This is a genomic window from Bacillus halotolerans (assembly GCF_004006435.1).
Classification (GTDB): Bacteria; Bacillota; Bacilli; order Bacillales; family Bacillaceae; genus Bacillus; species Bacillus halotolerans.
In genome coordinates this window covers 2,573,624-2,804,309 of the sequence record NZ_CP029364.1, presented here as the reverse complement: position 1 = coordinate 2,804,309, position 230,686 = coordinate 2,573,624, and the positions used below count along the sequence as shown (strand labels likewise).

The 230,686-nt window shown below is 43.4% G+C and carries 219 protein-coding genes, 1 tRNA gene, 1 other RNA gene, 2 pseudogenes and 1 other annotated feature (2 of these 224 cut by a window edge); of the genes and pseudogenes, 48 read left to right on the top strand and 175 right to left on the bottom strand.

Features of this window, described 5'->3' with window-relative positions; all coding sequences use genetic code 11:
* The 3 genes from DIC78_RS14310 to DIC78_RS14300 all read right to left on the bottom strand — a co-directional run.
* Positions 1 to 207: the 5' portion of a DMT family transporter gene (locus tag DIC78_RS14310; RefSeq protein WP_106019560.1), read on the bottom strand. 147 nt of this gene lie to the left of the window's left edge; 207 of the gene's 354 nt are visible here — the first part of the coding sequence; the start codon lies at positions 205 to 207; the stop codon falls past the left edge of the window.
* Between the two features lie 15 nt (positions 208 to 222).
* Entirely contained in the window at positions 223 to 777 is a 555-nt protein-coding gene (locus DIC78_RS14305; protein ID WP_044159119.1) for a TetR/AcrR family transcriptional regulator, read from the bottom strand.
* Between the two features lie 113 nt (positions 778 to 890).
* The gene (locus DIC78_RS14300) at positions 891 to 1,685 is read right to left on the bottom strand and encodes an SDR family NAD(P)-dependent oxidoreductase (RefSeq protein WP_106019561.1); all 795 of its coding nucleotides are present in this window, start codon (positions 1,683 to 1,685) and stop codon (positions 891 to 893) included.
* A 474-nt stretch (positions 1,686 to 2,159) separates the two neighbouring features.
* On the opposite strand from DIC78_RS14300, the gene DIC78_RS21885 reads away from it, so the two are divergent.
* A complete protein-coding gene (locus DIC78_RS21885; protein ID WP_024122855.1) occupies positions 2,160 to 2,360 on the top strand; it encodes a hypothetical protein in 201 nt (66 codons plus the stop codon).
* 834 nt (positions 2,361 to 3,194) lie between these two features.
* Here the strand turns inward: DIC78_RS21885 and ssrA are convergent.
* The 5 genes from ssrA to secG form a co-directional block, all read right to left on the bottom strand.
* Positions 3,195 to 3,557: a transfer-messenger RNA gene (ssrA, locus tag DIC78_RS14285) on the bottom strand.
* A gap of 175 nt (positions 3,558 to 3,732) precedes the next feature.
* The gene (gene smpB, locus DIC78_RS14280) at positions 3,733 to 4,203 is read right to left on the bottom strand and encodes an SsrA-binding protein (RefSeq protein WP_010331890.1); all 471 of its coding nucleotides are present in this window, start codon (positions 4,201 to 4,203) and stop codon (positions 3,733 to 3,735) included.
* Positions 4,204 to 4,346: 143 nt separating this feature from the next.
* Complete coding sequence (gene rnr, locus DIC78_RS14275; RefSeq protein ID WP_095713015.1) at positions 4,347 to 6,683, bottom strand: ribonuclease R; 2,337 nt, start codon at positions 6,681 to 6,683, stop codon at positions 4,347 to 4,349.
* Positions 6,684 to 6,701: 18 nt separating this feature from the next.
* Positions 6,702 to 7,442, bottom strand: a complete 741-nt coding sequence (locus DIC78_RS14270; protein ID WP_127696470.1) for an alpha/beta hydrolase — start codon at positions 7,440 to 7,442, stop codon at positions 6,702 to 6,704.
* A 131-nt stretch (positions 7,443 to 7,573) separates the two neighbouring features.
* Positions 7,574 to 7,804 (bottom strand): preprotein translocase subunit SecG, encoded by a 231-nt coding sequence (gene secG, locus DIC78_RS14265; protein WP_003220028.1) that lies wholly within the window; start codon positions 7,802 to 7,804, stop codon positions 7,574 to 7,576.
* Positions 7,805 to 7,957: 153 nt separating this feature from the next.
* Between secG and DIC78_RS14260 the strand changes: the two genes are divergently transcribed.
* Positions 7,958 to 8,725, top strand: coding sequence for an alpha/beta fold hydrolase (locus DIC78_RS14260; protein WP_106019563.1), 768 nt, complete (start codon positions 7,958 to 7,960; stop codon positions 8,723 to 8,725).
* Positions 8,726 to 8,765: 40 nt separating this feature from the next.
* Here the strand turns inward: DIC78_RS14260 and DIC78_RS14255 are convergent, their stop codons facing one another.
* The gene (locus DIC78_RS14255; protein WP_024122859.1) at positions 8,766 to 8,999 is read right to left on the bottom strand and encodes a helix-turn-helix domain-containing protein; all 234 of its coding nucleotides are present in this window, start codon (positions 8,997 to 8,999) and stop codon (positions 8,766 to 8,768) included.
* Positions 9,000 to 9,150: 151 nt separating this feature from the next.
* Here DIC78_RS14255 and rghR point away from each other — a divergent pair, with 151 nt between their 5' ends.
* The 4 genes from rghR to DIC78_RS14235 all read left to right on the top strand — a co-directional run bounded on the left by rghR (position 9,151) and on the right by DIC78_RS14235 (position 12,252).
* Positions 9,151 to 9,558: a transcriptional repressor RghR gene (gene rghR, locus DIC78_RS14250; RefSeq protein WP_106019564.1), complete on the top strand. Its 408-nt coding sequence runs from the start codon at positions 9,151 to 9,153 to the stop codon at positions 9,556 to 9,558.
* Between the two features lie 28 nt (positions 9,559 to 9,586).
* Positions 9,587 to 10,006, top strand: a complete 420-nt coding sequence (locus DIC78_RS14245; RefSeq protein WP_024122861.1) for a helix-turn-helix domain-containing protein — start codon at positions 9,587 to 9,589, stop codon at positions 10,004 to 10,006.
* Positions 10,007 to 10,097: 91 nt separating this feature from the next.
* Complete coding sequence (catR, locus tag DIC78_RS14240; protein ID WP_010331897.1) at positions 10,098 to 10,424, top strand: catDE operon transcriptional regulator CatR; 327 nt, start codon at positions 10,098 to 10,100, stop codon at positions 10,422 to 10,424.
* 127 nt (positions 10,425 to 10,551) lie between these two features.
* Positions 10,552 to 12,252: a HAMP domain-containing methyl-accepting chemotaxis protein gene (locus tag DIC78_RS14235; RefSeq protein WP_024122862.1), complete on the top strand. Its 1,701-nt coding sequence runs from the start codon at positions 10,552 to 10,554 to the stop codon at positions 12,250 to 12,252.
* Between the two features lie 45 nt (positions 12,253 to 12,297).
* On the opposite strand, the gene opuBD is transcribed toward DIC78_RS14235, so the two are convergent.
* The 4 genes from opuBD to opuBA are packed head-to-tail and all read right to left on the bottom strand — an operon-like array spanning position 12,298 to position 15,739.
* Complete coding sequence (gene opuBD / locus DIC78_RS14230; protein WP_024122863.1) at positions 12,298 to 12,978, bottom strand: choline ABC transporter permease OpuBD; 681 nt, start codon at positions 12,976 to 12,978, stop codon at positions 12,298 to 12,300.
* Positions 12,979 to 12,993: 15 nt separating this feature from the next.
* Positions 12,994 to 13,914 carry a choline ABC transporter substrate-binding lipoprotein OpuBC gene (gene opuBC / locus DIC78_RS14225; protein ID WP_106019565.1) on the bottom strand — a complete coding sequence of 307 codons (921 nt, stop codon included), beginning with the start codon at positions 13,912 to 13,914 and terminating at the stop codon, positions 12,994 to 12,996.
* 11 nt (positions 13,915 to 13,925) lie between these two features.
* On the bottom strand, positions 13,926 to 14,579 hold the full coding sequence (locus DIC78_RS14220; protein WP_095713009.1) for an ABC transporter permease: 654 nt from the start codon (positions 14,577 to 14,579) through the stop codon (positions 13,926 to 13,928).
* A 14-nt stretch (positions 14,580 to 14,593) separates the two neighbouring features.
* Positions 14,594 to 15,739: a choline ABC transporter ATP-binding protein OpuBA gene (gene opuBA / locus DIC78_RS14215; protein ID WP_101864778.1), complete on the bottom strand. Its 1,146-nt coding sequence runs from the start codon at positions 15,737 to 15,739 to the stop codon at positions 14,594 to 14,596.
* Between the two features lie 284 nt (positions 15,740 to 16,023).
* Between opuBA and DIC78_RS14210 the strand changes: the two genes are divergently transcribed.
* From DIC78_RS14210 to sdpC, 4 genes are all read left to right on the top strand, one after another.
* Complete coding sequence (locus tag DIC78_RS14210; RefSeq protein ID WP_106019566.1) at positions 16,024 to 16,557, top strand: GbsR/MarR family transcriptional regulator; 534 nt, start codon at positions 16,024 to 16,026, stop codon at positions 16,555 to 16,557.
* 214 nt (positions 16,558 to 16,771) lie between these two features.
* On the top strand, positions 16,772 to 17,251 hold the full coding sequence (gene sdpA / locus DIC78_RS14205; protein ID WP_049809963.1) for a sporulation-delaying system protein SdpA: 480 nt from the start codon (positions 16,772 to 16,774) through the stop codon (positions 17,249 to 17,251).
* On the top strand, positions 17,248 to 18,219 hold the full coding sequence (sdpB, locus tag DIC78_RS14200) for a sporulation-delaying protein SdpB (protein WP_024122869.1): 972 nt from the start codon (positions 17,248 to 17,250) through the stop codon (positions 18,217 to 18,219). Before sdpA ends, sdpB begins: the two co-directional genes overlap by 4 nt.
* A 42-nt stretch (positions 18,220 to 18,261) precedes the next feature.
* A complete protein-coding gene (sdpC, locus tag DIC78_RS14195) occupies positions 18,262 to 18,876 on the top strand; it encodes a sporulation delaying protein SdpC (protein ID WP_024122870.1) in 615 nt (204 codons plus the stop codon).
* A 52-nt stretch (positions 18,877 to 18,928) separates the two neighbouring features.
* On the opposite strand, the gene DIC78_RS14190 is transcribed toward sdpC, so the two are convergent.
* The 6 genes from DIC78_RS14190 to opuCA form a co-directional block, all read right to left on the bottom strand.
* A complete protein-coding gene (locus DIC78_RS14190) occupies positions 18,929 to 19,546 on the bottom strand; it encodes an SdpI family protein (protein ID WP_024122871.1) in 618 nt (205 codons plus the stop codon).
* Positions 19,543 to 19,815 carry a sporulation delaying system autorepressor SdpR gene (gene sdpR / locus DIC78_RS14185; RefSeq protein WP_024122872.1) on the bottom strand — a complete coding sequence of 91 codons (273 nt, stop codon included), beginning with the start codon at positions 19,813 to 19,815 and terminating at the stop codon, positions 19,543 to 19,545. The genes DIC78_RS14190 and sdpR overlap by 4 nt, the downstream gene beginning before the upstream one ends.
* Before the next feature lie 219 nt (positions 19,816 to 20,034).
* Positions 20,035 to 20,724, bottom strand: a complete 690-nt coding sequence (gene opuCD, locus DIC78_RS14180; protein ID WP_024122873.1) for a glycine betaine/carnitine/choline/choline sulfate ABC transporter permease OpuCD — start codon at positions 20,722 to 20,724, stop codon at positions 20,035 to 20,037.
* A 17-nt stretch (positions 20,725 to 20,741) separates the two neighbouring features.
* Positions 20,742 to 21,608: an osmoprotectant ABC transporter substrate-binding lipoprotein OpuCC gene (opuCC, locus tag DIC78_RS14175; RefSeq protein ID WP_106022027.1), complete on the bottom strand. Its 867-nt coding sequence runs from the start codon at positions 21,606 to 21,608 to the stop codon at positions 20,742 to 20,744.
* A 64-nt stretch (positions 21,609 to 21,672) separates the two neighbouring features.
* Positions 21,673 to 22,326: a glycine betaine/carnitine/choline/choline sulfate ABC transporter permease OpuCB gene (gene opuCB, locus DIC78_RS14170; RefSeq protein ID WP_024122875.1), complete on the bottom strand. Its 654-nt coding sequence runs from the start codon at positions 22,324 to 22,326 to the stop codon at positions 21,673 to 21,675.
* Positions 22,327 to 22,347: 21 nt separating this feature from the next.
* The gene (opuCA, locus tag DIC78_RS14165) at positions 22,348 to 23,487 is read right to left on the bottom strand and encodes an osmoprotectant ABC transporter ATP-binding protein OpuCA (protein WP_101859940.1); all 1,140 of its coding nucleotides are present in this window, start codon (positions 23,485 to 23,487) and stop codon (positions 22,348 to 22,350) included.
* A gap of 263 nt (positions 23,488 to 23,750) precedes the next feature.
* On the opposite strand from opuCA, the gene opcR reads away from it, so the two are divergent.
* The 3 genes from opcR to DIC78_RS14150 all read left to right on the top strand — a co-directional run bounded on the left by opcR (position 23,751) and on the right by DIC78_RS14150 (position 25,967).
* Positions 23,751 to 24,308 carry an opuC operon transcriptional regulator OpcR gene (opcR, locus tag DIC78_RS14160; protein WP_044159138.1) on the top strand — a complete coding sequence of 186 codons (558 nt, stop codon included), beginning with the start codon at positions 23,751 to 23,753 and terminating at the stop codon, positions 24,306 to 24,308.
* A gap of 181 nt (positions 24,309 to 24,489) precedes the next feature.
* Positions 24,490 to 25,104 carry a PH domain-containing protein gene (locus DIC78_RS14155; protein WP_024122878.1) on the top strand — a complete coding sequence of 205 codons (615 nt, stop codon included), beginning with the start codon at positions 24,490 to 24,492 and terminating at the stop codon, positions 25,102 to 25,104.
* 161 nt (positions 25,105 to 25,265) lie between these two features.
* Positions 25,266 to 25,967 carry a zinc ribbon domain-containing protein gene (locus DIC78_RS14150; protein WP_106021992.1) on the top strand — a complete coding sequence of 234 codons (702 nt, stop codon included), beginning with the start codon at positions 25,266 to 25,268 and terminating at the stop codon, positions 25,965 to 25,967.
* Between the two features lie 39 nt (positions 25,968 to 26,006).
* On the opposite strand, the gene DIC78_RS14145 is transcribed toward DIC78_RS14150, so the two are convergent.
* On the bottom strand, positions 26,007 to 27,824 hold the full coding sequence (locus DIC78_RS14145) for a zinc ribbon domain-containing protein (RefSeq protein WP_127696469.1): 1,818 nt from the start codon (positions 27,822 to 27,824) through the stop codon (positions 26,007 to 26,009).
* A 126-nt stretch (positions 27,825 to 27,950) separates the two neighbouring features.
* Here DIC78_RS14145 and DIC78_RS14140 point away from each other — a divergent pair, with 126 nt between their 5' ends.
* Complete coding sequence (locus tag DIC78_RS14140) at positions 27,951 to 28,418, top strand: GNAT family N-acetyltransferase (RefSeq protein WP_081638366.1); 468 nt, start codon at positions 27,951 to 27,953, stop codon at positions 28,416 to 28,418.
* A gap of 45 nt (positions 28,419 to 28,463) precedes the next feature.
* Here the strand turns inward: DIC78_RS14140 and DIC78_RS14135 are convergent, their stop codons facing one another.
* From DIC78_RS14135 to araE, 17 genes are all read right to left on the bottom strand, one after another.
* Positions 28,464 to 29,696, bottom strand: a complete 1,233-nt coding sequence (locus tag DIC78_RS14135; protein WP_106021990.1) for an MFS transporter — start codon at positions 29,694 to 29,696, stop codon at positions 28,464 to 28,466.
* Complete coding sequence (locus DIC78_RS14130) at positions 29,674 to 30,591, bottom strand: TIM barrel protein (RefSeq protein ID WP_095713004.1); 918 nt, start codon at positions 30,589 to 30,591, stop codon at positions 29,674 to 29,676. Before DIC78_RS14130 ends, DIC78_RS14135 begins: the two co-directional genes overlap by 23 nt.
* Before the next feature lie 3 nt (positions 30,592 to 30,594).
* Positions 30,595 to 31,272 (bottom strand): PIG-L deacetylase family protein, encoded by a 678-nt coding sequence (locus DIC78_RS14125; protein WP_024122884.1) that lies wholly within the window; start codon positions 31,270 to 31,272, stop codon positions 30,595 to 30,597.
* Entirely contained in the window at positions 31,235 to 31,993 is a 759-nt protein-coding gene (locus DIC78_RS14120; RefSeq protein ID WP_101859935.1) for a WbqC family protein, read from the bottom strand. Before DIC78_RS14120 ends, DIC78_RS14125 begins: the two co-directional genes overlap by 38 nt.
* Entirely contained in the window at positions 31,966 to 32,847 is an 882-nt protein-coding gene (locus tag DIC78_RS14115; RefSeq protein ID WP_106019568.1) for a GNAT family N-acetyltransferase, read from the bottom strand. The genes DIC78_RS14120 and DIC78_RS14115 overlap by 28 nt, the downstream gene beginning before the upstream one ends.
* Before the next feature lie 16 nt (positions 32,848 to 32,863).
* A complete protein-coding gene (locus DIC78_RS14110; RefSeq protein ID WP_127696468.1) occupies positions 32,864 to 34,108 on the bottom strand; it encodes an aminotransferase class V-fold PLP-dependent enzyme in 1,245 nt (414 codons plus the stop codon).
* On the bottom strand, positions 34,074 to 35,003 hold the full coding sequence (locus DIC78_RS14105; RefSeq protein ID WP_095713000.1) for an NAD-dependent epimerase/dehydratase family protein: 930 nt from the start codon (positions 35,001 to 35,003) through the stop codon (positions 34,074 to 34,076). The genes DIC78_RS14110 and DIC78_RS14105 overlap by 35 nt, the downstream gene beginning before the upstream one ends.
* Positions 35,000 to 36,115, bottom strand: a complete 1,116-nt coding sequence (locus DIC78_RS14100) for a DegT/DnrJ/EryC1/StrS family aminotransferase (RefSeq protein WP_240671146.1) — start codon at positions 36,113 to 36,115, stop codon at positions 35,000 to 35,002. The genes DIC78_RS14105 and DIC78_RS14100 overlap by 4 nt, the downstream gene beginning before the upstream one ends.
* Before the next feature lie 63 nt (positions 36,116 to 36,178).
* The gene (locus DIC78_RS14095) at positions 36,179 to 37,513 is read right to left on the bottom strand and encodes a nucleotide sugar dehydrogenase (protein ID WP_106019571.1); all 1,335 of its coding nucleotides are present in this window, start codon (positions 37,511 to 37,513) and stop codon (positions 36,179 to 36,181) included.
* 261 nt (positions 37,514 to 37,774) lie between these two features.
* Positions 37,775 to 39,052: a M20/M25/M40 family metallo-hydrolase gene (locus DIC78_RS14090; RefSeq protein WP_095712998.1), complete on the bottom strand. Its 1,278-nt coding sequence runs from the start codon at positions 39,050 to 39,052 to the stop codon at positions 37,775 to 37,777.
* 182 nt (positions 39,053 to 39,234) lie between these two features.
* Positions 39,235 to 40,527 (bottom strand): phosphopyruvate hydratase, encoded by a 1,293-nt coding sequence (eno, locus tag DIC78_RS14085; protein WP_007409956.1) that lies wholly within the window; start codon positions 40,525 to 40,527, stop codon positions 39,235 to 39,237.
* Positions 40,528 to 40,554: 27 nt separating this feature from the next.
* Positions 40,555 to 42,090: a 2,3-bisphosphoglycerate-independent phosphoglycerate mutase gene (gpmI, locus tag DIC78_RS14080; protein ID WP_024122892.1), complete on the bottom strand. Its 1,536-nt coding sequence runs from the start codon at positions 42,088 to 42,090 to the stop codon at positions 40,555 to 40,557.
* Positions 42,083 to 42,844 carry a triose-phosphate isomerase gene (gene tpiA, locus DIC78_RS14075; protein ID WP_010331914.1) on the bottom strand — a complete coding sequence of 254 codons (762 nt, stop codon included), beginning with the start codon at positions 42,842 to 42,844 and terminating at the stop codon, positions 42,083 to 42,085. The genes gpmI and tpiA overlap by 8 nt, the downstream gene beginning before the upstream one ends.
* 30 nt (positions 42,845 to 42,874) lie before the next feature.
* Positions 42,875 to 44,059 carry a phosphoglycerate kinase gene (locus DIC78_RS14070; protein ID WP_095712992.1) on the bottom strand — a complete coding sequence of 395 codons (1,185 nt, stop codon included), beginning with the start codon at positions 44,057 to 44,059 and terminating at the stop codon, positions 42,875 to 42,877.
* Positions 44,060 to 44,372: 313 nt separating this feature from the next.
* A complete protein-coding gene (gap, locus tag DIC78_RS14065) occupies positions 44,373 to 45,380 on the bottom strand; it encodes a type I glyceraldehyde-3-phosphate dehydrogenase (RefSeq protein ID WP_010331916.1) in 1,008 nt (335 codons plus the stop codon).
* Positions 45,381 to 45,426: 46 nt separating this feature from the next.
* Positions 45,427 to 46,449, bottom strand: coding sequence for a gapA transcriptional regulator CggR (gene cggR, locus DIC78_RS14060; RefSeq protein ID WP_106019573.1), 1,023 nt, complete (start codon positions 46,447 to 46,449; stop codon positions 45,427 to 45,429).
* A 297-nt stretch (positions 46,450 to 46,746) separates the two neighbouring features.
* A complete protein-coding gene (araE, locus tag DIC78_RS14055; protein ID WP_024122896.1) occupies positions 46,747 to 48,141 on the bottom strand; it encodes an arabinose-proton symporter AraE in 1,395 nt (464 codons plus the stop codon).
* Positions 48,142 to 48,344: 203 nt separating this feature from the next.
* On the opposite strand from araE, the gene araR reads away from it, so the two are divergent.
* The gene (gene araR, locus DIC78_RS14050) at positions 48,345 to 49,433 is read left to right on the top strand and encodes an arabinose utilization transcriptional regulator AraR (protein WP_024122897.1); all 1,089 of its coding nucleotides are present in this window, start codon (positions 48,345 to 48,347) and stop codon (positions 49,431 to 49,433) included.
* A 48-nt stretch (positions 49,434 to 49,481) separates the two neighbouring features.
* On the opposite strand, the gene DIC78_RS14045 is transcribed toward araR, so the two are convergent.
* Together DIC78_RS14045 and DIC78_RS14040 are read right to left on the bottom strand one after the other, a co-directional pair.
* Positions 49,482 to 50,492: an LLM class flavin-dependent oxidoreductase gene (locus tag DIC78_RS14045; protein ID WP_106019574.1), complete on the bottom strand. Its 1,011-nt coding sequence runs from the start codon at positions 50,490 to 50,492 to the stop codon at positions 49,482 to 49,484.
* A gap of 161 nt (positions 50,493 to 50,653) precedes the next feature.
* Positions 50,654 to 51,526 carry a LysR family transcriptional regulator gene (locus DIC78_RS14040; RefSeq protein ID WP_127696466.1) on the bottom strand — a complete coding sequence of 291 codons (873 nt, stop codon included), beginning with the start codon at positions 51,524 to 51,526 and terminating at the stop codon, positions 50,654 to 50,656.
* A 98-nt stretch (positions 51,527 to 51,624) separates the two neighbouring features.
* Between DIC78_RS14040 and DIC78_RS14035 the strand changes: the two genes are divergently transcribed.
* Positions 51,625 to 52,542: a DMT family transporter gene (locus DIC78_RS14035; RefSeq protein ID WP_127696465.1), complete on the top strand. Its 918-nt coding sequence runs from the start codon at positions 51,625 to 51,627 to the stop codon at positions 52,540 to 52,542.
* A gap of 42 nt (positions 52,543 to 52,584) precedes the next feature.
* On the opposite strand, the gene DIC78_RS14030 is transcribed toward DIC78_RS14035, so the two are convergent.
* From DIC78_RS14030 to DIC78_RS13985, 9 genes and pseudogenes are all read right to left on the bottom strand, one after another.
* Positions 52,585 to 53,928, bottom strand: a complete 1,344-nt coding sequence (locus tag DIC78_RS14030; RefSeq protein ID WP_127696464.1) for an amino acid permease — start codon at positions 53,926 to 53,928, stop codon at positions 52,585 to 52,587.
* A 69-nt stretch (positions 53,929 to 53,997) separates the two neighbouring features.
* Positions 53,998 to 54,236 (bottom strand) — a binding site (T-box leader).
* Positions 54,237 to 54,333: 97 nt separating this feature from the next.
* Positions 54,334 to 55,367, bottom strand: a pseudogene (locus DIC78_RS14025) (glycosyl hydrolase family 18 protein).
* Positions 55,368 to 55,473: 106 nt separating this feature from the next.
* Positions 55,474 to 56,196, bottom strand: coding sequence for a lactate utilization protein LutC (gene lutC, locus DIC78_RS14020; RefSeq protein WP_106019579.1), 723 nt, complete (start codon positions 56,194 to 56,196; stop codon positions 55,474 to 55,476).
* Positions 56,196 to 57,635: a lactate utilization iron-sulfur protein LutB gene (gene lutB / locus DIC78_RS14015; RefSeq protein WP_044159168.1), complete on the bottom strand. Its 1,440-nt coding sequence runs from the start codon at positions 57,633 to 57,635 to the stop codon at positions 56,196 to 56,198. The genes lutC and lutB overlap by 1 nt, the downstream gene beginning before the upstream one ends.
* 27 nt (positions 57,636 to 57,662) lie before the next feature.
* A complete protein-coding gene (locus tag DIC78_RS14010) occupies positions 57,663 to 58,379 on the bottom strand; it encodes a (Fe-S)-binding protein (RefSeq protein ID WP_127696463.1) in 717 nt (238 codons plus the stop codon).
* A gap of 433 nt (positions 58,380 to 58,812) precedes the next feature.
* Entirely contained in the window at positions 58,813 to 59,415 is a 603-nt protein-coding gene (gene yvfU / locus DIC78_RS14000) for a two-component system response regulator YvfU (RefSeq protein ID WP_024122907.1), read from the bottom strand.
* Positions 59,416 to 60,546 carry a sensor histidine kinase gene (locus tag DIC78_RS13995; protein ID WP_127696462.1) on the bottom strand — a complete coding sequence of 377 codons (1,131 nt, stop codon included), beginning with the start codon at positions 60,544 to 60,546 and terminating at the stop codon, positions 59,416 to 59,418. It lies immediately after the preceding gene.
* Between the two features lie 3 nt (positions 60,547 to 60,549).
* Positions 60,550 to 61,287, bottom strand: coding sequence for an ABC transporter permease (locus tag DIC78_RS13990; RefSeq protein WP_024122909.1), 738 nt, complete (start codon positions 61,285 to 61,287; stop codon positions 60,550 to 60,552).
* Between the two features lies 1 nt (position 61,288).
* Positions 61,289 to 62,191 (bottom strand): ABC transporter ATP-binding protein, encoded by a 903-nt coding sequence (locus tag DIC78_RS13985; protein WP_095712985.1) that lies wholly within the window; start codon positions 62,189 to 62,191, stop codon positions 61,289 to 61,291.
* A 307-nt stretch (positions 62,192 to 62,498) separates the two neighbouring features.
* Between DIC78_RS13985 and DIC78_RS13980 the strand changes: the two genes are divergently transcribed.
* Both DIC78_RS13980 and DIC78_RS13975 read left to right on the top strand, forming a co-directional pair.
* Entirely contained in the window at positions 62,499 to 63,311 is an 813-nt protein-coding gene (locus tag DIC78_RS13980; protein ID WP_095712984.1) for an alpha/beta fold hydrolase, read from the top strand.
* Between the two features lie 29 nt (positions 63,312 to 63,340).
* The gene (locus DIC78_RS13975) at positions 63,341 to 64,540 is read left to right on the top strand and encodes a phosphoserine phosphatase RsbP (RefSeq protein ID WP_127696461.1); all 1,200 of its coding nucleotides are present in this window, start codon (positions 63,341 to 63,343) and stop codon (positions 64,538 to 64,540) included.
* 49 nt (positions 64,541 to 64,589) lie between these two features.
* On the opposite strand, the gene DIC78_RS13970 is transcribed toward DIC78_RS13975, so the two are convergent.
* The 7 genes from DIC78_RS13970 to lutR form a co-directional block, all read right to left on the bottom strand.
* The gene (locus DIC78_RS13970) at positions 64,590 to 65,876 is read right to left on the bottom strand and encodes an arabinogalactan endo-beta-1,4-galactanase (RefSeq protein ID WP_127696460.1); all 1,287 of its coding nucleotides are present in this window, start codon (positions 65,874 to 65,876) and stop codon (positions 64,590 to 64,592) included.
* A gap of 64 nt (positions 65,877 to 65,940) precedes the next feature.
* Positions 65,941 to 68,004, bottom strand: coding sequence for a beta-galactosidase GanA (locus DIC78_RS13965; protein ID WP_127696459.1), 2,064 nt, complete (start codon positions 68,002 to 68,004; stop codon positions 65,941 to 65,943).
* Between the two features lie 18 nt (positions 68,005 to 68,022).
* Positions 68,023 to 68,874 carry a galactooligosaccharide ABC transporter permease GanQ gene (gene ganQ / locus DIC78_RS13960; protein ID WP_024122915.1) on the bottom strand — a complete coding sequence of 284 codons (852 nt, stop codon included), beginning with the start codon at positions 68,872 to 68,874 and terminating at the stop codon, positions 68,023 to 68,025.
* 3 nt (positions 68,875 to 68,877) lie between these two features.
* Positions 68,878 to 70,134 carry a galactooligosaccharide ABC transporter permease GanP gene (gene ganP / locus DIC78_RS13955; RefSeq protein WP_024122916.1) on the bottom strand — a complete coding sequence of 419 codons (1,257 nt, stop codon included), beginning with the start codon at positions 70,132 to 70,134 and terminating at the stop codon, positions 68,878 to 68,880.
* 39 nt (positions 70,135 to 70,173) lie between these two features.
* Positions 70,174 to 71,439 (bottom strand): arabinogalactan oligomer ABC transporter substrate-binding protein GanS, encoded by a 1,266-nt coding sequence (locus tag DIC78_RS13950; protein ID WP_106019584.1) that lies wholly within the window; start codon positions 71,437 to 71,439, stop codon positions 70,174 to 70,176.
* Between the two features lie 150 nt (positions 71,440 to 71,589).
* On the bottom strand, positions 71,590 to 72,582 hold the full coding sequence (locus DIC78_RS13945; protein ID WP_106019585.1) for a galactan degradation operon transcriptional regulator GanR: 993 nt from the start codon (positions 72,580 to 72,582) through the stop codon (positions 71,590 to 71,592).
* A 172-nt stretch (positions 72,583 to 72,754) separates the two neighbouring features.
* A complete protein-coding gene (lutR, locus tag DIC78_RS13940) occupies positions 72,755 to 73,477 on the bottom strand; it encodes an L-lactate utilization/bacilysin biosynthesis transcriptional regulator LutR (RefSeq protein WP_024122919.1) in 723 nt (240 codons plus the stop codon).
* A gap of 224 nt (positions 73,478 to 73,701) precedes the next feature.
* On the opposite strand from lutR, the gene lutP reads away from it, so the two are divergent.
* A complete protein-coding gene (gene lutP / locus DIC78_RS13935; protein WP_106019586.1) occupies positions 73,702 to 75,393 on the top strand; it encodes an L-lactate permease LutP in 1,692 nt (563 codons plus the stop codon).
* Positions 75,394 to 75,419: 26 nt separating this feature from the next.
* Here the strand turns inward: lutP and rpoN are convergent, their stop codons facing one another.
* On the bottom strand, positions 75,420 to 76,730 hold the full coding sequence (gene rpoN, locus DIC78_RS13930; RefSeq protein WP_127696458.1) for an RNA polymerase factor sigma-54: 1,311 nt from the start codon (positions 76,728 to 76,730) through the stop codon (positions 75,420 to 75,422).
* Between the two features lie 78 nt (positions 76,731 to 76,808).
* On the opposite strand from rpoN, the gene yvfG reads away from it, so the two are divergent.
* Positions 76,809 to 77,027 carry a protein YvfG gene (gene yvfG, locus DIC78_RS13925; RefSeq protein ID WP_024122922.1) on the top strand — a complete coding sequence of 73 codons (219 nt, stop codon included), beginning with the start codon at positions 76,809 to 76,811 and terminating at the stop codon, positions 77,025 to 77,027.
* 9 nt (positions 77,028 to 77,036) lie between these two features.
* Here yvfG and DIC78_RS13920 read toward each other — a convergent pair whose 3' ends face one another.
* The 15 genes from DIC78_RS13920 to DIC78_RS13850 form a co-directional block, all read right to left on the bottom strand.
* Complete coding sequence (locus DIC78_RS13920) at positions 77,037 to 78,005, bottom strand: polysaccharide pyruvyl transferase family protein (protein ID WP_127696457.1); 969 nt, start codon at positions 78,003 to 78,005, stop codon at positions 77,037 to 77,039.
* On the bottom strand, positions 77,984 to 79,150 hold the full coding sequence (locus DIC78_RS13915) for a DegT/DnrJ/EryC1/StrS family aminotransferase (RefSeq protein WP_127696456.1): 1,167 nt from the start codon (positions 79,148 to 79,150) through the stop codon (positions 77,984 to 77,986). Before DIC78_RS13915 ends, DIC78_RS13920 begins: the two co-directional genes overlap by 22 nt.
* Before the next feature lie 16 nt (positions 79,151 to 79,166).
* Positions 79,167 to 79,805: an acetyltransferase gene (locus tag DIC78_RS13910; RefSeq protein WP_127696455.1), complete on the bottom strand. Its 639-nt coding sequence runs from the start codon at positions 79,803 to 79,805 to the stop codon at positions 79,167 to 79,169.
* Positions 79,802 to 80,410 carry a sugar transferase gene (locus DIC78_RS13905; RefSeq protein ID WP_101864748.1) on the bottom strand — a complete coding sequence of 203 codons (609 nt, stop codon included), beginning with the start codon at positions 80,408 to 80,410 and terminating at the stop codon, positions 79,802 to 79,804. Before DIC78_RS13905 ends, DIC78_RS13910 begins: the two co-directional genes overlap by 4 nt.
* Positions 80,407 to 81,924, bottom strand: a complete 1,518-nt coding sequence (locus DIC78_RS13900; protein ID WP_127696454.1) for an MATE family efflux transporter — start codon at positions 81,922 to 81,924, stop codon at positions 80,407 to 80,409. The genes DIC78_RS13905 and DIC78_RS13900 overlap by 4 nt, the downstream gene beginning before the upstream one ends.
* A complete protein-coding gene (locus DIC78_RS13895; protein WP_106019592.1) occupies positions 81,921 to 82,955 on the bottom strand; it encodes a glycosyltransferase in 1,035 nt (344 codons plus the stop codon). Before DIC78_RS13895 ends, DIC78_RS13900 begins: the two co-directional genes overlap by 4 nt.
* Positions 82,952 to 84,028 (bottom strand): polysaccharide pyruvyl transferase family protein, encoded by a 1,077-nt coding sequence (locus DIC78_RS13890; RefSeq protein WP_106019593.1) that lies wholly within the window; start codon positions 84,026 to 84,028, stop codon positions 82,952 to 82,954. The genes DIC78_RS13895 and DIC78_RS13890 overlap by 4 nt, the downstream gene beginning before the upstream one ends.
* Before the next feature lie 4 nt (positions 84,029 to 84,032).
* On the bottom strand, positions 84,033 to 85,067 hold the full coding sequence (locus DIC78_RS13885) for a glycosyltransferase family 2 protein (RefSeq protein WP_106021968.1): 1,035 nt from the start codon (positions 85,065 to 85,067) through the stop codon (positions 84,033 to 84,035).
* Between the two features lie 24 nt (positions 85,068 to 85,091).
* Positions 85,092 to 86,195, bottom strand: a complete 1,104-nt coding sequence (epsG, locus tag DIC78_RS13880) for a biofilm exopolysaccharide biosynthesis protein EpsG (protein ID WP_106019595.1) — start codon at positions 86,193 to 86,195, stop codon at positions 85,092 to 85,094.
* 2 nt (positions 86,196 to 86,197) lie between these two features.
* Positions 86,198 to 87,346 (bottom strand): glycosyltransferase family 1 protein, encoded by a 1,149-nt coding sequence (locus DIC78_RS13875; protein ID WP_106019596.1) that lies wholly within the window; start codon positions 87,344 to 87,346, stop codon positions 86,198 to 86,200.
* Complete coding sequence (epsE, locus tag DIC78_RS13870) at positions 87,339 to 88,175, bottom strand: glycosyltransferase EpsE (RefSeq protein WP_024122933.1); 837 nt, start codon at positions 88,173 to 88,175, stop codon at positions 87,339 to 87,341. The genes DIC78_RS13875 and epsE overlap by 8 nt, the downstream gene beginning before the upstream one ends.
* Positions 88,172 to 89,317 (bottom strand): glycosyltransferase family 4 protein, encoded by a 1,146-nt coding sequence (locus DIC78_RS13865; protein WP_106019597.1) that lies wholly within the window; start codon positions 89,315 to 89,317, stop codon positions 88,172 to 88,174. Before DIC78_RS13865 ends, epsE begins: the two co-directional genes overlap by 4 nt.
* An 11-nt stretch (positions 89,318 to 89,328) precedes the next feature.
* A complete protein-coding gene (locus DIC78_RS13860) occupies positions 89,329 to 91,149 on the bottom strand; it encodes a polysaccharide biosynthesis protein (protein WP_174754434.1) in 1,821 nt (606 codons plus the stop codon).
* Between the two features lie 234 nt (positions 91,150 to 91,383).
* A complete protein-coding gene (gene epsB / locus DIC78_RS13855) occupies positions 91,384 to 92,067 on the bottom strand; it encodes a protein tyrosine kinase EpsB (protein ID WP_127696453.1) in 684 nt (227 codons plus the stop codon).
* 22 nt (positions 92,068 to 92,089) lie between these two features.
* Complete coding sequence (locus tag DIC78_RS13850) at positions 92,090 to 92,782, bottom strand: YveK family protein (RefSeq protein ID WP_127696452.1); 693 nt, start codon at positions 92,780 to 92,782, stop codon at positions 92,090 to 92,092.
* A 245-nt stretch (positions 92,783 to 93,027) separates the two neighbouring features.
* Between DIC78_RS13850 and slrR the strand changes: the two genes are divergently transcribed.
* The 3 genes and pseudogenes from slrR to DIC78_RS13835 all read left to right on the top strand — a co-directional run.
* On the top strand, positions 93,028 to 93,486 hold the full coding sequence (slrR, locus tag DIC78_RS13845) for an HTH-type transcriptional regulator SlrR (protein WP_101859908.1): 459 nt from the start codon (positions 93,028 to 93,030) through the stop codon (positions 93,484 to 93,486).
* A gap of 74 nt (positions 93,487 to 93,560) precedes the next feature.
* Positions 93,561 to 95,021, top strand: coding sequence for a para-nitrobenzyl esterase (gene pnbA, locus DIC78_RS13840; RefSeq protein WP_127696451.1), 1,461 nt, complete (start codon positions 93,561 to 93,563; stop codon positions 95,019 to 95,021).
* Positions 95,022 to 95,031: 10 nt separating this feature from the next.
* Positions 95,032 to 95,218, top strand: a pseudogene (locus DIC78_RS13835) (hypothetical protein); the annotation flags it as partial.
* Positions 95,219 to 95,246: 28 nt separating this feature from the next.
* On the opposite strand, the gene padC reads toward DIC78_RS13835, so the two are convergent.
* The 8 genes from padC to DIC78_RS13795 all read right to left on the bottom strand — a co-directional run bounded on the left by padC (position 95,247) and on the right by DIC78_RS13795 (position 101,520).
* On the bottom strand, positions 95,247 to 95,732 hold the full coding sequence (gene padC / locus DIC78_RS13830) for a phenolic acid decarboxylase (RefSeq protein WP_003235304.1): 486 nt from the start codon (positions 95,730 to 95,732) through the stop codon (positions 95,247 to 95,249).
* Positions 95,733 to 95,754: 22 nt separating this feature from the next.
* The gene (locus DIC78_RS13825) at positions 95,755 to 96,210 is read right to left on the bottom strand and encodes a DUF3237 domain-containing protein (RefSeq protein WP_105953964.1); all 456 of its coding nucleotides are present in this window, start codon (positions 96,208 to 96,210) and stop codon (positions 95,755 to 95,757) included.
* 107 nt (positions 96,211 to 96,317) lie between these two features.
* Entirely contained in the window at positions 96,318 to 97,004 is a 687-nt protein-coding gene (locus tag DIC78_RS13820; protein ID WP_127696450.1) for an aspartate/glutamate racemase family protein, read from the bottom strand.
* A 25-nt stretch (positions 97,005 to 97,029) separates the two neighbouring features.
* Positions 97,030 to 98,394: a serine hydrolase gene (locus DIC78_RS13815; protein ID WP_127696449.1), complete on the bottom strand. Its 1,365-nt coding sequence runs from the start codon at positions 98,392 to 98,394 to the stop codon at positions 97,030 to 97,032.
* 132 nt (positions 98,395 to 98,526) lie between these two features.
* Entirely contained in the window at positions 98,527 to 99,093 is a 567-nt protein-coding gene (locus tag DIC78_RS13810; RefSeq protein ID WP_106019602.1) for a C1q-like domain-containing protein, read from the bottom strand.
* Between the two features lie 333 nt (positions 99,094 to 99,426).
* Positions 99,427 to 99,846, bottom strand: coding sequence for an arsenate reductase (thioredoxin) (gene arsC, locus DIC78_RS13805; protein WP_106019603.1), 420 nt, complete (start codon positions 99,844 to 99,846; stop codon positions 99,427 to 99,429).
* Between the two features lie 22 nt (positions 99,847 to 99,868).
* Positions 99,869 to 101,167, bottom strand: coding sequence for an arsenic transporter (locus DIC78_RS13800; RefSeq protein WP_095712957.1), 1,299 nt, complete (start codon positions 101,165 to 101,167; stop codon positions 99,869 to 99,871).
* 11 nt (positions 101,168 to 101,178) lie between these two features.
* Positions 101,179 to 101,520 carry an ArsR/SmtB family transcription factor gene (locus DIC78_RS13795; protein WP_105990931.1) on the bottom strand — a complete coding sequence of 114 codons (342 nt, stop codon included), beginning with the start codon at positions 101,518 to 101,520 and terminating at the stop codon, positions 101,179 to 101,181.
* Positions 101,521 to 102,116: 596 nt separating this feature from the next.
* On the opposite strand from DIC78_RS13795, the gene sacB reads away from it, so the two are divergent.
* The 6 genes from sacB to DIC78_RS13765 all read left to right on the top strand — a co-directional run bounded on the left by sacB (position 102,117) and on the right by DIC78_RS13765 (position 108,241).
* Positions 102,117 to 103,538 carry a levansucrase gene (sacB, locus tag DIC78_RS13790; RefSeq protein ID WP_095712955.1) on the top strand — a complete coding sequence of 474 codons (1,422 nt, stop codon included), beginning with the start codon at positions 102,117 to 102,119 and terminating at the stop codon, positions 103,536 to 103,538.
* A gap of 76 nt (positions 103,539 to 103,614) precedes the next feature.
* Positions 103,615 to 105,165, top strand: a complete 1,551-nt coding sequence (levB, locus tag DIC78_RS13785; RefSeq protein ID WP_095712954.1) for a 2,6-beta-fructan 6-levanbiohydrolase — start codon at positions 103,615 to 103,617, stop codon at positions 105,163 to 105,165.
* Positions 105,166 to 105,271: 106 nt separating this feature from the next.
* Entirely contained in the window at positions 105,272 to 106,834 is a 1,563-nt protein-coding gene (aspP, locus tag DIC78_RS13780) for an aspartate/proton symporter AspP (RefSeq protein WP_024122949.1), read from the top strand.
* A gap of 95 nt (positions 106,835 to 106,929) precedes the next feature.
* On the top strand, positions 106,930 to 107,514 hold the full coding sequence (locus DIC78_RS13775) for a TetR/AcrR family transcriptional regulator (RefSeq protein WP_106019606.1): 585 nt from the start codon (positions 106,930 to 106,932) through the stop codon (positions 107,512 to 107,514).
* 77 nt (positions 107,515 to 107,591) lie between these two features.
* Positions 107,592 to 107,927, top strand: coding sequence for a DMT family transporter (locus DIC78_RS13770; protein ID WP_044160350.1), 336 nt, complete (start codon positions 107,592 to 107,594; stop codon positions 107,925 to 107,927).
* Positions 107,927 to 108,241, top strand: a complete 315-nt coding sequence (locus DIC78_RS13765; protein ID WP_024122952.1) for a DMT family transporter — start codon at positions 107,927 to 107,929, stop codon at positions 108,239 to 108,241. Before DIC78_RS13770 ends, DIC78_RS13765 begins: the two co-directional genes overlap by 1 nt.
* A gap of 44 nt (positions 108,242 to 108,285) precedes the next feature.
* Here DIC78_RS13765 and DIC78_RS13760 read toward each other — a convergent pair whose 3' ends face one another.
* Complete coding sequence (locus DIC78_RS13760) at positions 108,286 to 108,801, bottom strand: DUF3231 family protein (RefSeq protein ID WP_024122953.1); 516 nt, start codon at positions 108,799 to 108,801, stop codon at positions 108,286 to 108,288.
* Positions 108,802 to 108,950: 149 nt separating this feature from the next.
* Positions 108,951 to 109,026 (bottom strand) — tRNA-Arg (locus DIC78_RS13755).
* Between the two features lie 280 nt (positions 109,027 to 109,306).
* Between DIC78_RS13755 and clpP the strand changes: the two genes are divergently transcribed.
* Entirely contained in the window at positions 109,307 to 109,903 is a 597-nt protein-coding gene (gene clpP, locus DIC78_RS13750) for an ATP-dependent Clp endopeptidase proteolytic subunit ClpP (protein ID WP_003219849.1), read from the top strand.
* A gap of 34 nt (positions 109,904 to 109,937) precedes the next feature.
* On the opposite strand, the gene DIC78_RS13745 is transcribed toward clpP, so the two are convergent.
* On the bottom strand, positions 109,938 to 110,513 hold the full coding sequence (locus DIC78_RS13745) for an LOG family protein (RefSeq protein WP_106019609.1): 576 nt from the start codon (positions 110,511 to 110,513) through the stop codon (positions 109,938 to 109,940).
* A gap of 116 nt (positions 110,514 to 110,629) precedes the next feature.
* On the opposite strand from DIC78_RS13745, the gene DIC78_RS13740 reads away from it, so the two are divergent.
* On the top strand, positions 110,630 to 110,950 hold the full coding sequence (locus tag DIC78_RS13740; protein ID WP_106019610.1) for a MazG nucleotide pyrophosphohydrolase domain-containing protein: 321 nt from the start codon (positions 110,630 to 110,632) through the stop codon (positions 110,948 to 110,950).
* 29 nt (positions 110,951 to 110,979) lie between these two features.
* Here the strand turns inward: DIC78_RS13740 and DIC78_RS13735 are convergent, their stop codons facing one another.
* Together DIC78_RS13735 and DIC78_RS13730 are read right to left on the bottom strand one after the other, a co-directional pair.
* Positions 110,980 to 112,590 (bottom strand): SulP family inorganic anion transporter, encoded by a 1,611-nt coding sequence (locus DIC78_RS13735; protein ID WP_106019611.1) that lies wholly within the window; start codon positions 112,588 to 112,590, stop codon positions 110,980 to 110,982.
* An 18-nt stretch (positions 112,591 to 112,608) separates the two neighbouring features.
* Complete coding sequence (locus tag DIC78_RS13730; protein WP_127696448.1) at positions 112,609 to 113,193, bottom strand: beta-class carbonic anhydrase; 585 nt, start codon at positions 113,191 to 113,193, stop codon at positions 112,609 to 112,611.
* Between the two features lie 403 nt (positions 113,194 to 113,596).
* Here DIC78_RS13730 and DIC78_RS13725 point away from each other — a divergent pair, with 403 nt between their 5' ends.
* Complete coding sequence (locus DIC78_RS13725; protein WP_095712950.1) at positions 113,597 to 114,574, top strand: 2-hydroxyacid dehydrogenase; 978 nt, start codon at positions 113,597 to 113,599, stop codon at positions 114,572 to 114,574.
* Positions 114,575 to 114,611: 37 nt separating this feature from the next.
* Here DIC78_RS13725 and DIC78_RS13720 read toward each other — a convergent pair whose 3' ends face one another.
* From DIC78_RS13720 to DIC78_RS13705, 4 genes are all read right to left on the bottom strand, one after another.
* The gene (locus DIC78_RS13720; RefSeq protein WP_106019612.1) at positions 114,612 to 116,552 is read right to left on the bottom strand and encodes an ABC transporter permease; all 1,941 of its coding nucleotides are present in this window, start codon (positions 116,550 to 116,552) and stop codon (positions 114,612 to 114,614) included.
* Positions 116,527 to 117,306, bottom strand: a complete 780-nt coding sequence (psdA, locus tag DIC78_RS13715; protein ID WP_024122961.1) for a lantibiotic ABC transporter ATP-binding protein PsdA — start codon at positions 117,304 to 117,306, stop codon at positions 116,527 to 116,529. The genes DIC78_RS13720 and psdA overlap by 26 nt, the downstream gene beginning before the upstream one ends.
* A gap of 84 nt (positions 117,307 to 117,390) precedes the next feature.
* The gene (locus DIC78_RS13710) at positions 117,391 to 118,461 is read right to left on the bottom strand and encodes a HAMP domain-containing histidine kinase (protein ID WP_106019613.1); all 1,071 of its coding nucleotides are present in this window, start codon (positions 118,459 to 118,461) and stop codon (positions 117,391 to 117,393) included.
* A complete protein-coding gene (locus DIC78_RS13705; RefSeq protein ID WP_106019614.1) occupies positions 118,455 to 119,168 on the bottom strand; it encodes a response regulator transcription factor in 714 nt (237 codons plus the stop codon). Before DIC78_RS13705 ends, DIC78_RS13710 begins: the two co-directional genes overlap by 7 nt.
* 148 nt (positions 119,169 to 119,316) lie before the next feature.
* Here DIC78_RS13705 and DIC78_RS13700 point away from each other — a divergent pair, with 148 nt between their 5' ends.
* A complete protein-coding gene (locus tag DIC78_RS13700) occupies positions 119,317 to 119,526 on the top strand; it encodes a hypothetical protein (RefSeq protein WP_010331995.1) in 210 nt (69 codons plus the stop codon).
* 35 nt (positions 119,527 to 119,561) lie between these two features.
* Here DIC78_RS13700 and DIC78_RS13695 read toward each other — a convergent pair whose 3' ends face one another.
* The 21 genes from DIC78_RS13695 to DIC78_RS13595 all read right to left on the bottom strand — a co-directional run bounded on the left by DIC78_RS13695 (position 119,562) and on the right by DIC78_RS13595 (position 140,410).
* The gene (locus tag DIC78_RS13695; RefSeq protein ID WP_127696447.1) at positions 119,562 to 120,317 is read right to left on the bottom strand and encodes an arylamine N-acetyltransferase family protein; all 756 of its coding nucleotides are present in this window, start codon (positions 120,315 to 120,317) and stop codon (positions 119,562 to 119,564) included.
* Between the two features lie 10 nt (positions 120,318 to 120,327).
* Positions 120,328 to 120,585, bottom strand: coding sequence for an HPr family phosphocarrier protein (locus DIC78_RS13690; RefSeq protein WP_010331997.1), 258 nt, complete (start codon positions 120,583 to 120,585; stop codon positions 120,328 to 120,330).
* 23 nt (positions 120,586 to 120,608) lie between these two features.
* Positions 120,609 to 121,559, bottom strand: coding sequence for a DNA-binding protein WhiA (whiA, locus tag DIC78_RS13685; protein WP_024122966.1), 951 nt, complete (start codon positions 121,557 to 121,559; stop codon positions 120,609 to 120,611).
* 22 nt (positions 121,560 to 121,581) lie between these two features.
* A complete protein-coding gene (gene mgfK, locus DIC78_RS13680) occupies positions 121,582 to 122,535 on the bottom strand; it encodes a gluconeogenesis morphogenetic factor (protein ID WP_105954130.1) in 954 nt (317 codons plus the stop codon).
* A gap of 1 nt (position 122,536) precedes the next feature.
* Positions 122,537 to 123,424, bottom strand: a complete 888-nt coding sequence (gene rapZ / locus DIC78_RS13675; protein WP_059334990.1) for an RNase adapter RapZ — start codon at positions 123,422 to 123,424, stop codon at positions 122,537 to 122,539.
* Between the two features lie 24 nt (positions 123,425 to 123,448).
* Positions 123,449 to 123,925, bottom strand: a complete 477-nt coding sequence (locus DIC78_RS13670; protein ID WP_081638370.1) for an 8-oxo-dGTP diphosphatase — start codon at positions 123,923 to 123,925, stop codon at positions 123,449 to 123,451.
* A 318-nt stretch (positions 123,926 to 124,243) separates the two neighbouring features.
* Positions 124,244 to 125,194: a thioredoxin-disulfide reductase gene (gene trxB / locus DIC78_RS13665; protein ID WP_024122970.1), complete on the bottom strand. Its 951-nt coding sequence runs from the start codon at positions 125,192 to 125,194 to the stop codon at positions 124,244 to 124,246.
* A gap of 217 nt (positions 125,195 to 125,411) precedes the next feature.
* Complete coding sequence (cwlO, locus tag DIC78_RS13660; RefSeq protein WP_101859896.1) at positions 125,412 to 126,824, bottom strand: peptidoglycan DL-endopeptidase CwlO; 1,413 nt, start codon at positions 126,822 to 126,824, stop codon at positions 125,412 to 125,414.
* 381 nt (positions 126,825 to 127,205) lie between these two features.
* The gene (locus DIC78_RS13655) at positions 127,206 to 128,660 is read right to left on the bottom strand and encodes a tetratricopeptide repeat protein (RefSeq protein ID WP_059334993.1); all 1,455 of its coding nucleotides are present in this window, start codon (positions 128,658 to 128,660) and stop codon (positions 127,206 to 127,208) included.
* 127 nt (positions 128,661 to 128,787) lie between these two features.
* Positions 128,788 to 130,551, bottom strand: a complete 1,764-nt coding sequence (locus tag DIC78_RS13650; protein ID WP_106019617.1) for an ABC transporter ATP-binding protein — start codon at positions 130,549 to 130,551, stop codon at positions 128,788 to 128,790.
* 178 nt (positions 130,552 to 130,729) lie between these two features.
* Positions 130,730 to 131,089, bottom strand: coding sequence for a hypothetical protein (locus DIC78_RS13645; protein ID WP_106019618.1), 360 nt, complete (start codon positions 131,087 to 131,089; stop codon positions 130,730 to 130,732).
* A 14-nt stretch (positions 131,090 to 131,103) separates the two neighbouring features.
* Positions 131,104 to 133,014 (bottom strand): DUF6792 domain-containing protein, encoded by a 1,911-nt coding sequence (locus DIC78_RS13640; protein WP_127696446.1) that lies wholly within the window; start codon positions 133,012 to 133,014, stop codon positions 131,104 to 131,106.
* 1 nt (position 133,015) lies between these two features.
* Positions 133,016 to 133,744, bottom strand: coding sequence for a lipoprotein YvcA (locus tag DIC78_RS13635; RefSeq protein WP_106019620.1), 729 nt, complete (start codon positions 133,742 to 133,744; stop codon positions 133,016 to 133,018).
* 250 nt (positions 133,745 to 133,994) lie between these two features.
* Positions 133,995 to 134,615 (bottom strand): bifunctional phosphoribosyl-AMP cyclohydrolase/phosphoribosyl-ATP diphosphatase HisIE, encoded by a 621-nt coding sequence (gene hisIE / locus DIC78_RS13630; RefSeq protein WP_105953987.1) that lies wholly within the window; start codon positions 134,613 to 134,615, stop codon positions 133,995 to 133,997.
* Positions 134,612 to 135,370 carry an imidazole glycerol phosphate synthase subunit HisF gene (gene hisF, locus DIC78_RS13625; RefSeq protein ID WP_024122978.1) on the bottom strand — a complete coding sequence of 253 codons (759 nt, stop codon included), beginning with the start codon at positions 135,368 to 135,370 and terminating at the stop codon, positions 134,612 to 134,614. Before hisF ends, hisIE begins: the two co-directional genes overlap by 4 nt.
* Positions 135,367 to 136,104, bottom strand: a complete 738-nt coding sequence (gene hisA, locus DIC78_RS13620; RefSeq protein ID WP_024122979.1) for a 1-(5-phosphoribosyl)-5-[(5-phosphoribosylamino)methylideneamino]imidazole-4-carboxamide isomerase — start codon at positions 136,102 to 136,104, stop codon at positions 135,367 to 135,369. Before hisA ends, hisF begins: the two co-directional genes overlap by 4 nt.
* Entirely contained in the window at positions 136,101 to 136,739 is a 639-nt protein-coding gene (gene hisH, locus DIC78_RS13615) for an imidazole glycerol phosphate synthase subunit HisH (protein WP_127696445.1), read from the bottom strand. Before hisH ends, hisA begins: the two co-directional genes overlap by 4 nt.
* A complete protein-coding gene (hisB, locus tag DIC78_RS13610) occupies positions 136,740 to 137,324 on the bottom strand; it encodes an imidazoleglycerol-phosphate dehydratase HisB (protein ID WP_059292462.1) in 585 nt (194 codons plus the stop codon).
* On the bottom strand, positions 137,321 to 138,604 hold the full coding sequence (gene hisD, locus DIC78_RS13605; RefSeq protein WP_127696444.1) for a histidinol dehydrogenase: 1,284 nt from the start codon (positions 138,602 to 138,604) through the stop codon (positions 137,321 to 137,323). Before hisD ends, hisB begins: the two co-directional genes overlap by 4 nt.
* Positions 138,601 to 139,242: an ATP phosphoribosyltransferase gene (gene hisG / locus DIC78_RS13600; protein ID WP_024122983.1), complete on the bottom strand. Its 642-nt coding sequence runs from the start codon at positions 139,240 to 139,242 to the stop codon at positions 138,601 to 138,603. Before hisG ends, hisD begins: the two co-directional genes overlap by 4 nt.
* On the bottom strand, positions 139,235 to 140,410 hold the full coding sequence (locus DIC78_RS13595; RefSeq protein ID WP_024122984.1) for an ATP phosphoribosyltransferase regulatory subunit: 1,176 nt from the start codon (positions 140,408 to 140,410) through the stop codon (positions 139,235 to 139,237). The genes hisG and DIC78_RS13595 overlap by 8 nt, the downstream gene beginning before the upstream one ends.
* A 247-nt stretch (positions 140,411 to 140,657) precedes the next feature.
* Here DIC78_RS13595 and DIC78_RS13590 point away from each other — a divergent pair, with 247 nt between their 5' ends.
* A complete protein-coding gene (locus DIC78_RS13590; RefSeq protein WP_010332017.1) occupies positions 140,658 to 141,404 on the top strand; it encodes a C39 family peptidase in 747 nt (248 codons plus the stop codon).
* Between the two features lie 249 nt (positions 141,405 to 141,653).
* Positions 141,654 to 142,319 (top strand): pectate/pectin lyase PelC, encoded by a 666-nt coding sequence (pelC, locus tag DIC78_RS13585; protein WP_010332018.1) that lies wholly within the window; start codon positions 141,654 to 141,656, stop codon positions 142,317 to 142,319.
* A 19-nt stretch (positions 142,320 to 142,338) separates the two neighbouring features.
* On the opposite strand, the gene hprF is transcribed toward pelC, so the two are convergent.
* Genes hprF through hprK form a run of 5 tightly spaced genes read right to left on the bottom strand, consistent with a single transcriptional unit; the run spans position 142,339 to position 146,228 of the window.
* Positions 142,339 to 142,860, bottom strand: a complete 522-nt coding sequence (gene hprF / locus DIC78_RS13580; protein WP_095712936.1) for an acyltransferase — start codon at positions 142,858 to 142,860, stop codon at positions 142,339 to 142,341.
* Between the two features lie 3 nt (positions 142,861 to 142,863).
* Positions 142,864 to 143,514 (bottom strand): pyrophosphatase PpaX, encoded by a 651-nt coding sequence (gene ppaX, locus DIC78_RS13575; RefSeq protein WP_024122986.1) that lies wholly within the window; start codon positions 143,512 to 143,514, stop codon positions 142,864 to 142,866.
* Positions 143,511 to 144,449 carry a nucleoside recognition domain-containing protein gene (locus tag DIC78_RS13570; protein WP_024122987.1) on the bottom strand — a complete coding sequence of 313 codons (939 nt, stop codon included), beginning with the start codon at positions 144,447 to 144,449 and terminating at the stop codon, positions 143,511 to 143,513. The genes ppaX and DIC78_RS13570 overlap by 4 nt, the downstream gene beginning before the upstream one ends.
* Positions 144,450 to 144,472: 23 nt before the next feature.
* The gene (gene lgt / locus DIC78_RS13565) at positions 144,473 to 145,282 is read right to left on the bottom strand and encodes a prolipoprotein diacylglyceryl transferase (protein WP_095712933.1); all 810 of its coding nucleotides are present in this window, start codon (positions 145,280 to 145,282) and stop codon (positions 144,473 to 144,475) included.
* 13 nt (positions 145,283 to 145,295) lie between these two features.
* Positions 145,296 to 146,228: an HPr(Ser) kinase/phosphatase gene (gene hprK, locus DIC78_RS13560; RefSeq protein ID WP_044159384.1), complete on the bottom strand. Its 933-nt coding sequence runs from the start codon at positions 146,226 to 146,228 to the stop codon at positions 145,296 to 145,298.
* A 182-nt stretch (positions 146,229 to 146,410) separates the two neighbouring features.
* On the opposite strand from hprK, the gene nagA reads away from it, so the two are divergent.
* Genes nagA through DIC78_RS13545 form a run of 3 tightly spaced genes read left to right on the top strand, consistent with a single transcriptional unit; the run spans position 146,411 to position 149,071 of the window.
* Complete coding sequence (nagA, locus tag DIC78_RS13555; RefSeq protein ID WP_106019625.1) at positions 146,411 to 147,601, top strand: N-acetylglucosamine-6-phosphate deacetylase; 1,191 nt, start codon at positions 146,411 to 146,413, stop codon at positions 147,599 to 147,601.
* Positions 147,598 to 148,326 carry a glucosamine-6-phosphate deaminase gene (nagB, locus tag DIC78_RS13550; protein WP_127696443.1) on the top strand — a complete coding sequence of 243 codons (729 nt, stop codon included), beginning with the start codon at positions 147,598 to 147,600 and terminating at the stop codon, positions 148,324 to 148,326. Before nagA ends, nagB begins: the two co-directional genes overlap by 4 nt.
* Before the next feature lie 13 nt (positions 148,327 to 148,339).
* On the top strand, positions 148,340 to 149,071 hold the full coding sequence (locus DIC78_RS13545; RefSeq protein ID WP_127696442.1) for a GntR family transcriptional regulator: 732 nt from the start codon (positions 148,340 to 148,342) through the stop codon (positions 149,069 to 149,071).
* A 19-nt stretch (positions 149,072 to 149,090) separates the two neighbouring features.
* On the opposite strand, the gene DIC78_RS13540 is transcribed toward DIC78_RS13545, so the two are convergent.
* The gene (locus DIC78_RS13540; RefSeq protein WP_106019626.1) at positions 149,091 to 152,966 is read right to left on the bottom strand and encodes a lamin tail domain-containing metallophosphoesterase family protein; all 3,876 of its coding nucleotides are present in this window, start codon (positions 152,964 to 152,966) and stop codon (positions 149,091 to 149,093) included.
* 574 nt (positions 152,967 to 153,540) lie between these two features.
* On the opposite strand from DIC78_RS13540, the gene DIC78_RS13530 reads away from it, so the two are divergent.
* Together DIC78_RS13530 and DIC78_RS13525 are read left to right on the top strand one after the other, a co-directional pair.
* Complete coding sequence (locus DIC78_RS13530; RefSeq protein WP_127696441.1) at positions 153,541 to 154,050, top strand: MarR family transcriptional regulator; 510 nt, start codon at positions 153,541 to 153,543, stop codon at positions 154,048 to 154,050.
* A gap of 16 nt (positions 154,051 to 154,066) precedes the next feature.
* Positions 154,067 to 155,281, top strand: a complete 1,215-nt coding sequence (locus tag DIC78_RS13525) for an MFS transporter (RefSeq protein ID WP_127696440.1) — start codon at positions 154,067 to 154,069, stop codon at positions 155,279 to 155,281.
* A gap of 26 nt (positions 155,282 to 155,307) precedes the next feature.
* Here DIC78_RS13525 and DIC78_RS13520 read toward each other — a convergent pair whose 3' ends face one another.
* Genes DIC78_RS13520 through DIC78_RS13505 form a run of 4 tightly spaced genes read right to left on the bottom strand, consistent with a single transcriptional unit; the run spans position 155,308 to position 157,318 of the window.
* Entirely contained in the window at positions 155,308 to 155,667 is a 360-nt protein-coding gene (locus DIC78_RS13520) for a phage holin family protein (RefSeq protein ID WP_010332033.1), read from the bottom strand.
* Position 155,668: 1 nt separating this feature from the next.
* A complete protein-coding gene (locus DIC78_RS13515; RefSeq protein WP_024122997.1) occupies positions 155,669 to 155,866 on the bottom strand; it encodes a PspC domain-containing protein in 198 nt (65 codons plus the stop codon).
* Between the two features lie 4 nt (positions 155,867 to 155,870).
* Complete coding sequence (locus DIC78_RS13510; protein WP_024122998.1) at positions 155,871 to 156,968, bottom strand: DUF4097 family beta strand repeat-containing protein; 1,098 nt, start codon at positions 156,966 to 156,968, stop codon at positions 155,871 to 155,873.
* Positions 156,969 to 156,991: 23 nt separating this feature from the next.
* Complete coding sequence (locus DIC78_RS13505; RefSeq protein ID WP_101859879.1) at positions 156,992 to 157,318, bottom strand: hypothetical protein; 327 nt, start codon at positions 157,316 to 157,318, stop codon at positions 156,992 to 156,994.
* A gap of 218 nt (positions 157,319 to 157,536) precedes the next feature.
* Here DIC78_RS13505 and DIC78_RS13500 point away from each other — a divergent pair, with 218 nt between their 5' ends.
* Complete coding sequence (locus tag DIC78_RS13500; RefSeq protein WP_024123000.1) at positions 157,537 to 157,767, top strand: hypothetical protein; 231 nt, start codon at positions 157,537 to 157,539, stop codon at positions 157,765 to 157,767.
* 43 nt (positions 157,768 to 157,810) lie between these two features.
* On the opposite strand, the gene uvrA is transcribed toward DIC78_RS13500, so the two are convergent.
* The 3 genes from uvrA to DIC78_RS13485 form a co-directional block, all read right to left on the bottom strand.
* A complete protein-coding gene (uvrA, locus tag DIC78_RS13495; protein WP_106019629.1) occupies positions 157,811 to 160,684 on the bottom strand; it encodes an excinuclease ABC subunit UvrA in 2,874 nt (957 codons plus the stop codon).
* A 7-nt stretch (positions 160,685 to 160,691) separates the two neighbouring features.
* Complete coding sequence (gene uvrB / locus DIC78_RS13490; RefSeq protein ID WP_010332039.1) at positions 160,692 to 162,677, bottom strand: excinuclease ABC subunit UvrB; 1,986 nt, start codon at positions 162,675 to 162,677, stop codon at positions 160,692 to 160,694.
* A gap of 182 nt (positions 162,678 to 162,859) precedes the next feature.
* On the bottom strand, positions 162,860 to 163,090 hold the full coding sequence (locus tag DIC78_RS13485; protein WP_003228053.1) for a CsbA family protein: 231 nt from the start codon (positions 163,088 to 163,090) through the stop codon (positions 162,860 to 162,862).
* A 630-nt stretch (positions 163,091 to 163,720) separates the two neighbouring features.
* Here DIC78_RS13485 and DIC78_RS13480 point away from each other — a divergent pair.
* The 3 genes from DIC78_RS13480 (at position 163,721) to DIC78_RS13470 (ending at position 168,226) form a co-directional block, all read left to right on the top strand.
* Positions 163,721 to 166,216 carry a PEP/pyruvate-binding domain-containing protein gene (locus DIC78_RS13480; RefSeq protein ID WP_127696439.1) on the top strand — a complete coding sequence of 832 codons (2,496 nt, stop codon included), beginning with the start codon at positions 163,721 to 163,723 and terminating at the stop codon, positions 166,214 to 166,216.
* Positions 166,217 to 166,292: 76 nt separating this feature from the next.
* Positions 166,293 to 166,862 carry a TetR/AcrR family transcriptional regulator gene (locus tag DIC78_RS13475; protein ID WP_127696438.1) on the top strand — a complete coding sequence of 190 codons (570 nt, stop codon included), beginning with the start codon at positions 166,293 to 166,295 and terminating at the stop codon, positions 166,860 to 166,862.
* 29 nt (positions 166,863 to 166,891) lie between these two features.
* Positions 166,892 to 168,226, top strand: a complete 1,335-nt coding sequence (locus DIC78_RS13470) for an MFS transporter (protein ID WP_127696437.1) — start codon at positions 166,892 to 166,894, stop codon at positions 168,224 to 168,226.
* A gap of 48 nt (positions 168,227 to 168,274) precedes the next feature.
* On the opposite strand, the gene minJ is transcribed toward DIC78_RS13470, so the two are convergent.
* The 30 genes from minJ to degS form a co-directional block, all read right to left on the bottom strand.
* On the bottom strand, positions 168,275 to 169,471 hold the full coding sequence (gene minJ, locus DIC78_RS13465; RefSeq protein ID WP_101859875.1) for a cell division topological determinant MinJ: 1,197 nt from the start codon (positions 169,469 to 169,471) through the stop codon (positions 168,275 to 168,277).
* 78 nt (positions 169,472 to 169,549) lie between these two features.
* A complete protein-coding gene (gene swrA / locus DIC78_RS13460; RefSeq protein ID WP_015251121.1) occupies positions 169,550 to 169,903 on the bottom strand; it encodes a swarming motility protein SwrAA in 354 nt (117 codons plus the stop codon).
* A 384-nt stretch (positions 169,904 to 170,287) separates the two neighbouring features.
* Complete coding sequence (ctpB, locus tag DIC78_RS13455) at positions 170,288 to 171,730, bottom strand: carboxy-terminal processing protease CtpB (protein ID WP_127696436.1); 1,443 nt, start codon at positions 171,728 to 171,730, stop codon at positions 170,288 to 170,290.
* A 142-nt stretch (positions 171,731 to 171,872) separates the two neighbouring features.
* Positions 171,873 to 172,763: a permease-like cell division protein FtsX gene (gene ftsX, locus DIC78_RS13450; RefSeq protein ID WP_024123007.1), complete on the bottom strand. Its 891-nt coding sequence runs from the start codon at positions 172,761 to 172,763 to the stop codon at positions 171,873 to 171,875.
* Positions 172,756 to 173,442 carry a cell division ATP-binding protein FtsE gene (gene ftsE / locus DIC78_RS13445; protein ID WP_010332047.1) on the bottom strand — a complete coding sequence of 229 codons (687 nt, stop codon included), beginning with the start codon at positions 173,440 to 173,442 and terminating at the stop codon, positions 172,756 to 172,758. The genes ftsX and ftsE overlap by 8 nt, the downstream gene beginning before the upstream one ends.
* Positions 173,443 to 173,674: 232 nt before the next feature.
* The gene (gene cccB / locus DIC78_RS13440; protein ID WP_024123008.1) at positions 173,675 to 174,013 is read right to left on the bottom strand and encodes a cytochrome c551; all 339 of its coding nucleotides are present in this window, start codon (positions 174,011 to 174,013) and stop codon (positions 173,675 to 173,677) included.
* Positions 174,014 to 174,061: 48 nt separating this feature from the next.
* On the bottom strand, positions 174,062 to 174,907 hold the full coding sequence (locus DIC78_RS13435; protein WP_069487008.1) for a YitT family protein: 846 nt from the start codon (positions 174,905 to 174,907) through the stop codon (positions 174,062 to 174,064).
* Between the two features lie 171 nt (positions 174,908 to 175,078).
* Positions 175,079 to 176,180, bottom strand: a protein-coding gene (gene prfB / locus DIC78_RS13430; RefSeq protein WP_099043490.1) for a peptide chain release factor 2 whose coding sequence is annotated in 2 segments (ribosomal slippage) — positions 175,079 to 176,107 and positions 176,109 to 176,180 — 1,101 coding nt in all. Because the reading frame shifts where the segments join, the coding sequence is not laid out codon by codon here.
* A gap of 68 nt (positions 176,181 to 176,248) precedes the next feature.
* On the bottom strand, positions 176,249 to 178,774 hold the full coding sequence (secA, locus tag DIC78_RS13425) for a preprotein translocase subunit SecA (protein WP_103671263.1): 2,526 nt from the start codon (positions 178,772 to 178,774) through the stop codon (positions 176,249 to 176,251).
* 168 nt (positions 178,775 to 178,942) lie between these two features.
* On the bottom strand, positions 178,943 to 179,512 hold the full coding sequence (gene hpf / locus DIC78_RS13420; protein ID WP_044159437.1) for a ribosome hibernation promotion factor: 570 nt from the start codon (positions 179,510 to 179,512) through the stop codon (positions 178,943 to 178,945).
* Between the two features lie 191 nt (positions 179,513 to 179,703).
* Complete coding sequence (locus DIC78_RS13415) at positions 179,704 to 180,081, bottom strand: DUF8042 domain-containing protein (RefSeq protein WP_024123013.1); 378 nt, start codon at positions 180,079 to 180,081, stop codon at positions 179,704 to 179,706.
* A gap of 9 nt (positions 180,082 to 180,090) precedes the next feature.
* Positions 180,091 to 180,432: a flagellar protein FliT gene (fliT, locus tag DIC78_RS13410; RefSeq protein ID WP_024123014.1), complete on the bottom strand. Its 342-nt coding sequence runs from the start codon at positions 180,430 to 180,432 to the stop codon at positions 180,091 to 180,093.
* Positions 180,429 to 180,830 carry a flagellar export chaperone FliS gene (gene fliS, locus DIC78_RS13405; protein WP_024123015.1) on the bottom strand — a complete coding sequence of 134 codons (402 nt, stop codon included), beginning with the start codon at positions 180,828 to 180,830 and terminating at the stop codon, positions 180,429 to 180,431. The genes fliT and fliS overlap by 4 nt, the downstream gene beginning before the upstream one ends.
* 21 nt (positions 180,831 to 180,851) lie before the next feature.
* On the bottom strand, positions 180,852 to 182,348 hold the full coding sequence (locus DIC78_RS13400; RefSeq protein WP_127696435.1) for a flagellar hook-associated protein 2: 1,497 nt from the start codon (positions 182,346 to 182,348) through the stop codon (positions 180,852 to 180,854).
* Positions 182,349 to 182,365: 17 nt separating this feature from the next.
* A complete protein-coding gene (flaG, locus tag DIC78_RS13395) occupies positions 182,366 to 182,698 on the bottom strand; it encodes a flagellar protein FlaG (RefSeq protein WP_105954013.1) in 333 nt (110 codons plus the stop codon).
* A 229-nt stretch (positions 182,699 to 182,927) separates the two neighbouring features.
* Complete coding sequence (hag, locus tag DIC78_RS13390) at positions 182,928 to 183,842, bottom strand: flagellin Hag (RefSeq protein WP_106019634.1); 915 nt, start codon at positions 183,840 to 183,842, stop codon at positions 182,928 to 182,930.
* Between the two features lie 146 nt (positions 183,843 to 183,988).
* Positions 183,989 to 184,213 (bottom strand): carbon storage regulator CsrA, encoded by a 225-nt coding sequence (gene csrA / locus DIC78_RS13385; RefSeq protein ID WP_010332059.1) that lies wholly within the window; start codon positions 184,211 to 184,213, stop codon positions 183,989 to 183,991.
* A complete protein-coding gene (gene fliW / locus DIC78_RS13380) occupies positions 184,207 to 184,638 on the bottom strand; it encodes a flagellar assembly protein FliW (RefSeq protein ID WP_024123020.1) in 432 nt (143 codons plus the stop codon). The genes csrA and fliW overlap by 7 nt, the downstream gene beginning before the upstream one ends.
* 20 nt (positions 184,639 to 184,658) lie before the next feature.
* Positions 184,659 to 185,234 carry a DUF6470 family protein gene (locus DIC78_RS13375; protein ID WP_024123021.1) on the bottom strand — a complete coding sequence of 192 codons (576 nt, stop codon included), beginning with the start codon at positions 185,232 to 185,234 and terminating at the stop codon, positions 184,659 to 184,661.
* A gap of 46 nt (positions 185,235 to 185,280) precedes the next feature.
* Entirely contained in the window at positions 185,281 to 186,177 is an 897-nt protein-coding gene (flgL, locus tag DIC78_RS13370) for a flagellar hook-associated protein FlgL (RefSeq protein WP_106019635.1), read from the bottom strand.
* A 9-nt stretch (positions 186,178 to 186,186) separates the two neighbouring features.
* Positions 186,187 to 187,710, bottom strand: a complete 1,524-nt coding sequence (gene flgK, locus DIC78_RS13365; protein ID WP_095712911.1) for a flagellar hook-associated protein FlgK — start codon at positions 187,708 to 187,710, stop codon at positions 186,187 to 186,189.
* A gap of 18 nt (positions 187,711 to 187,728) precedes the next feature.
* A complete protein-coding gene (gene flgN, locus DIC78_RS13360) occupies positions 187,729 to 188,211 on the bottom strand; it encodes a flagellar protein FlgN (protein WP_106019636.1) in 483 nt (160 codons plus the stop codon).
* A 15-nt stretch (positions 188,212 to 188,226) separates the two neighbouring features.
* Positions 188,227 to 188,493, bottom strand: coding sequence for a flagellar biosynthesis anti-sigma factor FlgM (gene flgM / locus DIC78_RS13355; RefSeq protein ID WP_106019637.1), 267 nt, complete (start codon positions 188,491 to 188,493; stop codon positions 188,227 to 188,229).
* Between the two features lie 79 nt (positions 188,494 to 188,572).
* Positions 188,573 to 188,992, bottom strand: coding sequence for a TIGR03826 family flagellar region protein (locus tag DIC78_RS13350; protein WP_024123026.1), 420 nt, complete (start codon positions 188,990 to 188,992; stop codon positions 188,573 to 188,575).
* Positions 188,993 to 189,065: 73 nt separating this feature from the next.
* Complete coding sequence (locus DIC78_RS13345; protein ID WP_127696434.1) at positions 189,066 to 189,788, bottom strand: phosphoribosyltransferase family protein; 723 nt, start codon at positions 189,786 to 189,788, stop codon at positions 189,066 to 189,068.
* Positions 189,752 to 190,048, bottom strand: coding sequence for a late competence protein ComFB (gene comFB, locus DIC78_RS13340; RefSeq protein WP_024123028.1), 297 nt, complete (start codon positions 190,046 to 190,048; stop codon positions 189,752 to 189,754). Before comFB ends, DIC78_RS13345 begins: the two co-directional genes overlap by 37 nt.
* Positions 190,049 to 190,104: 56 nt before the next feature.
* The gene (gene comFA, locus DIC78_RS13335) at positions 190,105 to 191,499 is read right to left on the bottom strand and encodes an ATP-dependent helicase ComFA (protein ID WP_106019638.1); all 1,395 of its coding nucleotides are present in this window, start codon (positions 191,497 to 191,499) and stop codon (positions 190,105 to 190,107) included.
* Positions 191,500 to 191,605: 106 nt separating this feature from the next.
* Positions 191,606 to 192,451 (bottom strand): DegV family protein, encoded by an 846-nt coding sequence (locus DIC78_RS13330; RefSeq protein WP_106019639.1) that lies wholly within the window; start codon positions 192,449 to 192,451, stop codon positions 191,606 to 191,608.
* A gap of 96 nt (positions 192,452 to 192,547) precedes the next feature.
* On the bottom strand, positions 192,548 to 193,237 hold the full coding sequence (degU, locus tag DIC78_RS13325) for a two-component system response regulator DegU (protein WP_003219701.1): 690 nt from the start codon (positions 193,235 to 193,237) through the stop codon (positions 192,548 to 192,550).
* Between the two features lie 82 nt (positions 193,238 to 193,319).
* The gene (gene degS, locus DIC78_RS13320; RefSeq protein ID WP_024123030.1) at positions 193,320 to 194,477 is read right to left on the bottom strand and encodes a two-component sensor histidine kinase DegS; all 1,158 of its coding nucleotides are present in this window, start codon (positions 194,475 to 194,477) and stop codon (positions 193,320 to 193,322) included.
* 216 nt (positions 194,478 to 194,693) lie between these two features.
* On the opposite strand from degS, the gene DIC78_RS13315 reads away from it, so the two are divergent.
* Positions 194,694 to 195,347, top strand: a complete 654-nt coding sequence (locus DIC78_RS13315; RefSeq protein WP_044159478.1) for a YigZ family protein — start codon at positions 194,694 to 194,696, stop codon at positions 195,345 to 195,347.
* Positions 195,347 to 196,525, top strand: a complete 1,179-nt coding sequence (locus tag DIC78_RS13310; RefSeq protein WP_024123032.1) for an LCP family protein — start codon at positions 195,347 to 195,349, stop codon at positions 196,523 to 196,525. The genes DIC78_RS13315 and DIC78_RS13310 overlap by 1 nt, the downstream gene beginning before the upstream one ends.
* Positions 196,526 to 196,596: 71 nt before the next feature.
* On the opposite strand, the gene DIC78_RS13305 is transcribed toward DIC78_RS13310, so the two are convergent.
* The 13 genes from DIC78_RS13305 to DIC78_RS13245 form a co-directional block, all read right to left on the bottom strand.
* The gene (locus DIC78_RS13305) at positions 196,597 to 197,673 is read right to left on the bottom strand and encodes a glycosyltransferase family 4 protein (RefSeq protein ID WP_010332075.1); all 1,077 of its coding nucleotides are present in this window, start codon (positions 197,671 to 197,673) and stop codon (positions 196,597 to 196,599) included.
* Between the two features lie 143 nt (positions 197,674 to 197,816).
* Positions 197,817 to 199,007 (bottom strand): teichuronic acid biosynthesis protein TuaH, encoded by a 1,191-nt coding sequence (gene tuaH / locus DIC78_RS13300; RefSeq protein WP_106019940.1) that lies wholly within the window; start codon positions 199,005 to 199,007, stop codon positions 197,817 to 197,819.
* A 28-nt stretch (positions 199,008 to 199,035) separates the two neighbouring features.
* Positions 199,036 to 199,794: a teichuronic acid biosynthesis protein TuaG gene (tuaG, locus tag DIC78_RS13295; protein ID WP_106019640.1), complete on the bottom strand. Its 759-nt coding sequence runs from the start codon at positions 199,792 to 199,794 to the stop codon at positions 199,036 to 199,038.
* Between the two features lie 23 nt (positions 199,795 to 199,817).
* Positions 199,818 to 200,498 carry a teichuronic acid biosynthesis protein TuaF gene (gene tuaF, locus DIC78_RS13290; RefSeq protein ID WP_127696433.1) on the bottom strand — a complete coding sequence of 227 codons (681 nt, stop codon included), beginning with the start codon at positions 200,496 to 200,498 and terminating at the stop codon, positions 199,818 to 199,820.
* 29 nt (positions 200,499 to 200,527) lie between these two features.
* Positions 200,528 to 201,994, bottom strand: coding sequence for a teichuronic acid biosynthesis protein TuaE (gene tuaE / locus DIC78_RS13285; RefSeq protein ID WP_106019641.1), 1,467 nt, complete (start codon positions 201,992 to 201,994; stop codon positions 200,528 to 200,530).
* 84 nt (positions 201,995 to 202,078) lie between these two features.
* A complete protein-coding gene (gene tuaD / locus DIC78_RS13280) occupies positions 202,079 to 203,464 on the bottom strand; it encodes a UDP-glucose 6-dehydrogenase TuaD (RefSeq protein ID WP_024123037.1) in 1,386 nt (461 codons plus the stop codon).
* Positions 203,465 to 203,525: 61 nt separating this feature from the next.
* Entirely contained in the window at positions 203,526 to 204,695 is a 1,170-nt protein-coding gene (gene tuaC / locus DIC78_RS13275) for a teichuronic acid biosynthesis protein TuaC (RefSeq protein WP_106019642.1), read from the bottom strand.
* The gene (gene tuaB / locus DIC78_RS13270) at positions 204,692 to 206,143 is read right to left on the bottom strand and encodes a teichuronic acid biosynthesis protein TuaB (protein ID WP_127696931.1); all 1,452 of its coding nucleotides are present in this window, start codon (positions 206,141 to 206,143) and stop codon (positions 204,692 to 204,694) included. The genes tuaC and tuaB overlap by 4 nt, the downstream gene beginning before the upstream one ends.
* A 49-nt stretch (positions 206,144 to 206,192) precedes the next feature.
* Complete coding sequence (locus DIC78_RS13265) at positions 206,193 to 206,849, bottom strand: sugar transferase (RefSeq protein WP_024123040.1); 657 nt, start codon at positions 206,847 to 206,849, stop codon at positions 206,193 to 206,195.
* Between the two features lie 234 nt (positions 206,850 to 207,083).
* The gene (locus DIC78_RS13260) at positions 207,084 to 208,991 is read right to left on the bottom strand and encodes a glycosyltransferase family 2 protein (protein ID WP_127696432.1); all 1,908 of its coding nucleotides are present in this window, start codon (positions 208,989 to 208,991) and stop codon (positions 207,084 to 207,086) included.
* Positions 208,992 to 209,204: 213 nt separating this feature from the next.
* Positions 209,205 to 210,692 carry an N-acetylmuramoyl-L-alanine amidase gene (locus tag DIC78_RS13255; protein ID WP_127696431.1) on the bottom strand — a complete coding sequence of 496 codons (1,488 nt, stop codon included), beginning with the start codon at positions 210,690 to 210,692 and terminating at the stop codon, positions 209,205 to 209,207.
* An 89-nt stretch (positions 210,693 to 210,781) separates the two neighbouring features.
* On the bottom strand, positions 210,782 to 212,935 hold the full coding sequence (locus DIC78_RS13250; protein WP_127696430.1) for a SpoIID/LytB domain-containing protein: 2,154 nt from the start codon (positions 212,933 to 212,935) through the stop codon (positions 210,782 to 210,784).
* Positions 212,936 to 212,962: 27 nt separating this feature from the next.
* Positions 212,963 to 213,286: a hypothetical protein gene (locus DIC78_RS13245; RefSeq protein WP_105954028.1), complete on the bottom strand. Its 324-nt coding sequence runs from the start codon at positions 213,284 to 213,286 to the stop codon at positions 212,963 to 212,965.
* A 213-nt stretch (positions 213,287 to 213,499) separates the two neighbouring features.
* Between DIC78_RS13245 and tagU the strand changes: the two genes are divergently transcribed.
* Positions 213,500 to 214,420: a polyisoprenyl-teichoic acid--peptidoglycan teichoic acid transferase TagU gene (tagU, locus tag DIC78_RS13240; RefSeq protein ID WP_127696429.1), complete on the top strand. Its 921-nt coding sequence runs from the start codon at positions 213,500 to 213,502 to the stop codon at positions 214,418 to 214,420.
* Positions 214,421 to 214,460: 40 nt separating this feature from the next.
* Here the strand turns inward: tagU and wecB are convergent, their stop codons facing one another.
* The 4 genes from wecB to DIC78_RS13220 form a co-directional block, all read right to left on the bottom strand.
* Positions 214,461 to 215,603, bottom strand: a complete 1,143-nt coding sequence (gene wecB / locus DIC78_RS13235; protein WP_103671250.1) for a non-hydrolyzing UDP-N-acetylglucosamine 2-epimerase — start codon at positions 215,601 to 215,603, stop codon at positions 214,461 to 214,463.
* Between the two features lie 22 nt (positions 215,604 to 215,625).
* Positions 215,626 to 217,536 carry a glycosyltransferase gene (locus DIC78_RS13230; protein WP_127696428.1) on the bottom strand — a complete coding sequence of 637 codons (1,911 nt, stop codon included), beginning with the start codon at positions 217,534 to 217,536 and terminating at the stop codon, positions 215,626 to 215,628.
* Between the two features lie 72 nt (positions 217,537 to 217,608).
* Positions 217,609 to 219,129 carry a glycosyltransferase gene (locus DIC78_RS13225; protein WP_127696427.1) on the bottom strand — a complete coding sequence of 507 codons (1,521 nt, stop codon included), beginning with the start codon at positions 219,127 to 219,129 and terminating at the stop codon, positions 217,609 to 217,611.
* A 35-nt stretch (positions 219,130 to 219,164) separates the two neighbouring features.
* Positions 219,165 to 220,538: an alpha-glucosyltransferase N-terminal domain-containing protein gene (locus DIC78_RS13220; RefSeq protein WP_127696426.1), complete on the bottom strand. Its 1,374-nt coding sequence runs from the start codon at positions 220,536 to 220,538 to the stop codon at positions 219,165 to 219,167.
* Positions 220,539 to 220,898: 360 nt separating this feature from the next.
* On the opposite strand from DIC78_RS13220, the gene galU reads away from it, so the two are divergent.
* Positions 220,899 to 221,777, top strand: a complete 879-nt coding sequence (gene galU, locus DIC78_RS13215) for a UTP--glucose-1-phosphate uridylyltransferase GalU (protein ID WP_044159515.1) — start codon at positions 220,899 to 220,901, stop codon at positions 221,775 to 221,777.
* Between the two features lie 39 nt (positions 221,778 to 221,816).
* On the opposite strand, the gene tagH is transcribed toward galU, so the two are convergent.
* The 6 genes from tagH to DIC78_RS13185 all read right to left on the bottom strand — a co-directional run.
* Positions 221,817 to 223,400 (bottom strand): teichoic acids export ABC transporter ATP-binding subunit TagH, encoded by a 1,584-nt coding sequence (tagH, locus tag DIC78_RS13210; protein ID WP_127696425.1) that lies wholly within the window; start codon positions 223,398 to 223,400, stop codon positions 221,817 to 221,819.
* 19 nt (positions 223,401 to 223,419) lie between these two features.
* Positions 223,420 to 224,247 (bottom strand): teichoic acids export ABC transporter permease subunit TagG, encoded by an 828-nt coding sequence (gene tagG / locus DIC78_RS13205; RefSeq protein ID WP_059353643.1) that lies wholly within the window; start codon positions 224,245 to 224,247, stop codon positions 223,420 to 223,422.
* 174 nt (positions 224,248 to 224,421) lie between these two features.
* Positions 224,422 to 226,512, bottom strand: coding sequence for a CDP-glycerol glycerophosphotransferase family protein (locus tag DIC78_RS13200; protein ID WP_106021951.1), 2,091 nt, complete (start codon positions 226,510 to 226,512; stop codon positions 224,422 to 224,424).
* Complete coding sequence (locus tag DIC78_RS13195) at positions 226,505 to 227,668, bottom strand: glycosyltransferase family 2 protein (RefSeq protein ID WP_106019651.1); 1,164 nt, start codon at positions 227,666 to 227,668, stop codon at positions 226,505 to 226,507. The genes DIC78_RS13200 and DIC78_RS13195 overlap by 8 nt, the downstream gene beginning before the upstream one ends.
* A gap of 25 nt (positions 227,669 to 227,693) precedes the next feature.
* Complete coding sequence (locus DIC78_RS13190) at positions 227,694 to 229,778, bottom strand: DUF6270 domain-containing protein (protein ID WP_127696424.1); 2,085 nt, start codon at positions 229,776 to 229,778, stop codon at positions 227,694 to 227,696.
* Position 229,779: 1 nt separating this feature from the next.
* Positions 229,780 to 230,686, bottom strand: the 3' portion of a protein-coding gene (locus DIC78_RS13185; protein ID WP_223255264.1) for a glycosyltransferase family 2 protein. 443 nt of this gene lie beyond the right edge of the window; 907 of the gene's 1,350 nt are visible here — the last part of the coding sequence; its start codon lies beyond the right edge, outside the window; the stop codon is at positions 229,780 to 229,782.

Here is a 230,686-nt window from a genome sequence, read left to right as displayed (position 1 = left end):
CAGGACAATGCCCATCCCCGACCAGACAGCGTAAGCAACAGATACATCGATAGATTTGAGCGTAAGCGTCAGAAAGAAAAGACTCCCGCCATAAAAAAACAGCAATAGCACACTCGGCAGAAGCCTCGTAAAACCCGATGAAAGCTTCATACTGACTGTTCCGGCAACTTCAAATAAAATGGCCAAACATAAAAACATCCACTGCACGCGCCACCAGCCTCCTCATTTTTCTGTTATCCCGTTACATAATACATCTACGATTGATTCAAGAACTTCTCCTGTCGTGTACTGATGTTTGAGCGGATAATCAGGATCATATACTTGGTTGATGCTTCCTATATACATTTGAACCAATAAATCAATGTTGATGTTTCTGATCTTCTTTTGCTCCCTGCACTCGTTTAACAATCCAATAACAACTGACCATTCTTCCTTCATAAACGTGTCTAATTTGAGCCACGCATCGTAATGGGATTTCTTCAGCTCTTGTAATAACCCCATGTTCAGCAGCTCCATTTCCTTTGGAAGACCGATCAGCATTTGCTTCACCTTTTCAAGCGCATCTAGGGTCTCATCTTCATAGATGCTTTTTTCCATTTGCTTCATCTCTGCGATAAACTGCGCCACGACGGCCTCCGCAAGCTGATCTTTCGACGGGTAATGCGCATAAAGCGTCCGCTTGCTTGTTCCAAGCGCTCCCGCCAGATCGTTCATTGTAAATGAAAAACCTTTCTGTCTGATCAGGCGAATGGTTTCCGCCAATATTCTTTTTTCCAAATCAATCACCTCGCTTTCGGTACTAGAAAAACTTTTTCGGTACCAAAATTATACGACAGCAGGTTCTGGAAATCAATACAATAAAAAAACCTCTTCCCAAAGGGAGAGGTTTTCTAAAAAACGCTGCGGACCAAGCCGCCGTCCGCCCGAAGTGCCGCGCCATTAATCGCGGAAGACAGCGGGCTGCTTAGGAATGTAACAAAGTGGGCGATTTCTTCCGGCCGGATCAGCCTTTGGATAATTGAAGTCGGACGGTTTTCCTTCATAAAACGGGTCTCGGCTTCTTGAACAGTCAGGTTTTCACCAGGATAAAGAGAGTTCAGCATTGTTTCCACTCCCTCTGTTAAGGTTGAACCCGGCATGACTGTATTTACCGTTACATTTGTGCCTGTTGCCAGCTCCGCCAAGCTGCGGGAAATGGAAAGCTGCATCGTTTTCGTCGCGCTGTAATGGGCCATTTCCTGAGAAGGCATGATTGCCGCTTCACTGGCAATAAAAATCACCCGGCCTTCTTTCTTCTCTATCATTTTGTGTAAATACTTGCGTGTGAGCCTCACACCGCTCATAATATTCACTTCAAAAAATCGGAACCACTCATCATCGGGAATATCAAAATACTCCGCCGGTTCAAAAATCCCTAAATTATTGACCAAAATATCAACCTGCGGATATGCCTGAAACAGGTCATTGCAGCCTTCTTCGGTTCCAAGATCAAATGCGGCCGGATAAAACACAGCCTCTGCATGCTGTGTTTTCAAATCGTCTATCGTCTGATTCACTTTTTCTTCCCGGCGTCCGTTAATGATAACCGCCGCGCCTTCTTCCGCCAACGAAGCGGCAATCGCTTTGCCGATCCCCGACGTTGAGCCGGTCACCAGTGCGGTTTTTCCATGTAAATTCAGCTTCATTCGTTCATCCCTCCGTTTTTGTTTCCTCTTATTTATTAACAGAAATGCGATTGGTAAAACATCTGCTGTAAAACCAGTATGAAACAGCTGGGATTCAAGTGGAAGTACGCACTTTTTGGTGCCTGTTATACGAAAAAAATGAAGCAGAACCTGTAAAAGGTACTGCTGGATAAGGGAAACGACATTCCTTTATACCATTAGACATATTACAAATTACTAATTTTCACATAAATATTGGAAATTCCCTTTCCGTTTGCGATAATAAAACTAATATGTAATGGATAAATTGGGCGAATAAGGATATGGCATTTTAAAACAATAGCATTAAGCATTTACTTTATTAACCGACGTGCAAGCCATTTCACCCTCTAGCAATTTTTAAACCGAAGAAAATGGGTACTTTGGATAAGCGGTAAGTAGACTCTCTGCAAGTCTACTTTATTTTTTTCTCATAAATAAACGAGGTGAAAATCAATGAATGGTATAGAATTTTTAGAATCTGTGTCGCAATTTGGACAAATCATTTTATTGTTCTCCGGCTACGCCCTGTATTGGAGATTAGGTAAAACAAAAAGAGAACGAAGACTAACAAAATATGAGACTTTTCTTAGGTTCTTTGTAATGTTCGGCATATTGGCATGGGCGTTTTCGTTTCTTGCTTTGCATTTGTGGTAACAATCTTCTGTCGATATTTGACTTATTATGATTAAAACCCTTTTTTTGAAAAATGTATGTTGCTTTTACCATTTCAAAAAAGGGGGAGTTCACACATGTTGAAAAGATTGTTTTTTCTAGCGTCGGTTTTCTTTCTTGCTATTGCGACAATAGCACCAGCAGTTCAGCAACCCAATTGAATTCGGAGGACGGTTTAGATGGCTTAACTGAATAACAAATTGAAAAATCTCTAGCAGAAGTTGAGTACATCTTTACTAAGATTTTAGTTTTTGACAAAGAGACGGGGTATACAGTCAAAGAGATGGTATGATCGCTTTCGCTTATTATATGAATAAAGAATATAATTATACGAATGTCAAAATCAATAGTGTTCAAGGATGTTTAGAAGATGCACTTAACTTAAGTAAAGGTGCTTTGAATCAAGTTCAGGCAACACTGTATATTTACTAAAATCCAGTGAGTACGCAGTGCCCCTACAAGCTTGTTTAACCTCCTTTGTTCTTTTTCATGTGTACAGCTCCCCTAACACTAAGCCACAAACCTCCCATAGCATCTCAATTGCATCTCCCGAATAATTGAGATTAAGGATAAAATTCACATGCAGATTCAGATAGAGTCGATAGAGTAACTGTCTCTTTTAAAAGACATAAAAAATAGCGCTGAAAACACAGCGCCAGTAAAATCAGATTATAGGATTTTTGGTTCTTTTTACGATAGCATAGCGACTAGCGCAATTGATAGACGGTACGAAAAATTTTAAAAGTGTTACCAAAAAGTAACCGCAGTGCCCTCGAAAGCTTTAGAAGCTTTGATAGCACTGCGGTTTCAAAGTATGTATGGAGACGGTGGGAGTCGAACCCACGTCCAGAAACATCGATTACTTAAGCGTCTACGAGCGTAGCCTGCATATTTGTGTTTTCACTCATCTTCTTGCCTGCGGGCGGGCCTTCCGAGAGCTAGTCTGTTTGTCTCTTCTTACGTTCTCAGACGGGAACGCAAGCGTAGCCTACTTGGATGTGCTCTTCACAGACACATAGGCAATGTCAGGAAGAGCTCGCTGCGCTTATTAGGCAGCTAATGCTACGTTTTGGTTAAAACTGTTAGTTTTGCCAGTTATATTTATGTGCGTGTTTACGAGATCGCCTCTCGGCTCGCAGCTCAAGCTCGATCCATCCCTGTCGAATCCGTAACGTCCCCTTGTTATAAGGGAAATACGGGAGAAATATCAAGCTCTCACTCAAACTGGCTACATTCTTATTATAACATGATCACGGCTCATTTCAATTGACAAATCCTTCAAGAAAAGACCGTGTCATCTCATCGTGAAATCAGTATAGCACAGGCTGGATTTCAGTATCAAGCGTTATGCTTTTTAGAACCCTTTTTGACTGTCTCTGAACGCTCTTTCAATTTCACGCTTCGCATCCTTGCGCTTCAGATCTTCACGTTTGTCATAGTTTTTCTTCCCTTTACCCAGACCGAGAAGAACTTTGGCAAAGCCGTTTTTCAAATACAGCTTGAGCGGAACGAGAGAATAACCTTTTTCCTTCGTTAAGCCGATCAGCTTGTTAATTTCCTTGCGGTGCATTAACAGCTTTCTCGTCCGGAGCGGATCGTGGTTATAGCGGTTTCCCTGCTCATACGGGCTGACGTGCATATTGTGGAGAAATACTTCTCCCCGTTCGATTTTGGCAAAGGAATCTTTTAGATTCACGCGGCCGGCGCGAATCGCTTTGATTTCTGTTCCTTGCAATACAATGCCTGTTTCATATGTTTCTTCTATAAAATAATCGTGATTGGCTTTTTTATTTTGTGATAATACTTTTCCTGACCCTTTCGGCATGCCAGAACCTCCTCTCACTAAGGAAAAACTGTCCACCTTTGCGATACGCTCTATTTTACCAAATGTCACGCATGGCTACAATGAAAAGCTGTTTCCGAAAGAAAGCAAATAGAGCGCTGCGGCCCTATTTGCTGGTTGAGCTGCTATTTCTTCTTTTTCCGTTTCTGCTTCGGTGCGTTTTGAAAGCCGCGTTTTTTCTTTTTCTTCTTCGGCTTTGTGAACCACTCTCCTTTTTCCTCGGAAGGAGCAGGAGATACAGGCGTATTTGTGCTTAACACGCGTTTTCTGGCAGGTTTTCCGCGTTTTCGGCTGCGGCTGTCCATTTCTCTCGGACGGCGCGGGGTGCCTTTCATACCGACGATTTCGAAGTCAATATTGCGCTCGTCTTTATTGACGTCAACGACTTTGACTGTAATTTCATCCCCGATGCGGAACACATTTCCCGTTCGCTCCCCGATCATCGCAAAGTGCTGCTCGTCAAAGCGATAGTAGTCATCCGTCATAAAGCTGACGTGGACGAGTCCTTCAATTGTATTCGGCAGCTCGACAAACATCCCGAAGTTTGTCACAGAGCTGATCATGCCGTCAAATTCTTCACCGATTTTATCAAGCATATATTCCGCTTTTTTCAGATCATCTGTTTCACGCTCTGCGTCAACTGCACGGCGTTCCATTGATGAAGTATGTTCAGCGATATCCGGAAGCCGTTCAGCCCACTTCTCCTGTGTCGCTTCATCGACCTTGCCGTTGATTAAGTACGTTCTGATCAATCTGTGGACGATTAAATCCGGATAACGGCGGATCGGCGATGTGAAATGGGTATAGAATTCCGTTGACAGGCCGAAGTGCCCTAAGCTTTGCGGGTCGTATTTCGCCTGCTTCATGGAACGTAGCATGACAGTAGAAATCACTGTTTCCTCTGGTCTGTCACGAACAGCGTCAAGAATGCTTTGCAGCGCGCGCGGATGAATATTTCCCGCCGTTCCTTTTACAACATAGCCAAATGTTGTCACAAACTCTAAAAACTTTTGCAGTTTTTCAGCATTAGGCTCTTCGTGTATCCGGTAAATAAACGGAACGTTCATCCAATGGAAATGCTCTGCAACGGTTTCGTTCGCAACAAGCATAAATTCTTCAATCAGTTTTTCGGCGACTGAGCGTTCTCTGATCACAACGTCTTTGACCGCCCCTTCTTCATCAACAAGCACCTTTGCTTCTTTAAAGTCAAAATCCACGGCGCCGCGGTTCATCCGCTTTTCGCGAAGAATTTCTGCCAGCCGCTCCATGTCTTTGAACATCGGTACGAGCGGTTCGTACTTTTGCTTTAATTCTTCATCATCATCAACAAGAATCTGATTCACATCGGAATATGTCATTCTTTCCGTTGTTTTGATGACGCTTTGGAAGATTTCGTGCTCTGTGACTTCTCCCCGACTGTTGATGGTCATTTCACAAGAAAGTGTCAGGCGGTCAACCTTCGGATTTAATGAACAAATACCGTTTGACAGTCTGTGCGGAATCATCGGAATCACACGGTCAACCAAATACACACTCGTTCCTCTTTCCATCGCTTCTTTGTCAATCGGCGAGTTTTCAGTCACGTAATGGCTGACGTCGGCAATGTGAACGCCAAGCTTATAGCTGCCGTCATCCAGCTTTGTCACTGTAACCGCGTCATCCAAGTCCTTCGCGTCCGCTCCGTCAATGGTGACAATGACCTGGTCACGGAGATCACGGCGGTCTTTCAGGTCTTTTTCATCAATCGTATCAGGCGTGCTTGTCGCCTGTTCCATTGCATCGGCAGGGAATTCACCCGGCAGTCCGTGCTTATGGATGACTGATAAAATATCAATGCCCGGATCATTTTTATGGCCGAGAATGGATTCAATCTCACCCTCTGCATTCATTCGGCCTTCAGGATAGCTGGTCAGTTTAACAACCACCTTATGCCCTTCAGCCGCGCCATTTTTCCCGCTATTAGGAATGAAGATATCGCTTGTGATTTTTTTGTCATCCGGAATGACAAAACCAAAGTTTTTTGTTTCTGTATAGGTTCCGACTACCCGCTGAATCGCTCTTTCTAAAATACGAATGACGGTGCCCTCTTGTCTGGAGCCGCTTGACTGCGAATTCAGGCGTACCATTACGATATCGCCGTTCATAGCTGTATTCAGCTCATTAGGGGGAATAAACACATCGCTTAACGACGTATCCTCAGGCAGCAAAAAGGCAAATCCCTTCGGATGCGCAGAAAGCTTTCCTTTAATTAAATTCATTTTTTCCGGAATGCCGTAGCGGTCGCTTCTCGTCCGCACGATAAGCCCTTTTTCCTCCAGCGCAACCAGCGCTTTGACGAGCTCTTTAAATTCCTCGGCATCCGTAATCTGTAACATCTCCTCAAGTTCCTGAACAGTCAGAGGCTTGTACGCCTCTTCCTTCATAAACGAGAGAAGCTTATCCATAAATGCTTCTTTTTCCATTATCCGACCTCCTGTTGATTACCAATCGAGCTTCTCTAAAAATTCATACACATCCTGATGGACGAGGTCACGTTCTTTGTCGAGCGTAATGGCATGGCCTGATTCCTCGTACCATTTCAGCTGTTTCTCATCAGTTTCCACTTCGTTGTAAATAATATTTGCGCTTTCGGTATTAATCATGTGATCATGACGGGCCTGCACCACAAATGTCGGTGAATAAATCATATCGACATTGTTTCGCACATCGGCAATTAAGTCTTGCAGCGCCTTAAGGGTATTCATCGGCGTTTTTTCGAATTCCTTCATTTCTTCTTCAATTTGCTCCGGGCTTTTCCCCTCGAACTTTTTGTAATTGCGAGCGTATGAAAGGACGCCCTGATACATGACCTCTTCACTCTTAATATGCATTGGCGCGCACATTGGGACAATTCCCTTTATGGGTACAGTGTAACCCAATTTCAGCGAAAAAACCCCGCCAAGCGACAGTCCGCAGGCAGCAATGTCCTCATAGCCTTCAGATTTTAAATATTCATAGCCATCCATGACGTTTTTCCACCAGTCTTCAGGCCCCGTATGTACCAATTCTTCAGGAGGAACGCCGTGTCCTTCATATTGAGGCGCGTGGCACGTATAGCCCCGTTCATTCAAATAACGTCCCAGCATTCTCACATCCGCTGTATTCCCTGTAAAGCCGTGCAGCAAAAGCACCGCTTTGTCTCCGCCCTTAAATGTAAATGGTTTTGGTGTCACAACTTTCATGCTCATTTCTCCCTTTCTTTCTGCACGATCATTTTAGTTTTCCACAGTTTGATCAGAAAAAAACGCTCTGAATATCAGCCAGAAACGTGAAAAAGGCCTGACTTTACATCAGACCTTATACAAACATTGCCCTATAGGATATAAGCAAGCGCAATCGTCAACACGAAAAACAAGACCGCCAGCACAACCGTAATGCGGTGCAGAATCAAATCAAGACCTCTTGCTTTTTGTTTCCCGAAGAGCTGCTCCGCTCCGCCTGAAATCGCACCAGATAATCCGGCGCTTTTACTGGATTGAAGCAAAACGACAATAATAAGTGCAATACTGACGATAACCAATAAGGTAATCAAAACCGCGTGCATCCCTTACACCTCCAGACTCACTGGCCTACATTACTTCTATTTTACATGAAAAGGTTTGGCATGTCACGCCGTATCAGACGCCAAAAGGGCCGGATAAGACATTTTGTTTTGGTTAGCCTATTCGTATGAATTGAACGAAAAGGGAGAAAAACAATGCCGATCATCAGCACAGCCAATAAGAAACATCTATATTATGAGGAATATGGACAGGGAATCCCTATCATTTTTATTCACCCGCCGGGCATGGGACGCAAGGTTTTTTATTATCAGCGCCTTCTGGCGGATCATTTCAGGGTGATATTTCCCGATTTAAGCGGACATGGCGACAGCGATCATGCAGACCAGCAAATCTCTATTTCCTATTACGCAAACGAGATCGTGCAATTTATGGATCGTTTGCACATTGATCAGGCTGCAGTATTCGGGTATTCCGCCGGCAGCTTAATTGCACAGCACATCGGCTTCACCCGGCCGGACAAAGTATCTCATTTGGTGTTGGCCGGCGCTTACCCCGCTGTTCATACCATGGCCGGTCAGCAGCTTCACAAAATGGGAATGTATCTTCTTGAAAAAAGTCCCGGCATGCTGATGAAAATTATCGCCAGCAGCCATACGAAAAACAGACAGCTCCGAAATCTATTAACGAATCATATGAAAAAAGCTGACCTCGGCCATTGGTATCAATATTATCGGGATTCTCTCCGCTACAGCTGCCTTGAACAATTGCCCCGTTTTAACATGCCGATGCTGTTTATGTATGGCGGCCTGCGCGACTGGACCTTTACACATGCAGGCTATTACCGGAAAGCATGCAGCCACGCTGAATTTTTCAGGCTGGAATACCAGGGCCATCAGCTGCCGACAAAACAATGGAAAACATGCAATGAACTTGTGACGGGTTTTGTTTTGACACATAGATGATAAGGCTTAGAAAACGCTTGGTTCCCCAGGCGTTCTTAAGTTATTGACTTTTGTCAACGAAATCGTAGTAAAAAAGATCCTCAAACTTCAAGTCAAAATAGTGAAGCATTTTTCCGATCACAAGCTGCCCCGGCCGTCTTTCTCCATTCAGCACACGGCTCAGTGTGGCGGGTGAGACTCCGATTTCCAGCGCAAGCTGATTGAGGGAATAATCGTTATTGACCATATACTGCAATACATAATCACGTCTAATCTGTATCTTTTCTACTGGCACTTTCCTCACCTTCCGTTCATGAAAAAACTTTTTCTATACATTTACATTACGGCGTATGTTAACTTTTGTCAATACATTTCCAGCCTACCTATTCCCTTTAGTCAATAAACATACTAAAATATGAGTAACAGTGAGGGACGGGGTGAGACATATGGAAAGCTTCGGCGAACAATTACGGGCATTGCGTGAGGAGAGAAAGCTGACAGTCAACCAGCTGGCGACTTATTCCGGTGTAAGCGCGGCCGGCATCTCCAGAATTGAAAACGGCAAACGCGGCGTTCCTAAACCTGCCACCATCAAAAAACTGGCGGAGGCCTTAAAAATTCCTTATGAAGGGCTTATGTATAAAGCGGGATATATCGAAGAGATTCATGAAGCCAGAGCGCCTTATAAAACGAAGTGTCAGCTGCTTGAAAAGGCGGAGGCTTATGACCTGAAAAATCTTGCCCTTCTTGAGAGTGAAAAATGGCAGTATCTCAACAAAGAGGATTTGCTCATGCTGGATCATTATTTCTCTTTTATTTCAGACGAAGCCAAAAAACGATCTGCTGATCAATAACTCTTTCCAGAAATGCGAGGCGATCATCATGTCAACATTCGGACAGGAATTAAGGGCGCTGCGCCGCGCCCGCAAACTGACAGTAAACCAGCTTGCGGTGTACTCGGGCATCAGCTCAGCGACCATTTCAAAAATAGAAAACGGCAAGCGCGGCACACCAAAGCCCGCGACCATAAAAAAGCTCGCAGCGGTGCTGAAAATACCGCACGAAAACCTGATGGCAGCCGCAGGGCACATTACCGCTTTTCCTGAAGAAATTCGAGAGGCTTCGGAAAGCTATCAGTCTATTTATGCGATTTATCAGACGGCTGTCACTCGAGGAACGGAGAACCTGTCTCTTTTTAACAGCGAAAAATGGCGGCATCTCTCCAAGCAGGATATTGAAAATCTCAGCAAATACTTCGATTTTTTAGCTTCCGAAGCGAAAAAACGCTCCTCTTCCACGTAATCTTCTGCATCTCTTTCCGCATTTTATCAATCACGCATGCATACGTTCCCTCGTTATTTGCGTTATAATAATGACAGACGAGGTGAAAAGTATGAACCAATCAGAAATGTGTCCTAGATTTGAAAAAGCAGTCGACATCTTGAGCAAACGCTGGGTTGCTTTAATCGTTTTTCAACTGTTGAACGGTCAGCAGCGATTTAGCGAAATAGAAGCAGCACTTCCAAATCTAAGCGGCAGAGTTCTGTCAGAAAGGCTGAAAGAACTTGAGCTTGAAGGAGTTGTTAAGCGGGACGTCATCCCCGAAACTCCGGTTCGCATCGAATATTCATTAACCGACAAAGGAATGGCGTTAGCGCCCATTCTGGGTGAAATCTCCAAATGGGCGACTGAATGGATTGACCCTTCCTTTCATATGTAATTGCTAAAACGGTTCTATCTCCACGGAGAGAAGAGCCGTTTTTTATTTTTTATTTCCAGGTGAAAAAACAATTTCTCAGCCGATATATAGTACATCACATCACTTTTTTTAAAAGGAGAACACGTAAATGCGACTGACGATTTCCCGCAAATTCAGCCTGGTATTTTTGACACTGATCCTCATCAATCTGCTTATAGGCGGAATAGGCGCTTTCAATATGCAGCACATCATCAAAAAGACAGATGAAATCAACACGAAATGGATAGACGGCATTAAAGAAATTACATCTATTAATTATTTGACAGAGCACCTTTCCTCTAAGGAAAAGGATTTCCTGATTTATACAGACAAAGATAAAATGGATACGCTGGACCAAGATATGAACCAGATCCTTAAGGATATCAATGAAAAGCTTGATAACTATGAAAAGACAATCTCTAATGACAAAGAACGCAGCATTTTCGAACAGCTCAAGACTGAAGTCAACTCATATACGAATATTCATAACCAGATTTTAGAGAGCGGACGCACGAATGATATAGATAAAGCAAGGGGATTATTGGTACAGACTGAAGCAAGCTTTGAGGATATGAAAAAATCAATCACTGAACTTGTTGACTTTAATAAAGAAGGCAGCAACACGGCGGTGAAAGAAACCAAGGATGTTTATCATAAAGGTCTCAGTTACACGGCTTTGCTTCTGGCAGCTTCCATCGCCATCAGCATATGTATTTGGCTTTATATCAATCGCAGCATTGTAAAACCGATTATTCGAATGAAGTCATCTGCGAATGAGATCGCCGAAGGCAATCTGTCAAATGACATAGAGCCGCTGGCCTCAAAAGACGAGCTCGGCGATCTGAACGAAGCGCTTCAGAAAATGGTAGGGAATTTAAGAGATATCGTCGGATATTCAAAAGAAATCTCCACCCGCGTGCTTTCTTCATCACAGGTGCTGACCACTGCAACGAATGAAACAAGAACCGGCAGCAGGCATATTACCGAAACGATGAACGAAATGGCTGAAGGCTCCGAGCAGCAGGCGCAAGACGCTGTGACAATCGCCGAATCAATGAATGAATTTACAGAAAGCATTGATAAAGCCTACAATCACGGCATGACGATCAGCGATACGTCTCAAAACGTTCTCGAACTCGCCGTAAACGGAAACGAAAATATGGATACGTCAGTGCAGCAAATGAAAACAATCCATCATATCGTTCAGGAGGCCGTTCATAAAGTGAGATCGCTGGAACAGCATTCTCAGGACATCAACAAGCTTGTTCAGGTCATCAACGGCATTGCCGAGCAAACGAACTTATTGTCACTTAATGCCGCAATTGAGGCAGCCCGCGCAGGAGAAAGCGGCAAAGGCTTCGCCGTTGTGGCTGAGGAGGTCCGAAAGCTCGCAGATGGCGTATCTGACTCCGTTCAGGATATCACTAAAATAGTTGGCGGCACACAGCAGGAAATCAACACTGTCATTCAATACCTGGAAAGCAGCTTTACCGAAGTAGAAAAAGGTACTGAAAACCTGACTGACACCGGACAGGCCATGCAGAACATTAAGCAATCGGTCACCTATGTAGCGGACAGTATTAAGGAAGTAACGGACGGATTAAAGCAGTTAACAAACCAATCGATCACAATTAACCAATCGATTGAAAATATCGCCTCCGTTTCTGAAGAATCCGCCGCCGGCATTGAAGAAACATTTTCCATTACCGAGCAATCCGCCCATTCAATGGATCAAGTGCTTCAAAATGCTGAGGAGCTTGAGCGTTTGGCGAAAGAACTTAATGAGAAAATGGATCAGTTTACAATTTAAATAAGAAAAAAGAGGCTGGAATCATCCAAGCCTCTTTTTTTGTTCTTATGCAGCTGTTTGAATACGTCTCACCCTGGTTCTTTTTTTCTTGACCGGATGTAACGCCCGCTCCACCCAAGCCATGAGCAAATCAGCCGCAACCGCCATCACCGCAGTCGGAATCGCGCCGGCTAGAATAATCGCCGTTCCGTTTGTGGCGTTTGACCCGCGGACGATCATATCCCCAAGGCCGCCGGCGCCGACAAATGTGCCGATTGCTGTAATGCCGATAGCGATGACGAGAGCCGTTCTAAGGCCTGCCATAATGACAGAAAGCGCGAGCGGGAGCTCAACCATCCGAAGAACTTGGAATTTCGTCATTCCCATCGCTTTTCCTGATTCTAAGTATGCGTGTTCAATGCTGACAATGCCTGTGTACGTGTTTCGGATAATCGGTAGCAGGGAATACAGAAATAATGATAAAATCACTGTGTTTGCGCCGAGCCCCATGACAAGCATCAGGACTGCCAGCATGGCGAGCGCCGGAATCGTCTGAATGACATTTGTTACGGCGAATACCCATCCTGACAAGCGGCGGAAATGCGCAATGAGGATTCCGACCGGAACCCCGACGACAGCAGCAAACAAGACGCCGTAAGCCGACATGAGAAAATGGCGGCCGAATTCTTCCATTACATAGCTGCCGTTCTGTGCATAATACGTCATTAACTGTTCAAGCACATTCATTGGTCAATCCCCCTTTCACGATTCGAAGTAGTGATGCTTTTGCAAATATTCCTTGGCAACGACAGACGGTTCTTTTAGGTTACCGTCGACTTCATAGTTAAGCTCCTGCATCGTGGCTGTATCGATTTTTCCGATCATTTTCTGAATGATGCCTTCCAGTTCAGGATGTTCTTTAAGCACCTGTTCGGGAACAACAGGAGAGCAGTCGTACGGAGGGAAAAATTGTTTATCATCCTTTAGCATTTTGAGATCATAGGACTTGATCCTCCCGTCCGTGGAGTAAGCGAGGACAATGTCCATTTTTCCGCTTTTCACCGCGTCATACACAAGCCCGATCTGCATCGGATACGTGCCGCCGAATGTCATGCCGTAGGTTTTCGTAAAATCCTGATAGCCGTTCCCTTTCAGCTTCATCCAATAATTGTCGACGCCCAGCTTTAATTGCGGCGCCCATTTTTTGATGTCTGATACGTTTTCTAAATGATATTGGTCCGCAAGCTTCTTGCTGACGGTAAAGGCATACGTATTATCAAACCCGTAGGAGTCATACCATTTTAAATCGTATCTTTTTTTAAACTCCTGCTGTGTCAGCGCCAGCGCTTTGTCCGGATCTTTTTCAGGTTTCATCCTCAGCGTGCCTGTCAGCGCGTCACCTGTATATCTTGTGGCCGCAATATCGATTTCTCCGTTCATCAAGGCCTGCTGCTGCACCGCGTTGGAGCCAAGATTTTTAATGGTTGTTGTTTTTAGATCCGTATGGTGTTCGATCAGCTGGCCAAGCATGCTTGCGATGATTTCTGATTCACTCATGCTTTGCGCGCCGATTTTGATGGTCTGGTCTGAAGCGGTGCTGAGCCCGGGAAGCGAACAGCCGCTTAACATCAGCATTACTGCGAGCGTAAAACCGCTCAGCCATTTAAGATGTTTTCTTTTCATGAGCAGCCTCCTTATGAAACTTCCTTCATTCCCTGCAGTCCGGCAGGCGTGATTTTTCGTTCCGTCAACGCAAGCACATAATCAATGACAATCGCCAATATCGTGACGGGAACCGCTCCTCCGATGATATATTCCGGCTGATATAAATTCAGGCCGATGAAAATATAATCACCCAATCCGCCGCCTCCGATAAAGGATGCAAGCGTCGCCCAGCCGATTAAATAAATCGTGGATGTTCTGATCCCCGCCATGATGACGGGCGCGGCAAGCGGCAGTTCCACGAGGCGGATTTGTTCAGCTGCCGTCATCCCGATGCCTTTTCCTGATTCAAGCAGATTTTTGTTAACGCCGCGAATCCCGGTATACGTGTTGCGCAGGATCGGCAAAACGGAATAGAAAAACAAGGCCACAATAGCCGGAACTTTTCCGACTCCCAAGAGCGGGATAAAGAAAGCGAGGATTGCCAGACTGGGCAGCGTCTGAATGATATTCACAATGCCGATAATGGTGCCGGCTCCTTTTTTCATTCTGGTAAGCACAATCCCAAGAGGCACAGCGGCAGCCACGCCTAAAATGACGGCGATGAGAGAAATGGTGATATGCTCATATGTTTTGTAAAGCAGTTCGCCTCCGTTGGTTTGCAAAAATTCAATGATATGATTCATGTCTGACAACCTCCCTATGACAATACTGCGAGCTGTTTTTCTTCTCCCCAGATGGACTCATACACAATGTCAACCAGGCTCGCTCTCGTCACAATTCCTATTAAACGGCTGTCTTCATCTACAACCGGCACGTACTTTACACCCCGTTTTAAAATTTTGTGTACTGTATCCCGCAGCAGTGTTGCGCCCAAGACGGTGTAGATGTCTTGATGCAGGACCTCGCCTACGAGCTCGGCTTTCTTCCGGCATTGATCAATGATTTCCACATCTACATAGCCTAGAAGAACATGGCTGTCATCTACAACCAGGAGCGAGTCGACACGCTCCTGCCTCATCAGCTGGATCGCTTCAGAGAGCGTTTTATCCGCCGTAATGGTCACCGGGTGTGTACTCATAATTTGATCAACCCGCTCAACATCAGGACTTGATGACTGAATCAGGCGCTCCTTGCCGATAAACTCCTCAACAAATTCGTTTGCCGGATTTCTCAGAATATCATCAGGCGTTCCGATCTGCACAATCTCTCCGCCTTTTAAAATGACGATCCGGTCTGCTAGCTTAATCGCTTCATCCATATCATGGGTAACAAATACGATGGTTTTATGTAAGGTTTTTTGCAGTTTTTTAAATTCTTCCTGAAGGGAATCCCTCGTAATCGGGTCAAGCGCCCCAAACGGTTCATCCATTAAGATAAGCGGCGGTTCCGCGGCAAGTGCCCGTAATACACCTATTCGCTGCTGCTGTCCCCCGCTTAATTCATGAGGATAACGGTCTAAATATTCAGGTCCCATATCAACCAATTTTAAAAGCTCACGCGCACGTTCTTTCCGCTGCTGCTCCGGCCATTTCAGTAGCTTAGGCACAAGTGAAATGTTCTGCTGAATGGTCATATGGGGGAACAGTCCGATCTGCTGAATGACATAGCCGATCTTACGCCTGAGTTCTACCGGGTCCTGTTCCATCATGTTCTCGCCGTCAATAAAAATCTGACCGGCTGACGGCTCAATTAATCGGTTAATCATTTTCATCGTTGTCGTTTTTCCGCAGCCGCTTGGACCGATAAAACAAATAAATTCACCTTTTTCAATTTCCAGATTCACGCTGTTCACAGCTTTTTTGCCGCCCTTATATGTTTTCGAGACATTTTTTAATGTCAGCAAACATCGCACCTCCAAAATTAAATTCATTCAATTCGTTCAGTTTGTATTTAATTTTTCAGACAATTGAATGCTTCCCATTATAGAATAAAGTTTATAAAATAAAAAGTTTACAATTTGTTCATATTATTTATAAAGTATGTGTAAACCCTGATTTACCCGTATTGACCGGTAATGATCTCCTTATTGCTCCAATTTCCTGCCAAATTCTATGATTACAGCATTTCCGCCGCATCAAAAATGTGGTATATTGACATCGGAATTGTTAGCTGAAAGGATTGAAACTGTTGGAGAAAAATCCGTTAACGATAATTGAACAGACTGAAGACCACCTCATAGAAAGAATCGCGGAAAACATGCATGCATTTGGAATGCCCTCTACCGTTGGACGTGTGCTGGGCATTATTTATATGAATCGCAAGCCGATGACGCTGACGGAATTATCAGAAGCGACCGGCATGAGCAAAACGCGAATGAGCCAGGTCGTGCGGGACATGCTCGATGCCAACATCGCCGAGAAGGTGTTCGAAAAGGGCGTGCGAAAAGACTTATACGATGTTGAAGAGGATTACTACCAAACCTTTATCACTCTGTTTACAGCCACTTGGAGCAAAGTCGTCAGCAAAAATAAAATGATGCATAAAAAACTCAACCGGGAGCTGCTCAGTATCTTGGATGAAGAGCTTTCTCCTGAAGCGGAAGAAAAGGTGAATGAGCTGTTGAAGGAATTAAAGGAATGGCTCGACTATTACAATTGGCTCGGCCGTCTGATTGAGTTTTTTGAGAGTGAAGAGATTTTTAAATATGTGCCGAAACCGTAAAGAAGTTCCCAAAATTGATATTGGGAACTTTACGTACAATACAAATTTTAAATATCAAATTTTTCCCACAAAACAAAACCAAATATAATTTACAATATTTTGTTTATTATCCATTTTATGTTGATTATTCTTACTAGTTATTATATAATCTTTTTGAAATGATTAGATTGGCTTAAAGGAGGTAACCCAAATCAAAAAAAGAGCAATTATAACTATAACGACTATATGTTTCCTTTCATTTTCTTCCTATTACTTTAGTAATATCTCACCTCAGAATCCACTGTTTAAAAAAAATTTTTTGCAACAATTGTCTCCCCAAGGCTTTGGCTTTTATAGTAAAAGCCCTACTGAAGAAAACATTTCGTTTCACACAAAAGAAAATTTAAAGTTACCTAATGCACTTCCTAATAATTTTTTCGGGATAAAAAGAGAAGGAAGAGTTCAGGCAATAGAATTAGGCAAAATTGTTGAGAATATCGAACCAAAGAATTGGAAAACATGTGAAAACAACACTTCCTGCACAAATTTAGAGAGACAAATGAAGCCTATTGAAGTAAAAAAAAGCAAGGACTATACACATCTTAGCAAAGGAGAGTACCTTATATACCGACAAAAGCCACTCTCATGGTATTGGATAGATTTTAAACAAACTACCTCTTTTGAAAGAAAGGTGCTAAAAGTAAAAATAATATGAAAATATTAAATAGTTTCGAAGGTTATATTGACACCTATAATCCATGGAAAAATACATATGCACTTTCTAGAAGTTTACTTGGTTTCTCAACATTACTAGTTTTAGTATTTAATAGTGCTGATATTTTATTTAGTTATAGTGCAAATAATGTCACGTGTGAAAATGTCTATATTCCCACTGCCTTTTGTTTTGCTAACAAATATAGCATCAGTTTTGAGGTTATAAGATACTTAATGATTTTTATATTAGCTTTAGTGGTTATAGGATGGAGGCCTAGATTTACCGGTTTTTTCCACTGGTATATTTGCTATAGCATTCAAACTTCAGCTTTAACTATTGATGGCGGTGAACAAATTGCAACTGTTCTTTCATTTCTTTTATTTCCTGTTACATTATTAGATTCAAGGCAAAATCATTGGAAAATAATAGATATCAATTATGAATCTTTCACAAAGAAGATAGTATTATTTTATTTAGTGACAATAATTAAAATTCAAGTTTTTGTAATCTATTTAAATGCAGCTTTAGAGCGCTTGAAAAATAAAGAGTGGGCTGAAGGGACAGCAATTTATTATTTCTTTTCTGATCCTGTTTTTGGATTGCCTGATTATCAACTTAATTTATTGAATCCACTGCTTGAAAGCAACTATATTGTTGTCATCACTTGGTTAGTAACTATTTTTGAGCTGTTCTTAGCAGCAAGTATAGTTTCTAATATCAGAATAAAAAAAATTGCATTAATATTAGGAATAATATTTCACATAGGGATAATAATCAGCATCGGTATTGTAAGTTTCGGCTTAATCATGATATCTGCATTAATTATATATCTACATCCTATACAACAAAATATCAATTTGAATTGGTGTTCTCCTTTATTTAAATATATATCCGTAAAAGGAAAAAGGAATTTCAAAAGATTAGGAGGTGAATCAGTCAAGTTCCTTACAAAATTGTTTCATAACTAATATTTAGATAATGGAGAAATAACTTAATGGAGGTATAATAATTTGAAAAGTAAATTACTTAGGCTATTGATTGTTTCCATGGTGACGATATTGGTTTTTTCATTAGTAGGATTCTCTAAGGAGTCAAGTACATCTGCTAAAGAAAACAATACATTTTCTGGAGAAGATTACTTTAGAGGACTTTTATTTGGCCAAGGAGAGGTTGGTAAATTAATTTCTAGCGATTTGGACCCTAAACTCGTAAAAGAGGCGAATAGTACAGAAGGTAAAAAATTAGTGAATGATGTAGTCAAATTTATAAAAAAAGATCAACCACAATATCTGGATGAATTGAAACAATCGATTGACAGTAAAGACCCTAAAAAACTCATTGATAATATGAATAAAGCAGATCAACTTATCCAAAAATATGCCAAGAAAAATCAAAACGTAAAATACTCTACCAATAAAGCAACTCCATCTTGCGGGCTTTATGCCGTCTGTGTAGCAGCTGGATATTTATATGTTGTAGGCGTTAACGCGGTAGCATTGCAAACCGCTGCCGCCGTAACAACTGCAGTTTGGAAATACGTTGCCAAATATTCCTCTTCAGCTTCTAATAATAATTCTGATCTAGAAGCTGCTGCTGCAAAAACCCTAAAATTGATTCATCAATAATCATTATAAAAAAAGTGTCTTGCGGGTTACTCCGCAAGACACTTTTTTAACGTTAACCGTTTAACTTTTTGTAATAAAGATAGGAAGCAGTCGTTGAAATAACTAATGCTAGCAACACTAACACAATCATAATCATAATAATATATTCCCCTGTAAAAAATGAAAGAATGGCTATGATAAAACCACACGCTACAAGTACTTTAGAGGCAAAGCGATTACCCAATTTCCAAACAGTCTCATCTTTTAATGTCCAAGGTGTCCTCAATCCGATAAGATGGTTTTGCTCTGCTAACTGCATGGAATTTCCACCAATAATTAAAAAGATACCAACAGCAAGACCAATTATTAAATCAATATCCAGTTCGTATCCTAAACTTACTAAAAGGGTTGAGAGCTGTAAAATATATAAAAGGATTAACATATTATTAGAAGCTAGAAAAAGCAATGCTTTATTTTTTTGCGTTGACTTAATGGTTAACATATAAAAAGTAAGATAATAAATAAGCATAACAATAGGTATAATAAAAAGTGTTAGAGGTTTAGATATAAAGGCAGCCGGCTTATTTCCTGACCATTGTATCGGTATTTCTTCCGGAAGGTACTGATAAAATATAATTGAAGTCAAGAAACTCAAACAAACAATAATTATGGAAATTATATTTTTCTTCATAAATCGTTATCCCCTTTATTTATAAAGTTAAGCATCCAATTTATTGAGTCTTGAAGTACTGTGGTATTTAAAGAATAATAAATAAATTGCCCTTTACGGTGGTCAGCTATGACTTCCGCCTGTTTTAAAATATTCAAATGGTGAGAAATACTCGGTTTACTGATATTAAAATGTTCTGCAATATCTCCCGCAGTCATATCCCCTCCTTTTAACAAATCCAAAATTCTCCTCCTAGTTGGATCTGATATAGCTTTGAAAACATTATTCATAGCGTTTTCTCCTTTTCGAAAAACATTTAGACATTTAGATGTTTGCATAAATGTATTATTATTATAACTTGAAACTTTTCTCAAAACAACCTTAAAATTGGCAATAACCATCTGATATTTGAAGATTTTTTTAAAATACTTGTCTAACTTCAACGCTGGAAAGTATCGGTTAAAGGGACTAACACAGGTTGTTTACTAAAAAAACCACCCCTGTTTTATTTAAATAGAGGTGGTTTTTCTTTCAGCTTTAATATAGTTTCTTTTTTTATTTTTAATCGGGCTTAACGCGCGTTCAAGCCAGCCCATGACCAAATCAGCTATCACCGCCATTAGGGCTGTCGGGATCGCGCCAGCTAATATAATCGCGGTCCCGTTTGTTGCGTTTGACCCCCTGACGATGATGTCTCCGAGACCGCCGGCACCGACAAATGTCCCGATGGCAGTAATGCCGATAGCAATGACGAGCGCGGTGCGGAGGCCGGCCATAATAACAGAAAGCGCCAACGGAAGCTCGACCATCCGCAGCACTTGAAACTTTGTCATACCCATCGCTTTTCCGGATTCAAGATAGGCATGTTCAATGCTGACAATGCCTGTGTACGTATTTCTGATGATCGGCAGCAGTGAATAAAGAAATAACGATAAAATGACCGTATTCGCGCCAAGCCCCATCACTAGCATCAGCACGGCCAGCATGGCGAGCGCCGGCACCGTCTGGATCACGTTCGTGACGGCGAAAACCCAGCCGCTTAATGTTCTGTACCTGGCAATCAGGATGCCAAGCGGAATGCCGACGATGGCCGCAAACAAAACGCCGTACACCGACATCAGAAAATGGCGGTAAAACTCTTGCAGCACATAACTGCCGTTTTGCGAATAGTAAGTGCCAAGCTGCTGTAATACTTCCATTTGGTCTGCCTCTTTTCTTAGTTAAAATAATGATGTTTCTCTAAAAATTCCTTTGCCACAACAGATGGCTCCTTCAGTTTGCCGTCCACTTCGTAGTTGAGCTCCTGCATGGTTTCCGTGTCAATCTTCCCGATCAGTTTATCAATAATGCCTTCAAGCTCAGGATGGTCTTTGAGCACCTTTTCCGGAATCACCGGCGAACAGTCATACGGCGGGAAAAACTGTTTATCGTCTTTTAGGATTTTGAGATCATACGCCTTAATCCGGCCGTCTGTGGAATAAGCAAGAACGGCGTCCATTTTCTCGTTTTTGACTGCGTCATAAACAAGTCCGATCTGCATCGGATAGGTTGTTCCGAACTCAAATCCATACGTGCTGACAAAACCTTTATATCCGTCGCCCTTCCGTTTCAGCCAGGCATTGTCGACCCCTAGTTTATATTCAGAAGCGTTTTTCTTTAGATCAGACACGGTGTTTACATGCTCCTTTTCCGCAAATTTTTTTGTTACGGTAAAGGCATATGTGTTATCAAATCCGTAAGAATCAAACCATTTATATTTAAAACGTTTGTCAAACTCTTTCTGCACGATATTCAGCGCTTTTTCCGGATTCTTCTCCGCCTCCATTCCGAGGGTGCTCGTTAAATCCGTGCCAGAATAGCGTGTGGCGGATATGTCAATGTCACCGCCGAGCATCGCCTGGTGCTGAACATAGTTTGATCCGAGATTTTTGACTAAAGCCGTATTTAAATCCGTATCGTGTTCAATAAGCTGCGCAATCATATTCGCTAAAATTTCTGATTCTGTTATACTTTGCGCCCCGACCTTGATCGTATCTTGTGAGGCGCCGCCAAGTCCCGGCAGAGAACAGCCGCTCAGCAGCATGACAAAGGCGAAAGCGAGCGCGCCGATCCATCTGATTTTTTTCGTTTTCAATACAGCCAACTCCTTAAGAAACTTCCTTCATCCCTTGCAATCCCTTCGGTGTCACTTTTCGTTCCGTCACGGCTAGCAAATAATCAATGATAATGGCTAAGATTGTAACCGGCACAGCACCGCCAATGATGTATTCAGGCTGATACAGGTTCAGTCCGATAAAAATGTAATCACCAAGACCGCCGCCGCCAATAAATGAGGCAAGGGTCGCCCAGCCGATTAAATAGATCGTGGATGTGCGGATGCCTGCCATAATAATCGGAATCGCCAGCGGAATCTCGACGAGCCGGATCTGCTCCCAGCCGGTCATTCCAATCCCTTTTCCTGACTCAAGCAGATTTTTGTTTACACCTTTAATGCCTGTATACGTATTGCGCAGAATCGGAAGCACCGAATAGAAAAATAAAGCGACGATCGCCGGCACTTTTCCAACACCGAGAAGCGGGATAAAAAATGCCAGAATCGCCAGACTCGGCAAGGTTTGCACAATGTTGACGGCACCTATAACCGCGCCTGCGCCTTTTTTCATTCTGGTCAGCAGAACGCCGAGCGGCACCGCAACGATAATACCCAATACAACAGCAATAAGAGAAATATATAAATGTTCACCTGTTTTATACAGCAGCTCTCCGCCGTTCGTCTGTAAAAAAGTCATCATTTGATTCATGTGTAAGAGCTCCTCCCCTGATCAGATCGTCATTAGCTGGTTTTCCTCGCCCCATATGGAATCATATACGATGTCCACAAGGCTTGCTCTTGTCACAATCCCTGCTAAATGGTGCTCTTCATCAACAACGGGAACATACTTAATTCCTTGCTTCAAGATTTTCCGGACGGTATCGCGGAGAAGGGCTCCTTTTTGCACGGTATACATATCCGAGCGGTACACATCACCAACAACGCTCGCTTTTTTGCGGTTTTGATCAATGATTTCAACATCTACGTATCCCTTCAGCACATTTTGCTCATCTACAACAAGCAGCGAGTCGACGCGTTTTTCTCTCATCAGCTGAATGGCCTGAGAAAGCGTTTTGTCCGCTGTAACCGTGACAGGCATTCTGTTCATCATCTGCTCAACCCGCTCAATTTCAGGCCTTGTCTGGATCAGGCGCTCTTTCCCGATAAATTCTTCTACAAATTCATTTGCCGGATTTCTGAGAATCTCATCAGGTGTGCCGACCTGAACGATTTCACCCGCTTTTAAAATCACAATCCGGTCAGCTAGCTTAATGGCTTCGTCCATGTCGTGGGTCACAAACACGATGGTTTTGTTTAACGTTCTCTGCAGTTTTTTAAATTCTTCCTGAAGGGAATCCCGCGTGATCGGGTCAAGCGCTCCGAACGGTTCATCCATTAAAATGAGAGGGGGTTCCGCAGCCAGTGCGCGCAGCACGCCGATTCTTTGCTGCTGTCCGCCGCTGAGCTCGTGGGGATAACGGTCTAAATATTCAGGGCCCATATCAACAAGCTTTAACAGCTCTCTCGCCCGTTCTTTCCGTTTTTCTTCAGGCCATTTCAGCAGCTTCGGGACGAGTGAAATGTTCTGCTGAATGGTCATGTGGGGAAACAAACCGATCTGCTGAATCACATAGCCGATTTTTCTCCGCAGTTCAACCGGGTCCTGTTCCATTATGTTTTCTCCGTCGATAAAGATCTTTCCTGACGACGGTTCAATCAGTCGATTAATCATCTTCATCGTCGTCGTTTTTCCGCAGCCGCTCGGGCCGATAAAACAGATAAATTCGCCCTTGGCAATATCTAAATCAATGCTGTTCACAGCTTTTTTGCCGCCTTTATATACTTTTGACACTTGTTCTAATTTCAGCAATCCGTGCACCTCCGCAGGTTTCCGTTAATTTTTCTGAAAAGTATAATCTTTATTATAATTTGAACTTTGTAAAATAAAAAGTTTACAATGTGTTGAAATTATATGTTATTTACAGATTATTTATTGTTATGACTCAGGTAGAGAGGGTGTTCTTACAATTACGCCGGATACCTCTCGCTTCCTCCGCATACAGCTGTTTTCAACAACTGGCAGAAATATGATATATTGACACCATCAATTGCCATTTGAAGGGATGATCAGCTGTGGAAAAAACTGCTCTCGACATCATTGAACATGCTGAAGAGCATCTCATCGAGAAGATTGCCGAAAACATGCATACGTTTGGAATGCCTTCTACTGTCGGGCGTGTGCTCGGGATTATTTATATGAATCGAAAACCGATGACGTTAAGCGAGCTGTCAGAAGCAACAGGCATGAGCAAAACACGGATGAGCCAGGTCGTCCGTGAAATGATTGATGCCAACATTGCCGAAAAGGTGTTTGAAAAAGGCGTAAGAAAAGATCTTTACGACGTAGAGCAGGATTATTATCAAACCTTCATATCTTTATTTGCGGCGAACTGGACAAAGGTCGTGAGCAAAAACAAAGTGCTGTACAAAAAATTAAACCGGGAGCTGACGGATCTTTTACAAAGGGACGAGCTTCCCCGAGAAGCCGAAGAGAAAGTCAATCAGCTGCTGAATGAATTAAGAGAATGGCTTCATTACTATGATTGGCTGAGCCGCTTAATTGAGTTTTTTGAGAGTGAAGAAGTATTTGAATACGTGCCGAAAACAGCTGAAAGCAGCTCCCTGAAGTAAGGGAACTGCTTTTCTACATGATGAGATTAATATTGGAAACATCATATATGAGAACATCGTATACTTCCTCCATGTGACATTGGCCTTACCAAGAGGCTGATTCTTCGCAAACGTTTATAGCCGTTCGGAAACGCCGCGTGCTACAATGAAGTGACTATGTAAATAGGAAGGATGTATCTATATGTTCAAGAAAATTGCAGCAGATGCACTCGGATTATCAGATATCGGAAAAATTATCGAACCTCAGGATTATGACAAAACAGATGCTGATGACTATGTCATGCATGAAGACAACGAAAAAATTTATTTCCTGATTAAAACAAAAGCCGATGAATATTGCTTCACGAATCTGGCGCTGATCCATGTTGACGGCGAACGTGCCACTTCCTCCAAACGAACGCTGAAACGCTACCCTTATTCCCAATATAAAATCTCTGATGTTTTTCTGGAAACCGCCGGGAAGGTCGATTTGGATGTTGAAATCAAGTTCAAGCTGGGCTCTGAACAATTTGACATCGATGTGCATAAAGAGCAAATTGAAAAGCTGAAAGATTTGTATAAAGCCCTTCTCCGTATCTCTGAAACGATCTATGAAAATGACATTTTGATCAATCAGGCTGAGCAAAGTCTGGAACGAGCAGTCACCATCCTTCAGCATACCCGCCCTGAGCACGTCAATATTGAAACACAATACAAAGAGCTGACCGAATTCGGGTTTACATGGGTCACTTCCGTCCGCTCGCAGTACCATATTAAAGATTTCGGTGACGTATTTGAAAAATATATGAATAACTAGAAACAAGACACGGGTTCGCATCTGGCAGCTCGTGTCTTGTTTCTGATACATAATCTTGGAGAAAATTTTTTACCTGGATATTGGTTACTTTTCTACTTTTTTCTTTTATAATGACATTATTAGTCTATTTTCCCTATATTACATGTAAAAGGAGTCATCATATGTTTTGTCCTCAATGCGGCCATCAAGCAGATGGCGGAAAGTTTTGTGAGAAATGCGGATCGCCTCTTCCGCACCAAGCCGGCGAAAATCAAGGAGCACAGGCGGGAGCTGAAGCTGCAAAACAAGCAGCAAAGCAGTTCGGTTCATTTGTTCTGGCTGTTCTGAAACGCCCTTATCAGGAGTGCAAAACAACAGGCGGCGAACAGCTGATCAGCGGAATCATTACAATGGTGCTTTTCAGTTTACTAACTCCGCTGATGTTTTATATTCTTTTTTCAGAAGGTCCCGGCAGTGCGAGCTTTACAGAAATCTTTTTAAAGCCAACCATTTACTTTGCCCTTTTTATTTTCGGGTTGCATGCATTGATCTTTTTTTCCTTAAAAATCGCGGGAAACCAAGTCTCATTTAAAGATTCATTCTCCAGATTTGGTGCGTTTCTTATTCCGTTTACAGCTATTTTGATTCTTGCACTTTTATTGTTTTTATTACATACAGATCTTTGTTTCACCGTGTTAGCGATTGGTTTAATCGGCGCATTCTTCGCTATTCCCCCTGCGATGCTGAGCAGTTACCAGCATTCGTATAAAGGAAAAGCTGATATCATTTACTCAACCATTGTGATTTATCTGATCACGTGCGTTGCGTTTCGGTTCATCATCGAACATTATATCAAAGAGATTTTCCGTTATATCTTTTTTTAAAAAACACCCCCATCGCCTGCTGGTGATGGGGGTTTGTTTTTATTGAATAGATGTTAAATAAATTCTTCCGTCTTTCACTACGCCGGTGTAGGTCCAGTTGTATGTTCTGCGCTTTGTACTGCCGCCTGATTTTGTAATATCAAATTCTTCATATGTTTTAATTGTGATATTCGAGCCGCTTTGATTAAAGCTTTTTACCTCTACATCAATAAATACTTCAGTCGTCCCCTCGCTGTACAGCTTCTTAACCAATTTCTGCTGATCATTATATAATGAACTTCCTTTTTCCAGATTGCCTTCCATGACCGCAAATTCATTTAAATTCACTGCGGTTGATTGATTTGTCAGATAACTAACCATAAATGATGTCACTTGTTCATCCGTGACATCGCCGGCCGATGGGCTTACGCTTGCTTTCTTGCCTTTTGCGTCTGCCCAGGCTGACGTGTACGTCTCTGCATGATCATTTTTTATTTTCTTTATATTTGTGCCGGCAGAATCAAAAGTTGATTCTGCATCTTCGAACATCCACTTTTTCTGTTTTTTATCATATGAAAGCAGATATTCATAGCTCGGGCTCTCATCCGACATTTCAGGTTTAGTATAGTCATTATAATTAGCCGACTGGTGAAGTTCTTTTCCTTTTACTGACGCCTGCCATGTACCATCATTTTTCTGGGATAGAGCAAATGTATCCAAATCAAAGTCTGTTTCCAGATATTTTTCTTTTAAGTAAGAATCTGTGTTTTTCATCGAATCCACGTTATCTTTTACTTCGGCTTTCCAACTGGCACTTGCCTCTGTCATCTGAGCTGTATTTCCATCAGAAAGCGCTTTGGAATATTGCTTTGTCGTTTTGACAATCGTATTCATGATTGTTTCTTGTGTGTCTTGGTCAGGAATTAATGTTAACTCCATTTCTTTGCTATCAATCGGCACACCCGCTGTTTTTGTTTTTCCCCACGGAAACTCCGCTTCGACCGCAGCTGTCATTGATCCGTCTGTGAGAAGCGGGCCGTATGTGACAGATTTGAACGGATCCTTATGGATGGATTTACCGTTAATCAGCAATTCTCCCTTTCCATCCTTCATGTCGTCCGCTAAGCTGAATGTTACATTATCTGCTTCCAATGAGAGATCAACACGAAATCTGTTGTCACCAACCGCCTGAATGTCTTCCTTTTTCACAAGATCGACTACATCGTTTTTCAGTTTGGCTGAGACTGTATATTCGCCGGGAATGTACGGTCCGAGGGTTTGTGCTTGATCTGCTTTCTTTACAGATCCGGCTTCCTCTTTATTCACATAGAGATCCGTATGTTTATAATTGCTGGTTACTTCAAAATAAACAGGTGCTATCTTTAAATCATAATGGTCAAATACTAGCAAAGTTTTCCCGTCTTTCTCCGCGTATACAATATCCTTTTGGACTGTTTCAGCACGCAGCGATGAAAAAAGCTCATCTTTTTTGTCAGGATGATCCTTTAAATATGTAAGAAACGGCTTTACGTTTTGTTTAGTAAGCTTGAGCCTGTCATTTGCCGGTGTTAGCAGCGAAGCGATTTGGTCTTTATCCTCATCATTTACAGCCTGCTCAAATTTGTCGACTAACCTGTCCTTAGAAGTAAGGTACGCTCCGGTTTTATATGCAGCGAATAATATGACGCACGCTGCGGCAATGCTGCTCCATAACATGATGGTTTTCTTAGGGATTGGTTTTCGCGGAGCCTGCCTCGTTTCAGCAGTGCTTGCTGTTTCTTTATTTGCCTGTCTGCTGCTCCCTCCGATCGGGGTGCCGCATTCTTTACAAAACTTGGCCCCTTCATTATTTTTTTGACCGCATTCCTTACAAAACATGTGACTTTCCTCCTATTTTTTATCCACTATTTTGTACAGATTTCCTATGTTACATATTTTATAATAGAATGGTATGAAATTGGAGGAAATCATGAAAATATCTCTATAAACATATGAAAAGGTGGAATGTACGTGCAAAAGCTCAGGATTCAAATAAGAGAAAAAGCAAATGACGAATTATACGATCTATTGCTGCTCGCCGATCCGTCGAAAGACATTGTAGATGAATATCTTGAAAGAGGAGAATGTTACACAGCTTGGGCCGGTGATGAACTTGCCGGTGTTTATGTATTGCTAAAAACAAGGCCGCAAACAGTTGAAATTGTAAATATTGCCGTAAAAGAGTCTCTTCAAAAGAAGGGTTTTGGCAAACAGCTTGTCCATGACGCCATCGAAAAGGCAAAGGAGCTGGGTGCGGACACGATTGAAATCGGCACGGGAAATTCCAGCATTCATCAGCTTTCTCTCTATCAAAAATGCGGTTTCCGCCTGCAGGCCATCGATCATGATTTCTTTACCCGACATTATGATGAGGACATTTTCGAAAACGGCATACAATGCCGTGATATGGTGAGACTTTATTTGGATCTTTAATGAAAGAGCTGCCGTATGATAATCGGCAGCTCTTTCATATAGAAATTAAAAAAACTGATTCGCTTTTTTCCCGGCATCCCGTTGCATTCCCTGCCTCACTGACAGTATGAAAAAAGTCAGCACGAGGGTCAGACCGACAGCCAGAAAAATATAATCAGCGTCCATAAACACAAGAAGCACTGTATAAACAGCTGCTGAAAGAGGTTCTCCCATCTTTACAATAGAAAAAATAAGCGCGAAAATTCTTCCGAAGTATTCAGTCGGAACAGTCTTTTGAAAAAACAGAACTGTTTGCACATCAATATACGAGATAATAACACCTAGTATCAAAAAAATGACACATTCAAGCCCGCTAAGCTGAAAAAACAAAAACATTATGAGCAATCCGACAGCTGTTAAAGTTCTGGGATAGAGCCGTTCAAGCCGCTTAGTATTCCACTTAAAAAATACAGCAAGATTACCTAAGAGCATTCCGCCCTGAAACATTGCATACATGACGGCGAACCACACAGAATAGTTTTCATGAAAACGTTCCACTGCAAGAATCGGCCCCATAACCGAAATAAACCCGGCAATGACAAGATTCACGATAAAAAAATAACCGACAGAAGTCATCCAAGATGAGTTGCCTTTCAGCATTCTGTATCCTGTCTTAAGGGCTTCTGCCCCTTTGCTTTTTAGGCCGGCAGGTTCTGAAATGTGGATAACTGCAATCAATGCAGCGGATACAAAAAAGGCGGTTCCATTAATGAAAAACAGCAGCCCGAACGGAATGGCCGCAAGTAAAACGCCGCTGATCAGCTTTCCGACGATCAGACCAATAAGTTCGCTTGTATTCATTAAAGATGTCGCTTGATCTAGATGTTTCTGAGGGACAAGTATCGGGATAAGCGCGACTTTCGCCGGGGAAAAGAGCATCGATTGCAGCGATAAACAAAATGCGCATACACCGATGATCCATACAGTTAAAAAACCATTTGCGCTAAGGACTGCCAAGAGAATCATAATGACTGCCCTTCCTGTATTACACATATACAATATGGTTTTTTTTCGTAAAGAATCAATTAAGGGGCCTGTAAACATTCCGAAGGTCAGGGGAACGAGCTCGATAAAAGAAATCACCCCGACCAATATTTTACTTCCGGTCAAATCGAGTACAAGAAGCGGAAGCGCGATGAGCCAGACGCCATCCGCCGCGGAAGAAAATACTTGTGCAGCCCAAAGTTTGGCATAATTTGGTGTTCGATATGCCGAATCACGGCCGTTTTTGATCTTCATCAGAAGCACCGCCGAACCATTCTAATGTTCTCCATGATTCTTTTCTTTGTGTATAATCCTCTTCCATCACTTCAAATACGATACCTGTGCCATCACCGCGGTGTATCTCTTTTAACATCTCTGCTGCTTGTCTGAGCAATGTTTCATCTATCGTTCCTTCTGCGGGATGACGCCCTTCAAAACAGCGGACACCTCCATGCGGGAAGGCTAGCTGGCAAAACGAACTGAAATGATAATGTTTAATGCTGTCCTTTAAGGAAAGAAATTGAAAAAAGTCAGGGTATCTCAGCTTTTCATTCCTGAACATAAGTGATGATGATAAATGTGTCTGATAGGTAATGGCCCAATGACACAGATCCCATGTAATCCCGATATGTTTTAAACCGAGCTGAATCAGTTCCTCAAAATCCTCAGGATAAATGAATATCGGGTCAAAGTCTTCGCCCAGATTCCCGATAATCGGCAGATTTTCGACTCCAATCCATATATCTGTTCCTTTTAGCTCTTCATCAAACTCTGCAAAAAATTCAATGACTTTTCTGCGGTTTCCTTCTAAATCATAGCCTTGAAATTCTTCAACGGACATAAATTGATTGGCATGAACAATTATCCCCTTGGCGCCATATACATCCGCAAGCTCTGCAAAATGAAGCAGACGGTCCTTTATATGCGCTTCATGAACATAATCCGCATTGTCGGTGGGAAAATGAAGTGTCAATAATGACGGCTCAAGCTGTTTTGTGTAATCAAGTGTCCGCTTGAAGGTTTTAACATAATCTGTTGCTTCAAACGATTTTCCGTCAAAAATATTGGCTTCAAGGCCATATCCTGCTTCGACCCACTTTTTATCAATTTGCTTCGGGTCTAACCCGAAAAACGGTATTTGCGCAATCATCCGTCACCACGTCCCTCTCACAAGCATAAAAGCTTCTGCTGCAGAAAAACCGGATTTAGCTCCCCAAACATATGCATTATTTTCAATCGCTTGCAAGGACCGCGGATGCGGGAAATCCCTCAGCTCCGAATCGTAGCACGCCATAGCCTTCAGCTTCAGTTCAAGCTCTTCTTCTATATTAATGAAGAAATTCGCGTGGAATTGATCCTTATTCAAATAGTTCCACTCTGTCGAGGATAATGTTTCGTATGCCAGGACCTGTTTTACGGAATGACCTGGAAGCGGGCGGGTTGCCGTCATCACCGCTCTGAATACTACGGTATGGTCAATATTAATATCACCGCCGTATTGTGTATATACAATATCCGGCTGAAAGCGTTCAATTTGTTTTTCTGCTTCTTTTACGACATCCAGCAAATCCAGTGAATCAAGCCTGTTATCAGGAAGATTTAATCTGACAAAATCGCTTATGCCGAGCGTGCTAAGCGCTTGTTCCGTTTCACTATAGGAATGCTGCATGAGCGAATCACAAGGTTTTTCATAATCTTCTTTTCTGGACGATTTTCCCTCAGCCATAATGACAGCCGACACACTGTCTCCTTGACGGACATGTTTCGCCAGAGCTCCGCCGACGCCGATAATTTCATCGTCCGGGTGCGCCGCAAATACCATTACTTTCATTATATTGTCCCCCTTTGATTAACGTTTCGGAAATATCCGCCCCGCAATTCATAAGCATATCAAGCATAGAGAGATGAGGAATGTGCTCTCCGAATAACTGCGGATAATGTATTGTCCTGATTTGCTGGTATTCGATTGTAATTCCGCTTCTATCAAAATCACTTTCTATTAAATAGTCTGATCCTTGGCTGCCTGAATAATAATGATCAGCCCCTAGTTCCTTACAAAGTGCGAGCACAAAATCACTCTTTTTTTCATTCCGGCATTCGAGCTCCGAAACATAGCAAATTGGCGTTGAAATACGAAGTTCACGCAGAAAAAAATCAATGATGTACATATTCAAATCGTGAAGGTACTCCCATTCCTGCTGATAGACATCTTTAAAAAACATTTGATATTCCTCGAAATAGGGAGCCTTTGCATAATTCATTTTTATCGCCATCCAGTGTTTCTTTCGCCAGTCTTGTTCTTGATCAATTTTCATATCACGTAGCTCAATATCCTTATAATTTTTCATCTGCAGAGGAACAGTCAGCCACGTAGGGCCTTGAGACGTTTTTATCCTGTTCCGATTGAGAAATCCTTTTTTCTCAAACTGGGCTGTATCGTGAATCGCAAATACATCTGATTTATGAATTTTTTCAAAAAAACCATACCAAGGGAGATAACTGGACTGATGGCCGCTTACCACTTTTACTCCGTTTCTGTGAAATGTCGACATCGTTTCTCTTCAGCTCCCCAATATCGTTTCGGTCTGGCAATTTCTTTACTGTGAGAATATCCAAAATCAACCCATTGAAGCTTCTTGTCGATGGCGAATGATAAAGCGTTCCGCATTAACAGATAAGAAGCCTGCGTTTCTTTACCGGCAGGGCTGTTTACATTCTGCCAATAATAGAAATGAGAATGGTCATATAGAAAAATACTGCTGCTGATCATTTCATTCTCAAGAAATGCCCCTACCCAAAAGACTTGTCTGCCAAGGCTTTCATGCAGCCTCTGAAAAAAATCCTGGCTTAGCATATATGCTGCGCCGATAGCTGCTATATGCGCCTTATACAAATCGTAAAACTCATGAATCGACTCCTGTCCGATTAAGCGGACGGATACATTTTTCTTTTCCGCATATCTGACTGCAGTCCGTGCTTTTCCCGAACAGTTTGTCCATAGCTCTTCAAATGTATCGGGAAGCGACAAAATGTGTGTTGTTTTCTCCACCCATTGTTCTCCCGTTTCTTCGATAAAAGGGGTTTGGTCATGCGGAAGCAGGAGCCGCGATAGTTTCTGTCCAAATAATGCTTTGATTTCGCTTTGCAGCCATTCGAATGAAATTGGACGGTCTGAAATGACGCCGCCGTATCCTATCATATTACCGCTGAGCGAGCCATTCTGCTCAAACACCGGAACATATATCACTTGTCCGCCGTCCGATGTCAGCCTGACGGGGTGAAACGAGGTATTGGGGAGCTCTTCCATGAGCTTCCCCCAATCATAGCTTTGAAACAACCCAACCTGAAATATGTCAGCAGCCCGATCCCATGCTTGAGGAGTTACGGAAAATGCTGTTTTTTCCACGATATATCACCAACATTCATTTCTTATTCTTTTGCTTTGCATACGTTAAAACAGTTTCAGCAATATACTTCACCTGCTCTGTACCAAGAGGCGGTTTGAACGGCAGTGAAAGAACTCTTTTCCAAAGAGAATTTTCATCCTCAAGTTGTGAATAAGGCTGATATAGCGGAATCAGGTGAAGAGGAAGGTAGTTCCAGCATGTTTGAATGCCTTTTGCCGCTAAATAAACGGAGCAATCGTACCTTTCGCCTTCATGAGGAAATACGATTGTCAAATAGTTCAGGCTCTCTCCCGCCTGAGGCTGAATCATCTTGATCCCGTATAACTCTTCTGCCTCCGCAAAAATGTATCTTGCCGTCTCCAAATTTCTTGATGAGTCTTTCACCAACCGCTCCATCTTGGACAGCTGGTATTCGATAATGGCTTGTCTCACCGGATGCATTCGCAATAAAGGGACAGTAGCAGGTTTTTTCGGAAGGACTTCAAGTTTGCTCGTTTTTAAAGAAGTACGAACACCTGCTTTTCTGAATAAGAAAGATAGAGCCTTAGAACTCATCAAGGCCTGCATTCGCTGCTGTCTCATATAAGCATCATAATCAGCATCTACTTGCTTTCGCTGTTCCATCGGCAGCCTGCTGATTTTGTCCAGCACATCTTTCCGAGCGATTAATGCTCCGCCCCCTATACTGCCGAGAGGCTTCGACATTCCAAAGCTCAAGATACCAAAATCCCCCAAACCGCCTGCAAATGTTCCGGCTTGTTTTGTAAACATAGCCTGAGCAGCATCGTCGATGACACGAATACGCTTCGCTTTCGCCCACTCAATAAGATTCATGTTTTCCTTCCGACCGTAGACGTGCGTCAAAATGACAGCGCATGTCCTCTCGGTCACTTTGTTTTTCACATCTTCAAAAGACAAGGATAAATCATCATCCAGATTAGCGAAAACTGGAGAAGCCCCGGATTGAAGCACAGCATCAATTACATTCGGACAGCTGAAAGAAGAAAAAATAACTTCTTTTCCAGGCTCCGCTCCGGAAAGTTTCAGTGCAAGCACCAACGCCGCACTTCCGCTCGAAGTCAATTCGATACCCTTTCCATAGCGTTTTTCCAGTTTTTCTGCCAACCTGGTTTTTTTAGCTGAGATGAAATGAGTGAATGCCGGGAAAAGACTTCTGCCTGAAAGCTGCCTCGCATAAATGGGAAACTTGATCTGTTTGGGATTCTCAGGATAATGGAAGTTTTTGTTTTTGTCTTTCAACTTTAATCATCCTCAGGCCTTCATCAAGGTGAACTTTAGGAGCATATCCAAGCATTCGCTTTGCCTTCTCGATGGAAGGAGCACGTTTGAAAATTTCAATGTCTTTACCTCGGACACCATCCTCACCCAGCTTTTTAAAGGTGTAATTCTCTTTCTTCCTGCCTGTCATTACGTTGATTTTCTCTGCCAGCCCTTTTATGCTGATGGGCATATTGTTTCCTATGTTGAAATCTTCAAAAACACTGCCTTTATGCAGAAGTGCCAGATATGTTCCGTTAACGATATCACTAATGTAGCTGAAGCATCTGATTTGGCCGCCGTCTCCATAAAGCGGAAGCTCTGCACCAGATTCAGCCAAACTGAAGAACTTGTTAATGACAAAGTCCTCCCGCTGCTTCGGGCCGTATACATTAAAGTACCGGACAACTCTGACATTCAACGAGTTTGATGCCTGCTCCCTCAAATATTCCTCTGACTTCAATTTTGCTTTTCCATAAGCAGATTTAGGGAGCTTCTTACTCGATTCCGTATACGGATAATCGGGTGAGTCCCCGAATACCTCTGAGCTGGAGGAAAAAAGAAGGGTTTTGATGCCTAGCTCCTTGCATACCTCCGTTACGTTTTTCGTTCCCTCAAAATTTACCTTGATGACGTCCTCTTCATTGCTGCGGCAGCTGTCTACTCCGACCATTGCCGCTAAATGAACAATAGCATCTGCTCCTTTTAATGATTCCTTAAGCGATTGCCGATCTAAAATATTCGTTTGTCGGAACTCCGCCTGAAAATCCGGTTTTTTTTGATCAGCGATGATCGCATGATAGCCTTTATTCTGTAATAACCCGGCTAATTCACTTCCTATAAAGCCTGCTCCACCTAAGATAGCAATGTGTTTCATTGTCCGACCTCCTGGCTTAAAGATAAAACATCTTTAATTGATTGAACGATATATTGACAATCTTCCTTCGATAGCTGGCTATAAAGAGGCAGTGATACAATTTCAGGAAAGATGCGTTCAGTTACCGGCAGCTTTGCGGGAAAATGCTCACTATAGTAGGGATGCATATGCACAGGGATAAAGTGGACACTCAAGCCAATATTTTTCGCTTTCATATTTTCAATAAACTGGTCTCGCTCCATTTCCCCGCGTTTTTTCACCCGCAGAATAAACAAATGCCAAGAGTGGGTGATATAGCTGGGGATGTCTGTCAAAGGAAGTTCTGCTCTTTCTGATTGATTTGTAAGCTCAGACGCATAATACTTTGCGATTCTTGTCCGTTTTTCTTGGATCTCAGCAGCACGTTTCAATTGAATGAGCCCGAGCGCAGCCTGGATATCTGTCATGTTGTACTTAAAACCGGGAAGTAAAACATCATATCGCCAGCTGCCCTTTTCACCGTATCGATTCCAAGCATTTTTTGTAATGCCATGCCACCCATACAGTCTCGCTCTCTCGGCTGCCTCTTCATCCTTAAGAATAAGAGCTCCTCCTTCTCCCGTCGTAATATTTTTGGTTGCATAAAAGCTGAAGCATACTGCATCTCCATGTGTGCCGATCATCTTCCCGTTATATCTTGTCCCAAGCGCGTGAGCGGCATCTTCAATCAAGTACAGTCCATTTTCCTTGCATATGCTGCTAAGCTCATCCAAATTTGCCGGATAACCTGCAAAATGGACCGCAATGACTGCTTTTGTGCGCGGTGAAAGCTTTTGTCTAACATCTTCCGGATCTATACATAAATCATCCTCGCAGATGTCCGCAAAAACCGGGGTTGCTCCGACATGCAAAATGACGTTTACACTTGAACAAAACGTGAAGCTTGGAACAATAACTTCATCGCCTTTTCCTACACCGAGTGCAAGCAATGCCATGTGTAAGGCAGCTGTTCCTGAATTACAGCTGATTACGTGTTCCGCGCCTAGATATTCGCCCAGCTTTTTTTCAAATTCAATCACTTTCGGACCTTTTGAAATCCATCCTGACTTGATTGTTTCGGCTACAGTTTCCAGTTCTTCGTTTGTGATATCAGGTCTGTGAAAAGAGATAAATCGTTTACTAATGGTAGTTCCCTCCTATAGTGTGACAAGCTTTGCATTGTCAGCCATTTTTTCTCTGCAAATATTTCTGGTATCGAAAATAATAGGGGCTGTATCCCGCAATATGCTGTAATTTATATCATCATGATCAGTATGAATAATGACGACATCATATTGGTTGATCTTCTCCTTAGTGAAAGGGACGGAGCGCTTGATGCTGCCGTCTTCCAGGCGAATTTCACTGATAAAAGGATCATAGTAATCTATCGTGCATCCCTTTTTCATCAGATCATCGATAATTGCAAATGCAGAAGACTCACGAGAATCATTGGTATTTTTTTTATAAGCAGCACCTATTAATAAAATGCTGCACGGTTCTTTATCAACCAGCTTCATGGCATAGTCGGACACTGAAAACGGCATTTCAGAATTAATTTCATCAGCTAAATCAATCAGCTTTGTCTGCAATCCCTTTTGATTGGCTATCCATTTAAAATAAAAAGGATCAATCGGTATACAATGGCCGCCTACGCCAGGGCCGGGGCTGAATTTTTGAAACCCGAACGGCTTTGTGTCTGCTGCATTGATCACTTCCCATATATCAATATCGAGTTCTCGGCAATTAAGTGCCATTTCATTGATGAGAGCTATATTTACATAACGGTAGGTATTCTCTAGGAGTTTAGCTGTTTCTGCTACTTCAGGTGAGGTTACTGGATGAATGCTTGTAACGATAGTGTTGTAAAACGCTGAGGCAAGTTTTGTACAATTCCGGGTCATTCCGCCGACCACTTTAGGGATATCGGCAACTTCATATTGGCTGTTCCCAGGATCAATTCGTTCAGGAGAATAAGCTATAAAAAAATCTGAGCCTATGTTTACCTGCCGCCCTGTTGCCATTCTATCGGCGATTTTTTGTTTGGTTGTACCCGGATAGGTTGTACTTTCTAAAATTAAGAGCTGATTTGTTCTTCCGTAAGCCAACATACTGTCAACTGCACTGTCTATGTAGCTTAGATCGGGAATTTTATCTTTTTTGTTCAAAGGTGTCGGAACACATATCACAATAATGTCGCAATGTTCAATGAGAGACATATTCTCACTCACTTGAAAACGCTCTGTTTGTAATACCGCTTTTAATTGGTTATCGTCTATATCCCGAATATGGCTGTGCCCGTCTTTCAGCAAAGAAACTTTTTCGCTGTTCCTATCGAAGCCGATGACGCTGTATCCTTTATTGACACATTCCAATGCAAGAGGAAACCCCACATATCCCATCCCTAATACACCTACAACAGCCTGTTTTGTTTCAATCAATTCTAAAAGCCGCTTATGACCTAGGTTTCGAGCTTCTTGTGTGACAGGATTCATTTTTGGACCCCCTATAAGATAGAAAAGGATATATTTTTACAAAATTAAACAATTATCGATCGATACTGCAATTATAACAAAAGTAAAAAAACGGTAAATGAGTTTTGTATCCTTTTATTTTGTAGGACATTATGTTGTGATTTACTAGTAATTGGTATTTTACGTACCTATGATAAGGTATTTATTAGGAGAATGGTGAGAGAATCTCCCTTAATTGAAAGAATTTAGTGAAAAATTAAAAAACAGGCCGAAGCCTGTTTTTTATTCTATATTCGCCTCTTTTACAGCAGATAGCAAGAGCTGCCCCGCTTCCTTCAATCTATCTTTGCTGATATGTGTTATATTATCATTTTCAGTGTGATACCATGAACCAGGCTCTTGTGTATCCGGGCTGAGCCAAATCCAATTAGCTGAAGGTATGCCCGCTTCATAAAAAGACACGTGATCCGAGTATCCCAGTTGTGTGAGGCGAGGTGCTTCAAGCTGTGCTTTCCGGGCAGCGTTTACTGCATAATTGACACTTGCATTTTTTTTGCCATCCGGAGTGGTTATATACATTTGGCTGGCTTCTTTCCAGTCAGTCGCAATCATATCAGCGTTAAAGTTTGCCCGGCTGTGTTTGATTTCATCTGATGTAAGCGTACTGACATAATATGAGGAACCCGCTGACCACAGCTCTTCAGCTCCGAATAAGATAAAACGGATTTCTTTGTTTTTAGGAAGATCCTTGCTTTGCTTACTCATCTCCAGCACAGCAGATGTGCCTGATGCATTATCATCAGCCCCAGGTGCACCTTTAACTGTGTCATAATGGGCAGTTACATAAAGAATATCCGGGTGTTTTGTGTGCTGCGCTTTGCGTGTCGCTATTATATTCTGTGAAGTGCGGTTTTGATAGTTCTTAAATTGAATGACAGCCTGCTTTTCTTTCAGCAAAGCTTCTCCGTCTTCTTTTTTCATTCCCGCTGTCGGTATTGTGGTGTGTTTTGGTTTTACCGGACGGATCGCGAGAGGTTTTGTCTTGCGGTTATAAATAATGACAGCTTTCGCACCAGCATCTTGGGCGTTTTTTATTTTTTGAGATACTGATATTTTCCCCTCTCTAATAACGGCTATTTTTCCTTTTGCTTCTTTTACTTCAAGGTTTAACCCATAGCCTCCGTCAAAGACGGCAGCCTCTATTTTTTCTTCATCTTCCACAAAGTTCTTATCTGCTGAGCGTATTGGATATTCATGATCGCCTGCCATTACTGAACCAGTAAAATATGTTTTCACATGAAATGGCTGAATCCGAACAGTTAACCCCTCATCTTGAAGCCGTTTCGATATGTATGATGCCGCTTCTTTTTCTTTCTCTGTCCCTGTTTCTCTCGGACCTATGACTTCACTAAGCTCATGAATGGTTTCATACGCATGCTCTTCATCAAACAACGGGGCCATTTCAGACACAGAAAGAGGCTGCTTCTCATTCAGCTGTTCAGCCGAAGCTCCCCATATGACGCTTCCGGCCAGTGCTGCGGACATTAATATCAGTTTCATCTTTACATTCCTCCTCTTATTCACTCCTTTCTTTTCGGTTCTGCTGTGTTGATTCCTTTAAAAAGCAATAAAATGAATACTAATTACCAAATCAAGGTAATCAGATAGAAGGAGAATAAGAATGACAGCTAGGAAAGTTTGCATAAAAAAAGCCGCCGAGACATATCTCGGCGGTCTTTTTATTACTTATTCAAGTTGTAAAAAGAGTTAATACCGTGGTATTGAGCAGTTTCAGCCAACTGATCTTCGATGCGAAGAAGCTGGTTGTATTTCGCAACACGGTCCGTACGTGACGGAGCACCTGTTTTGATTTGTCCTGCGTTTGTTGCCACAGCGATGTCAGCGATTGTGCTGTCTTCAGTTTCACCAGAACGGTGAGAGATAACAGCAGTGTAGCCTGCGCGTTTCGCCATTTCGATCGCATCGAATGTTTCAGTCAATGTACCGATTTGGTTTACTTTGATCAGGATAGAGTTGCCTACGCCGTTTTTGATACCTTCAGCAAGTTTTTTCGTGTTTGTAACGAAGAGGTCATCACCAACAAGCTGAACTTTTTTGCCAAGACGCTCAGTAAGAAGCTTGTGGCCTTCCCAGTCGTTTTCGTCAAGTCCGTCTTCGATAGAGATGATTGGGTATTTAGAAACCATTTCTTCGTACCAGTCAACCATTTCAGCAGATGTTTTCACAACGCCTTCGCCAGACAGATGGTATTTGCCGTCTTCTTTGTTGTAGAACTCAGAAGATGCAGCATCCATTGCAAGTTTTACTTCTTCGCCAGGTTTGAAGCCGGCTTTTTCGATTGCTTCAACGATTGTTTGAAGCGCTTCTTCGTTAGAACCAAGGTTTGGAGCGAATCCGCCTTCATCACCTACAGCTGTGTTCATTCCTTTAGCAGAAAGAACTGATTTCAGGCTGTGGAAGATTTGAGCGCCCATGCGAAGTGCTTCACGGAAGTTAGGAGCACCTACTGGCATGATCATGAATTCTTGAATATCTACGTTGTTGTCAGCATGCTCTCCGCCGTTGACGATGTTCATCATCGGTACAGGAAGCGTTTTTGAGTTGAATCCTCCAAGGTATTGGTAAAGAGGAATCTGTAAGAAATCAGCAGCAGCACGTGCACAAGCCATAGATACGCCAAGGATTGCGTTCGCACCAAGTTTGCCTTTGTTTTCAGTACCGTCAAGCTCGATTAAAAGCTGGTCGATTGCATTTTGTTCAGTTACATCAAAGCCAAGAAGCTCTGGAGAAATGATTTCGTTTACGTTGTTAACAGCTGTTAACACGCCTTTTCCAAGGTAACGGTCTTTGTCGCCGTCACGAAGCTCAACTGCTTCGTATTCACCTGTAGAAGCTCCGCTTGGCACTAATGCGCGGCCGAATGCTCCTGTTTCTGTATATACTTCAACTTCAACTGTTGGGTTGCCGCGGGAGTCTAATACTTCGCGTGCATAAACATCAACAATGTATGGCATGAGTTTGTCTCTCCTTTGATTTTCAGCTTATTTTTGAATTAAAGATGTTCCAGTCATTTCTTTCGGTTTTTCAACACCGAGAAGGTCTAATAACGTTGGTGCAAGGTCGCCTAGGATTCCGCCTTCACGCAGCGTGATGCCTTCTTTCGTAACAATTACAGGGACTGGATTTGTCGTATGTGCAGTGTGCGGTTCGCCTGATTCTGTGATCAGAATATCAGCATTACCGTGATCAGCGGTAATGATAGCGTGTCCGCCTTTAGCGAGAATCGCGTCAACGACTTCGCCTAAGCATTCGTCCACTGCTTCAATCGCTTTAATTGTAGGTTCAACCATTCCGGAGTGGCCGACCATGTCTGGGTTTGCGAAGTTAAGGATAATCGCGTCATGCTTGTCAGCTTCGATTTCTTTGACAAGCGCGTCCTTCACTTCATACGCACTCATTTCAGGCTTCAAGTCGTATGTTGCGACTTTCGGCGAGTTGATAAGAATACGCTCCTCACCCGGGAATTCAGCTTCACGGCCGCCGCTCATAAAGAACGTGACGTGCGGATACTTTTCAGTTTCTGCAATTCGAAGCTGTTTTAATCCTTGCTGAGATAATACTTCTCCGACTGTATTATCAAGATTTATCGGTTTAAACGCCACATAGCCGTCAACTGTTTCACTGAAGTGAGTCAGGCAGACGAAATGCAGGTTTTTCGGATAATTCTCGCCGCGGTCGAAATCGCGGAAGTCTTTGTTCGTGAACGTGTTGGAAATCTGGATGGCGCGGTCCGGTCTGAAATTATAGAAAATCACAGAATCGCCGTCTTCGATTTTCGCAACAGGCTCACCGTTTTCTTTTGTGATGACAGATGGAATAACGAATTCATCGTGGATTCCATTCGCATATGAATCATCAACAACATCCAGTGCGCTGCGGTATGTCGGGCCTTCGCCGTATGCCATTGCACGGTACGCTTTTTCTACACGGTCCCAGCGTTTGTCGCGGTCCATTGAATAGTAGCGTCCGGAAATGCTGGCGATTTCTCCGACACCGATTTCCTCGATTTGTTCGTTCAGCTGGTTGATGTACGTTTTCGCTGTTTGCGGACCTACATCACGGCCGTCAAGGAAGCCATGGATATATACCTTTGTCAGCCCTTCTTTTTTCGCAAGCTTTAACAGCGCGAATAAATGATTGATATGGCTGTGCACGCCGCCGTCTGATAATAGACCGAACAGATGCAGGGCTTTGTCGTTTTCTTTCGCATTGCTGATTGCGTCAAGGAATGTTTGATTGCGTTCGAACTCTCCCTCGCGAATGGCAACATTTACGCGTGTTAAGCTTTGGTACACAATACGGCCCGCACCGATATTTAAGTGGCCTACTTCGGAGTTCCCCATCTGTCCGTCAGGAAGACCTACAGCCTCGCCTGAAGCAGTCAGTGTCTGATGAGGATACTGATTCCAATAGCGGTCAAAATTCGGTTTTTTCGCCAAAGCGACTGCGTTCCCTACTGTTTCGTTTCGTAATCCGAACCCATCAAGAATGATGAGTGCAGCTGGTTTTTTACTCATATTGACCTTCCTCCAATAATTGAACGAATGACTGTGGCTCAAGGCTCGCGCCGCCGACCAAAGCACCGTCAATATCGGACTCTGCCATATATTCTTTAATGTTTGCAGGCTTTACGCTTCCGCCATATTGAATGCGAAGCTTGTCTGCCGCTTCTTGGCCGAAGCTTTCAGCGACGGTTTTACGGATATGCGCACACACGTCGTTCGCATCTTTAGATGTAGAAGATTTGCCTGTTCCGATTGCCCAGATTGGCTCATAAGCAATAACAGAAGCTGCAACTTGTTCTTCAGAAAGACCAGCAAGGCCTTTTTTCACTTGGTCAGCCACAAGATCATTTGTTTTGCCGGCTTCGCGCTCTTCAAGCGTTTCTCCAACACAGATGATCGGCACAATGCCGTGTTTGAAAGCAGCATGTGCTTTTTTGTTAACTGTTTCATCAGTTTCAGCGAACATTTCACGGCGCTCAGAGTGGCCGATGACGCAGTAGTCAACGCCAAGGTCTTTCAGAGCAACCGGGCTGATTTCGCCTGTGAACGCGCCGCTTTCTTCGAAGTGCATGTTTTGGGCGCCGACTTTAAGGTCAGTGCCTTTAACAGCAGAAGTCAGCTTTTCTAGGAAAAGCGCTGGCGCGCAAACAACAGCTTCCGCTTTGTCTGCTGCTGGAATGGAAGATTTCACTTCTTCAACGAAGCTGACAGCCTCGCCGAGTGTTTTGTTCATTTTCCAGTTACCGGCTATAATTGGTTTTCTCATCTGTTCCACTTCCTTATAGCAGTTTTAAAATTATTTATCGTTCAGTGCAGCTACCCCTGGAAGCTCTTTGCCTTCCATGAACTCAAGGGATGCGCCGCCTCCTGTTGAGATGTGGCTCATTTTGTCAGCTAGGCCGAATTTTTCAACCGCTGCTGCAGAGTCTCCTCCGCCGATGACAGAGTATGTATCTTTTGCCTCTGCCAATGCTTCCGCAACCGCTTTTGTTCCTTGAGCGAACAAGTCGATTTCGAATACGCCCATCGGTCCGTTCCACACGACAAGTTTGCTGTTTTTGATTACATCAGCATACGTTTCGCGTGTTTTTGTACCAATGTCAATCGCTTCTAAATCACTAGGGATTTCAGAGATCGGCACAATTTTTACGTTTGCATCGTTAGAGAAATCATCTGCAACGAGTACATCTTCAGGCATGTAGAAGTTAACGCCTTTTTCTTTCGCGCGATCCATAAATGTTTTCGCAAGCTCGATTTTATCTTCTTCAAGCAGAGATTTACCAACCTCATAACCAAGCGCTTTAACGAATGTGTAAGCAAGACCGCCGCCGATGATCAGGTTGTCTACTTTATCAAGAAGACTTTCGATGACGCCGATTTTATCTTTTACTTTCGCTCCGCCGATAATGGCAGTGAACGGACGATCAGGGTTGGAAATTGCTTTTCCGAGTACGTCAAGCTCTTTTTCCATTAAGAAACCTGCAACCGCTGGCAGATGCTCGGCAATTCCAGCTGTAGATGCATGAGCACGGTGGGCAGCACCGAATGCGTCATTCACATATACATCTGCAAGCTCAGCAAATGCTTTTGCAAGCTCAGGATCATTTTTCTCTTCACCAGGGTAGAAACGTACGTTTTCCAATACAAGAACGTCTCCGTCCTTCATGTCGGAAATTTGTGATTTTACAGCATCACCGTATGCTTCATCCGCTTTTTTCACTTCTTTGCCAAGCAGTTCGCCGAGGCGTGCAGCAACAGGAGTTAAACGAAGCTCCTCAACAACTTCGCCTTTCGGGCGGCCTAAGTGGCTCGCAAGAAGGACTTTCGCGCCTTGGTCTGCAAGGTGTTTGATTGTCGGAAGTGCAGCACGGATACGTGTATCGTCTGTTACTTCCCCGTCTTTCATTGGAACGTTAAAGTCAACGCGGCAGAATACAACTTTGCCTTTTACGTCGATGTCTTTGAGAGTTTTCTTATTCATGCTTTAGGAGATCCTCCTTCAAAATGGTTTGCATGCAGCACGAAAAACGTGAAACCGTCTGATCAAGCGATTACTCCGCGAGGGCAGATCGCATACTTTTCGGCACAGGGCAGATCGTCTGAAGCCAGGGCAGTGGCCGCAGGCAAAGGCGCCGGAAAGCTGCAAAACGCAGATGCTTCTCTTTCACAGAACGTTTTCTGAAAGCCGGTCTTCATGGAAAAAGGGAAAGGGAGTCCGTCCCCTTCCCTTGTCCGCTTTCATTATAGCGCTTCTATTCAAAAGAACCAAGTCAGGTCCTTTTTTCAGCTATGAATTAAAGACCTTTTTTAGCGATGTAAGCTGCAAGGTCAACAACGCGGTTAGAGTAGCCGCTTTCGTTATCGTACCAAGAGATTACTTTTACCATGCTGCCTTCCATAACCATTGTAGAAAGAGCATCGATTGTAGAAGAATTTTTGTTTCCGTTGTAGTCGCCAGAAACTAATGGCTCTTCGCTGTAGCCTAGGATTCCTTTAAGATCTCCTTCAGCTGCTTCTTTAAGAGCTGCATTTACATCTTCAGCTGTTACTTCTTGGTTCAGTTCAGCTACCAAGTCAACTAAAGAAACGTTTGGAGTTGGAACACGCATTGCTCCGCCGTTCAGTTTGCCTTTTAGTTCAGGAAGAACTAGAGAAACTGCTTTAGCAGCACCAGTTGAAGTTGGGATGATGTTTTCAGCTGCTGCACGCGCACGACGGTAGTCTTTGTGCGGAAGATCAAGAATTTGCTGATCGTTTGTGTAAGAGTGAACTGTTGTCATCATACCGCGTTTGATGCCGAATTTGTCGTTAAGTACTTTTGCAAACGGCGCAAGGCAGTTTGTTGTGCAAGATGCGTTAGAGATAACGTCGTGGTTAGCCGCATCGTATTTATCTTCGTTAACACCCATAACGATTGTGATATCTTCTTCGTTAGCAGGAGCAGAGATGATTACTTTTTTCGCGCCAGCTTCTAAGTGCTTCGCAGCGTCTGCGCGTTTTGTGAAGAAACCAGTAGATTCAACTACGATTTCAACGCCTTGTTTACCCCAGCTAAGTTTAGCAGGATCGCGTTCTGCAGAAACTTCAATTGTTTTACCGTTAACAACAAGGTTGTTACCGTCAACTGAAACCTCAGCGTCTAATTTTCCGTGTACAGAATCATATTGTAAAAGGTGAGCGAGCATGTTAGCATCTGTTAAATCGTTAACCGCTACTACCTCAACTTCAGGATTGTTTAATGCTGCGCGGAATACGTTACGTCCAATACGACCAAAACCGTTAATACCGACTTTTACTGCCATGATTGTTTCCTCCTTTAAATAAGTGAGAGATATTTATATTGAGGGATTATTCATCCCTTAATAACTTCTTTGCGGCTCCTTCGTCAGTGACGAGAACCGTGTTGCGCGGCTTTTTAAAGTAAGCCTCGATCGCCTCGGCTTTTGATGATCCGCCCGCTACCGCTATTATATCGGGAATGGCGTCTATGTCATCCAGCTGCATTCCGACAGAATGCACTTTATGGACCACTTCGCCGTCCGCGTTAAAATAGTAGCCGAATGCTTCTGTCACCGCGTTGTTATCATCTATTTTCTTTAAGTCTTCTAAAGGTGTGTTTCTCCGCTCAGCCATAGTTTTAGCTTCGCCGATTCCGTGAACCAGCATACTCGCTGATTTAATCGTGTTCAGCACCTCTTTGACAGAAGGTTCTTCAATAATAGATGAATAGGCGCCTTGTGACAGCTGTCCCGGAACAAACAAAAGCCGGTAAGTGCCTGAAGCCTTTTCCGCCATATGCGCGCATATGGTGTTCGCCTGGTTTTTTACGTCTTCGCCTAAACCGCCTCTTGCAGGCACAAACAAAAGCTCGCGGTTTTTAGAATCCGGCGTCATCATCTCGGCGACAGCTTCAATTGTCGTACCGCCGGTCACAGCGACGATATTTTTGCCTGAAAATCTTTTTTTCATACATGCGGCAGCCGCTCTTCCCATTTCTTTTTTGACCCATGGGGATTGATCGCTGTCTCCGGATACAATAATGACGTCCTTTAGATTTAAACGTTCTTTTAATGTCTTTTCCAAAAGCGTCAAACCTAAAACATCTTTCATCGTATCTTCTAAAACGGAAAGCAGTTCATAACCTTCTTCTGTCAGCGTCATGCCGTTTGTTTTAATATCGACCAGATTCTGTTCCTTCAAAAACTGAACCTCGCCTCTCAGCACACGCTCGCTGATTCCGAGACTGGCAGACAGGCTTCTGCGGCCGATGGGTTCTGTCAGCCTGATATACTGCAAGATTTCGAACCTCTTTTGCATAACGAGCAGAAGATCAGGCAATAATTTTTTTTGAGCTTGTATTAACTGGTTCATGACTCAAACGTTCCTTCCTTTTTTGCTGGACACCAAACGTCCCGCTATGACAAAAAACGTCCCATCATAGCCAAAAAAAATCATTTCTGCTTTCTTTAATTATTTTAACAGGGTGGAAATGTTTATTCAACTGTTAAGAGCCAATTCATCGACAATATTCGCGCAGTTTTCATGCAGCTGCGTTTCTTATTCAATATTTTTTCCTTTATATCTCTATCTTATACAGCAAACCGTTAATGGTGCGCACAAAATAAAAGAGCCCTCTCAATCGAAAGGGCTACATATTTTAAAGCGTTTTCATTTTATCCATAGCTTTTCAATCTCTTCGAGCGATTTATTCTTCGTTTCCGGACAGATTGTGACGACAAACAGGAAGCAGAGAATGTTAATGACGGCAAAGATCCAGAACGTGTAGGCCAGTCCGAACGAGCTGATCATCATCGGCACAAACTGCCCGATCGCCCAGTTTGCTCCCCATAAAAAGATGGTGGCGATCCCTGCAGCTCTCGCCCGCAGATGGTTCGGGAAAATTTCAGAAATCATAATCCATGTGATCGGCCCAACCGATACACAGAACGCGGCGACAAACCCTAATATAAAGAAGATCAGCATAAATCCGCTTGTTAACTGAAAATAAAACGACGTCCCGATTAAGATCATAAAAATAGCCATGAAAGCAGAACCGATGGACATCAGTTTTTTGCGCCCGACTTTATCAATCAATAAAACTGCGATGACGGTAAAAATGACTTCCACGACACCGACAATACAGGTTGTCACAAATCCGGCATTTTGTCCGAATCCCATCATTTTAAAGATTTCCGGTCCGTAGTAGGTGATGGCGTTCATGCCGATCACTTGATTAAAGAGCGCCAGCAGGATTCCAATGATAAGCGCTTTTCTGAGACCTGGTTTGAAGAGCTGTGATAGTGACCCCATTTGTTCTATTTTTAAAGAGTTTTCAATGTTCTTCAATTCTTCTTTTGCGACAGTTTCTCCATTAATGCGTGTCAGAATCGATAACGCTTCTTTTGTTCTGCCTGCTTTCGCCAGCCATCTTGGACTTTCCGGCACGACCAGCAGGACAAGGAAAAAGATAACGGATGGCACCATTCCGTAAGCGAGCATCCATCTCCATCCGGTTTGCACGCCCCATTCATATGTTCCGGAGCGCTGGACAGCGAGATTAATAAAGTACGTTGCGGAAATACCTAGTATCGTAAAGAGCTGATATAAGGAAGATAAACTTCCGCGTATGGCGGGCGGCGCCGCTTCCGTAATATAAGTGACGGATAATGACGAACCCATTCCGATCCCCAAACCTCCGATAATTCTCGCAATGATTAAGGTCGACACGTCTTGTGAAACAGCAGAAACAACTGCTGATACCGCAAATAACAGGGCCGCTGTCATTAAGATTTTTCTGCGCCCGAACCTGTCGCTTAAAAACCCGGATACCCCGACTCCCGCAACTCCTCCAATCATAATGCTTGAAATCACCAGTCCCTCCATGAACGGACTCAGGCTGTATAAATCCTTTAGAAAACCAATAGCACCGGAAATAACTGCAGTGTCATAGCCGTACAATAAACCGCCAAGCCCCGCCGCGCATGATATCAAAATCACAAATCCCATTGAATGGCTTCTTGTTACAGGAGCATTTGGTTCTAATTGAGTTGGAGTATTCTTCATTTCTCTGCCCTCCCGAAAGTTGAGTAAAGCGTTTACATTTTTCGTCCCAATTGTACGTACTTATTTAAAAATTTAACGAAAATTATTGTTTATTAGTACGTACAAATATAGAATAATCCCGTTTGCATTTTCTGTCAATGTTTTCTTGTATAGATCACTGTGATATACTGAAATTTGTCCGTATACATTTTGGAGGAATGGATATGTTACCAAAATATGCTCAAGTAAAAGAAGAAATCAGTTCATGGATTAATCAAGGCAAAATTCTGCCCGATCAAAAGATCCCTACCGAAAACGAGTTAATGCAGCAATTTGGCGTCAGCCGGCATACCATTCGTAAAGCCATTGGAGACCTCGTATCGCAAGGCCTGCTTTACAGCGTGCAAGGCGGGGGCACCTTTGTCGCTTCACGCTCTGCTAAATCAGCGCTGCATTCCAATAAAACGATCGGCGTTCTGACGACCTACATATCAGACTATATTTTTCCGAGCATCATTAGGGGAATCGAGTCTTATTTAAGCGAGCAGGGATATTCTATGCTTCTGACAAGCACAAACAACAATCCGGATAATGAACGCAGAGGATTAGAAAACCTGCTGTCACAGCATATTGACGGATTGATTGTAGAACCGACAAAAAGCGCTCTGCAAACGCCGAATATTGGCTACTATCTCAATTTAGAAAAAAACGGCATTCCTTTTGCGATGATTAATGCGTCATACGCCGAGCTTGCCGCACCGAGTTTTACTCTGGATGATGTGAAAGGCGGCATGATGGCGGCCGAGCACCTGCTCTCTCTCGGCCATACGCACATGATGGGTATTTTTAAAGCTGATGACACGCAGGGTGTCAAACGGATGAACGGATTTATACAGTCGCATCGCGAGCGTGAGTTATTTCCTTCTCCGGATATGATTGTGACGTTTACGACGGAAGAAAAGGAATCAAAGCTGCTAGAGAAAGTAAAAGAGACACTGGAGAAAAACAGCAAAAACATGCCGACTGCTATTCTTTGCTATAATGATGAAATTGCACTGAAGGTTATTGATATGCTTCGGGAGATGGATATCAAGGTGCCTGAGGATATGTCCATCGTTGGGTATGATGATTCCCATTTCGCACAAATCTCCGAGGTGAAATTAACCTCTGTGAAGCACCCGAAGTCTGTGCTGGGAAAAGCGGCTGCAAAATATGTTATTGACTGTTTGGAGCATAAAAAGCCTAAGCAGGAAGATGTCATTTTTGAGCCTGAGCTGATCATCCGCCAGTCCGCAAGAAAGCTGAATGAATAAAAAAGCAATGTATGGGTTTCCCCTTTACATTGCTTTTTTTTATGGCCTTTATCTGTTTTTCCAAATGTCAGCCACGATTTCAAATGAACGCATTCTGTCAGCGTGTTCAAAGGTTTCTGAGTTGACCATAATTTCATCGGCCTGAGTCGTTTTGACAAAGTCTTCAAGCTTTTCTTTCACTTCATCAGGACCGCCGACGATGGTTGAACTGAGCTGCTCATGAACCATTGCTTTTTCATATGGGCTCCAGATTTGATCCATGTCTTCTACTGGCGGCTTCAGCTGGTTCGGCGTGCCGCGGACAAGATCAAGGAATCGCTGGTAATGCGATGTAGCCAGATGCTGCGCTTTCTCGTTTGTATCTGCGGCGATAATCGTTACGCCGACCATCGCATACGGTTCATCGAGCACTTCTGACGGTGTAAAGGAATTGCGGTACAGCTCCAAAGCGGGAACCGTATTCGCCGGTGAGAAATGAGCAGCGAATGCAAACGGAAGACCCAGCTCACCTGCCAGACGGGCGCTGAAGCCGCTTGAGCCCAGCAGCCAAATCGGCACATCTATGCCCTCTCCGGGAATGGCGCGGACTTGATTGCGCACATTTCCTGACGGTTTAAAGTAATTGCGCAGTTCCTCTAATTGTTCTGGGAAATCTTCACCGCTGCTGATGTTTCTGCGGAGCGCCCTTGCAGTCAATTGGTCTGTTCCCGGTGCACGTCCGAGCCCCAGATCAATCCGTCCGGGATACAGTGTTTCCAGTGTGCCGAATTGTTCAGCGATGACAAGTGAAGAGTGGTTCGGAAGCATAATACCGCCGGAACCGACGCGGATTTTCTTTGTACCGCCGGCAATATGGCCAATCAGAACCGATGTGGCAGAGCTTGCGACACCTTCTATATTATGATGCTCTGCAAGCCAATAGCGGTGATAGCCCCACTCCTCTGCACGGCGCGCCAAGTCCATGCTGTTTCGGAATGACTCTGCTATCGTTCCCCCTTGAACAACAGGAGATAAATTCAAGACAGAAAGCAAGGTATCTTTGCGTTGGTTGTTAGACATATTGTTCTCCTTTGCAGTTGTGATATAAGTAAACAGCCTCATGCTGTTATGTCTTTATCGAAAGGACTTCTATCACACCATAACACAACTGCGTTTAGGATTAAAAGAATTTGATTCGATGAGATTCGAACAATAAAAATTACGTTTCTTTATTTTGATTTTTACGCAAACAGTTCCTGTGCCATCTCAATGAAAAGCTTAGCCGCCAAAGAAGCCTCATGTAATGAAGGAACGGCAAGCTGCACATCCCGATACACCTGCGGATCGAGATCCCGCGTCACCACATGCTCCGGCAGCGGCATTCCCGACATGGACATTTCTGATAAAATCGCCAGCCCCAAGCCTTCTCTGATCATATTGATCGAGGTGTTCATGTTATAGACTGTAAAAGCGGCGTTCAGCGTAGCGCCCGCCTGCCTGAACATATCGTGAAAAGGTGATTCATAGCCGCCGTCACAGACGATTATCGGTTCATGATCGAGATCTTTCAGCGTAATGGCTGAACGGCTGCAAAGCGGATGATCATCTCTGAGCACGACGGCCATTTTATCTTTTTTCAGATGAATGTACTCCATCTCCTCTGTTGGATACAGAAGAATGCCGACATCTATCATCCGCGTGTGAAGCCACTCCTTGACTTCATCTACGGTTCCTTCATGCAAAACAAGCTCTAATTTCGGATACCTTTGTTTAAACTCGCTGATCAGCTTCGGCATAAAATAAGCGGAAGCGGTTGGAAATGTGCCAATATGAATTGTTCCCAGCTCAAGCCCTTTTTCTGCCGCTGCGACCTGCTCAACTTTTTCTATTCCTTTTAACACTTCTCTGATATGGACTAAGATCTTTTTTCCCGTGTCCGTAAGCATCAGGCCGTTTCTGCGGTCACGGATGATCAATTTCACATCAAGCTCGGCTTCAATCGCGGAAATGGCATGGCTGACAGCCGGCTGTGTCATGTTCAGCGCCTGTCCCGCTTTTGTAAAACTCCCCGTTTCAGCTACTTTGACGAAAACCCTTAATTGTGTAATGGTCATAACAATTTACTTATGCTCCTCATAAAAAAGATTCATTTTATTTATCTTATGTTCTACCGTATCATATGATGGAAATGTTCTACAAGGAGTGATCAAAAGTGAAGCAGCTATCAAAAACGCGGACAGCGCTCCTTCTCGCCTTTCTCGTTATCATGTGGGGGGTCAATTGGCCGCTGTCGAAAGCCGCGCTCGCCTATTCGCCGCCTTTATTGTTTGCGGGCATCCGGACGCTGATCGGCGGGCTTTTATTAGTGATTGTCGCATTGCCGCGTATTCATAAACTGCGTTTTAAAGAGACGTGGCCGATTTATCTTGTTTCTGCTCTTTTAAATATTACGTTATTCTACGGCCTGCAAACGATCGGGCTGAATTATCTTCCAGCCGGCTTGTTTTCCGCTATCGTCTTCTTTCAGCCGGTGCTGATGGGTGTGTTTTCTTGGCTGTGGCTTGGCGAATCGATGTTTGCGATGAAAGTGATCGGGCTGATCCTCGGTTTTGCAGGTGTAGCGGTCATTAGTGCCGCGGGCTTTGGCGGGCATATTTCTGTCATTGGGGTTCTGCTCGCTCTCGGTTCCGCAATCAGCTGGGCGTTCGGGACGGTATATATGAAAAAAACAGGGAGCCGCGTCGATTCCATTTGGATGGTCGCCTTGCAGCTGACGATCGGAAGCGTGCTTCTGTTGATATCCGGCTTTGGGACAGAAAGCTTTTCCGCGATCCAATGGACAGCTCCTTTTATCACGAGCCTGCTGTTCATCTCTGTATTCGTCATCGCGCTCGGCTGGCTTGTCTTTTTTACCCTTGTCGGTTCAGGAGAAGCAAGCAAGGTCGCATCATATACTTTTTTGATCCCGCTCATATCAATCGTGGCCAGCTCCATTTTCCTGCATGAACCGCTCACCTTAAGCCTCTTGGCGGGTCTGCTGCTGATTGTCACGAGCATCTGCCTCGTGAATTCGAAATCCAAAGCACAGAAAACCGCGTCGATTGGTGTAAAGGAGAAGGCCGCACAATAAGAAAAACCCTCTTGCCGGATGTGGCAAGAGGGTTTTTCTTATTTACTGATACTTGCGTCCTTTGACCAAATATGCAACTGTAATCAAAAGGTAGATCGCCGCAGTGATGAGCGTAATGACAATTGACGTTGTCATGATGACCCCGATCAGAATGGCGAGTAATGCCAGAACCGCAAACCATGTCGTGTACGGGAACCATTTGACATAATAAGCAGGTGTTTCTGTTTGATGTTTTCTTGATTTCAAATGGGCCAATCCGATGATCAGCCAAATAAATAAGACTGTATATCCCAGTGACCCCATTAAGTAATTAAATGTCTGGCTTCCGGCGAACAGAGAAATCAATACGCCAATATATAAAGAAGAAGTGCACATCAGTATCGCAAACATCGGGACGTTTTTCGATGAAAGCTTAGAAAAGATCCGCGGCAGTCTTCCGTCAGTTGCCTGTGTATACAAAATGCGGGACGATCCGTATAAACCTGAGTTCATTGAAGAAATGATCGCCAAAAGGATGACTGCGTTCATGATATGATCCGCGCCCGGAATGCCAACCATTTTAAAGACCATCACGAAAGGACTTTCCGGAACGGAATTCACTTGATTCCACGGGATCAGGCTGACGATGATGAAAAACGGCAGCAGGTAGAACGCGACAATCCGTGTCAGTGTGCTGCGGACAGCTTTCGGAACAACCTTTTCCGGGTTCTTTGTTTCAGCAAGCGTCACACCGATAATTTCTGTACCGCCGTAAGAGTAGATGACGACAAGCATCGCCGTAATCAGCCCTGTGCCGCCGTGCGGGAAAAATCCGCCGTGCTCTGTCAGATTCGAAAACCCGGCCGCTGTATGATCACCGAATGATACAAATAAGAGCAGCAATCCTAATAAAATAAAGATAACAATAACGGTAATCTTGATCATAGCCAGCCAATACTCAGTTTCGGCGAAGATTTTTACAGAAAGCAAGTTCACAATCGTAACAACAAGAGAAATTGCTAATGCCAGCACCCAGATCGGGCAGCCCGGCAGCCAATATTGAATAAAGATCGCAGCTACAACAGCCTCAGCCGCAATGTTAAGCACCCACATTTTCCAGTAGATCCAGTCCAAGAAATATGCAGCGTAATTTCCTAACACCTGCTGCACAAGATCACGGAAGGTTCTCGCGTTTCGGTTGCGCACAGCCATTTCTGCGAGCCCCTGCATTATAAACAGCAAAATAATGCCGCCGAGCAGGTATGCGATAATGACCGATGGCCCTGCCACATCAATTGCCGAACTGCTTCCTTTAAATAAACCTGCTCCGATTGCACCGCCCAGCGCCATCATCATAATATGGCGGGACGTCATCGTGCGTTTTAACGTCTGATTGTCCTTTTTCATCCTCTTTTTCCTCTCCTTCTCGTCTTCAAAAACAAAAAAAGCCCGCCGTCTCTTATCTATACGAATAGATAAAGAGACGACGAGCCTTCGGCTGACCGCGGTACCACTCTTGTTGATCCTTCCTAGAAGAATCCAGCTTTTTGACCCTGTAACGAAGGTTAGCCGTTAAAACATGGGGAATATTCAATCTATTCCGTTTCGTCCTACCACTCCCGGGCGAGTTCAAAGAAGAATCAGGCTGCGTCGCACCATCCCGTAGCTCTCTGTACTGATACCTTTCTTTTACTGCTCCCAATCTATGTGTTTTAGTTTTCTGAAAAACTTAAATTTTATGATCTGAATATATTAACATAATATACGTGCTTCTCTTTTCTCTGTCAATAACTTGCGAGAAAAAAGAAATTGTTATTTTGTCCCTTTCTGAATGGCCTTCCAGAAGGATTCCGATTCGTGTCCTAAAGCATAGACAGAGACACCGGCTATTTTATATTGTTTCGCCAGACGGCTTTTTGTTTCGATTGTTTTTTCATTTTCATACCAAACGACATGTTTATGTTTCTTTTTGTCAGTGTAAGAAAACGTCATAGAACCTGTTTTTTTATTGAATGCCGGCTTTGCTTTCTGCTTCTTAATGAGGGACTTGATGTCATTCCATTCCTGCGCTGAGCTGCTGCTTCCGTCTTTCAGATCCCAATCATAGCCGTACGCAGGGACCCCCATGATCACTTTGTTTGCTTTGATTTTTTTGACAGAAAACTGCAGCGAGCGCTTAATCCAGCCTGTGCTTGCCACTGAGCCCGGTTCGCCCCAAATGCCGTGTTCGTCGTAAGTCATGACTTGCACATAGTCGGCATATTTCCCGATTTTCGCATAATCATACGGCCAGCTCCAGTCATCGTTTTTATCATCGGCACTTTTGGCCGGAACGGAAACCATTGTTTTGATATGTTTCTTTTTCAAAGCTTGTGAGACATATTGAATGAAGCTTGAGTATGCAGAACGGTCTTTCGGATTAACTGCCTCAAAATCAATATTGACTCCGTAATAGTGGTGCTTTTTTGCCAAAGAAATGAGCTGGTCTGTGAATCGTTTTCTCGCTGTTTTGTCAGTCATGACCCGATTCGCTAAGTTTCCGTCAAAATCATAAATAGCGTCATTATAATTGGAAATGACGGCCCACGTTTTGATTTTATTTTTCTTCGCGTATGTAAGCTGCTTGCTCGGGACATCGCCAATCACACGTCCGTTTTTATCAAACGCAAACGTATCAGTGGCAATGGAGCTGATATATTTATGGTACTTCGTAAGAGAATTGTATGATGCCGTATCCCGGTTGTATAGCCTAATGTCATACCGGCCGCCTTTGCTTCTGTTTTTGTATACATAAACAGAACGATCGCAATAGCTAGTGAAACAGCTATGATCAGCCACTTTTTCATTTCGTTCCCTCCTTTTTGACGTCATATTCTTCTCATCGGCCAAATTTTTGGAAAATGAAGTTTTTTCAAGCAGAAAGCCCGGCATAAGTTGCCGGGCTTTTTCAGATCAGCGGTCAGATACGAGAATATAAGCCGCTTTAACCGGACCGTGAACACCGACCACCAAATCCATTTCGATGTCGGCGGAGTTGCTCGGTCCTGTAATGTAGTTAATGCATGAGGGAACCGTGATACCGTCAGCCATATTTTGCCGGATGATATCACTGGCTTGTGTCATTCTCGGCACTATGCTTGATTTCGGCACAATGGCAATATAGGTTGTCGGCAGAAGACTGACAGAGCGGCCGATGTCTTTTGAAGAATAAAGGACAACCGTACCCGACTCGGCCAGTGTGATTTCACTGAATGTAATCCCCACATTGGCTTGCTCCGCTTTTTTGATATTTTCTTCACCTTGGTCAGCATCCCATTCCCAGACTTGCGTTCCTTCACCAGGCCAGTCTTTGGTGAGCAGGCTATTTAAACCGTAAGCCTCAAACCGGGGGTCCTTCGGAATGATGACAGGCCCTCCGGAAAACCGGCTGACTTGTTCGCGCAAGGCATCGTACAAACCGGTTGAATCCGTCTCAATCAGCTCAGTATGGATTTTGACACAATGGTTTTTGAGCACCGTGACTAAGTCATCGGCCGAATACCCTTCAAATGTTTTATATTGCGGCTGATGCGCCCACTCAGGGACGGCCACGCCACCCGTTCTTCTGTCTCGGCCAAGGCGTGACGCGATCCGGTTTAAAAAGCTCTCTTGATTCTGAATGGTTCCCTTCGTCATCACTGCTCCTCCTTCGTGCGTTCACTTGTTTCTCTGTCTGTAAACCAGTCTCTGAATCTTGATTTATGCGGTGCCGGGAAGTCGCGGATTTGCGTCCAGCCTTTAAGCGGGCCGGGCCCTTTTGAAATTTTGTCATCCTCTGTAAAAGGCGTCATGGCGGCCGGCGCCCATTTTGAGCCCATTTTATAAAGCGACAAAGAGGAAGACCCAAGACCGAACGCTTTCATCGCAAGCTTTTCACTGATCGGCGCTCTGCCTTCTTTTTCGACGATGTTCTGACGATGCTTGAGAAGCAGCTCATGAAGCGGGATTTTGACCGGGCACGCTTCTGAACAAGCCGCGCACAGTGTAGACGCGTACGGCAGCTCCTTATAATCGTCATAACCGCCGAGCAGCGGCGATAAAACGGCCCCGATCGGCCCCGAGTAAATCGAGCCGTATGAGTGTCCGCCGACATGGCGGTACACAGGGCAGACATTGATACAGGCAGCACAGCGGATACATTGCAGCACAGACTGAAATTCGGTGCCGAGAATGTTGGACCGGCCATTGTCAACAATGACAAGATGGAATTCCTCCGGGCCGTCGATTTCGTCTTCCAGTTTTGGGCCGGTTAAGGCCGTGATATAACTCGTCAGCCGCTGTCCGACAGCACTTCTTGTCAGCATGCCGACAAGCACTTCAAATTCGGAAAATGACGGGACAATGCGCTCCATTCCCATAACAGTAATTTGTGTTTTCGGCAATGTCGTGACAAGCCGCCCGTTTCCTTCATTGGTTACAAGGCTGACTGAACCCGTGTCGGCAATGGCAAAGTTGCAGCCGGTAATGCCGATATCGGCTTCCAGAAATTTTTTCCGAAGGATGCCGCGCGCATGCATGACGAGCTCTTCCGGTTTTTCTGTCTGTTTATAATCCAGTCTTTCCTTAAACACATCGCGAATCTGCTCTTTATTTTTATGAAGAGCCGGCGCCACAATATGTGACGGCGGGTCATGATCATCAATCTGCAAAATATATTCGCCGAGGTCAGTTTCGACGACTTCGCAGCCTTCCTTCTCCAGCACTTCATTCAGATTGATTTCTTCTGTCACCATAGATTTAGACTTTACGATTTTTTTGCCGTTTTTCTTTTGAATCACGCTGCGGATATAAGAGGATGCTTCTTCAGCTGTCTCAGCAAAATAAACGTGTCCTCCTCTGCTTGATACATTGGATGCAAGCTGCTCCAAATAAAAATCAAGATTTTCAAGGACATGCTGTCTGATCTCCTCAGATAACGAACGCCATTCTTCCCAGTTTCCCAGCTCTTCGGCTGCTTCCAGCCGTCTCGTCCGCAGACGCTCCTGCGCACCCGAGACAGCGCCTCTCATAAATTCATTATCGATCCCCTGTGATACCCGCTCTTTAAAAGCGTCAGTACCGATTTTCATCGCCATGATCCTTTTCCCCCTCTGTATCCAGTGTTATCTGCTGTTGAGCACTTCGGCGATGTGCATCACTTTGACATTCTTGTCCTTACGATCAAGCCGACCTCCGATATTCATCAAACAGCCGCAGTCAGCGCCGATGAGCACCTCTGCTCCCGTATCCTCCATACATGCGACTTTCTCATCAACCATCTGCTCAGAAATCTGCGCCATTTTGACAGAGAATGTTCCTCCGAATCCGCAGCAGTTGTGTTTCCCCGGAAGTGACGTGAATTCAAGCCCCTTTACATGGCTCAGCAGTTTCATCGGCTCCTCCGATACGCCGAGCAACCTTGTCATATGGCATGACGTATGTAAGGTCGCTTTTTTATGAAGGGTCGCGCCGACATCCTCTACCCCAAGGACGTTGACGATAAAATCTGTTAATTCATACGTTTTATCCGCCAGCTTCTGCGCTTTATCCGCCCATTTCGGATCATTTTTAAACAGGTGTGGATACTCCCTGAACATTGTGGTGCAGGAACCGGATGGACTGACGACATAATCTGACTCCTGAAACGTTTCAATCATTCGTTTCATTGCTTTTTTGGCGTCATTGACGTAACCGCTGTTGTAAGCCGGCTGGCCGCAGCAGATCTGCCCCTCCGGAAAATCAACCTCACATCCGAGCCGCTCAAGCAGCTCCACCGTTGCTTTTCCTACGTTTGTTTGAAACATATCAACAAGACAAGTGACAAAAAGTGAGACTTTCATGATGAACCCCTCTCTCATCCCCAATATATGATCTGGTCATCTGATGACCTGAAGTTAAAGCTTTTACCAATATCGTACACTATTTGGACACAAAATTGAAAGCATTTTCTAATGATTTCAACAATAAAAAAACGCCTGTACATAGGACAGAGCGTTCAAAAGGGCTGATATTGCTTTTTAATGTTCCTGCGTATTTCTTATATGTTTTCACAAAGAGATAAAGGAACGAAAGAGCACTGAGAAGGACGATCCAACCCGCGCCTCCCCTCATTAGCGCAAAAGGGTTTCAAACAAAAAAGCACCGATGAACGCTGAACCTGACATATCCCATAACCCTGGTGTATAGTACCAGCTTTGCGGACAAATAGACCAACCAAAAATAACCATGTAAATAAAAGGGAACCTGGTTATGTATGATTAACCAGGTTCCTCATTAAATCCATCCTTTCTCCTCAGCAATACTAGCCGCTTCTGTCCGGTTTTTCGCATTCAGTTTTTGGATGATTTCTGAAATATAGTTTCGGACTGTGCCTTGAGATAAATAGAGTTCAAGTGTGATGTCTTTTGTTGTCTTGCCTAAAGCAGCCAGCCGCAGTATTTCTTGTTCTCTTACAGTCAGCGGATTTTCATCACGAATCATGTTGAAGGTTAATTCCGGGCTGAACATCCGTTTTCCCTTTACACACTTTCGTATGGCATCTGCCAGATCGTCAATTTCCCCATCCTTCAAAAGATATCCGTGTACGCCGGCTTTGACGGCGCGTTCAAAATATCCTGGGCGGGCAAAGGTTGTCAGAATAATGACCTTGCTTTTACAGCCTTTTTTCATTAGCTCCTCTGCAACCTCCAGCCCGCTGTGAACCGGCATTTCAATGTCCATGATGCAGACATCCGGCTCCAGCCTGAGAATGGCTTTCAGCGCCTCTTCTCCATTTAACGCTTGTCCGATGACCTTCATATCCTCTTCCAGGTCAAGCAAGGATCCCAGAGCGCCTAAAAGCATTCGCTGATCCTCAGCAATAAACAGACGAATCATCTATTTCGTCCTCCTATCATCTGCTTTTCTAATGAGCGGAATCGTCAGTGTCAACACCGTTCCGTTATGGTCTGAAAGAGTCATCTCTCCGTCAATAAACATCAGCCGCTCTTCCATTCCCCGCAATCCATTCCCAAACATCTTCTCCTTCACCGCTCCTGTTCCGTCATCCCGTATGAGAACGGTCATTTTGTCGGCATATTGAGAAATGGTAACTGCACAATGGGTCGCTTTGCTGTGCTTGATGATATTTGTCACTGCCTCCCGCATACACATACTGACAATATTTTGAGTGACGGGGGATATGTCTGAAAAATCTTCGGCCCCTTCGTATTGAAAGGTAATATTACCCGCTCTTAAAATGTGCCGAATGTTGGCTAGCTCCTCCGTCATGGTGACCGTTCTCATATCCGCTACAAGCTCACGAACTTGTTTGAGTGCCGCACGCGAGCTTGTTTCTATTTCTTTCGCTTCAAGCTTGGTCCGTTCTGCATCTGCTGCCGCCAGCCGCTGAATCAGCTGGCTTTTTAACGTGAGGAGCGAGAGGGTATGGCCGAGTGTATCATGAAGATCGCGGGCTATCCGAACACGTTCCTCTCTTTTGGTGAGTTCCTTTATATGTTCGTTGGCTTGGTCAAGCTTTTTTTCAAGCTCTATTCTTCGAAACATGGAACGAATTCCGAAGGGAGAAATCAGCATAATGACCAGAAACGGAAGAACAGAAAACAGCTCCCTGATCGAGGCCAAATCCGCCAGAAAATGATACACGCAAGGAAATATCAGCATGAAGACAAGCCCAAAGAAAGCACGGTTGAACTTCGTTTTCTCACGGTAATAGCCTACAAAGTTTGCCGGGAAAAAGCCTAAATAAATATAGCTGATATGATAAAACAAACTATAAATAAAAATAATGGCCATTTGCGCGCATAACCAATACGTAAATGAAGGTCTGTCCGCACTGACGAACAATTGACGATATGTCACAACAAATAGGAGCAGCATGCCATATCCCAGCACTTGTTTGCTGCCTGATTCTCTCAATAAAGAAAGAAACGGCATAATGGTATACACCAAAAAGATATAAGGGAAAAAACCGAAATGCTTTGGAAATATGGAATTTATGAGTTTCATGTATTACACCGCTTCTTGTTTTCTTCTTATATACTTAAATAGTAGCATGAAGATCACTAAATAAGCGATTAACATCAGAATATTTTTCCAGGTTGGAAGCTCGCCTTGAACAAGAGCCCACGCTCCGCTCCCAAAATGATAAGACGGGAGCCACTGACCTATGTTTTTCAATATGTCCGGCATGACCTCGATCGGCATCCACATGCCACCGCTTATCGCTAGCAGCATGTAAAGCACATTACTGACCCCGGCTGCCGTTTCTACTTTTCTCATGAGACCGATTAATGTCCCTAACGCTAAAAACGGAAATGCCCCAATTAAAATCCAAAGCCCGCTCATGACCCATTCAAACGGTGACAAGTCAATGCCGTTTATGATGGCGCCGGCAAGAAAAATGACAGTAATAGATAAAAGATGAATGACACTTTGCCCGATCATCTGAGCCGCCAAATAAATATGATCCGGCAGAGGCGTGATGCGGATAAAAACTGACCAGCCTTGTGCCCGTTCTTGTACCAAACGGATTCCAAGCGTCATCATAGACGAACCCATTACGCTGAAGGTGGTCATTGACATTAAATAATGGGCATTCCAGGCATCCTTGTCAGGAACATTGGTATTCACTACGTTTGTAAAGAGATAGTAAAAGGCAATCGGCATAACAAGCGACCAAAACACAAAGTATTTATTCCTGAGCACCCTTTTCATTTCAGCTATGCACTGTTTCCGCAGCATGTTCATCTCACATCGCCTCCCTGTTCCCGTCAGCAAGCTGTCGAAATGCCTCATCGAGCGTTCCTTGTTCGATTCGAATATCATGTGCATTGATGTTTTCTTGAAAGATGAGCCCTAACACTTTATCAGTATTTGACGTTTGAATGCTGACTCGCTGATGCTTTTGAGTCACTCGTTCTACTTCCGGATGCCGATAGAGCTTTTCCAATGATTCATCCGATGAAACCTTAAAGGAAACAGACTGCTTCTGAATCCTTGCTCTGATTTGCTTCGGCGTTTCGTCTGCGGCAAGCCGTCCTTCAGCAAAAAACAAAATGCGCTGCGCGGCATCATCTGCTTCCTGTAAATAATGAGTTGAAAAAATAATGGTCTTTCCTTGATCCGCCAAGCTGTTCACTGTCTTCCAAAACTGGTGTCTTGATGTCGTGTCCATTCCGACAGTCGGTTCATCAAATACAAGTAACTCCGGATTGCCGGCAAGTGCCAAAGCAAAGCTCAGACGGCGTTTTTGTCCGCCGGATAATTTCTCTGCCGGTGTTTTCAAATCTTCTTTTGTGAGTGCTGTCAGCGAGACAAGCTCTTTCATGGATAATGGATGGGGATAATAACTGCGGATAAGCTCGAGGGTTTCGCAGACCTTTAATCCCGGCATGACACTTACTTCCTGCAGCATGGTACCGATTTTTTCACGCACCTGTTTTTCATCAGGCTGACGGTTAAATAATTTGATTTCACCCTCACTTGGCTTCAGCAATCCCAGCATCATAGAGATCGCTGTTGTCTTCCCTGCGCCATTCGGGCCAAGGATGGCCACGATCTCTCCTTTTCCTATGCTGAAATGAATGTTCTTCACTGCTGTTTTTTGCTGAAAATGTTTTGTGACATTTCTTACTGACACAACCTCATTCATTTTATGAGCACCTCCTGATTGCTTACATTGATTGTAAAATACCGGATCAGATGATTTTAGTAAGGGGTGTCATGATTTGAGATGACAAATGTCATTTGTGTCATTCAGATGATATTACCGCTTTATATTATATCCGGCACCTAGGCAATCCTTCCGCTACATCTTCCAATCAATCCAGCTCTCCATGCCGCATGTCCTCTTTCTGCAAGACGCCTATTTACTTTCATAGAAAGCCCGCAATTCACGCCTTGAAGTGGTATGATATACATATTAATCTTCATGTCGTTTTAGCTGAAAGGAGCCGACTATGGATCAAGCTATTTTGACTAGGAATCATGTGAAGGTGAGGGGGAACGGCACAACACCAATTGTATTTGCACCTGGATTCGGGTGTGATCAAAGCGTGTGGGATGCCGTAGTTCCTGCCTTTGAAGACGAATACCAGCTGATTCTATTTGATTATGTAGGTGCGGGAAATTCTGATTTGCACGCATATGATATGGTTCGTTACCGCACACTTGACGGCTATGCCCAGGATGTTCTGGATGTTTGTGAAGCGTTAGATCTGTCAAAAGCCGTTTTTGTGGGGCATTCTGTGGGGGCTGTGATTGGCATGCTTGCATCATTACGACGTCCCGAGCTTTTTTCACAACTGATTATGGTGGGGCCTTCTCCTTGCTATTTAAATGATCCGCCTGAGTATTACGGGGGTTTTGAGGAAGAGCAGCTCCTTGGGTTAATAGATATGATGGAGAAAAACTACATAGGCTGGGCAACCGTTTTTGCGGCGACCGTAGTGAATCAGCCGGATCGGCCAGAAATTAAGGAAGAGCTGGAAAGCCGTTTTTGTTCTACTGATCCTATCATCGCACGGCAATTCGCGAAGGCGGCGTTTTTTTCAGATCATCGAAAAGATCTTCCAAAGGTGACCGTGCCTTCGCTTATCCTGCAATGTTCGAATGATGTCATTGCACCGTCATTAGTAGGTGAGTATATGCAAAAGCATCTCCCTTACAGCACACTCATACAGATGAAAGCCAACGGGCACTGCCCGCATATGAGCCATCCCGAAGAGACAATACAGCTGATCAGCGATTATTTGAACGCATACGTGATTTAGGAACGAAAGGGATAGAGGTGACCCTCTGAATGGATCAACAATTGAATTATGCACCATGCGGTTTCCTTACTTTATCTGAAGAGGGTACAATTTTAGCTGTCAATCACACCTTGCTTAAGATTCTTGATTACGAATCGGAACAGGTGATCGGCCAGCATGTCAATGCTCTTTTAACCGTTCCTGCAAAGCTTTTTTATCAGCTTTATTTTGTTCCGCTTTTGCAGCTTGAACAACACATTGAAGAAATGTACATCTCCCTGGAAACAAACAATGGGGAAGAAGTCCCCGTCCTTGTAAACGCAGTTCGGAGAGCGGATCAGGCAGCCGCTGTAACAGAATGCGTTGTCATTCCGATGCGGAAGCGAAACGAATATGAAAATGAGCTGCTGATTGCCAGAAACGCGGCTGAGGAAGCACTGCTCGCCAAACAGAAAGCAAATGCGGAGCTGGAAATTGCTTTGCAGACGCTGAAGGTGAAACAAGAAGAGCTTCTTGCGATCAATAAGCAAAATCAGCAATTCAGATCGAATACAAAAAGAGAGCTTGAACTCGCCAGAAAGATTCAAGAAAATTCATTGACCGAGCCGATCTTGAATGATCAAATTCAGATTGATTCGTATTATAAAGCATCCAGTGACTTATCAGGCGACTTATATGGATTTTATCAAATCGATGAGCACCGCTACGGCTTGATCCTCCTTGATGTAATGGGACACGGCATTTCTTCTGCATTAGTTACGATGTCCCTCCATCCTTTATTCCAGCGATTAATGACACAAGGGATCAGTCCCGACAAAGTCATGAAGGAACTAGACTACCATCTTCACAGTTTGTTTCAAAACGACGAGGAAGCAAGGCATTACTGTACCGCTATTTGCCTCATCATTGATACAGACCGGCAAAGAATTGATTATGTCAACGCGGGCCATCCGCCCGCGTTATGGCAGGATGCCGAGGGAACCCAATCAACGCTGGACGCAACCGCACCGCCGATTGGGATGTTTGAAGAAGCGGTGTTTCAGTCAAGCAGCCTTCACTATACACGCGGCGGAAGGCTGCTTCTGTATACAGACGGTGTGATGGACCCGACGGCATCATGTTATTTACACCGTTTAATAAAGAATCATCCTGATTTGCCTATAGCTGAGCTGAAAAACAAAATCCTCTCATCTCTTCAAACTGAGCCCAAAAACGATGATGAGTGTTTTATTTTAGTAGATGTAAAATAAAAGAATCCATGAGAGATAACAATGCGTTGTTACACCTCATGGATTTTCATTATTTTTTCGGGATATGGCCTGTTTCCGCGTATTTGAATACCTGTAAGGACGGCAGCGGATGTCCGTTGAAATCAAACAAAGCTTGATTATCCACTGCACTTCCTCCATACCACTTACCTGCGTCTTCAGGATCGTATTCGGCTGCATAGCTGGAGGCCCATCCGGAACCATATGTTTCCCATATCGTTTTATTTTTCTCCAATTGCGTCTTCGGGCCGACCGGAACCCACGCAGGCTCCCAATAAAAAACGCCCAATCCGGCTGTTCCTGTCTTTGCCACTGCGTCCATCACATCTCTTACGGCATTTGCCTGGCCTTGCACTGAAATCGGGTATGGCAGCGTCTGACCGCTTTTAGGCGCTGTGTTTTCATGTCCGTCTCCGTCTTCAGCCGTATAGGTGTATGACGTTTCCGCCACCATGACTTTTTTGCCGTACGTATCCGCAACAGCTTTCAGCACGGAGGACAAATTGTGTAACGTACCGTGCCAGAATGGATAATATGAGCTGGCAAATACATCATAATCGACTTTGTTTTTGTTGAGGGTTTCAGCAATATATGAATATCGTCCTGACGTTTCTGGGTTGGTGAAATGCAGCGCGACCAATATGTCACGATTTGTTTCCCTGACTGCCCGGCTTCCTTCATTGAATAATTGACTCATCTTCTTCCAATCCGTTTCACCGGCAAATGCTCCTGTTGTTTCGTTTCCGACCTGTACCATACCGATATCAATGCCTTCCTTGACCATGGCTTGCAGACTTTGTTTTGTAAATCCATAGAGCTTCGCTTTCTTAGCTTCGAAGCTTAAGTTCGCCCAAGCCTTTGGCACCTTTTGTTTTGCAGGATCTGCCCAGAAATCGGAATAATGAAAGTCTGCCAGCAGCTTCATCCCGTTCGCGGTTGCTCTTTTTCCGATTTGGATGGCTTTTTGAACATCATTATTGCCTCCCCCATAACCATTGCCATAAGCGTTATACGGATCATTCCAAATGCGGACGCGGACATAGTTGACGCCTGCTTGCTTTAAGGTTGTAAAGATGTCCTGACGTTTTCCGCTTGCATTGTAAAAGGTTACACCGCTGTTTTCTAAAGCAATAATGCTCGACACGTCAACTCCTTTGATAAAGTCCTTGTTCATGCCCGCTACCTTTTTAACAAAAAGGTCATTTGCCTGAAGCTCTGACACATATTTCTCCCCCTCTGCGGCGGCATATCCCGTCGAACTTCCGATCCCGCTCCAGACGATGACAGCGGCTAACAGCACGATGATTCTGCTTTTCATATTTCCACCCTCTCACGTAAGCGATTTCAAAAAAGACCCTGCCCATATAGAGCTGAGGCACACCTCAATGTGAGTTCACGACAATTCTCACTTCATATTTTTCCAAGATCAGGTCTCCTGAAAGCATTTCACCAGTAACGATATCCTTCACACGCTTATCAAACGAAACCAGCTGCTGTTGTTCCGTAAAATTCATGATGAAGATATAGTCATTGTGCTGATCCTGTCTCGCCTGTACGGAGACGCCTTTACCATGCTTAACCGGAAAAACCGGAGACAAAGACAGTTCTTTTATCAAATCTTGATAAAAATCCCGGTGAAATTGATCCTCTAAACGCGCGCCGATAAAATACGCTTTTCCTTGTTCATATTGATGGCTTGTAACCGCAGGAGTATGCGCATAAAAGTCATCCTGATACACACCCTCTGCCGTTGCGGCTTTCAATTCGATCACCGTTGCATAATCTTTCATTTCATACGTTTGATTGCGGTAGCTGACGGCATTTCGGTCTTTCGGATACAGCGTATCTGTTTCGAGCGGCTCAATTCCAAATATCGTTTGCAAGTCTGGGTGCCAGCCGCCTGTGTACGTTAAGTCATGCTCGTTGACGATTCCGCTGATATAGGTCATCACCAAGGTTCCGCCGTTAGCCGTAAACTTCTTTAATCGCGAAATGGTTTCTTCACTGATTACATACAGCATGGGGACGATCAGCAGCTTATACGCTGAAAAATCTTGTTCTTTTGCAATGACGTCGACCGGGATATCCTGTTCCCAGAATGTGCGGTAATGCTGCTGCAGTGTTTGCGGATAACGCTTTGTCGCTTTTGCAAATCCCTGAGCGTCCTCAAGCGCCCAATTATTTTCCCAATCATACAAAATAGCAGCTTCAGACGGTCTCTTCGTTCCAACGACTTCAGACAGCTGTTCCAATGTCTCCCCGACTTTTGCCACTTCTTGAAAGACGCGGTTCTTTGTGCTGTTGTCATGATCCACAATCGCCCCATGCAGTTTTTCCGATGATCCTCGTGATTTTCGAAATTGGAAATAGAGGACGCTGTCTGATCCGTGGGCAATCATTTGCATAGATGAAAGCAGGTTCATGCCCGGGCGTTTTGCTTTGTTTACGTTATGCCAATTGACAGCGCTAGGCGTACACTCCATTAATAGAAAGGGCTGCTGCTTCAGGCTTCTGTACAGATCATTGATAAAGCCGACCTTCATCGCCAAATCTGCTGTGCTTTCCCAATCATTGTGCCACACAGGATAAGCGTCCCAGCTGATAACATCCACATGCTTTGCAAATTTGCTGTAGTCGAGACCCTGATAAGGAATTAAATCTGGTGTATCACCCATAAAATTCGTTGTTATCGGAATGTCCGGCGTCAGCTCTTTCAGCGGTACGATTTCATTTTCATAAAAGGAAATGGTTTGATCCGTGACAAACCGGCGCCAGTCTAAGTTCAGGCCGTGCAAGCCATTTTCTCCAATCGGGGAAGGGCTTTCAATTTGTGACCAGTCATTAAATGTATGACTCCAAAACGGCGTCCACCACGCGTTATTTAATACCTTGAGACTATTGTCATATTTCGTTTTCAGCCACTCTCTGAAAGCGTGCTGACATTGGTCACAGTGGCATTCTCCTCCATATTCGTTGGAAATATGCCACATGAAAAGCGATGGATGTCCGCGGTATCTTTCTGCTAATAAACGGTTGATGTGCCGCGTTTTTTCACGATAGACCTTGGACGTCAGGCAGTGGTTATGCCGGCCTCCGTGCAGCTGTTTCACTCTGGAGGCATTGACCCGCAGCACTTCAGGGTAGGTTTGCGACAGCCAGGCAGGACGCGCTCCGCTCGGCGTTGCTAAAATGACACGGCCGCCGATACTGTGGATACGGTCAAAAACATCATCAAGCCATTCAAATTGATATACACCTTCCTCCGGCTCAAGCGCACTCCATGCAAAAATGCCGACAGAAAACGTATTGGTATGGGAAAGCTTCATCAGCTTTATATCGTCGGCTAAAATATCCGGCCGATCCAGCCATTGATCAGGGTTGTAGTCTCCTCCGTGGAGCATAAACTTCGCTTTTGTAACGTGCTTTTTTTCAAGCTTTGACATGATTTTCTCCCCCTTATTCTCTTATCCTTTCGTTCCGCCTGCGGTTAATCCGGACACAAAATTCTTTTGCAGCATGATAAAGATGACGGCAACCGGAATGCTGATGAGCAAGGCACCCGCCGCAAATGTCGTATAGCTTGCTCCCATGACATCATTGACTAAATTGAATAAGCCTACGGGCAATGTATATGATTCAGGTGTTCTCAATATCGTTGATGACAAAACAAAATCTCCGAGCGGGCCGGTAAATCCATTCATCGCAACCACTGCCGCCATCGGTTTTGACAAAGGCAGGATGATCTGCAAAAAGATCCTCGTGCTGCTTGCCCCGTCAATCTTTGCGCTTTCGTCTAAATCAATCGGAATGGAATCCATATATCCTTTCATCAAGTACGTATTCATCGGGATCAGGCCGCCGATATAAAGCAGGATCAGCAGCCAATGGCTGTTGATCATTCCTAACATTTGAGCCAGCACAAACAAGGCGATCAATGCAGAAAACTGAGGAATCATTTGCAGCAATAAAAAGAGCGTTAATGCGTATTTCCTCCCTTTAAACCGAAAGCGGGAAAACGCATAAGCCGTAAACGTCACACAGATCAGTGAGCCAGCCATCGTAAACAGGCTGATTTTTATCGAATTGATATACCACTGCACATATTGAAGGCTTTCTTTGCCCGCAAATAATTCTTTGTAGTGGTCAAATGTCGGATTCTTCGGAATGAGGGATGTACTGATTAAACTGTTGCCGGGATTAAAGCTGGCGCCTGCCGTCCAAAGGAGAGGATACACAATGATGACCGCCATGCAGGCTAAAAACAAGTAAGAGAAAAGGAGCCGCATAAATTTTCTGACCTTCATATCTGCCAGCATGTCTCAGCCCTCCTCTTTAAAAGACTTCGTCTGTCTGAATTGCCACAATGCAATGGCGATCACAAACACAGACAATAAAATGGTTAAAGCAGCCGCAAGGGAATATTGGCTGGACTGCATCGTCAATTTATAAATCCACGATACGAGGATATCTGTTCCGCCGGCTGTTGATCCCGCAACAGCCGGACCGCCTCCATTGAAAAGATAAATAATATTGAAGTTATTAAAATTAAATGTGAATTGCGTAATGATAATCGGAGCCATCGCAATGAACACCATCGGGAGCGTGATGTATCTCAGCTTTGAGAAGATGGAAGCACCATCAATTGTCGCCGCTTCATAAAGATCTTCAGGAATCGATTGCAAAACACCCGTTGAAACAAGGAAGATATACGGAAAACCAAGCCAGCCTTGCATGAGGATCAGCGCCAGCCTCGACCAATTCGCATCTGTCATCCACGGAAGCGGATCAATGCCAAAGAAAGCCAAGATGTCATGATTCATTGCGCCGAAACTATCGTTAAACAAACCGGCAAAAATTAAAATCGTGACAAATCCGGGAACAGCCCATGGCAAAATCAAAATAGTCCGGAAAAACCGTTTAAACCGGATGTCTTTCTGATTCACAATGATCGCCAGCCATATCCCCAGACTGACTTGCAGAGTAGAAGCACAAAGCGTCCACACCACCGTCCAAGCCAGCACATCAAAAAAGGTCGAGCGCCAAATATCGACAGTAAAAATATCAGTGAAGGTTTGAAAACCAACCCAATCTACTAATTTAGCAGGAGGAGAATGATATAAATCATAGTTTGTAAAAGCTAAGGCAAAGCTGAATAAGATGGGAAAAATCACCGCGAAAACTAAAATAAACAGAGATGGTCCGCTGACGACATATGGATAGCCCTGAGCGACGATATTTTGATATTGTTCCTTGAGAGAGCTCAAGGGCCTCTTTTCATCACGGCGTTTTCCGCTTTGATAAGCGTCTCGCAAATTCACATAATATACCGCAAGTCCAAAGCATGTCACAATGACAGCGATAATGCCTTCCGCCAGCAGAAACACCGAGTTATCCCGCGGCACCTCTGTTCCCAGCGTAAAGATTCCCCAAAGCCCCATATTCAGCAAATCTCCAAATACCGCAAAAAACGATGCGCCCAAAAGGAGAAACAGGAGGCCTTTAATCCATTGTTTGTTGTAGAATTGACCAAGGCCCGGAATGATTGACAATAACAAAGCGACTTTACGATGCTGCACCGTTTTCACCTCTCTTACAATACAAATCTACTTTTCTCTTTATGTTCCGCTATGCTTTGCCTTCATCTGCCCTTTGGCTGTTTCGGCAGCCTGATCTAAGGCTTTTTTCGGGTCCGCTTTTCCTGTTGCAATCGTTTGTAATGCCGAATCAGCCGGGGTCCATATTTCATTCATTTCCGGTATATTCGGCGTCTGCTCTGAGAAGCGGGATTGTTCGGTGACCGCCCGTGCCGCTTCGCTTTTCATGATCGCCTTGTCACTCGCTAATGATTGAACGGCCGGAACTTCTTTCGTTTGTTCATATCGTTTTTTGGAATTCGTTTCATTTGTCAGAAAAACGGCTAACTCTTGCGCCAGCTCTGCATGTTTTGAAAATGCGCTGACATTGTAGCTTTTGACGCCGATAAAGGAGCTCATGTTTTTGCCGTTTTCCAGCTTCGGAAGCTTGGTGATGCCATAATCAATTCCCGCTTTCGAAAAGGCTTCTACATTCCACGGGCCTGAGATAATCGCAGCAGCCTTTCCTTCTGTAAACAGTGATTCGAGTACATTGATTCCCTGCTCTCCGACAATGCCAGCCGGGAATAAGCCGTCTTGATAAAACTTCTGAATCAGCTCAGCACCTTTGACAGCGCCTTCATTATTGATTCCAAGATCAGACGGATCATCGTTTCCATCCTTATCCTTTCCAAAGATATATCCGCCGTACCCGCCCATGACACTTTGCGCGTAATAAATTTGATCAAATAAGGCTAAAAATCCAAATTTGCTGCCATCAGCCGTTTTTTTAGAGTAGTCGTACCACTCTTCCAGCGTTTGCGGCAATTCGTCCTTTGAGATGAGATCTTTGTTATAAAAAAGCACTGTTGTTTCGACGGCTTTAGGTAGGCCATAAAGCTTCTGATCCACCATTTGAGACTGAATGGATGCGTCTGTGTAGAGCGATTGAACATCCTTTTCGACGTTTAATTCTTTGATTAATCCCTCTGTGACAGCCGTTCCGATCTGGTCACCGGGCATTGTTAACACGTCAGGCCCTGTGCCGGCCGGGCCGTCCATACGCAAATCTTCAATCTGCTGGGCATAAGGTTTTTCAACAACTTTGACCTTTACATCATGTTCTTTTTCAAATTCGGCAACAGCGTCTTTAATGCCGATGCTTTTTTCTTTATCCTCCCACACGACAAGCTCTGAGCCCTTTGAACTTGTTTTTTCGCTGCTGCTTTCCTGCGGTCCGCAGGCGGCTAAAGATAAACTGACAGCCGCGCAGAGCATGACACCGGCGTACTTTTTTATCATTTTCATCAATTGTCACCCTTCCGTATTAGATGAAAGCGCTTTAAAAATAATATAGCATGACTAAGAAAATGTGTAAACAAACTATTTACTCTTACAAGTAAATTTTTTTACCAAACAAAAAATGACTTAGAATACTAAGCCATTTTGAAATACGATTTAATTCATGCTCTTTCTGACGATTAATTCAGCTCCCATATATAACGTTTTAACCGTTTTCCGCTTTTCCAGCACTTGCTCAAGCAATAATTCCACAGCGTTTTTACATAGTTCCTTGATATCAATATGAAAGGTCGTCAGCGGCGGAGAGACGTACTTGGCAAAGCTGATGTTATTGATGCTCACGACGCTCACTCTGTTTGGTATCGCGATTCCTTTTTCATTCAGGGCCTGCAGACAGCCGACCGCAATCGGGTCTGCCGCGATAAAAAAGGCGGTCGGAAGCTGATCACCCAATGCTTCAATCGCTTTAGTCATCAGGCGGTAGCCATTTTCGACGGAGAAGCTGCGGTGGCATAAAATATAGCGCTCGTCCAGCATCCCTTTTTCCTGCATATAGGATCGGAACGTTTTTTCACGAATATCCATTTCATCTTGATTCGTGTTCGGATTTTTGTACGTGCCGCCAATAAATCCGATATTCTTATGCCCTTTTTCAACTAGGATGTTTACCGTTCTCTTCGTCATTTGCGCTAAGTCCGGCCTTACCGAATCAAAATGGTCGGGATCAGGGGAAGAGTCAATAAAAACGCCGTTCTCCGTCAGATTTCTGAGAAACGCTAATTCTTTATCAGAAAAGGTGCCCACGGCAATAAAACCTTCTGTATGAGCTGGAATGCATTCAATACCGTCCGTTATTTTATAGGTCGTCATGTCGACATTGAAGGTTTTCGCCAATTTCTCTACTTCTAATCTCATTGTTTTGAAATAGACATCTTCCAGCTCCTCTTGATCTGTCAGCCAATATAAAAAAGCGATGTGTTTCACCAGCGGCCTTACAGTTTTCTTGCGATAATTAAGTTTCTCCGCGGCTTCATATATCTTTTCACGCGTCTCGTCCGGTACAGAAAGGCTCTCATCGTTATTTAAAACACGGGAAACGGTTGAAATCGAAAATCCCGCGGCTTGTGCGATATCTTTAATTGTCGCCATTATATCCGCCTCCATTTTCAAACATGCCAGTGTTCGTTTTAGTAAAATATTTTACTTTCTTTTTCGTAAATGTCAAGCTGTGTCAGCCGCACAATGTAAATAAGACTGAACCATTACAGCTCAGTCTTGGTTGTGTGTATGCACCGGCAGAATTGCCCGGGAAATGAGTCGGTTATTGCACGTTTTCCTCAAAATATCCCGAAAGGACATCTTCCACATTCGTCAAGTGTGCCAGCATCGCTTCTTCCGCCTGTGCTCCGTCTTGGGCAGCCACGGCATTATAAATCCGTTCATGCTCCTCATAAAGCCGCTGTACCGAGGTCTTCTTGGAAAACAGCCAGATTTTCCGCGTTTCTCTCATCGTTTCCAGCAGCAATGATGATACGTGATTCATCAGATGTTTGAGCAGATCGTTTTGTGAAGCGTCAGCGAGTGCCAAATGAAAGGCGAAGTCTGCTTTTTCACCTAGCTCCCCGTCTGCTTCGATCTCCCCCATTTCCTTTAACGCCGCATGAATGCTTTGGAGATTCTCTTCTGTCCGTTTTTCGGCAGCTAATGAAGCCACGCCGATTTCAAGCAGCTTTCTGACCTCGAGCAGCTGTTTGACATCTTCTTTTTTCATTAAAAGGGCGGCTGACAGAGGCTGAGAAATTTGATCAGGTTCAAACTCCTTCAGATAGGTGCCTTCTCCCTGTTTCATTTCGACAAGCCCCATCGCTTTTAATGCGGAAAGCGCTTCGCGCACCGCTGAACGGCTGACTTGAAAGCTTTCGGAAAGCGCCTGAACGGAGTCAAGTTTATCCCCCGGCTTCAGTTGGCCGGTTTTGATCATATCTAATAATGCATCCGCTACTTCTTCATATATCTTTTTTGTTTTAATCTGTTTATATTTCAATGCAATTCACCCCGCAACTTGTAGGTCTGGCTGTTTACGATCTATTATACTCCCTTTTGGGCGCCGCCAAAAGATTTAGACAATTTCGTCAAAAAGTCTTGTACTTTGATTTTTTTCAAAATATAATGCTAGGTAACTGGTCTTATTATCTAGTCATCAGATGATCATATCATCTTTAGAAACCGCTTACACATAGCCAGTTATGTTTGAAGGAGGGGTTTGGGATGCAATGGACACAGGCATATACGCCTATAGGGGGAAATTTGCTTTTATCTGCGCTTGCCGCACTTGTACCGATTATTTTCTTTTTCTGGGCACTCGCAATTAAACGAATGAAGGGGTATACAGCGGGATTGTCCACCTTGGGAATCGCGCTGCTGATTGCTGTATTGATTTACGGGATGCCGGCGGAAAAAGCGCTGATGTCCGCTACACAAGGAGCCGTATACGGCATTCTGCCAATCGGCTGGATCATTGTGACGTCTGTTTTTTTGTATAAAATCACTGTCAAAACGGGACAGTTTGATATTATTCGCAGCTCTGTTCTCTCCATTACCGATGACCGCCGGCTTCAGGCGCTGCTGATCGCTTTCTCATTCGGGGCTTTTTTAGAAGGAGCGGCGGGCTTCGGGGCGCCGGTCGCGATTTCGGCCGCACTGCTTGTCGGCCTCGGTTTTAACCCTCTTTATGCGGCGGGGATCTGTTTGATTGCCAATACGGCACCAGTAGCCTTTGGGGCGATTGGGATTCCGATTACAGCTGTAGAAGGGCCGACAGGGATTCCGGCGATGGAGATTTCTCAAATGGTCGGGCGGCAGCTGCCGTTTTTATCTGTATTTATTCCTCTTTATTTAATTATCATTATGAGCGGATTCAGGAAAGCCTTTGAGGTATGGCCGGCGATTCTTGTTTCCGGTGTTTCCTTTGCCGCTGTTCAGTATCTCAGTTCCAACTTTCTGGGGCCGGAGCTGCCGGATGTTTTGTCGGCGCTAGTGTCGATGGCTGCGCTAGCTGTGTTTTTGAAATGGTGGAAGCCGAAGAAGACATTCCGGTTTGCGGGGGAGCGGGAATCGGCCGCCGCGATTGAAACGGCAAAACTGCACCCTGATGCACCGGCTTACACCGGCGGGCAGATTTTTAAGGCCTGGTCGCCGTTTCTGCTGCTGACGGTGATGATTTCTGTTTGGGGCATTCCTTCGGTCAAATCCGCGCTGACAGGGCATTATGAAGGCACAGCCATTGTCTTAAAATGGCTGAATGTGATTGGAGAACAGCTGACTTTTGCTCCTGGGGTGCCTTTTTTGAACAAACAGATCGTCAATGCTGACGGCACTCCGATTGAAGCGGTTTATAAGCTTGAGGTGCTCGGTTCGGCAGGCACCGCGATTTTAATTGCCGCAGTGCTGTCAAAATTCATCACGTCCATTTCGTGGAAAGACTGGGGAGCTGTTTTTAGCGAAACACTGAAGGAATTGAAGTTTCCGATTTTAACGATCGCCTCGGTCGTTGGTTTTGCATATGTCACCAACTCCTCGGGAATGAGCACGACGCTCGGCATGACGCTGGCGCTGACAGGCTCGATGTTTACCTTCTTTTCGCCGGTTCTCGGCTGGCTCGGCGTCTTTATTACCGGCTCGGATACGTCGGCTAACCTGCTGTTTGGAAACCTGCAGAAAGTAACGGCCTTATCGGTCGGAATGGACCCTGTCCTATCGGTCGCGGCCAATTCATCAGGCGGCGTCACCGGCAAAATGATTTCCCCGCAGTCAATCGCGGTCGCGTGTGCGGCAGTCGGACTCGCCGGGAAGGAGTCGGATCTTTTCCGCTTTACGATCAAGCACAGCTTGTTTTTGCTGCTGCTCGTCTGTATCATCACCTTTTTGCAGCACCAGTTTTTCAGCTGGATGATCCCGTAAAAAAATCCTCCCTTACAGGGAGGATTTTATTTGTACCGTTTTCTTGCTGCCGATGACGGAATGTTCAATTGATCGCGGTATTTCGCCACTGTGCGTCTGGAGATTTGGATGCGGTGCTGTTCATATAACAGGTCGGCAAGCTTTTGATCTGAGAGGGGTTTTGTTTTATCCTCTTGCTGAATCAATGCTTGAAGATGCGTTTTGACCGCATAGTTGGATGTATCGCCATCCCCAGAGGCCTCTGCTTTTCCTGAGAAGAACATCTTCATCTCAAACAATCCGTAAGGCGTTTGTATCGTTTTCCCTTTAATGGCCCGGCTGATGGTTGATTCATGCAGGCCCAGACAATCCGCCACCTCTCTCAGTGTCAGCGGCTTCATGGCGCTCCGCCCTTTCAGGAAAAAATCTTTTTGACGTGCGGTCAGCTCATTTACAATTCTGGTGATCGTCTGCTTCCGCTGCCTCAGCGCGCGGCTCAGCCAGCGCCACTCCTGATATTTCGCAGATAAATAGGAAACCGTATCCTGACAGGCGCCCGACGATAGAAGCGGCCTGTACTGCGGATGCAGCTCAATCTCCGGGAACGAGCGGCTGTTCAGTTCCGCTGTGATCTGGCCGTTTTTAACGATGATGAAAATGTCAGGTTCAATATACATATCCTGCTCCGGACTGGCAAACAGAAGGCCGGGTCTTGGGTGAAGCGCAGCAATTTTATCAGAAATGTCCTGAATCGCGTGAAGCGGGATTCCAGTTTCTTTTGAAAGCGCTTTCCAGTTTTTTTGCGCAAATACATCAAAGTGTTCTGAAACAAGCAGTTCCGCCTGTTTATTTCTGTTCGGAAGACGCTGTAATTGCAGCAGAATACACTCTTGAAGAGATCTTGCGCCGATTCCCGCTGGTTCAAGCGACTGAAGTTTTCTCAGAACCGCTTCCGCTTCCTCTGCCGAAACAGACAGGCGCCGGGCTGCCTCCTCCACATCTTCCTCCAGATATCCGTTAGAATCAAGCGAATGTATCAGATAATTAAAAATCTTTTTTTCAGTGTTAGACAGATTCATATCCAGCGACTGCTGTTTGAGGACATCCTGCAGTGTTTTTTGCGGATTGCTTAATTGAAGGCCCGTCTCCTGCCTGCTGATCCTGTTTTTGCTTGTTTTATGGTAAGATAGTGGCGGTGTGTCTGTTTCCTTTCGTTCAATAAGAGGGTTTTCCAGTGAGAGCTCATCAATGTATTCGGCCAGTTCCGCCGAATGATAGCCAAGCAGCGTGATGGCCTGCCTGAGCTCCTGTGTCAGTTGAGGCTTTAGTACTTGTACTTGCTGAAGTTTCATATCCATCTTGCTCACTCCCCTTTCTTCATTGTACATGATTGGGATGACACCGTATACATTTATGAAAAAGGAGCTGCCAAAGAAATGTCTGAACTTTTTTCTGTACCGTATTTTATTGAAAACTTAAAGCAGCATATTGAAATGAACCCGTCTGAGGATAAGATCCACGCAATGAACAGCTACTACCGTTCTGTGGTCTCAACACTTGTGCAGGATCAGCTGACAAAAAACTCAGTTGTCCTGAAGCGGATTCAGCATTTAGATGAAGCCTACAACAAAGTAAAACGCGGAGAATCAAAATAAACCTTCCGCTCACATGTGAGCAGGAAGGTTTTCCTTCTTTGAGGCGTCCCGAATGATTTGAGTATTTGGCACTCCCTCCATCCAAGTATGATAGTAATTGGCGTTTTTTCCGTAGGAATTATCAATGACCGTGTTTTCTTTTTGAAGAAGAGAAGACAAAATATGGCCGTGCAGCCTTGACGTTTCCACCGATTTGTAACGGCTGAAAAAGCGAATGGCTTTGGTGACGATGTAATCCGAGTATTTTCTCCATATAAATGCGATCGGCAGAGGATTGCCCGCTTTTTTGTTCAGGACGTTCAGCGTTTGGAGAAAAGCGATTGTCCGGCGGTCTGAAGCTGACAGCACTGTACGCCAGTCATAGCTTTCCGCTTGCGCATGTCTTTGAAGCTCATCATTTGCTTCATGATCTGTTCTGATAAATTTCAGCTTTTGGCCGGTCGGCTGCTGTGTCGGAATGATGGGAAACAGCTGGTGGGCCATATCAGGCAAGAGCTTGATATGATTGTTTTGAAAGTACGCCTGTGCCGTGGCATAGGAGGCTTTTTCCCTTGTGATGATATGCAGATTTGAATGGGCAGAGAAAATGTCAGCTGTCCGTTTTAAGTTATCTTCATTCTGATAATAGATCGATTGCGGCAGGATGACGATTTTGTGGTTCGGATAGGTTTGAACGATTTTCTCTCTAAATCCTTGATAGTACGGATATAAATCCCCGAAGTTGCCGCCTCCCTGGCAGACGATGATCAGATTCGGATCAAGCTTACGCCCGATTGGGAAATTGTCTGGATTCCAGCGGTTTCTGACTCGAATGTCATTTTCTTTAAAAAAGGCTTCCGTTCCTTTCATAATAAATAGATCCCCTACATTTCCGTATAGAGGATAGTCGGCGTAAATGATTTCGGATTGCTTCGGAATCATTTCGAGCAGCCCGGCCAGTTTTTTCTTCAGGCTGATCATTGAATGCTTGCTGTCCATCTCTTCACCTCTGTTGTTTGGAATAAGTGTAACAACACATCGATTACTTGGTCTTGATCTTCTTCGGTCATATTTGTTCCGGATGGGAGGCAGATCCCTCGCCTGAATAAGTTTTCGCACACACTTTCAGAATCTGAATGGGAATAAAATGCAGACGAAGTAAACAGAGGCTGGGTATGCAGCGGCTTCCAAAGCGGTCTCGCTTCAATCTGTTCTTCAGCAAGATGCTGAACTACCTCATATGGAATCAGCCCGTTATCGAGCGTGAGTGCAGTAAGCCAGCGGTTGGACACGCCTTCTGAGTATTCCGGCATAAAGCAAACGCCATCTAGGCTGCCAAGCGCATTTTCATACCTCGTAAAAATCTCCCGTCTTTTCTCCACCCGCTCATCCAGCACCTCAAGCTGGGCAATGCCGACTCCGGCAAGGATATTGCTCAATCTGTAGTTGTGCCCGATTTCACTGTGCTGATAATGAACAGCAGGATCGCGGGCCTGTGAAGCGAGAAATCTTGCTTTTTCAATGGCGGCTTCATCGTCTGATACAAGCATCCCGCCTCCTGAAGTGGTGATGATTTTGTTTCCATTAAATGAATAAACGCCGAAACGGCCGAATGTCCCGCTCTGCTTCCCTTTATAGACCGAACCGAGGGATTCAGCCGCATCCTCAATGACCGGCACGCCGTATAAGCCGCACAGGCTTACAATCTCATCCATTTTCGCGCTTTGTCCGTACAGGTTGACGGCAATGACCGCTTTTGGCGGATTTCCATTTCGTTTTGCTTCCTCCAGTGCTCTTTCAAGTGCTTTCGGAGACATATTCCACGTATCCGGCTCAGAATCTATAAAAACAGGCACCGCTTTTTCATATAAAATCGGGTTTGCCGTTGCCACAAATGTAAAGGACGGACAAAACACGATGTCTCCCGCTTTTACATCCAGCAAACGTAGCGCCAAATGAATCGCGGCGGTGCCTGAGCTGACCGCAGCCGCCCCTTTGGCGCCGACTCGTTCAGCCAGTTTTTCTTCAAATGTATTCACAAGCGGCCCAAGCGGCGCAATCCAGTTAGAGCGAAAGGCTTCTGAAATATAGTGCTGCTCCCTGCCGCTCATATGAGGGGCGGATAAGTAAATTTTTTTATGCATGTAACCATCCTTTGCTTTAGGTTTGAATAGAGGAAATCACGCGCGCCGGGGTTCCTGCTGCCGTTACCCCGGCAGGGATGGAGCGGATCACCGCGGAGCCTGCGCCGACAATGCTCCAAGAGCCAATAGTAACCTGCGGAATGACGGAGGCCCCGGTGCCCACATGAGCCCCTTCTTGAACCGCAATACCACCAGAAAGCGTGGCGCGCGGAGAAAGATGTACAAAATCGCCGATCTGATTGTCGTGCTCTGCAATCGCGCCCGTATTGATGATACAGTGGGCGCCGATCTGAACATCCGCCTGAATAATCGCACCGGCCATAATAACCGTTCCTTCCCCGATGACAGCCGATTTGCTGATGATGGCTGACGGGTGGATTAATGTGATGAAATCTTCTTTGTATAACCCCAGCCGCTCCGCCAGCTGTTTTCTGACGCTGTTGTTTCCAATTGCAATCACAAACATGACATCAGGGATCAGCCTGCGCACTTCTGAAATGGCTTCCGAGGGGCCTGTGTACAGCTCTTTCTCAGCATCAAATGTGCTGAATTTATCGTCCAGCACCGCAGCTAAGCGCGTGTCTGAACGGGCGCTTATGAGTTCTCTGATCACCTTTCCGTGACCGCCGTCTCCCACAATGGCCACGTTTCTCATGAGGACACATCTCCGCTTCCTGTGAAGCGTTCTGCGGTCACATGATTGGTTTGCTGTATACCTTCTGACACAAGAACTTTGCGTACCGTCAGACATAAAATTTTCAAATCGATCAAGAATGAACGGTTGTCAACGTACCAAACATCCAGTTCAAATTTCTTTTCCCAGGAAATCGCGTTTCTGCCGTTGACCTGCGCCCAGCCTGTAATCCCGGGTTTCACCTCATGGCGCCGTGCCTGCTGTTTCGTATAAAGCGGCAGATAGTCCATCAGCAGCGGCCGGGGACCGACGAGGCTGAGGTCTCCTTTCAAAACGTTCAGAAGCTGTGGCAGCTCATCAATGCTCAGCTTTCTGATCAGCCTGCCTGTTTTCGTAAGCCTGACTGCATCCGGCAGCAGATTTCCCTCACTGTCCCGTTCGTCCGTCATCGTTCTGAATTTATAAAGGGTGAACGGCTTCCCATGCAAGCCGGGCCGTACTTGTTTAAAAAAGACAGGCGATCCTATTTTCAGCCTGACAACGGCGATAGTGAATAGAATAATGACACCCGTGCAGCACAATAAAAGAATAGCGGCCGTCAGATCAAAAAGACGTTTCAGGATCAAATATTTACAGCTCCTTTCGTTTTTCTAAACCGTCTCAGCACCAGCTGTCGTTCCTCTTTCGTACAAACAAGCATAAAAGCGAAAACGGCGTAGCAGCAGCTGACGGCAGCACCTGCGGCAATCAGTGATGTCCAGCTTTCAATGGTGATACATAACTGAATGGCCTCACAAACCGCCCAGGCAAATAAAGCGGCAAAGACCGGACCGAACATGCCTGTAAAGAACACATGCTTTTTGTAGCCGGTAATGCGTGATACATAAAGCGGCGTAAAGATGACATTTTTCAGCACAAGCGAAATCGCCCCGGCCAGCGTAATGCCGTAAAGCCCCAGATGCGCCGGCCCGCTTAATGTGACCGCCAGCACAACATTCACTGCGCCTAACAGCAGGGTGACGAGCGCCGGTGTTTTTTGTTGATTAAAGGCGGTCCATATATAAAACAGCGGCATAAAGGCAAGACTGACCGCCAAATATCCGGCGTGAATATATAAAAGCGGCGCTACAGAGGAAAAGGACGGTCCAAGCCAGATCGTCAGAAAAGGCCCGGCCAAACCTCCCAATAATGCAGCCGGAAGCGCAAGCAAAAGCCCGTTCAGTCTCACTGCCTGATTGGCGTACTTGACCAAGCCGTCCATATCGCCTTTTGAATAATAAGAAGTAATGACAGGCGCAAATAGAGATGCGACTGTTCCTGCCAAACTGCGCAGCAGCAGCGGAAACTGGATAATCGCCGCGTATTTTCCCGCTTCAGATGCACCCAGCACCAAGTTGGCGGTCAATAGGTCGATCTGCAAAAAAAGCAGCACGCCGATCTGATTGACTGAGTTCCAGGTTCCTGCCTGAAACAGTTCCTTGCTTATGCGGAATGACAAGTCTTTCAGCCTAAATGAAAACCATGGAATCAGTTTTCTGAAAAAGCAGAAAGACAGAATAGACGCTATGACGGCACCGGCTAAAGCGGCAAGCTGAATCTGCCAGATTTTTGGCGTAAAGCAGGCAAACAGCGCCAGCACACACAATACACGGATGAGCATTTGCACCGCCTGAATAGAACTGGTGATATACAGCCGATTGGCATAAAACGGCGCCGCCCCAAACCCCGCCATCAAAAATGTTAAAAGAAACAGCAAACTTCCAATCAAAATCGACAGCCGAACATCAGCCAAAAGATCCTGAGGGACGTTCATAACGCGGTCAATAAAAAAAGCCGCACTCAAAAGAGGCAGCAGAAGCAGCAATGAAATCAAAACAGACGCAGCCAAATAATTGCTGATATACGCATTTGCTTTTTCCTGCTCTCCCCTGTGGGCTGCGACAGAAAAAAAACGCACAACCACGGAGCTGAGCGCCACCGTGATAATGGAGAAATAATTAATCACATTTTGTGTTAAATTCACAAAGCCGAAAGCCTCGACACCGAGCGTTTTGACAATAAAAGGCGTCATCCAGACAGACAGGAATACGGACAGAAGAAAAGCTGTAAGATTGGCGCTGAAGTTAATAGTGAATTTCATGCCTGCTTTGCACTGCCTTTCATGGTTCCGCGAGTCTCAAAAAACAGCTTGATGAGAAAGATCTGCCGCCATTTGCACAGCGCTAAGACCAATCGCTCGCCTCTGCCTAATTTCTCATGCTGGAACGATGTGTGTCTGACAGCCTGCCGCACCATGTCATAGGATAAAATCTGTCTGATCTGTTTTTTGATGTCTTTCGGCGGCTGCGGTGAGGCACAGGCGTTTGCCAGAAGCATCGGAAGCTGGTGCTTGCAAATGTACACATCCAAATCCTCTTTGCACACAGCCGATAAGCCGCGCTGATTGTAAAATGCGATTTTGGCTTGATATTGTTTTTGGATATTTTCATCCATCGCAGGCTTATAAGGAATTTCCGTCAGGCTGTTCGGATTTTCACGGTATATGTACAAGCCTTCATCCAGCACTTTTACCCGCTCGGCTTCATAAAAAGCAGATAAATTAAAGGGTGAATCTTCAGCAAAACGGATGTCTTCATCAAACCACAGGTTCGCCCTTTCCAAAAGCTCACGGCGATACACATATCGCCATACATACCAGATAAATCTCGTTTCGTGGGCACGTTGGAGCTGCTCAGCTATATCCGCTTTTGTCAGCATACGGCCTGTTTCGAGCTGCGGCGGTACGTATACCCGTTTGTCTTCAAACTGTTTATAAAATCCGCAGCCAGCGATATCGAGCCGGTGCTGCTCCGCTTCTTCTGCAAGCCTTTGAAACATGGCGGGAGAGACATAATCGTCTCCGTCTACAAACCCGATATACGTGCCGCGCGCCGCTTTGATTCCCGCGTTTCGAGCCGAACTCAAGCCGCCATTTTTTTTATGAATGACTTGAACTCTTGCATCCCGTTTCGCGTATGCCGCTGCCATCTCACCAGATCGATCGGGTGTTCCATCATTAACAAGGATGATTTCTATATCGGAAAGCGTTTGGGCAAGCAGTGAATTGATGCATTCTTCAATGAATGGTTCAACGTTATACATCGGGACAATAATGCTGACGAGCGGTGTCATTGTGCTTCACCGCTGATTTTATCCCGCAGCCCTTTAAAATACATCTCCCGCGGAAAGCCGGCACGGTTTGTTTCTTTTGTCAGCAGCTCTTTCACTGCGGCTGTCACAATTTCCGGCTCCGGCTGTTCAATCAGCTTCATGGTTGGAATATCTTTCAGCCATTGGTAGCCTTCCATTACTTTGTGATCAAAAGACCGGATCACTACACACGGCGTTCCTGTCAGCGCACAAAAAATCATGCCGTGCAGCCTGTCTGTGACAACGGCTTCAGCACTTTGCAACTTAGACCAAAGCGCTTCCAGCTCCTGTTCCCGTGTGCCGCGGCTGACCCGGCGCCCGATCGTTGTCGTAAAAGCTTTGATCTCGCCAAATTCATTAAAAAGAGCGGTCTTCACGCGGTTTCTCTGATCCTCCTGAAGCACACTTTCCTGATCCTCGCGTAAACACATATACACCCCTTCGCGTTCCGCAGGGGTGCTGCTTCTATCTAAATACAGCACCATATCAGGCTGCTTCAGGATCTTTTTTTCTTTAAAATGCCGCTTCATAAATTGATACGTAGTTTCATCCCGGGCCATCAGCAATAAACCGGGGTGCGCGTTATAAATTTTCTGCGCCCGTTTCAGCTCTTTTCGTCCCTTTTTCGTATCAGAAAAATGAACAGTTGCCGGTAGCTGGACGATTTGATAATCATGAAACGTTTTAATGATAAAGCGGCGCGTCCACTCTTCATACCGGTATAAATCCCCCATGTTTCCGCCGCCGATGATAAAGACCATATCCTCCGGGTGGCGGGAGCGGATCAGCGCTTTTGCTGATTTGTATATGTCCTTCATATCGACCTCAACGATTTCAAAATCGGAGTATTCCTGCTCAAGAAACGCTTTGCTCGCATAAGCAATGGCGTGATCCCCCAAATTGTCATGGGAAGGCAGCAGGGTCAGAATGATTTTCTTTTTATGTGCGGCAGCCTTTTCCGGCTGATCGGCCGCCCCCAGCCAAAATTGAGACGGGTACTTGACCTTTAGCAGCAGCCATTCTGCAAGATTGATTTTCAATGAATGTAACGACATGTCTTCACCCTCTGATTTTCATTTTGTACTCGATCACTCGCTGATACGCGGCGGACGCCATGGCAACGAGCGGAATCATTCTGTATTTCGCCATCAGCAGCAGGCATGACCGTTTTGCGTCAAAAGGCGCTGTCCCCGTTTTCGACAGACTGCCTTGAAACACCGGATCAGCGCAAATCACGCCGACCGTTTTGAGCCTTTCCAAAAGACGCCGGCTGGCGCTTGTTTTCCATTCGTTCAAAAGACAAATGGTCCCATGGAGAACGATAAAGAAATCAAGCTCCTTTCGGTACTCCTCCAGCTTGTTGTTCTCCTGTAAGAACCCTGCGTTCGCCTGATACAGCGCCAGTCCTGATTCAAACAGTTTTTTCTGATAACCCTGCACGATGGAGGAAAGGTGAATGCGATAATGGTAGAGAGGCGCTTTTACATAGGAAACCGAGCGGGCGAAAAAATGTGCCCTGAAGCTGAAAAACTGATCCTCGACATGCTCCAGCTCACCTCTGAGCGGGAACGAAAGCCGGTGTGCGTCAATCATGCTTCTTCGGTACAGTTTATTCCATGAAAATCCCCTGACCTTCCCTTCGAATAACGCCTTGATATAAGACTCCTTCGGCTGATCCTGATAGGTTTCCGCAATGTCTGAGACAACGGTTTTTTCAGTATCCTCAAACTCCGCGGCATAGTTGCAAATGACCAGATCGGTTTCCTCCGATGCTGCCTGAACCATTTGCAAGCAATAATCAGGCTCGATCCAATCGTCTGAGTCAATAAAAGCCACAAATTCGCCGCGGGCCGCCTCGATCCCTTTGTTCCGGACCGCACCGAGCCCTTGGTTATCCTGGTGAATGACTCTGAATCGTTTATCCTTTTCTGCATATTCCTCCGCGATGTCCGGGCTGGCGTCTGCCGAACCGTCATTGACGATGATGATTTCAATATTGTCCAATGTCTGGTTCCTCAAAGATTCAAGGCAGTTTCTGATATAGGTTTCTGTATTATAAACAGCGACTAACAGACTAACCGCAGGTGTTTCCATAATGACCGGCTCCTCTTGCATAAATTACCGGGAAAAAATCGTTCTGTACGGCAGAACGGAAGAATCAACCGGCATAAGCAAATAACTGTATAAAAAATAACAAACCACAATGGCGATATAGATCAACGCATTCGATTTCTCATCAAACATCCTGACAAAATAAGGGACTAGGATCATTTGATACAGTCCGAAGTAAATATTAAACCTGGCAAAGATCACGTCCTTTGTGGCCAAGAGCCCGAATAAAAAACCGAGAAGGCACAAATTGACGACAATATCGATTTGCGGCCACAGCTTTCGGAGGCGCTCCCTGTAACAAAAGGCCAAAAACAGCGGCAGGACCAAAACAGCGATTTTGACCACATTCATTCCGTTTGTATTTGTCATCAGCCACTTTTCATAATGGCTGTATGAGCTGTTTTCAAGGACAACGACAAATACCGAAATAAATTTCTGATATAAAAAGGTCATGCCGAGAAATAAAGCTGAGAGGCCGAATATTGCCGGTGACCAGGCTTTTCTTCTGACAATAAAATAGACCGGAATCATCACCAGCGCCGAGGAGTGAAAGAGCGAACTGACCAGCACAATCAGAAAATAACGCTTCCAGTTTCCATTGATGATATAGCGAATCGCCCAAAACAAAGCGGCTGCCACCATGTATTGTCTGATTCCGTTAAAGGATGCGTAATAATGAAAGGTTCCTAAAAATAAAAAGACGCTCAGCTCAAACGGTCTCCCGTAGTCTGCCAGCGTCTTGATAATAAAGATATAGGTCACGGCCGCAACGGTCACATACATGATTTGCGGGTCCTTCGTGATGAAATTCATCAGCCATAGCAGTGCGGTAAAGCCCGGATCTGTTGCCGTTTTCGCCGTGCCGAAACCGAATATCTGCCAAATATTTTGATAGTCTCCTGCCATTTGATACAGCAGCGTATACGTCTGAAAATCTGTACCGACCCTGTAACGCAGGCCCGAAACAAGCACAAGTGAGGCAAGCGGAATCCAAATAAGAAGCTTGTTCGGACGATAGCCGGTAGCAAGTGACTCATCCCGGCCGCCGCACATTTTAGCAAACCAAGACCAAATATATACAATTCCCATATTGACGACATACACAATCATTTTTATTGTCCTTTTTCAGTGCTAATCTGATATAAATTCATCAATGCACCCACATTTCGCCGCGCATCATAGCCAAGTTTCGCAAGGGTATCTTTCACGAGCTCCCGCTTCGGCCTGCCTGCGGCGGCCGCTCTTACAATCGTTTCAGCCCAAATGTCCATCGGCTTAGAGAGACTCACCCTTTTCACAAGTCCGAGACCCGTGTCGACTTTTTCTGTGATCTTGTCGGAAATAATGCACGGAAGACCCGAAGCCTGCGCTTCCACAAGCACAACAGGCAAGCCTTCGTACAGCGACGGCATGACAAATACATCAAAGGTACGCATGAGCTCATGAATGTGTTCTTCAGTTCCTAAAAAGAGGACATCTGAAAGCAGATTCAGCCGCCGCGCTTCCTCCTCCATCTGCTCCCGCAGCGGTCCGTCTCCTGCGAGAACCATCTGAAAGCGAACTCCCCGTTTTTTCAGGTGAACGGCAAGCTTCAGCAAAAACGCGTGATTTTTCACTTCATGAAATCGGGCCACATGACCAATGATCAGACGGTCAGACGCTATGCCGCGTGCTTTTTTTTCGTCATCGGCCGCCTGCCCGGCGGGAGAGAACAAATCAAGGTCGATTCCGTTCGGCAGCAGATGAACACGCTTCCGCTCCATATTTGATCGCCCGAACAAAAACCGGCCCGCATCCTCTCCGCAAGCGCACAATTCAGTCGCATAAGCCAAAATGAGGCGTCTGAACACCATCAGCTGCAGGCAGTCCTTCCAATTGAAGCCGGTCTTCCACGAGGTGTTATGGGAATGGCATACTCTGACCTGCACCCCGGCTAGCCTTGCCGCAAGCGCGATAAAGCCGGTTTGAAAATCTGTGTGCGCATGAACCGCGCTGAACGGCCCGTTTTCTTTTATTGTGTTTCTTACATTCTTCACAAATGTGAGGGGATTGCTTTGTCCGATACTCGGGACATAAAAAAGCCGCCCGCCTAGCGATAAAATTTCTTCATCATAAGCGCACGGATCATTTCGATAGGTTAAAAAATCAAATTGCACCTTGCTTCTATCCATTTTCCGATATAAATTCATGACCATGGTTTCCGCGCCGCCCCTGTTCATGCCGCTGAGAACATGGAGCACGCGCTGCTGGCTGTTATTCATGCTTCACAAGCCCTTCCTTCTGATTCATCACTCTTTTTTTATGATAACGATTCATCACAGCAGGAGGCATAAACGCGCGAATGAGCGGTTTTGCGATATAGATGTAAGCGGAAAAAGGAAGCTTCAGGCGTCTGCATGCCTGGTACACAAGAATAGCGTTGTCGATTGAATAGGTAAAAGACCGCCTCTTGAATGCGTCGCTGTCTTCCCTTACTTTATACAGCGCTTCTTGGAGGTTATAGCCTCGGAAGCCCTCTCCAAAAAAGCGGAGCCACAAATCGATATCCTCCATTCGTCTTGTCCGCCGCACCGAACGATAGCCTTTCAGCGTACGGTAAGCGCTGGCTCTCATCATGATTGTCCCATGACAAAACGGCGTCCCTTTCGCCATGATGGCCGGCTCCGGAACAGAAGGCAGCATCCGTGTGCCCCTTACGCCAAATTCATCAAACACTAGCATGCCGGTGCCGACCACCTGGTAGTGCCGATGCTTTTCTAAAAAGGCAACCTGCTTCTCCAGACGGCGCGGAAAGGACAGATCATCTCCGTCCTGACGGGCGATATACTCGCCTGTCGCATAAGAAAGACAGTGATTTAACGAAGCGGCCAGCCGCTTGTTTGTTTGATTGTGAATCAGCTTGATGCGGTCGCTGTAATGAGCGGCATACTGCTTCGCAATACGGAGCGTGCCGTCTGTTGACGCATCATCGCACATAATCAGCTCCCAATTTTTATAGGATTGGCTGAGAATGGATTCAATGCTTTCCGCCAAAGTTCGTTCACAATTATAAATGCCCATAATGACAGAAACTTTCGGTCCTGAATTCATACGCTTTTCTCCTTTTTATCCATATCCATGTACACGGAATAAATATCTGCCATTTCTTCTACCGTTCGCGCTTCCGAAAAGCGCAAGGCTGTTTGGCGGCCTTCCTGTCCGAGTGTTCTCCGCAGTTCCGGCTCAAGGTAGAGCTGTTCAATCCGATCGGCAAAAGCGGCGCTGTCGCCAATTTTGATGAGAAACCCGTTTTTTCCGTCCCGGATGATTTCCCGGTGTCCGCGGTTCTCAGTGGCAATCGCCGGCTTCTCCGCCGCCATGCCCTCAAGCACATTCATGCCGAGGCCTTCTCTGATGCTGGAGGCGACAGATACATCCGCAAGCTGAATCAGCTCGTGAATATCGCGGCAAAAGCCGTAAAAGCAAACATTGCGGGAAGCTCCAAGCTTTTCAGCTAAGGCCCGATACGTTTGTTCCATCGCTCCTTCTCCGGCAAAAACAAGACGGAGCTCAGGAATCTTATCTTTCAGCAGTGCGGCAGCTTCAATTAACAGCTTCTGATTTTTGTTGAGGTTCAGTTCAGCCGGATAGACCAATATAAAGTCGTCTTTTTGGAAGCCGTGCTTTTCTCTCAACCTATGCTGCTCTTCAAGGCTGACTGGCCGGAACCTGTCTGTATTAACGCCAATGCCGTGAATTTTTTCTGTCATTCCGCCCGGTCTTTGAAGCCGTTTCGCTCGTGTGTAATCTTCTTCATTTATGGTGATCAGGCAGTCTGTATAGGCAGAAAGCCATTTTTCAACCGGATAATAAAGGACCCAGTTTTTCATCGGCGCTCCGCTGCAAAAATGAAATCCGTGAGCGGTGTAGAGCACTTTTGTTCCGTTTCGTCTCGCATGCCGTGACGCAAGCCGGGCAAGAACGCCGCCGACCGGCGTATGGCAATGGACGATGTCGTACTCGTTGGTATCGATCACTTTCTTCAGCTGTCTGTAAACGGCAATGTTCTGAGGATGAAAGGGTGACCTTCGGATCGGAATGGAGAATTTCTCATCGACATACGGCAGCCGCGTCTGTCCGCTCGCAGCAACATGAACCTTCCAGCCCAATTGTTTAAACCATTTAAAGTAAGGAAGATGAAAAGCTTTAAAGTGATAATCGACAGTGGCACAAAATAGTATTTTTTTCGTCATCTCCACTCCCCCTAACGAACGCCGGCAGCCGTCATTTCGTTTGATGTGTCTATTGCCGCAAACAGCCGCTCTCTGAGCTCGGCTTCCGGCAGCTGATTGAAATCTTCTATAAAGCGCATCAGCAATGGCCAGTCGCCGTCCACCGCTTTGCCGATATGGATTTTCGGAAAAACTTGTTCAGCGTGAACTTCATTTTTGTTCAGCAGCTCCTCATACATTTTTTCACCCGGGCGAATGCCTGTGAACTCAATCGGAATCTGCTCCGTCGTGTAGCCAGATAAATGAATGAGGTTTTTGGCGAGATCGACAATCTTCACGGGCTCGCCCATATCAAGAACAAAAATTTGGCGTCCTTTCGCCAGCGCTCCAGCTTGGATGACAAGCCGTGACGCTTCGGGAATGGTCATGAAATAGCGGGTCATCGCCGGATGTGTCACCGTAACGGGACCGCCTTTTTCAATCTGTTTCTTAAAAACCGGAATGACGCTGCCTCGGCTGCCAAGCACATTGCCAAAGCGGACAGCGACGAATTTTGTTCTGCTGAATTTCCCCAAATTCATAATAATCATTTCAGCAAAGCGTTTTGTTGCCCCCATTACATTGGCCGGGTTCACCGCTTTATCAGATGAAATGAGCACAAATGTCTCTGTCCCGCACATATCTGCCGCTTCCGCCACATTTTTTGTTCCGATGATGTTGTTTTTGACTGCCTCTTCGGGGTTGTGCTCCATTAAAGGCACATGCTTATGGGCAGCCGCATGATAGACGACGTGCGGTTCGTATTTTTTCATTAAGGTAAACATTTTGTCGCGGTCCTGCACATCCGCAATTTCTGTGTGGAACACGATGTGTTTGCCGAATCGTCCATTCAGTTCAGAATAAATAGAATGAATGCTGTTTTCCCCATGGCCGAGAAGAACGATTTCCTTAGGCTGGAACGCGCTGATTTGCCGGCAGATTTCCGAGCCGATTGAACCGCCCGCTCCTGTGACGAGAACTGTTTTTTCTTTGATGCGGTTTGAAATTTCGCTTGTGTCGAGGGTTATCGGCTTCCTGCCGAGTAAATCCTCAGCCTTTACATCTCTGATTTGCCCGGCAGTGCGCGTTCCAAGCAGCATTTCATCAAAATGAGGCATGATTTTGATGTTCACTCCGGTCCGCACGCATTCTTTGTATAGCACCTGCAGTTCATGGGTACGGAGAGAAGGAATCGCAATGATAATATAGTTAATTTTGAGCTTTTGCACCGCAGGCATGATACTTTCTTTTCCGCCGATGACGGGCAGTCCCATCATTTCCAGCTTATGTTTCGTTTGATCGTCATCAATAAAAGCGACAGGTGTAATGTCAGGATCGTCTTTCTGCAGCAGCTGCCTGACCATCAGGGTTCCGCCTGATCCCGCTCCGATAATCAATGCGCGGGCCGACGTGCTGCGTTTTTTTCTGATGCTTTCTTTTAATATTCTCGATAAAACGCGGGTCCCCCCGATGAACAGAAGCTGAAGCACCCAGCACGCCGTTAACAGCCGAAAAAACATCGTGTGATACACAGCGTACTGAATGATGCCGGTTACAGCGGCTGAAATCGTAATGACCTTAAGCAGAGCGATCAGTTCGCCGAGCCCGGTGTATGTCCAGACCTGTTTATACTGACGGAACAGGATAGCACATACATGATAGCTGAGGAGCAAGCTGACAGCGGTAAGCAATAATGCTCCGGAGTCATAAAATTGATAAGAATCTTTTAAAAATTGATATCCTGCAATAACTGAATTCAAAACGAGATAAGTATCCAGCGCGATAATCATTGACAGTCTTCTCCGGTAACTCAACCTTTTCCCCCCTAATACTTTTATCGGTTTAGCTGCGGCGGTTTTCGTCATCTAAAAAACGACAGCAGCTAAACCGATAACATTTCCTATGTATATCAAATAAGTGGGCATTTAACCCGTCCTCACGCCCCGCCAGCGACGACCAGCATCTAAGGCAGCCTGTTCAAGCTTGCCCACAGCGGAGCCGAGTGCCTCCATTGATACAGGTAAGGAGACATCACCTAAAAGCAAAAATTAATAGGAATAGTGTTCAGATTTTTTCATTTTCTTTTTATTTAAGAGAGCGCCTAACAGCTTTGCATTGGATTGCTCCAGTGCGTCCTTCGCTTTCAGGACGGTATCGGTTTTTGTTTTTCCGCTTAAGACAACGAGCACGCTTCCATCTGTCTGGTTCGCTAAAATTTGAGCGTCCGCGACAGCTAAAAGCGGAGGAGAATCAAAGATCACCAGACTGAATTGGTCATAGATATCTGATATCAAATCTCCCATTGCCTTCGAGGATAACAGTTCTGCCGGATTCGGCGGCGTCGGTCCGCTTGTCAGCACATATAAGTTATCGATCAGGGTCTTTTGCACCGTTTCATTTAGAGAAGCATTGCCGACCAGCACATTTGTCAGCCCGGTCAGATTTTCAACCTGAAACGTCTGGTTAATTGTCGGTTTTCTTAAATCGGCGTCCACCAGCAGCACTTTCTTTTCCTGCTGCTGCGCAAAGACTGCCGCAAGATTCGCTGCACTGAACGATTTTCCTTCACCAGGCACAGAGGAGGTGACGAGAATGGACCGCAAGTTGGTCTGTACGGATGAAAACTCAATGTTTGTCCGAATGGTGCGATATTGTTCCGCAACAATTGATTTATGATGTAAAACGGATATTTGAGCCAAACCTCGCCTTGCTTTCTTTTTTCTAAAGACCACTCACTTCACTCCTCGAAATGTTTTATCCAACCCTGCGATTCCGTTTCTTTTTGACATCAGGGACGGAGCCTAAGCAGGGCAATCCGGTTTTCTCGCTGAGCTGCCGTGCGCTTTTGCACGTATCATCGAGAAAATGCAGAAAAAATGCCAGTGTAATGCCGCCCATCACGGCCGCCCCAAAAGCCATGACCATATTTCTCATTCGGGACGGCTTGATCATCGAGCTTTCAGAAGCCTTCGCCTCTGATAGAATATGTACGCCTTGGACATTCATTCTTTCATCTACTTCTTTTTCAAACTTGCTGACTAACGTGTTCGCAATCTTAGCCGCTCGCTCGGGATTGTGATCCTGAACAGAAATGGTAATAATTTCCGATTCATTTTCACTGCTTGTCATCACTTTTCCTTTCAGCGAGGAAGCCGATTCAGAAAGATGCAATTCCGACTTGACCTCTTCCATCAAGGCCGTGCTTTTTATAATCGATTGGAACGTGCTGCTGTACTGAAGATTTCGCTGGATGTCACTGAGATTCGAGTTTTCTTCACCGTCTGATTCATGAATCAGCACTTGAGTCGACGCCTGATAAGTCGGTGAAATGACCTTAAATTGCACAAAACCTGTAATAAAGGTGACGCCTATTGTGATGAGCAGAATCAGCACGAATCTATGTCTGACAATCGCGTATAACTCTTTAAAACTCATATTCTCATTCATATATTCATAGCCTTCAGCCTTCTCACGGCTGGCTTCCCAAGCCCCTTTCTGTTAATGATTGGATTATAAAAGAAAACTTTATTATTTAAAAATTGCAAAATAAGCCAATAAGTTCTCTTTAGAGAACAATATCATGATTTTCCTCTTATTTACTGCGCTTCCCTTATTATTTTAAATTTTATAAAGAACGAATAATTCCTTATAATGAACGAAATAACGACAGGAATAGAGGAGAATTTCATATTATGATTGGAAGAATTATCCGTTTGTACCGCAAAAGAAAAGGCTATTCTATTAATCAGCTGGCTATCGAGTCAGGCGTTTCTAAATCCTATTTAAGCAAGATTGAAAGAGGCGTTCATACGAATCCGTCCGTTCAATTTTTGAAAAAAGTATCAGCAACCCTGGATGTCGAATTAACAGAATTATTCGACGCTGAAACGATGATGTATCAAAAAATCAGCGGCGGAGAGGAAGAATGGCGTGTGCATCTTGTACAAGCTGTTCAAGCCGGAATGGAAAAAGAAGAATTGTTCACTTTTACGAACAAGCTAAAGAAAGAGGAGCCTGAAACCGCCTCCTACCGAAACCGAAAGCTGACAGAATCGAATATAGAAGAGTGGAAAGCGCTGATGGCGGAAGCGAGAGAAATCGGCCTGACGGTTCAGGAAGTCAAATCCTTTTTAAAAACGATGGGAAAATGAATATCAGATAAGGGCTGAGGTTCGCACCATCAGGACAAATTTGTTTATAATGGGGGAAAAAGGGAGAGAACGCTATGTCTGAATCAGTGGTCAAAACGCAATACGGCACAGTGAAAGGCATTTCAAAAAACGGTGTCCAAACATGGAAAGGCATCCCCTACGCAAAGCCGCCCGTCGGACAATTGCGCTTTAAAGCACCTGATCCGCCGGCGGCCTGGGAAGGCGTACTGGACGCAACTGCATACGGCCCGGTTTGCCCGCAGCCGCCTGATTTACTGTCATATTCATACCCTGAACTCCCCCGCCAGTCTGAGGACTGCCTGTATGTAAATGTATTTGCACCTGACACTCCGGGCAAAAATCGTCCTGTCATGGTGTGGATTCATGGCGGCACATTTTATCTCGGCGCGGGCAGTGAGCCTTTATACGACGGCTCGAACCTGGCAGCTCAGGGAGATGTCATTGTCGTCACTCTGAACTATCGGCTGGGGCCATTCGGCTTTTTGCATTTGTCTTCCATTGATGAAGCGTATTCCAACAACCTTGGACTGCTTGACCAAACCGCGGCTCTGAAATGGGTCAAGGACAATATCTCTGCGTTTGGCGGCGATCCGGAAAATGTAACGGTGTTTGGAGAATCAGCAGGCGGTATGAGCATTGCCGCACTGCTTGCCATGCCTGCTGCAAAAGGCCTGTTCCAGAAAGCCATCTTGGAAAGCGGCTCTTCCCGAACCATGACAGAAGAAAAAGCGGCAAGCACCGCGCATTCTTTTTTACGAATCCTTGGAATTGACCGTTACCAATTGGACAGGCTGCATACTGTGTCTGCGGAAGATTTGCTTAAAGCCGCCGACCAGCTGCGAAAAACCGAAAATGAAAATATCTTTCAGCTGTTCTTCCAGCCTGCACTTGATCCGAAAACACTGCCTGCTGAGCCGGAGAAAGCCATCGCTGAAGGAGCCGCTGACGGCATTCCGCTGTTAATCGGAACAAATCGTGATGAAGGGTATTTATTTTTCACGCCGGATTCAGAAGTTCACTCTCAGGAAACAATTGATGAAGCGCTTGAGTATCTATTGGGTCAGCCGCTGGCAAAGAAAGCGGCCGAGCTGTATCCGCACTCTCTCGAAAGCCAAATTCATATCATGACCGATTTGCTGTTTTGGCGCCCGGCCGTCGCCTGCGCCTCCGCCCAGTCCCGTTACGCACCTGTCTGGATGTACCGATTCGACTGGCATCCGGACAAGCCGCCGTACAATAAAGCGTTTCACGCACTGGAACTGCCGTTTGTGTTCGGCAATCTAAACGGACTGAAACGAATGGTACAAGCAGACATTACGGATGAGGTCAAACAGCTCTCACACACGATACAATCAGCATGGCTTGCCTTCGCAAAAACAGGAAATCCAAGCTGCGAGGATGTACAATGGCCGGCTTATACTGAAGACAAACGAGAAACCTTGATTTTGAATTCCGAACTTTCTATTGAGCATGATCCTGATGGTGAGAAGCGGAAAAAACTATTAAACTCATAAGGAGAATCACATGGGGAAATCGGGCTGCTTGGGTGCCGTCATCGTTGTGGCAGCGTGTATCTTCATTTTATCAGCAGTCGTTTTTTTGCGAGACACAGCTTATTACCAGCCCATTCGCTGGATTGGAATCATACTGTTTTTCGCAGGAATTGTGATGGTGCCCACATACTCAGCAAAAAGAACCCGGTAAAGAGAAATCATTCTCTTTACCGGGTTTTTGTTTTTTTACAATTTTCCTGCGCGAATATCGTCTGTCATTCCTTCATAAGGTGCTTTAGAAATGACTTCCTCATTATCGGCTCCCTCATTTTTCAAAAATGTAATTTCCGCAAATTCAGGCACTACGTATTTTGGATAGGTTTCATATTTTTCGCGTGATTCTTTCATCAGGTCAATGTGGTCATTTTGGTAGCAGACCGTAATTTCAGGATGTTCATGCACCCATTTCGGGAAGAAAATAATGCCGTGCATGCGTTTTTCATTCGGCATAAAGTTTAACGAAACATCTGTGCCTGTCGGCTCTGTCCAAGACACTTTATATACGCCCTCTGTCAGTTTGACAATGTTCACTTCCTGATCCCGAACCCAGCGTCCGGCCACCATTCCGCTATGAATTCTATAATCAATTGTATGGTCATTTTTAATATAAATCTCGTATTCCCAACCGTTTTCATAAGTATAAATCATGTGGCTTCCGATAAAGTTTTCCATATTTCACACTCTCCTTAGTCTTTTACTCTACTTCATAAATATCTAATCGAACGTAATCAGGGGTTCTTTCTGCGGAACCGATAAACAAGCGGTCATGCAGCCATTGATAGGTTTCACTGCCTGTCTCAAAAGTCGGCACCGTACGGAAATAAACATGCTCGGTGTCAATCATTTCTCCGGCAGCTGCTTGGGTTCGGAACGGCTCGCTGACTTGCCGTATTCCATTGTTTTCAATGTAAATCAGTTCATGATCTGCAGTTTCTATGACATATCTGGCAGATAAATCTGTTCTGCCGTCAGCGCGAATGATTTGCGAATCAGCTCCGCCCGGCAAAATACGTCCTTCCACTTCCCCGGTTATTGTTCCCGATCGAATCGGAATCCAACGTCTCAGCCCTAAGCCTGTCTCACCAATGGTGATCGGAGGATCAACCTTCATGTCTAGAGAGACGAATTTCTTTAAAACTGGCTTCTTCATAAGCACCACCTGACCTTCAGAAGAGATCATGTAACTATTTACATGTTTACTTTAACAACATTACATGAGGCTGTCAAACGATAAGAACACAAAAAAACAAGAGCCGATTACATACAGCCCTTGTTGAATGGTTCGTTTTGATAGGTAAGATACGTGCTGACCGTGCTTTTTGCGAGACAATCAGAGGAATCTATAATCGGGATATCACCGTGAAAATGATCTAACACCGTGTTCAAATCTGTGCAAGCCGAAATGATGAGATCCGCTCTTTTACTGATTTCCAAATATAGCTCCCGCCATATGTCCTGAGTTTTGTGAACATGATTCGGCTGTTTGATCGCGGCGATGAGCTGATTGACTTCCCGCTGCCAATGTTTCTCATGAATAAACTCATGTCCGCCCGCCTTCAACCCTTTTTGATAAATACAGGATTGTATGGTTGAATCTGTTCCTAAAACAGCCACTTTTTGTGCTGAATCCGGAAGCTCCTTCATCGTTTCCTCAATGATATGTAACAAAGGAATCGACAATGCCTGCTGGATGTCTTCAAAATAGGCATGCGCGGTATTACAAGGAAGAGAAATAAAGTCCGCACCGGTCTTCTCCAGCTTGACGGCTCCATCAATAATCGCTTTTTTCATTTCATCATGATCGATTGGACGATCGACATAAAAGGGTGTCGGACAGGAATAAATCATCATCTGCGGGTAGTCGATATCATGTGAAGCGCCATAGAGCTTCTGACAGTAATCAATGACATTATCTAAAAACGGAGAGGTCGATTTTGGCCCCATTCCAGCTAATATGCCAATCTCAAATTCATTCCTTTCTATCCGTCCGGACCGCTTCTTCCTCTGTTCCGTCCTGATAAATGATAAAGCTCTTCGCAGCACCATCCCCTAACATAAATTCAACTTCAACAGGCAATGATTGCATAAAGAAACGGGTTTCCGAGGAAGGAAATAATTCAAACCTCATCTGTCCGGTAATTTGCAGATAAAGCCGCTCGTTCTCGGCTGTCACCGCCGCAGCTGTCCCATCATGAATGGAGTAGCTGCCAACATAGCGGCTGTAAATCGCTGTATCAATGTCTTTTTTCTTTTTATCAGCAGGACGTTCCGGGATTTCATAAGGCTGGTCAAATAAAATATTCTCCGCCGCCTTCAGTATCGCTTGCTCATAATCAGCATCCTGTTCCATATTGCTCAAATAGATCAGCGTTTTACGATGGTCTATATATCGGATCATCATCGTCGAATAGCCGGGCCAGCCTCCGCTATGGCTGACAATTCGTCCTTTTTCAGGACTGTTTTGCAACACCCAGCCAAATCCGTAGTCAACCGTTTCCCCATTGTTCAGTTGTACAGGAGAAAACGCTGCTTCCTTAGAAACCTCGCTGATCAATTTGTCCTGATATAAAGCCTGATCAAATCGAAATAAATCGCTTGTGACAGAATTCACTGTACCGTCTCCCTGTATTCCATCCAGATACACAACATAGCTGGTTTCCTCCAGATCATCAGGAAGAACGTACTGTCCGGAATGCACATCATACACATAACCATACGCATAGCCTTCAATCTGCTCAGGACGCAGCCTTCTGTTATATACTCTCGTGTTCGCCATACCGACCGGGGTGAAAATATGTTGTTTCAAAAAGTCCGCATAGCTCATGCCCGATGCCTTCTCAATCAAAACTGCCAGCAGCACATACCCCGTATTGCTGTACAGCCAGCCTTCATTCGGAGCAAAATAGCAAGGCGGCTGCTCATTCATCAGCATATCCACTACATCCTGATTCACTGCAATCTTGCTTTTATTCCAATTGGCAAAAAACCACTCTATATATTCCGGAAGCCCGGATGTATGGTTCAATAAGTGCCGAATCGTAACGCCTTCATAAGGAAATCCGGGAATCCAGCGCTCCACCGTATCCTCATAACCAAGCATCCCTTTCTCCTCCAATAGAACAACTGCCATTGCTGTAAAAGGCTTTGATAGTGATGCCAGCTCAAACAAAGAATTCTCTTGCAAAAGCCGTTTTCCCGGCAAATCCGCATAACCGAAAGCGTGATGATATAATATGTCGCCATCCTCTGCGGCTAAAACCGCCCCGTTGAAATGTTTTCTTTCACCTAATGTTTCAAATAAAGTCTTAAGTTCCTTCTTTTTATTCTGATTCATTGCTCCACCTCCCCTTTTTCGTACGATACTGAGCTGTTAATGTTTCAATTATTTTGAAAATATAAAAAAAGCTGATCAATCCTCTAACAGGAAAAATCAACTTTAGATTTACATTGAATCAAAATCTCCTTTTTACGCAGTCGGAGAAGGAACTCTGGCGGCTGCAAAACGGGTTCTCGGAGTCGCTTGAATGAATCCGGCGGCAGTACTTCTCATTGCAACTGTCACCGTATCTCCGGCGTTTAACTGAAGAATTTCCGTAATGGCTACGACTGCCGGAAGATTTCCTGCTTGAAATTGGCTATTTCCGCCTACCACATCTTGATTCACGAGAAATACGACTTCTAAGTTGAAGTCAACAATCGCATTCGGTTGAAACTCAACTGATGCATTTAAAGAATATACGCCTGCTGTTCTCGGTGAAAATGTAGATGTGTTGGGGTTATATTCATTCGCCAAATCAAATTGTACATTTTGAAATCGGACTCCGCTAGCTGCATTTGCAGCCACTGACAGGTTCGCATTGCTGGTGGCTCTGAAAGCAGAAATAGGCTGGTTCGTATCTGATGTAATTGGTGCGAAGAGCTGGTTTTGTTGAGTGGATGGGGTATTTCCATTTCTGCCTTGCATGACACTTGGTGATAAAAGAGGTTCCGGTCGATCGTTTCTCTTAATCCATTTAGTTGGCCGTGGCGGCATTGACTTATTCCTCCTTATACGTTTTCTTTCGCTTCTATCATTTGTTTGCTTTCGCAATACATTATTATATTGATCGTTACAGGGTTTGAAACGGTATCTGCCCGACTAAACTCAAAACAAAAATGAAAGCTGCTAGTTCCAAAACGGATTACTGCCTCTATTACAAGACCTATAAAAAAGATATAAGATCAATTCACATTTTAAATTGCGATTACGAGAATTACCAATGGCAATATCGTTTGGTATCCCCTGTTATCTGCGGGTACAGCCAGCATCATCACCGCGATGAGAGCCACAAAAAAGCCGGGATACCATCCTCCCGGCCTTTCCAGCTTATTTACCTGTTTCCGCAAAGCGCTTGAGCCGCTCGCCGATTTCGTCACGAACTCGCTGAAAGAACACCCATTTTTCCGCTTCCGATCCTTCTGCTTTTGCAGGGTCATCAAAGCCCCAATGCTCGCGCTTGACGTGAGGCGGTGTCATCGGGCATTTATCAGCCGCGTCTCCGCAAAGCGTCACGACAAGATCAGCACTGTTTAATATAGCCGGATCGATGATATCTGATGTTTGGCCGGAGATGTCGATCCCCGCTTCCTTCATCGCTTTTACAGCATTCGGATTGAGCCCGTGCGCTTCGATTCCCGCGCTGTATACATTCCATTCATCTTCTAGATATTGTTTCGCCCAGCCTTCAGCCATTTGGCTGCGGCAGGAGTTGCCCGTGCATAAAAAGTAGATGATTTTTTTAGTCATGTTTGTTCATCTCCCAGATGTTTTAGTGAATGATCAATAACCAGATATAAAGGCCAAAAAGAGTCATCAGCAGGGTCGGAACAGTCAGGATCACCCCTGTTTTCACGTATGTCCCCCAAGAGATTTTCACTCCTTTTTGCGCGAGAACATGAAGCCATAACAGCGTCGCCAGCGACCCAATCGGCGTGATTTTCGGTCCCAGATCAGAACCGATGACATTTGCATAAATTAAGGCTTCTTTCATCATTCCATGTGTATCCGTACCAGCTATCGCAATAGCATCAATCATGACGGTCGGCATGTTATTCATTACCGATGATAAAATAGCCGCGATAAAGCCCATTCCCATGGTTCCCGCCAACAGCCCCTGGTCTGCGGCTGCCTGTATAAGGCTGGACAGAAGGTCTGTTAAGCCGGCGTTTCTTAACCCGTACACGACGACATACATCCCAATGGAAAAAAACACAATCGCCCACGGTGCTCCTTTGACCACCTGCTTCGTATGAACGGCCGGGCTGTTCTTCGCCATAATAAGAAAGAAAACAGCCACCGCACCGGCGATAAAGGATACGGGGATGGACCATATTTCGCTTACAAAATAACCGATTAATAACATGGCCAGCACAAGCCATGACATACGAAACATGTTTATATCTTTAATGGCGTCAGCCGGTTTCTTCACCTGACTGAGATCATAATGTTTCGGGATCCCTTTTCTGAAAAATAAGTATAAGACGAGTATACTTGCCGCAAGCGAAAAGAGATTCGGGACAATCATCCGTGCCGCATATTCAATGAACCCGACGTGAAAGAAATCGGCCGACACGATATTCACCAAATTGCTGACCACAAGCGGAAGCGATGTTGTATCAGCGATAAACCCGCTCGCGATAATAAATGGGAACACCAGCTTTTCTTCAAAACGCAAAGCCCGCATCATCGCAAGCACAATCGGCGTTAAAATAAGCGCCGCACCGTCATTGGCAAAAAACGCCGCCACGACGGCGCCTAAAACGGAAATATAAATAAACATACGAAGGCCGCTGCCTTTGGCCGCCTTCGCCATATGCAAAGCAGCCCATTCGAAAAAGCCAATGTGGTCTAAAATGAGCGAGATGAGAATGATCGCCACAAACGCCAGAGTCGCATTCCATACAATGCCGGTAACGTCCGCCACATCCTTTACGCTCACAACCCCCGCAAGCAAGGCCAAAACCGCTCCCCCGCAGGCTGACCAGCCAATAGACAGATTTTTCGGCTGCCAAATAACAAAAATAAGTGTAAGGATAAAGATACTTGCTGCTAAAACTGCTGAACTCAAACGAGAACCTCCTACTTACAAGAAACTTGAGTTTCTTTTTTCTGAATAGACTGCAACACGTCATCATCTGAGCTGATGTGACCGAGAATCGATTGAATCAATCCATATTCAGGACAAGCCGAATTAATTGAATAAAACCGCCATTGTCCCTTTTTCTCTTCTTTCACAAATCCGGCCTGTTTCAGCTTCCGTAAATGCTGGCTGATAGCTGGCTGGCTCATGTCAAACATATCGACAAACTGGCAGACACAGTATGTTTTTTCCTCCAGCAGCTTCATGATCAAAAGCCTGGTTTGATCATGAAGAAGCTTCAGGCAGTGACTGATTTCAGCAGATGTCAAGGCATGCTTCATCAAAGCATCAGCTCCCTTCCGCGTTCATTGTATAATTCACCAATTATATAAGTCAATACTTATATGCTAGAAGAAAAAGGACCACCGTTTAAAATCTTTTTTATTATCATTCCTGCCCTTATGAAGCTAAAATGGCTTTATTTATACTGTCACATATTGTGAATGATTTATGAATTTACATTTCTTTATCACTTTTGTGTTGTCGGATAGGCCTGATAAAAAGGAACTTTATGCCCATGCGAAAGCTTTTTATAACCTGTAGAAGATGTAAAGAAACAATCAGCCATATTAGTCCATAAGACCTGTACTCTTAAATTCTTTTTCTTCATTTTCTATCAAACAAAAGAGGAAAATAGACCCGTTGAAATAAGAATCAGTGTCTAATAGAATTATGTCGAAAAGTAAATTACGCAGGTTTGTTACTGATAAAGCAGGCAAGACCTAAAATGTGTTAAGGGCAAAGTGTATTCTCTGACGTCACCCCTTTACATATTTTAGGTCTTTTTTTATTGCACGTAACCGACTTGCCATTATCAACAGGAGGGCTGGAAGAAAGCAGACCGCTAACACAGTACATAAAAAAGGAGACATGAACGATGAACATCAAAAAGTTTGCCAAACAGGCAACAGTATTAACCTTTACAACCGCACTGCTGGCAGGAGGCGCGACTCAAGCGTTTGCGAAAGAAGCAGATCACAAACCGTATAAAGAAACATACGGCATTTCCCATATTACCCGCCACGACATGCTGCAAATCCCTGAACAGCAAAAGAATGAAAAATATCAGGTGCCTGAATTTGACCAATCGAAGATTAAAAACATCTCTTCTGCAAAAGGTTTGGACGTGTGGGACAGCTGGCCATTGCAAAACGCGGACGGCACAGTCGCAAACTATCATGGCTACCATGTTGTCTTTGCATTAGCCGGAGACCCTAAAAACGCGGATGACACATCGATTTACATGTTCTATCAAAAAGTTGGCGAGACTTCCATTGACAGCTGGAAGAACGCAGGCCGTGTCTTTAAAGACAGTGACAAGTTTGATGCAAATGATCCCATCTTAAAAGATCAGACACAAGAATGGTCAGGATCAGCTACATTTACATCTGACGGCAAAATCCGTTTATTCTACACTGACTTTTCCGGTAAACATTACGGCAAACAAACACTGACAACTGCACAGGTTAACGTGTCAACTTCAGACAGCTCTCTTACGATTAACGGTGTAGAAGATCACAAGTCCATCTTTGACGGCGACGGCAAAACATATCAAAATGTTCAGCAGTTCATTGATGAGGGCAACTATAGTTCAGGCGATAACCATACGCTGAGAGACCCTCACTATGTGGAAGATCATGGCCGCAAATACCTGGTATTTGAAGCGAACACAGGAACTGAAGACGGCTACCAAGGCGAAGAATCTTTATTTAACAAAGCTTATTATGGCAAAAGCTCATCATTCTTCCGTCAAGAAAGTCAAAAACTTCTGCAAAGCGATAAAAAACGCACTGCAGAATTAGCTAACGGCGCACTTGGCATGATTGAGCTTAACGATGACTACACACTGAAGAAAGTCATGAAGCCGCTGATCACATCTAACACAGTAACTGACGAAATCGAACGTGCGAATGTCTTCAAAATGAACGGCAAATGGTATCTGTTCACTGACTCTAGAGGATCAAAAATGACAATCGACGGCATTACATCTAACGATATTTACATGCTGGGTTATGTCTCTAACTCCTTAACAGGCCCGTACAAGCCGCTGAACAAAACCGGCCTTGTGCTGAAAATGGATCTTGATCCTAACGATGTGACCTTTACTTACTCACACTTTGCCGTACCGCAAGCTGAAGGAAACAATGTCGTGATTACAAGCTACATGACTAACAGAGGCTTCTATGCAGACAAACAGGCAACGTTTGCGCCAAGCTTCTTACTGAACATCAAAGGCAAAAAGACATCTGTTGTGAAAAACAGCATCCTTGAACAAGGACAATTAACAGTTAACAAATAAAAACGCAAAAGAAAATGCCGATATCCTATTGGCATTTTCTTTTATTTCTTATCAACATCATAAAGGTGAATCCCATATGAACTATAAAAAAGCAGGCAAATGGCTAACCGTATTCCTGAGCTTTTTAGGAATATTGCTGTTTATCGACTTATTTCCAAAAGAAGGACATGACCAAAAAACAAAATCAACACAGAAGCCGGACTACCGGGCGGCATATCATTTTACGACGCCGGATAAATGGAAAAATGACCCTCAAAAACCGATCTATTTTGATGGCAAGTATCATTATTTCTATCTATATAACCGGGATTACCCAAAAGGCAACGGTACAGAATGGCGCCATGCCGTATCAGACGATTTGGTGCACTGGACAGATGAAGGCGTGGCGATTCCGAAATATACAAACCCGGACGGTGATATTTGGACCGGTTCCGTCGTGGTGGATAAAGAGAACACAGCCGGCTTCGGGAAAAATGCGCTTGTCGCGATTGTGACACAGCCCTCAGCCAAAGACAAAAAACAGGAACAATATTTGTGGTACAGCACAGACAAAGGAAAATCATTCAAATTCTACAGTGGCAACCCCGTTATGCCTAATCCGGGCACAGACGATTTTAGAGATCCGAAAGTGATATGGGATGACCAGGATAACAAATGGGTCATGGTCATGGCTGAAGGATCAAAAATCGGCTTTTATGAATCCGATAATCTTAAGGACTGGCATTACACAAGCGGATTCTTCCCAGAGCAGGCGGGAATGGTCGAATGTCCTGACCTCTACATGATGCGGGCAAGCGACGGAACGAATAAATGGGTTCTCGGTGCGAGCGCGAACGGTAAACCGTGGGGCAAACCAAATACGTACGCCTACTGGACCGGTAGCTTCGACGGAAAAGAATTTACAGCGGATCAGACTGAAGCCCAATGGCTTGACTATGGCTTCGACTGGTACGGCGGTGTGACGTTCGAAGACAGCAAAAGCACAGATCCATTAGAAAAGCGGTATGCGCTTGCCTGGATGAACAATTGGGATTATGCCAACAACACCCCGACAATGAAGAACGGCTTTAACGGCACAGATTCTGTCATACGCGAACTCCGGCTGCAGGAGCAGGACGGAACATACAGCCTCGTCTCACAGCCGATTGAAGCTTTGGAGCAGCTTACTGTTTCAACTGACGAAATAGAGGATCGGGATGTGAACGGATCAAAAACTCTGTCGATAACAGGTGATACGTACCAGCTTGATACGGATCTTTCTTGGTCAGAGCTGAAGAATGCTGGCGTCAGACTGAGAGAGTCAGAAGATCAAAAACGCCATATTGATGTCGGCATATTCGCTGAAGACGGCTATGCATATGTCAATAGAGCAGCCACAAATCAGCCTGACAAAAGCAATACCTATGTCGAAAGCAAAGCTCCTTATGATGTAAGCAAACGTAAGGTGCATTTGAAAATACTTGTCGATAAAACAACGATAGAGGTATTTGTTGACGACGGGAAAACCGTTTTTTCAAATGAAGTCTTCCCAAAGCCTGAAGATAAAGGTATTACCCTTTTTTCTGATGGCGGCACAGCCTCCTTCAAAAATATAACAGTGAAACACTTTGATTCGATTCATGAATAAAAACAGGTGCAGCGCGGGCTGCGCCTGTTTTTTATTCAGAACGGTATTCTCTGTTTCATATTGGGCATTGTAAGAAATATAAGGCTTGTTTCTAAGGAGGAAGCGGATGTCTAAACAAGGAAATTTTCAAAAATCGATGTCGCTGTTTGATCTGATTCTGATCGGGATGGGAGCTATCTTTGGATCAGCATGGCTGTTCGCTGTCAGTAATGTCGCTTCAAAAGCAGGACCCTCCGGCGCTTTTTCCTGGATTATCGGAGGAGCCATTATTCTGTTAATCGGACTGGTGTACGCAGAACTCGGAGCCGCTTTACCCCGCACTGGAGGCATCATCAGGTATCCGGTCTATTCACACGGCCATTTGGTCGGCTATTTAATTTCATTTGTCACAATTGTCGCTTACACAAGCCTGATTTCGATTGAAGTCACAGCCGTCCGGCAATATGTGGCCTATTGGTTTCCTGGCCTGACCAAAGAGGGCTCTGACTCACCGACCATTGCAGGCTGGATTTTGCAGTTTGCCTTGCTCTGCTTGTTTTTCCTGCTGAATTACTGGAGCGTTAAAACCTTTGCAAAAGCCAATTTCATTATTTCTATTTTTAAATATATCGTACCGGTCACGATCATTATTGTGCTGTTTTTTCATTTTCAGCCGGGAAACTTGTCGGTTGAAGGGTTTGCGCCTTTTGGTTTTACAGGCATACAGGCCGCCATTTCGACCGGGGGTGTCATGTTTGCATATCTCGGGCTGCACCCTATTGTGTCTGTTGCCGGTGAGGTACAAAATCCGAAACGCAATATCCCGATCGCTTTAATTATCTGTATTATCGTTTCAACCATTATTTACACAATTTTGCAAATCACCTTTATCGGTGCGATTCCGACAGAAACACTGAAAAACGGCTGGCCGGCAATCGGCCGTGAATTTTCATTGCCGTTTAAAGATATTGCGGTCATGCTCGGTTTAGGATGGCTTGCAACGCTTGTCATTTTAGACGCCATTCTGTCTCCGGGAGGAAACGGGAATATTTTTATGAATACGACATCTCGCCTCGTTTACGCTTGGGCGCGGAACGGCACATTATTTGGCATATTTTCAAAGGTCAATAAAGAAACGGGGACACCCCGTGCTTCACTCTGGCTTTCATTTGCCATGTCGATTTTCTGGACGCTCCCCTTCCCTTCGTGGAACGCGCTCGTCAATGTCTGTTCTGTCGCTCTCATCCTTTCTTATGCGATTGCACCAATTTGTTCAGCCGCACTGAGAGTAAATGCGAAGGACTTAAACAGGCCGTTTTATTTAAAAGGAATGAGCATCATCGGGCCGCTTTCATTTATTTTCACAGCTTTTATTGTGTACTGGTCAGGATGGACAACCGTTTCCTGGCTTCTCGGCTCACAGCTCGTCATGTTTTTGATCTATCTCTGCTTCAGCAAATACGCGCCTAAAGAAGACGTCAGCCTGGCCCAGCAGCTGAAATCAGCCTGGTGGCTCGTCGGATTTTATGTCATGATGCTGATTTTTTCCTATATCGGCTCTTTCGGGCATGGCTTAGGCATTATCAGCAATCCCGTCGATCTCATATTGGTTGCCATCGGCTCGCTTGCGATTTACTATTGGGCAAAGTATACCGGGCTCCCGAAAGCCGCGATTGATTATGATAAATAAGAAGCAGGAGTTTCTCTTGCTTCTTTTTTCGCTTTACAAACGCCATCACTCGAGATAAAATGAATGATAGTCAGTCATTACAGGAGGTGATCCTCGTGCCAAAACAAACATCAGGAAAATATGAAAAGATTCTGCAGGCGGCGATTGAAGTCATTTCGGAAAAGGGACTCGATAAAGCCTCCATCTCAGAGATCGTAAAAAAAGCCGGCACTGCCCAAGGAACGTTTTATTTATATTTTTCATCCAAAAATGCTCTGATTCCGGCCATTGCGGAAAACCTTCTCACTCATACGCTAGAGCAAATCAAAGGAAAACTGAATGGCGAGGAAGATTTTTGGACCGTCTTACAAACCTTAATTGATGAGACGTTTCACATCACAGAGCGCCATAAAGATATTATTGTCCTCTGCTATTCGGGGCTTGCCATCGACCATTCCATGGAAAAATGGGAGACCATTTATCAGCCTTATTATTCCTGGCTTGAGAACATCATCAACAAGGCGATCGACAGCCAAGATGTGATCGAAGGCATCAATGCAAAGTGGACGGCAAGAACCATCATCAATTTGGTTGAGAACACAGCAGAACGGTTTTATATCGGGTTTGAACAAGATGAAAACCTTGAAGTATCTAAAAAAGAAATTTTCACATTCTTAAAACGGAGCTTAGGTAAAGCTTAAAAAATGACTGGGTGACACCGCTCATTTTTTAATGCCTAAAAATGACTGACGTTCATTCACAAAAAGAGGTGTTACTGTTGTATTGGGTACTTGTTTTGATAGCAGGGCTTCTAGAAGTGGTTTGGGCCTCCTCCCTCAAACATGCGGATTCGCTTTTTGATTGGATTATCGTTTTTCTATTAATAGCGATAAGCTTTATACTGTTAATCCGCTCTTATCGAAAAATTCCTATGGCCGCGGCGTATACCGTATTTGTCGGAATTGGAACGGTCGGAACCTACACGACCGGGATCTTCTTAGGCGAATCCTTCTCAGCAGCGCAAATCTTCTTTTTGATGCTGCTGCTAGCCGGTATTTTAGGAATGAAGCTTTTCACAAAAGAAAATAAAACTCAGCCGAGAGGTGAAAAATAATGGCGTGGTTTTTATTATTCATTGCGGGTATAGAAGAAATTATAGCTGCCATCGCCATGAAATATATAGACGGCACAAAGAAAAAATGGCCGATTATTGTGATGACTGCCGGATTTGCTTTATCTTTTTACTGTCTATCACAGGCCATGCAAGTCCTGCCTTCCGGTGTTGCTTATGCCGTCTGGACCGGTATAGGCAGCATAGGCGTAACAGCAGTCAGCCTGATTTGGTTTAAGGAACGGTTTCAGCTTTCTCAGCTGATTTCTCTTTGCCTGATACTTGCCGGCGTCATCGGCCTGCGTCTTACGTCTTAGATCATAAAAGGCATATACAGAAAGCTGTATATGCCTTTTATCTTTTACTCATCATCTTGATGTTTATGAAGATGAAGCGGCGGCGGGATGAGCCAGCCTTTGTTTTTCAGCAGCCTTAAGTATTTTGCCCCTGTTGCCGCCTTGGTCATATGAAATTGCCCAAACATCATGGCGATGTCTTCGCGAATCGACTGCCCCATAATTTTGCTGCATGTCACAAGACCGGCTGCATTTTGCGCCGCTGCGGATGCGGCCACATCCGGATCGAGAAACCGCGCGCCCGGCGGAATGTCGTTAAGATCTGCATCCGGCGGCTCAGGAGAAGCGGGCGGAAGCCCCACGCCATTTTCTTTCAGGATATTGCTGACCTGTTTGATTTCATCTTGGCATTTCTCGATGGACTCACGAAGCAGCTTCTTTAAATCGCCATCACCAACATGATGCAATAACATCTGGTAATTGCCGATCATTTTATTTCCCGCCATCACATAACTCCACAAACTGAATACCTCACCGTAATGCATCGGTTCTTCCTGCGGGTTTCCGCTTAAAATACCCATTGTCTTCCTCCTTAACAAATTCAATACTGTTCATCACCTACGATGCCCAGCAGGAGGAAAAATTATGTACTCACGAGAAGTTTTCTGGAAACAAAAAAGACAAGAGCGGCAAAATGCCAAACCCTTGTCTTTCCTGTTGTTCTATTGGACGCGCTCGGAGGGATTCGAACCCCCGGCAGACGTGGTACCGGAAACCACCGCTCTATCCAACTGAGCTACGAGCGCATATTGACATATTTTCACTTCGTGATGATAACGTCAGCATAACTCATTATACCGCATTTCAGCCGAAATAACAACCCTCTATTTTAAAGGGCTGTTTTTTTAAGAAGACACATCATCTTCTTTCCGAAGCTCACATACGATGGTTTGAACCGTTGTATTTTTGGGGAAAATGGGAAAAAGAGAAGAGTTTGCATGTCAAGCCAGCTTTTTGTTTGACCTTTATTGACCAAAAATGTATCATGTAACTACATACTTACCTAAAAGGTGAAGGAGGAGCATTATGAATTTAATACCTACAGTCATTGAACAAACGAACCGCGGGGAAAGAGCGTATGACATTTATTCTCGTCTATTAAAGGATCGTATCATCATGCTTGGATCTGCGATTGATGACAACGTTGCGAACTCCATCGTGTCACAGCTTTTATTCTTAGAAGCGGAAGACCCTGAAAAAGATATTTCCATTTACATCAACAGCCCGGGCGGCTCTATCACGGCTGGTATGGCGATCTATGATACCATGCAGTTTATTAAGCCGAAGGTATCTACAATTTGTATCGGTATGGCTGCGTCAATGGGCGCGTTCTTGCTTGCTGCCGGAGAAAAAGGCAAACGCTATGCGCTTCCAAACAGTGAAGTTATGATTCACCAACCTCTTGGCGGTGCGCAAGGTCAGGCAACGGAAATTGAAATTGCCGCGAAACGCATTCTCTTGCTTCGCGACAAATTAAACAAAGTGCTTGCTGAACGTACTGGCCAGCCGCTTGAAGTGATCGAACGCGACACAGACCGCGATAACTTCAAGTCTGCTGAAGAAGCGCTTGAATACGGCCTGATTGACAAAATTCTGACTCGCAACACAGAAGAGCAAAAGTAAAACGAGAAGAGCCTTCCTTTCGGAGGGCTCTTTTTTAAATTTCTGTCCACTTTTTCTCTAAAATCGGATATGAGTAGTTCTTCATTTGCTCAACTAACTCATCGGGCCGTGAAGAGCTGTGGATCAGTTTAAGATGAGAGTCGTTAGAAAATCCTTCCTGAATGCTGTATTTGACCATTTTCATCATCGGCTCAAAATACCCGTTCACATTGTAAAGTCCGATCGGCTTTTGATGAATGCCGATCTGCGCCCAGCAAAGCACTTCAAATAATTCTTCATATGTACCGAAACCGCCCGGCATGGCGATATAGCCGTCAGCCAGTTCGCTCATTTTTGCCTTCCGTTCGTGCATGCCGTTGACTTCAATCAGCTCTGTCAGATTTTGATGGACAACCTCTCCGCTGAACAGGCCGCTTGGCATCACGCCAATTGCAGTGCCGCCGTTTTCCATTAACGTATCGGCAATCGCGCCCATCAACCCTACACGAGAGCCCCCGTATACCAGGCCGATTCCCTGCTCTGCCATATACATGCCAAGCTCTGTCGCTTTTCTTTTATACGCTTCATTTCCCCCCGGGTTTGAGCCCGCAAATACACAAATTGTTTTCATCTCGTCATCTCCGCATCTATATATCGTGTTAACATTCAAAAAACACACTATATATTGTCCCACCTTCATGTGATAATATCAATATGAAATACATAAAGAATGCAGGAGTGATGATGTTGCAGCTGGCTGATGCTGAAAAATGGATGAAAGAGTTTTACGAAAAAAGGGGCTGGACGGAATACGGACCGTTTATTCGAGTGGGGTTTTTAATGGAGGAAGCCGGAGAGCTGGCACGGGCTGTCAGAGCATATGAAATCGGCAGAGACCGGCCGGATGAGAAAGAATCGACACGAGCTGAGCAAAAACAAGAATTGATTGAAGAAATGGGAGACGTCATCGGAAATATCGCCATCCTTGCTGATATGTACGGCGTTTCTTTAGAAGACGTGATGAAAACCCACCAAGAAAAACTGACAAAGCGATTTGAGCATGCATAAAAAAAAACGGCCGTTAGTCGGCCGTTTTTTCATCCTGTGATTTCATCATGATGATCAAAGAAATGCTGCTTTCCTATTTTGTGAAAGAGGCCTGTTTTATGCAGGAGCTCTTTAGGCTGAGACTGCAGCCCTACGATCATCAGCTTTCCGTTGTGGCGCTTAATTCTGTTCATGATGTTCACAAGCACCGCTTCTGCGGACGTATCCATGTAATGCACTTTATTCATGAGTAAAATCAGGGTCTTCGGCTTTTTCTGTACATGCTCTAACAATGACGATTCAAGCGAATCAATCGATCCGAAAAACAGCGGTCCTTCTATGGAGTACATGCTGACAGAAGGATCTGTCCCCTGCTCCCTCTTAGCCGCTTTCGCAAGAGCTGGATGAGACTCCTGATTGTGAATACGGGTCGCTTCACTCATTCTTCTGATGAAGAACACAAATGCGAGTAGCAATCCGGTCGCCACACCGACGATTAAATCAAACAGAACCGTCAGGGCAAAGGTAGCGGCTAAAATGAAGGAATCGGCGTTTTTCAATCTCAGCATGTTTGCGACTTCCTTCCGCTCACTCATATTCCATGCGACAACCATCAATATCGGCGCCATACTTGCAAGCGGAACGTGGGAAGCATAAGGCGCGAATACAAGCAGTACAAGAAGAACCACGACGCCGTGAACGACACCTGAGACAGGCGAAACCGCTCCGTTTTTAATATTGGTTGCCGTCCGCGCAATCGCTCCGGTAGCCGGGATTCCGCCAAACAGCGGCGCGGCCATATTCGCAATCCCCTGGCCGACAAGCTCTTTGTTGCTGTCGTGCTTTGACCCTTTCATATTATCGGCAACCATCGCGGATAATATTGACTCGAGGCCGCCAAGAAGCGCGATGACAAGCGCTGCCGGAAACAGCATGACCATTTTATCTATTGTCAGCTCCGGAAACTGAAATTCAGGCAAATGGCGAGGAATATCTCCATAGGTTGAGCCAATCGTTGCCATGCGGTCAGGGAAAAACACAACCGCAACAAGCGTAGAAATGAGAAGAGCCAATAAAGCTCCGGGTACTTTTGGCATCACTTTGGCGGATACAAGCAAAATGACAAGTCCGATGACTGCTGTCAAAATGGCATATCCGTTAAAGGTGCCGAGCTTCTGTGCAATTTCAAACATGTTGTGATGAAAGTTCTCATGTTTTTCTACGTTTTTCAAACCGAGAAAATTAGCGATTTGTTCAGTGAAGATTAACACGGCGATTCCAGCCGTAAACCCGACGATAACTGGCTTCGGCACATACTTCATAATTTTGCCGAGCTTAAACAATCCGAACAGCACCAGCATGACGCCTGCCATAAACCCCGCTATCAGCAGATTTTCCAGCCCGTACTGCATCACAATACCGAATAAAATCGGGACAAACGCGCCAGTCGGACCGCCAATTTGATATTTAGATCCCCCGAACAAAGAAATACAGATCCCCGCCACGACAACAGTATACAGCCCGTATTCAGGCTCGACTCCCGAGGCAATGGCAAACGCCATACCTAAAGGAATTGCCACGACTCCTACTACGATACCTGCAATGAGGTCTTTCTGAAATTTCTGCAAATTGTATCCCTTGAATCTCCCAGAGAATCGCATATTTTGTTAAAACCTCCCTTATGAATTAGTCTTTATGAACTCAGTTTCATAACCGTTAATCACGACGTCAAGTTTGCCTGTCTCCGGGTGTATCACAAGCCCGTGAACCGGCAGCTTTTTTGGCAGCAGCGGATGATTCTTGATCAGATTGACACTGTGGGAAACGCTTTCTTCCACACTGTGAAAACCGGTCAGCCAGGTTTTCAAATCTAATCCGGCGCTATCAAGCAAACTCAGGCAGCTTGCTTCTACCCCGCGTTCCTTTGCTTTTTCTAGAATCGAGGTAGCATTCAGGCCTGACATCCCGCATTCATGGTGGCCGATTATGCAAACCTCTTCAGCCTGCAATTCATAAATGGCGACCAATATGCTGCGCATGACACTTCCAAATGGGTGAGAAACGATGGCTCCCGCGTTTTTTACAATCTTAGCGTCGCCGTTTTTAAGCCCCATTGCTTGCGGAAGAAGTTCTGTGAGTCTTGTATCCATACAGGTAACAATAACGAGCTTTTTTGAAGGGAATTTTGTCGTTTTGTAGGGTTCGTACTTCTTCTCTCTGACAAACTGCTGATTGTGTTCCAAAATTGATGTTAAAGAAACCATTCTAATTCATCTCCCATCCATATGATTTTGCAAGCCTTCTTACCCAGCTTACAGTAAGGAATTATAGCATAGGAACAGGCCGCGAAAAGGCTTTCAACAAAAGACGATCTAATTGGACTGTAAAATAAAAACTCAAAAATTTATATCTTTCAAAGATAATAAAATTTATATTTATTGAATCCTATAATCCAGGTTCTGCTGGTATTTTGGTGATTTGTCTGACAAAAAATATAGGCGAATTCAGATAATTAAAAAACTTATTTAAGCAGAGGCTGCTATTTTTTCATTCATCACGATCATTTTAAGTTCAAAAGAACCAGAAATTTTAACAAACGCAGCAATATTTCTAACTTCTATTTCTTTCCGATATAATAAAATAGACAACAGCCATAAAGGGGGAGCCTTGTTGAAACCATTTGTATTTATCACCAAACCGATTCCTGAAGAGATTGAAAACATGATCAGTGAGCATTGCCGCTATGAGATATGGCAGGAGGATACACTTCCGCAAGAGGTGCTATTCGAAAAAATGAAAGATGCTGAAGGGCTTTTAACTACTGGAACATCTGGGCCGTCCATCAACAGCGAGCTGCTTGAACATGCTCCTAAGCTGAAGGTCGTCAGCAATCAATCCGTCGGCTACGATAATTTTGATATAGAAGCGATGAAAGAAAAAAGCGTCGTCGGCACTCATACGCCTTATACACTGGATGACACAGTGGCCGATCTGGCCTTTTCTTTAATTCTATCATCGGCCAGACGTGTTGCTGAACTGGACCGTTTCGTCCGGGCCGGTAAATGGGGTACGGTTGAAGAAGAAGACCTTTTCGGCATTGACGTCCATCATCAAACATTAGGCATTATCGGCATGGGCAGAATCGGCGAGCAAGCGGCCAGACGCGCCAAATTCGGTTTCGATATGGACGTGCTTTATCATAACCGCCATCGCAAACAAGAAACTGAAGAAAGCATCGGCGTCAAATACGCTGAGCTTGACACACTGCTGGAGCAATCAGATTTTGTTCTGCTGATTACTCCGCTGACTGACGAAACGTATCACATGATCGGGGAACGTGAATTTAAACTGATGAAGGATTCCGCAATTTTCGTCAATATTTCCCGGGGAAAGACGGTTGATGAAAAAGCCCTCATCCGCGCTCTTCAAGAAGGCTGGATTCGCGGTGCCGGTTTAGACGTGTACGAAGAAGAACCTGTTGCAAAAGACAACCCGCTCTTGCAGCTCGATAATGTCACCCTACTGCCGCATATTGGCTCAGCAACAGCTAAAGTGCGTTTCAATATGTGTAAACAGGCCGCTGAAAACATGATCGCAGCTATCAAAGGGGAAACACCGAAAAATCTGACAAGAGAATTTCAGTAAATCTAAAAATCCGGTCTGATGAAGACCGGATTTCATATTACATATGCTGGAGAACAGCACGCTTATAAATATGACGAGTGACGATATAATAAACAGCCTGGAACACAAAATAAATGAAGATGACAATCACGGCCTCAAGAAATAAGTTAGCATTCAGCATGTTGCTTAACGCCACATACGCAAAACCGGCGTGAATCGTGCCCGCGATAAACGGGATGAAGAACAAAAATCCAATCTGTCTTCCAAGGATGGAGTGAATCTCTTTGTCCGTAATCCCCATTCTCTTTAATGCTAACACTTGCACTCTCGTATCTTCTATTTCAGTAAACATCCGCAAATACAGCATGCTTCCTTGAACGATAAAAAACAGCACGCTGACAAACAGACCGATAAACAGCATTAATGCGACTCCCTGCTTCACAACTTGAAAACTCGGAGCACGCGTTTGAAAATCAGATGTATGTTCTTTCGGCACCATGTTTTCAAGCTTCTCAGAGACGTCCACCGTCTCCTGCCAATGCTCAAGCTCATAGCCTACCACTCTCGTCTGATCCTTCAGCGGCACCTCCTGTGTCAGGCTGTCAAAGCTTTTTTCGCTGACAACCAATAAACGGCTGACTCCTCCGACTGACATCAATATCCCTTTGTTTTGCTGCTTTTTCATGACATAGGAAAGTGATTTTCCTGACTTCATATGAAACGCTGCTTTTTCCCCTTCCCCGAACGTATCTTTCACCATCATTTGAAACGGAACATTGATAAACGCTTCATTTTCTTGTAAATGAATAACGGGAAAACCTTTTTCCTTTGCGACTTGATTATAGATTTTCTCTGAGATCAGCAAGGCCTCTGCTTCCGCCTTCCTGTTTCCATACGGCAAGTCTGATTGAAATGTAACAGGAATACCTGTGGCATTCACCTTATATTTAATCTCAGCATCTGCTCTTTTCAATGTATTCTCAGCCGTCTCAGGCTTCATAACCTGAAAACGGGAAGCGTCTTTTTCCACCCAGGCAACAGATTGAGGAATGCTTTGCTCCTCCTGCCTTTCTAAATCAGCATAAAACATATAGATCACACCTGTAGCGGTTAAAATGACTGCTGTAATCACAGAGGTTAAAAACAGCATGCGTGCGTGATCTTTCAGCCTGAATATCATGTTGGAACGCACAATGATATTGGTTCCTTTGTAAAAGCTGTGTTTCTTTCTGTACAGCATGCGGAAAAACGCAACACTGCTTTGTGTAAAAAAGAAATACGTGCCGATTAACACTAAAATCAAAATCGGAAAGACACGAAACATCATGTCGATCGCATTGGCTGTGGCAGACAGATAATAACCGCCAGCCAGACAAAGCAAAGACAGCACAGTGAGCCATTTTGAATAGGCCGGTAAATTTTTAGGTTTTTGAGCTGATTTAATCAAATCTATGATTTCGAGCTTGCGAATCTGCCCCAGCGATAAAATAAGCAGGACTTGAAACAATATGAGAAAACCGACCGCCGTCAGCACAAATGCTTTCGGTACAATCGCAAACGAGATCGGCACCTTCACACTGAGCATCCACGTCATGACCATAAAAAACAGTTTTGAAAATAACAGCCCCGTGCCGATACCGGCCGCAATCGCCGCAAGAGAAATCAGCGACTGCTCATAATAAATCATCTTTCGGAGCTGCTGCTTTGATGTCCCGAACAGCGAAAACAAGCCAAACTCTTTCTTTCTCGCTTGTAAAAATGCTGAATTTGAATAAGAAATAAAGAATATACAAAACACGATAATGACGATAAGAGCCGCGCTCAAACACGTTTTCACAAGGCTTCCGCCATACACATTGTCTTCCGTCACATCCGGGTGAAAAATAAAAGATGTGAAGACGAAAAAGACCGAGACGGCAAACACACAGCTTAAAAAGTAAGCAACATATCTTTGCAGATTCCCAATAATGTTCTTACGGGCGATGGTTCTCAAATTCATGAAAATCGCCTCCCAACACACTCAGGGTATCCAGGATACTTTGATAAAACACCTGCTGATTCGTTCCCCTGCGGATCTCTGAAAAAAATCTTCCGTCTTTAATAAAGACGATCCGTTTACAGAAGCTTGCCGCTGTGGCATCATGCGTAACCAATAGTATCGTTGCTTCCTTTTCTTCATTTAGCTGAGCCAGCGTGTTCATGACCTGTTTTGCAGATTTTGAATCAAGGTTGCCTGTCGGTTCATCTGCCAATATCAGAGCCGGATTATGAATAATGGCTCTTGCACAGGCCGCACGCTGCTGCTGGCCTCCGGACACTTCGTATGTACGGTGGTCCAGAATATGTTTGATTTGCAATGTATCTGCCAGTTCATCTAAGCGGTTTTCCATTTCACTCAGCTTTACCTTGTCCAACGCGAGCGGAAGCAGGATGTTTTCCCGAATCGTCAGCGTATCAAGCAGATTAAAGTCTTGGAAGACAAAGCCCAGCTCTCTTCTGCGAAACAGAGCCATCTCTTGATCCTTTAACGTTTTCGGCTGAATGCCGTTGATCATCATCTCGCCCTGGGTCGGCTTATCAATGGTGGCCAGCAAATTCAGGAGCGTGGTTTTTCCGCTTCCTGACGGCCCCATGATGCCGACAAATTCTCCTTTATTTACACTGAGGTCAAAATCGCTAAGTGCCTGATATGACATCGTTCCTTTATTTGAATAATATGTTTTTGACAGCTTCGTTGTTTGCAGCACGTTCATGCCTCTGATCCTCCTTTTTTCTTTATTATAAAAAGGAAGTCAGCAGCCTCCCATCGAACTTTCTTTCAATCTCGCTTTCGAACCTTACAATACTGTCACATTCGCCAGGGTGTCACTTGAAAAGACGATTGTCATCACGGTGCCCGCTCCCTCTTTTGATTGCGCGTACAGTTTATGGCCCAGCTGGCTGCACACCTCTTTCGCCAAATATAGGCCCATTCCTGTCGCCTGCGTCATGCTTCGCCCGTTTTCACCAGTAAAAAACGGATCAAAAATCCGGGGAAGATCCTGCGCCGGAATGCCGATACCGTCATCTGCAACTGATAAACGCGTTTCACGGCCTTGCGTTTCAATCCGGATGGTAATATGGTCCCCAGCGCCTTGCTTTGAATATTTCAGGGCATTAAAAAGGATTTGCTCCACAACAAAGGAGAGCCACTTTTGATCACTGGAAACCTGGACGGCGTTTGATGGCACATGTAATTTCGGAAAAAGCCGCCGTTTAATAAACTGCCGTTTTTCCTGATTGATCAATGAGCGGACAAGCTCTGTCAAATCAAAGGTTTCTGGTTTTACATCAAAAGCGAACTCCTCCAGCCGGGCTGTTTGCAGCATCATATCCAGCCCATGGCGAAACCGTTCATTTTCATCTTCCAGCTCCTCTAAAAATGTCTGAAAGGAAGAAGCGGTCCCGTTCTTTCCTTCTTGAATCATTAAGGAAATGACGGATACGGGTGTTTTCATATGGTGAATCCATTGATTCGTAAATGTATAATGCTGTTTTTGTTTATTGATATATTGTGAGAGCTTTCCGGCATATTGATCGCCAAGCGCGTTAATCATTTTTGTCCAGAGGGCTTGCTCTCTTGTTCTTGGCTTGCGGGCTTCAAGTGACCGCCCTATGTCATTTGAAGCGGGTGCCTGGTCGGCCAGTTTTTTCAAAAATGCCAGAAAGGACACTTGCCGGATGTAATCGGCAGTAAAACCGGCCGCCAAAAGGACACCAGGCAGAACCCATATGTACATCATATTTTCTGCAGAAGGCTCGGCACCGCTCTCTATAATGCTTAAATAGGCAATAAACATAGCGGCACCTATGCTTAATAAGGAAAAAAGAATAATGGCTAATCGGTCGATGATATAAGTCTTTAACACTCCCGTTCATCCTTCCGATTGACTTCAAATACATAGCCCTGCCCCCTGATGGTTGCAATAGCATCTTTCAATCCGGCATTCTCCAGCTTTCTCCGCAGCCGATTGACATTGACCGTTAATGTATTATCATCAACAAAATCAACGTCGTCCCATAATGCCTCCAGCAATTCATCACGCGAGACAATTTTTTTGTGCTCTCTTATGAAAATCGAAAGCAGCTGAAATTCTTTTTGTGAAAACGAGATGCGGCTGTTCTTCCACTCCGCTTCATATTGGTCTGGATATATCGTTAGACCGCCAAGCTCCACCAGTCTTGATTCCTGGGACAAAGAAGGAGAATACTCACCATAGGTCCTGCGCAGCACGCTTTTGATTTTGGCCATGACGACTTCTAAGTGAAACGGCTTTGTGATATAGTCATCGCCCCCGTTCTCAATCGCCATCACCTGATTCAGTTCATCAGTCCGCGCCGAGATAAAAATAATCGGAGCATTTGAAACCGTTCGGATTTGCCTGCACCAATAAAACCCGTCAAAAAAAGGAAGATTAATATCGAGCAGCACAAGATCCGGTTTCATTTCCGCAAATTCTTCCTTTATGTTATTCAGCTTTTCAGCTATTTTTATATGATATCCGTATTTCTGAAGATGGCCGCCCAGCAATGAAGCAATCCGTTCATCATCTTCCACGAGTAAGATCCGATACACGTTTATCCCCCTTATATGTCTAGCGCGTTGATTTTTCTAGAAGATTCCAAAATTCATTATAGCATGTGGGGGATAGTAAATCGGTCTTTTTCTATTCGTTATGGTAGAATGAAAAAAGGGAAAAATTTCTTAATAAGTAGGTGTCATTATGAAGATAATCATGCTACTTGTAACCATTACGTCAACTCTTTCAGCATGCCAGCCGAACTATACCGGGGAATACATAGAAATTGGAGATTCACTGACTGAATACGAAAAAGAGTGCTTTAAAGAGAATCACATTCCTTATCAATATGAAAAAGGGAAACTGTATATCCCGGAAGATGCATTTGATGTAGTAATCAATACTTGTTCATAAGAAAAAGCTTGCAGTATGTCTGCAAGCTTTTCACATTACAAAAAATAAGTGTTTAATTTCTCTTCAAACTCTGAAGAGGCGATGTCACTTTTTTGGCCTTCTCCGCCGTTTTCATGAATCGTAAAATGGCGGTCTGACATGACCATCCGCCCGTTCGGTGTCAACTTTGAGGCGAGCAGTGATTTGTTAAAAGGAGATTTTTCATGAGAATGAATCAGGTCCTTCATGTCATCTAAATCACCGGGATCCCTCTCTTCAAGGGTAAAGGCATAACCGATTTTCCAGCCTTCTCCTTTGTCCATCAACAGAAGATGGGTGCCCATTTCCGTCGCTTTTTCCTTGATTCGGAATGCTCCCACAGGAGATTGTACCGTTTCTCCGGAAAGCGGTATCGGCTCCAGCGCCAGGTTGATGCCAAATCCAATATCAACAATGTAATCTCCCTTTTCTGCCGACAGCCATACAGCAGCATGGGTTCCTTCTAATGCCCACTCTTCTTGCTTTCCTGCATAAACTGTTCCGCGGATGAGCTTCACATGAAAACCGGCATCGCGTAAAACGTAGTAAAGAAAACCATTCAGGTCGTAGCATAGTCCCCCATGCTGCTCTTTGATCAGACGGCGCCAAAGCTCCTCTTTGGTTACCTTATAATTCTCTTTTGCAAGAACTGCCCGGTTTTCAAAAGGGTATCGGTACGCCATCGCTTTTAGAAAAAGGGGAAGATCGTCGAAGCTGACATGATCCTTCTTCCAGCCGATTTTCTTAAAACAGTCTTTCAGAAAATCATTCATTTTGCATCACCTAAACTTCCTCTTGAACATACGCCGAAAGCTTTTCCAGCGCCTCTTGTTCATCTTCTCCCTCGGCAATCAATATGACTTCTGTGCCTGTGCTTACTGCAAGGCTCATCAGCCCCATGATGCTTTTCGCATTTACTTTTTTCCCATCCTTCTCAAGAAACACATCTGACGTAAACCGGTTTGCTTCTTGTACAAACAAAGCAGCAGGACGCGCCTGCAGTCCTGTCTTTAATCGAACTTCCACTTTCTGCTGAACCATAAGATCTCCCCTTTTCTTTACGGTTATTTTAAAGTGACGGTTTGCCCTGTCCGCAGCTGTTCTGCGATTTCGTCAAGTTTTCTCAGCCTGTGATTGATCCCTGATTTGCTGATTTTTCCGCTCGCTACCATTTCCCCCAGCTCTTTCAGCGTCACTTCCTGGTAATCAATCCGCAGCTGCGCGATTTCCCGAAGTTTTTCAGGAAGCGCCTCCAAGCCGATTCTTTCATCGATGTATTTAATATTTTCTACCTGTCTGAGCGAAGCCCCGATGGTTTTGTTTAAGTTGGCTGTTTCACAATTGACAAGGCGATTAACCGAATTTCTCATGTCTCTGACGATTCTGACATCCTCAAAACGCAGCAGCGAATTATGTGCGCCGATTACGTTCAGAAATTCAGTAATCTTTTCTGCCTCTTTTAAGTAAGTGATATAGCCTTTTTTCCGTTCGAGCGTTTTGCTGTTTAAATGAAACTCATTTAACAGGTCGCATAATGAATCGTTATGCTCTTTATAGAGAGAAAAAATTTCTAAATGATACGAGGAGGTTTCCGGATTATTGACTGAACCTCCCGCCAAAAATGCCCCTCTCATGTAAGAACGCTTGCAGCATCTCTTTTTGACAAGCTCTTTTGAAATATTTCGCTCAAACACAAAATTCTCGCCGAGTATTTTTAAATCCTCTAAGATGAACTTTGCATTCTCTGAAAAACGCACAATATAGACGTTATTCTTTTTCAGCCGCATTTTCTTTCTGACCAGCAGCTCAACCGACACATCATATTGTCTTTTCAGCAATGTATAGATGCGGCGGGCAATCGCTGCATTTTCAGTTTGAACATCAAGTACGAGATGGCGGTTAGCAAATGATAAAGATCCATTCATTCGGATAAGTGCAGACAGCTCTGCCTTAATGCAGCAGTCCTTCACTTCCAGGTTCGTTAATTCTTTTTTTGTTTCCGATGCAAATGACATATAGCCACCTCATTTCAAGGCTTCATTCTTTCAGTAAATCGACAAGAAGAGAAGCCACTTTATGTGTATCGTGACGAATTACGTCATTTTTATGTGTTACGATTTGATCTCTGATAACTTCAAGACCCATCGCTTTCAGCTCTTCGATATCAAAATCAACAGGACGCGCCGATTCTACTGCGTACTTACGTTTTATTTCGTCAGGAATGTCTTCACTGTTAACAAGTATGGTATCGATAAAGCCGCAGCCCATATGCTGATTGAGCGCTTTCACATGATCGGCAGCGGTATAATGCAGCGTTTCTCCGGGCTGTGTCATCACGTTGCAGATATACACTTTTTTCGCCGGCGCCTTGATCACTTCTTCTCCAATTTTCGGGACGAGCAAATTAGGAAGAATACTGGTATAAAGGCTTCCCGGTCCGATAATAATCAGATCCGCTTCCCTGATCACGTCTATCGTTTCCGGCAGCGGATCAATGTTTTCAGGCGTCAGAAAAACGCGCTTAATACGCTGGCCGTACTCCGGAATAGTGGACTCGCCTGAGACCACGCGGCCGTCCTCCATTTCGGCATGCAGAACAACACTGGCATTGGCTGCCGGCAACACCTTTCCTCTTACATTCAGCACCTTGCTCATTTCTGTGACAGCGTGAAAAAAATCACCGGTTATATTCGTCATCGCTGCCAAAATTAAATTTCCGAGTGAATGACCCGTTAAGTCGTTCCCTTTATTAAAACGGTGCTGAAAGAGATCTTCAACTAGCGGCTCCACATCGGATAAAGCGGCAAGTACATTTCTGATGTCTCCTGGTGGCGGGATTTGCAGTTCGTTCCGCAGCCGCCCCGAGCTACCTCCGTCATCAGCAACTGTGACAATCGCCGTAATATCAACGGGTTTATGCTTTAAGCCCCGAAGCAATACAGAAAGGCCTGTGCCGCCGCCAAAGATTGCGATTTTCGGTTTTTGTCCCATCTTATTTCCGGCTTCTCTTTTCAATGTCCCGGTGAGTAACATGAGTATAGTAATCCTTTTTGAAATAGTCAGCTAAATACTCGGCAAGTGTCACAGAGCGGTGCTGGCCCCCTGTGCAGCCGATCGCAATGACGAGCTGGCTCTTTCCTTCTCTTTTGTAGGACGGCAGCATGAAGCTGAGTAAATCGATTAATTTTTCATTGAACTTTTGTGTTTCATTCCACTTCATGACGTAAGAGGATACCTCTTCATCTTTTCCGGTCAGCGGCCTCATGCTTTCGATATAATATGGATTCGGCAAAAATCTGACATCAAAGACGAGATCGGCATCAATCGGAATACCGTATTTAAAACCAAATGACATGACATTAACCGTAAATGTCTCTCCTTGGTTTGTCGCAAAATGCTTTACAATTTTCTCGCGCAGATCGCGCGGCTTCATGTCTGATGTATCATAAATCATTTGAGAGCGGCCTTTTAATTCCTCAAGCAGCTCACGTTCCAGCGCGATGCCTTCGAGCGGAAGACCAGTCACTGCCAGCGGATGCGAACGTCTCGTTTCTTTATATCTTGTCACGAGAATCGAATCCTTCGCGTCTAAAAATAAAATTCGCGGTGTAATCCACGGATTTTCCGCCATTTCATCCAGCGCCTCAATCAGCCGGTCAAAAAATTCACGGCCGCGCAAATCCATAACAAGCGCGACCTTGCTCATTTTCGAATTTGATTCCTTCATCAGCTCTAAAAACTTCGGAAGCAATGAAGGCGGCAGATTATCGACGCAGAAATAGCCGAGATCCTCAAAGCTTTGAATCGCAACGGTTTTTCCCGCTCCCGACATACCGGTAATAATGACAAGCTGAATATCATGTGATTCACTAACACTCATCTTTCTCCCCCCTGACTTGTCTTTCTATTTGATGTGCTGCGGATCTAAACGATAACTGAGCAGCTCAAACTCCGGTGTATACGTAAATGTGCCGTGCAGCAGCCCTTGTCCCTTCATCATAAAGTCGAGGATATGGCCGTCTCCCGGGGCCATAGGCAGGTTTTGAATATCCTTCACATTGTGCCACTGCAAAATGCCTTCTTCTGATTCAGACACATTTTCTCCCGTATAGGAATCAGCAACAAACGTAAACATCATCCACTCAGACACAATGTGGTCACCGTCTTTAATAATAAAGGTAAAAACGCCTTTTAGCTGGGGATTTATGATATAGATACCAGTCTCTTCTCTGAATTCTCTGATGACGGAATCCCTGACTGATTCTCCGCTCTCCATCTTGCCTCCCGGCGCGACCCACCAGCCGCGTCTTGGCTTTTGAAGAAGAAGAACTTTGTCATCCGCCTTGAGAACACAATTTGTCACTCTTTGCAAGTACGTCACCTAACCTTCTCGTCCTGTCATCGTCTCTTTATTATACCGTTTCAAGATGCCTCTCACAATGAAGAGACATTGACAATCTTTTCTTCTATTTTACAGCATATTCTTTCCCGCGTTCAGATGATTTTATTGTGAAAGGAAATTGTCTTTTATTTTTGGACAAAAAAAGGACACGGATAACTGGAGAATCCGTGCCAAAAGTGTATTCATTATAAAAAGGGGGTCAATTACTTTATTAATCATAACCGATAAGTTTTACACAACTGTTACAGCGGAATTAAAACCCAGTAACGTTATGTGAAACTCGTATGACAGCCCTTTTTATTTTAAGGTTTTCAGCGTTTCCTGGAGCTCTTCGACATAATGCTGTACGCTTTGTGCCGCAATACTTCCGTCTCCTGTAGCCGTTACGATTTGGCGCAATGATTTTTCGCGAATGTCTCCGGCTGCGAAAATCCCTTCAACCTTTGTTTCCATTCGGTCATTAGTTTCGATGTAGCCTTCTTCATTTGTGATGCCAAGGTTTTCAAACGGTTTAGACAGAGGAAGCATACCGATATAAATGAATACGCCGTCTGTTGTGAATTCACTTTCTTCACCAGTTACCGTATCCACAAGCGTCACTTTGCCGACTTTGCCGTTTTCCTCATGAATTTCCTTCACGGTTTTATTCCATAAGAAATCTACTTTTTCATTATCAAACGCTCTCGCTTGGAGAATGCTTTGCGCACGGAGTTTGTCACGTCTGTGTACAATCGTTACTTTTGAAGCGAAACGTGTTAAGTACACGCCTTCTTCAACCGCTGAGTCTCCTCCGCCGATAACAACCAGCTCTTTGCCTTTAAAGAAAGCGCCGTCACATACTGCACAATACGAAACACCGCGGCCGCCCAATTCTTTTTCGCCAGGCACGCCGATTTTTTTATACTCTGCACCTGCGGCGATGATAACAGCACGTGCTTTATATTCTTTTGAACCGGCTTTCACAACTTTGTACTCTTTGCCGTCCACAATTTCTTTAATATCGCCATAAGCGTATTCCGCGCCGAATTTCTTCGCGTGTTCAAACATTTTGTTGGAAAGCTCAGGTCCGAGGATGCTTTCGAAACCAGGATAGTTCTCCACATCTTCCGTGTTTGCCATTTGTCCGCCCGGAATTCCTCTTTCAATCATTAATGTCGATAAGTTTGCTCTAGATGTGTATACAGCGGCCGTCATCCCAGCAGGACCCGCGCCGATAATAATCACGTCATATATTTTTTCTTCTGACACACTCATTCACTCCTTAAAACGTCTTTTCGAGTTGGGCTCTTCCTTATATGATAAGAATCCCCATCAAACGTATTCCTTACCCATATCCTATAAAATCTCATGGTGATACGCCATTTTTTTGCTCATTTTTTTCGAAACGCGATTAAATGTATTTCAAAAGGGTATGTATTTAATAAAGAAAGAGCCTTCTGTCCATAGAAGGCCCTTGTCTTATTTATTATTGAACAACACGTCTTACAACGCCTTTAAATGCTTTTTTCCAGTACACGTTGTTCATAGAGTCAACAGATACACCATGAGATGTATTGTCGTTAAGGAACGTACCGTTTCCTAAGTAGATTCCAACGTGACCATTTGTTTTGTATGTGTCAAAGAAAACTAAGTCTCCGCGTTTCATGTCTGACGCGCTTACAGCTTGTCCTCTTCCAACTAAAGTATCAGTCGTTGTTCCGCCGACAGGTCCAAGGTTGACACCTGCAGAAGCGTAAGCCCAGCGAACGAATGATGAGCAGTCAAAAATACGGTTGTTGATATCAGACTGAGAGCGTCCGCCGCCAAACTTGTACGGAGATTGTCCGACAATGCTTGAACCAACGCTGATCGCGCCTTCAATTCCGCCTGAGTTGCTGATGACAGTGCCGCCTGAGTTATTGCTTGAGCTGCTGCTCTTCTTAGAAGATGAGCCGTTAGACGAACTGTTAGATGAACCCTTAGAAGAGTTGTCTGAAGAATCATCATCAGATGAGCTTGCTTTTGCTGTTTCAGTTGTAGCCGTTTGGCTGTCATCTGTTTGTGTTTCATCAGATGCTTTTTGTGCTTCTTCCTGCTTTTTGATCAGGGCAGCCGCAGCTTCTTGTTGTTTTTTGATACGCGCTTGTTCTTCTTCAGTATCTGCTTTTTGGTTTGCAAGGTCAGCTGCTTCTGATTTTAATTCAGAAATCGCGTCAGCTGTTTTCTTCTGGCTGTCCTTTGCTTCGTCGAAAAGCTTGTCTTTTTCATCAAGCTGTTTATCAAGATCTTTTTGCATTGTTTCTAATTTAGCCAGTGCAGCTTGTACTTCTTTCAGCTTATCATTCAGATCTGCTTCAGAGTCTTCAAGCTTCGCTTTATCCTGCTCTTGCTGCTTGATTAAATCTTTGTCTGCATCCACAATAGATGAAACCGCAGTTGCACGTGAGATAAAATCACCAAAGCTCGTTGATCCTAAAAGTACATCTATGTATCCTTGAGATCCGCCGCTTTCCTGTAAAGAACGAACGCGTTTTTTCAGGATTTCGTTGCGTTTTTCGATGCGTGCTTCTGTTTCTTTAATCTCTTTTTTCAGTTTTTTGATTTCTTCTTTTGTTTTATCGTTTTCTTCTTTTTTATCATCGATTTTGTTGCTTGTATCGAGCGCCTTAGCGTTAATGTCTTTCAGTTCTTTTTCAATCTTTGATTGGTTTTCCTGAAGCTCAGTTAATTCTTTTTCCTTCGCTTCAATGCTGGAAGCAACCTCAGATTGCTTGCTTTCGATTTTTTGTTTCTTTTCATCTAATGTTTCCGCCGATGCAGTTTTACTTGTAAATGGGATCAAAAAACTGCTTGTCCCGATGACGGAAGCCAAACCAAGTGTCAATAAACTCTTTCTCACTTTTTATATCCTCCCTTTTACTGTGAACCTGTTCTCATTTGGAATTGTATTTTGAACATCAAGTTTCGTTCCTCATACTCTACGAGGAATGATGATTTTTTATGGTTAATTATTCTGTGCATCTCTTAATCTGGGTGTATAGCGTTTATTTCACATCATATGTAAAAAACACTAATTCCTTATGTACGAGAATCATTATACCATCAAGTTTCGACAAATTAGCGATAAATTTTATTACATTTGTGTTTCAAACAGATGTCAGGCTGCACATCATTTGTCATTTTTCTTAAATTGATAAAAAACCTGTCGATATTACTTTCTTAATATACTTCTTAGAATAAAAAGAGAGTTGATTCTGTGAATCAACTCTCAATCAATATACTATTCTAAAATATCATCAATATATTTCATATATTTCGTCAAAGTAGCCGGAGAGATGCCAAATTGGGCTGCCGTATCTTTTTTGGTGTCATGTTTGCCATGGGCTTCTTTCCAAATATAGTAGATAGCCGCAGCCCATCCGCTCACATTTTTCAGCGGCCCCGCTGCGCGGATTTGCTGTATCACATGGAATACCCAGCAGCTCATGACTTCTGTTTTCATCTCATCTTGTTCTGCTTCTTCCAGCAATTTAACCGTTTGATAAGCGAAAAGCGCATCCTCTGACACATCTGCTGCTGCGGAATCTCCGTTTAAGAGCAGCTTAACAAAATGGTTTTCAAAAGGAGCGGTAATGCGCTTCGAGCGTATCACGGCTTCAAGATGCTCCGTTTCACCCTTGGTGCTGCTGATATAATAGGCCGCCAATCGCTGTTCTACTGACGAAGGAAGTACTTCCCGCCGCTCAATCCACGGAGCCGGACGGTCTGCTCCTGGATATTGCGACTCGACTTTTCTCCATACCGTTTCGGCAAATTCTTTATGGTCCGTAAAGTAAGCAGAGCACGAGAGCCAGTAGTAAAATGTGTCGTCTCCTTCAAAACCGCTTTTATATAGTGATCTGAGCCATTTGTACCCGATATCATACCGGCCGACAAGCGACAGAGTGGCACCCAGTTTATAGCGCTGTTCAAATAACATTGGATATACATTTGAAAGCTGATCACTCAGCTCTGCCACCTTTTCATCTTCTCTTTCATAATAGTAGAAAACAAGAAGATTACATAATGCGTGAAGATTTCCTTCATTATGATTCAGCACTTGATAAGCCGTTTGTTTCGCTTTCACAACATTGCCGGAATAAAAGTGGGCAAGGGCGAGATTATTATAAGCGGACCAAAGCTCAGGATATTCGTGTGTGATTTCCTCAAGGGCCGCAACAGCTTCAGCAAGCTGACCGCTTTCAAGCAAGGACTTCGCCCGGTCCTGTTTGATGAGCAATTCATCCTGATCATATAAAGAATCCTCAGGCCCGCCGTCTCCTAAATCAAGCAGTTCAAGCAGACTATCATTCTCTTCGGAAAATTCACCGTCCGGGTCAGCGTCTGAATAAGCAGCAGCTTCTTTATAAGCTTCCTGAAAGAGTCCCAGATGGGCAAAGTTATTTGCTTTAAAATAATGGCATTCCGGCATTTCCGTCTCAAGATTCGCCAAAATATAATCAAGCAAATCGTTTGATTCCTGGTATTGCCCCATCTCAGAATAAATGACCGCAAGCTGCGAAAGCATCTCTGAATCCTTCGGCTCCAAATGAACCGCGCGCTGGATCAGTTTGCTTGCCCGCTTCAGATTGCGTTCTTTATACGCTTTCAAACCTTTATGAAAAAAATAATGTCCATCTTGAAGCAGCTGAACAATTTGTGCGTGATTTTTATGTTCAGAAGTGTGTTTTCCCACAACTACCCTCCGTTTTATACAATATTACCGTCAGTAGTATACCATAAATCGTAAGCCCCTCAATAGTTCAAAAGGAAGGATTGGGAAAATCCCTCCTCTTTTTTTTACTGGCTGAATCGACCAGAATTTACCCGGCTTTGTTTTCTAAATCCGCATTCATTTTAAGCTGCTGTTCAGCAAAATCTCTGTAAAGGTCATGGGAAGCCATTAATTCATGGTGCGTGCCGCGTCCCGTAATTTCCCCTTTTTCAACAAATAATAGCTGATCAGCATCTACAACAGTCGATAAGCGGTGAGCGATAACAATAGTTGTCCGGCCTTCCATCAGCACCTCAAGTGCCTGCTGCACTGATTTTTCAGATTGGCTGTCGAGGCTGGAAGTGGCTTCATCAAGCATCAGGATGCTCGGATCACGGAGAAGCGCCCTGGCAATCGCAATTCTTTGTCTCTGTCCGCCCGACAGCATAATGCCGCGTTCACCCACTTCAGTATCAAGCTGATTCGGCAGCTCCTGTATAAAATTAAGAGCGTATGCCATCTCCGCTGCTTTTTCGATTTCGGCATCCGTTACCTCACGTTCCAGCCCATAACAAATATTGTCTCTGATCGTTCCCGACATTAACGGACTTTCCTGTGACACGTAGCCGATATGCTGACGCCACGATTCGAGCGAATACGTATCCACCGGCTCGTCTCCCAGCCGAATGGTCCCTTCAGTCGGAGAATAGAAACGCTCAAGCAGCTTAAACAGCGTGGTTTTCCCGCCGCCGCTCGGCCCAACAATTGCTGTAACTTTCCCCGCTTCAATCACGGCGCTGATATCCTTCAAGATCAGCTGCTCAGGCTTATAGCCAAAGGACACCTGATCAAGCCGGATAGGCAGATGCGCGTTGTCAATTTGGTTTCCTGTGACGGTATCTTCCTCTTCCTCTGCCAATATCTCAATCATCCGTTCCGTTGCACCGATTGATTTTTGCAGCTGTGTGAAGAACGTTGTAATCTGGCCCATCGGCATTATGATTTGAAACAAATATAAAATAAAAGCCACGAGTGCTCCGGCAGTCAATTCGCCTGATGACACCTGCATACCGCCGTATCCAATAACAGCCACGAGTGCGGCCATTAATACGAGAGAAATAAGCGGCCCAACAAGCGATTGCACCTTCGCTTCACGAACCCCCAGCTGGAATAATGAAGAAATCCCCAGCTTTCCGCGTTTGTATTCGACTTCCTCTGCATTTGAAGCCTTCACAAGCCTGATTTCCGGAAGTATTTGATTGAGCAACCCTGTAAAACGTGCGGTTTCATCTTGAGTTTCCCGAGAAATGGAGAACATCTTCTGGCCGATTGGCACTAAAATCAGCGCCGCTAATGGGACAACTACTAAAACAAGCAGCGTCAGCTTCCAGTTCATAATGAATAAGATGGTGAGTGATCCAATGACCGAAATGATGCCTGTTATAAATCCGCTGATATGGCTGGTGATCAGCTCTTTTACCACCATCGTATCATTCGTGACCCGGCTGACAGTCTCACCGGAAGCGTTAGTATCGAAATAAGATACAGGAAGCTTAATTAATTTCTTCCATAATAAATCCCTTAACCCAGAGATGATTTTTTGCCCGCTATAGTTTAGCGCGTATGTAGCGTAGGCGCTTAAAGCGGCCTGAATAAGAAAAACGAGCGCGATCAGCCCGATTTGCGTGCCGGACAGCGCTGACATGGAAAAACCGTCGACAAGCTGCTTCGTTAATAAAGGAATCAGCAGGCTGACCAGTGTTGTCACAATACTGAGAATCAGCGCAAAAGCGAGCTTTCCATAGGATGGGTTTGTCTGTTTCACTAATGCAAAAAAGGCTTTGAATTTTCTTTTAGGTTGCTGTGTTGACATAGTATTTTTCCTCCTGTTTCAATCCCTTTACGCGGTCAGCAAGGTTGAACGGAATATAATAGGATTATTTTTACTCTTTCTAAATCATAACAATGGAGAGAGACTTTTTCAGTATATTTTTCTTGTACACTGAAAATAAAAATCCCCTATTCATGACTCGAATAGGAGACGTTTCATATTATAGATCCTTTTCAGGCTTCTTTTTTCGATACGTTAAGGTAACCTCTTGCTGTCTCAGGTCTTCAATGATCATCTTGAACCGGTCAACCTTTGCAGTATGCTCTTCTTTTATCGTTTGAAGTGCAGTTTTCTGCTTTTCGCTTTTCGATTCAAGCTCTTCTTTTATTTTTTTGACAATCATTCCTTTTTGCCCTTTGATTTCTTCTTTTAATGCAGACTCAAATTTTTTAGTCAGGCTGAGAATGTCGTTGATGGGTTTATTGAGACTGCTTGCTTTCCCCTTCATTTCGTCATGGGTTAGAAACATATAGGTGGTTGATACAACTTCTGTTTCACTTTCTGAAAATAAGGAAGTCACTCTGTCTATTCCTCCTAAGGCTGAAAATCGAATAGCTGTGAGATCATTTCTTCTTTTTCAAATAGCTTTTCGATGCTCTCGCGGATATTTTTGATAAAATTCTTTTTTTCCGATGTCTGTTTTTTTAGTTCTGCAACAATTCCGTCATTAGCAGGGAGAGCACCTGTATGGAACGATTCATGAACTGATATTTTCTCTAATTTATCGAATGTGTGACTGAAACCGGCCGCAAGCCGGAATTGAAGATCGAAGGCATAATGCGAAGGGTTTTCTTCCATATGTTGAATCGACGTGATGATTGCCTGTTTTTTGTCTATAAACTCATCATCGATTTCCTGACGGAATACCTTTTGGTACGCGGAAATCGCATCTTCCATATCTTCAACTATCTTCATGCCGTTTTGATAGATTCTGACAGCGGAAGAGATATTGACTTTAATCGTTTCTCCCGAGCCGCCCTTCCCTGTAAAGTAAATATCAGAACCCTTATAGCTAAATCCTTTTTCCTTTGATAATGCGTTCAGCATTTGAACGATGCTGTGGCCGTCGACGATGAGTTTTAATGCGTCTTTTGTTTCTGTGTCGAGTGTTTCAAAAGAAGAAATCATTGATTTTACATACTCCACAATTTTACCAACATCATTTAGAGCTTGCGTGAATTGGCCATGCTTTAGATGATCAATGAAATCATCGTATTGTAATTCTATACCTTTCATACTCGCATTAAGATTAGATAACTCTTTTTTTATGACTTTTTTCTGTGTATCATCAATATAACCATTTTCAGCAAGCTGATCTACAATAGGCCCGCTGTTTCCCAACAGGGTGTGAAGAAAACCTAAAAAGGCTGGCAGCTGCTCTTTAATTCGGCCATACATTTGCTTAACATCATCAAAATTTTCATAAACAACACTTGCTTTCGCTAAAACGCCGTCTGTATGCTTTACTTTTTCTATCAATTCTATGTCTATTCCGCTGGCTGCCTTTACAAAACCGTTTAAGCCGTCTTTTTCATAGTCGTCCTTATATTTTTGAAGGTATTCCTGCATCGACCTTACGTCTTCATCAGGAATCCCATCCATAATGTTTCTGATGCCTTTCACACTTGTGTTCGTATCCGCCATCTTCACATCGCCGAATGTAATGAAATCCGCCTTGCCGCTGACTCCGTACAGCGGGTCATCTTTTGATATGCGTTGGGTGATGTTTGCTGTGACGCCTTTGTCTTCATAATATTTTTGGATTTCTATTTTTAGCTTTTCTGATGGGATAGAATCAATATCTTCGTATTTATAACTAAATTTCCTAATAACATATCTATATAAACTTTCATCAGTTTCAAGTAATTGATCGATATTGACTTGAGCCCCATTTACACCATAAACCTCATCATAGTCTCCATTAATCAATTGCACCATTACTTGGTTATTATTAGCAAGGGAATGTCCTAAGGCGAATGTTTTTAAATCCTCCGAGTCACCTGCTGCTTTCTTTGCTTTTTTAGTAAACTCCTTTGTAGCCTCATACTGACTATGATCGATTCCTAAAAAAAGACCAAAAAAGTTATACGACCAATCCTTATTATCAGCACTGCCTTCTGAAATAATATGAAGCTGATCGATATGTTTTTTCTTATCTATTATATGGATTGCCGTCCCATCGTAACCTGATTCTCTGGTCGAACTTTCTATACTTGTATTCTGGTTTACAAGTTCACTGGAGGTATATATTTCAATTTTTGTATTCTCCGGAAGATCGTGGCGGGTTTCCTCTTTATAAATTCTCCGTACATCTGCTTCGAAATCCGCTTTGGCTTCCTTAACTTCACTTGCATTGATTGAGGCAAACTTTTGTTTATAGTCATATTCTAAATCAATTAGCCGTAACTTTACGTTCTCATTCTCAAATACATTTTTATTTTCCATCTTATTTCTCCTTTTTATCTATTAAAAAGGTGATAGAATTAATTAATTTCTCTACTTTATTTTTAGCCTTTTCTTCATCTAAGGAGCATGGTTGATTTTCATTTTTGCATCCGAAAGTAAAGGCGTATTCTAATCCTAAGTTATCTTCTTCTGTAGATTTCACATACCCGAAGTAACTGTATGAATAATTATATTTTCTATCAATATCGTCAAAGATGTCTTTTTTCTTAGCAAAGTAGATATCCGTTTTCTTTTTGCTACTTTTTTTGTATTCACCTTTATAATCATTTTTTCCACTAACAATATCTAGCATTGTCTCAGGTTCATTCACAAAACTTTCTTCTTTGTAATATGTTACATGGCCATCAAACATTACATTGGTGTCTTTATCATAACTATTAAATCCAATACTTTCTTTGTTTTTCCCAGTTAAAGATGACCTTCTTGATAGATACTCCCCATCCTCCGGAAACAACATTCTAAATCCTTTCAACTTAGACTCCAGCAAATAGTACCCAGGCTCCTCTTCCTTCGTTGACACCATGTACTCTCTCGTTTTCTCGTCCTGAAACGCGGGAACTTGCGGCAGGTCTTTTGGATCCATGTCTTTTGGTTTTACGGCTTCTGTTTTATTTTCATTGTTTTTGCTGTTTTTTTCGTTGTCGTTCATACTGCATCCTCCTGTCAGGGCAAGTAATAAGCTGAAGCAAATAAAGATAATCTTTTTCATTACGAACCTCCAAGGGTTTTGTGGGATCATTCTATTTTTCAAAAGTAATACTATTGACCCGGTTGCAGGGTGATTATATTATCCTTTTCCATGTTACATCATGGCGGAATTTGGATAAATAGGAAATCAGACTTGGTTTTGACCTTCTTTTATCCATTCGGAATGTGAAACACCTATTGCATTACTAAATACCCATTACATTTTTCTTACAATAAAAAAAGAGCCGTTATCCATAGGCTCTTTCCATTTACTATTCAGAATGGCGTTTTCTCAGCACTTCCAGCACATCATCCAGCGGTAATGCTTGTTCTCTGAGCAGGACAAGGAGATGATACAGCAGGTCTGCCGCTTCCCATTTCAGTTCCTCGTGGTCACGGTTTTTGGCGGCGATGATGACTTCTGATGCTTCTTCACCGACTTTTTTCAAAATCTTATCGACGCCTTCATCGAAAAGGTAAGTGGTGTAAGCTCCTTCAGGCATTTCCGCTTGGCGTTCTGCGATGACGCGCTCCAGCTCGCTTAAGATGTCAAATCGGCCGGAAGTTTGTTCTTCTGTCTGTTCCTTTGTAAAACAGCTGTAGCTGCCTGTGTGGCATGCCGGACCGGACGGCTCTACAAGCACGACCAGTGCATCTTGGTCGCAGTCATATCGGATGCCCTTGACGGCTTGCGTATTCCCCGATGTTTCTCCCTTGTGCCATAGCTCTTGCCGCGAGCGGCTGTAAAACCACGTTTCTTTCGTTTCCAGTGTTTTTTCGTACGATTCCCTGTTCATATATGCAAGTGTCAGCACTTCTTTGCTTGCCGCGTCCTGGACGATGGCAGGGATTAATCCGTCTTCGTTAAAACGCAGTTCATCTGCCTGTTTCATCTCACATTCACCCCGTGCTCTTTCAAATATGATTTCACTTCTTTAATTGATGTTTCTTTATAATGAAAAATGGAGGCAGCCAGCGCGGCGTCCGCTTCCCCTTTTGTAAAAGCCTCGAGCATATGCTGCGCGTTTCCTGCTCCCCCTGAGGCGATGACAGGAACCGGAACACCTTCTGACACGAGCTTTGTCAGCCTGTGGTCAAAACCCTTTTTCTCCCCATCTGAGTCCATGCTGGTCAGGAGGATTTCTCCGGCTCCGCGTTTGACAGCTTCCTTCGCCCATGCTGTAACTTCCCAGTCCGTTTTCTTTCTGCCGCCATGCGTGTAAACCTTATACGTGTCAGACTCTTCGTCGTACTTGGCGTCTATGGCGAGTACGATACATTGAGAGCCGAAAAACTCCGCGCCTTCGGTAATCAGCTCGGGACGGAGAACAGCTGCCGTGTTTACAGAAACTTTGTCCGCGCCGGCACGCAGAATCGTTTTCATATCGCTAAGCTGATTGATGCCGCCTCCGACTGTAAACGGAATCGCAAGCTTTGCAGCAACCTGCTCTACGACGTCAACCATCGTTTTGCGGCCTTCATGCGAGGCAGAAATATCAAGAAACACCAGTTCATCTGCGCCTTCCTGATCGTATACTTCCGCCAGCTCGACAGGGTCGCCGGCATCCTTCAGCTCAAGAAATTGAATCCCTTTGACAACGCGCCCTTCTTTCACATCAAGACATGGGATAATCCGTTTTGTTATCATTTCCCCTTCATCCTTTCAAGCGCCTCGCCAAGTGTAAACTGGTTGGTATACAGTGCTTTTCCGATAATCGCTCCAGAAACCCCATTCGCATGATAACGGGCAAGAGCTTCAAGGTCCGCAACGGAGCTGACTCCGCCAGAGGCGATGACAGATTTTCCGGTTTCCTTTGCGAGTTCCACTGTGCTTTCGATATTGGGGCCTGACAGCATCCCGTCTGTCGCGATATCAGTAAAAATAAAAACTTCTGCGCCTTCGTTGGCGAGCTCTTTGCCGAGTTCAGCCGCCTTAAGACTTGATGTTTCCAGCCACCCTTCTGTTGAAACAAAGCCGTTTCTTGCGTCCAGCCCGATGGCTATCCTTTCGCCATACTCTTTCAGCATTTTTTTTACAAACGGCGGATCAGAAACAGCGGAGCTTCCCAGGATCACGCGATCGACTCCTGCCGATAAGTAATCGTAGACGTCGCTTTCCGAACGAATGCCGCCGCCGATTTCGACTTTCAGATTGAGCTTTTGTACAATTTCGATGACATGACGGTCATTTACTTTTTTTCCTTCCTTCGCGCCGTCAAGATCAACAAGATGAATCCATTCAGCACCCTCACTCGCAAATAAAGAGGCCATGTCGAACGGTGAATCACCGTATACAGTTTCCTTGCTGTAATCACCTTGAACGAGGCGTACACATTTGCCGTTTCTCATATCAATGGCCGGGTATAATGTAAAAACACTCATTTTTTCACCTTCTGTTCTGCTGCCATTTTTGTGAATTGGATTAAGATAGACATTCCGACCGTGCTGCTTTTTTCCGGGTGAAACTGGGCGCCAAAGACATTCTCTTTTCCGACAACCGCAGGCACCCGCACACCGTACTCGGCGCTTGCCAAAAGCGCGCCGTCATCCATTCCGTCAATATAATAGGAATGGACAAAATAAGCGTAGCCTTCCTCCACTCCTGCCAGCAGCGGAGATTCGTTATGAAAGGAAAGGCGGTTCCATCCCATATGCGGAACCTTTAGCTTGTTTCCCTCCTGATCTTCCGGCTTCAGCCTGACTGCTTTTCCCTTTAACAAACCGAGGCCTGCAGCGGTTCCATGCTCTTCGCTCTCATCAAACAATAGCTGCATGCCAAGGCAGATCCCAAGAAGCAGTCTCCCCTCTGATACCATATCGTGAATGAATTGATCGAGTTTGGCGTTGCGCAAATTGTCCATCGCATCCCCAAATGACCCGACTCCCGGCAAAATGAAGGCATCTGCTTTCCTCAGCTCCTCTGGCATGCCAGAAACAAAGTACGGCACGCCGACACGCTCCAGCGCCTTTGAGACGCTGTATAAATTGCCCATTCCGTAATCTATCACACCGATCATTTACAGCATCCCTTTCGTTGACGGAATCCCTTTGACACGCGGGTCAATCGTTGTCGCTTCATCAAGCGCGCGTCCTAATGCTTTAAAAACAGCTTCTATCATATGGTGCGTATTTGTGCCGTAATGAACGATCACGTGCAAGTTCATCCGTGCTTCAAGCGCCAGCTTCCATAAAAATTCATGTACAAGCTCAGTATCGAAAGTTCCGACTTTCGCTGCCGGAAAGTCAGCACGCATTTCCAAGTGCGGCCGATTGCTTAAATCAACCACCACCTGAGCAAGCGCCTCATCCATCGGCACAAACGCCGAGCCGTAGCGTTTAATTCCTTTTTTATCGCCTAAGGCTTCAAGCAGCGCCTGACCTAAGCAAATGCCGATATCTTCAGTCGTGTGGTGATCATCTATATCAACATCGCCTTTCGCGTTAATGGAAAGATCAAATTGTCCGTGTTTCGTGAATAAATCCAGCATGTGTGTCATAAATGGCACGTCTGTTTTGATATCCGCTTGTCCCTCGCCGTCTATTGCGAATGCCAGCTCAATATCTGTTTCGTTTGTTTTTCTGGCGCGCTCCGCTTTTCTCATTTTGAATTCCTCCGTTCTCTCGCTTCGATTGATCTCGCATGCGCTTCTAATCCTTCCAGTCTGGCAAAAGCCGCAATGCTATCCGCATGTTCTTCAAAGGCTGATTGGCTGTATGAAATAATGCTCGATTTCTTTTGAAAATCCGTGACGTTTAATGGGCTTGAAAATCTGGCCGTTCCATTTGTCGGGAGTACATGGTTCGGTCCGGCAAAATAATCTCCGACCGGTTCAGGGCTGTATCGGCCTAAGAAAATCGCACCTGCGTGCTTGATATTGCCAAGCAAAGCTTCGGGAGACTGTGTGATGATTTCTAAATGCTCCGGGGCGAGCGTATTGACTGTATTGACCGCTTCATCTATCGTTTCAGCCACATAAATAGATCCATAATCTCTCACTGAAGCTTCCGCAATATCTCTGCGCGGCAAGGTTTTAAGCTGCTCGTTCACCTCGGCTGAAACGGCCTCAGCCAGCGGCATGGAATCTGTGACAAGCACACATGAGCTGAGCATGTCGTGTTCCGCCTGTGACAGCAGGTCAGCGGCAATTTCCCGCGGGATAGCTGTTTCATCAGCCAGCACGACGATTTCACTCGGTCCGGCAATCATATCAATATCGACATCACCGAACACCTCTCGTTTGGCAAGCGCGACATAAATATTTCCCGGGCCTGTGATTTTATCCACCGGCTCAATGGTTTCTGTTCCGTACGCCAGCGCCGCAATTGCCTGAGCCCCTCCCATTTTGTATATATCTTTAATGCCCAGCTCGGCAGCGGCAGCTAAGACTCCCGGAGACAGCCGTCCGTCTATTCCCGGAGGTGTGACAAGAACAATTCTTTCAACGCCCGCTGTAAGCGCCGGAATGACATTCATCAAAACAGATGACGGATATGCGGCAGTTCCGCCCGGCACATAAACGCCGGCAGAATCAAGTGCTGTCACTTTCTGTCCCAGCATTGTGCCATCCTTTCTGTGATAAAACCAGGAAGACTGAAGCTGCCTTTCGTGATATTCAGTAATGTTTTTGATCGCTTGCCTGATCACCTGCAACAGCTGGGGATCCAGCAAGCTGTATGCTTCTTCAATTTCTTCTGTTGTGACCAATGCACTGTCGAGCTTGATGCCGTCAAACTTGGCCGTGTAGTCACGAACGGCCTGATCACCGTTTGCTTTTACATGTTCAATAATGGATCGGACCGCTTTTCTTTGTTCTTCGGTTCCGGAGTCAATTGACCGCTTGAGAGAAAGCCGGACCGCGCCGCTGATCGTTTTGATTTTCATTTTGCCGTTTCTCCTTCCACAACAAGAGATAAACGGGATGCCATTTCGTCGATGACATCATCCTTCATGCGATAGCTTACTGGGTTGACGATAAAGCGGGAGGTGATATCACAAATATGCTCTGTTTCAACGAGTCCGTTTTCTTTGAGCGTCTGTCCCGTTGATACAATGTCGACTATTCTGTCCGCAAGCCCGATAAGAGGTGCCAACTCGATAGAGCCGTTCAGTTTAATAATCTCGACTTGCTCTCCCTGCTCCCTAAAATAACTGGAAGCCACATTCGGATACTTTGTGGCGATTCTCGGCGCGACGCCGCTCCAGTCTGTATCGGGAAGTCCGGCAACCGCCAGATGGCATTTGCTGATTTTCAAATCCAGCACCTCATATACATCGCGTTCCTCCTCCAGCATGACATCCTTCCCCGCAATTCCGACGTCTGCCACGCCGTGCTCCACATATGTGGTGACATCCATCGGCTTTGCTAAAATGAAGCGGAGATTTTCCTCCGGCACGTCGATGATCAGCTTTCTGGAATCCTCAAACTCTTCCGGCAGCTTGTATCCCGCCTGCCGCAGCAGCCCTGCTGCTTCTTCAAATATTCGCCCCTTCGGCATTGCCATTGTGAGTAACTTACCCATTTTGCTCTTCCTTTCTGGCACCGATAAAATAGGTGACATTCGCAAATGATTTTGTCATCTGATCAATATTTTCAATCCCCAGTAAATCCTGAAGAACAACTTTTTTACCTTTCAAACGCTCTTCATTTGCAAAAGCGATGGCCTGCACCCGCTGTTCTTTGCTGAAAATGACAGCATCCATTTCACAAGGTTCGTCTTTCATATGGAGCGCTTCAATCATCCGGTCAATCCGAAGCCCAAAACCCGTCGCCGGCGCCGGTGAATTAAAATGTCCCAGAAGCTTGTTATAACGGCCGCCGCTGCCAATCACAAAGCCGACATTATTCGCGTACACTTCAAATAAAATCCCAGTGTAGTAGCTCATATGGCTGACCATATTCAGATCAAGACGGACATTTTCCGTACATCCGTAGTCCTCAAGAATCTCCCACAGCGCCTTCAGTTCATCAACCACACTTTTACCTTGCGCTGAATCGACGATTTCTTCAGCACGTCTGCATACTTCTATGCTCCCTCGCAATTCGAGAAGCTCAAGCAATCTGTTTTTATCAATGGAGGAAAGCGGAAGAGATTTGACGTGCTCTCTGTAGCCGACATAATTCTTTTCATATAAAAACCTCCGCAGTACGTCCGCTCGTTCAACATTCCCGAGCACCTCGACAAACAGGGCATCTGCAATGCCCGCGTGGCCGATTGCAATTTTAAATGAAGTCAAGCCGGCATTTTTTAACGCACCGACTACTAAGGCAATGACCTCTGCGTCCGCACTTGTCGTGCCATCACCGATCAATTCCACTCCAACCTGCTCAAACTCGGCAGGACGTCCGCCCTCGCGTTCCTGGGCTCTGAACACATTTGCCGCATAGCCGACTCTGAGGGGATGATCATGTTTCAGCAGCTTTGATGCCGCCACCCTTGCGATCGGCCCTGTCATATCCGGGCGAAGCACCAGTGTCTTTCCATCCTGATCCAGAAGCTTAAACAGTTGCTGCTCTTCAATTGCTGACTGCACACCAACCGTATCGTAAAACTCCAGCGTCGGTGTTTCCATAAATTGATAGCCCCATTTATCTATCATATCGGTTAACGATTGCCTCACCTTTTTTTTCGTTTCATATAAACCGGGCAGTGTATCTCTCATGCCGTGCGGTTTTTCAAACATAAACATCAACCCGAGCACCTCCGTAATTGTTTGAAGGAAAATTCAGAATCCTTTAGTTCGCTAATATGATAATATGTTAGCAGATGAAAGAATGGAAATCAATGCTTAACTTTCGCACGAATCTTTTTCGTTCAGAAATCCTCCTCCTAAATATGAAAAAGTCATGAATAAATGATGAAAGGTAGGTCATATCTCAAATTCTTGATGTTTGGCATGCTATAATACAAATCAAATAGAGAACAAGGAGTTAAAGATGAAAACACTGCGAACGTTATGTGTACTGATCATACTTTCTGCTGTCATTTTCTTCGGCATCAAAATATATGCAAAAGATATAGATATTTCGTTTTTCAAAATTGATTTAGGTGCAACGAAGAATGAATCTGAAGCAGCAAACAAAGAGAAGAAACTGAAAGGAAGCGCTGAGCCGATGGACGTCACGCTTTTCAATCAGATGGATGCCCCAAAGCTCTATAATGGCTGTGAGGTGACGAGCCTTGCGATGGTGCTGCACTATGCGGGATACAACGTGACAAAGAATACACTGGCAAACCAGATCGCAACAGTGCCTTTGACATACAGCAGCGGATTAAAAGGTGATCCGAATGACGGATTTGTCGGTGATATGGCGAACGGCCCGGGGCTAGGTGTCTATCACGGCCCGATCTATCAGCTCGCTAAAACCTATGCGGGGGACAGCGTTTCTGATCTGACAGGAAAAAGCATCTCTGCTGTTTATGAGCAGCTTGAGAAAGGCAACCCGGTTTGGGTTATCACGACAGCCAACTTTACGCCGGTTGACAACATGCAGACATGGAAAACGCCAAACGGAACGATCGATATCACGTACAGCGAACACAGTGTCGCCGTCACGGGTTATGATGAAAACTACGTGTATGTGAATGACCCTTATGGCTATAAAAACAGAAAAACAGACCGGACCAGCTTCGAAAAAGCGTGGGTGCAAATGGGCAGCCAAGCCATCGTCGTTCAAAAGTAAAGCTGCCCGCTTTCACAAGCTTTTCTTATGCTCTCTCCTGAGCAAATACGCCAATACTCATGCTTGATGTTTAAATCAGGTAACAATGACGCATTTTCCATTTTCCATCCAAATTTGTCTTTACTTTCAGGCTGGCTATTTTTATGATTAAAACAGATTCAGCCTTGCCCCGATCTATGTGAGAGAAGCCGGTGCAAGATGCTGACGCTTCTCTTACAAAACTAAAGATATCCGGGGAGGATTTTATCATTGAAAAAAATCGTGTCTATCCTATTTATGTTCAGTTTGGTTATGGGCTTCAGCCAGTTTCAGACATCAACTGCTTTTGCAGCTGACAAAGTGGTTCATGAAACAATTATCGTGCCAAAAAATACAACATATGACGGGAAGGGACAGCGGTTTGTAGCAGGAAAAGAATTGGGTGACGGAAGCCAATCCGAAAACCAAAAGCCTGTTTTTCGTGTGGAAGACGGAGCAACTCTGAAAAATGTAGTGCTCGGAGCTCCTGCTGCTGATGGCGTGCACACTTATGGAAACGTTAACATTCAGAATGTGACGTGGGAAGATGTCGGTGAGGACGCGTTAACTGTGAAGAAGGAAGGAAAAGTAACCATTGACGGCGGTTCTGCTCAAAAAGCTTCTGATAAAATCTTTCAAATCAATAAAGCCAGCACGTTTACAGTGAAAAACTTCACTGCGGATAACGGCGGAAAGTTTATTAGACAGCTGGGCGGGTCGACCTTCCATACCGATGTCATTATCGACAGATGCACCATCACAAACATGAAGGAAGCGATTTTCCGTACGGACAGTAAAACGAGCACTGTCACCATGACGAACACAAGATACTCCAACGTCGGCAAGAAATGGATCGGCGTCCAGCACGTAACGGAAAAAAACAATACCCAATTTTAATATACAGAAAAAGCCCGCGCTATTTATTCAGCGGGCTTTTTATTCTTTCCTGCATTTCTTCCCTTGTGTATATGATTTTCATCGGATTTCCGCCGACAAATGCTCCGGCTGGCACATCCTTATGGACAAGCGTTCCGGCGGACACGACTGCGCCATCCCCTATTTCTACGCCTGGCAGAATGGTCGTGTTGGCTCCGATCATCACTTCGTCTCCGATCAGGACTTTACCGGTTCGATACTCCTGAATTAAATACTCATGGGCCAAAATGGTCGTATTGTATCCGATGATTGAATTCGTTCCGACTGAGATCTTTTCCGGAAACATAATATCGGGCATCACCATGAGGGCAAAGGATGTCTGCTTTCCGACCTTCATCCGCAAAAATGTACGGTACAGCCAGTTTTTCATCCCTATAAACGGTGTGTATCTCGCGATTTGAATAATCATGAAATTCTTCACTACCTTCAAAAAAGGCACCGTTTGATAGACATGCCACAGTGAGTTAGCACCTGATACCGGATGCCGATCTGTTTTTCTCACAGATTACTTCACTCCAACGATTTGTAATAGATCACTCATTTTCTCAAGCATATAGTCAGGCTCATGTTTCGCCAGCGCTTCCGGGCCTTTAATCGTCCAAGCGACCCCGGCTGTTTTTGTGCCGGCGTTTTTACCCGCCAGAATATCATGATAGTTGTCGCCGACCATGATGGCTTCCGCAGGCTCGCTTCCCAGCTGTTTCAGCGCCAGCAGAACAGGCTCGGGATCAGGTTTTGCCATCGTGACGTCATCAAGTGTAACAACGGTTTCGAAAAATTCGCCGATTCCCGTCAGCTTAAGGCCCATATTGACAGTATCTCTTAATTTTGTTGTCACAATTCCTAATGTAAAGCCTGCTTTTTTTAGTTCATCCAGCGTTTCATAAACCGTTTCATATTCGGTGACAAGTGTGTCATGCATCTGGTGATTGTATGTTCTGTACATGCTGATCATATCTTCAGTTTTCTCAGCATCCATTGAAGAAAACGTTTCAAAAAGAGACGGGCCGATAAACGCAAGCACATCTTCACGTTTATAGCGGCTCGGGTAATAATGCTCCAGCGTATGCAAAAATGACGCGATAATTAATTCATTCGTATTAATAAGTGTTCCGTCTAAATCAAACAGAATTGTCGTAACTTGTTTATCAGTCATACTGCTTCCTTTCCAACCGCTGAGGGTTTCCATTTTTTCCACGTATACGATATAGCCATCGTCAGCAGCACAGCCGTAGTGACCCGGATCAGCAGAAGCGGCCAAACTGGAATGCCAAGCGGAATAAAGACAAGTGTGTCTTCAACGACGGCATGGCAGGCAACGAGAAAAATAAAGGCCAGTGTCATGTCGCGCCTGCCAACGCCGTCATCTTCGACTGCTTTAATCATGACACCCGCTCCGTAGGCAAGGCCGATTGTCAAGCCGGCCACCATTGTCATCGAGGTATTTTTATTCATGCCGAGCATCTGCGTAAACGGAGACAGCCACTTCGAAAACGTGTGCAGCCAGCCTAAGTCTCGCATAAATTGAATGATGATCATCAGCGGGATCACAATTGCCGCCAGCTGCAAAACGCCAAGACCGGCTTTCATTAAAGCCTCGGCCAGCATCGCCAGCCAGCCGTCAGGCGCATCACCCCTTGCAGCGATAAAACCGTACTGCGCCGTTTCCTGCCCGCCATGCCAGATGAGATTGATGACGATTGCAGAAACAGCTGCCAAACCAATGCGCACTGCCAATATGATGCCAATCCTGATCCCGACCTTTGCTGCGACTGTCGATTCGATAATCAAGTTATGACAGAATGAAAGCATCACCGCTAAGATAAAAACTTCCTTCACGGATAAATCCAGTGTCAATATCCCGGCAATCCCCGCGTACAGATTCAGCATATTCCCAAGAACAAGCGGGATCGCCGCTTCACCGGAAAGCCCGAACAGGCCCATTACCGGTGTGATCAGCCGTACCAGCCAATCCATGACAGGCGTATGCTGAAGCAAAGTGACCACCAGCGTTACCGGAAAAATGACTTTGCCGAGTGTCCATGTTGTTTGAAGACCTGCCGCAAAACCGGCCAGAAAAATCTTCTTCATCCCTCATCCCCCTTTGTTACCGTCTACTCTGCGTAACGTTTCGCCGAGTACCCCTTGACGCGTCTGAAGATGATGGCTGCTACAGCCAAAACAATCAATACGATTGAGATCACCTGAGCGATGCGAAGCGAACTTGTCAGCATTAAGCTGTCAGTCCGCATTCCTTCAATAAAGAGCCTTCCGATTGAATACCAAATGATATAGATTAAAAACAGCTCGCCTCTCCGCAAATTGGCTCTGCGCAAAAGCAGCAACATAATAACGCCGACAAAGCTCCATAGTGATTCATATAAAAAAGTAGGATGATAATATTGGCCGTTGATGTACATTTGATTGATGATAAACTCAGGCAGGTGCAGGTTTTCTAAAAAGGCTCTGCTGACCGCCTCCCCGTGTGCCTCTTGATTGACAAAGTTTCCCCAGCGGCCGATCGCCTGACCGAGCAAAATGCTTGGCGCCGCGATATCCGCAAGCTTCCAGAAAGAAATGTTTTTCACTCTCGAAAAGACATAGCCTGTCAAAATAGCACCGATTAAGCCGCCGTGAATCGCGATGCCGCCCTTCCAGATTTTTATGATTTCCCCCGGATGTTCGGCATAATAATCCCATTCAAATGCAACGTAATAAATCCGTGCGCAAATAATCGCGATTGGGATCGCAAAAAGGACGAGATCGATAAAAATATCTTTCTGCAGTCCTCGTTTCTCACTTTCTCTCATGGCAATCCAAAGCCCCAGCAAAGCACCGAGGCCGATAATGATTCCGTACCAATGGACGGCTAACGGCCCCAGCTGAAACGCTATCGGATTGAGTGGTTCTATCGCTTCATTCATTTATTGCCAACTCCTATTCGTCTTGTTCACCGTCTTCAATGACATCCGCCAGCTTGTTGGTAAATTGCTCAGCGGCGTTTAAGCCCATCCGCTTCAATCTGAAGTTCATAGCAGCCACTTCAATAATGACCGCGAGATTTCGTCCCGGACGGACAGGGATCGTGAGTTTTGTAATTTCTGTATCAATGATTTTCATTGTTTCTTCTTCGAGTCCAAGGCGGTCGTATTGCTTGCCCTGCTCCCAGAGTTCAAGATTCATCACAATTGTAATTCGTTTATTGCTTCTGACCGCACCGGCACCAAACAGCGTCATGACGTTAATAATGCCAAGCCCTCTAATTTCAAGCAGATGCTCAATGAGCTCAGGGGCGTTTCCGACAAGGGTATCCTGATCCTCCTGCCGAATTTCAACACAATCATCAGCAACAAGGCGGTGGCCTCTTTTCACAAGCTCCAACGCGGTTTCACTTTTTCCGACGCCGCTTTTCCCTGTGATCAGCACCCCTACTCCATATATATCGACAAGCACACCGTGAATGGCTGTGGTTGGCGCAAGTCTGCTTTCTAGGAAGTTGGTCAATCGGCTTGACAGTCTTGTCGTTTTCAAAGGCGATCTGAGGACAGGCACGCCGTTTTTCTCGGAAGCGTCAATGAGCTCCTGCGGGATAGGCATATCTCTAGACAGAATAATAGCTGGTGTTACATCCGTGCATAGAGATTCCATTCGCTGCTTTTTATCCTCTTCCGGCAGCTGTTCAAAGAAAGAGAGCTCTGTTTTCCCCAGAAGCTGTACGCGCTCCCTGGGGTAATATGTAAAATATCCGGCAATTTCAATGCCTGGTCTTGATAAATCGCTCATCGTAATCGGGCGGTTAATACCTTCTTCACCGCTGATTAATTCCAAATGAAACTGTTCCATTACATCTTTTGTCCGAACCTTTGCCACGATATGTTCCTCCTGTTCCGGGATAACCCGAGCTTGCTCAACAATAATTTCATTTTATCACTTTCGGGCTTGAACCTAAAACAGATTTTATAAAAGACTGGCAAACGTGTCAGCTGGTCTAGATCACTAGTCTGAAAAAGAGTAAAATAAACTTATTCATATTCCAGAAAGGCGGATCATTTATGGCAGATAGTCTTCTTCTCAGCGGAATCAGTATCGTGACAGAAAATGAAGTGATCAAAAACGGCTATGTTGGGGTCAAGGACGGAAAAATCAGCGCTGTCTCAACAGAACGGCCAAAAGAGCAATACGCAAAGGAAATTCAAGGCCCAAAGGATGCCGTATTGCTTCCGGGGCTGATTGATATTCATATTCACGGCGGCTATGGCGCAGATACAATGGATGCGAGCTTTTCCGCGCTCGATGCCATGTCCTCAAGACTGCCTGAGGAAGGCACAACGAGTTTTTTAGCGACAACCATCACACAGGAGCACGGCCAAATTTCTCAAGCTCTCGAAAATGCGAGAGATTGGAAGTCTGCGGAGGAATCCTCTTCCTTAGGTGCGGAATTGATCGGAATTCATTTGGAGGGTCCCTTTGTTTCACCTAAAAGGGCCGGAGCGCAGCCAAAGGAATGGATCAGGCCCTCAGATCTTGCACTTTTCAAGAAGTGGCAGCAGGAGGCAGGCGGACTGATCAAAATCGTCACGCTTGCGCCGGAGGAGGACCAGCAATTTGAGCTGATCCGTTATTTAAAGGATGAGTCGATTATCGCGTCAATGGGACACACGGATGCAGACTCCGCATTACTTTTGGAAGCCTTTGAAGCAGGCGCCAGCCATATGACTCACTTATACAATGCGATGAGCCCGTTTCATCATCGTGAACCCGGAGTAATCGGGACAGCCCTCGCACATGAGGGGTATGTCACAGAGCTTATTGCTGACGGTATCCACTCCCATCCGTTAGCGGCAAAGCTTGCTTTTTTAGCAAAAGGCAGCAGCAAGCTTATCTTGATCACCGATTCGATGCGGGCGAAAGGTCTGAAAGACGGAGTCTACGAGTTCGGCGGACAGAGTGTGACAGTAAAGGGAAAAACAGCTCTTCTTTCGGACGGGACGCTTGCCGGTTCGATTTTAAAAATGAATGAAAGCGCCCGGCATATGCGCGCGTTTACGAATTGCTCTTGGACGGATATAGCAAATATAACTTCAGCAAACGCGGCCAAACAGCTTGGCATCTTTGACCGAAAAGGCAGTATAACAGAGGGAAAAGATGCGGATCTTGTAATTGTCAGCAGTGAATGTGAGGTGCTTCTCACCATCTGCCGCGGAAACATTGCATTTAAATCCAAGGAGGCTGATCATATATGAAAGTAATCGAATGTCAATCGTATGAGGCATTAAGCCAAAAAGCTGCCGGCATTGTGGCTGAAACAGTCAGGGAAAAGCCTGATGCCGTTCTCGGTTTAGCGACAGGCGGGACACCGGAAGGCACGTACCGCGAGCTGATCCGCCTGCACCAAACAGAGAATCTTTCTTTTCAAAACATCACCACGATTAATTTAGATGAATACGCCGGGCTTTCAGGTGATGACCCAAACAGCTATCACCGCTATATGAATGACCGTTTCTTTCAGCATATCGACAGTCATCCGAGCCGGCATTTTATCCCTGATGGAAACGCAGGTGACCTGGAAGCCGAGTGCAAGCGCTACGAACAATTGATTGAATCACTTGGCGGAGCGGACATTCAGCTTCTCGGCATCGGCCGGAACGGGCATATCGGCTTTAATGAACCAGGTACATCATTCCAGTCCCGCACACATGTCGTGGCATTAAATGAACAAACCCGTCAGGCCAATGCCAGATATTTTCCCTCCATTGACAGTGTGCCAAAAAAAGCCGTTACAATGGGGATTCAAACGATTCTCTCAAGCAAGCAGATTCTTCTGCTTATCTCCGGCACAAGCAAAGCCGAAGCTGCCAAACGGCTGCTGGACGGACAAGTCAACGAGGAATTCCCTGCGTCTGCTTTGCATCTGCATCCTAACGTTTCGGTTTTGATTGATCAAGAAGCCGCGGGATTCAGGCATTGAAAGGATTTTCGCTATGAATATCGATAAACAATCTCCTATCCCGATTTATTATCAGATTATGGAGCAATTAAAAGCCCAAATAAAGAGCGGAGAGCTGAAGCCGGATATGCCGCTTCCTTCCGAGCGGGAATATGCCGTGCAATTCGGGATCAGCCGGATGACAGTGCGCCAAGCGCTTTCTAATTTGGTCAATGAAGGTTTTCTCTATCGCCAGAAAGGCCGGGGCACCTTTGTCAGCAAGTTAAAAATGGAGCAAGCGCTCCAAGGGCTTACAAGCTTTACCGAAGATATGAAAAGCCGCGGTATGAGGCCGAGCAGCAGGCTCATCGATTATCAGCTTATCGATTCGACTGAGGAGCTGGCCGCCATACTAGGGTGCGGGCACCCGTCCCGCATCCACAAAATCACACGGGTTCGGCTGGCGAATGATATTCCTATGGCGATCGAAGCCTCACACATCCCATTTGAGCTGGCAGGTGAATTAAATCAGTCTCATTTCAAGTCGTCGATTTACGAGCATATCGAAAGGTACAACAGCACGCCGATTTCCCGCGCCAAACAAGAGCTTGAACCGAGCGCCGCAACACAGGATGAAGCAAGCATGCTCGGCATCCAAGAGGGGGCGCCAGTCCTGTTGATTAAACGAACAACGTATTTGCAGAACGGGACTGCTTTTGAGCATGTAAAATCTGTATACAGGGGCGACCGTTATACTTTTGTTCACTACATGGATCGGCTGTCATAAAAAAATCTCCAACCCCTTTTTAAGGATTGGAGACACGGCGAAAATCAAACTGGTCTGGCGCTGGACGATAGGTTTCTTTTTTCGTCTTGAACTTCCAGATCGGTGATTTCGTTTTTCCGTTAAAGCTGTCTTCCACAATGGTGTACCAATAATAAACAGAACTCGGCTCTAGATTCTCCCAAAGGAATTCGGCGGTTTCCCCGCTTTTCACTTTCTCGCGTTTTCCGAGCTGTTCGTTTGTATAGACATTGCATTCAAAATAATCGGTTTCTACTCTTTTCATTCTTGGCTTCAGATCAAGCTCCAGCGTAAACTCATCCTTGTTGCCGTAACTATCTGTATCATAAAAGTTTTTATCATCCAAATACGGAGAGTATGTGGATACATGCACCACATTGTTTGCCTGGTCAAACTGCATCAAACGCAAATATCCCTGGCCGCCCTCGGGCCCGCCCTGATAATCAGCAAGCATTTGATGTACGAGACGATCCGGTTTTCCGTCTCCGTCATCATCCAGCTCATCTGTTTTTCTCATCGCGCTGTGATAATGTCCGCTTAACACCATCACGACATTCGGGTTCGGCTTGACAACTTTCTTGAAAATTTTCTCGCCGATCGGGCTTCTGTTTCCGCTTACGAGTAAATATTCATGAAAAGCTAAGACAGCTGTCCTGTCAGGGTGCTTCTTCAGCACTTGATTCATCCATGCGATGTCTTCGTCCGTGATGCCCCAGCCCATGTACAGCATGATATAATCATTGCCGCTGCTTGATATGAGGTCATAATGCCCGCGGTTATTTTTGTACGATTCGCCATAATACAGTCTCTTATCGAAACGGTGGCTGCCAAAGTATTTGCCAAATGCCCTGTAGGAGCCGTCCTTATGACCGACATCGTGGTTTCCGGCCAGCACGCCGTAAGGAATTCCGCTGTTGTCCAGGACACGCATTGATTGATCAGCGTTTCTCCACTGTCTGATATCCGCGGAATCATCTACAATATCCCCTGTATGAAACACGTATTTCGTATTCAGCTTCCTTTGGGTATTTTTGATCCATGCAGTCTGCTTATCAAAAATATGCGGATAGCTTTTTGCATAATATTGCGTGTCTGACATCCAGACAAAGGTATACATATCCTTCGCAGGAGGAATTTCGTCCTGAACAATGATATTCACCTTAGATTTCCGTACATAATCGGAAGCGATGACAGACGCCTTTAGCGTGAACTGTTTGTCATCTTTGGCAACGAAGCTGTCAATCGGCTGCCACTGGCTTGTCCGGTAATTCCAAGCGTACATTGTCACTTTCCTCCCCGGCAGAGAGCTTCCTCTCCAAACGGCTTCAGCTAAATCATTCTCATCAATGGACGGGTCAACCGTCACTTCAAAACGGTGATAAGGAAAAAGCTCCTTCTCTTCAGTTGACACTGTTTTTCCGTCAGCTCCTGACACCCGATTCATTTCTTCATTGGTAAACGGCGTCTCGCTTTCCGGGACAAAGCTCTTCGGAGGTTCAGTCAGTGACGCATGCTTAAAAATTTTCACATTATTTCTGTTTTGCGCGGTATATTGAAAGCCTCTGTAAAAAGACACATCCATCGCATCATTCGTCGGATCCTTCACCCGCACCGAAAGCTTGGCTTTGTGCGTATCGGCATCGCTATTTACGATTTCCGGCTGGTCCGGATGCTCCCGCTCTGTCTTAAATGTCCGCTCAATAACCGTTTTATTGCCAGCCAAATCTGTTGCTGAGACTTTCAGCGTGTGTTTGCCCGGAGACAGCTCAGAAGTTGACGTATGATATGGGAGCGTAATGCTGTCACCATCTAAAAATGCCTCTGTTTCCTCTATTTTGCTCCATTTATCAAACATATCTGCCTGCAGAACCAGATTTCCTTTATACGTCTGTCCGTCCGTCACATTCGGTTCGATGTGCGGCCCTGAATTATCAACCCGCACTACAAAACTCAGGTTTTCATTCCCGTCGCTTACTGCAATATGATGGGCTCCTTCAGTCAGCTTCTCTGTATCCCACTTCAGCAGCTGTGACGTAAACAGTCCGTCAGGCAAATGAAATTGAAACGGCCAGCTTTTATTTGAGCGCTGATTATCCCCAATAAAAAGCTCCTTCTCGGGAGAAATACGCTCATCCCTGATCACCGTTCCATCCGATAATACCAATCGGGCATTTTTGACTAAAAAGTCATCACGGTTTTCAGCCGTATCAAACGGAGATACCTTTGAACCCGATCGTATCGTGATACGCTGCAGCTGATTCCCTTTTTGAAGCAGCGTCTCCGGCAGAGGGACAGAGTAGGTGCGGTATTTATTTGTCGTATCATCGAAGACTTTTAGCACCTTGCCGTCCATCGTTACAGCATTTTTAAAGTAAAGGTTCGTTTTTCGGGTATCGAACGCAAAATATACTTCTTTTTCCATGGCGGGCTCTGTCAGTTGTTTTTTTCCGTCAATCCACAACTTAATGCTGTCAGTCCGCCCATCCGTAGTCGCTTTGAGAAACTGTGTCCCCGAAAGTGTATCTCTGTTTTCTATATTCATCCGCAAACCGTGCGACTTGCTTGTTTGCTTAATATCAATCATTTTGACAGGCGTCTTCGCTTCATTAATCCCGTCACCGGCTACGACGTAATACTCAAGCTGATCCTTCCCGATCAGCTCAGGTGAGTAGACAATATAATGGTACAAATGATCGTTGCGGTCTTTTTCAGCGAAAATGCGTTTGAACGGTTTGTTTTCATCTGTTCGATAATAAAAGGCGGCCGTTTTCACTAAACTGCGGTCACGTATGTCAGCCCGCAGTTCAATGCTTTCAGCCGGACGGACAGGCTTGCGGTCTGTTAAATCTTCTATAACCGGCTTTTCTTTATCAAGCATCATTTTTCGTTTTTGCTCTGGAACCTGCGCCTGTAAAACCGAGCCTGGCGACGGATTTTTTTCTGCTATTGAAATGTTGAGCAGTTCCGCTGTTCCATCGAGAGGATATTTATAAAGCACAGACGACAGGCGGCGCAGCGCATGCTTTCTGTAGTGCGCAACTGAAATATCCTTCCCTGTATTCGTCGATATCGCAACCGCACGCGGCCGGGTATTCGCCATGCCCTCTGTTCCTTCCAGCACCAACAGATTTTCCCCTTCTCTCAAATGTGTCTGATAGTGCCGGTTAAAATCATCCGCTGTCAACTCAGGATGTCCGGCAGGCTTGAGCCAAAATACACAGGTTTCGCCAGAAGGAATGACGACCCGCTGATCAGGTCTCCAAATCAAATCGGAGTCCGGCCCTTCCTTCGGATAGCGATATCGGATGTGATAATCTTTAAAATCAATTGTTCTGTCGGTTGTATTATATACCTCAATAAATTCATAACCGTCTGTACGCCCGGTATTTTTTGTATCAACCGCAAGCTCGGTGATCAGCAGCTCCGGGATATGGGCGAGATCAGCCTGAAATCCATCCAGCTTCAGTGTCTTCGTTTCTGACTCCACCTGCTGCTTTCCATTCGAGAACACAATGTAATACTCGAGCTCGCTATTCCAGATTGACCTCTTCGGAATTTGCGCCAAAAACTGGCGGATAGCTCCAGGGGTTGGGTCCATCGGCACCATTTTATAGCCCAGTTCATTGCTTTGTTTATAAAACAAAAAGGCAGAAAACGATTGATACTCACTGTCACGCACGTGCGCCTGAATAATCAGGTTGCCCTTCATTTCAGCCTTCACTTCAATTTGAGGAGGGTTTTCAAGCAAGGGTATGTAATGAGGCGTTTGGAACGGTTCCTGCTTTATGACGGGCAAAGCCCTCGCTTCATGATAGCCGCCAGACTGAACAAACAGAAAAGACAATAATAAAGAAGCTATGACTGTGTATTTTCTCATCACGACACCTCCCTTTTCACGTATTTTGCGTCTGAACAGGGAAGCTTATGAGTTAATTTTTGTGCAAAAAGAACAAAAAGACATCGGCCTCTTGAAGTTAAACCGGTTAACGATAAAATCAGAGAGGCAGATTGATGGATAACAGCCTTCATAATGAATGATTTCAAGCGATACAAGAGTTCGCATTAAAAAGAGATAAGCACGGTACAGCTTCCATCTCATTCACCTCTTAAAATGAGATGGATTATTGATAGACAGCACTTAAAGCTTCAACGGATCATTTTCAGAAATAACCTTTTTTCATTTCATAGACGATTACCACAATTAATGTTTATCAGTAAACATCGGTCATTCCATCCCTTATTCTGCCATGTGTCAATATCATCAGCCCTAAAAAATTGAAAATAAGTGTAAATGCCATGGTTTTTACACTATTTTTACTGGTCATTTTTAAGCTTCCTTAAGCACCAGCAATTGACAACAAAAACAAGTACAGATAAAATCAAATCGTTCACCGGTAAACAATTTTTATTATTTCCTGGTAAACCATTCATTCAAAGAAAGAAGGTAGCCTATGTCCGGTCTGACAAAACAGCTGATATACGACATATACGTTCGGCTCCTGCATCTTAATGAACAAAAAGCGAATACTTCACTTCAGCAGTTCTTTAAGGAGGCCGCAGAAGAAGATGTGATTGATGTTCCCAAAAACATCACTAGCATCCATGTCGTTGACTGTATTGGCCAACATGAACCGATTAATAATACGAGAATTGCCAAAAAAATGAACTTATCAAAAGCGAACGTAACGAAAATCAGCACAAAACTGATCAAAGAAGAATTTATCAATCGCTATCAGCTGACTGATAACAAAAAAGAAGTCTATTTCAAATTAACCCGTAAAGGCAGACAGATTTTTGATTTGCATGAAAAACTGCACAAAAAAAAGGAGCTGGCATTTTACCAATTCCTTGATTCATTCTCACAAGATGAACAGAATGCTGTATTGAAATTTTTAGAACAGCTTACCTCCAGACTTGAAGCTGAGCAAACAGATGATACTTCAGAGAAACCTGTAAAGTAAAAAAGGGGGTTGTTTTATGGCTCAAACGAAATCAAAAGCAATGCTGATCTTGTATATTGTTTGTTTCAGCGCATTTTTTGCTTCTTTAAGCCAAAATATGTATTCACCCATCATCCCGATTATTAAAGAATCTTTCCATGTCTCTGTAACCCTCGTAAACCTGACAATTTCAGTTTTTATGATTGTGACAGCCATTATGCAAATTATTTTGGGCGCCATCATCGATTTTAAAGGCGCGCGTTATGTCTTGCTTGCCGGAATACTGGCAACGGCGGCAGCCAGTTTCGTGTGTGCCGTCACCACTGATTTTACTTTGTTTCTTATTTTTAGAATCGTACAGGCAGCCGGTTCCGCAGCACTCCCTCTCATTGCAGCCACCACAATCGGCCAGCTATTTACAGGCAATGATCGCGGAAATGCCATGGGTACGTATCAAATGCAGCTTTCGGCCGCCCCGGCTATTGCTCCTGTCCTCGGGGGATTTCTCGGCGGGGCTTACGGACACGAAGGGATCTTTTGGATGCTGACGGTGATCTCTGTTATTTTATTAGCAACAAACAGCATTTTCTTCCCTAAGGATTCTCATAGCGGATCAAAGCAAGATGCAAAATCAAGCAGTTTGCTTGCTCATTATAAATCCATTTTCACAAACAGAGCTGGAAATGTCATTCTGACCTTAAGCTTTTTTCTCTTTTTCATTTATTTTGCGGTTATTGTCTATCTTCCGATATTGCTGACGGAACATTATCATATGGATGTACAGATAGCGGGACTGTTATATTTGCCTCTGGCGTTAAGCACAATCGCTGGTACCTTTCTGTTTAAAAACATACAGGCAAAAGTTCCTTTAAGTACATTGTTTGTCTACAGCAATTCAATTGCAGCGGTCAGCATCATTTTATTTGCTTTTACCCATTCCGTCTCGATCATTCTTATGGCTCTCACATTGGCGCTGTTCGGTGTCTCGATGGGGGTTATTCCTCCCCTGTATTCCACGATGATCACCAATGAGTTTGAACACAACAGGGGGAGCGCGATCGGAATCTTTAACTTTGTCAGATATACAGGTATGGCGGCCGGCCCGATGATATCAGCTTATCTGTTGACACGGATGCCGTCTGTCATGTCCTTTGGCCTTTTGGGTATCGCATTTGCCATATTGAGCTTTTGCCTTCTGCCGTATATGCATCAGGCGAAACATGACATCAAACAAGAAAAACATCTTATGTAAAAAAGCTGCCATTTGCATGGCAGCTTTTATTTTTTTCGAAGCGGTTCTAAAATGCCTTTTTGAATCAGCAAATGGAACACCGACAGGACAACAGATGCCAAGATGGCTGATCCGAAGCCGTCAATTTGAAAACTGTCACCCATAATGGACGCTGTCATCATCAAGGTGATGGCATTAATCACAAACAAAAAGAGACCCAGCGTCACAACTGTGACAGGCAGCGTAAAGATAATCAAGAGCGGTTTAATCAGCACGTTTAAGATTGATAAAATGAGGCTGGCAATAATCGCTGCCCCGATGCTGCTGATATGGATGGAATCAATGTAACCGTCAATGACGATTAATAATAATGCATTTACTAAAATGCTGACTGCCCATTTGACCATGTTACTTCATATCCCTTTCTGACGGAACAATAAAAATCCAAATGATATATATGAGCAGAACAGGAATAACGCTTGTCATAACGGCCAAAATGACGGTTATCACTCTGAGGAGTGACGCATCCCAGTTGAAATACTCCGCCAGGCCGCCGATGACGCCGGCCATTTTCCTGTTTTTTTCTGAACGATATAATCTATTCATTCGATCACCTCTGTGTATACTTTAATTTGATGGCGCCAGTTAATGATTCGGAGAAAACGGCGATGTTTTGATCATGTGCTTGATTAGAAGTGAACATCATTTCTTTTTGAATGGTATCATTTTTTTCTTTCAGCATGTCAACATCTATTAATTCGTGGGACAGCGAGCCGAGATTGCTTTTCAGTTCAGCCTTCACCGCAAGATCATCCGGAATCGACAGCTCCACATTTCCAGTCGTCGTTTTTGTGTAAATCGAGCGGCAGTCTGATTCTGTTACAGTAATCGCGATATTTCCGTTAAAGCTTTGAACATCAATGGATTCGCTTTTTCCGCGCAGATCAATCAGCCCGTTAATGGTTTCCGCTTCTATCGTGCCGCAATTGTGATTGGCTAGCTTAATTTGGCCGTTCGCCGTTTCTGCCGAAGCTTTTTCAGCCGTCAAATTCGAGAACGACAGCACGCCATTTGTCGTTTTCGCCGAGAACTCTTTTACATGTAAATGTTCCCCTCTGATCGGTCCGTTAAACAGCTTCACCCGAATCTTATCATACTCCTTCTGAGGAATATACAATGTGACATTGGTTTTCATCGTTTTCTTTTCTGTACGGATAAAAAACTTATTTCCTTTGATTTCACATTCAATATGCTGAAGAAAAGCGTCTCTTGCTGCTTCTTGGCTGTCAGTGCGATATACCTTCGCCTGGCATTCCGCTCTGATATCCTCGTCTTCCCACGGAACAATATTTACGCTGCCGTTTGCGATCTGAAGCTCTACACTGGAAAAATCATTATCCTTAAATTGAAAAATATGCTGTACGTCAAACGAGTGACCGAAGTTCAAATCAAGATCAACTTCTTTGACCTTTTTCACAGCAGAATCAATCCAATCGAACAGCTTCGCCCCTAAAGACGGCTTGCTGCCCTCTTTTTTGGCCGCTGTGAATGGCTCATCCTCTTCATGAACGTTAACTGACAGAGCCGTGATTTTTTCTTCTTTTTCCTTATAGTCGCTGTCGAGCTTTTCAATCAGCGTCAGTGCTTCCTGTGCCGTCAGCTTTCCTTCCTCCACAAGCTTGAGGATTCGTTCCTTTTCCTGCTTCATTCGATCTCCTCCCTATGATCTACTTATGCTGCACGCAGCACCTTAATGCCCTGAATGACGTTCCAAATCATAATGCCAATCACAACTAAGAAATATACGATTGCACCGCCAATCATCACAAATACAGGCATCACACTGTCCCCATCTATGGCAATAGCCCCGCCAAGAAAAGCGATAAATAAAACCAGCCAGCCGGCAAAAGGAACAATGTGAGAAAGCAGAGAACGTATCGCGTGACGTTTTGTCTCTTTCTCATCAACAACAAAATAAGCGACAATCGGCACAATGACCGGCGCGATAAAGACGCTGAAATAACAAAGTGATGCAATTATGGCTTGGTTACGGTTCAATTTATTCAACTCCAATCGTTAATCATCCGTGACAATAAGTCAGGACGTTTTACTTAGATAGATATACGTATAAAACCTCCAGAGGTTTCAAAATCATCCTTTAGACATGCTTCCATTTACGGAAATTGGATTTTAAAAAGTTTTAGAAGTAGAATCTTTCAGCCGTACCGATTACAATATGTAAAAAGCTTACGGCAATCAAGGAGGCTGGACAAGCAATGGAGAAAGATCCCAGTGACTATACAGTAACACAAGAATCCGTTTTAAAACTGATTCATGAACAAAAAAGAATGAACCGTGAAATGTTAGCCGAGCTTGAACAGATTCACGGGCCTCTTCCCATCTCTCATGACATTCAATATATAAAAGTTCTTCTGGACAGCAGCAGCACTCATATTGTTCAAGATTTAATGAATGTGAGCCGGCAGCTGTATAAGAAGACGTTTTAATAAATACTGCAAAGAAAAGTGAAAACCCTCTGAAAAGAGGGTTTTAAGATGTTGCAGTTTCTTTCGCTTCCAAGAGTGACTTCATGCGTTTTTTGTCACGCTCCATAACAGGCTTCAAATAACGCCCTGTATACGACTCTTCCACTTCAGTGATTTCCTCCGGTGTTCCCGACGCGACAATGGTGCCGCCTCCGGCTCCGCCTTCGGGCCCCAGATCAACAATATAATCAGACGTCTTGATGATATCAAGATTATGCTCAATGACAAGCACTGTATCCCCATTATCAACCAAACGCTGAAGCACGACAAGAAGTCTGGCGATATCGTCGACATGCAAACCTGTTGTCGGTTCATCTAAAATGTACAGCGTGCGGCCGGTTGAGCGTTTATGCAGTTCAGATGCAAGTTTCACCCGCTGCGCTTCACCGCCTGACAAGGTAGTCGCCGGCTGGCCGAGCGTAATATAACCAAGACCAACATCGTACAGGGTTTGGAGCTTGCGCTTAATTTTCGGGATATTTTCAAAGAAAGAAAGAGCATCTTCGACCGTCATATCAAGCACATCAGAAATGCTTTTTCCTTTGTATGTCACTTCAAGTGTTTCCCGGTTGTAGCGTTTGCCGTGGCACACTTCACATGGCACGTATACGTCAGGAAGGAAATGCATTTCAATTTTTATAATCCCGTCTCCGCGGCAGGCTTCACATCGTCCGCCCTTCACATTAAAACTGAAACGGCCTTTCTTATAGCCGCGAACTTTCGCTTCATTTGTCTGTGCGAATACATCGCGAATATCGTCAAAAACACCGGTGTATGTCGCAGGATTTGACCGCGGCGTTCTTCCGATCGGCGCCTGATCGATATCAATGACTTTGTCTAAATGTTCGAGGCCTTTGATTTCTTTATGGCTGCCGGGCTTCGCTTTTGCTTTATGAAGCTTTTGCGCCAGTGCCTTGTGAAGAATTTCATTGACGAGGGTGCTTTTCCCTGATCCTGATACACCCGTAACCGCTGTAAACGTTCCTAGCGGAAACTTGGCATTTGCCTTTTTCAAATTGTTTTCTGAAGCGCCTTTAATCTCAATATAGCGGCCGTCCGGTTTTCTTCTTTCGGGAGGCAGCGGGATAAACTTTTTCCCTGATAAGTAACTGCCTGTTAACGAATCTTGATCTGCCATGACTTCTTCCGGAGTTCCCGCGGAAATAACTTGTCCTCCGTGGATGCCGGCACCCGGGCCGATATCAATTAAATAATCGGCTGCCATCATCGTATCCTCATCATGTTCTACGACGATCAGTGTGTTCCCCAGGTCTCTCATGTTTTTCAGCGCGCTGATTAAACGGTCGTTATCACGCTGGTGCAGACCAATTGATGGCTCATCTAAAATATAAAGCACACCGGATAACCGCGAACCGATTTGAGTTGCCAGCCTGATCCGCTGCGCCTCTCCCCCGGACAATGTTCCCGCTGCCCGGCTCAGTGTCAGATAATCAAGTCCAACTTTGTCCAGAAAGCTTAAACGCTCCACAATTTCCCGCAAAATCAGATCGGCAATCTTCATATCCTTTTCAGAAAGCGTAAGGTCTTTGAAGAAATCAAGGGCATTTCCGACAGACAGCTCGGTAATTTTTCCGATGTGACGTCCGTCGACCAGTACCGCAAGCGCCTCTTTCTTTAGCCGATAACCTTTACAAGTCGGACAAGCCTTTTGGGACATATATTGCTCCATCTGCTCACGGATGAAATCCGAGCCTGTCTCCTTGTAACGTCTTTCAATGTTGCGCAATACGCCTTCAAATTGGATTTCACCTTCGCGTATTTGCCCGAAATCATTTTCGTAACGGAAATAAATCAGGTCATCTCCGCTTCCATAAAGGACTTTATCCAGCTGATGCTTCGGCAGATCCTTTACCGGTACATCCATATCAATGCCGTAATGGGTGCAGACCGCTTCAAGAAGCTGCGGATAATATTGTGAGCTGATCGGCGTCCAAGGGGCAATTGCATTCTCTTTCAACGACAAATCTTGATTGGGAATGACAAGATCTGCATCAACTTCGAGCTTCATACCTAGACCGTCACACGTTGGACACGCTCCGAATGGGCTGTTGAATGAAAAAAGCCGCGGCTCAAGTTCACCGATTGAAAATCCGCAATGCGGACAGGCATGATGCTCACTGAACATCAGCTCTTCCTCACCGATCACATCAATCATGACACGCCCTTCACCTAATCGAAGCGCTGTCTCCAATGAATCCGACAGACGGGCTGCTACGCCTTCTTTTACCACAATCCGGTCAATGACAACCTCGATTGAATGTTTTTTATTCTTTTCTAATTCGATCTCATCAGAGAGCTCGGCCATCTCGCCGTCAATTCTGACTCTGACATAGCCTTGTTTTCTGATCTGCTCAAGCGCTTTTACATGAGCGCCTTTTCTGCCGGACACAATCGGCGCCAGCACCTGAAGCTTCGTCCGCTCCGGATATTCCAAAATCCTGTCCACCATCTGCTCAATGGTCTGTGACGTGATTTCGATTCCGTGCTCCGGGCAATGCGGCTTTCCTACTCTCGCATACAAAAGACGCAGATAATCATAAATTTCCGTTACCGTACCGACAGTAGATCTCGGGTTTCGACTCGTTGTTTTCTGGTCAATGCTGATGGCAGGAGAAAGCCCTTCAATCGCATCGACATCAGGCTTATCCATTTGCCCTAAAAACTGGCGGGCATAGGCGGATAACGACTCAACATATCGTCTCTGCCCTTCTGCATATATGGTATCAAAGGCAAGGGAGGATTTCCCTGAACCAGACAGGCCCGTGACAACGACAAGCTGATCTCTCGGAATGGTCACATCAATATTTTTCAGGTTGTGCGCCCTTGCTCCCTTCACCTCAATCCGATCCATAGCCATTCTTTCATCATCCTTCCGCTTTTAACTCTAAAAGTAAATCGCGAAGCTCCGCGGCTCTTTCAAAATCAAGCGCCTTGGCGGCTTCCTTCATTTCGTGCTCCATTTGTTCGACGACTTTCTGACGCTCTTTCTTCGTCATTTTCGACAACTTCGGCGCAGCTTTTGTTTTATACTCCGCTTTGTCCTCAGCAGCCACAGTCGCACGAATCACGTCACGAATTTCTTTATTAATCGTTTGCGGCGTAATGCCGTGTTCTTCGTTAAACCGCTCCTGCTGCTCGCGCCGGCGTTTCGTTTCATTAATTGCAATTTCCATAGACTTCGTCATTTTATCGGCGTACATGATGACACGGCCTTCCGCGTTCCTCGCCGCCCGTCCGATCGTCTGAATAAGCGAACGCTCCGAACGCAGGAAGCCTTCCTTATCCGCATCTAAAATCGCAACCAGGGATACTTCCGGAATATCAAGCCCCTCTCTCAGGAGGTTGATGCCAATGAGCACATCATGCTTGCCGAGACGCAAATCACGAATAATTTCGATCCGTTCAAGCGTCTTAATTTCTGAATGCAGATAATTAACCTTGATGCCGATTTCTTTTAAATAATCGGTTAGGTCCTCTGACATCTTCTTCGTCAAAGTCGTTACAAGCACCCGTTCATTCCGTTCAACTCTCGCGTGAATTTCACCGATTAAATCATCAATCTGGCCTTCAATCGGCCGCACGTCAATAAGCGGGTCAAGAAGCCCTGTCGGACGGATGATCTGCTCTATCATTTCATCTGTATGTTCAATTTCATACGGCCCTGGTGTGGCTGACACATAGACGATATTGTGCATATGCTTTTCAAATTCTTCAAACCGGAGCGGGCGGTTATCAAGCGCTGACGGAAGACGGAATCCGTGATCCACCAGCACCTGCTTTCTCGCCTGGTCTCCGTTAAACATGCCGCGCACCTGAGGAATCGTCACGTGCGACTCATCCACCACAATCATAAAATCGTCAGGAAAATAATCGAGAAGCGTATACGGCGTTGAACCCGGCGGGCGAAGCGTCAAATGTCTTGAATAATTCTCAATGCCGGAGCAGAATCCCATTTCCCGCATCATTTCAAGATCATATCTCGTCCGCTGCTCTAAGCGCTGCGCTTCCAGAAGCTTGCCGTTTTCATGCATGACCTTCAGCTGCTCCTCAAGCTCCTTCTCGATATTTTGAATCGCTTTTTCCATTTTTTCGGCCCGCGTAACGAAGTGGGATGCCGGGAAAATCGCGATATGTTCACGGTCGCCTAAAATTTCTCCGGTCAGGGCGTCCACTTCCCTAATCCGTTCAATTTCATCTCCGAAAAACTCGACTCTTACACAGTGTTCATCACGGGATGCCGGGAAAATTTCCACTACATCTCCGCGCACACGAAACGTACCGCGCTGAAAATCAATGTCGTTGCGGGCATATTGAATGTCAACAAGCTTTCTAAGCAGCTCGTTGCGCTCAATTTCCATTTCAGGACGCAATGACACAACCATTTCACGGTATTCTTCAGGCGAACCGAGACCGTAAATACAAGACACACTCGCAATGATAATCACATCTCTCCGTTCAAACAGAGACGATGTAGCGGAGTGTCTGAGTTTATCAATTTCATCATTAATGCTGGCATCTTTCTCTATAAATGTATCCGTTTGAGGCACATACGCCTCCGGCTGATAATAATCATAGTAGCTGACAAAATACTCGACAGCATTGTTCGGGAAAAATTCCTTAAACTCGCTGTAAAGCTGTCCGGCAAGGGTTTTGTTATGGGCAATGACGAGTGTCGGCTTATTGACTTCTTTAATCAAATTGGACACCGTAAATGTTTTGCCCGTTCCTGTTGCACCCAGCAGAGTCTGATGCTTCTTGCCCTCCTGAATGCCTTTGACAAGCTTTTCAATGGCTTTCGGCTGATCTCCCTGGGGCTGGTATTTTGAGACTAACTCAAAGCGATCTTTCACAAATAAGCCTCCGTTTCTTTAACGAAATCTTCCTATAGATATAGTAACACAATGGAAAGCAAAATCACCAAAAATACGAACTAAAGTTCGGTGGTTTTTTATTTCCAGCTATTTTCATGTATAAAAAACCTGCTTTTAAAACGTAAAAGCAGGAATTCATCTTTATATTCATTATGTCCGGTTTATTCTTCTTTTTTCTCAGCAGCTTTTTTGGCCATGTAAAGTCCGCCGGCCACAAGAGAGACAACATCTAATCCTACAATAAAATACGTTTCTGTATAGCCTTTTAAATAAGAAGCAAACAGCAATGCAGCTGTAAGAGCGATCGCCACATAATGGTTAAAGGTCACTCTCGTAAATAGGACGACAAGCATAAAAGGGAAAAATAATGCAAAAACGGCTTTTGTAATCACAAAAACCCTCCTCAGGGATTCTTCATCTGATTTGATTATAGTAAAAAATGAAGAATCGGACAATCGTGCAATGGTTCCCTCTTTTTACACCATACCCTTTTTCAGTTCAATTCAATCATCGTGCCCTGCCGCAAAACTCTCTTCTTATAGATAGACAGATGCCTCGTCCGATTTTTTGGCAAGACCCAAATCCAGCTATTCAACCCGGACAGAAGAAATGTTCATAATAAAATAATAGATTACCGGCAGGCAAAATAGACGGTATCAAATATAAAGAAAAATTGACTTTAGTGCGGCTGAATGAGAGCTGAAACTGTACTGATTGTCAAATCAACAGGAAGGTAGGTATTAAGTCTCGTTTAAGTGAAGGAAGCTTGACCAACAGCGATCTGAAAGCTCAGTGAAACGATTTGCGAATACGAAAAAATAAGCAAACAGACCCGCTCAGTTTTATTTTTCATGATCATCTAACTAACTTAAATATTCATTTTATTTAGGGCTTTTTGCGTTTGACAACATTTTCCTATAAACCTACAATTGAGTGATAGTGTTCACTATCATTTTTTTGAACATTGGCTCCCAAAAATAAAAGATAGAGAGAAAAATACTAAGGAAAGAGGGGTTTTAAACATGTACTCTGTGTTATTTCGCCAAGCTGAAGAATCCAGTCAGCTGGCTGGAGCAAAAGGCATGAATCTGATTAAACTGACCAAACACGGACTTCCTGTTCCAGATGGGTTTATCATTCAAACGAACGCTCTCGCCCGTTTTATGGAGGATAATCAGCTTCATGATTCAAGCGAAAATATCGAAAATGCCATTATTGCCGGAGCATTTTCAGATGAGCTAAAGAACGAACTGACGAGCTCCTTTTACGAGCTGAGAGAATCATATCGTTCCGTGGCCGTCCGCTCATCATCAGCCTCAGAAGATTTAGAGGGCGCTTCATTCGCCGGTCAATATGAAACCTATTTAAATATAAAAACAGAAGAAGAATTTCTGGCTAAGGTGAAAGAATGCTGGGCCTCCTTTTTCTCAGGCAGGGTCAGCCGCTATAAGAAGAAAATGAACAATCAAATCGCAGAGCCGTTAATGGGTGTTGTGGTGCAGGGCCTGATTAATTCAGAAATATCGGGTGTGATTTTCAGCCAAAATCCCGTTACCCATGATGATAGAGAGTTATTAATCAGCGCCAGCTACGGCCTGGGAGAAGCGGTCGTATCAGGAAGCGTCACTCCTGACACGTATATCGTTCATAAAGCTTCATTTGAGATTCAGAAAGAAATGGGTTTAAAAGAGATCTACATGGAGTCCGCAGCAGAAGGCATTGCCGAAAAAGAAACGAGCGAAGACATGCGCAGCCGTTTTTGCCTTACAGATGAACAGGTAATTGAGCTGGCTGAAATCACCAAAAAAACCGAAGCCCTATACGGATATCCTGTTGATTTAGAATTCGGCATCGCCAATCATAAACTGTACCTTCTGCAGGCACGGCCAATTACCACCATTGAACAGGATAAAAAAGCGGCTGAGGAAGAACGGAACTTCATGATCACCGGCGAGGATATGGATGATTTTTGGCTCAATATGGAGTCCAACATCGAAGGCCCGGTCAGTCCGCTATTTTCATCTTTTATTGTGCCCGCACTTGAATACGGCTTAAAGAAAAGTATGCAGCAGTTCCCGATCGGTGTCATCGTCGATGAAGTAAAAGTTTACCGGGGACATATTTATTCAAAAAATCAAGGCGGACAACAACAGCCTCCTGAGGACAGTGCCGAAGAGCTTTTTCCGATATTGGCCGAGCGCATGTACGACATCATTCATAACACGTACCTTCCGTTTTACCGGACATTGGACCAACTCACACAAACGGAACACACTCCGGAAAGTGCGCTGGAGGCCTTTAAAAAACTGAAGGCCTTTTATCTCACGGCCTATGAGGAACACTTCAATATCGTTTTCCCGCAAATTCTGTTGACGAACAAACTGCAAGCAATGTATCAAAACATTCAGGGTGAAGCTGAAAACTCACATTTTTATGAAATGCTGACAGGAGTCATGAACAAATCGCTGGAAACAGACCGCGGCCTATGGCAATTCTCCGTTGAAGTACGAGAAAATCCGAGTCTGACAGCCATTTTTGAGCATACCGAGCCGCAACAGCTGCAGAAGAAATTAGAACAAATCGACGAGGGCAGACGTTTCCTGCAAAAAATCAATGAATTTTTACAGGAATACGGATGGAGATCTGTAAAAAGCCACGATCTGATTGAACAGACTTGGGCAGAGAATCCATATTACGCATTGACTCATATTCAAAACTACGTCCGCAATGGCTATCATTTTGACAACGAATTTAAGAAGACCATTGAAAAACGTGAGAAGTTGTACAATGAATTCTTGCAAAGCATTGAGGATTCCGCTTTGCAGAAAGAATTTGAACGTTATTATCAATGGACGCTGAATTCGTCCAATATTAAAGATGATCATCATTTTTACATTGATGCTATGCTGGATGCCAAGGCAAGAGTCTTTTTGCTGAAGGTAGGAGAATTGCTGGCAAAAAGCGGTGTGATCCGAGATCGAGAAGACCTTTGGTTCTTATATGATGACGAGGTGGAAAACGCGCTCCTTCATCCCGTATCCCTTCAAGAGAAGGCTGAAAAACGGAGACAAATCTTTCATGAGTATGAGCTGGCACAGGCGCCTGCTTATCTCGGTACACCGACAAAAGCGCAGCTGAAAGCGGCTGAAGAAATTGTCGGTGCTGTCATAGAAGATGAAAAAAACACGGAGAATGATATTTTCGGAATTGCAGCATCAAGCGGTATCGCAACAGGGCCGGTTAAATTGATTCGGGATGCCAGTGAGTTTTCTCGATTCGCGCCTGGAGACATCCTGGTTTGCAAAATGACGACACCGCTATGGACCAGCCTGTTTCAAGATGCCAAAGCCATTATTACAGACACCGGAGGAATCTTGTCTCACGCAGCGATTATCGCACGGGAATACGGCATTCCGGCTGTTCTCGGCACACGTGCAGCGACAGAAAGGCTTCGAGATGGAGACATCGTCACTGTAGACGGAAACAGCGGCAAAATCACAGTTGTCAGCCGGTCCTGATGCGCCCACCCTCTTTATTATACAAGCGGGGCAGGTGTATACTTGTCCTGCCAGTATATTCGTGAGGTGAAATGTATTGAGACCGACAAACCGCAGAATCCTTGACGCTGCCATGCAGCTGCTCGTCAAAAAAGGATATCGTGCAACGACTACAAAAGAAATTGCAGAAAAAGCAAACGTAAGTGAAGCGACGATTTTCAGGAATTTTAAAAACAAACAGGGGCTTGTCGAGGCTCTGCTTTCTCAGCATTCTGCAAATCGAAATCGCATCTTTGAGCAAACAGAGGGTGATTTGTATAAAGACCTGCTGCATATCGGAACCTGTCTGCTGGAAGAGCTTGAACAAAGAAAAGATATAATTAAAATCAGCTTTCGTGAACCGGCCATGTTTCAGGATGTCATCGACCATGTGACTGAATATCCCCAATCTATGAAACAGCTTTTAGTTGATTATCTCACAAGCATGGGTGAGAAAGGGGCTATCCAGACAGGAGATGAATCGGAACATGCCGATGTATTTATTTCGATGATTTTTGGTTACTTTGTACACCGTCTTCATTTAGGAGACAGAGTGATTACAATGCCCCAGGAAAAAATGCTGGAGCATAGTACAGCTGTATTCGTCAAAGGAATTACTGCCCGTTAGCTCCTTGGCAAAACAAAAGGAGGATCCCAATGAGCTCAAAAAAAGAATGGGCGCTGATCGTCTCACTTTTATTGGGGGCCATCCTGGTTCCCATTAACTCAACGATGATCGCAGTCGCGCTTTCATCTATATCACATACGTATAACGAATCCATCGCAAGCATCACTTGGGTGGTTACCGTTTATTTAATCGTCATGGCCGTCACACAGCCAATAGCTGGAAAACTCGGTGACATGTACGGCAATAAAACCATGTATTTATGGGGCGTCGGCCTGTTTCTGATTGCTTCATTAGGCTGCGCTCTATCGCCGAGCCTGTTTTTGTTAATTGTATTTCGGGCTTTGCAGGCTGTCGGCGGGGCACTGCTCACGCCAAACAGCATTGCCATTATCCGGCACGTTGTATCAGAGAAACGCCTTCCGAAAGTATTTGGCTATTTCGGGCTCGGCGCGGGTCTGGGCGCCGCTCTCGGGCCGTTTATCGGCTCTCTTTTGATTGACAGCTTCAGCTGGCATTCGATTTTTTGGGTCAACATCCCGTTTCTCGCCATTGCTTTATTTACAGCATTGACCATGTTTCCTCAATATAAAGAAAACAAATCAGAGGCGCCGCTGGATATTATCGGCTCTCTCTTGCTGGCAGGCAGCATCGTTTCGATTATCCTGCTGACGAAAAATGAGTCTTCATGGGGCTATGCATTATACAGCATATTGATACTGCTTTTTGTCCCGCTTTTTTTCAGACGGGAAAAACGCACACAGCATCCAATCATTGATTTTGCGCTGTTTAAAAGCTCAACCTTTACAAATGCCAATCTATCCGTCTTGTTAAGCAATCTAATGATGTATGCCGTCTTATTGATTATGCCGTTATTCATGACAAACCAGTTTGGGCTTAATACGTCTAACAGCGGCATGGCGCTTTCCGTCTTTTCGATATTTATGTCGGCGAGCAATTGGGCAGGCGCTCAGCTCCATCATAAATGGGGTGCGAAAAAAATCATATTTCTCTCATTTGCGATGATGGCCGGAGCCAATTTGTTATTTTTGCTCTTGAGCAGCTCCCATTCCGTTTTCTTCCTGATGATCTCTCTTGTTCTCGGAGGGCTTGCATCCGGAGTCGGACTGACCAGCATGCAGGTGTCATCCCTTGCCACAGTAAAGCCCGCGATGTCCGGAGTGGCTTCCGGCATTTTCTCGACCTTCCGTTATTTCGGAAGCATTATTTCGTCAGCCTTAATTGGCCTGATTTCTGGGTATCACACGTTATTTATTATTCTCTTCGCGGTATCCATCATTGGTGTTTTTGTTTCGTTAGGCATCAAATCTGACGAAACGGCACGCATGGAACAAAATTCAGCGTAAAACAAAACAGCCCGGCGCCACACAAAATATGTGGTGCCGGGCTGTTTTTTATGATCCAGGCAAAGCGGCTGCTTCATCTTCACGGTCATCCTTTACGAACAGAATGCCCAATTCATGATGTTCTCCCTCATAAGACGCACGCTGATCAAAGCGAATCTCCCCGTTCAGACCGATAATTTCAAGCTTCACATACGCACGGTTGCGCTGGAGCGCTTCATAAAAATCTGATACGTGCTTAACGGGCACGCCGTTGACTTTCGTAATAATTTCTCCGATTTTTAATTCCAAATCTTCAGCCGGTGTATTTGGTATAATGCCAAGCACCATTAAGCCTTGATCACGCTTGGAGAAATAAAACGGTGCTGCATTGTCGTTTACCCTTTGCTTCACGGACAGAAAAATACGTCCTAATACAGCCGCACAGACAGCTGCACCCGCAAGCGGCGTCCACAGCAAACTCGCAGCACCGAGAGCGGAGACAATAAGCCCGAGTATACAGACTCGCTTCGCTGTGATTCTTATACTGGTTTCAGGAAGGGAACCCTGCACCCTTTGGCCGAATCCAACAAAGTAAGGTATCCACAGAAAATGGAATGACCCTCCGGGAACAGAAAACACAGGCCACCAGCTGAGGTGTGATTCTAATCCATTGCCAGGTACAAGAATAAACAGCGGTAAAAGCCATATACGGTTTGCAAGCTGCTGACCGATCGGCAAACCGCGGCTGCTGACGACCAATCCCGGTGATGTTTTCACATGGGCAGAACGATATGCAACCGCTCCTTCAGCGATAACCAATAAACCCAAAAACACCGCCAGGGCCGGCCACATGACCGCAAAGCCTTGCGGAAACCGATCCAGAAAAGGTTCAGCCTGATTCACTTGCAGTCCAAAACCTATCAGCATACTCACACTGACGATATATGCAGCAGACATCCAGTTTGCGCGAAGAGTGAGCGCTGCCGCTGCAGTCATAACGGCAATAATCGCAAGCATACCGAGAGGAATAGAAATTCCGAGTACCCCTAAAACAATAGACAAAAGGATACCGGGAATTAACCCTTTTGTATATGTAAATTTCAGTTCATCATAAATGTCTGCTATTCTTGTATGAAAGGTTTTTCGCTCACGTTTGATCCTCACATATCCGAAAGCCAGACTTACAATGACAAAAAACCAGAATAGCGGGTGCAAAAAGAACAGGCCCGCACTTTTTAACAGTTCAAATCCCCATTGAACAGACACTATCTTTCACCGCCTCAAGCCAAACATATTACTCATATTCTATCAAATATTAAATGGCTTGGATATCCTCAGGAGGGTTTATCTCTCTTGCGTCATCCACAGCGTGACATTCGATAGTGAAAAATCCTTTAAATAATGGTTTACATCAACGTCCAATAACCCGCTGATCAGGTGCATCGACCTCTTTATATCTGTCAGATTGATTCCTAATCGTTTATGGTTTTTCATTAAGTAATTAAAATAATGCTTGGCACATTCTTCATTAATGTCATTGACCGATTCAACATTTGTGTAATTCACTAGGTACCTGCTAAACAGCATAAGAAGACTTAGTGCTTTTGTAGCTGAAAATGTTACGTCTTGTGTTCTGTCTTTTAATTGTTCCACTAATTCATAATATTTTTTTTCACGCACAATACTTGCCCTCTTCAATTGTGAACCCCCATTTTCTTTGTACAGATAAGCACGGGCCAGTATAAGCAGCAGTACTGGAGTGCTAACAAGCATTCTCGCTAACGTTTCTCTTTTAAATACCTGTAGTTCAGCTGCCATAAACCTGATTACTGTTCTTTTTAGAACCTTCTTATATTGTATGAAGTAAACAAAGACTAGGCAACTTGCAAAAGTTTCATTTTAAATGCATATTTTCTCGTTAGAAAGTCTCTCTCATATATTGATATCGGGTAATCTCGGTCCTTTATAAATGTTTATTTGTGAAAAATTTTTTAATATCTTGTCAAAAACTCAATTTTTATGTGACTTATGGATTATTTATTCATTAAGCACAAAGAAACAGGAGATGGAACACCATCTCCTTTAATTGACAAATAATGATTTAAGCGCCGTTTGAAGCTGCAAATCATTTTTTTCATCTGATTTTTTCATTTCAATTAAATGATTTATTTTCTCCGCGGTGCGATTGTCAATCACACCCGTTTTTGCGAGCTTGTTTTGATCCTGAAAGGCCAAAACCGCTTTTTTCATTTCTTTACTGAAATAGCCGTCTTCCCGACCCGGATCAAAACTGAGTCCTTTCAGCAAAACCTGTGCATGTTTCACATCTTCATTGTTCATATCAGCTTTAAGAGGCTCTTTTAGCTGCAATGGACCTGCGGAGAAATAATCAGGCTGCTTTATCGCAATGGTCGGCTTAACACCCTTCTTATGAATCCAATTCCCGTTTGGCGTCAGCCACTTGTAAAGCGTCAATTTAATATTGCTGCCGTCTCCCATCGGTACAGCTTGTTGAACAGTTCCCTTTCCGAACGACGTGTCACCTACAACATCATAATGCCCCGCTTCTTTTAATGCGCCTGCAAGAATTTCAGAAGCAGAGGCGCTCCCCTTATCTGTGATGACATTGACAGGGTATGTTTTTTTATGGGTCAATGTTGAAAAATAACGTTTTCTATCTCCATTGCGTTCAGCAATCTGAATGTACGGCTGATCCTTTGTAATGAAATGCTTAAGAATCTCTTCAACACTTTGAAGATATCCTCCCGGGTTTCCTCGAACATCCAGCACAAGGCCTTCAATTCCTTTTTTCTCAAGCTTGCCCAATGCTTTTGCAAAATCCTCCGCCGTATGCTCAGAAAAAGTAGTAATGGAGATATACCCGACAGAATGCCCCAGCACTTTTTTCTCTGAAGCAAACACCGTTTCAAGCGGAATTTCAGCTCTTTTAATGCGGAATGACAATTGCTTCTTCGTCCCGGGCCGCTGAATCTTTATTGACACGCTGGAACCTTTCTTTCCTCTTATTTTTAAGACAGCGTCATTTAAATCCTTGCCCGCCATCGATTCTCCATCAATACTGATGATTTCATCATTCGGCTTCAGCCCGGCTTTTTCCGCAGGAGATTGTTTAAATGGAGATACAATAATGATTTTGCCTTCTTCCACTCCAACCTCAGCCCCGATGCCTTCGAAAGAGGAATCAAGAGAATCAGAAAATTGCTTTGCCGTCTGCTTGTCCATATAGACGGAATAAGGATCGTTTAATGTAGACAGCATCCCTTGAATGGCTCCTTCAAGCAGCTTTTCTCTATCAACCTTTTCTACATATTCATTCGAAATCAATTCATATGCTTTTTCAATTTTATCCATAGCTGCAGCCCGATCAGAGTCAGCTTGAGCCGTTGCGGCAACAGCTGCGGCTTCGGGCTTTTCGGCTTCCAGCAGGTTCATTCCCGCATATACGCCGGCGCCTCCGAACAGCATGCTCCCCGCCGCTATCACAGCGATTATTTTTTGATTCATCCTTTACTCCTCCTGTATGCCAGACTGTCTTTGCAAAACCTAGAGATAGTATATGTAAAGGATGGAGATTTCATGTAATCATAGAAGAAAAAGAAGGCAAAAGAAAAAAGCCGCCCCGCAATCGGGATGGCTTTTCTTATGTTTATACCCGCAAAAACTTGCGGATGGAAGTCAGGCTTCCCCATACTCCAATCACTGCGCCAATTGCAATTAATACAAGCGAGACTTGGAATACAAACGGATTATATGGAAGAAGAGAGACAAATGATCCTTGAACCTTCGGAACGACCCATCCGATAACATATTGATAAGTGCTCAATACAAGCGCGATCGGAATGACTGAACCGAATACGCCGAGCAGCAATCCTTCAAGGAAAAACGGCCAGCGGATAAACCAGTTCGTCGCACCAACAAGCTTCATGATTTCAATTTCTTTTCTTCTTGCAAAAATCGTAATTTTGATGGTGTTGGAAATTAAGAACATCGCCGTAAACAATAAGCCGATAATTAACGCGATTCCGATGTTGCGGGAAACGCCGACCACTTTAAACAAACGGCTGACCTCTTCTTTTCCGTAAGTAACTTTATAAACATGATCCATTTTTTCTATCTTTTTCGCGACACTTGGCGTATCATGCGGATCGGTCGTTTTCACGACAAACGCGTCATTCAGCGGGTTTTCCTGATCCTGCATCGTCAGGGATTTTCCGCTGTCTCCAAAACTGTCAACTAACTGGTCAAGCTCTTTTTCTTTAGATGAAAAAGTGACGCTTTGAATGCCGTTCAGGTCTTTTATCTCGTTCTGCAGCTTGTCCTGTGCCTTCTTATCTGCAGTCAGATCAACCAATACCTTGATTTCGACTTCTTTTTCAGCATTCGTAGCCATGTTATTCAAATTCAGCATAATCACTAAAAACACGCCGACTAAAATCAGCGTAACGGTTACTGCACTAATGGATGCAAACGTCATCCATGTGTTTCTCCCGAGAGATTTAAAACTCTCACGCAAATGGCGCCCGAGAATTTTAATCATAAGAACCATACTCCCCTCTTGACTCATCACGCACAATGATACCATCTTCGATTGCAATGACACGTTTCTTAATGGTGTTTACGATTTCTTTATTATGTGTCGCCATTACGACTGTTGTTCCGCGGTTATTAATCTCCTCCAGCGTCTTCATGACTTCCCAAGACGTATCCGGATCAAGGTTTCCCGTAGGTTCATCTGCAATGACAACATCAGGGCTGTTCACAATTGATCTGGCTATAGAGACACGCTGCTGCTCCCCGCCTGAAAGCTGGTCAGGGAATTGTCTCGCTTTATGCTTCAGCTGCACCAAATCAAGCACTTCAAGCACCCGTTTTTTAATGACAGACGGCTGTTCTCCAATTACTTCAAGGGCAAAAGCCACATTCTCAAACACAGTAAGTTTCGGGAGAAGCTTGAAGTCCTGGAAGACTACACCTATTTTACGCCGCACGAAAGGAATCTCTTTTTCTTTAACCGATGCGAGATCTTTATGATTGAGTAAAATTTGCCCTTTTGTCGGCTTTTCTTCTCTGTATATCATTTTAATAAAAGTAGATTTACCCGCTCCGCTCGGTCCGACAACATAAACAAACTCTCCGGGATGAATGGTAACTGAAATCCCGTTTAGCGCCTTTACACCGTTCGGATAGGCTTTGTATACTTCTTTCATCTCTATCATGAAATCACCTAATCTTTTATATCATTTTATGTCGCACGGTCATACTCTTCGAAAGCATTCGACAGTTTATGACCCATTCATTTGTAAAAAGATGAAAAATCTGAAAGTTTGATTTTCAACACACTTCATTATACGTCAAATTTAGACATAATACTATTACAGTTTCTTTTCATTCATCATGATTTCGGCATAAAAAAATCCTTGCCCGAATCGCGGCAAAGATTTTCTCCTCTTACTTTTTCTCTGACAGCCATTTGGCAATTGAAGCGGCTTCCTTATCATCTACAAGCCCCTTCGGCATATTGCCCCGTCCGTTTTTAATAATGCTTTCAATTTTTTCTTCGTCGTATTTGCCCCCAACCTCTTGGAGATTAGGTCCTGACACACCTTCTAAATCCTTGCCGTGGCAGCCTACACAGCTCTGCTGATATAATTCTTCCCCTTCAGACGCAGAGGCTTCTGTTTTGCTGCCGTTGTCTGTCTTCTCTTCTTTTGCATCGTTAGAACCGCAGGCAGCCAGCAGGGCAGAAATGGCAAATACAAGCATTAGTATCGATAGTTTTGATTTCATGTTGAGAAGCACAACTCCTTTACGATCTCTTCCATATTATAACCCCGTTTAAGCGCGTTTGAAACCCTCGCCCAGCACCTCGCTTGCATCTGCTACAATCACAAAAGCAGTCTCATCAATCTGTTTGACGATTTGTTTCAATTTCGTGAATTCAGTTTGGCCAACCACGCACATTAAAATCGGCCGTTCATCGTCAGTATATCCGCCGACTGCAGAAATTTTCGTAACGCCTCTGTCAATTTTTTTAAAAACAGCTTCCTTCACGGCCTGTTCCTGTTTTGTAATGATAAGCGCCATTTTAGAGCGGTTAAAGCCGACTTGGACGACATCAATGGTTTTGCTTGATACATACACCCCAAGCATGGCATACAGTCCCTGCTCTATATTAAATACGATCATCGCCGTAACAACAATCAAACCGTCAATGATCGCGAGACAGGTCCCTAATGAGAGACCTGTGTACTTATGAATGATTTGAGCCGCTAATGCCGTTCCCCCGGTTGATCCTTTGCCTAAGTACACAATGCCGATTCCAATCCCGATGCCGACGCCGCCAAAAATCGCCGCCAGAAGCTCATGATGTGTAGCAGGCTGAATGTCTCTCGTCAAAAACACGACAAGAGGCAAAAAGACAGAACCCGCGAGTGTCTTGAGTCCAAATTTACCGCCAAGCAAAATGATACCGGCTATAAATAAGGGAATATTAATGATCCACTGCACATAGGCCGCTTCAAAACCATATGACTGTAGAATGGTACTGATCCCGCTGACACCGCCTGCGGCTATTTTATTAGGAAGCAGAAAGACATTAAAGGACACTGCTGTAATTGCTGCCCCTATCAGTATGTATACATAATCCCTTATAACCCGAAAACTTTTATTCCGTACATCCATCATTACAACCTTCCTCCGTTTCTTCCTATGCTCTCCGATAGCATTTTAATCCTTCCCCGATAAGATGTAAATAACACCCAAACACAGTGGTAATATGCTAAAGCAGCAGTGAAAGCAAGGATATGCAGGCAATAAAAAAACACACCTGTAGACACCAGGTGTGTTTCCTGCTTATGAAAGTTTAGAACGAAGGTATGCGTCAATAAATACGTCAATATCTCCGTCCATTACGGCTTGAACGTTACCCATTTCTGTATTGGTCCGATGGTCTTTTACCATGGAATACGGATGGAATACGTAAGAGCGAATTTGGCTTCCCCAGCCGATCTCTTTTTGCTCACCGCGAATTTCGTCCAGCTCGGCCTGCTGTTCTTCAATTCTGCGCTGATACAGCTTTGCCTTCAGCATTTTCATCGCTCTTTCACGGTTTTTAATTTGTGAACGTTCTGTTTGACATGTCACAACCACGTTTGTCGGCAAGTGAGTAATCCGAACAGCTGAGTCTGTTGTATTGACGTGCTGTCCGCCTGCTCCGCTTGCACGGTACGTATCAACTTTAATATCCTCTGTACGGATATCAATATCGATCTCATCGTTGAATTCAGGCATAACTTCACAAGATACGAATGAAGTGTGACGGCGGCCTGATGAATCAAACGGAGAAATCCGCACGAGACGATGGACGCCTTTTTCCGCCTTGATATATCCATAAGCGTTGTGCCCTTTAATCAGTAATGTGACTGACTTAATACCGGCTTCATCACCAGGAAGGTAATCGAGCGTTTCCACTTTAAAGCCGCGGCGCTCAGCCCATCTGGTATACATTCTGAGAAGCATAGAGCCCCAATCCTGTGACTCAGTGCCGCCTGCACCCGGATGCAGCTCCAAAATTGCGTTGTTTTTATCATACGGCTCACTGAGAAGAAGCTGAAGCTCAAACTCATTGAACTCCTTCGTTAATGCCTTTAGCTCTTTTTCAAGCTCAAGCTGAAGATCTTGATCCGGCTCTTCTTTCAGAAGGTCATGAGTCATTTGCAGTTCTTCATGGGATTCATTCAATTTTTTATAGGAATTGACATAATCCTTTAAACCATTTGCTTCATTGATGACCGTTTGAGCTTTCTGCTGATCATTCCAGAATTCCGGATCAGCCATTTGCTCATCTAGCTCAGCAATGCGGGTCTCCTTTGATTCGAGGTCAAAGAGACCCCCTAAAGTCCGCTAAACGAGAAGCCATATTTTCGAGCTCAACTCTGATTTCTGATAATTCCATTCCATTCACCTCATTAAAAGATCCGCGGGCGCTCAAGGCGCCGCGGTCAGCAAACTTGCCCGAACGAACTATTCAGTCCGGCCGCAGCAATTTTTATATTTTTTTCCGCTTCCGCAGTGGCATGGCGCATTTCGGCCGATATCAACCACTTTACGAACCGGCGCTTTCTTTGCTTTTTTGTTTTCATCGCCTTCTTGCGGCTGATGAGCCGTGGTTTGGCCTTGTACAACCTCTTCACGCTCCAGATTATTTTCAATCTCAGCCTTCATCACAAATTTGGCAACCTCGTCCTCGATGGATTCAATCATATGCTCAAACATCGCAAAGCCTTCCATTTGATACTCACGCAGCGGATTTGTTTGCGCGTAAGCACGAAGGTGAATCCCTTGGCGAAGCTGATCCATTGCGTCGATATGATCCATCCATTTTGAATCGACGGCGCGAAGCACGATGACTTTCTCAAATTCGCGCATTTGTTCCTCGCCGAATTTTACCTCTTTGTCATTATATTTGGTCTTGATGCGATCCATAATGAGCTCAAGCATTTCATCCGGTTCTTTGCCGAAGATGTCGCTCTTTTCAAGCGCGCCTTCGTCAAGGTAAGTGGTGTTAACAAGCTCAACAAGACCGTCAAGCTTCCACTCCTCAGGAAGCTCTTCTCTTGGTGTATAGGCCGCAATTGCCCGCTCGAGAGAAGATTTGATCATATTTTCTACGATTTCACGCAGGTTTTCAGAGTCGATGACTTCGAAACGCTGCTTATAGATAACCTCACGCTGCTGGCGGAGAACATCATCATATTGAAGAAGCTGTTTACGTGAATCGAAGTTATTTCCTTCAACGCGTTTTTGAGATGATTCAACCGCGCGGGATACCATTTTGCTTTGAATCGGAGTGGAGTCATCCATACCAAAGCGGTCAAGCATTGCCATTGTCCGCTCAGCACCAAATCTGCGCATCAATTCATCTTCCATAGAAAGATAAAATTGTGTGATCCCCGGATCACCCTGACGTCCTGAACGTCCTCGCAGCTGATTGTCAATCCGGCGTGATTCATGGCGTTCCGTTCCGACAACGGCTAGTCCGCCAAGCTCTTTTACTCCTTCGCCAAGCTTAATGTCTGTTCCGCGCCCCGCCATGTTTGTCGCAATCGTCACAGCGCCTTTTTGACCGGCCTCTTCAATGATTTGCGCTTCTCGCTCATGGTTTTTGGCGTTTAATACCTGATGCGGGATACCCTTGTTTTTGAGCAGCTTTGAAATCAATTCAGACGTTTCAACCGCAACTGTACCGACAAGAACGGGCTGTCCTGTCATATATCGCTGGGCAACATCTTCTGCAACGGCCTTAAACTTCCCTTCCATTGAACGGTAAATTAAATCAGGACGGTCATCACGAACAACCGGCTGGTTTGTCGGAATCGTCACAACCTGCATGTTGTAGATGTTACGGAACTCCTCTTCCTCTGTTTTAGCCGTACCCGTCATACCGGCCAGCTTTTCATACATCCGGAAGTAGTTTTGGAACGTAATCGTCGCCAAGGTCATGCTCTCATTTTGAATTTCAAGCCCTTCCTTCGCTTCGATCGCCTGGTGAAGCCCTTCGCTGTAGCGGCGGCCTTTCATTAAACGACCCGTGAAAGAGTCAACGATGACAACCTGACCGTCTTCTACTACGTAATCAACATCCTTCTGCATGGCAACGTGCGCTTTTAAGGACTGGTTGATATGGTGGTTGAGCGCCACATTTTTCACATCAAACAGGTTGTCGATGCCGAACGCTTTTTCAGCCTTTGTCATTCCTTCTTCTGTGAGCTGTACACCTTTTGTTTTTACATCATACGTATAGTCCTTCTCTGCTTTTAACGTGCGTACAAAAGCATTTGCCTGTACGTACAGTTTTGTCGATTTTGCAGCTTGTCCTGAAATGATAAGCGGTGTTCTCGCTTCATCAATCAAAATAGAGTCGACTTCATCAATTACCGCAAAATGAAGCGGACGCTGCACCATTTGCTCTTTATAAAGAACCATGTTGTCGCGCAAATAATCGAAGCCGAGCTCGTTGTTTGTAGAATAAGTGATGTCAGCCGCATAAGCTTCCCTTTTTTCATCTTTCGACATTGAGTTCAAATTCAGTCCGACAGTTAAGCCGAGAAACTCGAAAATTTTCCCCATTTGCTCTGCGTCACGGCTCGCCAAGTATTCATTGACTGTCACGACGTGCACGCCTTTTCCAGATAAGGCATTTAAATAAACAGGCAGAGTAGACGTTAATGTTTTACCTTCCCCTGTTTTCATCTCCGCGATATTTCCGTCATGAAGAGCCACGCCCCCCATAAGCTGGACTTTAAACGGGAACATGCCGGTTACGCGGCGAGAAGCTTCCCGAACCACTGCGAATGCTTCAACAAGTAGATCATCAGTTGTCGCCCCTTTTTCAAGGCGCTCTTTAAATTCAATTGTTTTATGTTTCAGCGCATCATCTGAGAGATTTTCATAGTCTCCCCGAATCGCATCAATATCGTTAGCTATTTTTTCGTATCTATTCAGCGTACGTTTTGTTGGATCAAACATTTTATTTAAAATTCCAAGCATTTATAACGCTCCTCTATCATCACATGCCTGTTTGACAAGCATGTATAAATAATTTACTAGTCCATGTATACCTCTCATTATCATATCATACCTTCTCTTATTTCCAAAGAATTTGCAAATAAGAAAAAACAAAAACCTTCCGCGAAAATCACGGAAGGCTGCTCTTCATTATTCAGTCGGTTCAATCAGGCCATATTTCCCGTCATTTCTGCGGTACACGACGTTTGTAAGGTTTGTTTCCGCATTTGTGAAAACAAAGAAGTTATGGCCGAGCATATTCATTTGTAAGATCGCTTCTTCATTATCCATCGGCTTTAAATTAAAGCGCTTCTGACGGACGATTTCTAAGCTTTCATCTTCTTCTATTTCGTCCTGAACCGCAATATCTGTATCAGAGCCGAGGCCGTTTGCCACTGAAGATTTCGGAAGACCCTGCTCACGGAATTTGCGGTTTACTTTTGTTTTATGCTTACGGATTTGACGTTCCAGCTTGTTTGTAGCGAGATCAATTGCATTGTACATATCCTCGTTATGCACTTCAGACCGAAGCGCCAGATCTGTCATCGGAATCGTAACCTCAACCTTGGACTCCTTGTCATTGTAAAACTTCAAGTTGACGTTCACATCGGCATTTACACTATGCTCAAAATAACGCTCCAGCTTGCCGATCTTCTTCTCGACATGATCCTTTAACGCGGGTGTCACTTCAATATTTTCTCCTCTGATGTTATAGTTCATCAAAGAACGCCTCCCTTTTATTAAGGATATGTATCTATTTCTCCTTTACCCTTTACAATTCCTGCTGAAACGTAAACCTTTTGTGAAAATTCAGTGAACTTTGTCGAATTATACCGTTTTATGCTAATGTTTCTATGGTTACGGGAGGTATATGTATATGCTGGCAATAAGAAAAAATGCCTTACACAAAGTCAATTAATCACAAAGGGCTCCATACATCGATGAATGGACAGCATCCATTTCCTATAGTGAATCAGAAAATGTCCTTTTAAATACTCGCAGAATTCATGAGAGGGGAATGAGAAAGAAACCAATTGATCAAATTCTGCAAAAATCTCGTCAAAAGCCTTAACGCATACTTCTGCGCACCGTGTGTTCATCACGAAAAGAAGAGTTGAATGGGTTGAATCCAAATAAAAAAAGGCTTGGATCAGATCTTGGTAGATCCGATCCCCTTCTGTTTTTGATAAATTCTGTTCCGCCTCTATCAAATAGCACAGCCCTTCCTCAATTGTAAAAAGAAGATGATAATAAGCTGATAAAAGCGTATAATCCTCAATGCTCTTCAAGGCACTCACCTATTTACGCTTGTCATAATATCTGCCGTCAATCGTGATGTTGTTATAAGGATTTAAATACGTCGTATGCATCGCACGTTTTCTTTTCACCTGCTGAAGTTCTGCTGCGATTGACTGCTTCAGTCTTTCCATTTCCTTCACAATAAGCTGATCCCATGTCAAGACAAGCTTCATCTGCTTTCGCTCTTCTTCTGAAAGCGGCAGAGATATCCCCTGAATAAGTTCAGACCGTTTAGACACAAAGTCTTCAATTTGCTTTAAAAGTTCATCGCTTTCCGGTGTATTTTGTATGTGTGACAGCATACTCTCCGTCTCAGTGTATAGTTGATCTATGTTTTTCATGCGATCCCGCCTGATCCGTGCCGGTCCTTCCGTTCACTTTGCATGGCTTGTTTCCAAGCATCGCGAAAATCTTTTACATAGCCCTCTACCTCAGCCAGCATGCTCGTATCATTTTTGATATTTGCCTGTACCAATCTTCGATACATATAATCGTACATCGCACCCATTGAACCGGAAAGCTCTATGTTGCGGTTAAGTGTACCATTTAATTCCTGAATGATATTTTGCGCTTTAATCAGATTTTCATTTTTACCTTCCATATCATTATTCTCAATGGCCTGAGATGCAAGTTTTATAAATTTCAAACAGCCATTATACAGCATAAGGGTCAGCTCCCCGGGCGTAGCGGTATTCACTGAATTTTGCTGATAAGCTGCATAAGGATTTTGGATCGCCATGTGTCATCCTCCAAATTACATTTATTGTACAAGTAGCTGTGATAAATAGGACGCTTGTTCGTTCATTTTTTGAATCGCAGAATCCATTGCACTGAATTTTTTATAATAACGGTTTTCTACTGTGTTCAATCGGTCCTGCATATCGGTGATTTCAGTACTGATGGAACGCAAATTTTTCCCAATTAAATAGTCGCTTGCTCCCATTGTTGAATTGCCGGCTTTTGCTTCAATGCTTTTCACTGTGCTTCTCAGTGTGTCGCCGATACGTTTCATAATACCTTTATCACTATAGTTGCTTTCGCTCGATCCGCTCGTAAACAAATTAGCAACACTTTGCGGATCTTCTTCTATTTTTGCTTTTAGTTTATCCTCGTCTATTTCTAAATGACCCCGTTTGAGATAAGCGCTTGAAGTGGTAATGCCGAATTGTGTCAATTGATAGGATTCACCATTCGCATTTACTTGAGAATAAAAATCAGTCCGCAACTGGTTTGTTCCGGTGCTTATACTAGTATCATTTCTAAGCAAACCGCTCTTCGCTTTCTCTTCCCAGAGCTCTACTTCTTTATCAGACATTGCTTCTTTTTGCTCACTCGTCAGCGGCGTATAGTCTCTGTATTTCGTTTCTTGCAGCTTTTCATTCAGACTGTCAACCAGCTCATTATATTTATCTACAAAATCTTTAATTTTGTTATAAATACCGTCAACATCGGTAGAAACAGATGTAGTAACGGGACCTGTTGCAGCGGTTGTATTTTTAATTGAGTAGGTTACGCCGTTAACCGTAAAGTTGTTTGTCAGCTTCTCCATTTCAAAGCCATTAATCGTGACTTTTGCATTTGTTCCTTCTTTGTAAGCAGTGAGCTTATTATCAGTATCTAATGAAAAGCCCAGCTGGCCAGACATAAAGTCTGCCGTTGCCGCGTCTGCTGCCTGTATGCTGCCTCCTGCGCCTGTCGCTTTTGAAGAAAATGCAATCGTTTCTACATACTCTGTGCCATTAAAAATTTTATCTTTAAATGCGGATACTCCTAAATCCGAGCTGTTAATCTTAGAAATAACGTTATCAATTGTATCGGCACTCGTCACACTTATATTCACTGATTTCGCTGCTGTCTCGCCAGGGGCAACCACGTTAAACGCCAAATTATAATCGCCCTGTGTGTATCCCGAATAATTGCTTGCCTTATATGTTGCGGCAGTTGCCAAGCTTGCTACTTCGACAGTAGAGGAAGAGTTCGGCGCGCTTGCACTTCCTGTAGCAGTCAGAACAGATTCATTTGAGCTTGTTACAGTTTTGCTCTGATACACACTCGGATATGTCATTGTATTTTTAGACATATAATCCTGCAATTCTTTTATTTTTGAGTTGACTTCTCGATAGCTGTCACGCTGCCATTCAAGGAGCTGCTTTTTTTGCGTCAGTTTATCAAGCGGCACTCTTTCTGTCTGCATCAGCTTTGATACGATATCATCTATATCCATACCTGACGCCAGACCTGTTATTCTCGTGACCATTTCAAACCACTCCTAATCTACTTTTTTTCATCAACAAATAACCCAAGAAATTCAGTCATAGCCGCATAAAAATCAAGCCATTGTTTGGGCGGAATCTCGCGGACAACTTCATTTGTAGAGTCTTCTATTACCTTTACATAGTATTCGTTTAGTTTTTCATGGAGCTCAAACTTCAAGTGGACTTGCGAAGGTTCCAAAAGCTTGTTCGTTTCTTCTACCATTTCAGTAAGGTCGGTATATGAAACTTGATGAACGGGAACCTGACTCTTCTCATTATCTTTTTGATTATGTATTTGAGTATCATAACGATCCCAAACAGGTTGTAACGTAGTGAGTCTTTCAATGTTCAATTGATCATCCCCTATGTCCCAATCTATCGTTTATATCGACTAAGTCGAGATAAGATTACACATATTTATGGAAAAAAACTCATCTGTTTTAGAATTCTTGTTTGGAAATACTTTTATAGGTTAGTGGAGAATCCGATTATTATATCACGAGTTATAGACAGCCAGGGGGAAGATTTGGAGTTAGGAATATAAAAAAAGACCCCGGCAAACGCCAAGGTCTTTTTCAAAATTAACGTAACAATTGAAGTACGTTTTGCGGCTGTTGGTTCGCTTGAGCAAGCATAGCTTGAGAAGCTTGAGAAAGAATGTTGTTCTTTGTGAACTCGCTCATCTCTTTAGCCATGTCAACGTCACGGATACGAGACTCAGCAGCTGTCAGGTTTTCACCAGAAGCGCTTAAGTTGTTGATTGTGTGCTCTAGACGGTTTTGTACCGCACCAAGTTTAGCACGCTGAGAAGAAACTTGGTTGATCGCTTCATCAACAATTTTCAATTGATTATCGAAACCAATATCAGTTGCATCTGCTTTATTATCAGCGAATTTTGTTACATCAAGATCATTAACAGAATGGAGAGCTGCAATTGAACCATCAGCTTCTTTAATTCCAAGAGCATCAGCACCCATATCCTCAATATTTACAGAGATTTGCTGTGTAGCATTTGCTCCGATTTGGAAAATCAAGTTCTTTTGATTTGCAGGAGTAGCTGCGTCAACTTTGTAAGTGCCATCTAGCAATTTCTTACCGTTGAATTCTGTACGATTTGAAATACCATCGATTTCATCTGTTAAAGCTGAAATTTCATCTTGGATAGACTGCAAGTCAGTTGCTTTGTCCTGAGTCCCAGTGTTTCCTGCTTGAACAACTAGTTCACGAACACGTTGAAGGATAGCATGAGTTTCAGTCAATGCACCCTCAGCTGTTTGGATAAGAGAGATTCCGTCTTGAGAGTTTTTAGAAGCCATTTCAAGACCTCTAATTTGCCCTCTCATTTTTTCAGAGATCGCAAGACCTGCTGCGTCATCTCCCGCACGGTTGATACGAAGACCAGAAGAAAGCTTCTCCATGTTCTTTTGGCTAGCACCGTTGTTTGAAGACAAACGGTTTAGTGTGTTAAGTGCTGCGATATTGTGGTTAATTCTCATTGTTTTGTTCCTCCCTGAATATGTTGTTAAGGCACGTCCTTGTGCCTTGTTTTTTTGTAACTGGCGGAGTGTTTGCGTCTCCTCCCGGCTACATCATTAATATCGGATTGTCTCTGATTTTGTTAATACAAAAATAAAAAAAATCCTCACTTTTTTTGTGAGGATAATGCGGAGATCACATCGCTGGATAACGCTGCCGCACGGTTATTTTCTTCCTGAATGGTCAAGTAAATTTCTTTCCTGTGAATATCAATATGCTTTGGGGCTTCAATTCCAATTTTCACTTGGTCACCCTCAACCGCAATCACTTTTACTTCAATATCAGCACCTATTTGAATCGCTTCGTTTATTTTCCGCGATAAAACTAGCATGATTCTCCTCCAATCGGATGCTTTGTCGTATATGGGGAGTCGTGTAAAACGACTTGCTTAGCCAGCATGTTCTTGCGATTCACAATAATAGGAGCTAATAAATTAGCAGTAGTTTTTTCGAATGGCTCTGCCATGGTCAATAATGTCATGACTTCTACGTCTTCAATATTATCGATATCCAAAAGTTCAGCAGTTGATTCATCAAGGTCAAATTCATAATTCTTAAAAAAGATAAACGGACTTACAACGATGAACGCAAGATTCTCTGAAGTGACGGACTGCAGCGCCACGAATGGAGAGTCTTCTGAAAGCGGAAGAATGACGAACTGTTTTTCTTCTAAGAAGCCTGGAATCCCGTTTTCAAAAAGAATGATTTGTTCTTCTTTTACATTCATTTGGCCATGGTATTTAGTATGAATGATCATTGTTCACGATCCTTTTCTTTTTACTTTTCGAGTGATTCTTTTAGGTTTTCTACCTCTATATTTAAATCAGGGTATTGGAGCATGTCAACCTTAACGTTTCCCGGCATATATTCAACAATCGGCTTATGCGGTTCAGCCTGAATAACAGGCTTTCGCGGCGTAATCTGAATATCAAGCTGTGACGGGGTATATTGTATTTTCACCCTTGAAAGAGAAGGAGCGTAATGTTCGCCTAATTGAATTTGGTGCATCTCAGAGTTTCTCTTTGCTTGTGAAGCGACTGGGTTCCCCTTATTTTCAATTCTCATAAGCTCGTCGCCTTCTTCTGCAGTACGGGCTATCCCTTCCATTACATCCTCATGCCCTTGTTGGGCAGCTTCTTCGATTCTTTTGAATACATGCTTTCTGTCTAATTCTTCCCATGCTTGCGTTTGGTCAATCGTAAGTTTTCCAGGTGTCACCGATATTTCCATTTCCGCGCTTGGCTGTTCAATCTCCAGATCGGCTTGCGGCTGCTCCATTTTTAAGCTGGCGGGCGTCGTTGTTAAACCAATTTTCCCTTGAACACTATGCATAATCAATCTGGGAATTTGCATCACTCTACCTCCTAAACTATAAAAAAAGCGAACTCCTGAGAGCCGCTTACTTTAAAAAGTCGATCAATGTAGGCTGAACAATTTGCGCATTTACAGCCAGAGTAGCCCTGTGCACGCTTTGCTGCGCAATAAATTCAGTTATTATTTCTTCCAGTTCTACGTCTTCATTGTCTGACAACACTTTTGTAGCTGTTTCTTCTTGAGCTGAAAGTCTTGTATTAATCAGTTCAAGACGATTATATCTCGCTCCAATATCAGATCGTTCTGAACTCATACCGTCAGAAAATTGATCAATATCATCTAAAACGCTGTCTATACCGTCCAAAGAACCTGAATTAAGTGCTGTCTCAAATGAATTTAGCATTTCAAACACATTTTGTCCGCTTCCAGAAGTACCGCCAAAGGCTGCCTTCGGATCTGAGTTTACCTTTAATGACATATTATCCGATATATTGACAATAACGTCAGCCGTATCAGAAATCGTATAAGTTCCGTCACCGTTGTCTTTAACTGGAGGTGTATCTGAATTAGTGCCATTGAAGATATATCTGCCGTTCACTTGTGTATTAGCAATATTTAAGAGCTGTTCTTTTAATTGTTTTACTTCTACACCAATAGCTTGCAATTCTGCTCCACCATTTGTGTCATTCTTAGCTTGAACAGCTAACTCTCTGACCTTTGACATAATGTCAATTCCTTCAGTAATGTTTGTTTCTGTGTTTTCAAGCCAAGTAAAGGCTTGAGAAGCATTACTTTGGTATTGCTGAACTTGAGATAACTGCGTATTGTACTTTAAGCTTTTCATAGCTACTACAGGATCATCGGAAGCTTTTGAGATTTTTTTTCCGGAAGAAATCTGTGATTGAAGTTTATCCAGCTTTGAGTAGCTTGAACCGATATATCTCAATGAGTTTTGCTGAATCATGCCTTGTGTTACTCTCATTTGATCTACCTACCTTCCCCCGACACCCATGCCATTAATTACTTTATCAAGGATTTCGTCTTGTAACGTTACCATTCTTGCGGCAGCATTGTATGCGTGTTGGAATTGAATCATATTGGTCATTTCTTCATCTAAAGAAACAGCGCTCATTTGCTGACGGTTTATGTCTGCATCATTCAGCTGTGTTTCTGTATTAGATGCCAGCCGATTCGCCTCTTGAGCTTTGATCCCCAGCTCGCCAATGAGACCAGCATAATAATCTAGCACACTCGTTTCTTTTCCGTTAATGGTGATGTCCCCAGTTAACACATTTGCTAAATTCGTTGCGTTTGAATTATCGTTTGCTGCTCCAGTAAGTGAGAAAGCGATATTCGCGCCTTTTGAATCTTTTATGCTGTCAGTGACTTTAATCTTACCTGCTGCGCCTTTTGCCGGCTCAGTTTCACCCCCGGTAAAATCAAAAAAGTCCCCGCCTTGTTCACCGCTCTCTGTCAGACCATTTCGGTGTACTTCATTGAAAGCTTTTGCAAATTCGAGCGCCATATTATCAAGATCTGAAAGCATCTCCGGATATATGCCCTTTTCTTTGCCGTCTGCCGTGACATATCCATAAGACTGTATAAATCCTAACAGTGATCCATTGCTGCTGAACGACTCAGCTTGAACCGCAGTGTCTCCAATTGAAATGCTTGTCACTAAGCCCGTTTCATTATCATAGTTAGCTTTCAGCTCTGAAACCTCATAATTTTTTCCGTCCAGAACAGTTCCCAGCGACTGTTTATTTTTATCCAGGATTTCGATCGATACAGTTCCTTCCGAAGAAGCAAGCGCATTCCCGCCTGATTTGTTGTAGCTCACTTTGACATCAACAATTGAAGATAATTTATCAATCAGCAAATCACGTTGATCGTATAAACCATTCGGAAGCAGACCGACTGGTTCTACCTGTGCAATTTGCTTATTGAGACTGTTTAATTGAGATAGCAGTGAATTAACATCTAGTACACTAGTATCTAGTTCTGCTTTTAAATTTGATTGAACTTTTGTAAGGGACTCAGAAATATGATTAAACGTATCAGCAACAGCCTGTCCTTTTTGAGAGACAACAGAACGCGCACTGTCCTCATTTGCATTATTGGATAGTTCTTGCAGAGAATTCCAAAATGAATTTAGCACACTGTTTAATCCGCTGCCACCAGTCTCATTCATAATCCCTTCCATTTGGGACAGGGCTTTAGCCTTCGTGTCATAATATCCAGAACTGCTGTTTTGGAGGCGGTATTGGTAGTCAAGAAAGATGTCTCTGATTCTTTCAACTGACTTGCCTTGTACACCCGTTCCCATTTGTCCCGCAGTTTTTTCTGCATTTTTTGATACAGCAGGGAAATAGTCCGTTGCCTCTAATGAGACTCGCTGTCTTGTATAACCATCAGTATTGGCATTTGCCACATTATTTGCAGTAGTGCTTAACGCTGCTTGCTGAGCGCTTAACGCCCGCCTTGCAGTTTCAAGACCCATAAAGGTAGATGTCATATTCTGAATTCCTTTCTGCTAAGCTTTTGAATCAAAAAGTTTCATCCGGCTGCTCTTTGGAAGCTCAGCTTTAATTGATTTGCTGTAATTGAAATTATTTTCCTTAGGAACCAGCATATCGTACGAAATAGAGATGAATTGCAGCGCGTCTCTCGTCAACTGCCTATTCATCTCATTCACTTCTTTCAGATGTCCGAGAACGTTAGAAAGAGCTTCATATAGTTGTTCCAGCTCTTCCTTTTCACTGCCTGAAGTTTTGGCGATACAAGCAGAAATGGTGTTATTTTCGCTGAATCCGAGAAAGGCGGAAGTCGCTTTGATCCGGTCATCTTCTGTCTGCCCGATAGCTTGAATATACTTTTGTTCCTTTGTCAAAATGTTAGAAAGCTCTTTTGTTTTGCCGGCTTTGAGCGCTTCCGTCTTTTCCTCAGACAGCGTGAGCAGATGCTCATGCAGAACGCAAAGTCGCTTCAATTGTTCAATAATTGGCTTTGCTGACATGGGCTTTCTCCTTTTTTATTGCTTTTTATAAAAATTAATCATATTTTTCGCTATATGATTTGCGTCTACTTTGTATGACCTGTTTTCAATTTGCGCTTTAAGCTGCTCAATTTTTTCCTGGCGTGAACCAGTGACTGCGTCGGATGCATTTTGCAGTTCCTTAGCCTGTGATGAAATTTCAATTTTATCTTTAGGCTGTGCAGCAGTTTTTTGCACCGCTTGCTTTTCATAATTTTTTTGGTATGGATTAACGGATTGTGTTCCAAATTGATTGATTTTCATAGGATTCCTCTCGCTTTCCGTTGCAGTCTTTAAACAATCTAACCCTTTTATCGACTGCGTTTTCAGTTAGTTTAGGGAATCAGCTGTTTTTGGTATTATAGGCATAGTATGTGTCTTTTTTACTATTTTCCCGTTCTGTTTTCAATGCGGATTCTTGGTTCAGATGATCTATTTGATCCTTTATATCGGACTGGCAAGCCTTGCAGAACTTGCCTTCCCTAATCGATGTCCCGCACCTTTCACAAGGGTATGCCAAATTCGGCAGATGAGTAATTTGGATTCGCTTTTGCCTGATGAATTTTAAAATCAGCTCTTCCTCCACACCTGTTTCCTCAGTTATGCGGCTCAGTGTTGATTGCCTGTTTTCCTGTTTCCTTAAAAATTTATACACAGTCTCAAATGATTTTTCTTCTTCCTTAATACACGCCTGACACACGGTTTGCAGCTTTGTTTTTAAAAATAAAGCATTGCATTTCGGACAATTCGCCAGTTCACCCATCATGTTTACTCCTTATTCATTAATATGCCTGCAGTAATTTCTAGACATTATATCGGCACAAAAATTGAATCATTTAGCTTCTCACTAAGGTAAAAGATGACACAGAACCAGCTTTGCCTTTCTCCAATAAACAGCGGGCAGCATAGTGCAAAGTGGCGCCCGTAGTATAAAGATCGTCGATTAAAACGATATCCATACCCTCAACGGAGCTGTTTTTTGTTTCAAAAACATGCTCTGAAAGCAGGCGCTCCGTTTTCTTTTTCTTAGACTGCTTTTCATTATTCAGGCGGATGAGAGGATTGAGGATGGGCCGGTTTAAGCATTCAGCAAGCATTTGTGACTGGTTAAAGCCGCGTTCTGCTTTCCGTTCTTCGCTTAACGGAATGGGAACGAGCACAAGGCGTTTATCTGGGTAGACAGCAGAGAATTCTGAGGAAAAGTCATTTTTAAAAGCGCTTATTATCGCTGCATCTCCCCTGAATTTCATTCGGGCGAGCGTTTCTTTCATCATGTCATTATATAAGTAAACAGAACGGTTTTGACTGAGCCTTAAGCCGTCATCTATTCTTGATTTCCATGCCTCGCAATCCGCACACACTTCATGAGCGGTTTGAGGCCTGCCGCAAAGCGGACAGATAGCCCCTTTGATGATCTGTAATTTGTTTCTGCAGAACTGACAGACCCTGTCGTCAGGTTTTAATAAGAATAGTGAGCACCATGAAACAGCTTGAGAAAATTGTGAATCACATAATAGACAGATCAGTTTTTTAGAGCCTCCTCCTGTCTCGTTTCGCATTGATCACTCGGATTCTCCGATACCACAGCAGCTGCTTCAGCCAAAATCACAAGCATAGCCGTGTTTTTCTGTTTATCTACCAGCTCAGCTTTCGTATATGCAATCTTTTTTAAATCAGTGACGTAAGCTGGTCTTACTTGGTTTAAAGAAAGTGCAAGTACATCATTTTTGCATACTTGGCAAGTGCAGGTCATATGAAGCTGATCCATATATCGGTCAAGAAGTTCTTCCATCATGATTTCTTTTGAATTGACAAGCATTTTTACAGCTCCTCATTAGTTATATGAGTATACTGTATCATGTTTTTAAATATTAACTAGTCTATCAATTTATTTTTTAAAGCCAATTCATTCATTATTTTTATATGTTTTCTTGCCTCAATCATACTCTTTGTTTTTCCGAAGTGAAAATAAATGACATCGCCGTCTGCATGTTCTTTATGCCGTCCTGTCCTTCCCGCGATTTGCACAAGCGCGCTTTCCGTAAAGATGGGCGATTCTGCCCCTAAGATGCCTGTTTGGACCATAGGAACTGTGACACCTCTTTCCAATATTGTTGTTGTGATTAACAGATCAAACTGACCGTCTCGAAATTGCTGCACTTTTTCTTTTCTGAGCTTATCTTCCGCATGTACAGCCGCTGTTCGATAATTCATGTTTTTAAAACAGGAAGCAGCTTTTACCAGAACAGAAATGGAAGGAACAAATAAAAAAACGGGCTTTCCTTCTTTCACATGCTGTTCTATCCATCTTTTTACCGCATTTGGGATTTTGTTTCGGGTTAATTTCTTTTTCCAGTTTCCGCACCACTGAAAGCGCGGTTCAGGCAATGGCTTCCGATGGTATCTGGCCGGTATGCGAACGGATTTTAACTCACCTTTATACGTTTTTCTTTTTAATTCTTTAGGAGGTGTTGCGCTTAGATAAACAAGAGTGCTGTTTTTCTTTCTCGCTTTTTGAACAGCGAATTGAAGAGTTTGATCAGCGGAATATGGAAAAGCATCCACTTCATCAACGATCATGACGTCGAATGCGTCTTTATAACGCAAAAGCTGATGGGTTGTGGAAATCATAAGCGGAGATAAACGCCCTTTGTCATCACTTCCTCCGTATAGAACTGAAATATCAGCACCCTGAAATGCAGCCTTCAGTCTCGGAGCAAGCTCTAATACAACATCGGTGCGCGGGGTCGCAATACAAACACGCAGTCTTAGATTTAATGCCGATTCTATACCCGGGAATAATAATTCAGTTTTACCTGCGCCGCAAACAGCCCAAATAAGGAGCTCTTCTTGCTTCGAAATTGCTTCAATTAAGACGTCAGCGGCCTTTTGCTGTCCGCTTGAAAGCTTTCCATCCCAAGTCAGTTTTATAGGCTTCCAGTTTGCCTCTGCCTCCTTGCACCAGGAATATAAAGAAATATCCTCACTCACTCTGCCCATCATGACACAAGAGCGGCAGTATACTTTATCTTCTCCTGATGAATGATACGAAGAAAAATACTGTTGATCATTTTGACCGCATCTATTGCATCTATATCCCCATTTATTTTTTGATATAGACTCCTCGGCAGATATATAACCATGCTCGATATGCCAATCAATGATCTCGTCAGAAAATGGGATTTCTGTTTTAAGCAGATGACGGCCCTGAAGCTGCTGCTGCAGTTCTTTAGAGAATGGGCTGTTCGATTCTGATGTCTTAGTCTGCATAGTACGGCCTCCTTGCGAGATATTATGCCGGAATGAAAATATTCTGTCTAACAGCTAAAAAGAGAATATAAAAAAATCTCCGCTTCTAAAACGGAGATTTCATCATTTATTTAAAACACCAGCAGATTCCTATTGCACCTTCACCAAGATGAGTGCCTATAACCGCACCAAAGTAGCTGTTATAAAAATCAACATGCGGATATTTTGCAGAGAGCTCTTCAATAATACTCGATGCTTCTTCTTCTCGATTAGCGTGAATAACGGCAGCTTTCATCGGCATGCCCTTACTCGCGTCTTCATCTAAAAGCTCGTAAATCCGCGAAATTGCTTTTTTGCGTGTGCGGATCTTCTCAAAAGGCACAATTACCTTATTGTCAAAATGCAGAATAGGCTTTACCTTGAGAAGACTCCCAATAAAGGCTTGAGCACTGCTTAATCGTCCGCCTCGCTGAAGATGAGTTAAATCATCCACCATAAAATATGCCCGAACGGTTTTTTTCATTTCTTCCAGTTCTTTTATAATGTCTTCCGGCGATGACGCTCCATTTCTGATCAATTCAGCTGCTTTCAGAGCATAAAAACCTTGAGCCAGACAGCTGATCTCTGAGTCAAACGGGTATACTTCAATATTATCGACCATTGTATTCGCTGCAGCTGCACTGCTGAACGTTCCGCTAATTCCGCTAGAAAGATGAATACTGATCACCGCATCATATGACTTGCCGAGCTCTTCATACAAAGCAACCAGCTCGCCGATCGCAGGCTGAGAAGTGGATGGAAGCTCTGTATGCTTTTTCACTTCTTGGTAAAAGCTTCTCCAGTCCATTTCTGTTTCTTCATGATATGTTTCATCCCCAAAAACAACCTGGAGAGGAATCATGTGTATATGATTTTGTTCACGCATTTCTTTTGGAATATATGCCGTACTATCTGTTACTACTGCAATATTCATAGCTTCGTTACCTGCCTTATCAATTTATGACTCTATTGTAAGGGAAACAGAAGCCTAAAAAAAGACCTGCCTCAAAAAGGCAAGTCCAATTTCATGCTATCTCATTTCTACCCAACCATTTTTAATGGCGACCACCACGGCTTGCGTCCGGTCGTTTACATTCATTTTTTGTAAGATATTGCTGACATGGTTTTTAACAGTTTTTTCACTGATAAACAATGATTCACCGATGCCGCGGTTGCTTTTTCCGTCTGCAAGCATTTGCAGCACTTCACATTCCCGTCTTGTTAAAATATGTAATGGTCTGCGAATCTCTGGATAGACCTCATGCTGAGGATGAGCAGAAACTCCGCTTGTTGCAAGACGTCGGAATTCGTTTACGAGGTTGTGAGTAACCTTCGGGTGAAGGTAAGAACCGCCCTCGGCAACTACTTTAACCGCTTCAATTAGTGTATCAGCATCCATCTCTTTCAGCAGATAACCTCTTGCACCTGTTTTCAGGGCATGTGTTACATAATTCTCGTCATCGTGAATTGATAGAATAATTACTTTAGATTCAGGATACAGCTCTACAAGCTGCTTTGTAGCTTCCACGCCATTTACGTTCGGCATATTGATATCCATGATCACGACATCAGGATGATAGTGCTCAACGATACGAGCCGCTTCATCTCCGTCGTCTCCTTCCGCTACCACTTCAAAGGTAGGTTCAAAATCCAATATCCGCTTAACACCTTCACGAAATAACTGATGGTCGTCGATAATAACAATGTTTACTTTAGTCACAAGCCACGCCTCCTTGTATTATTGTTCTATATACTCTGGTATTCGGTCAATATGCCTTTTGGCTCTATTTTACAAATCATAGTCAAAGAGATAACGGAACCTTAATCATGATAAATGTCCCAAGACCTATTTTTGAATCTATAGTCATGGTCCCTTCCAATAAATCTACTCTTTCTTTCATTCCAAGCAAGCCGAATGATTTGTTTTTCTTCTCTTTCGCTTCCTTCAGGTCAAATCCTTTGCCGTTATCTTTTATCATTAAAATCACAAAATCCTTTGTAATCTCAACTTTGACTGTAATTTCTTCAGATCCAGAATGCTTTAACGCATTGGATACAGCTTCCTGTGCGAGTCTGAAGAGCGCAACTTCAAACTGAGGCGCGAGTCGTTTGTCCTCCGTATCGCCGATGCACTGAAAATGTATTTTCACCTTACCGTTATATTCTTCGGTTGTATATAGATATTTCCGCAAAGTTGGAATCAGGCCTAGGTCATCAAGGGCCATCGGTCTTAAATCATATATAATCCGTCTCACTTCGTAAAGAGCATTCCGCACATTTTGGCGGAGATTTTTGATTTCCTGGAATCCGTCTTCAGCGCCTCGGTCTCTGAAAATCCGTTCAATTAATTCCGATCTCATCATAACATTTGCCAGCATTTGTGCAGGGCCATCATGAATTTCTCTCGAGACTCTTTTTCTCTCTTCTTCCTGCGCTTCAATAATTCTCAAGCCAAAATCCTGTTTTGCCTGCGCATCAGCAAGAAGCAGCCCAACCTCCCGAAGATCCTGATTCAGATAGTTCAGCACGACCGTAATCTGGCTCACTAGTGATTCTGAGCGTTCGATGATTTCCTGAAGGCCTAACAGTCTGCGTTCCAAATCGTCCCGGCGTTCGCGCAATTGCTTTTCACGCTGCTGGATCATCGTCAGTTCTACTTGCAGCTTATGGGCTTTTTCATAAGCGTTGCGGATTTCTTCTTCACTGAATCTATGAAAATTGCGGCTGACCTCGGATAAACGGTTTCGCGCATGGCGGGTTTGCACTTCAAGTTTATCACCAAGCTCGATGACTTCATAAACCTGCTGTTTAATTTGTTTCAGTTCTTCGACCAGCTGTTCATACTGCTGGCGTGACTGCTCCCCGATTTGAAAAACCTCATCCTTGCTCCCGTCAACGGTTTTCAGCATCTTCATCAAAATAGAGTCCAGAACTTTGGAATCCATCTTTGTTTTATTCATAATTTCCCTCCGTCACGGTGTTGTCATATATTTTTATTATAAATGTAATTGATCTGCAAATTGTGTCGAATTATAATGAAAGAATGCGTATATTCTAGAAAAAAACAATTTTATGTACCTTCTTACTCTTTATGATAACAAAATACGCACAAAAATTCTAAAGACTGTACGAATTTGTATAGGCGGTCTTTTATGCTTAGCAGGGGGTCAGCAAGCATGCTGCACAGCTATTTTACTGTGAAAGAAGCAGGAGAACACGAGATTGTTATAGAAAAATCGCGTTTTATCTGTCATTTAAGCCGTGTTTCTACCGAACAAGAAGCACAGGAATTTATACAGAAAATAAAGAAACAGCACTGGAATGCAACTCATAATTGCTCAGCTTACGTAATTGGCGAAAACGATCATATCCAAAAAGCCAATGATGACGGAGAACCGAGCGGCACCGCAGGAGTACCTATGCTCGAGGTGCTAAAAAAACGCGGACTTAAGGATACTTGTGCTGTCGTTACGCGTTACTTCGGCGGCATAAAGCTGGGAGCAGGCGGTTTAATCCGCGCTTATGGGAAGTCAGTGTCTGAAGGATTAAACCATATAGGTGTTGTAGAACGGAAGCTTATGAGGGTTATGCATACTTCCGCAGATTATACTTGGCTTGGCAAGATTGAAAATGAATTAAGGGAATCACCTTTTCTATTAAAAGAAATTCATTATGCAGAAAACGTAGAATTCGAAGCATATGTAGAAGAAAAAGAAACACAATCGTTTTCTGAGTGGATGACAGAGTTAACAAATGGAAAAAGTGATATTACAGAGGGAGAGTTGACGTATCTTGAAAAAGCCGTCAATCACATAAAGGAGACTGAATAATGGCTGAACGCGTTAGAGTGCGTGTGCGCAAAAAGAAAAAGAGCAAACGCAGAAAAATTTTAAAAAGGATTATGTTGTTGTTCGTCCTTGCATTATTGGTAGTTGTAGGTCTCGGAGGATATAAACTATATAAAACCATTAACGCTGCGGATGATTCATACGATGCGCTTTCCCGCGGAGATAAATCAAATCTTCGCAGTGAAGTTGTAGATATGAAGAAAAAACCATTTTCTATTTTATTTATGGGAATCGAAGATTACGCGACAAAAGGACAAAAAGGGAGATCTGACTCTCTTATTGTAGTTACCCTTGATCCAAAAAATAAAACCATGAAAATGCTGAGCATTCCGCGCGATACACGTGTGCAATTAGCAAGTGACACAACCGGCAGCAAAACAAAGATCAATTCCGCTTACAGCAAAGGCGGAAAAGATGAGACTGTTGAAACTGTTGAAAACTTCTTGCAAATCCCAATCGATAAATATGTAACAGTCGATTTTGACGGATTTAAAGATGTTATTAATGAAGTTGGCGGTATTGATGTAGATGTACCTTTCGACTTTGATGAAAAAAGCGATGTGGACGAAAGCAAACGTATTTATTTCAAAAAAGGCGAGATGCATTTAAATGGTGAAAAAGCCTTGGCGTATGCCCGCATGAGAAAGCAGGATAAACGCGGAGATTTCGGCCGTAATGACAGACAGAAACAAATTTTAAACGCGTTGATCGATCGGATGTCCAGCGCAAGCAATATTGCAAAAATTGATAAAATCGCAGAAACAGCCAGTGAAAACGTAGAAACCAATATTCGCATTACTGAAGGTTTAGCCTTACAGCAAATTTACAGCGGCTTTACCAGCAAGAAAATTGACACGCTGTCAATTACTGGTTCTGATTTGTATTTAGGGCCTAACAACACGTATTATTTTGAACCGGATGCTGCGAATCTGGAAAACGTCAGAAAAACGCTTCAAGAACATCTAGATTATGTTCCTGATACGAGCAGTTCAAGCACTGACAGCTCCAGTACCGATGGCTCAACATCAGACAGCACTGGCAGTTCAAGCACTGACGGAAGCACTGCAACAGACGGCACTACGAGCGGAAGCGGCTACACAAATGACAGCAGCACAAGCTCAAACGGCACAACAAATTCAACAACTGACTCATCATATTGAAAAAAAGCCCGGTCCTTTAACGGATCGGGCTTTTTTGCGCAGAAAAAACACCGGCTCATAGAACCGGTGTTTTAATTTCTTTTCACAAGACGTTTATAGAATTTTGTAAATGGCTTAAAACGTTCATTCACGAGTCCCGTAACTTCTGCTATTATTTGCATAAATATAATTAAGATAAAGATAATAAACAGGGAAAGCCAAATTGTAGCGCTTTTCAGCACGATTGCACTGATGCTGAAAATAAATCCAATCAGATAGATGACAATGACCGACATCCGATGTGAAAGGCCAAAGGCCATCAGCCTATGGTGAATATGTGATTTATCGGGCGCTGAAATCGGCTGTTTGTTTAGTATCCGTCTTATGATTGCAAATGTTGTGTCAAAAATCGGCACGCCTAATATAATAATCGGAATGACAATACTGAACAATGTTACGCTTTTATACAGCCCTAACAATGAGAGAATGGAAATGACATACCCTAAAAACAGTGATCCCGTATCCCCCATAAAGATTTTTGCCGGATGAAAATTGTAGAACAAAAATCCGAGCGTACTTGCGATAACAACTAATGAAAGTGACAGAATGAGTACTTTTCCGCCAGATAGCGCCATAACTGCAATCGTGGACAGGCCGATAACAGAAAGACCTGCCGCAAGGCCGTCCAATCCATCAATCAGGTTCATCGCGTTTGTGATGCCGACAATCCATAATACAGTCAGCGGATATGCCATCCAGCCCAATTCAAATCGCTCAGCTAAAAAAGGTACTGAGAAAAAGTCCATTTTTAAGCCTGTGCTTACAATCATAATAGCTACGGCTAATTGAATGATAAATTTAACTTTTGCGCTTAATTGATATTTATCGTCAAGAATTCCCAACACAATAATGATAAATGCCCCGACTGTGATAGCCGTCATTCTTGTTTCTGTGTATATACCGGATACAAGCACACCTGTAACCACCCCGATAAATATGGCCAGCCCGCCCATTCGGGGCATGATTTTATCATGTACTTTTCGATTGCCGGGCTGATCAACTGCACCTATTTTAATCGCAATCCTTTTTACGATTGGGGTTATGATTAAAACCGTTAGCAGCGAGACAATAAACGCAACAACAATGCGAATCATGCGTTCGTCAAGCATAAAGAAGTCTCCTTTGGAATTATATGAAGTCTTTATTTATATAGAGAACCGTTCCTTCCATTATACCTTCTCCTTAGTTATTATAACAAGCTTCATCAAAAAGAAACACGTATAATCAAAAAACGCGCATCCCAATTAAAGGACTACGCATGTTTTTGAATGCCTGTATATTTCATGATTTGTTTGAATAAAACATTCCAGTCTTGTGTGCGGGCAATGTTTCGCCGCATCTCTTTGTATGTCTCGTCTCCGTCTTTTTCAAGCACTTTCTCGCACGCAGCTATAAAATCATTATGGTCATTGCCTTCCATATATTCGTAAATATACGGTTTTTGCATTTTAGAAGTTGACGGAAGGTTAGAGCCGACGACCGGCTTTCCTGCTGCTAAAAATTCAAATAGCTTAAGCGGGAAAACCGCTTGGTTATAGGATGACTTTTTATAAGGCATAATACCGACATCAATCAGTTCCATAAAGTGCGGAACTTCTTTCGGATCTGCCGGCCCCGTCCATATCACATTGGAAAGCTTCAAAAGCTCTTGAAACGCTGTGTCACCATTGGTGGCGTCCGGGCCGACCCATAAAAATGTCCAATCAGGTTTTCTCAGAGCTGCTTCTTCAATCAATTTAAAATCCAGCTTTGGTTTAATCCCGCCGATAAACCCCAGTACAGCCCCTTCTCTTCCCTGCAAGATGCTTCGATCGGGAACCGCTTTATGTTCTGAAAACAGGTCATATTCAACACCGTTTTCAACGGTATGAACCTTTTCTTGTCCCGCTGTCAGCTTTTTGTCAACTTCATTGTGCAGGTACTCCGATGAACAAGTAATGGAATCGGCACGCTCGATAATTCGCAGCTCCGCTGTTTTGATGACTTTCCGCCTGAACTCGGAAAGCATATTGGAACGTCCGCTGATCGGCGCCGCCCACAAGTCACTGCAATCATAAATCACCTGATCCCAAGGATACAGGGAAGACAGCAGCGGGAATCCGGGAAACGTGTACCATAAGCAGCAGCGTTCACCTCTGGCTGAAGCGGATTTCAGCTCTTCTAATAAAGGTGAGAGCTTATGCTTATAAAACACATCGGTATACCGTCCGAAGCGAAACATTTTCTTTTGCAGTAAGTCCTTTACGGCAAACTGCCGGATGCCGGATTGAACTTGCTGCAATTCCATCCTTTGGGTGCGCGGAGCCGGGCAGACCCAGATGACTTCCTTTGTTTCTTCCTGAGCAGCTAAAAATTCAGCCAATCGATGCCGTCTGTACCTCAATTGATCTTTTCCCCATTCAGCAGTAGCCACGATGACGTGAATCATTGCTTTTGTTTCCACCTTCATCACCTTTTCTCTCTGTTTGCGGTTATAGTCTTTTTTTCACCGCGTTTTTCGCATATTGAACAAAACACCATGTCGCTTTCATTAAATGGAGCCGTTCGATCTCTCTGTAGACAAACCATGTTTTTTTTGCAGCCTTCCATTTGTTGCTTGAAATCGAATTATTGACAAGCCGGTATTCAGCTAAACACTCATTCATTCCGTATGCTGTAAAACCCTTTTTTAAAAGAGACAGCCATGTTGCCAAGTCTTGCCTCGTTCTAATATTCGGCATTTGGATCTGTCCCGTCTGTTCCCTGTCAATCATCACCGTTAGACAGCCGATAATGGTATTTTTAAGAGCATCATCATATGTCAGGCTTTCGGGAGCATGAATGAATTTATCCATCGGCACCCCGTCCTGCGACATTAAACTGTAGCCTGTAAAGGAAAACGCACAGGACCGCTCCATCATAAAATTAAGCTGCCTTTTCAGTTTGTCTTTTTTCCATTTATCATCACTGTCCAAAAATGCCACATAGCGTCCTTGAGCATGTTCCAGCGCTTTATTTCTTGCTATCGCGGCTCCGCTGTTCTCTTCCAGAAAGATCACATGAATTCTTTCATCTATCTTCTCATACTGCTTTAAAATGTCGCGTGTGCCGTCCGTTGAGCAATCATCCACGATAATCATTTCCCAATGAGGGTAGCTCTGATCTAACACTGAATGAATCGTGTCTTCAATATAGTCACGCGCATTATAAGAAGGTGTAATGACAGATACGAGAGGTTTCCAGTTGGTCATGATCACATCTCCATCGTATGATTTTAAAAGGACTCTCTGAAAAATACAGGAATGACAACGAACATAAAGGCAATCGTTATGCCGATCAGAACACCCAGAACCGCTTTCTTTTTCGGGGACATTCCTCCGCCTGATGCCTCACTTACGGTTTCAGAATCAACGGCACTGGCCGCTTTCAGATTAAGCTGTGTGTTTTTCAGCTCATACAAAAATCTTTCTTTATCCACCTTGGAATCCTCGCTCACCGATTCACCTTCCAGCGCGTCTATGCTGCGGCGGATGACGGCTTCTCTTTCCTCAAACAGCTTTTGGTCGTTTTTGAGAAAGGTGGAGGAAACAGCGTTTAACACCGATTCGGTTCTTTCCTGATCCTGGTCGGCATAGCTCAAAGACAGTAAAGACTTAGACTCCGATTTCACGGTGAGCTTCTCTTTGATCTCCGCAAGATCTTCATCTTTTTCGTCAGGAAGCGCCTCCTTCAAAAAAGCATCACTCCTCAGCAGGAGCGGAATCTCTTCTGTACTGTTATAAACCGGATGATCATAGCTCCCTACAGCTAAAGTAACCTCAGCTGTGTAACTCTTTTTATCCGCGATTTGGGACGGCAGTATATATCCCGCCGCACCTAAAATAAGCGGCACTAATATAATCCAGATGATATTTTTCTTTATGCGCCGGGCTAATCTTATCACTATATCCTTCATATAAGTCTCCCTGCTTTTTTGTAGTCTGTTTACCGGTATATGGGCTCAAGCTGCTGCCTGGATCGCCTTAAGACATTCACCGCGGCGATGACGAGCGCCAGAAATACCCAATGGAAAAATAAATTTGAGACAGAGCTTGGGCTGATGCTGGATACCAGAAAACTGACCATAGCTGTGATGAGCCCTTCTGTGATCAGTCTTGACTGATTTTCCATTTTTCTTTCATAAAACTTGTAAAGCACCCATATCAGGTATAAATAAATGGCCAGATAGCCGAGCATGATAAGCAAGCCGAAGTTTGCCAGAATCTCTACCAGCCAATTGTGCACCTCTGTCACATTGTCAGTATCATATAAAGCATGATGCTCAAGATAATAAGACACATTGCCTGCGCCCACTCCGAATCCGTATGAGTCAAGGAAGAAGTGCCATGCATTTTTTAACAGATTGGCTCTGGCCACATTGGACGGAAGCGTCTCTTGGAATGAATGAGACGTCTGAGGAGCCAGGAACAGCTTCCAAAACACTGCGAAAATCCGGCTGGCAAAAAGAGCCGCAAAGACCGCAATTCCTGCTGCCGACAGCCAAATAGCGATTTTTTTCAGAACAGGCGGCAAGACAATAAAAATGTAGACGGCTATTCCCGCAAAAACGCCCAGCAGGCTGGCTCTAGAACCAGTCGCAAAGATTAAATACAATGTACCAAGCGAGAGCACAAGGCCAATTCCCTTTAAGTAACCGTTCTTTATGTTTTTCACCATTGCGATGTAAAAAAAGAAACTGATCGACAAAAATGTCGCAAAATCATTTTGATTAAAAAAGACTGAGGTCGGATAATGCTGCTTATATTCCGGTCCGCTGTACAAAGTCGAACTCGGGAGATGATGATGCGTGATATGATTGTAAAAACCGATGATCATCAGAAATACCGTCATCACCAGCCAGATGGAATAAATAATCATCAGACGTTCCATTTTTTGCACATACATCACAATAAGATAAATAAAAAATATCCCCATCGCCAGCAGTGCTAAATATTTCAGACCGTCTGTAACTGATTTGGCCCATAGCAAGGAAACAAGGCCATATAAAAACCAAAAGGCGAAAAAGAGCAAAATCCCTTTTACTTGCAGCCCGTTCCACCTTTCAATATGTGTTCGGCTCCGCAGTACCCCCACAAGATGGAGGCAGCCGGCGGCGATGAGCAAAAGCCGATAAAGAAACAAACTAAAGAATCCAAGATGAATCGCGAAAAAAGCATTATTTAAAAAAGTGCAGGCAATCAAAATATAGATGACGGCCATAAACAGCTGTTCTTTTGTTGTAAATGATGCTGCAAGCGTCAGCGCAAACAGGCCGATAGCCAATACAGCGAGAACGGCAGCCATCTGCGTAAGACCTGTATCTGTGCGGATGGCTCCCAGCAATAGGACGATCCCCAATATGACAGCGGCCAGTAACGCAAGCGTATGAACCGCTGAACGTTTGATACTCACATGCTTAACCCCTTTCCTGATGTTTCAGGAGCCGGCGGCCGAGCCTAAGCAGCCGGCACTTCAAACAAGTAACCCTTTTTCTTTTTATAAATTGACACTCCCCAAATCCTTAGCCAGTTCTTCCATTGGCAAAGCCGGAAAGTAGCGGTCGGAAGGTTCTGTTCCCCGAACCGCAGGACGGCCGATGGAGTGATAAATGTATCCCGCAGCCTGCATTTCTTCGAGTGAAAATATATTTCTGCCATCGATGATGATTGGCTGTTTTAAAAGCATTTTTGCTTTTACAAGCTCCATTTCTTTTACTTCCGGCCAATCGGTCAAAATAAGGCATGCGTCGGTTCCCTCCATCGCAGCATACACATCTGTGTAATACTCGGTCTGGTCGCCAAGGACTGCTGATGCCTCCGGAATGGCAATCGGATCATATGCTTTCACTTGTGCGCCCAGCTGCTGCAGCATTGGAATGATATCGAGAGCTGGAGCGGACCTCACATCGTTTGTATTCGGTTTGAAGGCCAATCCGAGCACGGAAATTGTTCTCCCTTTTATGCTTCCCATCACAGTTAAGAGCTTATCTACAATGTGAACGCGCTGCTTTTCATTTGTCTCAATGACGGCTTCTATGAGCTTAAATGGATATCCGGCCGTTTTGGCAATTTGAAGCAGTGCGGTTGTATCCTTAGGAAAGCAGGAGCCGCCAAACCCAATACCCGCTTTCAAGAACTTTCTGCCGATCCGGCTGTCGAGCCCGACGCCGTCAGCAACTTTTGAGACGTCCGCGCCGACTCGCTCGCAAATGTTCGCGATATCGTTAATAAACGAAATCTTTGTAGCCAAAAATGCATTTGCAGCATATTTAATCATCTCTGCACTTTCTAAATTCGTTTTAATAACAGGAGCATGAAAAGGCTGATGCAGTTCCTCTATGATGGAAGCGGCTTTATGACTGGTTGATCCAATGACGGCACGCTCCATATTCATCGTGTCATGAATCGCTGAGCCCTCCCGAAGAAATTCAGGGTTGGATACAACATCAAAGGAGCATCTTCCCTTCGAAGCTTTTTGAACGATAGATTGAACCAGTTTTCCGGTACCGACTGGGACTGTGCTTTTATTGACAATGATTTTGTAGCCGGTGAGATGTTCACCGATCGTTTTCGCAGCCGCTTTGACGTACGTTAAATCAGCTTCGCCTGTTTTAGACATCGGGGTTCCGACTGCAATATAAATAATGTCTGAAGCCCGAATGGCAGACGGAATATCGTTAGTAAAAGACAGACGCTGTTCTAATACATTTTTTTCAACTAAATCTGCAAGTCCTGGTTCATAGATTGGGATTACTCCATTTTTCAGACTTCTGATTTTTGATTCGTTGATATCACAGCAAATCACTTTATTTCCGATTTCCGCAAAGCAGGTGCCTGATACGAGTCCTACATATCCTGTTCCAATGACAGCAATTTTTTTCACAGCCCTCATCCCTCTCCTGTAAATTCATGTTCCTATTTATATTGGTCGCAGTTACTTACGATTAAACAGGTGTTTTCAGAACCATCTGATACTGATCATGCAGCGCTCTGGCATTTTTCCCGGCGTCATATTGAGTGTGAATGATTTGATATAATTCATCTGCCACATCCGGCTGCCATATTTGATCTTGTGCGTATAAAGAGATCGTGTTTGCTAAGGCTTGAGCTGATTTCGGTTCAATCAGCAAATCCCGGTGCTTTCCGAATAATGAAGCCACTCCACCGACATCTGTACAGATGACAGGGACCCGCAGTGCCAGCGCCTCGATCACAACTGTCGGCATTCCTTCGCTATAAGAAGGGAGCACAAACATATCTGCGGCGAGCAAATACTCTCTCACCCTGTGATTCGGCACTTGGCCTGTTACAATATGTCCCTTTTGCATCAGCAAAGATTTTGCGGGGCCGTCTCCCACAAAAACAGCTCGAGGCGCTTCCTCCATCATCTCAATGGCTTCTGACAATTCAAAAATGCCTTTTTCCTTAACGAGCCTGCCCACATAGACAGCAAGGCGCTGGTCAAGCGGGAGCCCGAGGTTTTTTCTGATTTCTTCTTTTGTCTGATCATTTTCCTGAAAACGGCTGAGCTGTATGCCGATCGGCAAAACCGTACTGTCAAAGCCAGAAAGTTTTTTGGTTTCTTCCTGAAGCTTTTCGCTGACTGCAAGAACTGCGGATGCGGAACCAACCGCAGTTTTGAAGGCTTTAAACGCGCCTTTGCTGTAGTGAGGATAGACATTCACATCACTGCCATGCAAAGTCAAAATATACGGAATCCCGATTGTCTTTGACACGACTGCCGCAGCCCCGCCCGACGGCATAGCAAAGTGCGCATGGATCAGATCAGGGTTCAAATCATGCTGTTTAATGGTTTTTAAAACAGCTGCCCCAATGCGCCGGTGTGGCTGAGCCCATTTCAGCTGCCCGGGAACAGCGGGATAGAAAGGCCGGTAAACCGGGATTCCTTTTCGTATCTCATATTCTGGTCTGGGATCCTTTTTTCGGTATGCCTTTTTCAGCATACGGACAGGCGCAGGGTGAAAAGGTCTTGGGCATATCACGGTGATATCCAGCCCGAGCTTCAGCAGCTCTTGCACCTGTGTTTCATGAAACACACCCTCGCCGGGTTTCAGACTGCTTGGATATACGCTTGTGATCCACAAAATCTTCATGACAAACGTCCTTTTCTTAGTAGTTTGCTTTTCATCTGGGGGTACGCTTTACCCAAAAGAAAGAGATAGCAGAGCGCCCCGGCCGCCACCGAAATTGCCAGCCTCATTTCCGCCTGCATGCTGAAGCGTTCTGTTCCTAAACTCGCGCCGAACGCGACAACGGCCATACCCGCTGTGATCAGAAACGGCTTCATAACGGCTTTAAAATAAGCTGAAAGATTGAGCTTAATGACATATGCCAGCAGCCAGCGACCGATTAGAAAATTGAAAACGCTGATGACGGCATATACCCAAGCGACAGTCAGAAGATTTCCCGTCTGAACAGCTGCAAACAGCGACAAACCATACAGCAGCATGACGCCGGAGTCCCAATAAAAAGCCAAATCCGCTCTTCCTTTAGCAAGAAGCACAGAACCATTCGGATTCATCAGCACCCTGAGTATCCCGACGATGGCAAGAACATTCAGAACAGGGACAGCAGCAAGCCATTTTTCTCCGAAAACAGCTGCGATAAAGGCGTCTGACACGGATACGAGCCCGATTAACAGCGGGAACGATACAAGCGCAAGCATTTTTGTCATATTCAGAAAGCCTTCTCTGATCACGCTGTTTTCGTATTTGTTTTTGGTAAAAATAGGAAAAGCGACCCGCGTCACAATCGGATTAATTTTCAAAACCGGAATGGTGACAATCTGGTAGGCAAGATTATAAATGCCCAGTGCTTCGGCACCGATAAACCGGCCGATTAAGATCATATCGATGTTCGCTCCCAGCCTGTTCACAAGACGGGATGAAAGCTGAAAGGCTCCAAAGGAGAAGAACTCTTTCATTCCCCTTAGATCAAAAACAAAGGATGGACGCCATTTTTTTTGGTATACAGCCCAGAATAAAATCCCTTTACTGGACTGCAGCAGCACCTGAGAAACCACGTACGCCAAAATCGCATCCGTCATAAAAACCGCTATCGCTAAATATCCGAAGGACAATACATTTGAAAAAATCTCTATTTTGCTTAACGTATTAAATTGCAGCTCCTTCTGCAGCATATACTGGTACTGCTGTCCGATCGGAGCTACCAAAAACATAATCCCCAAAATCCTGATGAGAAACACAAGCTCTTCTCTTTGATAAAATCCCGCAATGACGGGACTGCACACATATAAAAGCACAAACAGCAAAATGCCGGTCATAATGTTCAGCCAATACAATGTTGACAGCTGGCGCTCCGTGGCGTCATCTCTTTGAATTAACGCGGCGCCAAAACCCATATCAAGCACAATCTGGGCGAATATTGTAACCGTTGTGATCATGCCGACGAGTCCAAATTCCGTTAAGGTCATCATATTTCCAAGCAAGGCAAACTGAACGATTTGAATGATTGTAATACAGATTGTTGAAACACTTGTCCACTTTGCGCCGCTCATGATTTGTTTTGTAATACTTGGCATCATATTCCCTACTTCTTTTTAAGCTCAGTTTGATGGCGAATGCAGATGTTTATCTTGCACCATCACCTGTCAAGACTACTTTACAAGTTTTTAACATAATTTTTAATTCCAACATGAAAGTCAGATTGCGAATGTAATATAAATCAAATATAAGCTTTTCCTTCGGCGTCATGTCGTAACCGCCGTTCACCTGCGCCCAGCCGCTCAATCCCGGTTTGACAGCCAGACGCTGTGTAAACCCCGGAATCTCATTCTGGAACTTTTCCGTAAACACTGGACGTTCCGGGCGAGGTCCAATCATGCTCATATCGCCTTTCAGCACATTAAACAGCTGAGGAAGCTCGTCAATTCGCGTTCTTCTGATAAATGCTCCAATTCGTGTCACCCGCGGATCCTGCTTCTGCGCCCAAACCGCCCCAGACTTCTCGGCATCTATTTTCATGGAACGAAGCTTATAAAGCTTAAAAGGTTTCCCGCCTTTTCCTACACGCTCCTGCGTATAGATGGCAGGCCCCGGCGTCTCCAAACAAATCAATATTGAAAATACCGCAATCATTGGCAGCGCAACCACCAATCCAATCAGCGCAAACCAAATATCCATCACGCGCTTTACTGCCAAATATCGAGCCGTTTTTTCAGATAATGCAAATGATGCTTGCTGCACTGAGAATTCGCGACTCACATTCATGCTTTTTTCTGCACCCACTGACACACACCTCACGATTTGTTTGGGATGTTATGATGACCTATGCCAGTCAGTTTAGCAGACGGATGTTAATTGGTTGTAAATGGATTGTTAAGAAGTGTGAATTTGTTATTTTTTCTGACATTTCTTTGTTAACTTTTTATTGTTTTTGACACTTTTTTTAAAAACTAAGCATTTTGTATAAAAAAAGAGACAAACCGTTTTACATCGATTTGTCTCTTCAATAGAAGCATTTTAATATTGAAAGTAAAATTTTGATTTAGAGGTTGTCAGCTTGTATTGAACCTCAACCGTTTTTCTAAAAAACAACATAAAGCTTTGTTCCGCGTTCTTTTTATCTAGGATAATCGCTTGATTATCCTCTTTTGCACTGATTTTATTATTTGATGTATTTATCGCAAATTCAACTAATCGCTGGTCTTTTTTAACATTAGACAATTGGTCAAGCAAACCCTGAATATTTATCGTTAATTTAGTGCTATCAGGCTCTAAATCAACACGTTTTATCGGCAATGAGATTTCAGACTGGCCGGTATTTACAATAATTTTCGAATGATTTGGCAGACAGATTTGTTTACCGCTAAAAATAAATGATAAATCTTTTGTTTCTGCTTCATAAGAAAGTTCAGCTTCTGTATAGGCATGTTTCTTTATATCAATCGAAAGATTATCATAATTCATTGTAAAATATGGTCTGGCGCTATAGACAAACAAAGCATTATGACCCAGATACATAGCTTTTGTTGAATATTTGTAAGAAGCTCGATTATTCCCTACTCTTGCTCTAAGTTTGTAGCTGTCTACTGATGATTCAATGAAGAAATCCCAAACTCCTAAATCTTCTTCAGCAGATGCAATCTCATCAAACAGACATTCAAATGCAAATGTTGAATTATCAAATGAAACTGGCGAAATATACTTCTCCGCCTTAGTATTGCGATGAACAAATACGCCAGTAAGAGATTGGTTTTTGTTCGTTTCATCATCCAACAATTTGTGTTTAATTGTTCCTTGAATGCTGAGCATACGGTCACTAAATTCAATATTCTTCAGATAATGTTCAAGTTTGTTTTTATAATTTACTTTTAATAGCTCTTCAGAAACTTGATAACGCTCTAAGCTAGGGTAACGTGCAATAAGATTACCTTCATGCACCGTACAGAACTTTTTGATGTCTTGTTCCTCACGCTCATACTGGGTTAACCCTTGTAAATCATTATTCCGAATAAACAGAAGCCGTAATTTGATATGCGGTAATACAAACTGATCAGCCTCTTCAGGTACTGCATGAATAAATGATGAGAGATATTGAAACCATTCTGCTCTTTCTTTCTCATTTTTCATTTTGATCGTGACATTTTTTGTCCGAGAGAAATCGAAATGCCTATTTAAAAATACTGCCATCAGCTTAATTTTTCTCTCTTCTTCTAAAGCACTTGCTTTGATTGCAGAGATAATATCTTCCATTGCTCCATAAAAATTTTCTGGAGGAACATAAGCAACACTCATATGTTCGCCGTCTCTTTTGACCAGATAGTAATAATCATAATCAGCTGAAACAGATATCTTCTTTGCTTTCAGATAAGCATTCATCGTGAAGACTTGATCCTCTGCTGCTTTTATGTGAGTAGGAAATGTTAAGTGATTCTCTTTTAAAAGTGAAGCTTTAAATAGTTTTTGAGGTCCAAGGGTAAACACGATTTTGGAATCAACCAAATCAACATCCGGATTTGTTTCCTTAAACATCGATTTCGGTACTCCTCTTCCGTTTATCCCTTTTAATTTTCCTAAAGTAATATCAGATTGATTCTCTTTTGAAAAATTATACCATCTCAACAATGCTTCACTGCCTAAATAATCATCGGAATCAACAAATAAAATGTACTCACCTTTGGCAATTTTTATTGCGTCATTCCGCGGAGCACCTGGTCCGCCTGAGTTTTCCGTTCTTTCAACAACAACAATGTTTTCATATTTCTGTTTATATTGATTCAATATGTCTAAAGACGAATCCGTAGATTTATCATCGACACATATAATCTCATAATCCTCTTTAGGCATTGTTTGATTAACTAAGCTGTCAAGACATTCAGAAATAAGATCTTCAGAATTATATACAGGTATAGCAATGCTTATTTTCATCGATTACCTCACTACCCTACTGGGTCAGAATAAATATTTTGATTCATTTCATTATAGCAAAAACAAATATCAAAAAAAATATACCTAAGTTTAAATTATGTTAAACTTTTACAAGGTAGGCTCATTTCAAATTCATTTTACCGTATAAAAAAGCTTGCCAGCAATTCCTGATAGGTTTGCCGACAAGCCGTATCCAAGTAAATACTTATCTTTCTAGTAATAGCCGATAATTCCCTCATATATCGCTTGCGCTGCTTTTTCTTGGTATAAAGCACTCTTTAACTTACTAGCGTCATTTGCATTTGATATGAATGCCAGCTCCACTAAACTGCTTGGCATCGTCGACTCTCTGATCACATGGAAGTTTCCGATTTTCACGCCGCGGTTTTGAGTATTCAGCGCTTTATAGAGCCGGTTTTGTATTTCTGTCGCAAGGCGTTTACTGTTGTCTGACTCATACTTTGTATAATAGTATGTTTCTGTTCCAGTAGCAGCCGGGCTCGCTGAATTGGAGTGAATACTTACAAACAGGTTTGCATTGTTGCTTTTGGCTTTTGCAACACGTTCAGAAAGCTCTAAGAATACGTCCGTTGATCTGGCCATAATCGGTATAGCTCCGCCTTTAGAAAGTTTGCTGTTTACGAGCTTTGCAACGGCAAGGTTAACGTCTTTCTCCTTTAATCCGTTCCCGACCGCTCCGCTGTCGTATCCTCCGTGTCCAGCATCTACAAATATCTTTTTACCTACCATTACATTTTTCAGCTGGTTGACAACATTTGTTGTAACTGAAATGGTTCCCCCAAGTACAGTGAACGTATTCTTGCTATTTGACCCAATGGCTGCTCTTGTAGCAGTCGGCAGTGAACCGGCATCCGTAAATAACATCGGACGATTTTGCTTGGCCGCCAGGACAGAACCCGCTAAAGCATCGGCATATGTATAGCCATTGCTGACAAAAGCGGCTTTTGATGAAGAATAATACTTTTTCGCTATGTTTGCAGCGACCTCGAAACGGCTGTTTCCGCCGATTCTTGTTGGAGAAGGAAGCTGGCTGTAAACACTTTTTGAGACACTGATTTCACCACCGACCACAATAGTCGATGACGTTCCTTTACTGCTCATCGCATTTTTTGTCGGTGTCGGGATTGAGCTTGCCGTTGTTAACAAAATCGGAATTCCGTTGCGTGCAGCATAAGAACCGATTGCCAGACTGTCAGCATATGCCGTTCCATTGGCGATGACTGCTTTAGAATTTGAAGACAATTTCTTAGAGATGTTTTGGGCAACCTCATAGCGGCTTCTTCCGCCAATACGTTCCACTGTGGAAACACCCAGGTTTTTCATTTCATTTACAACATTGTTGGAAACACTGATCGTTCCGCCAATTACGATGACCTTGCTCGGTTTGAGCTGGCTGATTCTGTTTTTAGTCGGCGCAGTCAGTTTAGATGATTCAGTTAATAGAATAGGAGCATTGTATTTATAAGCCAGAGGAGCTGCAGTTAATACATCGGCATAGGCTGTTCCGTTCGCCACAACAACTGTGCCCGCGCTGCTCCAGCCTTGTTTTGAAACATTCACAGCAACTTCATATCTGCTTGCCCCATCCAGTCTTGTGACAGAATTGGCCGCAAAAGCATTTGGTACAAACAACACGACTCCCAATATCAGGATTGGTATGCTTTTAAGAAAGATCCGCAAAGATAGTCCCTCCAAAGATTGATAATGATTCAAACATCAAATAACGAACGAAGGAGGCAGCAGCGCCTCCCTGAACTTCTATCAATCTATTAATAGTTTGATAGAATCGTTCCCGGATAGTAAAAACTTAAAATCGTTGTATATGATTGCCCGGCAGCAGCTCTGGCATTGGCCCCGTACTGACTCATGCCTATACCGTGTCCGTAACCTTTACCGCTAATGATAAAAGCACTTGTATTGCTTGAGACAGACGCATATGTACTCTTCATATTTGAAGCGCCAAGCATTGTTCTAAGCTGTGTCGTCGGTACAGAAATTGTCGCTGTTTTTTCACTCAAACTTCCATTCGAAAGGATGTAACCATTTGATTTCTCTTTTGCGAAATATGAAAATGTTACATCTGCTGTTTCCGGACGCTGGCCGGCTGTTTTTGCCGTGCTGAATTTCACACTGGAAATTTTCGTGATTTTGATAGACTCGGCACTGCTGTATTTATTTTTAATAAACCAGCTTTTCAAACCGCTTAAATAGGCAGAGTTTGTTTCATTTTTAGAGGTCCACCACGATCCCGGGCTTTTCAGATTCAGACTGCTTTTATCAAGCTGGGTTTTGTTTAATGACAGGGACCAGCTGATTTGCGGGTCGTACGTATCTTTTTTGGCGATTAAATAAGGAAGCTGGCTGCTCCAGACCTCGCTACTCGCTTCTGTATATCCGCCGTTACTTGATGAATACGTAGCTGAAATCAAATTCCCATTGTATTTCAAGACTTTTCCTCTTGTGGATTCTACCACTTCAGAAGTCTTCGAATTCCAGTCATAGCCGCCGTATACCTGAAAAGCAGTAGTATCCTTCACTTCTTTTCCGGCCGAGCTGATGGAATAGGTTCTCGCTGCGACAGCTTGAGCCTTTAGCGCCTCTTTCTGCCAGCTTGCCGGCATTTCGTGCGGAACAACACCCTTTAAATAATCCTCAAAAGGGATATCCACGTTGATCGGGCGAACGTACTTGCCGGACTCAATCGTAAATTTCATGTTTCCGAGATACGGCGTTCCATTCAAGCTAATAGAATTTGTTGTTGCGTATTTTTTAGGCTTTGCGGTAAAAGAAGTACCTAAAGTTTTAATGGCAGTGCTGTTTTTATAGAGTACTAGGTTCCCGCCGGACAATTTAACTGAATACCCTGTCCCCGCAAAGGTATCAGCCAGGTTATTTTTCAGCGAATCACTGATGGAGATGCTTCCTCCAAGCAGAGCAAATGACTGTGTCCCTTTTTCCGCCACTACATCAGCGACTGGTGACGGCAGGCTGCCGGATTCAACAAGCAATAAAGGACTTCCCTGCTTTGCTGCAAGCACAGACCCCGTCAATGCATCCGCAAAGGTTTGGCCGTTCGACAAGAAAACCTTTGTTGCTTTCATATTTAATTCTTTTACGATATTGGCAGATACTTGATAACGGGAAACCCCGCCAATCCGTTTCACAGTCGCTTGTTTTTTTAATGTGGTTTCCACGCCAGTGCTGACACTCAACGGACCGCCGACGATTGTAACCTTGCTCGGAATTTTATAATCGCTGCGGATGTTATTGTCTCCCGCAAGTAATATCGGATAACCGTTCATTGCAGCATATGGCGCAATTGACAGGGCGTCTGTAAAGACCATGCCGGTTGCCACTACAGCTTGACTGTAATTCCCCATGCGGTCGGCGATGTTTTTAGAAACCTCATAACGGGTAGCCCCGCCAATCCGATCAATAGAACCATATTTTTTCAATGTGTTTTCTACATTTTTAGAAACGCTTATTGTCCCGCCAATAATGAGGATATTATCAGGGTTTAATTTCGCAATTTCGCTTTCTGTTTTAGGTGTTAAAGAATTCGCATCTGTTAACAGAATCGGAGCATCGTATTTTTTAGCCAGCGGTGTTGCTGAGAGCGCATCCGCAAAGGCATCTCGGTTCACAATGACTACAGTTGTAGGGTTTGTCCAGCCCGCTGAAGCAACATTATTGGCAACATCAAAACGAGTAGCTCCCCCATACCGCTCTGTATCTGCAATTCTTGAACCAGAGATCTCATAACCGCCTGTTATATCCACATCCAGACTTGACTTACTGCCTACATAATTACTCAGCTTTACCGAAATGGTTTTATCAGCGGCTTTTGCAGACTGCATAAATGCCGGACATGCAAAAGCCGCTGCAGTGACTGACGATAGAAGCAAAAGCTTCATTTTTTTCAAAACATGTAAACCCCCTAAGAAGTTAAATTACTTCGTCTCTAAATCTTTAAGCTCTAGGACGCCATTTGTTCCTTTAGTATATTTGACAACAACTTTTTGTCCTTCTGAAATGCTGTTCATTTTGTCCTGAAGGTCTGAACCAACCTGAATCGAAGTTTCTTTACCATCAATAGTGACTGCAATCGTATGGCTGTCTGCTAAACCGGCAAACGTGCCTTCCTTCGTTACAGTCTCTTCAGCAGCCGAATCCTGGCTTTCTGAATTTGTCTCTGAACCTGTTTTGTTCTCAGCTGTGCCACAGGCAGATAAAAGAAGCAGCATTGAGAACATTAAAATAGCGATTTTTTTCATTCCTATATCACCTCTCCTCTTTTTATCGACAATTTTAAGCTTATTTTAAGATTTCTTTCAAAACAACGAAAATTTTTTGCGGATTTTCTTAAATTACCGAAACATTTGTTACAAGCCGTCGTCTATTGTAAAGAATCAGACAAATTTTAGTTGTTTTCAAATATTAAGAAACTTATAATCGAACTAGATTACAAAAAAGTGAGGACATTATTTATGAGAGTTGAAAAAAGAAAGAAAAAGAGAAAGGGTTTACTTGTCATTTTAACCATACTGGCAGTGTTCGTCCTCTGTACAGGCGGTTATGCATACTACTTATGGCATAAAGCCGCTTCAACCGTGGCAAGTATTCATGAAAGTATTGATAAATCCAAAAAGAGGGATACAGAGGTTAATATCAATAAAAAAGACCCGTTTTCTGTTTTAATTATGGGGGTGGATGAACGTTCCGGCGATAAAGGACGCGCCGACACGCTCATTTATATGACCGTTAACCCAAAAACGAACACCACAGATATGGTCAGTATTCCCCGTGATACGTATACAAAAATTATCGGAAAAGGCACGATGGATAAAATCAACCATTCGTACGCATATGGCGGTACACAAATGACAGTTGACACGGTTGAAAATTTCCTCGATGTTCCGGTTGATTATTTTGTAAAAGTCAATATGGAAAGCTTTAGAGACGTGGTTGATACACTCGGCGGCATCACAGTTAACAGCACATTTGCGTTCAGCTATGACGGTTATTCATTCGGCAAAGGAGAAATCACACTGAACGGAAAAGAAGCATTAGCGTATACACGAATGAGAAAAGAAGATCCAAGAGGAGATTTCGGACGTCAGGACCGTCAGCGCCAAGTGATCGAAGGAATCATTAACAAAGGGGCAAATATTTCTTCCGTTACAAAGTTTGGAGATATGTTTAAGGTCGTTGAAAATAATGTGAAAACCAATTTGACGTTTGATAATATGTGGGATATCCAGTCCGATTACAAAGGCGCCCGAAAACATATCAAGCAGCACGAACTGAAAGGCGAAGGCACAAGAATCAATGACGTCTATTACTATAAAGCAGATGAGAGCGAGCTAGCTGACATTACAAATGAACTGAAAGAAAGCTTAGAAAGCTAAAACAAAAAGAAGCTTCGCACCTATGTGCAAAGCTTCTTTTTTATTTACCCGTAAAAGAGTCCGGATGTTCATTCCGATATCCGTAGTGAAACAGCAATTCCTCTACAATCCGGCGGGAGGCCTGTCCATCACCATACGGATTTGAAGCATAGGACATTTTCTGATACTCATCGGCGTCAGTTAAGAGCTCTTTTGCAAGCTGATAAATGTTCTCCTCATTTGTCCCCGCAAGTTTAAGCGTCCCTGCTTCCACTCCTTCAGGGCGCTCCGTCGTATCACGAAGCACAAGAACCGGTTTCCCGAGCGATGGCGCTTCTTCCTGCACTCCGCCGGAATCAGTCAAAATGAAATGGGATTTTGCCGCAAAGTTATGGAAGTCAATCACTTCTAAAGGCTCAATCAGATGCACTCTGTCAGAGTCGCCAAAATGCTTTTGAGCCGCTTCCCGGACAACAGGGTTAAGGTGCACAGGGTAAACGACCTGTACATCATTATATTCCTCTACAATTCTGCGAATGGCCTTAAACATGTTTTCCATCGGCTCGCCTAAGTTTTCACGGCGATGAGCCGTCAGCAAAATCATCTTATCCTCACCCACTTGGTCAAGGACAGGGTGTGAATAACCTTCCCTAACTGTTGTGCGAAGCGCGTCAATCGCTGTATTGCCCGTTACAAAAATAGAATCGGCCTTTTTGTTTTCTTTTAACAAGTTGTCTCTTGCCTGTCCTGTCGGTGCAAAATGCAAATCAGCAATAGCACCGGTCATTTGGCGGTTGAGCTCTTCAGGAAACGGAGAATATTTATTGCCTGTCCGAAGACCGGCCTCCACATGCCCGACAGCAATTTGATGATAAAACGCGGCAAGGCTTCCGGCAAATGTCGTCGTCGTATCACCGTGGACAAGCACAATATCAGGCTTGATGTCTTTAAACAGCTCGTCCAATTTCACAAGTGCATTTGACGTAATTTCTGCCAGCGTCTGCCGCTCCTTCATAATGTTCAAATCGAAATCAGGCTTAATCCGAAACGCTTCAAGCACCTGATCCAGCATTTGTCTGTGCTGGGCAGTCACCGTTACATAGGACTCTATTTCAGGGTATTTTTTTAATTCAAGCACGAGCGGCGCCATCTTTATCGCTTCCGGCCTGGTTCCGAAGACGGTCATGACTTTTAGTTTTTTCATAATTGTCACCTGGTTTCTTTGTTTAACGGGCTGTTAGATAGAATTTGGATTGGTCTGATTGTATAAATAGATCTACTTTCTTTCTTATTTTAAAACACCATAGTTTTTTTTCAATATTTTTACTGCAAAAATACACGCTGACATCCTTTTTAGGAACCAGTACAGTTTGGTATGAATTTATTGATAAAACGATATCTGTGCTTTGTAAAAAAGATGGGACAAATTTTTGTTCAACTAAGTTTCGGTCAACTTGTATAACCGTCCCCTCAGCCGAACTTATTTGTTTTTTTATAGGAATTAAGAACTCTTGTTTATTACATTCAAGCAACAATAAAGATTGCTTTGGGAAAAACAACTGGCTCCCAGGGAAAATGAATGTTAAATACTGGTCAGAATCATGATTTCGAAATTCGACTTTCAGCATCTCTTGTTTTTTTATCTCTACTGACAAATTATCAAATGTCTTTGTAAAGTACGGCCTTGCGCTGTATGCATATTTTCCGTTATTTCCAATATATTTAGCATGTTTAGAATAGGGGTACTTTTCTCTGCTGTTGCCGATTCTGGCACGTTTTTTGTACCCATCAATTTCCGACTCGATAAAGAAATCCCATACGCCAATATCCCCTTCATTGACAGCTAAATCAGTAAACTTCGTGAGGAATTCAAACTCGCCATCCTTTGAATACACCGGAGATATGATTTTTTCAATTTTTCTTTCACGATGAACCCAAATACCTGATAATTTTTGCAGAGATTGATACTCTGGTTTTAAAGCTGTATGAGTAACTGATCCTTTTATTGAAAAAGAATTGTTCTTGATTTGAAATTTGCTCACGTAATGACTGATCTTGTTTCTGTCATCAATGACAAGCTCATTCTCAGATAAGTGATACGGCGCTATACTAGGATAGTTTGCGATGATATGCCCGTTTTTAACAGACGTAAATTGAATCATATTCTCTTTATCAGATTCGAATTGCTTTAAACCCTTTAGGTCATTATTACGTACAAAATATAATTTTAAACGCGTATGCGAATGAACAAGCTTATCAATTTCCCGCGGAATATTTCGCTCAACAAAATGATGCAGCTCCGTCATCCACTCTAGCTGTTCCTGTTCATCCTCAATTGTTATGGTAAAGTCCGTAGTTCTGGAAAAGTCAAAATGGCGATTTAAAAACTTCGCCATAAATTTCATTTTATCGGTACGAGAAAGACGGCTCTCATGAATCATATCAATGATGACTTTCATAGCACCGTAATAGTCTTGAGGTGCAACATATGCAAATGTCATATGCTCGCCGTCATGCTGTACAGCATAGTAATAATCATAATCGCCAAGAACAGAAATCTTGTCTGCTTTTAAATAAGCTTTCATGACAAAAACCTGATCCTCTGTTGCCTGTATATTAGAGGGAAACAGTATGTCATATTTTCTGAGCAGTGAAACTTTAAAAAGCTTCGTCGGGCCAATTGAGTAGACAAGCGGTGATTTTATCAGATCAGCTTCAGCTTTCGATTCCTTAAAAATTGCTTGCGGCACTGGTCTGCCGTTTACACCAACCATTTTCCCAAGCACGATGTCCGAATCATGAACCTTTGCAAACTGATACATTCTTTCAAAGGCTTCAATTCCGAGATAATCATCAGAATCGATAAAAAATATATATTCACCGCTGGCCGCACGAATTGCCTGATTTCTTGGTTCTCCCGGTCCACCCGAGTTTTTTTCTCTCTCAATAACCTTTATATTAGGATACTGTTCACCGTATTTTTTTAGTATCGAAACCGTGCCATCTTGAGAACAATCATCTATACAAATAATTTCGTATTCATCATTCGGCATGGTTTGTTGAACAAGACTATCCAGGCAGCGGGATATAAAATGTTCTGAGTTGTATGTGGGTACTGCTGCAGTAATTTTCAACATTACACCTCTATCCTTATCCGCTCTTTTTTTATAGAAAGCTCATATAGTGAACAAAAATGGTATAGAAATGTATTATTTCGTCACTTCAAATACTTCTTCCCATCTTTCAAACAATCGTTCCTCACTGTATTCTGTATCCATTAATTGCTTTGCATTCTTTCCGTATTGAATCGCTTGCTCAGGATTGTCATAGAGATAAATAATACTTTCAGCAAGCATTTCAATATGATCAGGTTCTACAAGCATTCCTGTTTTATGTTGTTTTATAAGCTCTCTTGGGCTGTATTTCACATCAAAACTAATCACTGGGGTTGCACAAGAGAACGATTCACAAATGGCAAGGCTGAACCCCTCAAATTTTGATGTTAATAATGTGGCTAGCGCTTGCTGGTAAAAGGGAGCAGGATTGGCTACATAGCCTTTTAGATGCACATTATCAAGCCGAAGCTCCTCAATTAAATGTTGATACTGATCGTGGCCAGGACCGCTTCCATATATATTAAGAACAACATCAGGCCGGGATTTTTTCACGATTTCCATTGCTTTTATAACCTTATCTATCCCTTTTTCCTCATGATATCTTGCTACCATCACAAATTCGTTTTTCTTTTTTTCATAGGTTTGTAATTTTTCAAGCCTTCTTGGAGCATGAGGAATCACAAAAATATTATGGTTTGATTCAAAATCCTTCATGATATCATCTTTTTGTTCATTCGTTAATACGATCAGCCCGTCGTAATCTTTAATATGCTCCATAGCGTATTGATGATTTTTCCGAACTTTGCTGCCCAATGTGTAAGGATAATCTAAATGATTTGAGTGAACGCAGTAAAAGCGTTTTGCCAATCCATCACGCATTTCATTTACTTTTGAAGCACTCCCGACTCCATCACAGATGATAATAGGGTCTGTTTCTTTTTCACACAGTTCTTCAAGCCAATGTGTATGAAATGAATGCTTGTTTTTAAAAAACGCAGCTTCTTTCTCATTTCGTTCAAACAGTACAACTCCCTGGCTGGCTCCTGTTTGAAAATGATACCATTCCGTTAAATAACAAAAGCCATCAGGTGCTGTGTAACAAACTTGATTTATTTTTGCTGTTCTCGTATCGAAGAAGACAGTTTTATTTATATACTGACCATTAAAATATTCCCGCTTTGTGATTTGCATATTTTCATTGAAATAGTCCACATATAAAAGATGATCCGACTCATCCCACTTTTTCTTTTTTATATATAAACCATTTTTGAAGTATTCAGTTTCTAATTTTGCCTTGTTATGAAAAACAGCATAAGATTCTTCGAAGCGTTCAAGAATTTGTTCATAGCCATTTCGCTGCTCAACACCTATTTTGATATCGGTGTGCTGATTTTTATAGTAATCATAGATATTGATAAGATTCACATCAGGATGCAGCCTTCCAGCCTTTTTCAGCTCTTGCTCAATCTGATCATAGTTGTCTTTATAATCAAGTGTAACCAAGTCAATTTTATGGCCATGCTCTGCAAAAGTATACGACCTTGACATCATAGAGCTTGTAATGCCGCCTTTTTCAATGTCTATTTCATAAATTAGTGAAAAGATCCTTCTCATCTTCAAGCTCCTTCTTCTTGTAAAACCTTTCGCTGCTATTGATTCTTTTTAGCAAACAGACGATTGATTAGTTTTCTCCTAAATCCTTCAGCTGTGTGAATTAGCAAATGATTATTTTCTTCATCCAAAGTAATTCGCCAGCCTGAGATATTTTGTTCCGTTAACGGAATTTCATTTTTGTCATTCACTCGTACATTCGCAGCAAAAAAGCTATTATCCCACTCAGAGCAGAGATACAATTCAATCGTAGAGAGGTCATCTAATGCTGAGTGAATACGAAGCGTCCCGCTTACAGTAAAAGTTAAATCTACCTCTCTGTTTACCAGAGCGCTAAACGTACATTCAGTGCCGCTCTTCTTATTTTTTAATTTCCAGTACATTTTATTACGGCCAAGGGAATAGGCCGGAACTTCACCTTTAAATTCTACTTTTGCTGACAAATACAAGTCAGATTTTGATCGCCATTCTGCTGTTAACAGCTCAACATTCATTTCTTTTAATTTATTGTTAAAAGGCACTTGATCAATAAGTTTGTCCACAAAACGTTTGCGGGCAAACGGTTCTTCAGAAACATAGTAAATGTTCGAACGGGGTCCCGTTCTTTCAACCGTATCATTATATCTCGTCAAGGAAGGGACTACGAAAGCATCAAGATAGTTTATTTCTCCCTCAGGGTTATCCAAAATATCATTCGTCTCTATAAAACCTAAGTACGCTGTCGAATATTTCGCTGAAAGAAGCTTCAGCATAGAATAAATTTTCATTTCTGAAGTTAACAGCAGATAGTCCGTTTCATCTATCAAGCGGCTCAGAAAATACTGGGAAAGTTCATTTTCTGAATATAAAACACTCTCTATACTGTCTTTTTCGTCAAAAATAATAATTTTTTCAGTCGCCCCATCATGCTTATACCACTTCGTCATATAACAGGTGCCGTCAGCCCTCAAAAAGAGATGCTGCTTTGGTTTGTTGATCTCCAAGTCCATGTACATCAAGCTGTGTACATAGCCGTTTGCATCATATTCCTCTCGTTTAAACCTTTGCCTATTATCATTAAAATAATCCGCGACAGCAAGTGTTCCCCCTGCTGTAAATCTTTGATATTTTATATAACGCCCGTCACGGTAATATCGAAATATTGGTTTGTCTTGTTCTTGAACATACGTTAAACCTTCTTCTTCAACCTGATGCTCTATTTTATGTTTCTGAGGTTCAGGCCCTTTAAAGAAGCTGTACAAATTGATAACAGCAGCATCTTTAAAAAAGGAAGGTTCATTAGGCTCATGATTTAAAGTAACAATGTCCATTGGATAATTCCAATCAATTGAATTAATGTTGTTTTTTTTTGCAGAGTGAAGCCCTGAACAAACATATGCTAATTTAGGATGAGAAACCTTAATCGTCATAATTTATAATTACCTTTCGCTAAAAATCGTACAGTCATTTTCAGAAGTACATTATATCATGTTTAATCAGCTGGCTCTAGAATGAAGAAACAGTTAAATCTCAAGAACTTTTTGGAACATTTTAAGCCGATAACCTCTATCTGTTACTGAAAATTAACTAATGATATTTTTTGTATTTTCTATATTTTCCAGATCTAAATCCCACTGAATTGACCCTTGTTTAATATTGGTTTTTCTTATATGATTAAATGTGTTTAACAGATTGAAAATAGGGTACTGAGAAAAAAGAAACTCCAAAATTTTAAATACTCAGCATTTCATAAAGCTGAACCTAAATCTGTTCTTAAGGAAGGTGCTTTGAAAGTGAAAAAAGTACGTAAGGCCATAATCCCTGCAGCCGGTCTCGGAACGAGATTTTTGCCGGCTACGAAAGCAATGCCGAAAGAAATGCTTCCTATCGTAGATAAGCCAACCATTCAATACATAATTGAAGAAGCTGTTGAGTCCGGTATTGAGGACATTATTATTGTAACAGGTAAAAGCAAGCGTGCGATTGAGGATCATTTTGATTACTCTCCTGAGCTTGAAAGAAACCTTGAAGAAAAAGGAAAGATTGAGCTCCTTGAAAAAGTGAAAAAATCTTCCAATCTGGCTGACATCCACTACATCCGTCAAAAAGAGCCTAAAGGGCTTGGACATGCTGTGTGGTGCGCGCGTAACTTTATCGGCGATGAACCTTTTGCGGTTCTGCTTGGAGACGATATTGTTCAGGCGGAAAAACCAGGATTGCGCCAGTTAATGGATGAGTATGAAAGAACACTTTCTTCTATTATAGGTGTTCAGCAAGTCCCTGAAGAAGAAACTCACCGCTACGGTATTATCGATCCGCTGACAAGTGAAGGACGCCGTTACCAGGTGAAAAACTTTGTTGAGAAGCCGTCTAAAGGCACAGCACCTTCTAACCTTGCCATCTTAGGCCGTTACGTATTTACGCCTGAGATCTTTATGTACTTAGAGGAGCAGCAGGTTGGCGCAGGCGGAGAAATTCAGCTGACAGACGCCATTCAAAAGCTGAATGAAATTCAAAGAGTGTTTGCTTACGATTTTGAAGGCAAACGCTATGATGTTGGTGAAAAGCTTGGCTTTATCACAACAACTCTTGAATTTGCGATGCAAGATAAAGAACTCCGCGGACAGCTCGTTCCATTCATGGAAAACTTATTAAACAAAGAAGAAATCTAAACATAAAAGGCTATTGGACATTCATCCAATAGCCTTTTATTATTTCGACATCAAGGTCAGCGTATGCTCTTCATTATCAACTGCGAAGACCTGATCAGCTGTATTCACAAGAAAACGATCCTTGCTGCTGTCATACAATACATCTCCATCACTTAATGATAATGACGCTGGAGTAACGGGAGAAATGTTGTGAAAGATAAGCTGTGAAGCTTTATTATCTTCCAATACATAGCTGATCTTTTCATAATCAAATTCCAAAGTCTTTCTGCCGTCAGTTGTTTCTCCTTCTGTAAAGCCGTTCAGTTTCGATTGAATACTGTCACTGCTGTCTCCGAGGAACTTCAGGAAGTATTCATAGGAAGCTGCTGCGTTTTGCTGGACATGGGGTGTAAAAGCAGAAGCCGGCAATTCCGCCTTCTTCACATCAGTCGCAACAGCATTCTGCTTCACAAAATAAGAATGTCCGTCAAACTTAACTTTTGCTGCTTGTTTGCCTTTTGCGCTTACCGTCACTGCAGTACCGAAAGGCAGTGTAACACTGGCCTTCTTTTTCAGATCTTGGTCTTTATAGACTGTCACTTCTTCATCAGCTATAAAACCTTTTTTATTCATTACAGTTAGGCTTTCCTCCATCTTGCCCTTTGCATCGCTATGATGATTCTTGACTTCATTCTGCGGAATTGCGCCAAACGAAGCAATCGTTCGAAGCGGGGCATCAAAGAACATCGTGCCCGCAACAAAAACTAACAAGATAGATAAAATCGCAATTTGTACTGCGTTGGCCAGTGATTTTGGCTTTTTCTTCTTTTTGCGGAAACGGGCAAAGGCTTCAGGATCTTCTTTCTTGCGCTCTTCCGTCTGCTCTTTTTTATATGTTTCTTTTTCTTTTTTCGAGAGCTTATTAAACCAGTCAATAAATGCTTTGTACTCTTTCACAACGGATTTTGTATCATCAAACATCCGAAGTTCGCCGTAATGCATCCAAGCAACGCGGTCACACATTTTCTCAATCTGGCCGATGGAATGGCTGACAAAGAAAATGGTTTTTCCTTGTTTTTTAAACTCATTAATTCTGTCTACACATTTCTGATAAAACGTTTGGTCTCCTACGGAGAGCGCTTCATCAATAATTAAAATATCCGGATCAATATGAACGGAAATCGCGAAACCGAGACGCGATTTCATCCCGCTGGAATAGTTTTTAACCGGCTGATTAATAAAATCGCCAATCTCCGCAAATTCAACGATACTGTCATACATGTCATCAATTTCTTTATTTGTTAGACCCATCATCAAACACTTGAGCCGGACGTTGTCCCGGCCCGTTAATTGATTATTTAAACCGGCCGCGATCGCAATCAGCGACGGCTGGCCGTTCATTTCAATTTCACCGCTGGTCGGCGGAATAATTTTAGCCAGCAGGTTAGACATAGTCGATTTCCCCGACCCGTTTATCCCTACAAAGCCGATTGTTTCTCCCTCATACACGTCAAAGGAGACATTCCGCACAGCAAAAAAACCATTATCCTTAGCCGGAAAAAACAATCCTTTAATCTTGTCCGATTGTTTTTTATACAAATGATACTGCTTTGAAACATTTCGAAACGAAACTTTTAGTTTCATCGTACAATCTCCTTACGTATTAAAGAAAGTCAACAAACTTGTCTCTGAATTTCATGTGCAGGATAGAACCTACTGTTAATAAAAGAAAAGTGAACAGCCAGAAATACAGCGTGTATTTCATATCTTGGAAAAACCATTTCCCGTCTAAGAAGCTGTTCCGGAATCCTTCTATCAAATAATAAATCGGATTCAGTTTCAGCACAGGCAGAAGGTTCGGATGATTTTTTCCAAGCTGCTCTGATATATTCCAAAAAATCGGAAGCAAGAAGAACAATAATCTGGTAACTGCCTGCAGCAAAAATTGATAATCTCTGACAAGCACACTGATTGTAGAGTTAAACAAACTAAACGAAAACATAAATACAATCATGCAGATTAAATAGTAAATATATTGTATCCAATGCAAGCTTGGGTAAATACCACTTGCTAACAGAACTATGACATAAACACCCATCATCACAAAATAACTAAATAAATTTGAAGCAATCACGACAGATGGCAGCGAACTGATCGGAAAATTCATTTTCGCGACCATATTGATCCGCTTAAACACACTGTTTGATCCATCAAGAATCGTCGGACTAATAAAAAACCATGGAATCAAACCAGCCAGCATCCAAACAATAAAAGGCACTTCTCCGATACCCGTTATGATCGGCTTACTGTTACGAATTCCCATGCCAAATACAAACCAGTACGCCAGCATTTGAATGAGGGGATTTAAAAACTGCCATAATACACCAAGATAATTCATCTGATACTGAGACTTTGTCTCATACGAAGCCAAGCGCAAAATTAAAGGAAACGATGTCACTTGCTCTTTTACGATTCTTACTAATGCATTCATTGTTTATCTTCCTTAGACTTAAATGATTTTTGGGATCTTTCGGTTAAAGAAATTTGAAAGCACCGATGAATATTGTAACAGATAATAAGTTTTTTTTCACATTGCAGCAATCTAAAATTTAATGTATAGAAAAAGCCGACAGATATACTCCATCGGTCTTTTTCATAGTTCTCATCAATTTGCTCTTTTTACAGATTTTAGAATCGTATTGAAGATTCGTTCATTGTTTTGATCATCTTTAAATTTAAAGATCTTTTTAGAGCTCTCTTTATATTGCTTATCTATTATAAAATCTCGGTTACAAATCTCAATTATGTTATTAACAACAGTTTCTTCTTCTGATGCCACTATACCAATGTCTTCAGATTTAATTTCATTTACTCTGATAGAATGATTGTCATAAGGATCAAATTGGTAAAAAACAACTGGTTTATTCATAAACAAAAAATCTGCAGAAACGGATGAATAATCTGTAACCAATAATGAGCTTTCTTTAATCAAATCAGATACTACCGCATTATTTTTTGTTAAAATTTCAATTTGCGGATGGTCAACATTGAAATTTTCTATATACTTTTGCATTTGATAATGCATATAAAACTTGACCTTAATACCCTTTTCCTCTATCATATTGAGAAATTTTTCATTTTTAAGTAAACTTTGGTATGCTACAAAGTACTTAGATTTCAAGAAGTTATGCTTATTCATTTGAACTAAACTTCTTCTCCAGGTCGGCATAATTAAAATCTGGTCTTTATTCGATTTATTTTTCGCTAATTTATCGAATCTTGAAAGCCCGGTTACGATAACTTCATCACTATTGTAACCTAGAGTATTAAGGATAATTTCTTTTTCTTTTTCTGAACTGCTAATAACAAGATCTTGATTATACTTTTCTTTATGCAAATAGGGTGAAATGTTATACATGATTAAGCCGTGCTGCAAACAGATATTATATTTTTCATTTAAAATTCTTTTATAATATTTGTTATACACTTTTGAAGGCCATGGATATAAACCTTCCTGAAACGTCCATGCACTTATATATGCGTTTGCTAAAAACATAAATAATTTATGTTTAAAACTAGAATGATAAAGTATATTTCCTAATCGTTCTACCTTTTCAGCATGCGGAGATCCTTTATCAATAATATAAAAGATCTTTTTATCTGGGTGATTTGTTCTGCAATACTCAAAAAAGGAATATCCATTGTCTTCAGCTTGATCATATCTCTCCCCGACTAACCATACATCTTTTCTATATATCAGCTTCACTATATATGCAAGAAAAATAAGAAGATATTTATTTATCAGGTGCTTTATATGACGATATTGATACTTTAAATCTCTCAATGGCTTCGTTAATTTCCAAGATAACGATTTTTCAAATAACGGAACTCTCGCAAAATAAGATTTATAAGTTCTTGATTGATTGAACCAGTGTCTTTTACTTTTTAACAACTTCATAAACTCTGTTGCTTCATAATAACAGTCTTTCTGGATCAATTTAAAAAAAGTTCCATAACCTACTTCATTGAAGTCATAAATATCTTCTACACTAACAACTTCACTTACCTTTTTTATTGTATCGTATGCATCACTGTGATCTTTATCTAATAAATTATTCAAAAAAACATTGGAATCTGCATAAGACATTAATGTTTCTAGTATCAAAAATCCGTATGTCTCTAAAAATTGCTTATTTTTCATACTGACAATGTTTTTTAATGAATTGATATTGCATTGATAACTATATTCTATTAATTCATTATCTACAAAACACTCGCCTAAAAAATCCATTTCAATGTTCATTGTATCTTGCTCAAAAAAGAATTGAATTAAGTTGTCACGATTAAAAATATTTGTCGAAAAGAAATAAGTATCAATCAAATATTGTTTTTTCATTATCCTCGAAGCAATAATATTTTCAAATTCATTGTTATTAAACAATTTATTTGCGCTTATTATAGGTACTCTATTTGTATTCATCTTTTCAGTAAGACTTTTCAATAAACCTGAATCATAACGATATTCTATGTTTGAAAGGAATACATACTCTCCCTTAATCAATGAAATATCAAAATTTTTGTTACTAATTAAATATACATTTTCATCTAGATTTTGATCAGCTATATCAGTTTCTACAACGAAAAATATCTCCAAACTATTCCAATTCATACTTTGACCTTTAACAAAGTCAATATATGTTTGTATTAAGCTGTTATCTTGAGTGCCAACAGGAATCAATAATGTAGTCTCAATCACTAACCAATTTCTCCTTAATTTTATATTTCAACTTGTTTGTTTTAATTTTGTTTCTAAAAATTTTAGTTATTCTCCATGAAAGTGAGTTTTTTATGGCCTGCTGCCGCTTAAACATTTTTTGCAATTCTATTCCTGTACTATACCACCATCTTCTTGAGACGATCATAGAATTGTATTCCAAAGCTTCTAGTAAGAAGTTTTTTTCAATCAAACTAAGCAAAGGTTTTTCAATAGAAAAATATTTTTCAGTAATATCAGGGTTAAATCCTTGTACAACAGGTCTAATCATTTCTAATATTTCAAGTCTTTCAGCTACAGGAACTTTGTTAAATTCAGGATCACAGATTTTCCACAAAAGAGACCTGAAAGCATTTATTTGAAAATAAGAGTATTCTTTTTCATTTAGAATTTTTTTGATTTTCAATGCAGCTGTTACATCATTTTTAAGGGTGTTTTTAATATTTTGCTGTGTCAGGGATAGATTGTTTGCATCATTTCTTGTTCTATAGTAATAAATATATTCAGGTATATAACTAAACTTTTTTGCTTTTGTGAAGAGAGCCATATCATAAATTTTATCTTCCCCATTCCTCATACCCTCTGGAAATAATATATTATGCTCTCTTAAGAAACTTGTTTTTACTAATTTTAAATAGACAGCTGTTTTCACTTGAAGGAAGAACGGAACAGTCTCTATATTTACATCATTATAATGCTTGTGCATAAAATAATTTTTAAATGTTATGTGCTCATGTGTTTTTCCATTTTCGTCATTAAAGCTTAGCATTTTGCCCATAACGAAATCTGAATTATTTTTTTCCATGACCTTATATAATTTTTCATAAGCATCTGCTGGAATGTAATCATCAGGATCCAAAAATATAATGTATTCACCTTTAGCTTCGTTAATCCCAATATTTCTTGGCTTTCCTGGCGCTCCGCAGTTTTCGGTTAAGTGAATCACTCTTATATTTTTAAACCGTTCCGCATATTTATCTAAAATGGTGGCGGTGCCATCTGTTGAACAATCATTGACCAAGATAACTTCTATCTTCTCAAATCCTAATGTCTGACTAATTATAGATTCCAGACATTCTTCTACATATGCTTCTACGTTGTAAACAGGTAAAACTACACTGATTAATGGATAATCCAACTTAATTTCTCCTTATTAAATTCATTTATTGTTTAGATTTTAGTTCAGTTTGAATATCTTCAAGCACAATTGAATTTAATCTATCCATAAATTTTTTGTAATATGCTGATTCATAGTGAGAAAACGACTTTCCGAAAGGGTATCGCTCATCACCTATAAAAGGTGTATTTGTCAGGTCAATAATATTAACATTAGGTAACATATTTTCAAAATAGTTATCAACTTTATCCCAAAAATAATTATTTCTTTCAATTAGTTCCTGATCTCCAAAAAATTTAATTTCACCATTTATATCTCTATATTTATAAGTAAAACGCCCTTTATTTAGAATAATTTTAGATTCAGGTAAAATCTCTGTTACTTTAGCAATAAAATCGTTAAGTGCTTTTTTAAAGACTTCAAAATATTTGCTATTATCATTATGATTAATAATAACAGCATTTTTTAAATTCTTAAAAAAATGACTTTTTTCAATTATAAAACTTGCACTGGCATATTGGTGTTCACTGAACTGAATAAGTGATTTTGCAGCATCAGAGTAAAGGTCAATAATTAAGTAATCAGGCTGAGATGCCTTTAGTTTTTCAAAAAAATCTTTTTTGAAATCTGTCTCAACAAAGTTTATATCTTGATCTTTTATATCTTTAAATTCTTCCTGATTAAAGGCGATCGGTTTAGAAACCAAGCTTACTATTGATGAGTGGAACTGAGTATAAACACACTCATAAATCTTCTTATATCCAGGGTTGAAATACTCTCTGGAGTTAAAAGGGTTTCTGCTGAAGCAAGTACCCATCACAGCAATTCGTATCGGTCTAGTCCCTACTGTTTGCCGGTCTGAAATAAAAAGCGAAAGATTAGATTTCCCATTAACAAAAAACTTGGCCTCGGAATTTTTTAAGCACCTTGAATTTGTTTTAAAATAGCTAAATGAATAAGATGTTTCTTTATTTACTTTAACTTCATTTTCTATAATGTTACTTTCTTTGTCTAACCTAATAAAAGCATCCCAAACGTCGTTTCCTTTAAGGTAAGACTTAGACAAAATATTCGATTTTATTATTTTAGATATAAACTGACCTTCATTAAATTCTATTGGAAGAGCTATCTCGTCATAATATTCAACTTCTTTTCCTAGGACTCTTCTTCTTTTTAATACAAAAGACAGATTTGAATGCAAGTTGTAAGCTAAGCTATCTTCTCCCACTTCCATAAAAAACTTCAAATCATCCCCAGTGTTTTCCACTCTGATTAAAGTTGGACTGAAGTTGTTATTTATTGTCTCAAAGGAAAGTTGACTTTTAGGATTTATATTAGCCTTTAAAGTATAAAACTCGTTAATGTTATAATTATTTTCAAGAAGCACTTCTATTAAAGAGCTATCTACATTAACTTTTAAATATATCTCTTTTTGATTCGATAACAACTTATTATCATTATCTTTAGGAATTTCTGCTTTTATAAAAACATCAAAAAGTTCATCATTTATTAACAAATCTTTTGGGATAGAGAAATATAGCATTTCTGATATGTTTTCTTCTTTTGCTATATTTATTTCATTTGAATAGAAATATAGACTAGGTTGATCCCGTTTTAGAAGAGATAACGACAATTGTCTTTTTGATAAACGATCATAGTCTGCCCCAGTACACTCAATTTTCAAATGAAAATGATTTGCATCTTGTTTAAGATTCTTTAAAACGGGTACAAATTCGATAGGCCTTATAAAAAACGCTAAAGATTTGTCTTTAGCAATATAGGGCCTAACTTTAAAAATAGAATGTTGATGAGGAACAAAATAGGCATAAGTAGTTTTTTCAGAGCTATTAAACTTCAATGGTATATTTTCTAGTGTGGTTGCCATATAAATTGACCAATAGCTTTCGCTTACATTACAAGAAGTAAAAACTTCGTTAAGATTAACGTATAACCATAAAGAGCTTTTATTTATGTCTTCATATTCAAGTTTAATCTGTTCATGAAGCTCCGTATCTCGACTATTTTCCTTTTTTCCGAAGTAAAAATCGTTAGAACCTTCATATCCATTACGATCACAAAGAATCTTCAAACTTCCCCTTTTTTCGTCATATATTACATCTAATATGTTCATGTCATTTGGCCTTTCCGAAATATGCTTTTTTAGTACGTAATATTTTTTTACCGAGGGATTTAAATATATTGACTTCATTTAAAATAATATTAAAATTTTTCCCCTCTAGGCCTATTGAAAATTTTAATATCCAAATAGGAAGTTTTAATTTAAAACCAGCATATTTATAATCTCTAACTTTATTACCCCATATTTCTATTTTCTCATCAAGTAAAATTTGCTTGGCATATATTTTTTTATGAAGATACTTAAGATAAATTCTGTCTTCTTTTTTCATTTCATAAAGCTCATTAACAAAGTGACCTTGTAAAACTAAATAAACCCCTCTAAATTTAACATCATTGATTGTTACGTTTTTATCTGCTAACTTATCAATACTAGAAGAGAAGGAATATTTTTCTTGTTTATACTTTAACAAAAGTTCTTTATAGTAACTATTCATGTCCTGTTCTACAATATACTTAGATTCTATTTGGCATAAAATATTTTTAAACTCAATAATAAACTGATTAAAATCTTCTGTATCCATTATTTCAATAGCTGAATCTCTATTATTTGGATAAAGGTATAATTTAATATGGTAAGCTGTTAGATATTGTACATACGGAAGTATCTCCCCATAGATTTGTTTAGACCATTTAAACAAAACAAAGTATGAATTTTTCAAAAAAGCTGTATAACGTTTTTGTGATAGCCAAGAAGTATCAACTAATGAATTTTTCTCAGTTCTTTTTCTATAAAAATACTTTCCATTTGCTACAACCCCGTAACATGATTCATTTAATATTAGTTTATTCATAAAAAGGGCATCTTCCCAAAAGTCTAAATTTTCGTCGAATGTTGAGCCGTATTTATTTATAAGAGCTTTTTTAAAAAAGCTCCCGCCTATGAAATATTGAGGAGCATCA

What these genes read in the sequence shown, in the direction of transcription:
- DIC78_RS13920 (WP_127696457.1), bottom strand. Translation starts at nt 78,005, where the DNA reads ATGGACAGCAAGCATTCAATGATCAGCCTGAAGAAAAAACTGGCCGGG.
- DIC78_RS13260 (WP_127696432.1), bottom strand. Translation starts at nt 208,991, where the DNA reads ATGAAAATAAGCATTGCTATACCTGTATATAATTCTGAAGATCTTATT.
- DIC78_RS13850 (WP_127696452.1), bottom strand. Translation starts at nt 92,782, where the DNA reads ATGAATGAGAATATGAGTTTTAAAGAGTTATACGCGATTGTCAGACAT.
- DIC78_RS13190 (WP_127696424.1), bottom strand. Translation starts at nt 229,778, where the DNA reads ATGAACATATTAGATGTAATATATGACGAAAAAAGGGGAAGTTTGAAG.
- DIC78_RS13735 (WP_106019611.1), bottom strand. Translation starts at nt 112,590, where the DNA reads ATGCGATTCTCTGGGAGATTCAAGGGATACAATTTGCAGAAATTTCAG.
- tagH (WP_127696425.1), bottom strand. Translation starts at nt 223,400, where the DNA reads ATGAAACTAAAAGTTTCGTTTCGAAATGTTTCAAAGCAGTATCATTTG.
- DIC78_RS13640 (WP_127696446.1), bottom strand. Translation starts at nt 133,014, where the DNA reads ATGGAAAATAAAAATGTATTTGAGAATGAGAACGTAAAGTTACGGCTA.
- tagU (WP_127696429.1), top strand. Translation starts at nt 213,500, where the DNA reads ATGAGAGTTGAAAAAAGAAAGAAAAAGAGAAAGGGTTTACTTGTCATT.
- DIC78_RS14030 (WP_127696464.1), bottom strand. Translation starts at nt 53,928, where the DNA reads ATGAAAAAGGACAATCAGACGTTAAAACGCACGATGACGTCCCGCCAT.
- DIC78_RS13375 (WP_024123021.1), bottom strand. Translation starts at nt 185,234, where the DNA reads ATGCAAATTCCCAGATTGATTATGCATAGTGTTCAAGGGAAAATTGGT.
- DIC78_RS13720 (WP_106019612.1), bottom strand. Translation starts at nt 116,552, where the DNA reads ATGAATTTGAGAACCATCGCCCGTAAGAACATTATTGGGAATCTGCAA.
- DIC78_RS13595 (WP_024122984.1), bottom strand. Translation starts at nt 140,410, where the DNA reads ATGTTTATGTTTGAAAAACCGCACGGCATGAGAGATACACTGCCCGGT.
- fliW (WP_024123020.1), bottom strand. Translation starts at nt 184,638, where the DNA reads ATGATCATTCATACTAAATACCATGGCCAAATGAATGTAAAAGAAGAA.
- tpiA (WP_010331914.1), bottom strand. Translation starts at nt 42,844, where the DNA reads ATGAGAAAACCAATTATAGCCGGTAACTGGAAAATGAACAAAACACTC.
- DIC78_RS14095 (WP_106019571.1), bottom strand. Translation starts at nt 37,513, where the DNA reads ATGAATCCTGTCACACAAGAAGCTCGAAACCTAGGTCATAAGCGGCTT.
- lutC (WP_106019579.1), bottom strand. Translation starts at nt 56,196, where the DNA reads ATGACGAAGGGAACCATTCAGAATCAAGAGAGCTTTTTAAACCGGATC.
- DIC78_RS13915 (WP_127696456.1), bottom strand. Translation starts at nt 79,150, where the DNA reads ATGCATAAAAAAATTTACTTATCCGCCCCTCATATGAGCGGCAGGGAG.
- DIC78_RS13345 (WP_127696434.1), bottom strand. Translation starts at nt 189,788, where the DNA reads ATGCGAAACGAGACAGGAGGAGGCTCTAAAAAACTGATCTGTCTATTA.
- DIC78_RS13525 (WP_127696440.1), top strand. Translation starts at nt 154,067, where the DNA reads ATGGCTCAAACGAAATCAAAAGCAATGCTGATCTTGTATATTGTTTGT.
- hisH (WP_127696445.1), bottom strand. Translation starts at nt 136,739, where the DNA reads ATGATCGGTGTGATAGATTACGGAATGGGCAATTTATACAGCGTCTCA.
- DIC78_RS14120 (WP_101859935.1), bottom strand. Translation starts at nt 31,993, where the DNA reads ATGTCGACATTTCACAGAAACGGAGTAAAAGTGGTAAGCGGCCATCAG.
- DIC78_RS13890 (WP_106019593.1), bottom strand. Translation starts at nt 84,028, where the DNA reads ATGTCGTTACATTCATTGAAAATCAATCTTGCAGAATGGCTGCTGCTA.
- DIC78_RS14135 (WP_106021990.1), bottom strand. Translation starts at nt 29,696, where the DNA reads ATGAAGATCAAAAACGGCCGTGATTCGGCATATCGAACACCAAATTAT.
- DIC78_RS13970 (WP_127696460.1), bottom strand. Translation starts at nt 65,876, where the DNA reads ATGAAAAGCAGAATCATCGTGCTGTTAGCCGCTGTCATCGTCTGGAGC.
- DIC78_RS14070 (WP_095712992.1), bottom strand. Translation starts at nt 44,059, where the DNA reads ATGAATAAGAAAACTCTCAAAGACATCGACGTAAAAGGCAAAGTTGTA.
- epsG (WP_106019595.1), bottom strand. Translation starts at nt 86,195, where the DNA reads ATGATTGTGTATGTCGTCAATATGGGAATTGTATATATTTGGTCTTGG.
- DIC78_RS13480 (WP_127696439.1), top strand. Translation starts at nt 163,721, where the DNA reads ATGTACTCTGTGTTATTTCGCCAAGCTGAAGAATCCAGTCAGCTGGCT.
- DIC78_RS13995 (WP_127696462.1), bottom strand. Translation starts at nt 60,546, where the DNA reads ATGAAACTCATAAATTCCATATTTCCAAAGCATTTCGGTTTTTTCCCT.
- DIC78_RS13470 (WP_127696437.1), top strand. Translation starts at nt 166,892, where the DNA reads ATGAGCTCAAAAAAAGAATGGGCGCTGATCGTCTCACTTTTATTGGGG.
- DIC78_RS14145 (WP_127696469.1), bottom strand. Translation starts at nt 27,824, where the DNA reads ATGTTTTGTAAGGAATGCGGTCAAAAAAATAATGAAGGGGCCAAGTTT.
- DIC78_RS13945 (WP_106019585.1), bottom strand. Translation starts at nt 72,582, where the DNA reads ATGGCGACAATTAAAGATATCGCACAAGCCGCGGGATTTTCGATTTCA.
- yvfG (WP_024122922.1), top strand. Translation starts at nt 76,809, where the DNA reads ATGTCTGAACTTTTTTCTGTACCGTATTTTATTGAAAACTTAAAGCAG.
- ganQ (WP_024122915.1), bottom strand. Translation starts at nt 68,874, where the DNA reads ATGCTGGCAGATATGAAGGTCAGAAAATTTATGCGGCTCCTTTTCTCT.
- DIC78_RS13700 (WP_010331995.1), top strand. Translation starts at nt 119,317, where the DNA reads ATGAAGATAATCATGCTACTTGTAACCATTACGTCAACTCTTTCAGCA.
- DIC78_RS13330 (WP_106019639.1), bottom strand. Translation starts at nt 192,451, where the DNA reads ATGAATATTGCAGTAGTAACAGATAGTACGGCATATATTCCAAAAGAA.
- DIC78_RS13990 (WP_024122909.1), bottom strand. Translation starts at nt 61,287, where the DNA reads ATGAACATGCTGCGGAAACAGTGCATAGCTGAAATGAAAAGGGTGCTC.
- DIC78_RS14150 (WP_106021992.1), top strand. Translation starts at nt 25,266, where the DNA reads ATGTTTTGTCCTCAATGCGGCCATCAAGCAGATGGCGGAAAGTTTTGT.
- pnbA (WP_127696451.1), top strand. Translation starts at nt 93,561, where the DNA reads ATGTCTGAATCAGTGGTCAAAACGCAATACGGCACAGTGAAAGGCATT.
- DIC78_RS13245 (WP_105954028.1), bottom strand. Translation starts at nt 213,286, where the DNA reads ATGAAAAAAATCGCTATTTTAATGTTCTCAATGCTGCTTCTTTTATCT.
- clpP (WP_003219849.1), top strand. Translation starts at nt 109,307, where the DNA reads ATGAATTTAATACCTACAGTCATTGAACAAACGAACCGCGGGGAAAGA.
- DIC78_RS13500 (WP_024123000.1), top strand. Translation starts at nt 157,537, where the DNA reads ATGGAGAAAGATCCCAGTGACTATACAGTAACACAAGAATCCGTTTTA.
- DIC78_RS13310 (WP_024123032.1), top strand. Translation starts at nt 195,347, where the DNA reads ATGGCTGAACGCGTTAGAGTGCGTGTGCGCAAAAAGAAAAAGAGCAAA.
- lutB (WP_044159168.1), bottom strand. Translation starts at nt 57,635, where the DNA reads ATGGCGATGAAAATCGGTACTGACGCTTTTAAAGAGCGGGTATCACAG.
- hisB (WP_059292462.1), bottom strand. Translation starts at nt 137,324, where the DNA reads ATGAGAAAAGCGGAGCGCGCCAGAAAAACAAACGAAACAGATATTGAG.
- DIC78_RS13900 (WP_127696454.1), bottom strand. Translation starts at nt 81,924, where the DNA reads ATGAAATTCACTATTAACTTCAGCGCCAATCTTACAGCTTTTCTTCTG.
- DIC78_RS13570 (WP_024122987.1), bottom strand. Translation starts at nt 144,449, where the DNA reads ATGAAGAAGATTTTTCTGGCCGGTTTTGCGGCAGGTCTTCAAACAACA.
- DIC78_RS13350 (WP_024123026.1), bottom strand. Translation starts at nt 188,992, where the DNA reads ATGGGTGAACTGGCGAATTGTCCGAAATGCAATGCTTTATTTTTAAAA.
- DIC78_RS13950 (WP_106019584.1), bottom strand. Translation starts at nt 71,439, where the DNA reads ATGAAAATGATAAAAAAGTACGCCGGTGTCATGCTCTGCGCGGCTGTC.
- DIC78_RS13690 (WP_010331997.1), bottom strand. Translation starts at nt 120,585, where the DNA reads ATGGTTCAGCAGAAAGTGGAAGTTCGATTAAAGACAGGACTGCAGGCG.
- DIC78_RS14140 (WP_081638366.1), top strand. Translation starts at nt 27,951, where the DNA reads ATGTACGTGCAAAAGCTCAGGATTCAAATAAGAGAAAAAGCAAATGAC.
- DIC78_RS13635 (WP_106019620.1), bottom strand. Translation starts at nt 133,744, where the DNA reads ATGAAAAAGATTATCTTTATTTGCTTCAGCTTATTACTTGCCCTGACA.
- nagB (WP_127696443.1), top strand. Translation starts at nt 147,598, where the DNA reads ATGAAAGTAATCGAATGTCAATCGTATGAGGCATTAAGCCAAAAAGCT.
- DIC78_RS13985 (WP_095712985.1), bottom strand. Translation starts at nt 62,191, where the DNA reads ATGAATGAGGTTGTGTCAGTAAGAAATGTCACAAAACATTTTCAGCAA.
- DIC78_RS13765 (WP_024122952.1), top strand. Translation starts at nt 107,927, where the DNA reads ATGGCGTGGTTTTTATTATTCATTGCGGGTATAGAAGAAATTATAGCT.
- DIC78_RS13695 (WP_127696447.1), bottom strand. Translation starts at nt 120,317, where the DNA reads ATGAATGATTTTCTGAAAGACTGTTTTAAGAAAATCGGCTGGAAGAAG.
- DIC78_RS14300 (WP_106019561.1), bottom strand. Translation starts at nt 1,685, where the DNA reads ATGAAGCTGAATTTACATGGAAAAACCGCACTGGTGACCGGCTCAACG.
- ftsX (WP_024123007.1), bottom strand. Translation starts at nt 172,763, where the DNA reads ATGATTAAAATTCTCGGGCGCCATTTGCGTGAGAGTTTTAAATCTCTC.
- flgL (WP_106019635.1), bottom strand. Translation starts at nt 186,177, where the DNA reads ATGAGAGTAACACAAGGCATGATTCAGCAAAACTCATTGAGATATATC.
- DIC78_RS14190 (WP_024122871.1), bottom strand. Translation starts at nt 19,546, where the DNA reads ATGAAGAAAAATATAATTTCCATAATTATTGTTTGTTTGAGTTTCTTG.
- DIC78_RS13895 (WP_106019592.1), bottom strand. Translation starts at nt 82,955, where the DNA reads ATGACACCGCTCGTCAGCATTATTGTCCCGATGTATAACGTTGAACCA.
- yvfU (WP_024122907.1), bottom strand. Translation starts at nt 59,415, where the DNA reads ATGATTCGTCTGTTTATTGCTGAGGATCAGCGAATGCTTTTAGGCGCT.
- hisD (WP_127696444.1), bottom strand. Translation starts at nt 138,604, where the DNA reads ATGAAAATCAAAACGATCAGCGGCGCGGTCCGGCTTTCTCTCAAGCGG.
- DIC78_RS14220 (WP_095713009.1), bottom strand. Translation starts at nt 14,579, where the DNA reads ATGAATCATATCATTGAATTTTTGCAAACCAACGGAGGCGAACTGCTT.
- psdA (WP_024122961.1), bottom strand. Translation starts at nt 117,306, where the DNA reads ATGAACGTGCTGCAAACAACGAAGCTGTCAAAAACATATTATTCAAAT.
- DIC78_RS13520 (WP_010332033.1), bottom strand. Translation starts at nt 155,667, where the DNA reads ATGGTCAAATGGGCAGTCAGCATTTTAGTAAATGCATTATTATTAATC.
- sacB (WP_095712955.1), top strand. Translation starts at nt 102,117, where the DNA reads ATGAACATCAAAAAGTTTGCCAAACAGGCAACAGTATTAACCTTTACA.
- opuBD (WP_024122863.1), bottom strand. Translation starts at nt 12,978, where the DNA reads ATGAATGTGCTTGAACAGTTAATGACGTATTATGCACAGAACGGCAGC.
- DIC78_RS13650 (WP_106019617.1), bottom strand. Translation starts at nt 130,551, where the DNA reads ATGTCAACACAGCAACCTAAAAGAAAATTCAAAGCCTTTTTTGCATTA.
- gap (WP_010331916.1), bottom strand. Translation starts at nt 45,380, where the DNA reads ATGGCAGTAAAAGTCGGTATTAACGGTTTTGGTCGTATTGGACGTAAC.
- DIC78_RS13820 (WP_127696450.1), bottom strand. Translation starts at nt 97,004, where the DNA reads ATGGGGCCAAAATCGACCTCTCCGTTTTTAGATAATGTCATTGATTAC.
- DIC78_RS13540 (WP_106019626.1), bottom strand. Translation starts at nt 152,966, where the DNA reads ATGAGAAAATACACAGTCATAGCTTCTTTATTATTGTCTTTTCTGTTT.
- cccB (WP_024123008.1), bottom strand. Translation starts at nt 174,013, where the DNA reads ATGAAATCAAAACTATCGATACTAATGCTTGTATTTGCCATTTCTGCC.
- ppaX (WP_024122986.1), bottom strand. Translation starts at nt 143,514, where the DNA reads ATGACTGATAAACAAGTTACGACAATTCTGTTTGATTTAGACGGAACA.
- comFA (WP_106019638.1), bottom strand. Translation starts at nt 191,499, where the DNA reads ATGCAGACTAAGACATCAGAATCGAACAGCCCATTCTCTAAAGAACTG.
- eno (WP_007409956.1), bottom strand. Translation starts at nt 40,527, where the DNA reads ATGCCATACATTGTTGATGTTTATGCACGCGAAGTATTAGACTCCCGC.
- araR (WP_024122897.1), top strand. Translation starts at nt 48,345, where the DNA reads ATGTTACCAAAATATGCTCAAGTAAAAGAAGAAATCAGTTCATGGATT.
- tagG (WP_059353643.1), bottom strand. Translation starts at nt 224,247, where the DNA reads ATGAATGCATTAGTAAGAATCGTAAAAGAGCAAGTGACATCGTTTCCT.
- hag (WP_106019634.1), bottom strand. Translation starts at nt 183,842, where the DNA reads ATGAGAATTAACCACAATATCGCAGCACTTAACACACTAAACCGTTTG.
- rnr (WP_095713015.1), bottom strand. Translation starts at nt 6,683, where the DNA reads ATGGAAAAAGAAGCATTTATGGATAAGCTTCTCTCGTTTATGAAGGAA.
- flgK (WP_095712911.1), bottom strand. Translation starts at nt 187,710, where the DNA reads ATGACATCTACCTTTATGGGTCTTGAAACTGCAAGGCGGGCGTTAAGC.
- slrR (WP_101859908.1), top strand. Translation starts at nt 93,028, where the DNA reads ATGATTGGAAGAATTATCCGTTTGTACCGCAAAAGAAAAGGCTATTCT.
- csrA (WP_010332059.1), bottom strand. Translation starts at nt 184,213, where the DNA reads ATGCTAGTTTTATCGCGGAAAATAAACGAAGCGATTCAAATAGGTGCT.
- flgN (WP_106019636.1), bottom strand. Translation starts at nt 188,211, where the DNA reads ATGTCAGCAAAGCCAATTATTGAACAATTGAAGCGACTTTGCGTTCTG.
- DIC78_RS14155 (WP_024122878.1), top strand. Translation starts at nt 24,490, where the DNA reads ATGTTCAAGAAAATTGCAGCAGATGCACTCGGATTATCAGATATCGGA.
- fliS (WP_024123015.1), bottom strand. Translation starts at nt 180,830, where the DNA reads ATGGCGATCCAAAATCCTTATGCAGCTTATCAGCAAAATTCAGTGAAT.
- whiA (WP_024122966.1), bottom strand. Translation starts at nt 121,559, where the DNA reads ATGTCATTTGCATCGGAAACAAAAAAAGAATTAACGAACCTGGAAGTG.
- DIC78_RS13865 (WP_106019597.1), bottom strand. Translation starts at nt 89,317, where the DNA reads ATGACGAAAAAAATACTATTTTGTGCCACTGTCGATTATCACTTTAAA.
- DIC78_RS13400 (WP_127696435.1), bottom strand. Translation starts at nt 182,348, where the DNA reads ATGGTCACGAGAATAACAGGTCTGGCGTCAGGTATGGATATAGATGAT.
- DIC78_RS14045 (WP_106019574.1), bottom strand. Translation starts at nt 50,492, where the DNA reads ATGTCTAACAACCAACGCAAAGATACCTTGCTTTCTGTCTTGAATTTA.
- DIC78_RS13760 (WP_024122953.1), bottom strand. Translation starts at nt 108,801, where the DNA reads ATGGGTATTTTAAGCGGAAACCCGCAGGAAGAACCGATGCATTACGGT.
- tuaG (WP_106019640.1), bottom strand. Translation starts at nt 199,794, where the DNA reads ATGACCAACTGGAAACCTCTCGTATCTGTCATTACACCTTCTTATAAT.
- hisF (WP_024122978.1), bottom strand. Translation starts at nt 135,370, where the DNA reads ATGATAACAAAACGGATTATCCCATGTCTTGATGTGAAAGAAGGGCGC.
- opuCD (WP_024122873.1), bottom strand. Translation starts at nt 20,724, where the DNA reads ATGGAAGTATTACAGCAGCTTGGCACTTACTATTCGCAAAACGGCAGT.
- araE (WP_024122896.1), bottom strand. Translation starts at nt 48,141, where the DNA reads ATGAAGAATACTCCAACTCAATTAGAACCAAATGCTCCTGTAACAAGA.
- DIC78_RS14105 (WP_095713000.1), bottom strand. Translation starts at nt 35,003, where the DNA reads ATGAAACACATTGCTATCTTAGGTGGAGCAGGCTTTATAGGAAGTGAA.
- smpB (WP_010331890.1), bottom strand. Translation starts at nt 4,203, where the DNA reads ATGCCGAAAGGGTCAGGAAAAGTATTATCACAAAATAAAAAAGCCAAT.
- DIC78_RS13815 (WP_127696449.1), bottom strand. Translation starts at nt 98,394, where the DNA reads ATGAATCAGAATAAAAAGAAGGAACTTAAGACTTTATTTGAAACATTA.
- catR (WP_010331897.1), top strand. Translation starts at nt 10,098, where the DNA reads ATGAACCAATCAGAAATGTGTCCTAGATTTGAAAAAGCAGTCGACATC.
- DIC78_RS13305 (WP_010332075.1), bottom strand. Translation starts at nt 197,673, where the DNA reads ATGCTTGACGAACGCATGATTCGCATTGTTGTTGCGTTTATTGTCTCG.
- tuaB (WP_127696931.1), bottom strand. Translation starts at nt 206,143, where the DNA reads ATGCCAAGTATTACAAAACAAATCATGAGCGGCGCAAAGTGGACAAGT.
- DIC78_RS13230 (WP_127696428.1), bottom strand. Translation starts at nt 217,536, where the DNA reads ATGTTGAAAATTACTGCAGCAGTACCCACATACAACTCAGAACATTTT.
- nagA (WP_106019625.1), top strand. Translation starts at nt 146,411, where the DNA reads ATGGCAGATAGTCTTCTTCTCAGCGGAATCAGTATCGTGACAGAAAAT.
- rapZ (WP_059334990.1), bottom strand. Translation starts at nt 123,424, where the DNA reads ATGAGTGTTAGTGAATCACATGATATTCAGCTTGTCATTATTACCGGT.
- hisA (WP_024122979.1), bottom strand. Translation starts at nt 136,104, where the DNA reads ATGAGTGTTTTTACATTATACCCGGCCATTGATATGAGAAACGGCAAA.
- DIC78_RS13435 (WP_069487008.1), bottom strand. Translation starts at nt 174,907, where the DNA reads ATGGATGTACGGAATAAAAGTTTTCGGGTTATAAGGGATTATGTATAC.
- DIC78_RS14270 (WP_127696470.1), bottom strand. Translation starts at nt 7,442, where the DNA reads ATGAAAGTTGTGACACCAAAACCATTTACATTTAAGGGCGGAGACAAA.
- hisIE (WP_105953987.1), bottom strand. Translation starts at nt 134,615, where the DNA reads ATGAAACAGGCAGATGAACTGCGTTTTAACGAAGACGGATTAATCCCT.
- comFB (WP_024123028.1), bottom strand. Translation starts at nt 190,048, where the DNA reads ATGCTTGTCAATTCAAAAGAAATCATGATGGAAGAACTTCTTGACCGA.
- rghR (WP_106019564.1), top strand. Translation starts at nt 9,151, where the DNA reads ATGGAAAGCTTCGGCGAACAATTACGGGCATTGCGTGAGGAGAGAAAG.
- DIC78_RS13730 (WP_127696448.1), bottom strand. Translation starts at nt 113,193, where the DNA reads ATGGTTTCTTTAACATCAATTTTGGAACACAATCAGCAGTTTGTCAGA.
- DIC78_RS14245 (WP_024122861.1), top strand. Translation starts at nt 9,587, where the DNA reads ATGTCAACATTCGGACAGGAATTAAGGGCGCTGCGCCGCGCCCGCAAA.
- hisG (WP_024122983.1), bottom strand. Translation starts at nt 139,242, where the DNA reads ATGGGTAAGTTACTCACAATGGCAATGCCGAAGGGGCGAATATTTGAA.
- DIC78_RS13545 (WP_127696442.1), top strand. Translation starts at nt 148,340, where the DNA reads ATGAATATCGATAAACAATCTCCTATCCCGATTTATTATCAGATTATG.
- padC (WP_003235304.1), bottom strand. Translation starts at nt 95,732, where the DNA reads ATGGAAAACTTTATCGGAAGCCACATGATTTATACTTATGAAAACGGT.
- DIC78_RS14090 (WP_095712998.1), bottom strand. Translation starts at nt 39,052, where the DNA reads ATGAAACTGATATTAATGTCCGCAGCACTGGCCGGAAGCGTCATATGG.
- DIC78_RS13810 (WP_106019602.1), bottom strand. Translation starts at nt 99,093, where the DNA reads ATGCCGCCACGGCCAACTAAATGGATTAAGAGAAACGATCGACCGGAA.
- DIC78_RS13975 (WP_127696461.1), top strand. Translation starts at nt 63,341, where the DNA reads ATGGATCAACAATTGAATTATGCACCATGCGGTTTCCTTACTTTATCT.
- DIC78_RS13875 (WP_106019596.1), bottom strand. Translation starts at nt 87,346, where the DNA reads ATGAATAACAGCCAGCAGCGCGTGCTCCATGTTCTCAGCGGCATGAAC.
- epsE (WP_024122933.1), bottom strand. Translation starts at nt 88,175, where the DNA reads ATGAATTCAGGACCGAAAGTTTCTGTCATTATGGGCATTTATAATTGT.
- levB (WP_095712954.1), top strand. Translation starts at nt 103,615, where the DNA reads ATGAACTATAAAAAAGCAGGCAAATGGCTAACCGTATTCCTGAGCTTT.
- DIC78_RS21885 (WP_024122855.1), top strand. Translation starts at nt 2,160, where the DNA reads ATGAATGGTATAGAATTTTTAGAATCTGTGTCGCAATTTGGACAAATC.
- opuCC (WP_106022027.1), bottom strand. Translation starts at nt 21,608, where the DNA reads ATGCTGCTGAGCGGCTGTTCTCTGCCGGGACTTGGCGGCGCCTCACAA.
- sdpB (WP_024122869.1), top strand. Translation starts at nt 17,248, where the DNA reads ATGAAAATATTAAATAGTTTCGAAGGTTATATTGACACCTATAATCCA.
- DIC78_RS13825 (WP_105953964.1), bottom strand. Translation starts at nt 96,210, where the DNA reads ATGAAGAAGCCAGTTTTAAAGAAATTCGTCTCTCTAGACATGAAGGTT.
- lutP (WP_106019586.1), top strand. Translation starts at nt 73,702, where the DNA reads ATGCAATGGACACAGGCATATACGCCTATAGGGGGAAATTTGCTTTTA.
- DIC78_RS13530 (WP_127696441.1), top strand. Translation starts at nt 153,541, where the DNA reads ATGTCCGGTCTGACAAAACAGCTGATATACGACATATACGTTCGGCTC.
- DIC78_RS13225 (WP_127696427.1), bottom strand. Translation starts at nt 219,129, where the DNA reads ATGAGAAGGATCTTTTCACTAATTTATGAAATAGACATTGAAAAAGGC.
- DIC78_RS14010 (WP_127696463.1), bottom strand. Translation starts at nt 58,379, where the DNA reads ATGAAAGTCTCACTTTTTGTCACTTGTCTTGTTGATATGTTTCAAACA.
- sdpR (WP_024122872.1), bottom strand. Translation starts at nt 19,815, where the DNA reads ATGAATAATGTTTTCAAAGCTATATCAGATCCAACTAGGAGGAGAATT.
- DIC78_RS13590 (WP_010332017.1), top strand. Translation starts at nt 140,658, where the DNA reads ATGAAAACACTGCGAACGTTATGTGTACTGATCATACTTTCTGCTGTC.
- DIC78_RS14130 (WP_095713004.1), bottom strand. Translation starts at nt 30,591, where the DNA reads ATGATTGCGCAAATACCGTTTTTCGGGTTAGACCCGAAGCAAATTGAT.
- mgfK (WP_105954130.1), bottom strand. Translation starts at nt 122,535, where the DNA reads ATGGGACAAAAACCGAAAATCGCAATCTTTGGCGGCGGCACAGGCCTT.
- DIC78_RS13745 (WP_106019609.1), bottom strand. Translation starts at nt 110,513, where the DNA reads ATGAAAACAATTTGTGTATTTGCGGGCTCAAACCCGGGGGGAAATGAA.
- ctpB (WP_127696436.1), bottom strand. Translation starts at nt 171,730, where the DNA reads ATGAATCAAAAAATAATCGCTGTGATAGCGGCGGGGAGCATGCTGTTC.
- DIC78_RS13980 (WP_095712984.1), top strand. Translation starts at nt 62,499, where the DNA reads ATGGATCAAGCTATTTTGACTAGGAATCATGTGAAGGTGAGGGGGAAC.
- DIC78_RS13885 (WP_106021968.1), bottom strand. Translation starts at nt 85,067, where the DNA reads ATGGAAACACCTGCGGTTAGTCTGTTAGTCGCTGTTTATAATACAGAA.
- DIC78_RS13910 (WP_127696455.1), bottom strand. Translation starts at nt 79,805, where the DNA reads ATGAGAAACGTGGCCATTGTGGGAGACGGCGGTCACGGAAAGGTGATC.
- DIC78_RS14260 (WP_106019563.1), top strand. Translation starts at nt 7,958, where the DNA reads ATGCCGATCATCAGCACAGCCAATAAGAAACATCTATATTATGAGGAA.
- fliT (WP_024123014.1), bottom strand. Translation starts at nt 180,432, where the DNA reads ATGAAAAACATAGATCAACTATACACTGAGACGGAGAGTATGCTGTCA.
- lgt (WP_095712933.1), bottom strand. Translation starts at nt 145,282, where the DNA reads ATGAATGAAGCGATAGAACCACTCAATCCGATAGCGTTTCAGCTGGGG.
- degS (WP_024123030.1), bottom strand. Translation starts at nt 194,477, where the DNA reads ATGAATAAAACAAAGATGGATTCCAAAGTTCTGGACTCTATTTTGATG.
- tuaF (WP_127696433.1), bottom strand. Translation starts at nt 200,498, where the DNA reads ATGAAGGATATAGTGATAAGATTAGCCCGGCGCATAAAGAAAAATATC.
- DIC78_RS14235 (WP_024122862.1), top strand. Translation starts at nt 10,552, where the DNA reads ATGCGACTGACGATTTCCCGCAAATTCAGCCTGGTATTTTTGACACTG.
- DIC78_RS13315 (WP_044159478.1), top strand. Translation starts at nt 194,694, where the DNA reads ATGCTGCACAGCTATTTTACTGTGAAAGAAGCAGGAGAACACGAGATT.
- wecB (WP_103671250.1), bottom strand. Translation starts at nt 215,603, where the DNA reads ATGAAAAAACTAAAAGTCATGACCGTCTTCGGAACCAGGCCGGAAGCG.
- DIC78_RS13795 (WP_105990931.1), bottom strand. Translation starts at nt 101,520, where the DNA reads ATGAAGCATGCCTTGACATCTGCTGAAATCAGTCACTGCCTGAAGCTT.
- DIC78_RS14040 (WP_127696466.1), bottom strand. Translation starts at nt 51,526, where the DNA reads ATGACCATTACACAATTAAGGGTTTTCGTCAAAGTAGCTGAAACGGGG.
- flgM (WP_106019637.1), bottom strand. Translation starts at nt 188,493, where the DNA reads ATGAAAATCAATCAATTTGGAACACAATCCGTTAATCCATACCAAAAA.
- opuBC (WP_106019565.1), bottom strand. Translation starts at nt 13,914, where the DNA reads ATGAAAAGAAAACATCTTAAATGGCTGAGCGGTTTTACGCTCGCAGTA.
- ftsE (WP_010332047.1), bottom strand. Translation starts at nt 173,442, where the DNA reads ATGATAGAGATGAAAGAAGTATACAAAGCCTATCCGAACGGTGTAAAG.
- tuaC (WP_106019642.1), bottom strand. Translation starts at nt 204,695, where the DNA reads ATGAAGATTTTGTGGATCACAAGCGTATATCCAAGCAGTCTGAAACCC.
- DIC78_RS14125 (WP_024122884.1), bottom strand. Translation starts at nt 31,272, where the DNA reads ATGAAAGTAATGGTATTTGCGGCGCACCCGGACGATGAAATTATCGGC.
- arsC (WP_106019603.1), bottom strand. Translation starts at nt 99,846, where the DNA reads ATGACTAAAAAAATCATCTACTTTTTATGCACGGGCAACTCCTGCCGC.
- uvrA (WP_106019629.1), bottom strand. Translation starts at nt 160,684, where the DNA reads ATGGCTATGGATCGGATTGAGGTGAAGGGAGCAAGGGCGCACAACCTG.
- DIC78_RS13510 (WP_024122998.1), bottom strand. Translation starts at nt 156,968, where the DNA reads ATGAAGCAGGAAAAGGAACGAATCCTCAAGCTTGTGGAGGAAGGAAAG.
- cggR (WP_106019573.1), bottom strand. Translation starts at nt 46,449, where the DNA reads ATGAACCAGTTAATACAAGCTCAAAAAAAATTATTGCCTGATCTTCTG.
- secA (WP_103671263.1), bottom strand. Translation starts at nt 178,774, where the DNA reads ATGCTTGGAATTTTAAATAAAATGTTTGATCCAACAAAACGTACGCTG.
- rpoN (WP_127696458.1), bottom strand. Translation starts at nt 76,730, where the DNA reads ATGGATATGAAACTTCAGCAAGTACAAGTACTAAAGCCTCAACTGACA.
- DIC78_RS13515 (WP_024122997.1), bottom strand. Translation starts at nt 155,866, where the DNA reads ATGAATAGATTATATCGTTCAGAAAAAAACAGGAAAATGGCCGGCGTC.
- aspP (WP_024122949.1), top strand. Translation starts at nt 105,272, where the DNA reads ATGTCTAAACAAGGAAATTTTCAAAAATCGATGTCGCTGTTTGATCTG.
- gpmI (WP_024122892.1), bottom strand. Translation starts at nt 42,090, where the DNA reads ATGAGTAAAAAACCAGCTGCACTCATCATTCTTGATGGGTTCGGATTA.
- opuCB (WP_024122875.1), bottom strand. Translation starts at nt 22,326, where the DNA reads ATGAATCAAATGATGACTTTTTTACAGACGAACGGCGGAGAGCTGCTG.
- secG (WP_003220028.1), bottom strand. Translation starts at nt 7,804, where the DNA reads ATGCACGCGGTTTTGATTACCTTATTGGTTATCGTCAGTATTGCACTT.
- hpf (WP_044159437.1), bottom strand. Translation starts at nt 179,512, where the DNA reads ATGAACTATAACATCAGAGGAGAAAATATTGAAGTGACACCCGCGTTA.